Origin of the sequence: Ruegeria arenilitoris (genome assembly GCF_013035425.1) — a bacterium.
Lineage (GTDB): Bacteria > Pseudomonadota > Alphaproteobacteria > Rhodobacterales > Rhodobacteraceae > Ruegeria > Ruegeria arenilitoris_A.
On record NZ_WQHX01000005.1, the window covers coordinates 169473 to 346229 of the forward strand.

At 53.4% G+C, this 176757-nt stretch carries 176 protein-coding genes (1 of these 176 cut by a window edge); 72 read left to right on the top strand and 104 right to left on the bottom strand.

Annotated elements, in window-relative coordinates:
• Nucleotides 1-118, bottom strand: the 5' end (the start) of a protein-coding gene (locus GOV45_RS15295; protein WP_170479355.1) for a hypothetical protein. Its footprint begins 266 nt before the window's first position; only the first 118 of its 384 coding nucleotides appear in the window; it begins with the start codon at nucleotides 116-118; the stop codon falls past the left edge of the window.
• Between the two features lie 167 nt (nucleotides 119-285).
• On the opposite strand from GOV45_RS15295, the gene GOV45_RS15300 reads away from it, so the two are divergent.
• Both GOV45_RS15300 and GOV45_RS15305 read left to right on the top strand, forming a co-directional pair.
• Nucleotides 286-1212, top strand: coding sequence for a DnaJ C-terminal domain-containing protein (locus GOV45_RS15300; protein WP_170479357.1), 927 nt, complete (start codon nucleotides 286-288; stop codon nucleotides 1210-1212).
• Nucleotides 1209-1553: a hypothetical protein gene (locus tag GOV45_RS15305; RefSeq protein WP_170479359.1), complete on the top strand. Its 345-nt coding sequence runs from the start codon at nucleotides 1209-1211 to the stop codon at nucleotides 1551-1553. The genes GOV45_RS15300 and GOV45_RS15305 overlap by 4 nt, the downstream gene beginning before the upstream one ends.
• A gap of 94 nt (nucleotides 1554-1647) precedes the next feature.
• On the opposite strand, the gene GOV45_RS15310 is transcribed toward GOV45_RS15305, so the two are convergent.
• The 5 genes from GOV45_RS15310 to GOV45_RS15330 all read right to left on the bottom strand — a co-directional run bounded on the left by GOV45_RS15310 (nucleotide 1648) and on the right by GOV45_RS15330 (nucleotide 5150).
• On the bottom strand, nucleotides 1648-2271 hold the full coding sequence (locus tag GOV45_RS15310) for a cytochrome P460 family protein (protein WP_170479361.1): 624 nt from the start codon (nucleotides 2269-2271) through the stop codon (nucleotides 1648-1650).
• Nucleotides 2272-2488: 217 nt separating this feature from the next.
• On the bottom strand, nucleotides 2489-3676 hold the full coding sequence (gene rlmN, locus GOV45_RS15315) for a 23S rRNA (adenine(2503)-C(2))-methyltransferase RlmN (RefSeq protein WP_170479362.1): 1188 nt from the start codon (nucleotides 3674-3676) through the stop codon (nucleotides 2489-2491).
• A 78-nt stretch (nucleotides 3677-3754) separates the two neighbouring features.
• Entirely contained in the window at nucleotides 3755-4132 is a 378-nt protein-coding gene (locus tag GOV45_RS15320) for a lysozyme inhibitor LprI family protein (protein ID WP_170479364.1), read from the bottom strand.
• Nucleotides 4133-4281: 149 nt separating this feature from the next.
• Nucleotides 4282-4449 (bottom strand): hypothetical protein, encoded by a 168-nt coding sequence (locus tag GOV45_RS15325; RefSeq protein ID WP_170479366.1) that lies wholly within the window; start codon nucleotides 4447-4449, stop codon nucleotides 4282-4284.
• Nucleotides 4450-4616: 167 nt separating this feature from the next.
• Nucleotides 4617-5150 carry an invasion associated locus B family protein gene (locus tag GOV45_RS15330; protein WP_170479367.1) on the bottom strand — a complete coding sequence of 178 codons (534 nt, stop codon included), beginning with the start codon at nucleotides 5148-5150 and terminating at the stop codon, nucleotides 4617-4619.
• A gap of 180 nt (nucleotides 5151-5330) precedes the next feature.
• On the opposite strand from GOV45_RS15330, the gene GOV45_RS15335 reads away from it, so the two are divergent.
• Entirely contained in the window at nucleotides 5331-6329 is a 999-nt protein-coding gene (locus tag GOV45_RS15335) for an asparaginase (protein WP_170479369.1), read from the top strand.
• 7 nt (nucleotides 6330-6336) lie between these two features.
• Here the strand turns inward: GOV45_RS15335 and GOV45_RS15340 are convergent, their stop codons facing one another.
• The 8 genes from GOV45_RS15340 to hutI form a co-directional block, all read right to left on the bottom strand.
• Entirely contained in the window at nucleotides 6337-6651 is a 315-nt protein-coding gene (locus GOV45_RS15340; RefSeq protein ID WP_170479371.1) for a YciI family protein, read from the bottom strand.
• Between the two features lie 22 nt (nucleotides 6652-6673).
• A complete protein-coding gene (locus GOV45_RS15345) occupies nucleotides 6674-7102 on the bottom strand; it encodes an SRPBCC family protein (protein ID WP_170479373.1) in 429 nt (142 codons plus the stop codon).
• A complete protein-coding gene (locus GOV45_RS15350) occupies nucleotides 7090-7419 on the bottom strand; it encodes an ArsR/SmtB family transcription factor (protein ID WP_170479375.1) in 330 nt (109 codons plus the stop codon). Before GOV45_RS15350 ends, GOV45_RS15345 begins: the two co-directional genes overlap by 13 nt.
• Nucleotides 7420-7460: 41 nt before the next feature.
• A complete protein-coding gene (gene serB / locus GOV45_RS15355) occupies nucleotides 7461-8339 on the bottom strand; it encodes a phosphoserine phosphatase SerB (RefSeq protein WP_170479377.1) in 879 nt (292 codons plus the stop codon).
• Between the two features lie 72 nt (nucleotides 8340-8411).
• Nucleotides 8412-10094: a urocanate hydratase gene (hutU, locus tag GOV45_RS15360; protein ID WP_170479378.1), complete on the bottom strand. Its 1683-nt coding sequence runs from the start codon at nucleotides 10092-10094 to the stop codon at nucleotides 8412-8414.
• A complete protein-coding gene (gene hutG, locus GOV45_RS15365) occupies nucleotides 10091-10888 on the bottom strand; it encodes an N-formylglutamate deformylase (protein ID WP_170479380.1) in 798 nt (265 codons plus the stop codon). The genes hutU and hutG overlap by 4 nt, the downstream gene beginning before the upstream one ends.
• Nucleotides 10888-12423, bottom strand: coding sequence for a histidine ammonia-lyase (gene hutH / locus GOV45_RS15370; protein ID WP_170479382.1), 1536 nt, complete (start codon nucleotides 12421-12423; stop codon nucleotides 10888-10890). Before hutH ends, hutG begins: the two co-directional genes overlap by 1 nt.
• Nucleotides 12420-13625: an imidazolonepropionase gene (hutI, locus tag GOV45_RS15375; protein ID WP_170479384.1), complete on the bottom strand. Its 1206-nt coding sequence runs from the start codon at nucleotides 13623-13625 to the stop codon at nucleotides 12420-12422. Before hutI ends, hutH begins: the two co-directional genes overlap by 4 nt.
• 57 nt (nucleotides 13626-13682) lie before the next feature.
• Between hutI and GOV45_RS15380 the strand changes: the two genes are divergently transcribed.
• The 3 genes from GOV45_RS15380 to GOV45_RS15390 all read left to right on the top strand — a co-directional run bounded on the left by GOV45_RS15380 (nucleotide 13683) and on the right by GOV45_RS15390 (nucleotide 17396).
• Nucleotides 13683-15056, top strand: a complete 1374-nt coding sequence (locus tag GOV45_RS15380) for a formimidoylglutamate deiminase (RefSeq protein WP_437436527.1) — start codon at nucleotides 13683-13685, stop codon at nucleotides 15054-15056.
• 32 nt (nucleotides 15057-15088) lie between these two features.
• Complete coding sequence (locus GOV45_RS15385) at nucleotides 15089-15793, top strand: GntR family transcriptional regulator (RefSeq protein WP_170479386.1); 705 nt, start codon at nucleotides 15089-15091, stop codon at nucleotides 15791-15793.
• A gap of 85 nt (nucleotides 15794-15878) precedes the next feature.
• Nucleotides 15879-17396 (top strand): malonate--CoA ligase, encoded by a 1518-nt coding sequence (locus GOV45_RS15390; protein ID WP_170479388.1) that lies wholly within the window; start codon nucleotides 15879-15881, stop codon nucleotides 17394-17396.
• Here GOV45_RS15390 and GOV45_RS15395 read toward each other — a convergent pair.
• The 4 genes from GOV45_RS15395 to GOV45_RS15410 form a co-directional block, all read right to left on the bottom strand.
• Nucleotides 17383-18120: a metallophosphoesterase family protein gene (locus tag GOV45_RS15395; protein WP_170479390.1), complete on the bottom strand. Its 738-nt coding sequence runs from the start codon at nucleotides 18118-18120 to the stop codon at nucleotides 17383-17385. The two genes, GOV45_RS15390 and GOV45_RS15395, sit on opposite strands and share 14 nt — an antisense overlap.
• A 120-nt stretch (nucleotides 18121-18240) precedes the next feature.
• Nucleotides 18241-19836 (bottom strand): phosphoglycerate dehydrogenase, encoded by a 1596-nt coding sequence (gene serA / locus GOV45_RS15400; protein WP_170479391.1) that lies wholly within the window; start codon nucleotides 19834-19836, stop codon nucleotides 18241-18243.
• 65 nt (nucleotides 19837-19901) lie between these two features.
• Complete coding sequence (locus GOV45_RS15405; RefSeq protein ID WP_170479393.1) at nucleotides 19902-21056, bottom strand: phosphoserine transaminase; 1155 nt, start codon at nucleotides 21054-21056, stop codon at nucleotides 19902-19904.
• Between the two features lie 326 nt (nucleotides 21057-21382).
• Nucleotides 21383-21964, bottom strand: a complete 582-nt coding sequence (locus GOV45_RS15410) for a VOC family protein (protein WP_170479689.1) — start codon at nucleotides 21962-21964, stop codon at nucleotides 21383-21385.
• Between the two features lie 516 nt (nucleotides 21965-22480).
• On the opposite strand from GOV45_RS15410, the gene GOV45_RS15415 reads away from it, so the two are divergent.
• Nucleotides 22481-23722 carry an adenylate/guanylate cyclase domain-containing protein gene (locus GOV45_RS15415; RefSeq protein ID WP_170479395.1) on the top strand — a complete coding sequence of 414 codons (1242 nt, stop codon included), beginning with the start codon at nucleotides 22481-22483 and terminating at the stop codon, nucleotides 23720-23722.
• 56 nt (nucleotides 23723-23778) lie between these two features.
• On the opposite strand, the gene GOV45_RS15420 is transcribed toward GOV45_RS15415, so the two are convergent.
• The 5 genes from GOV45_RS15420 to GOV45_RS15440 form a co-directional block, all read right to left on the bottom strand.
• On the bottom strand, nucleotides 23779-24945 hold the full coding sequence (locus GOV45_RS15420; RefSeq protein ID WP_170479397.1) for a M20 aminoacylase family protein: 1167 nt from the start codon (nucleotides 24943-24945) through the stop codon (nucleotides 23779-23781).
• A 276-nt stretch (nucleotides 24946-25221) separates the two neighbouring features.
• Entirely contained in the window at nucleotides 25222-28077 is a 2856-nt protein-coding gene (gene gcvP, locus GOV45_RS15425; protein WP_170479399.1) for an aminomethyl-transferring glycine dehydrogenase, read from the bottom strand.
• Nucleotides 28078-28185: 108 nt separating this feature from the next.
• A complete protein-coding gene (gcvH, locus tag GOV45_RS15430; protein ID WP_170479401.1) occupies nucleotides 28186-28551 on the bottom strand; it encodes a glycine cleavage system protein GcvH in 366 nt (121 codons plus the stop codon).
• Nucleotides 28552-28569: 18 nt separating this feature from the next.
• A complete protein-coding gene (gcvT, locus tag GOV45_RS15435; protein ID WP_170479403.1) occupies nucleotides 28570-29667 on the bottom strand; it encodes a glycine cleavage system aminomethyltransferase GcvT in 1098 nt (365 codons plus the stop codon).
• A gap of 239 nt (nucleotides 29668-29906) precedes the next feature.
• The gene (locus GOV45_RS15440; protein WP_170479405.1) at nucleotides 29907-31094 is read right to left on the bottom strand and encodes a Zn-dependent hydrolase; all 1188 of its coding nucleotides are present in this window, start codon (nucleotides 31092-31094) and stop codon (nucleotides 29907-29909) included.
• A gap of 185 nt (nucleotides 31095-31279) precedes the next feature.
• Here GOV45_RS15440 and GOV45_RS15445 point away from each other — a divergent pair, with 185 nt between their 5' ends.
• The 4 genes from GOV45_RS15445 to GOV45_RS15460 are packed head-to-tail and all read left to right on the top strand — an operon-like array spanning nucleotide 31280 to nucleotide 34794.
• Nucleotides 31280-31930: a histidine phosphatase family protein gene (locus tag GOV45_RS15445; protein ID WP_170479407.1), complete on the top strand. Its 651-nt coding sequence runs from the start codon at nucleotides 31280-31282 to the stop codon at nucleotides 31928-31930.
• Between the two features lie 24 nt (nucleotides 31931-31954).
• Nucleotides 31955-32569 (top strand): glutathione S-transferase family protein, encoded by a 615-nt coding sequence (locus tag GOV45_RS15450; RefSeq protein ID WP_170479409.1) that lies wholly within the window; start codon nucleotides 31955-31957, stop codon nucleotides 32567-32569.
• 14 nt (nucleotides 32570-32583) lie between these two features.
• The gene (locus tag GOV45_RS15455) at nucleotides 32584-33639 is read left to right on the top strand and encodes a saccharopine dehydrogenase (RefSeq protein ID WP_170479411.1); all 1056 of its coding nucleotides are present in this window, start codon (nucleotides 32584-32586) and stop codon (nucleotides 33637-33639) included.
• 3 nt (nucleotides 33640-33642) lie between these two features.
• Nucleotides 33643-34794 (top strand): saccharopine dehydrogenase family protein, encoded by a 1152-nt coding sequence (locus GOV45_RS15460; protein WP_170479414.1) that lies wholly within the window; start codon nucleotides 33643-33645, stop codon nucleotides 34792-34794.
• Between the two features lie 243 nt (nucleotides 34795-35037).
• Here GOV45_RS15460 and GOV45_RS15465 read toward each other — a convergent pair whose 3' ends face one another.
• From GOV45_RS15465 to GOV45_RS15485, 5 genes are all read right to left on the bottom strand, one after another.
• On the bottom strand, nucleotides 35038-35337 hold the full coding sequence (locus GOV45_RS15465) for a DUF1127 domain-containing protein (RefSeq protein ID WP_170479416.1): 300 nt from the start codon (nucleotides 35335-35337) through the stop codon (nucleotides 35038-35040).
• Nucleotides 35300-35527 (bottom strand): DUF1127 domain-containing protein, encoded by a 228-nt coding sequence (locus GOV45_RS15470; RefSeq protein ID WP_170479418.1) that lies wholly within the window; start codon nucleotides 35525-35527, stop codon nucleotides 35300-35302. The genes GOV45_RS15465 and GOV45_RS15470 overlap by 38 nt, the downstream gene beginning before the upstream one ends.
• A gap of 169 nt (nucleotides 35528-35696) precedes the next feature.
• Nucleotides 35697-36776, bottom strand: a complete 1080-nt coding sequence (locus tag GOV45_RS15475) for a hypothetical protein (protein WP_170479419.1) — start codon at nucleotides 36774-36776, stop codon at nucleotides 35697-35699.
• A gap of 142 nt (nucleotides 36777-36918) precedes the next feature.
• Nucleotides 36919-37236 (bottom strand): DUF3775 domain-containing protein, encoded by a 318-nt coding sequence (locus GOV45_RS15480; protein WP_170479421.1) that lies wholly within the window; start codon nucleotides 37234-37236, stop codon nucleotides 36919-36921.
• Between the two features lie 84 nt (nucleotides 37237-37320).
• Complete coding sequence (locus tag GOV45_RS15485; RefSeq protein ID WP_170479691.1) at nucleotides 37321-38094, bottom strand: DUF1365 domain-containing protein; 774 nt, start codon at nucleotides 38092-38094, stop codon at nucleotides 37321-37323.
• A gap of 149 nt (nucleotides 38095-38243) precedes the next feature.
• On the opposite strand from GOV45_RS15485, the gene GOV45_RS15490 reads away from it, so the two are divergent.
• The 3 genes from GOV45_RS15490 to GOV45_RS15500 are packed head-to-tail and all read left to right on the top strand — an operon-like array spanning nucleotide 38244 to nucleotide 40000.
• Nucleotides 38244-38900 carry a sigma-70 family RNA polymerase sigma factor gene (locus GOV45_RS15490; protein ID WP_170479423.1) on the top strand — a complete coding sequence of 219 codons (657 nt, stop codon included), beginning with the start codon at nucleotides 38244-38246 and terminating at the stop codon, nucleotides 38898-38900.
• A gap of 10 nt (nucleotides 38901-38910) precedes the next feature.
• The gene (locus GOV45_RS15495) at nucleotides 38911-39561 is read left to right on the top strand and encodes a ChrR family anti-sigma-E factor (protein ID WP_170479425.1); all 651 of its coding nucleotides are present in this window, start codon (nucleotides 38911-38913) and stop codon (nucleotides 39559-39561) included.
• Nucleotides 39562-39598: 37 nt separating this feature from the next.
• Complete coding sequence (locus GOV45_RS15500) at nucleotides 39599-40000, top strand: hypothetical protein (RefSeq protein WP_170479427.1); 402 nt, start codon at nucleotides 39599-39601, stop codon at nucleotides 39998-40000.
• Nucleotides 40001-40003: 3 nt separating this feature from the next.
• On the opposite strand, the gene GOV45_RS15505 is transcribed toward GOV45_RS15500, so the two are convergent.
• The 6 genes from GOV45_RS15505 to GOV45_RS15530 all read right to left on the bottom strand — a co-directional run bounded on the left by GOV45_RS15505 (nucleotide 40004) and on the right by GOV45_RS15530 (nucleotide 47335).
• Complete coding sequence (locus GOV45_RS15505; RefSeq protein WP_170479429.1) at nucleotides 40004-41242, bottom strand: DNA recombination protein RmuC; 1239 nt, start codon at nucleotides 41240-41242, stop codon at nucleotides 40004-40006.
• Nucleotides 41243-41294: 52 nt separating this feature from the next.
• The gene (gene mutL / locus GOV45_RS15510) at nucleotides 41295-43145 is read right to left on the bottom strand and encodes a DNA mismatch repair endonuclease MutL (RefSeq protein ID WP_170479431.1); all 1851 of its coding nucleotides are present in this window, start codon (nucleotides 43143-43145) and stop codon (nucleotides 41295-41297) included.
• A 294-nt stretch (nucleotides 43146-43439) separates the two neighbouring features.
• The gene (locus GOV45_RS15515; RefSeq protein WP_170479433.1) at nucleotides 43440-44369 is read right to left on the bottom strand and encodes a metal ABC transporter permease; all 930 of its coding nucleotides are present in this window, start codon (nucleotides 44367-44369) and stop codon (nucleotides 43440-43442) included.
• On the bottom strand, nucleotides 44366-45571 hold the full coding sequence (locus GOV45_RS15520; RefSeq protein WP_170479435.1) for a metal ABC transporter permease: 1206 nt from the start codon (nucleotides 45569-45571) through the stop codon (nucleotides 44366-44368). The genes GOV45_RS15515 and GOV45_RS15520 overlap by 4 nt, the downstream gene beginning before the upstream one ends.
• Before the next feature lie 3 nt (nucleotides 45572-45574).
• Nucleotides 45575-46378 (bottom strand): metal ABC transporter ATP-binding protein, encoded by an 804-nt coding sequence (locus GOV45_RS15525; protein ID WP_170479437.1) that lies wholly within the window; start codon nucleotides 46376-46378, stop codon nucleotides 45575-45577.
• A gap of 3 nt (nucleotides 46379-46381) precedes the next feature.
• Nucleotides 46382-47335 (bottom strand): metal ABC transporter solute-binding protein, Zn/Mn family, encoded by a 954-nt coding sequence (locus GOV45_RS15530; RefSeq protein ID WP_170479438.1) that lies wholly within the window; start codon nucleotides 47333-47335, stop codon nucleotides 46382-46384.
• Between the two features lie 199 nt (nucleotides 47336-47534).
• Here GOV45_RS15530 and deoC point away from each other — a divergent pair, with 199 nt between their 5' ends.
• The 4 genes from deoC (at nucleotide 47535) to GOV45_RS15550 (ending at nucleotide 52544) form a co-directional block, all read left to right on the top strand.
• The gene (gene deoC, locus GOV45_RS15535; RefSeq protein ID WP_170479440.1) at nucleotides 47535-48533 is read left to right on the top strand and encodes a deoxyribose-phosphate aldolase; all 999 of its coding nucleotides are present in this window, start codon (nucleotides 47535-47537) and stop codon (nucleotides 48531-48533) included.
• A gap of 11 nt (nucleotides 48534-48544) precedes the next feature.
• On the top strand, nucleotides 48545-50878 hold the full coding sequence (locus GOV45_RS15540; RefSeq protein WP_170479442.1) for an aldehyde dehydrogenase family protein: 2334 nt from the start codon (nucleotides 48545-48547) through the stop codon (nucleotides 50876-50878).
• A gap of 25 nt (nucleotides 50879-50903) precedes the next feature.
• Nucleotides 50904-51713: an SDR family oxidoreductase gene (locus GOV45_RS15545; RefSeq protein WP_170479444.1), complete on the top strand. Its 810-nt coding sequence runs from the start codon at nucleotides 50904-50906 to the stop codon at nucleotides 51711-51713.
• A gap of 96 nt (nucleotides 51714-51809) precedes the next feature.
• Complete coding sequence (locus GOV45_RS15550) at nucleotides 51810-52544, top strand: Crp/Fnr family transcriptional regulator (protein ID WP_170479446.1); 735 nt, start codon at nucleotides 51810-51812, stop codon at nucleotides 52542-52544.
• A 5-nt stretch (nucleotides 52545-52549) separates the two neighbouring features.
• On the opposite strand, the gene GOV45_RS15555 is transcribed toward GOV45_RS15550, so the two are convergent.
• From GOV45_RS15555 to GOV45_RS15585, 7 genes are all read right to left on the bottom strand, one after another.
• Nucleotides 52550-53854, bottom strand: coding sequence for a M16 family metallopeptidase (locus GOV45_RS15555; RefSeq protein ID WP_170479448.1), 1305 nt, complete (start codon nucleotides 53852-53854; stop codon nucleotides 52550-52552).
• A complete protein-coding gene (locus GOV45_RS15560; RefSeq protein ID WP_170479450.1) occupies nucleotides 53851-55191 on the bottom strand; it encodes a M16 family metallopeptidase in 1341 nt (446 codons plus the stop codon). Before GOV45_RS15560 ends, GOV45_RS15555 begins: the two co-directional genes overlap by 4 nt.
• An 80-nt stretch (nucleotides 55192-55271) precedes the next feature.
• The gene (locus GOV45_RS15565) at nucleotides 55272-55787 is read right to left on the bottom strand and encodes a DUF3035 domain-containing protein (protein ID WP_170479452.1); all 516 of its coding nucleotides are present in this window, start codon (nucleotides 55785-55787) and stop codon (nucleotides 55272-55274) included.
• Nucleotides 55788-55837: 50 nt separating this feature from the next.
• A complete protein-coding gene (lspA, locus tag GOV45_RS15570; protein WP_170479454.1) occupies nucleotides 55838-56314 on the bottom strand; it encodes a signal peptidase II in 477 nt (158 codons plus the stop codon).
• Nucleotides 56314-57903 (bottom strand): bifunctional phosphoribosylaminoimidazolecarboxamide formyltransferase/IMP cyclohydrolase, encoded by a 1590-nt coding sequence (gene purH / locus GOV45_RS15575; RefSeq protein ID WP_170479456.1) that lies wholly within the window; start codon nucleotides 57901-57903, stop codon nucleotides 56314-56316. Before purH ends, lspA begins: the two co-directional genes overlap by 1 nt.
• Nucleotides 57904-57925: 22 nt before the next feature.
• Nucleotides 57926-59665, bottom strand: a complete 1740-nt coding sequence (locus GOV45_RS15580; RefSeq protein WP_170479458.1) for a heparinase II/III family protein — start codon at nucleotides 59663-59665, stop codon at nucleotides 57926-57928.
• Nucleotides 59666-59753: 88 nt separating this feature from the next.
• Nucleotides 59754-61013, bottom strand: a complete 1260-nt coding sequence (locus tag GOV45_RS15585) for an RsmB/NOP family class I SAM-dependent RNA methyltransferase (protein ID WP_170479460.1) — start codon at nucleotides 61011-61013, stop codon at nucleotides 59754-59756.
• A gap of 89 nt (nucleotides 61014-61102) precedes the next feature.
• On the opposite strand from GOV45_RS15585, the gene GOV45_RS15590 reads away from it, so the two are divergent.
• Nucleotides 61103-61285, top strand: a complete 183-nt coding sequence (locus GOV45_RS15590; protein WP_170479693.1) for a DUF1674 domain-containing protein — start codon at nucleotides 61103-61105, stop codon at nucleotides 61283-61285.
• Here the strand turns inward: GOV45_RS15590 and GOV45_RS15595 are convergent, their stop codons facing one another.
• The gene (locus tag GOV45_RS15595; RefSeq protein WP_170479462.1) at nucleotides 61286-62146 is read right to left on the bottom strand and encodes a LysR family transcriptional regulator; all 861 of its coding nucleotides are present in this window, start codon (nucleotides 62144-62146) and stop codon (nucleotides 61286-61288) included. It lies immediately after the preceding gene.
• A gap of 98 nt (nucleotides 62147-62244) precedes the next feature.
• Here GOV45_RS15595 and tmpA point away from each other — a divergent pair, with 98 nt between their 5' ends.
• Both tmpA and tmpB read left to right on the top strand, forming a co-directional pair.
• Nucleotides 62245-63381: a 2-trimethylaminoethylphosphonate dioxygenase gene (gene tmpA, locus GOV45_RS15600; RefSeq protein WP_170479464.1), complete on the top strand. Its 1137-nt coding sequence runs from the start codon at nucleotides 62245-62247 to the stop codon at nucleotides 63379-63381.
• On the top strand, nucleotides 63378-63968 hold the full coding sequence (gene tmpB, locus GOV45_RS15605; protein WP_170479466.1) for a (R)-1-hydroxy-2-trimethylaminoethylphosphonate oxygenase: 591 nt from the start codon (nucleotides 63378-63380) through the stop codon (nucleotides 63966-63968). The genes tmpA and tmpB overlap by 4 nt, the downstream gene beginning before the upstream one ends.
• 39 nt (nucleotides 63969-64007) lie before the next feature.
• On the opposite strand, the gene GOV45_RS15610 is transcribed toward tmpB, so the two are convergent.
• Complete coding sequence (locus GOV45_RS15610; protein ID WP_170479467.1) at nucleotides 64008-64700, bottom strand: DUF2306 domain-containing protein; 693 nt, start codon at nucleotides 64698-64700, stop codon at nucleotides 64008-64010.
• A 47-nt stretch (nucleotides 64701-64747) separates the two neighbouring features.
• Complete coding sequence (dapB, locus tag GOV45_RS15615) at nucleotides 64748-65557, bottom strand: 4-hydroxy-tetrahydrodipicolinate reductase (RefSeq protein WP_170479469.1); 810 nt, start codon at nucleotides 65555-65557, stop codon at nucleotides 64748-64750.
• A 90-nt stretch (nucleotides 65558-65647) separates the two neighbouring features.
• On the opposite strand from dapB, the gene rbfA reads away from it, so the two are divergent.
• The 6 genes from rbfA (at nucleotide 65648) to GOV45_RS15645 (ending at nucleotide 69785) form a co-directional block, all read left to right on the top strand.
• Nucleotides 65648-66043 carry a 30S ribosome-binding factor RbfA gene (rbfA, locus tag GOV45_RS15620; RefSeq protein WP_170479471.1) on the top strand — a complete coding sequence of 132 codons (396 nt, stop codon included), beginning with the start codon at nucleotides 65648-65650 and terminating at the stop codon, nucleotides 66041-66043.
• Nucleotides 66040-66777, top strand: a complete 738-nt coding sequence (locus GOV45_RS15625) for a phosphodiester glycosidase family protein (RefSeq protein ID WP_170479473.1) — start codon at nucleotides 66040-66042, stop codon at nucleotides 66775-66777. The genes rbfA and GOV45_RS15625 overlap by 4 nt, the downstream gene beginning before the upstream one ends.
• A 60-nt stretch (nucleotides 66778-66837) precedes the next feature.
• Nucleotides 66838-67743 carry a tRNA pseudouridine(55) synthase TruB gene (gene truB, locus GOV45_RS15630; protein ID WP_170479475.1) on the top strand — a complete coding sequence of 302 codons (906 nt, stop codon included), beginning with the start codon at nucleotides 66838-66840 and terminating at the stop codon, nucleotides 67741-67743.
• Between the two features lie 22 nt (nucleotides 67744-67765).
• Nucleotides 67766-68269 (top strand): DUF1643 domain-containing protein, encoded by a 504-nt coding sequence (locus GOV45_RS15635; protein WP_170479477.1) that lies wholly within the window; start codon nucleotides 67766-67768, stop codon nucleotides 68267-68269.
• A 356-nt stretch (nucleotides 68270-68625) separates the two neighbouring features.
• Nucleotides 68626-68895, top strand: a complete 270-nt coding sequence (rpsO, locus tag GOV45_RS15640) for a 30S ribosomal protein S15 (protein WP_170479478.1) — start codon at nucleotides 68626-68628, stop codon at nucleotides 68893-68895.
• A 275-nt stretch (nucleotides 68896-69170) separates the two neighbouring features.
• The gene (locus GOV45_RS15645) at nucleotides 69171-69785 is read left to right on the top strand and encodes a dimethylsulfonioproprionate lyase family protein (RefSeq protein WP_170479480.1); all 615 of its coding nucleotides are present in this window, start codon (nucleotides 69171-69173) and stop codon (nucleotides 69783-69785) included.
• 57 nt (nucleotides 69786-69842) lie between these two features.
• On the opposite strand, the gene GOV45_RS15650 is transcribed toward GOV45_RS15645, so the two are convergent.
• Nucleotides 69843-71444 carry a BCCT family transporter gene (locus GOV45_RS15650; protein ID WP_170479482.1) on the bottom strand — a complete coding sequence of 534 codons (1602 nt, stop codon included), beginning with the start codon at nucleotides 71442-71444 and terminating at the stop codon, nucleotides 69843-69845.
• Nucleotides 71445-71963: 519 nt separating this feature from the next.
• Here GOV45_RS15650 and pnp point away from each other — a divergent pair.
• Entirely contained in the window at nucleotides 71964-74114 is a 2151-nt protein-coding gene (gene pnp, locus GOV45_RS15655) for a polyribonucleotide nucleotidyltransferase (RefSeq protein ID WP_170479484.1), read from the top strand.
• A 92-nt stretch (nucleotides 74115-74206) separates the two neighbouring features.
• Complete coding sequence (locus GOV45_RS15660) at nucleotides 74207-74596, top strand: nuclear transport factor 2 family protein (protein WP_170479486.1); 390 nt, start codon at nucleotides 74207-74209, stop codon at nucleotides 74594-74596.
• A 10-nt stretch (nucleotides 74597-74606) separates the two neighbouring features.
• On the opposite strand, the gene GOV45_RS15665 is transcribed toward GOV45_RS15660, so the two are convergent.
• The gene (locus GOV45_RS15665; protein ID WP_170479487.1) at nucleotides 74607-75242 is read right to left on the bottom strand and encodes a DUF1326 domain-containing protein; all 636 of its coding nucleotides are present in this window, start codon (nucleotides 75240-75242) and stop codon (nucleotides 74607-74609) included.
• A 300-nt stretch (nucleotides 75243-75542) separates the two neighbouring features.
• The gene (locus tag GOV45_RS15670) at nucleotides 75543-76193 is read right to left on the bottom strand and encodes a peroxiredoxin (protein ID WP_170479489.1); all 651 of its coding nucleotides are present in this window, start codon (nucleotides 76191-76193) and stop codon (nucleotides 75543-75545) included.
• Nucleotides 76194-76405: 212 nt separating this feature from the next.
• Here GOV45_RS15670 and GOV45_RS15675 point away from each other — a divergent pair, with 212 nt between their 5' ends.
• A complete protein-coding gene (locus GOV45_RS15675; RefSeq protein ID WP_170479491.1) occupies nucleotides 76406-77845 on the top strand; it encodes an aldehyde dehydrogenase family protein in 1440 nt (479 codons plus the stop codon).
• Between the two features lie 49 nt (nucleotides 77846-77894).
• Here the strand turns inward: GOV45_RS15675 and GOV45_RS15680 are convergent, their stop codons facing one another.
• Entirely contained in the window at nucleotides 77895-78329 is a 435-nt protein-coding gene (locus GOV45_RS15680; RefSeq protein WP_170479493.1) for a glyoxalase superfamily protein, read from the bottom strand.
• A 177-nt stretch (nucleotides 78330-78506) separates the two neighbouring features.
• Nucleotides 78507-79358: a methylated-DNA--[protein]-cysteine S-methyltransferase gene (locus GOV45_RS15685; protein ID WP_170479495.1), complete on the bottom strand. Its 852-nt coding sequence runs from the start codon at nucleotides 79356-79358 to the stop codon at nucleotides 78507-78509.
• A gap of 116 nt (nucleotides 79359-79474) precedes the next feature.
• On the opposite strand from GOV45_RS15685, the gene nth reads away from it, so the two are divergent.
• Together nth and GOV45_RS15695 are read left to right on the top strand one after the other, a co-directional pair.
• Nucleotides 79475-80119 carry an endonuclease III gene (gene nth, locus GOV45_RS15690; protein WP_170479497.1) on the top strand — a complete coding sequence of 215 codons (645 nt, stop codon included), beginning with the start codon at nucleotides 79475-79477 and terminating at the stop codon, nucleotides 80117-80119.
• Nucleotides 80116-81105, top strand: a complete 990-nt coding sequence (locus GOV45_RS15695) for an adenosine kinase (protein WP_170479499.1) — start codon at nucleotides 80116-80118, stop codon at nucleotides 81103-81105. Before nth ends, GOV45_RS15695 begins: the two co-directional genes overlap by 4 nt.
• Nucleotides 81106-81326: 221 nt before the next feature.
• Here GOV45_RS15695 and GOV45_RS15700 read toward each other — a convergent pair whose 3' ends face one another.
• Nucleotides 81327-81812 carry an RNA pyrophosphohydrolase gene (locus GOV45_RS15700; RefSeq protein WP_170479501.1) on the bottom strand — a complete coding sequence of 162 codons (486 nt, stop codon included), beginning with the start codon at nucleotides 81810-81812 and terminating at the stop codon, nucleotides 81327-81329.
• Between the two features lie 133 nt (nucleotides 81813-81945).
• Between GOV45_RS15700 and GOV45_RS15705 the strand changes: the two genes are divergently transcribed.
• Nucleotides 81946-83973 (top strand): NADPH-dependent 2,4-dienoyl-CoA reductase, encoded by a 2028-nt coding sequence (locus GOV45_RS15705; RefSeq protein WP_170479502.1) that lies wholly within the window; start codon nucleotides 81946-81948, stop codon nucleotides 83971-83973.
• 261 nt (nucleotides 83974-84234) lie between these two features.
• On the opposite strand, the gene GOV45_RS15710 is transcribed toward GOV45_RS15705, so the two are convergent.
• On the bottom strand, nucleotides 84235-84675 hold the full coding sequence (locus GOV45_RS15710) for a DUF4399 domain-containing protein (RefSeq protein WP_170479504.1): 441 nt from the start codon (nucleotides 84673-84675) through the stop codon (nucleotides 84235-84237).
• 229 nt (nucleotides 84676-84904) lie between these two features.
• On the opposite strand from GOV45_RS15710, the gene GOV45_RS15715 reads away from it, so the two are divergent.
• Entirely contained in the window at nucleotides 84905-85810 is a 906-nt protein-coding gene (locus GOV45_RS15715; RefSeq protein WP_170479506.1) for a LysR family transcriptional regulator, read from the top strand.
• Nucleotides 85811-85860: 50 nt separating this feature from the next.
• On the opposite strand, the gene GOV45_RS15720 is transcribed toward GOV45_RS15715, so the two are convergent.
• Nucleotides 85861-86778, bottom strand: a complete 918-nt coding sequence (locus tag GOV45_RS15720) for a hydrogen peroxide-inducible genes activator (RefSeq protein ID WP_170479508.1) — start codon at nucleotides 86776-86778, stop codon at nucleotides 85861-85863.
• Between the two features lie 95 nt (nucleotides 86779-86873).
• On the opposite strand from GOV45_RS15720, the gene GOV45_RS15725 reads away from it, so the two are divergent.
• A complete protein-coding gene (locus GOV45_RS15725) occupies nucleotides 86874-87836 on the top strand; it encodes a sodium-dependent bicarbonate transport family permease (protein ID WP_170479510.1) in 963 nt (320 codons plus the stop codon).
• A gap of 11 nt (nucleotides 87837-87847) precedes the next feature.
• Here GOV45_RS15725 and GOV45_RS15730 read toward each other — a convergent pair whose 3' ends face one another.
• From GOV45_RS15730 to GOV45_RS15750, 5 genes are read right to left on the bottom strand one after another with little or no spacing between them, the layout of a single operon-like run.
• Nucleotides 87848-88558: an SDR family NAD(P)-dependent oxidoreductase gene (locus tag GOV45_RS15730; RefSeq protein ID WP_170479512.1), complete on the bottom strand. Its 711-nt coding sequence runs from the start codon at nucleotides 88556-88558 to the stop codon at nucleotides 87848-87850.
• Between the two features lie 52 nt (nucleotides 88559-88610).
• Nucleotides 88611-89513 (bottom strand): OmpA family protein, encoded by a 903-nt coding sequence (locus GOV45_RS15735; protein ID WP_170479514.1) that lies wholly within the window; start codon nucleotides 89511-89513, stop codon nucleotides 88611-88613.
• A complete protein-coding gene (locus tag GOV45_RS15740) occupies nucleotides 89510-90082 on the bottom strand; it encodes a peroxidase-related enzyme (RefSeq protein WP_170479516.1) in 573 nt (190 codons plus the stop codon). Before GOV45_RS15740 ends, GOV45_RS15735 begins: the two co-directional genes overlap by 4 nt.
• 6 nt (nucleotides 90083-90088) lie before the next feature.
• Complete coding sequence (locus GOV45_RS15745; RefSeq protein WP_437436528.1) at nucleotides 90089-90748, bottom strand: GNAT family N-acetyltransferase; 660 nt, start codon at nucleotides 90746-90748, stop codon at nucleotides 90089-90091.
• Nucleotides 90749-90798: 50 nt separating this feature from the next.
• Entirely contained in the window at nucleotides 90799-91521 is a 723-nt protein-coding gene (locus GOV45_RS15750) for a competence/damage-inducible protein A (protein WP_170479520.1), read from the bottom strand.
• 50 nt (nucleotides 91522-91571) lie between these two features.
• Between GOV45_RS15750 and sfsA the strand changes: the two genes are divergently transcribed.
• Together sfsA and map are read left to right on the top strand one after the other, a co-directional pair.
• Complete coding sequence (gene sfsA, locus GOV45_RS15755; protein WP_170479522.1) at nucleotides 91572-92300, top strand: DNA/RNA nuclease SfsA; 729 nt, start codon at nucleotides 91572-91574, stop codon at nucleotides 92298-92300.
• Nucleotides 92301-92467: 167 nt separating this feature from the next.
• The gene (gene map / locus GOV45_RS15760) at nucleotides 92468-93280 is read left to right on the top strand and encodes a type I methionyl aminopeptidase (RefSeq protein ID WP_170479524.1); all 813 of its coding nucleotides are present in this window, start codon (nucleotides 92468-92470) and stop codon (nucleotides 93278-93280) included.
• A 191-nt stretch (nucleotides 93281-93471) separates the two neighbouring features.
• Here map and GOV45_RS15765 read toward each other — a convergent pair whose 3' ends face one another.
• The 3 genes from GOV45_RS15765 to GOV45_RS15775 all read right to left on the bottom strand — a co-directional run bounded on the left by GOV45_RS15765 (nucleotide 93472) and on the right by GOV45_RS15775 (nucleotide 95964).
• Nucleotides 93472-94107 (bottom strand): HAD family hydrolase, encoded by a 636-nt coding sequence (locus tag GOV45_RS15765; RefSeq protein WP_170479525.1) that lies wholly within the window; start codon nucleotides 94105-94107, stop codon nucleotides 93472-93474.
• 88 nt (nucleotides 94108-94195) lie between these two features.
• Complete coding sequence (gene rsmD, locus GOV45_RS15770) at nucleotides 94196-94756, bottom strand: 16S rRNA (guanine(966)-N(2))-methyltransferase RsmD (protein WP_170479527.1); 561 nt, start codon at nucleotides 94754-94756, stop codon at nucleotides 94196-94198.
• Nucleotides 94753-95964, bottom strand: a complete 1212-nt coding sequence (locus GOV45_RS15775; RefSeq protein ID WP_170479528.1) for an NAD(P)/FAD-dependent oxidoreductase — start codon at nucleotides 95962-95964, stop codon at nucleotides 94753-94755. Before GOV45_RS15775 ends, rsmD begins: the two co-directional genes overlap by 4 nt.
• A 99-nt stretch (nucleotides 95965-96063) precedes the next feature.
• Between GOV45_RS15775 and GOV45_RS15780 the strand changes: the two genes are divergently transcribed.
• The 4 genes from GOV45_RS15780 (at nucleotide 96064) to GOV45_RS15795 (ending at nucleotide 97584) form a co-directional block, all read left to right on the top strand.
• Complete coding sequence (locus GOV45_RS15780; protein WP_170479530.1) at nucleotides 96064-96549, top strand: peroxiredoxin; 486 nt, start codon at nucleotides 96064-96066, stop codon at nucleotides 96547-96549.
• A gap of 103 nt (nucleotides 96550-96652) precedes the next feature.
• Nucleotides 96653-96898 (top strand): glycine zipper 2TM domain-containing protein, encoded by a 246-nt coding sequence (locus GOV45_RS15785; RefSeq protein ID WP_170479532.1) that lies wholly within the window; start codon nucleotides 96653-96655, stop codon nucleotides 96896-96898.
• 11 nt (nucleotides 96899-96909) lie between these two features.
• Complete coding sequence (locus GOV45_RS15790) at nucleotides 96910-97257, top strand: EF-hand domain-containing protein (RefSeq protein ID WP_170479534.1); 348 nt, start codon at nucleotides 96910-96912, stop codon at nucleotides 97255-97257.
• 15 nt (nucleotides 97258-97272) lie between these two features.
• Nucleotides 97273-97584 (top strand): hypothetical protein, encoded by a 312-nt coding sequence (locus tag GOV45_RS15795; RefSeq protein ID WP_170479536.1) that lies wholly within the window; start codon nucleotides 97273-97275, stop codon nucleotides 97582-97584.
• On the opposite strand, the gene GOV45_RS15800 is transcribed toward GOV45_RS15795, so the two are convergent.
• Genes GOV45_RS15800 through GOV45_RS15815 form a run of 4 tightly spaced genes read right to left on the bottom strand, consistent with a single transcriptional unit; the run spans nucleotide 97581 to nucleotide 100313 of the window.
• Nucleotides 97581-97874, bottom strand: a complete 294-nt coding sequence (locus GOV45_RS15800) for a 4a-hydroxytetrahydrobiopterin dehydratase (RefSeq protein ID WP_170479538.1) — start codon at nucleotides 97872-97874, stop codon at nucleotides 97581-97583. The two genes, GOV45_RS15795 and GOV45_RS15800, sit on opposite strands and share 4 nt — an antisense overlap.
• The gene (locus GOV45_RS15805) at nucleotides 97871-99058 is read right to left on the bottom strand and encodes a GNAT family N-acetyltransferase (RefSeq protein ID WP_170479540.1); all 1188 of its coding nucleotides are present in this window, start codon (nucleotides 99056-99058) and stop codon (nucleotides 97871-97873) included. Before GOV45_RS15805 ends, GOV45_RS15800 begins: the two co-directional genes overlap by 4 nt.
• 44 nt (nucleotides 99059-99102) lie before the next feature.
• Entirely contained in the window at nucleotides 99103-99861 is a 759-nt protein-coding gene (locus GOV45_RS15810; protein WP_170479541.1) for a glycerophosphodiester phosphodiesterase family protein, read from the bottom strand.
• On the bottom strand, nucleotides 99858-100313 hold the full coding sequence (locus tag GOV45_RS15815; RefSeq protein WP_170479543.1) for a RidA family protein: 456 nt from the start codon (nucleotides 100311-100313) through the stop codon (nucleotides 99858-99860). Before GOV45_RS15815 ends, GOV45_RS15810 begins: the two co-directional genes overlap by 4 nt.
• Before the next feature lie 294 nt (nucleotides 100314-100607).
• Between GOV45_RS15815 and GOV45_RS15820 the strand changes: the two genes are divergently transcribed.
• Both GOV45_RS15820 and GOV45_RS15825 read left to right on the top strand, forming a co-directional pair.
• A complete protein-coding gene (locus tag GOV45_RS15820) occupies nucleotides 100608-101423 on the top strand; it encodes an MlaA family lipoprotein (RefSeq protein WP_170479545.1) in 816 nt (271 codons plus the stop codon).
• Entirely contained in the window at nucleotides 101413-102021 is a 609-nt protein-coding gene (locus tag GOV45_RS15825) for an MlaC/ttg2D family ABC transporter substrate-binding protein (RefSeq protein WP_170479547.1), read from the top strand. The genes GOV45_RS15820 and GOV45_RS15825 overlap by 11 nt, the downstream gene beginning before the upstream one ends.
• 208 nt (nucleotides 102022-102229) lie before the next feature.
• Here GOV45_RS15825 and fliP read toward each other — a convergent pair whose 3' ends face one another.
• The 5 genes from fliP to fliF are packed head-to-tail and all read right to left on the bottom strand — an operon-like array spanning nucleotide 102230 to nucleotide 105422.
• Nucleotides 102230-102955: a flagellar type III secretion system pore protein FliP gene (gene fliP, locus GOV45_RS15830; RefSeq protein WP_170479549.1), complete on the bottom strand. Its 726-nt coding sequence runs from the start codon at nucleotides 102953-102955 to the stop codon at nucleotides 102230-102232.
• A complete protein-coding gene (locus GOV45_RS15835; protein ID WP_170479551.1) occupies nucleotides 102955-103242 on the bottom strand; it encodes a FliM/FliN family flagellar motor switch protein in 288 nt (95 codons plus the stop codon). The genes fliP and GOV45_RS15835 overlap by 1 nt, the downstream gene beginning before the upstream one ends.
• Entirely contained in the window at nucleotides 103235-103465 is a 231-nt protein-coding gene (locus GOV45_RS23355) for a hypothetical protein (protein WP_254448019.1), read from the bottom strand. The genes GOV45_RS15835 and GOV45_RS23355 overlap by 8 nt, the downstream gene beginning before the upstream one ends.
• Nucleotides 103456-103830: a hypothetical protein gene (locus tag GOV45_RS23360; protein WP_254448020.1), complete on the bottom strand. Its 375-nt coding sequence runs from the start codon at nucleotides 103828-103830 to the stop codon at nucleotides 103456-103458. The genes GOV45_RS23355 and GOV45_RS23360 overlap by 10 nt, the downstream gene beginning before the upstream one ends.
• Nucleotides 103830-105422, bottom strand: a complete 1593-nt coding sequence (fliF, locus tag GOV45_RS15845) for a flagellar basal-body MS-ring/collar protein FliF (RefSeq protein WP_170479553.1) — start codon at nucleotides 105420-105422, stop codon at nucleotides 103830-103832. The genes GOV45_RS23360 and fliF overlap by 1 nt, the downstream gene beginning before the upstream one ends.
• Nucleotides 105423-105507: 85 nt before the next feature.
• Between fliF and GOV45_RS15850 the strand changes: the two genes are divergently transcribed.
• Genes GOV45_RS15850 through GOV45_RS15870 form a run of 5 tightly spaced genes read left to right on the top strand, consistent with a single transcriptional unit; the run spans nucleotide 105508 to nucleotide 110198 of the window.
• On the top strand, nucleotides 105508-106038 hold the full coding sequence (locus tag GOV45_RS15850) for a flagellar basal body-associated FliL family protein (protein ID WP_254448021.1): 531 nt from the start codon (nucleotides 105508-105510) through the stop codon (nucleotides 106036-106038).
• 9 nt (nucleotides 106039-106047) lie between these two features.
• Nucleotides 106048-106551 (top strand): hypothetical protein, encoded by a 504-nt coding sequence (locus GOV45_RS15855; RefSeq protein WP_170479555.1) that lies wholly within the window; start codon nucleotides 106048-106050, stop codon nucleotides 106549-106551.
• Complete coding sequence (locus GOV45_RS15860) at nucleotides 106548-107138, top strand: hypothetical protein (protein WP_170479557.1); 591 nt, start codon at nucleotides 106548-106550, stop codon at nucleotides 107136-107138. The genes GOV45_RS15855 and GOV45_RS15860 overlap by 4 nt, the downstream gene beginning before the upstream one ends.
• Nucleotides 107139-107184: 46 nt before the next feature.
• Nucleotides 107185-108054 (top strand): flagellar motor stator protein MotA, encoded by an 870-nt coding sequence (motA, locus tag GOV45_RS15865; protein ID WP_170479559.1) that lies wholly within the window; start codon nucleotides 107185-107187, stop codon nucleotides 108052-108054.
• Nucleotides 108051-110198: a hypothetical protein gene (locus GOV45_RS15870; RefSeq protein ID WP_170479561.1), complete on the top strand. Its 2148-nt coding sequence runs from the start codon at nucleotides 108051-108053 to the stop codon at nucleotides 110196-110198. Before motA ends, GOV45_RS15870 begins: the two co-directional genes overlap by 4 nt.
• A gap of 90 nt (nucleotides 110199-110288) precedes the next feature.
• On the opposite strand, the gene GOV45_RS15875 is transcribed toward GOV45_RS15870, so the two are convergent.
• Together GOV45_RS15875 and GOV45_RS15880 are read right to left on the bottom strand one after the other, a co-directional pair.
• The gene (locus GOV45_RS15875) at nucleotides 110289-111635 is read right to left on the bottom strand and encodes an MmgE/PrpD family protein (protein ID WP_170479563.1); all 1347 of its coding nucleotides are present in this window, start codon (nucleotides 111633-111635) and stop codon (nucleotides 110289-110291) included.
• Nucleotides 111632-114076 carry a GcvT family protein gene (locus GOV45_RS15880; protein WP_170479565.1) on the bottom strand — a complete coding sequence of 815 codons (2445 nt, stop codon included), beginning with the start codon at nucleotides 114074-114076 and terminating at the stop codon, nucleotides 111632-111634. The genes GOV45_RS15875 and GOV45_RS15880 overlap by 4 nt, the downstream gene beginning before the upstream one ends.
• A 375-nt stretch (nucleotides 114077-114451) precedes the next feature.
• Here GOV45_RS15880 and GOV45_RS15885 point away from each other — a divergent pair, with 375 nt between their 5' ends.
• Nucleotides 114452-114781, top strand: coding sequence for a hypothetical protein (locus GOV45_RS15885; RefSeq protein WP_170479567.1), 330 nt, complete (start codon nucleotides 114452-114454; stop codon nucleotides 114779-114781).
• 24 nt (nucleotides 114782-114805) lie between these two features.
• Here GOV45_RS15885 and GOV45_RS15890 read toward each other — a convergent pair whose 3' ends face one another.
• Complete coding sequence (locus GOV45_RS15890; RefSeq protein WP_170479569.1) at nucleotides 114806-115312, bottom strand: ion channel; 507 nt, start codon at nucleotides 115310-115312, stop codon at nucleotides 114806-114808.
• A 76-nt stretch (nucleotides 115313-115388) separates the two neighbouring features.
• The gene (gene trhO, locus GOV45_RS15895) at nucleotides 115389-116294 is read right to left on the bottom strand and encodes an oxygen-dependent tRNA uridine(34) hydroxylase TrhO (RefSeq protein WP_170479571.1); all 906 of its coding nucleotides are present in this window, start codon (nucleotides 116292-116294) and stop codon (nucleotides 115389-115391) included.
• 95 nt (nucleotides 116295-116389) lie between these two features.
• Here trhO and pncA point away from each other — a divergent pair, with 95 nt between their 5' ends.
• Entirely contained in the window at nucleotides 116390-116983 is a 594-nt protein-coding gene (pncA, locus tag GOV45_RS15900) for a bifunctional nicotinamidase/pyrazinamidase (RefSeq protein WP_170479573.1), read from the top strand.
• 3 nt (nucleotides 116984-116986) lie between these two features.
• Here pncA and GOV45_RS15905 read toward each other — a convergent pair whose 3' ends face one another.
• Complete coding sequence (locus GOV45_RS15905) at nucleotides 116987-117520, bottom strand: hypothetical protein (protein ID WP_170479575.1); 534 nt, start codon at nucleotides 117518-117520, stop codon at nucleotides 116987-116989.
• Nucleotides 117521-117683: 163 nt separating this feature from the next.
• Between GOV45_RS15905 and pncB the strand changes: the two genes are divergently transcribed.
• Nucleotides 117684-118976 (top strand): nicotinate phosphoribosyltransferase, encoded by a 1293-nt coding sequence (gene pncB, locus GOV45_RS15910; RefSeq protein ID WP_170479578.1) that lies wholly within the window; start codon nucleotides 117684-117686, stop codon nucleotides 118974-118976.
• Nucleotides 118977-118979: 3 nt separating this feature from the next.
• Here the strand turns inward: pncB and GOV45_RS15915 are convergent, their stop codons facing one another.
• The 6 genes from GOV45_RS15915 to GOV45_RS15940 are packed head-to-tail and all read right to left on the bottom strand — an operon-like array spanning nucleotide 118980 to nucleotide 126462.
• On the bottom strand, nucleotides 118980-120431 hold the full coding sequence (locus GOV45_RS15915) for an aldehyde dehydrogenase family protein (protein ID WP_170479580.1): 1452 nt from the start codon (nucleotides 120429-120431) through the stop codon (nucleotides 118980-118982).
• Nucleotides 120432-120452: 21 nt separating this feature from the next.
• Nucleotides 120453-122057, bottom strand: a complete 1605-nt coding sequence (locus GOV45_RS15920; protein WP_170479582.1) for an ABC transporter ATP-binding protein — start codon at nucleotides 122055-122057, stop codon at nucleotides 120453-120455.
• A complete protein-coding gene (locus GOV45_RS15925; RefSeq protein WP_170479584.1) occupies nucleotides 122054-122869 on the bottom strand; it encodes an ABC transporter permease in 816 nt (271 codons plus the stop codon). The genes GOV45_RS15920 and GOV45_RS15925 overlap by 4 nt, the downstream gene beginning before the upstream one ends.
• The gene (locus GOV45_RS15930; protein ID WP_170479585.1) at nucleotides 122866-123813 is read right to left on the bottom strand and encodes an ABC transporter permease; all 948 of its coding nucleotides are present in this window, start codon (nucleotides 123811-123813) and stop codon (nucleotides 122866-122868) included. The genes GOV45_RS15925 and GOV45_RS15930 overlap by 4 nt, the downstream gene beginning before the upstream one ends.
• Before the next feature lie 40 nt (nucleotides 123814-123853).
• Nucleotides 123854-124924 (bottom strand): hypothetical protein, encoded by a 1071-nt coding sequence (locus GOV45_RS15935; protein ID WP_170479587.1) that lies wholly within the window; start codon nucleotides 124922-124924, stop codon nucleotides 123854-123856.
• Between the two features lie 56 nt (nucleotides 124925-124980).
• Entirely contained in the window at nucleotides 124981-126462 is a 1482-nt protein-coding gene (locus tag GOV45_RS15940) for an ABC transporter substrate-binding protein (protein ID WP_170479696.1), read from the bottom strand.
• Nucleotides 126463-126635: 173 nt separating this feature from the next.
• Here GOV45_RS15940 and panB point away from each other — a divergent pair, with 173 nt between their 5' ends.
• The 5 genes from panB to GOV45_RS15965 all read left to right on the top strand — a co-directional run bounded on the left by panB (nucleotide 126636) and on the right by GOV45_RS15965 (nucleotide 132936).
• The gene (gene panB, locus GOV45_RS15945) at nucleotides 126636-127475 is read left to right on the top strand and encodes a 3-methyl-2-oxobutanoate hydroxymethyltransferase (protein ID WP_170479588.1); all 840 of its coding nucleotides are present in this window, start codon (nucleotides 126636-126638) and stop codon (nucleotides 127473-127475) included.
• Nucleotides 127472-128323, top strand: coding sequence for a pantoate--beta-alanine ligase (panC, locus tag GOV45_RS15950; protein WP_170479590.1), 852 nt, complete (start codon nucleotides 127472-127474; stop codon nucleotides 128321-128323). Before panB ends, panC begins: the two co-directional genes overlap by 4 nt.
• 69 nt (nucleotides 128324-128392) lie before the next feature.
• Nucleotides 128393-129871, top strand: a complete 1479-nt coding sequence (gene glpK, locus GOV45_RS15955) for a glycerol kinase GlpK (protein ID WP_170479592.1) — start codon at nucleotides 128393-128395, stop codon at nucleotides 129869-129871.
• A gap of 148 nt (nucleotides 129872-130019) precedes the next feature.
• Nucleotides 130020-131249, top strand: coding sequence for a DUF3179 domain-containing (seleno)protein (locus tag GOV45_RS15960; protein ID WP_170479594.1), 1230 nt, complete (start codon nucleotides 130020-130022; stop codon nucleotides 131247-131249).
• 22 nt (nucleotides 131250-131271) lie between these two features.
• Entirely contained in the window at nucleotides 131272-132936 is a 1665-nt protein-coding gene (locus GOV45_RS15965) for a sulfatase-like hydrolase/transferase (protein WP_170479596.1), read from the top strand.
• Between the two features lie 3 nt (nucleotides 132937-132939).
• On the opposite strand, the gene smpB is transcribed toward GOV45_RS15965, so the two are convergent.
• From smpB to GOV45_RS16015, 10 genes are all read right to left on the bottom strand, one after another.
• The gene (gene smpB, locus GOV45_RS15970) at nucleotides 132940-133416 is read right to left on the bottom strand and encodes an SsrA-binding protein SmpB (RefSeq protein WP_170479598.1); all 477 of its coding nucleotides are present in this window, start codon (nucleotides 133414-133416) and stop codon (nucleotides 132940-132942) included.
• A 59-nt stretch (nucleotides 133417-133475) separates the two neighbouring features.
• Nucleotides 133476-134018 (bottom strand): isopentenyl-diphosphate Delta-isomerase, encoded by a 543-nt coding sequence (gene idi / locus GOV45_RS15975; RefSeq protein ID WP_170479600.1) that lies wholly within the window; start codon nucleotides 134016-134018, stop codon nucleotides 133476-133478.
• Nucleotides 134019-134232: 214 nt separating this feature from the next.
• Nucleotides 134233-134646, bottom strand: coding sequence for a c-type cytochrome (locus GOV45_RS15980; protein ID WP_170479602.1), 414 nt, complete (start codon nucleotides 134644-134646; stop codon nucleotides 134233-134235).
• 110 nt (nucleotides 134647-134756) lie between these two features.
• Complete coding sequence (locus tag GOV45_RS15985; RefSeq protein WP_170479604.1) at nucleotides 134757-135773, bottom strand: P1 family peptidase; 1017 nt, start codon at nucleotides 135771-135773, stop codon at nucleotides 134757-134759.
• Nucleotides 135774-135786: 13 nt separating this feature from the next.
• On the bottom strand, nucleotides 135787-136533 hold the full coding sequence (locus GOV45_RS15990) for an SDR family oxidoreductase (protein WP_170479606.1): 747 nt from the start codon (nucleotides 136531-136533) through the stop codon (nucleotides 135787-135789).
• 54 nt (nucleotides 136534-136587) lie between these two features.
• Entirely contained in the window at nucleotides 136588-137007 is a 420-nt protein-coding gene (gene arfB / locus GOV45_RS15995) for an alternative ribosome rescue aminoacyl-tRNA hydrolase ArfB (protein ID WP_170479608.1), read from the bottom strand.
• Nucleotides 137008-137270: 263 nt separating this feature from the next.
• Nucleotides 137271-137915, bottom strand: coding sequence for a queuosine precursor transporter (locus GOV45_RS16000; protein ID WP_170479610.1), 645 nt, complete (start codon nucleotides 137913-137915; stop codon nucleotides 137271-137273).
• A gap of 91 nt (nucleotides 137916-138006) precedes the next feature.
• Entirely contained in the window at nucleotides 138007-138867 is an 861-nt protein-coding gene (locus GOV45_RS16005) for an esterase-like activity of phytase family protein (RefSeq protein ID WP_254448022.1), read from the bottom strand.
• Nucleotides 138864-139727, bottom strand: coding sequence for a penicillin-insensitive murein endopeptidase (gene mepA / locus GOV45_RS16010; protein ID WP_170479613.1), 864 nt, complete (start codon nucleotides 139725-139727; stop codon nucleotides 138864-138866). The genes GOV45_RS16005 and mepA overlap by 4 nt, the downstream gene beginning before the upstream one ends.
• The gene (locus GOV45_RS16015; protein WP_170479615.1) at nucleotides 139724-141091 is read right to left on the bottom strand and encodes an MFS transporter; all 1368 of its coding nucleotides are present in this window, start codon (nucleotides 141089-141091) and stop codon (nucleotides 139724-139726) included. The genes mepA and GOV45_RS16015 overlap by 4 nt, the downstream gene beginning before the upstream one ends.
• A gap of 127 nt (nucleotides 141092-141218) precedes the next feature.
• Here GOV45_RS16015 and GOV45_RS16020 point away from each other — a divergent pair, with 127 nt between their 5' ends.
• From GOV45_RS16020 to yaaA, 3 genes are all read left to right on the top strand, one after another.
• The gene (locus GOV45_RS16020; RefSeq protein WP_170479616.1) at nucleotides 141219-141506 is read left to right on the top strand and encodes a YggT family protein; all 288 of its coding nucleotides are present in this window, start codon (nucleotides 141219-141221) and stop codon (nucleotides 141504-141506) included.
• A 78-nt stretch (nucleotides 141507-141584) separates the two neighbouring features.
• The gene (recQ, locus tag GOV45_RS16025) at nucleotides 141585-143624 is read left to right on the top strand and encodes a DNA helicase RecQ (protein WP_170479618.1); all 2040 of its coding nucleotides are present in this window, start codon (nucleotides 141585-141587) and stop codon (nucleotides 143622-143624) included.
• Nucleotides 143625-143656: 32 nt separating this feature from the next.
• Complete coding sequence (yaaA, locus tag GOV45_RS16030; RefSeq protein WP_170479620.1) at nucleotides 143657-144427, top strand: peroxide stress protein YaaA; 771 nt, start codon at nucleotides 143657-143659, stop codon at nucleotides 144425-144427.
• Here yaaA and GOV45_RS16035 read toward each other — a convergent pair.
• From GOV45_RS16035 to GOV45_RS16060, 6 genes are all read right to left on the bottom strand, one after another.
• Complete coding sequence (locus GOV45_RS16035) at nucleotides 144415-144879, bottom strand: VOC family protein (protein WP_170479622.1); 465 nt, start codon at nucleotides 144877-144879, stop codon at nucleotides 144415-144417. The genes yaaA and GOV45_RS16035 overlap by 13 nt on opposite strands.
• Nucleotides 144880-144882: 3 nt before the next feature.
• Complete coding sequence (locus tag GOV45_RS16040) at nucleotides 144883-147102, bottom strand: response regulator (protein ID WP_170479624.1); 2220 nt, start codon at nucleotides 147100-147102, stop codon at nucleotides 144883-144885.
• Nucleotides 147103-147179: 77 nt separating this feature from the next.
• Nucleotides 147180-149222, bottom strand: coding sequence for a hypothetical protein (locus tag GOV45_RS16045; RefSeq protein ID WP_170479625.1), 2043 nt, complete (start codon nucleotides 149220-149222; stop codon nucleotides 147180-147182).
• Nucleotides 149219-151981, bottom strand: coding sequence for a DUF4159 domain-containing protein (locus tag GOV45_RS16050; RefSeq protein WP_170479628.1), 2763 nt, complete (start codon nucleotides 151979-151981; stop codon nucleotides 149219-149221). Before GOV45_RS16050 ends, GOV45_RS16045 begins: the two co-directional genes overlap by 4 nt.
• The gene (locus GOV45_RS16055; RefSeq protein ID WP_170479629.1) at nucleotides 151978-152853 is read right to left on the bottom strand and encodes a DUF58 domain-containing protein; all 876 of its coding nucleotides are present in this window, start codon (nucleotides 152851-152853) and stop codon (nucleotides 151978-151980) included. The genes GOV45_RS16050 and GOV45_RS16055 overlap by 4 nt, the downstream gene beginning before the upstream one ends.
• The gene (locus tag GOV45_RS16060) at nucleotides 152850-153857 is read right to left on the bottom strand and encodes an AAA family ATPase (protein WP_170479631.1); all 1008 of its coding nucleotides are present in this window, start codon (nucleotides 153855-153857) and stop codon (nucleotides 152850-152852) included. The genes GOV45_RS16055 and GOV45_RS16060 overlap by 4 nt, the downstream gene beginning before the upstream one ends.
• 64 nt (nucleotides 153858-153921) lie before the next feature.
• On the opposite strand from GOV45_RS16060, the gene GOV45_RS16065 reads away from it, so the two are divergent.
• A complete protein-coding gene (locus GOV45_RS16065) occupies nucleotides 153922-154506 on the top strand; it encodes a DUF1285 domain-containing protein (RefSeq protein ID WP_254442519.1) in 585 nt (194 codons plus the stop codon).
• Here GOV45_RS16065 and GOV45_RS16070 read toward each other — a convergent pair.
• Entirely contained in the window at nucleotides 154503-155441 is a 939-nt protein-coding gene (locus GOV45_RS16070; protein WP_170479635.1) for a DMT family transporter, read from the bottom strand. The two genes, GOV45_RS16065 and GOV45_RS16070, sit on opposite strands and share 4 nt — an antisense overlap.
• Before the next feature lie 178 nt (nucleotides 155442-155619).
• Between GOV45_RS16070 and GOV45_RS16075 the strand changes: the two genes are divergently transcribed.
• Nucleotides 155620-156384, top strand: coding sequence for a hydroxypyruvate isomerase family protein (locus tag GOV45_RS16075; protein ID WP_170479637.1), 765 nt, complete (start codon nucleotides 155620-155622; stop codon nucleotides 156382-156384).
• A gap of 64 nt (nucleotides 156385-156448) precedes the next feature.
• Here GOV45_RS16075 and polA read toward each other — a convergent pair whose 3' ends face one another.
• From polA to GOV45_RS16090, 3 genes are all read right to left on the bottom strand, one after another.
• Entirely contained in the window at nucleotides 156449-159244 is a 2796-nt protein-coding gene (gene polA / locus GOV45_RS16080) for a DNA polymerase I (RefSeq protein ID WP_170479639.1), read from the bottom strand.
• Nucleotides 159245-159314: 70 nt separating this feature from the next.
• The gene (locus GOV45_RS16085; RefSeq protein WP_170479641.1) at nucleotides 159315-159797 is read right to left on the bottom strand and encodes a hypothetical protein; all 483 of its coding nucleotides are present in this window, start codon (nucleotides 159795-159797) and stop codon (nucleotides 159315-159317) included.
• A gap of 195 nt (nucleotides 159798-159992) precedes the next feature.
• On the bottom strand, nucleotides 159993-160169 hold the full coding sequence (locus GOV45_RS16090) for a zinc-finger domain-containing protein (RefSeq protein ID WP_170479698.1): 177 nt from the start codon (nucleotides 160167-160169) through the stop codon (nucleotides 159993-159995).
• A gap of 87 nt (nucleotides 160170-160256) precedes the next feature.
• Between GOV45_RS16090 and GOV45_RS16095 the strand changes: the two genes are divergently transcribed.
• From GOV45_RS16095 to GOV45_RS16110, 4 genes are all read left to right on the top strand, one after another.
• Nucleotides 160257-161249 carry an ABC transporter ATP-binding protein gene (locus GOV45_RS16095; RefSeq protein ID WP_170479700.1) on the top strand — a complete coding sequence of 331 codons (993 nt, stop codon included), beginning with the start codon at nucleotides 160257-160259 and terminating at the stop codon, nucleotides 161247-161249.
• A 275-nt stretch (nucleotides 161250-161524) separates the two neighbouring features.
• Complete coding sequence (locus tag GOV45_RS16100; RefSeq protein ID WP_170479702.1) at nucleotides 161525-164443, top strand: error-prone DNA polymerase; 2919 nt, start codon at nucleotides 161525-161527, stop codon at nucleotides 164441-164443.
• A 48-nt stretch (nucleotides 164444-164491) separates the two neighbouring features.
• Nucleotides 164492-164902 (top strand): group III truncated hemoglobin, encoded by a 411-nt coding sequence (locus tag GOV45_RS16105; RefSeq protein ID WP_170479642.1) that lies wholly within the window; start codon nucleotides 164492-164494, stop codon nucleotides 164900-164902.
• A gap of 156 nt (nucleotides 164903-165058) precedes the next feature.
• A complete protein-coding gene (locus GOV45_RS16110) occupies nucleotides 165059-165997 on the top strand; it encodes a DMT family transporter (RefSeq protein ID WP_170479644.1) in 939 nt (312 codons plus the stop codon).
• Here the strand turns inward: GOV45_RS16110 and GOV45_RS16115 are convergent.
• A complete protein-coding gene (locus GOV45_RS16115) occupies nucleotides 165992-166570 on the bottom strand; it encodes a hypothetical protein (protein WP_170479646.1) in 579 nt (192 codons plus the stop codon). The two genes, GOV45_RS16110 and GOV45_RS16115, sit on opposite strands and share 6 nt — an antisense overlap.
• A complete protein-coding gene (locus GOV45_RS16120; protein ID WP_170479648.1) occupies nucleotides 166570-167682 on the bottom strand; it encodes an S-(hydroxymethyl)glutathione dehydrogenase/class III alcohol dehydrogenase in 1113 nt (370 codons plus the stop codon). Before GOV45_RS16120 ends, GOV45_RS16115 begins: the two co-directional genes overlap by 1 nt.
• Nucleotides 167683-167810: 128 nt before the next feature.
• On the opposite strand from GOV45_RS16120, the gene GOV45_RS16125 reads away from it, so the two are divergent.
• Nucleotides 167811-168098, top strand: a complete 288-nt coding sequence (locus GOV45_RS16125; RefSeq protein ID WP_170479650.1) for an I78 family peptidase inhibitor — start codon at nucleotides 167811-167813, stop codon at nucleotides 168096-168098.
• A 60-nt stretch (nucleotides 168099-168158) separates the two neighbouring features.
• Nucleotides 168159-169811, top strand: coding sequence for a DUF6504 family protein (locus GOV45_RS16130; RefSeq protein WP_170479704.1), 1653 nt, complete (start codon nucleotides 168159-168161; stop codon nucleotides 169809-169811).
• Nucleotides 169812-169814: 3 nt separating this feature from the next.
• Here the strand turns inward: GOV45_RS16130 and GOV45_RS16135 are convergent, their stop codons facing one another.
• The gene (locus GOV45_RS16135; RefSeq protein ID WP_170479652.1) at nucleotides 169815-170540 is read right to left on the bottom strand and encodes an SDR family NAD(P)-dependent oxidoreductase; all 726 of its coding nucleotides are present in this window, start codon (nucleotides 170538-170540) and stop codon (nucleotides 169815-169817) included.
• A gap of 227 nt (nucleotides 170541-170767) precedes the next feature.
• On the opposite strand from GOV45_RS16135, the gene GOV45_RS16140 reads away from it, so the two are divergent.
• Genes GOV45_RS16140 through GOV45_RS16160 form a run of 5 tightly spaced genes read left to right on the top strand, consistent with a single transcriptional unit; the run spans nucleotide 170768 to nucleotide 174974 of the window.
• Entirely contained in the window at nucleotides 170768-172099 is a 1332-nt protein-coding gene (locus GOV45_RS16140; protein WP_170479654.1) for an NAD(P)/FAD-dependent oxidoreductase, read from the top strand.
• Nucleotides 172053-172598 (top strand): hypothetical protein, encoded by a 546-nt coding sequence (locus tag GOV45_RS16145; RefSeq protein ID WP_170479656.1) that lies wholly within the window; start codon nucleotides 172053-172055, stop codon nucleotides 172596-172598. Before GOV45_RS16140 ends, GOV45_RS16145 begins: the two co-directional genes overlap by 47 nt.
• Nucleotides 172598-173821 carry an MFS transporter gene (locus tag GOV45_RS16150; RefSeq protein WP_170479658.1) on the top strand — a complete coding sequence of 408 codons (1224 nt, stop codon included), beginning with the start codon at nucleotides 172598-172600 and terminating at the stop codon, nucleotides 173819-173821. Before GOV45_RS16145 ends, GOV45_RS16150 begins: the two co-directional genes overlap by 1 nt.
• Nucleotides 173818-174435: a DUF3833 domain-containing protein gene (locus GOV45_RS16155; RefSeq protein WP_170479661.1), complete on the top strand. Its 618-nt coding sequence runs from the start codon at nucleotides 173818-173820 to the stop codon at nucleotides 174433-174435. The genes GOV45_RS16150 and GOV45_RS16155 overlap by 4 nt, the downstream gene beginning before the upstream one ends.
• Nucleotides 174432-174974, top strand: coding sequence for a DUF3833 domain-containing protein (locus GOV45_RS16160; RefSeq protein ID WP_170479663.1), 543 nt, complete (start codon nucleotides 174432-174434; stop codon nucleotides 174972-174974). Before GOV45_RS16155 ends, GOV45_RS16160 begins: the two co-directional genes overlap by 4 nt.
• A 123-nt stretch (nucleotides 174975-175097) precedes the next feature.
• On the opposite strand, the gene GOV45_RS16165 is transcribed toward GOV45_RS16160, so the two are convergent.
• On the bottom strand, nucleotides 175098-176528 hold the full coding sequence (locus tag GOV45_RS16165) for a CAP domain-containing protein (RefSeq protein ID WP_170479664.1): 1431 nt from the start codon (nucleotides 176526-176528) through the stop codon (nucleotides 175098-175100).
• Nucleotides 176529-176757 lie beyond the last annotated feature (229 nt).

The following is a 176757-nucleotide window of genomic DNA, read 5'->3' on the forward strand; positions in this document are numbered from 1 at the left end:
CCACCACGATAAATGATATCGGTTGGATTGAGAAACCAGTCAGCAGCACCGAGGCCAGCAGCAATCCAATTGCATTACCGGCCAGCAAGGCCAGAGCGGACTTAATTCTGCGCGACATTTCGAGGACCTCTTTCGTTTCAACGTCTCAAGTTATGCAGATATTATCAATCAATTCGAATTTAGCGAGGAATTTCAGGGCTCCACTAACTTTGACCTGTTGAAATCACGTGATAAAACACCTTCATTAAAACCTGCCTTGCCCTGACCCTGATGCGCGAGAGTGAGATGAGCGACGATCCCTACTCTGTTCTTGGTGTCTCGAAAGATGCCAGTGACGCCGAAATTAAAAAAGCATATCGGCGTATTGCTAAGGATTGCCACCCCGATCTCAAACCCGGTGATGCAGAGGCTGAGGCGAAATTCAAAGCTGCTGCAGCGGCCTACGATCTGCTGAAAGACCCCGAAACACGCGCGCGTTATGATAACGGCGAGATCGATGCTTCTGGACAGGAACGCCCGCAGCAGCAGTATTACCGCGATTACGCCGAGGCTGCGGGAAATCCCTATCGTTCTGGTGCCCACTATGGCGATCCAGACGACATGTCTGACATTTTTGCCGAATTTATGCGTGGGCAAGGAGGCTATGGCCAGCAAAGGACACATGAATTCCACGCCCCCGGACACAATCGCAGTTATACTCTGCAGATCAGCTTTTTAGATGCGGTCTTCGGCGCAAGCCAAAAACTGACTTTACCAGACGGCGACCGAATTGAGGTTAAGATCCCCGCCGGGATCACCAGCGGACAAGCAATTCGACTGCGTGGCAAGGGTGCCCCCGGTTTTGGCGAAGGCCCTCCCGGAGATGCACTGGTAACCATTTCCGTGACCGAGCATCCGGTTTTTGACCGCCAGGGCGACGATATCCATATCACTTTGCCCATCACAATTGATGAAGCGGTTCTAGGCGGAAAGGTGCAAGCACCCACGATAGATGGGGGTGTCAACGTTACTGTCCCGGCCGGCACAAGCAGTGGTAAAACCCTGCGGTTGCGCGGCAAAGGCGTGAAGAAACGCGGATCTTCCGACCGTGGCGATCAGCTTATAGAACTTACTGTCGCCATGCCGGAGAAAATCGACGACGCGCTGAAACAATTCATGGAAACATGGCGTGAATCCCACCGCTATGATCCACGCAAGGGGATGCCATCATGACCCGCAAGCTGACAGAGGACGAATTGCTTGGGGCCATCGCGCGCCTGACGTCGGACCGGTTAAGTGAATATTTAGCAGCCGAGATTGTAATCCCGGAACAGTCTGAACAAGGGCTGGTTTACCAAACTATCGACGTGGCACGTTTAGAGCTGGCCTGCGAGTTGCATGACCAATACGACATGGAATCAGACGCCTTGTCGATGATGATCTCGCTAATCGACCAAATGCACTGTTTGCGCGCAGAATTGCGCGAAGTTCTGAATGCTGTCGATGCGCAGCCAGAGCCGGTACGCAAAAAAATGATCGAAATTATAGGCACTGCACGGTTCCAGCAAAGATAATCCGAGCTAAAAAATTCTTCAAAGTAAACACAAAGACGAACTTCGACCGCGCGGCGAAGCCGTCATCCAAGCAACCTTTTCAAATGAGCCTGGATCAGTTGCCGACACGGTATTCTTCGGGCACGTAAAAAGTGTAGTCTCGGTCGGCGACTGCTTCATGGCAATCATGGCAATAAGCCACCGCTTCGGCGCGGCTTCCCATCGTGTCACCGAATAACGACCCGTCCGGCATTACCATGATGTATCTCCAATCCGCAGTGTCCGGGCTGGCCCCTGCCGCCAATTTCTCCATCACAAACATTGCTCCGGGGTGGACATGGCCTTCGTCTGTTACAGTCATGCTGTCCTTGGCCAATACGGATCCCACGGGCAAAACCTCGCCCTCCTGCAAAGTACTATAGTTGTGCGCCATGCGGTTTGCGTAGCTGTTTACATATCTCTGCCCATGCGTAGCCGAGATATAAGGCGCATCGTTGAAAAGTGGCCATGCCTGATAATTTAAGAGCAAGTCCAGCTGTGCCGCCGCATATCCCCGGTCCATCCGGCGGGACAATGACATATAATGCTCAAGAGCGTCTTCCTTGGATAAATCCGCAGGATTCTCGATAGCCAAATGCGCATCTTGATCTGTTGTCTGCGCAACACCAACCGTCAAGAACAGGGTGCAGAGCGTCAACCCACCTATGGCCCCTATAAATCGCATGTGTCTCGTAATCATTGTGCTGGCCCACCTGAATGATCAGTTTGCCTAAACGCCGCTTTCTTACAAAAATGGCAGCGGCCTTGAATAAATTCGCCAGACTCTTTCTGGCAGGTCAGCAACCTTGGGCATAAAGTTACTCAACATTACCAGAGGTCAAGTTTGTTCATACATAACAAATTTTGCATGCAAAAACACCAACCAAATATTAAAGTTTGACGACTTTCGTGAAGGTCTAACCGTTCATTCCTGCCTCAGCCTCGATCTGCTTTCGCGATTTACGCGCCCGTTCAGTCGCCGACTTCAACTGGCCGCAGGCTGCCATGATATCCTCGCCACGGGTTTTGCGGATAGGTGACGCATAGCCCGCCTGATAAATTATGTTGGCGAAGGCCCGAATGCGGTTATTCGAGCTTCGCTTGTAAGGGGCACCGGGCCATTCGTTAAACGGGATTAAGTTTATTTTGGCAGGGATGTCATGGCGTCTGATATGATCAATCAGACGATGAGCGTCCTCATCGCTATCATTGACGCCATCCAGCATCACGTATTCAAAAGTGATCCGTTCCGAATTCGATGCATTTGGATAACTCGCCAATGCTTGCAGTAATTCTTCGATATTCCAGCGCTTGTTGATCGGGACCAGTACGTCGCGTGTTTCATCTGTAGTAGCGTGAAACGAGATCGCCAGCAGGCAACCTATTTCTTCCGCAGTACGTGCTATTTCAGGCACAACGCCCGAGGTTGAAAGAGTGATCCGGCGGCGGGACAGAGAAATCCCCTCGGGGTCCATTGCAATCTTCATTGCGTCGCGGACGTTTTCGAAGTTGTAAAGTGGTTCACCCATCCCCATCAAAACGATATTCGAAAGCAGACGCGTTTCATCCTTTGGCGCGCCGGGGGTTGGCCATTCCTGAAGATCATCGCGCGCCATCATTACCTGACCGACGATTTCGGCCGCCGTCAGGTTGCGTACCAGCTTCTGCGTTCCGGTATGGCAAAAGGAACATGTTAGCGTGCAGCCCACTTGGGACGAAATGCACAACGTACCCCTATCTTCCTCCGGGATATAGACAACCTCGACTTCGTGCCCACCGGCAATACGAACCAAGTATTTGCGGGTGCCATCCTCGGAGATCTGCCGCGTAACAACTTCTGGAATTTCAATGACGAAGTTTTCTGCCAGTTGCGCCCGATATGATTTGGCGAGGTTTGTCATTTCGGCAAAATTGCGCACGCCCCATTGATATATCCACTGCCAGATTTGGCCCGTGCGCATCTTGGCTTGTTTTTCTGGTGTACCATGCTCAATCAGTACCTCGCGTAAACGTGCTCGGGTCAGACCAACGAGGTTGATCTTTCCCTCAGGCAGTTTGCGAGGGATTGTCATAACGTCTTGAGTGATCGGCGCTTTGGGCGACATGGGCGTATCTCAGGTATTCTGGATCGGGATGCGCCTCTATATAGGAACATTCTCAAAGATCAAAAGAATTCGTTCGCCCTAGTTCGCGAAACGCAGCAATTCGTCCACTCGCGCTCGGCCTAGATCGATCCGGCAGGATGTAATCGCTATGCCGGTGCCTGATCCGCCTCCATACGATGCTCCTACGGCGTCGCACTGAGCATCCCGGTAACCAGCCCAAGCGCTTTGTGAAGCTTCCAATGCTGGCTGGGCTTCAACACGACCTGTTACGTCGTCCAACTCTTTAGCCGCCTGGATAGCAAGTCCATAACTAGCTTCCATCGCTTGGTTGACACGTTCTTCCGTCTCTCCAACGCAAGACCCGATTTCGACCTGCGAACTTGCGTCTGCACATTCTAAGGTGGGGTCAGCCAACGCAGGTGACGTAATAAGCAATACCAAAAAAACGTGCCGCATTTTCTATACCTGCTAAAAGACGCTTGAATCAAATCTACGATAGCACGCGTTAATCCATAATCCCAATTGAAGTTCGGTCGCAAGGATTGCTCCTTTGCGACCGGGATTTTCTGCACTCTCCGGTCAGAGACGTGTGATAAGGTTGCTGATCAGACGCCTGCTGGCAGGATATCACAGTCTGCAGCGTCCAGGGTCTGTACGGGGTCTTCCGGCCCGCATTGCTCGCCGGTGACAGGGTAAGTTTCACTTTCTTTTTCGCAAGCGCCCAGCAATAGAGCAGAAATCATTAATAACGCAGCAAGAGTTTTGTTCAGCATTTGCAAGCTCCTTCCCAGCTCTTGAACCGATTAGTTCAGACAATAGGACCACTTGCTTTGACGAGGATCAAATTTGACGTCGGACGTACCTAAAAGTGGAAGCGTGCTCAAACCATACCCAATAGGCCCCAAAAAGTGGCTGGACTGTGTTTAGCTGAAGTTGATCATTAGTTGGTGCAGCGCTTCTCGGCATCTTCAATCGCAGCGGTGAAGCCCAACAGAGAGAAGGTGTCCTTGGTCTGCGTTCCGCGTTCTGAACGCGCGGTCAACACCGCTTCGGTCCCACGCTTCATTGCCGTGACAATCTTGGCATCATCGGCAGCGGTTGCCGGCCAAGCCCATTCACCGTCAGTGAATAGCTCGAATTCGCTACCGTCGACAACCAGGTTAACGGTGGAACCGGATGCGAAAGGATAACCGCCGGTAAAAGTCACTTGACCTTTGACCTCGGCATTGGGGCGGTAGAACACGAACAAAAGTATGTCGCTGCGACGCACTGAAACAACCCGACCGCCACGGGTGTTAACAGTTTCCTTGGGGGCTGAAACGCTCCAGCATTCCGTTGGATCATCCTCTACAAAAACGCTCCAATCAGTCTTTGCCGCAACTCGATTGGTGCTCGTTGCTTGTTGCGCAATGGCCGTTGTCGCCATCCCTGCCATGCACAATCCCGCAAATACAAAGGCGAGTTTTGATCCCATCTGTCCAGCCTCCTAGCTCGACCAATACCCCACGTACATCTAAGATGGCTGCGAACCCTTTCGGTTCGTCTGTACTACGTTGCGCATCCCGATGATTGCCGACATACACACACTAACGCAGGTTTCGCCACAGGCGAAAGGGCGATTGGCAGAATTTTGCGCATTATTCCGGAGGTCCAGATGACGCAACCCGTACCGATGACCGAACTTTGGCGCGGACCGATGTTGGAAAGTCTGCACTTGGGCCACGCAGTGATTTGTGATGACGTTGGTCGGATCGTGCGTAGTTGGGGAAATCCCGAGGCTGTTGTCTATCCTAGGTCCTCTGCGAAGATGATACAGGCATTGCCCCTGATCACGTCAGGGGCTGCGGCAAAGTTCGGATTGACCAGCGAACATCTTGCGTTGGCTTGCGCGTCGCACAGCGGGGCTGCCATTCACACAGATCGTGTATATGCTTGGTTGGATCATTTGGGTCTGGCTGAGCCCGATCTGCGCTGCGGACCGCAAGAGCCGCAGGATATGGCGGCAAGAGATGGGTTAATCTTAGCCGACGATACCCCCTGTCAAATTCACAACAATTGCTCGGGAAAGCACTGTGGGTTTCTTACACTGTCCCAACACATGGGTGCAGGACCGGAATACCTTGAAATTGATCATCCGGTACAGCAGGCCTGTTTGTCAGCCTTGGAAGAGACTGCCGGCGAAACGAGCCGGGGTTACGGAATTGATGGTTGTTCTGCACCGAATTTTTCTGTTTCGCTGGCTGGATTGGCACGATCAATGGCTTGGTTTGCCTCGGCCGCAGATCGGTCAGACCGGGCAAGCGATGCAGCGCTGCAATTAACCGCAGCCATGGTGAAACACCCTGAATTGGTAGCGGGCGAGACACGCGCATGCACAGAACTGATGCGCGCAATGGACGGGCGCGCGGCCATTAAAACAGGGGCTGAAGCCGTTTTTGTGGCCATTATCCCGGAAAGACGATTGGGCGTGGCCTTGAAGATCGCCGATGGAGCCACACGCGCCAGCGAATGCGCCATCGCTGCCATTTTAGTGAACCTCGGGGTGCTGGAGGCCGATCACCCGGCCACCCGCAAATTTATGAATGCTACGCAGTACAGCCGACGAGGGCTGGAATGCGGTATACTTAAACCCGCTCCGGGTTTCCCCGACTGACCGGGTTTTACATTTCGTGTACTTCCGCTACTTCGACAGAGCCTGAACCGTTCACAACCATCGGACAGCCTTTTGCCATTTCGGTCGCAGCATCAATGCTATCGGCTTTGATGACAGTGAAGCCTGAGGCCGGGTTTGCACCTCCGTTGTCGATGACACCTCCAGAGCTAACGGTATAGGATTGGCCTACTGGGTTACCAGGGATTTCTAACGCATCGCCCATTCCTTGGAACCATGCGCCCCACGCGGCCATGGTCGCTTCTATTTCTGCAGGGTCGGTTGGGGTGTGACCACCATGATATACAAATAAATATTGGGGCATTTTGCTCCTCCCTAATGAAAATCTATTTACAACGCGCTTCGAGTTTGCGCAGCGAAGACGTCCAGCCTTGTTCATGGTTCGTTGCAGATTCGGCATCTGCCAACTCACGATGATCCAGAACCAGCCGTGATCCACTAGCTGTTGTCGTGACAGTAAAAATTACGTGGCTTTCATTCCCGCGTGTGTCTTCATCATCATGCCAAGCCCAAGTGAAGCCAACCGAATTGGGTACATCAATATGTGTTACATGACCTGAAACTTTGTACTTCTGTCCTTCGCTATTCTCGATGACCGAGTACCAAGGTCCAAGGCGCGAGAAGTCCAGCTTATTCTCGGTCACGTGCATTCCTTCGGGTCCCCACCACTGCAAAAGCTTTGCTCCGTCGGTGAGCCATGCGAACAAGGTATCCGCATTTACGGGAAATTCCCGTTCGAGCTTTAGGTCGGCCATGAATTCTCCCTTTCAAGAATATCGCCAAGGCGGTCTAAACTGCCTTCCCAGAACTGACGTTTCGATATGGTCCATTCGGCAATTGCACGCAGTCCCTCAGGCTGAATCGAATACATCCTTTGGGTGCCATGTACGCGCTGTTGCACCAGACCTGCCTCGCGCAGCACCTTCAGGTGGCGCGAGATTGCAGCGCCCGACATGCCGCGACCTAGGATCAGGTCACCTGCCGGCAGCTCTCCGTCTTGCATCAGTTGCTCAACAATCGAGAACCGAGTGGAATCGGATAAAGCAGAAAAAGCATTAATAACTGTGTTCATGTCACTTTATTTAACACAAAAGTTAAATAAAGGAAAGACCTTTAGGCGACCGCAAATTCCGAACGACTATAGCCCTGAATATACAATAAGGCCGTCAGGTCTCCGTGATTGACCCTAATACTGCATTTTTCCGCGACCGAGGGTTTGGCGTGCAAGGCCACGCCTGTCCCGGCTCTGCCTAGCATTCCCAGATCGTTGGCGCCGTCGCCTACTGCAATCACGTCTGCTTCTGAAATCCCCAGACGATTGGTAATGCTTTCCAAAGCCTCGATTTTGGCCTGACGACCAAGGATTGGTCTTTTGACATCGCCAGTCAGTTTTCCTCGTTCAGCCAACAAGGTATTGGCGCGGTTCTCATCAAACCCAAGCATTTCCGCCACCCGCTCAGTAAACGCAGTGAAGCCACCAGAAACCAAAACTGCATACGCGCCATTAGTGCGCATCGTGTTCAATAGTTCCCTGCCGCCTGGCATCAATTTGATCCGTTCATTCAAGACTTTGCTTATCACGCCTTCGTCTAAACCTTTTAAAAGGCCCACCCTTTCAACCAGTGCGCCCTCAAAGTCCAGTTCGCCGTTCATTGCACGTGCGGTTATGTCTTTCACCCGCTCGCCAACCCCGGCCTCATCCGCAAGCTCGTCAATGCATTCTTGCTGTATCATTGTGCTGTCCATATCAGCCAACAGCATCTTTTTACGCCGCGTTTCAACAGGTTGCACAATCAGGTCTACTTCCATTGCTTGCAATTCAGCCCAAACACTCCACAGATTGTCGGGAGCTTCCCGCAGGGTAAACTCAGCAGCCTCATCGGAACCAAGCCAAACGATCTCGCCCCCACCCCATGCGTTACGCAAGGAGTCAACCAGCGACAGTTCCAGCGTTGGCGCTGCAGGGTTAGTCAGCAGGGTGGCAACATACATATTTGGTCTCCGACAAGTTGAACTGCGCATATCGCAGGCGCAGCATTTTCGCCAGAGCCAGTTTGATCCGTTTCAGCCTAGAATACCTGGAAGGCGCAAACCATATTCGTTCGCACAATCTTTGGCGATCTCATAACCCGCATCGGCGTGGCGCCAAACGCCCGAGGCCGGATCGTTCCATAAAACTCGCTCAAGTCGCCGTGCTGCATCCTCGGTTCCGTCCGCGCAGATTACGACGCCCGCATGCTGACTAAATCCCATCCCAACCCCACCGCCATGGTGTAGAGATACCCATGTCGCGCCACTTGCAGTGTTGATCAAGGCGTTCAAAAGTGGCCAGTCAGAAACTGCATCCGACCCATCCAACATCGCCTCAGTCTCGCGGTTGGGGCTGGCGACCGAGCCGGAATCTAAATGATCACGCCCAATGACCACAGGTGCCTTTAACTCTCCGTTTGCGACCATCTCGTTGAACGCAAGCCCTGCACGATGTCTGTCGCCCAATCCGATCCAGCAAATACGGGCAGGCAATCCCTGAAATGCTATACGCTCTTGCGCCATGTCCAGCCAGCGGTGCAGGTGCTCATTCTCGGGGAAAAGTTCCTTCATCTTTGCGTCGGTTTTGTAGATGTCCTCGGGATCACCCGATAGTGCGCACCAACGGAACGGACCAATACCTTTGCAGAACAACGGACGGATATAAGCCGGGACGAAACCGGGAAAGGCAAAGGCGTTTTCAAGCCCTTCATCCTGCGCCACCTGTCGGATATTGTTTCCGTAGTCCAGCGTTGGAACCCCTGCGTTCCAGAAGTCCACCATGGCTGCAACGTGCTGTTTCATTGAAGAGCGGGCGGCCTTTTCGACAGATTTAGGCTCTGATTCCCGCTTTGCGCGCCACTCAGCCATTGACCAACCAAGCGGAAGATATCCATTGATAGGATCATGTGCGCTGGTCTGATCAGTAACAATATCTGGGCGCATTCCTCCGGCCTGCATGCGCCTGTAAATCGCAGGGAACACCTCAGCTGCATTACCCAGTAAACCAACTGACTTCGCTTGTCCTGCTTTGGTCCAGCGATCAATCATCGCAAGCGCTTCATCGAGCGTTTCAGCCTTTTCATCCAGATATTTCGTCCGCAATCGAAAGTCGATACTGTCAGGGTTGCATTCAACGGCCAGACAGCAGGCCCCGGCGAACACGGCGGCAAGTGGCTGCGCGCCGCCCATGCCACCCAAGCCTCCAGTTAGAATCCATTTACCGGTAAGATCACCGCCATAGTGCTGACGACCTGCTTCGGCAAATGTCTCATAAGTGCCCTGAACAATGCCCTGCGTACCAATATAAATCCACGAACCCGCTGTCATCTGGCCGTACATCATTAAGCCCTTTCTATCGAGTTCATTAAAATGATCCCAGGTCGCCCAATGCGGAACAAGGTTCGAGTTTGCAATCAACACCCGGGGCGCATCCTTGTGGGTGCGAATGATCGCAACCGGCTTACCCGACTGAACGATCAGCGTTTCGTCCTCCTCCAAGTCCTTCAAACTGGCAACAATAGTGTCGAAATCTTTCCACGTCCGCGCAGCGCGCCCAATTCCACCGTAGACCACTAACTCGTGCGGGTTCTCTGCTACATCGGGGTGCAGATTATTCATGAGCATTCGCAAAGGCGCTTCGGTCACCCAACTTTTAGCGTTCAGTCCGGGGCCAGTTGGCGGATAAATATCTCGAGTATTCTTGCGTGGATCGGTCATTGTACCAGCTCCAATACGGTATCTTCGATAGCTTCCAACATGTCTTTCAGCCACTTGCGCAACCGTCTTGCCTTCTTGTTGTCATAGTCCCAAGGCGGTGTTTGAGAGGACAGATAGGTGGACTGGGCCAATTCCATCTGAATTGCATGTATGCCATCTGAAGGGTGGCCATAGTGACGCGTCGTCCAACCGCCTCGAAAACGCCCGTTCAACACAGCGGAAAAGGGCGACGAATCAGCAAATTCATGGGCAATAGCCTGGATTTCCGGGGCGCAAGTTACGCCACCATTCGTACCAAGGTTCATGTCCGGCAGTATTCCATCAAATAGAAAGGGGATGCGGCTGCGGATTGAATGGCAGTCGTACAGTAATGCAACCCCATGCCTTGCCTTTACGCGGTCAAGCTCTTTGACCAGTGCTTCGTGATAGGGCGCATGATACAGTTTCCGCCTATTTTCTATCTCATCCACAGACGGCTCCTGACCGTCCAACCAAATAGATCGACCATCGAAGTCCGTCGTTGGCACTAGGGTCGTAGTGTTTTGTCCGGGATACAATGACACTCCGCTTGGGTCGCGGTTGGCATCGATCACGTATCGGTGGACGTTCGATTTAACCACCGTTGCATTCTGCAATAGTCCAGAATAGAGCCTGTTTATCTCCCAATCCGTGTCCGCCAATACCTTGCCATTGTCATTCAGGCGATCTGCAACAGATTTGGGCAGGAATGTTCCTCCATGAGGTTGCGCCAGAACAATCGGGCCGTATCCTTGGCAGACATCAACAACCTGCATCAGATCAACTCCGGCATTTTAACCTTGACCGCGCGCAGTATCTCGCCCCCTGCTACAAGATCTTTTGCAGTCTCAAGCTCGGGTGCCAGATAGCGATCTTGAACCAAAGGCGGAACGGATTCACGCAGGCGGGTGATTACCTGTTGCAGCGGCTTGCTGGATTTCAAAGGTTTGCGGAACTCGATTCCCTGAGCAGCACACAACAACTCAATCCCCAGGATATGGTTCAGGTTTTTAACCATCCGGATCAAACGCCGTGCACCATGGGCCGCCATTGACACGTGATCCTCCTGGTTCGCCGAGGTAGGAGTGCTGTCAGTTACGCAAGGGTTGGCAAGGTGTTTGTTTTCGCTCATTAGCGCCGCAGTCGTCACTTCGGCAATCATTAGACCCGAATTCAACCCGGGCTCAGGCGTCAGAAACGGTGGCAGATCAAAACTGAGAACCGGGTCGACCATCAAAGCCGTGCGTCTTTGTGAAATGGCACCAATCTCAGAGACAGCCAGCGCAATCATGTCTGCAGCAAATCCAACTGGCTCGGCGTGGAAATTCCCACCCGAAACCACCGCGCCCGTTTCGTTTAAAATCAACGGATTATCAGTTGCGGCGTTCGCTTCGATCTCCAAAGTCCCTGCAGCTTGCCGGATTACATCCATGGCTGCGCCAGTGACCTGTGGCTGACATCGGATGCAGTAAGGGTCTTGGACACGCGTGTCACCATCTCGGTGGCTTTCCCGAATTTCTGAACCTTGCAGGACCTCGCGCATGGCACTGGCAGCTTCGATTTGCCCACGGTGTCCACGCAAGCCGTGAATGCCCGGTTGCAGGGGGGCCGTCGATCCCATTATCGCGTCCGTCGAAGCAGCCGAAATAACCAAAGCATTCTGAGCGGCGCGCCAGCTTTCAAACAAACCAGCAAGGGCATAAGCAGTTGAGAACTGCGTTCCGTTGATAAAGGCCAGGCCTTCCTTCGGGCCCAACTGAACAGGCTCTAACCCTACCGATTTTAGCGAATCGACACCCTTTTGCACGACGCCGTTCACCTCGGCCAAGCCTTCTCCGATGATCACTGCAGTCATATGAGCCAACGGCGCGAGGTCACCGGACGCTCCGACCGAACCTTGCGCAGGGATCACTGGCGTGACCCCTCGGGATAGCATCTGCTCCAAAAGGCTGATTAACGCCCACCTGACGCCCGAAGCACCGCGACCAAAGGAAAGAAGTTTCAATGACATCATGAGCCTTGCCAGACGACGCGGAACTGCGGGACCAACCCCACAACAATGACTGAGGATCAAATTGCGCTGAAGCGATGATGTATCCTGGGGCTCAATCTTATGGCTGGCCAGTTTTCCAAAACCTGTGTTCACACCGTAGACAGGATCAGCCCCCTGAGCCACCTGCACGATCCGAGCCGCGGCACCTTCGACCTGAGGGCGGCATATCTGATCAAGTTCCACATCGGTTTCGTCCCAATAAATGCTAGACAATTCATTTAACGAAACCTTGCCCGGGACTAGGGAAAGAACCGTCATCCGTAGCCTCCAAAAATTCGTTTGTGCAGAGGGTTAAATCCAACGCGATAGGAAAGTTCTGCCGGATCAGTTACATCCCAGACCGCCAGATCAGCGCGGTTCCCTGGTGCAATGACCCCCGTATCCATTATACCTAAACCCAGCGCGGCGTTTCTTGTAACTGCAGCCATGGCCTCGCTTGGTGTCATACGAAACAGAGTGCACCCCATATTCATGACAAGCAGCAAGGATGTCAGAGGAGATGAACCCGGATTGCAGTCCGTGGCCAAAGCCATTGGCACCTTATATTTTCGAAATAACTCCACCGGCGGGTATTGTGTTTCACGCAATGTGTAAAAAGCTCCGGGCAACAGCATCGCAACCGTTCCTGCCCGCGCCATGGCGGAAACGCCGTCCTCATCCAGATACTCGAGATGATCAGCGGACAAGGCACCGTAGGACGCCGCCAGTGTTGCGCCCCCCAGATTTGACAACTGTTCAGCGTGCAACTTGATCGGTAATCCAATTTTTGACGCCTCTTCGAATACATGTGTAATTTGCTCTGGCGTAAAAGCTATAGTTTCACAAAATCCGTCAACGGCATCGACAAGACCTTCGTCGTAGGCTTCGTGCATCGCCGGAATACAACTCTCGGCAATATAGGCGTCGCCATTGCCGGAGTATTCAGGTGGAATCGCATGAGCCCCAAGGAACGTGGTCTTAATGCGAACCGGCCTGACCTGTTGGATCCGCCGTGCGGCCCGAAGCATTCGCAATTCGGTTTCTTTATCTAACCCGTAACCGGACTTGACCTCGATACAGGTCACGCCCTCTGCGATCAGCGCGTCGACCCGCGGTAACGCGTCGGTCAGCAAATCGTCCTCAGTCGCCGACCGTGTCGCCTTGACTGTCGACAATATGCCGCCACCTGCGCGCGCCACCTCTTCATAAGTTGCACCGTTCAGACGCATTTCGAACTCGCGCGCTCGGTTCCCCCCATAGATGACATGGGTGTGCGCATCGATCAGCCCTGGTGAGATCAGCCGCTCTCCAAAATCATCGCGAGGCCAGTCTCGATATTGTTTCGGCTCGTCCGTTGTTTCTCCGACCCAGACTATCTGTTCGCCTTCGATGGTGATCGATCCGCTTCGAATTAGACCATATGGCTTGCCGTCTTGCATGGTCGCAATGTTCGCACTTTGGAGAACAAGTTTTTTCGTCATGGCGAATCTTTTTGGTTCCCTCCGAGATCTTTTTTTTCGTATATGTATAACGTGTTCATGTCTACACAAATTGGAAACTTGATGCTGATCTATGCGAAAAAGGCTTTGTTAGGCTCTAGGCTCGAAAGCAACTTGCGGGTGGAGATCGAAGGCACGCGGATATCAGGACTGCAATTCGCAGCCGATGCGCAACCTGAAGACATTTGTGTCGATTTGTTACTGCCGGCATTAGGAAACCTGCATAGCCATTCATTCCAACGCGCGATGGCTGGCAGAACCGAGTTTCGCGCCGCTGGCAAAGAAAGCTTCTGGACCTGGCGGAAACTCATGTACCAGTTTCTGAATCTAATGACACCAGAACAAATTCAGTCCGTCGCGGCATTAGCTTTTATGGAAATGCAAGAAGCCGGGTACGCTTCGGTAGGAGAGTTTCACTATGTCCACCATCAACCAGGAGGCCAACCCTACGAGGACCGGGCGGAATTAAGCAGACGTATTTGTGCAGCAGCTGACCAAACCGGCATTGGTCTGACTCTATTACCTGTTCTATACACGTACGGCGGTGTCGCTCAGGAAAAATTGACTGGCGGCCAAATGCGATTTGGCAATGACGTCGAAAGTTATTTGCGCCTGCAGGACGAGTGTCGCAGATTATTGCCGCACATGGACTCGATTTTGGGAACCGCACCGCATTCACTTCGGGCAACGACACCAGAAGACTTGAATGGACTGTTGGGCCATTGCAAAGCCGGTCCGTTCCATATGCACATTGCAGAGCAACTCGAAGAAGTTGCTCAAGTCAAAGACGCCTTTGGGCAGCGTCCCGTTGACTGGCTGCTTAACAACGTGAATGTCACAGAGCGCTGGTGCCTCATCCACGCCACGCATATGACCCACAACGAAACAAAGGCACTGGCGCGTTCCGGCGCGGTCGCCGGCTTGTGTCCCATAACCGAGGCTAATTTGGGCGATGGAATATTTGATGGCGCCACCTATGTCGACGCTGGCGGGGCATTTGGAGTTGGATCAGACTCTAATGTAAGGATTTCATTACCCGAAGAATTGCGGACGCTGGAGTATTCTCAGAGATTGCGAGACATGGCTCGCAATGTGATGGTAAGCGGCGAAGTATCCGTTGGTCTATCGCTATACACTGGCGCCGCACGCGGTGGTGCACAAGCTCTGGGTCGCGACGCCGGGAAGATCGAGGTGGGCAAGTTGGCCGACTTGGTTGCGATCGATTGCTCGCACACGACTTTGTCGACCTTGCATGACAATCATCTCTTGGACGGCTTCTGTTTTTCCGCCCCTGATGGCTTGGTATCTGAGCTTTGGTCCGCTGGGCGTCATGTCGTACGAGATGGAAGGCATGTTGCCCGCGACCGGATTGTTCCAGCCTACGAAGTCGCAATGGCAACATTGATTGCATAAATTCAGCGTGGAAAATCAGGATTAGAGACGAAATGACAAAATCCAACGACGCCATGGGATACAGGTACATCAAACAGACCGTACTGGACCGTATCCAGTCGGGCGAGTGGCAACCTGATACTCTCTTGCCCAGCGAACAAGACCTTGCCCTCGAATTCTCGTGCACCAGAACCACTGTGAACCGGGCCATGCGAGAACTGGCCGAGGAAGGGTACTTGCAACGTCGGCGTAAGGCGGGAACGCGTGTACTGAGTGCGCCTCAACGTAAGGCCAATTTCACTATACCCATGGTCCGGGATGAGGTTGAAGCATCGGGCGGTGCTTATAGATATGCGCTGGTTTCTGCACAAACCGTTCCCTCACCAGACTGGCTTGTTGCACGGCTCGCACTGCGCCCTGGTCAGGCCGCGACCCACGTGCGTTGTATGCACTATTCGACAAATACACCTTATCAATACGAAGATCGCTGGATTATCGTGGAAAGCGTTCCAGAGGTCGAACAGGCCGATTTCAAGAGCATCGGCCCAAACGAATGGCTGGTGCAAACAGTGCCTTTTACCAATGTCGAGCTAACGTTCATGGCCAGTCGCGCTGACGAAACAGTGGCTGGTTTCCTTGATCTTCCAAAAGACGAACCCGTCTTCACGGCCGAACGTATTACATGGCTGCAAGGCCAACCGGTCACTTTTGCCAAGATGTATTTTGCCGCCGGGTATCGAATGACGACACAGTTCTAGATTTGTCAGTTCAAGGGCTTTACCCACCGGGCAATCCAATACAGATTTCAAAGCTGGGCAGCAGTTCGGATTGGAAGGATAGAAAATGGGCAACCCGCTCTATGACCGCTTGTTCGGAAGGCACTTGGGTAAGCAAACGCCATTTTTGCTTCTTCCGAATGGGCAGACCCTGACACATGCTGACTTTCTCGACATCGCTGCTCGTCTCGCCAATGCACTGACGGGATTAGGACTAAATCCCGGTGATCGCGTTGCAGTGCAGGTCAAAAAATCCCCCGAGGCGCTAGCGGTGTATGCTGCGTGCGCCCAGGCCGGGATAGTCTTTTTGCCACTTAACACAGCCTATACAACGTCTGAGTTGAGTTACTTTATCGAAAACAGCGCCGCGTCTTTGGTCGTGTGTGACGAAACACAAAGAGAGAATTTGAAGCCGATCGCACAAGCCCAAAACGCAAAGGTCGAGACCCTGAACAGCGACGGCACCGGCAGCCTAATGCGACGGGCACTTGGCATGCTGCCCGCTTTTGCACCCGTAAATCGCGACCCAGACGATCTTGCCGCGCTGCTTTATACTTCGGGCACCACAGGACGTTCAAAAGGCGCGATGTTGACGCATGCAAATCTGCTGTCAAATGCCGAAACCTTAAAGAATGAGTGGAGGTTTACCCCAAATGACGTATTGCTGCATGCTCTGCCAATATTTCATACTCACGGATTGTTTGTAGCGACAAATGTTGTTCTGGCTTCCGGCGGCGCGATGATTTTTCTGCCTAAATTTGATTTGGACGACATTTTGCGGCTAATGCCCCAAGCGACGGCTATGATGGGTGTACCGACCTTCTACACCAGGCTTCTTGGGGATGATCGGTTCACGCGCGATCTGGCCAAAGATATGAGGCTGTTTATTTCAGGTTCCGCACCATTGTTAGCCGAGACTCATGAAAGGTTTGAGGATCGAACCGGGCATAGAATACTTGAACGATATGGTATGACCGAAACCAACATGAATACTTCTAATCCTTATGATGGCGAGCGTAGAGCCGGCACTGTTGGCTTTGCGCTGCCGGATGTCGAACTGAAGGTCACCGATCCCGAAACAGGCACAATACTCCCTCAAGGGGAAATCGGCGTGATCGAGGTGCGGGGTCCAAATGTTTTTCAGGGTTACTGGGAAATGCCGGATAAGACTGCAGCCGAATTGCGCGAAGATGGCTTTTTCATTACCGGAGATATGGGCCGCGTGGATGACGACGGTTATGTTCACATTGTCGGTCGGGGAAAAGATCTGATCATCTCGGGAGGCTTCAATATATATCCAAAGGAAATCGAGCTATTATTGGACGATCAACCGGGTGTTTTGGAAAGTGCCGTAATAGGAGTTCCTCATCCCGACTTCGGTGAGACCCCCGTCGGCGTTCTAGTCCCAGAACCAGGCAAGTCACCTGATCTTACCTCTGTCCTGGCTGCCGTAAAAAATCAGCTAGCTCGCTTTAAACATCCGCGCAAATTAGTCCTGCTGGATGCTTTGCCCCGTAACACAATGGGCAAGGTGCAAAAAAATGTTCTGCGTGACGACTTTAAGGAACTGTTTAAACAGGACTAGGCTCTAACGGCACCCGCCCTGCTTCTGTAAGAAGCCAGCATTTTCGCCCCTCGAACACTGCTGTAGCAAGCAACCGTCCATAGCCCGCCCCGGCGTCCAGATTGACACGGTTTCCGTAGTGCTCGGCCGTTTGAACCGGTGTGTGCCCATGTACAACCAGCCATGGATAGGAGCGGGCATTGGCCAAAAACTCTTGGCGGATCCAAACTAAGTCCTCCTCCGACTGATCGGCAAGCTCCACGCCAGGGCGGATTCCTGCGTGAACGAACAACAACTCATCTTCTCGATGATAAAGAGGCAGATCTCTTAGAAATGCTACGTGATCTTGCGGTACTGTCTTAACGGCTCGGGCGTGAACCTCGTACAGACGATCCTGATCCGAGACGCTAATGCCGTAGGATTCCATTGTTTGGATGCCGCCCAGTCGTTCATGAAACCAATGATAGCCAACCAGAAGATGCGCGTCGTGTACGGGGTAATCACACATGAAATACGAAAACATGCGATCATGGTTGCCTAACAACATGACCCAGTTCCGCCCCTCGCGCTTTCCCTCAATCAAAAGGTCTAGAACACCTCGGCTGTCCGGTCCGCGATCCACGTAATCGCCAAGGAACACGACCCGTGCATCTGGGCCGCCGTCCAATTCAATCTTATTCAATGCATCCCGCAACATGTCCAATTGGCCGTGAATGTCGCCAATCGCATAAATTGGGCTGGTCATATCAGTACCCATCGGTTCGTGCTTGCCGCTCTTTTGTCCCAAAGGGGCGAAACAAAAAAGCCAAAGCCCACGCCATTGCTGACGCAGGCCCTGAACTGTCTCCCAAATTCAACAAGGCGTTTATGCCACATCGAACTCCAACGGCTTGATTTGTGTAAACAAACCGGTTTCAGCCAGCTTTGCCCGAGCCTCGGCCGGAACTGGCTCGTCGACGTAAAGTAAGGCGATAGCTTCGCCCCCGGCTTCTTTACGTCCCAAGGTAAAGTTCGCGATGTTAACGCCGTGCGCACCCATCGTTTGCCCCAACGCTCCGATAATACCGGGCACATCCTCGTTGGTGGTGTAAAGCATATGCGCGCCCACCTCGGCATCGATGTTGATCCCCTTGATTTGGATAAACCGCGGCTTGCCGTCACTAAACACGGTGCCGCCGATCGAACGTTCCCGCTTTTCGGTCACGACGGTGACTTTGATATAACCTTCAAATGCACCCGACTTGTCCTGATTTGTCGTTGAGATTTGAATACCCCGCTCCCTGGCGACTACTGGGGCCGAAACCATGTTCACTTCGGGGTTGAACTTTTTCATAATCCCCGCGACCACTGAACAGTTAAGCGCCGCCAGATTCATTTCGGCCGCGACACCGTCGTACAAGATGTTGATCGCCTTGATCGGCTCATCCGTCATTTGACCGATGAAACTGCCCAGATGTCCCGCCAATTTGATCCAGGGGCCCATTACCTTGGCTTCTTCTGCGGTGACACTTGGCATATTCAACGCGTTTTCTACTGCGCCGGTCAGCAAATAGTTCGAGATCTGTTCGGCCACTTGAAGCGCTACGTTCTCTTGTGCTTCGGTCGTTGCCGCTCCCAGATGCGGCGTGCAAACCACGTTGGGCAAGTTGAACAGCGGGTTATCTTTGGCAGGTTCTGCACTGAACACGTCGAACGCCGCGCCTGCGACGTGACCCGACTGCAGCATCTCGGCCAGCGCCTCTTCGTCTACCAATCCGCCCCGGGCGCAATTGATGATACGCACACCTTGCTTGGTTTTGGTCAGGTTTTCGCGACTCAGGATATTTCGCGTCTGGTCTGTCAGCGGAACGTGCAGCGTGATAAAATCTGCGCGGTCCAACAGTTCATCCAGTTCGACTTTCTCTACACCCATCTGCGCGGCTTTTTCTTCGCCCAGATAGGGATCATATGCTATGACCTTCATTTTCAGGCCCAAGGCACGTTCGCAGACAATGCCACCAATGTTGCCTGCGCCGATCACGCCGAGGGTCTTGTTGGTCAACTCAATCCCCATGAACTTGGACTTCTCCCACTTGCCCGCATGGGTCGAGGTGCTGGCCTCTGGGATTTGTCTTGCCACGGCAAACATCATCGCAATCGCATGCTCGGCTGTGGTGATCATATTGCCGAAGGGCGTATTCATCACGATCACGCCCTTTTTCGAGGCGGCATCCTTGTCGATGTTGTCCGTTCCGATGCCGGCCCGTCCAATGACCTTCAAATTTTCTGCCTTGTCCAGAATGGTTGGAGTAACCTTGGTGGCCGAACGAATGGCCAGGCCATCATATTGACCAATCACTTCGGCAAGCTTTTCTTTGTCTTTACCCAGATCGGGCATGAAGTCGACATCGATACCACGGTCGCGGAATATCTGAACAGCGGTTTCGCTGAGTTTGTCGGAAACGAGAACTTTAGGGGCCATGTTTACGGTCCTTGAATGTAATGAGATGTCTGGGCCTAAGACGGCCCAGCGAAGACAGAAACGGATTAGGCGGCTTCGGCTTGCGCCGCGATCTCGGACTCAAAAGCCCAAGCCAGCCAAGGCAGCATCGCTTCGATATCCGAAGTCTCGACCGTACCCCCGCACCAAATGCGCAGACCCGCAGGCGCGTCGCGGTAAGCACCAATGTCCAAGGCTATGTTCTCGGCCTCAAGCCGTTTGGCCACGGCCTTGGCGAATGTTGCGCCATCCTGAATACGGGCATCGGTGAACTTAAGGCAAACCGATGTATTAGATTGCGTCGCGACGTCCTCGGCCAAATTAGCAATCCAATTGTTTCGGTCACAGAACGCTTGTACCGCGCCAGCATTCGCATTAGCCCGGGCGATCAAACCCTGCAGGCCACCTACAGTCCGCGCCCAGTCCAGCGCGAACAAATAATCCTCAACCGCCAACATCGAAGGGGTATTGATCGTCGCGCCAGAAAAGATGCCATCAATCAATTTGCCACCTTTGGTCAGGCGGAAAATCTTGGGCAACGGCCATGCTGGAGTATAACTCTCAAGCCTTTCCACCGCCCGGGGACTCAAGATCAGCATCCCGTGGGCAGCTTCTCCGCCCAGAACCTTCTGCCAGCTGAACGTAGTCACATCCAACTTGTCCCAAGGCAAGTCCATTGCAAAAGCCGCCGAGGTCGCATCACAAATCGTCAGACCCTGACGGTCATCTGCAATCCATTCGCCGTCAGGTACCCGCACACCAGAAGTCGTACCGTTCCAGGTAAATACCACATCATTGGCAAAATCGACCGAAGCCAAGTCGACGATCTGTCCGTAATCCGCAGTCTTCACTTCCGCGTCAATTTTAAGCTGTTTGACTACATCGGTCACCCAGCCAGCGCCAAAACTTTCCCAAGCCAACATCTCAACCTTGCGCGCGCCCAACAACGACCAGAGCGCCATTTCGACCGCGCCTGTGTCCGAGGCGGGAACAATGCCGATCTTGTAATCAGCTGGAATACCCAGAACTTCACGTGTGCCTTCAATGGCAGCTTTCAACTTGTCCTTGCCGATTGCAGCGCGGTGCGACCGGCCCAATGCGGCGTCGGACAGTTTGGTCAGATCAAATGTAGGAGGTTTGGCGCAAGGGCCCGAGGAGAAACGCGGATTAGCCGGCCGCGTCGCCGGTTGTTCGATAGCCATGTGTATTACCCTTCCAGATACACGCCCCTCGTTGGGGAGGGGTGTCCCACCGACACGCCTACGTACCCCAGGGAAGAACGGCAAGTGGAAAAGAACCTTCGGCGTTGGAAAACGACACGCCGAATCCGAACAAACTGGATCGCGTGTTTCCGATTGGCTCAAATTTCACAGAAGCGAAACGGCAGCAGTTGATGATGTATCCGGGAGGGAACCCACCGAAGCGAAAACTACATCCGGCCACAGCCTCTACAAAACAAGCCCTTACCAAAGCAGAAGCGCGGAACGGTACAGCCTGACCTGCATACGAAAGAGCAACAGGCGAATCTTCAATACGCGTTACGTGGTGATCTGTCTCCGGATAATGAATTGTGCCTGCGTTCTACCAGCAATGCAATTGCGTCAGCCAGGTGTTCACGATCGATGTGGTGATCGCCTTCGGCAACGCGAATCTTATGCGCCTCGATCATCACGTCGGCGTGGCGGCAACCCTCGGGTGGGTCAAATCTGTAGCTTGCGAGCTCAAGTCGAAGACCCAAGGGGTCGCGGAAGTAAATCGAATCCATGAACCCGCGATCGACTGGACCAGAGTGTTTGACGCCTCTCGCGTCCAGACGGTCTGCGACCTGCCAGAACGTTGCTTGGCTGACGTTGAGTGCGAGGTGATGCAGTGAACCTATGGCTTCTGGCACAGGGTTGGCATCCGGCGTCCGCTCTTCGTTTGTAAAGATCGTGATCAGTCGGCCATCGCCCGGGTCGAAATAAAGATGTCCCTCATTGGGGTTGTCCAGGTTTGGCTGGTCGAAAATGAAAGGCATCCCCAGCACGCCTTCCCAGAAATCTATCGAGGTCTGTCGGTCAGCCCCGTTGATCGTGATGTGATGTACACCTTGGGTCTGAATTTTCCTGATCTGATCTGACTTTGGCATGCGTTTCCTCCACGTTTGGCCCTTCAGTCACAGTACGACCAGTCAAAAAGCAACGTTTTTCTATATGACCGTCGAAGGACCCGATATCTGTACAGTCTTCTCCTTTTACTCGGCTTTGTAGCCCAAAGTTTGACCGATCGAAGTAGTTACATGGGTAAAATTCCAGATCCGCAAGTTGATTATTCCCAGCGCTGGCAAGCTTATTTCATTCAATCTGACCACCCTGCATGCAGAACCACCCATTTGAAGACCGTCCCTAGCCCAGGACCGCCACGCCTTGTCGAGGTTGTGATAAGCCCTGCATTGACTGATCGCCACGACCCATTCCCTCGCAAACATAAAGACAGAGGCCCATTATAGAAGTTATACTTTGTGCTATGCTACATTAGGGAGAATTGCTCGGGTCAAGGCGCTCCGTTTTCATTGTTTCGGGACGGTATGCGGCCCCATAGCCCACCTATTTAAAAACTCCTTTCTTCGATAAGAAGGCGTTCCGGTATGATTGAGTTCAGTAGGTCACCACTATTAGACAGCGTCGCCACTTGGTTGATGAGGTGTGGTCTTCGCGACGTTACCGCTGAAGAAGTCGTACAAGGGTTTGGCAACAGACTTGTTTCCGCGGGCATACCTGTTGTTCGAATAAACGTTGGGGGTATGGTACTGCATCCAATATTTGGTGCCCTAAACGTTCTTTGGACCGTACGCGACGATCAGGCAAAAGCCGAGCTGACTCCACGGGATCAGCTGGATACTCCCAGATTTCGAAATACCCCCTTTTTTGAATTAGCGTGCAGCGGAGACATCTATCGGCGCTACAAGCTGGAGGATGAACAGGCTGGGCAAAATTTCCCGATCCTGGAAGACCTTCGTGCAGATGGCATAACGGATTACATCGCACTTTTTGAGAGTTACCATCGCGATGACACCAGTCGTTGGTCAGACTTTCCACCAGGGATGGAAGGTGTCGTAATGTCGATTACTACCCGGCGCATAGGCGGTTTCAGCGACTCTGAAATCAATTACATCCAGGCGCTTATGCCCGCCCTCGCGCTGGTAATAAAAACTGCAAAATCACGTCTTCTGGCACAGGGTTTGTTGGATGCGTATCTGGGGAGCTACTCTGGGAACCGGGTATTGGACGGCGTCATTGAACGCGGTGACGGCGGCGCAATAGACTGTGTGTTGTTCTATTGCGACCTGAGAAACTCTAGCCGAATGGCTGAAGACATGCCATTGGAGCGGTATCTCGCGTTGATCAATGATTACTTCGATTGCACAGCAGGATCAGTGGAAGACCATGGTGGCGAAGTTCTGAAGTTTATAGGCGACGCAGTTATGGCAATCTTCCCAATTGACAAGAAAACCAGACCCGCAGTCGACATGTGTCGGGCTGCCCTGACTTCAGTGCTGGATTGCGTGTCGCGCGCGAAAGAAAAAAACACCAAGTGGGAAAAACACGGCGGCAAAATAGAATTCGGGATTGCCCTCCACCGCGGCTCAGTAATGTATGGTAATGTTGGCACCGAACGCAGACTGGACTTCACCACCATTGGTCCCGCGGTGAACCAGGTTAACCGTCTTGAAGGCTTGTGTAAGTCACTTGAAACTCCGTTGGTTTTGTCCTCGGAGTTTGCAGCGGATGTTTCAGTCCCACTGCAGCCTTTGGGACATCACACTTTGGCGGGGATGTCGCAATCAACGCAGGTTTTCACCCTCCCGGAATTTGCTCCGACAAGTTAGGCGTCGCGATGGAAACAGTCTTCCAACGATTTTCTCGACGTTTGCCATCGGAGCGTTCAGCCCAACGGCATACGCCGCTCGGCCATTTCGGCGTACCAGCTACAGCCCACCGGTATCAATTCGTCGTTAAAATCATAGGACGGATTGTGTAGGTCAGCGCTGTCGCCGTTGCCTATGAAGAGATAGGCACCCGGGCGTTCGGCGAGCATTTCAGAGAAATCTTCGCCCGGCATAACCGGGTCAAATTCGCGAATGACAGAACCGGAAATGTATTGAGCGACCTCTGCCGCGCGCGCGGCGGCTTCGGGATTGTTGATCGTCGGCGGCACGCGCGGAGAGTAATCCAGATAAACCTCGGCATTGTGGGCCTTTGCCGTTAGTTCGGCAATCTCTCGCAGTCGTTTTTGCACCGTCTCGTGAACCTCAGGGTCGAAGTATCGCACGGTACCACGGAGTTTGATCTCGTCAGGAATCACGTTGAAGGTGTTGCTGTCGCTGCGCATCCCACAGGTGGAAACGACCACTGTTTTCAATGGGTCAATGTTCCGCGCGGCGATAGTTTGCAACGCCACGATCACGTGTGCGGCTGCAACGGTTGTATCCACCGCCTTATGTGGCAGAGCCGCATGCCCGCCCCGACCGTTCACAGTGAGTTCGAAGAAGGCGGTCGCGGCCATTTGCGGCCCGTCGCGAACAGCGAACTGGCCCGCAGGAATTCCCGGCCAGTTGTGCATGCCGTAAACCTCCTGAATGCCCCAACGGGTCAACAACCCATCGTCCAACATTGCGCGCGCACCCCCGCTGCCCTCCTCTGCAGGTTGAAAAATCAACACTACAGAGCCATCAAAGTTTCGAGTCTCGGCCAGGTACTTCGCTGCGCCCAACAACATAGCCGTATGCCCGTCATGCCCGCAGGCATGCATGGTTCCAGGATTTGTAGATGCATGTGAGACGCCGGTGGTTTCAGGAATGGGTAACGCGTCCATATCTGCGCGAAAGCCAATCACTCTGCCGGATTCTTTCTTGCGTCCATGGATAACCCCCACAACGCCGGTGAGGCCGATTCCGGTGGTCACCTCGTCACAACCGAACTCGGTAAGCAAGTCAGCGACTTTGGCTGAAGTGCGGTGCTCCTCAAAACGCAGCTCGGGATTTGCGTGAATGTCCTGCCGCCACTCGGTAATCTCGGCGTGCAGCTCTGCAAAGCGGTTACGGGCAGGCATTGGCAGCTCCTCCATCAGTAGTTCAACGAGAACTATGAAGGCGTATATACGTTCTCGCAACTGGCTACGGCAGCACCTCTATTTGCCATCTTGCAAGATGCTCAGCGTGTGTTGGTTCTGCCTCCATGGGGATTTCTTTTCTGGTCAAGTGCCCGCTTCGCGCCCGGAATAGTCATTTTAGCTGCCTCCAGTTAAGAGGAGCAAACCTTCCACACGCGAAAGAAATCGTGCCCGAGCGTCATTCCGCGGGCACGGTTTTGTGGCGCGGTTCGGTACTTACTCAGCCGCTTCCTCGTATTCCGACATCGGCGGGCAAGTGCAGACCAGATTTCTGTCACCGTAAGCGTTGTCGACGCGATTGACCGGAGACCAATACTTGTCAACGCCCATCGAACCCGGCGGGAAGCAGGCTTGTTCGCGGGTGTACGGACGATCCCAGCTGCCAACCAGATCACGCACGGTGTGGGGTGCGTTCTTCAGCGGATTGTTTTCCGCGTCGATCTTGCCGTCAATGATATCCTGCGCTTCGGCCCTGATCGAGAGCATCGCATCACAGAAACGATCCAGTTCATCTTTGGGTTCAGACTCTGTCGGTTCAACCATCAACGTTCCAGCTACTGGCCAGCTCATGGTCGGCGCATGAAAGCCGCTGTCTACAAGACGCTTGGCCACGTCATCCACCGTTACGTGTGCCTCGGCATCGAGTGGACGCGTGTCCAATATACATTCGTGCGCCACGCGACCCGTTTCAGATGTGTAAAGGATTGGATAGGAGTTCTTTAGTCGTGCAGCGATATAGTTGGCGTTCAGTATCGCAACCTTGGTTGCTTGCGTAAGACCCGCGCCACCCATTAGCAGAACATAGGCCCAACTCACCGGCAGTATGGAAGGGGAGCCAAATGGTGCCGCCGAAACTGGCCCCACCGCGGTGCCATATTCCGGGTGGCCGGGCAAATGTTCAGTCAGGTGGGCTTTCACACCGATTGGCCCCATACCGGGGCCACCGCCTCCATGCGGAATGCAGAACGTCTTGTGCAGGTTAAGGTGGCTGACATCGCCGCCGATATCTCCGGGACGCGACAAACCGACCATGGCATTCATATTCGCCCCGTCGATATAGACCTGACCGCCATGGTCATGGGTGATCTGACAGACCTCCTGCACGGTGGTTTCGAACACGCCATGGGTGGACGGATAAGTGATCATGCAGCCGGCCAGTTGATCGGTGTGCTTTTCGGCTTTCGCCCGGAAGTCTGCCAAATCAATATTTCCGTTTTCGTCAGATTGCACCGGCACGACCTGCCAACCCACCATCTGGGCCGAGGCAGGATTGGTGCCATGCGCAGAAGTCGGAATCAAACATACATTGCGGTGCCCTTCGCCGCGAGCGATGTGATAATTCCGAATGGTCAACAGACCTGCATACTCGCCCTGTGCGCCCGAATTAGGCTGTTGCGAGATTGCGTCATAGCCGGTGATCTGGCACAGCTTATCGTTCAAATCAGCGATCATCTCATGATAACCCTGTGCCTGATCTTCGGGAACAAAGGGGTGTAGGTTGCCGAACTCGGGCCATGTGACCGGGATCATTTCGATAGTTGCATTCAGCTTCATGGTGCATGAACCAAGCGGGATCATCGCGCGATCCAGAGCCAAGTCGCGGTCCGCCAAACGGCGCATATAGCGTGTCATCTCAGCCTCGGCCCGGTTCTTGTGGAAGATCGGGTGGGTCAGGTACGGCGTCTCGCGCAGCGCATAGTCGGGAAGGCGATAGGCAACGTTCGAGCTATCATCCGCGCGGTCGATACCAAAGGCGCCCCACACAGCTTCAATCGTTTCAGCCCGAGTCTGTTCATCAAGACTGATGCCAACTTTAGTATGACCTACACGGCGCAGGTTGACGCCCCGCGCCACCGCCGCCTCCATAACGGTCGTTTGCAGGTGTCCAACCTCGACAGTAATGGTGTCAAAGAACACTTCTGGTTCGACAGTGAAACCAGCTTCTTCCAAACCGGCAGCCAATCGCGAAGTCTTGCGATGCACGGACTGAGCAATAGCTTTGATACCGTCAGGGCCGTGGTAAACTGCATACATCGACGCAATGACCGCCAATAGGGCCTGCGCGGTGCAGACATTAGAGTTGGCTTTTTCGCGACGGATATGCTGCTCACGGGTCTGAAGTGCAAGGCGGTAGGCCTTGTTGCCCCGGCTGTCGATACTGACACCGATGATCCGCCCCGGCATCGCACGCTTCAGCTTGTCGGTCGTCGCCATGTAAGCAGCATGCGGGCCGCCATAGCCCATTGGGACACCAAAGCGTTGGGTCGAGCCAATCGCGATATCCGCCCCCATTTCGCCGGGCGATTTAAGTAATGCCAGTGAGAGAATGTCTGCCGCAACGATGGCTATCGCTTTGTGCTCATGCAGGGCGGCAATTTCATTAGTGAAATCGCGTACATGACCGTGCGTTCCAGGATACTGGAATATTGCGCCGAAGACTGCACCAGCATCCAATTGGTCCGGGTCCGCCACTTTTACATCGATACCCAGAGGCTCGGCGCGGGTTTTTATCACCTCAATCGTTTGCGGGTGGCAATTACGGTCAACGAAAAAGGCAGCGTTGTTCGCCTTTGACCGCCCACCACGCTTAGCCATTGCCATCGCTTCGGCGGCCGCAGTTGCTTCGTCCAAAAGGGACGCGTTAGCGACATCCAGACCCGTCAGGTCACTGACCATCGTTTGGAAATTCAGCAGCGCCTCCAGCCTGCCCTGGCTGATCTCGGGTTGATAAGGCGTATAGGCAGTGTACCAAGCCGGGTTTTCCAAAATGTTGCGAAGGATCGGAGCCGGAGTTGTAGTTCCATAGTAGCCTTGACCAATTAATGAAGTGAGAACCTTGTTCTTGCCCGCCACCTCTTTCATGTAAAACAACGCGTCACGCTCGGTCATCGCAGGACCCCAGTCTAGCGGTTCTTTTTGTCGAATAGCCGGAGGAACGGTAGCGTCGATTAGCTGATCCAGAGTCTTGAAGCCGATCACCTTGAGCATATCGCGCATCTCGGTCGGACTGGGTCCTATGTGGCGGCGATTGGCAAAATCGTAAGCTTCATAATCGGTCAGTTTGAAGGCCATTATTGCGCTCCTCAAGGAATGTCTCACTCTGCTGATCTAGCAATAGCTACCGACAGTAGTGTTTTTTAAGTTTTGTGGGGCGGTGCCGCTCGGGCTTCCGCCAGATTGTTAGCCGATGAAGGCTTTGTACCCATTCAGATCCATCAGATCTTCAAGTTGCGACGCATCCGCCAGCTTGATTTTGTAGATCCAAGCATCCCCTTCTGGATCTTCATTTAGTGCACCGGGGTTATCGGCAAGCGTCTCGTTCACTTCAACTATCTCTCCGTCTACCGGGGCATAGATTTCCGAAGCTGCTTTGACAGATTCGATCACCCCGATCTCTCCGTCTTTTTCGAATTCGTCGCCGACCTCTTGCTGCTCAACAAACACCACATCGCCAAGCTGTTCAGCCGCGTGCGCCGTAATGCCCAGAGTCGCCGTATCCCCTTCAACTGTCAGCCACTCATGCTCTTCTGAATAATAGGTCGCCATTTCTTCTCTCTCCTCACTTCAACGCTTGTAGTTCTGGGTGACAAAGGGCAACGCCACAATCTGCGCTGGCTGCGGCTTGCGCCTTATAATCAGATTAACCGTTTCTCCGGGTTCGCCGTGACCGTTGGCAACATAACCCATAGCAATCGGCCCCCCGACGGTGGGCCCGAAACCGCCAGAGGTAATGTGACCAATCGTGTTGCCTTCCTTACATTGAATTTCGACCCCTTGGCGGGCAGGCGCCCTTCCTTCGGGCTTGATTCCTACCAACCGGCGTGATGGTCCTTCGTCCAGTTCCTTCTGCACACGCTCGGCTCCGGGAAATCCGCCTTCTTCCTTGCGGCGTTTCTGAATTGCCCAACCCAAAGAGGCCTCAATCGGCGAAGTCGTCTGGTCAATGTCGTTACCATATAGGCACAAGCCCGCTTCCAGCCGCAGGCTGTCACGAGCACCCAGTCCTGCCGGTTCGCAATCCTCATGCGCCAGAAACGCCCGTGTGATCTCAATTGCGTTATCATCGGGGATCGAAATCTCGTAACCGTCTTCGCCGGTGTAGCCGAGCCGCGAAATGCGGCATTCCACGCCTTTGATTTCGGCTATGGCCGTTTCCATGAACTTCAGGTCCCGCGCGGCCGGGCATAGCCCACCCACAACTTCCTCAGCCTTGGGACCCTGTACAGCAACTAGCGCGCGATCGAAAATTTCGGTCACTTCGACGCCGCCCAAGTTGGCTTTCATGTGTGGGATATCTTGATGGCGCAGCGCAGCGTTAACCACGACAAAATAATGATCCCCTGCGTTTGACACGATCAGATCGTCCATAATTCCGCCGTCTGTGTTCGTGAAAAACCCGTAACGTGCTTTACCTTCCTTCAATGTCGCGTAGGCCTGGGGGCAAAGGCTTTCCAGCTTTTCCCCTACATTTTCACCCATTAGGATCACCTGACCCATATGGCTCACATCGAATAGGGCTGCTTTTTCGCGACACTGTTTATGTTCCCCCATAATACCCAGCGGATATTGAACGGGCATCTCCCAACCGGCAAAATCAACCATCTTGCCACCAAGTTCGACATGAAGATCGTAAAGGGGCGTGCGCTTTGGTGCGTCGGTCATGGCGATTACCTTTTCGTTCCTATCAGTCTGCGCGCTTACCAATCAGTCTGAAGCAAGCCGGACATTTTGCAACGATCGAATACATTAGACCCCACTGGCACACGCCTTTTGGGACGGTCGTTTTCAGTAGTCGCAAACGCCCCGGCGGACTGCATCGAACCCAATCGTACACCAGCGCATTCGGTAATATTTCCTATAGGAAACTTTTTTCCGTTAAGCAACACACAAGTTAAAGAGCATTATGCATTAAGACTGAGAACCGCGTGTTCCAATACGCGTAAACCCGCAACCAAATCGCTTTCGGCGGTGTCTTCAGAAAAATCGTGGCTGATCCCAGCGATGGAAGGTACGAAAAGCATAGCAACAGGCATCAGCCGGGCCACGTTAGTTGCGTCATGCAACGCGCCCGATGGAATTTTTTGCCACCGTTCCGGCGCGACTGTTTCCGCACCCATTTGAAGGGCAGAACGCAACTTAATATCCATGGAAACTGGTTCTAACCCAAGCATCGTGCCGAAACTGAGGCCGAGGCCAACACTCTCTGCGACCTCCTTCGCGGCTTCCCGGATAATCTCTTCCATTCGCTCCAAACGATTTGCGTCACCGTCTCGCCATTGCATGGAAAAGCGAGCGCGCCCTGGCACGATTGACGATGCATTGGGGTGAAGATCGACACGGCCAATTGTCCATACAGTTTGGGGAGTGACCATGTTCTTAAAGCGATTGTTGATCATCGCGTTGAATTGCGAAACCGCCTGAAATGCGTCCCGGCGGAGATGCATTGGCGTCGTTCCGGCGTGATTTTGCTGCCCATCGAAAGTGATGACCACATCACGAATACCAACAATATCGGTGACCACGCCTATCTGATCGCCCTGCGCGTCTAGCGTTGGACCTTGTTCGATATGGAGCTCGATGAAGCCCTCGAACCGGGCCGGGTCCACAAAATCGTCAGACAGGTCAGACATCGATGATCTTGCCTCGGCGAAAGTAATCCCTGACGCGTCGGTCAATGAATCCGCTTTATCCAACGGCAAGCCACCGGACCAAACGGCCGATCCTGTAGTGACGCCAAATCTCCCCTCTTCGTCCTGAAAGCTGACAACAGAAATTGGTTGTTTAACGGACCGGGCAACCTCCAGCGCTGCGACAACGCCCAGCGCCCCATCCAACCAACCACCCTCGGGCTGACTGTCGGAATGTGACCCCAATAACAGAGAACGCCCAGGTGCCAGCCCGAACAAATTTCCAACTGGGTCAAAATGCGGAGCCAGACCCGCGTCGGCCATTTTCTGCGCCAGCCATTTCCGTGCGGCGATATCGGCCTCGGAATAGGCCGGTCGCACAACTCCTTTCCCGACGCCCGAGGCGCCAAATTCGCGCAGCTTATGCAGGTCGGATAGAAAACGGCTTTCGTTTATTGTCATAGGCTACCCCTGCGTGTGGTCAGGATAACATTATACTCAACGCCGCAGTGAGCAAGACAGTGCTACCTTTCAGTATCGCACCGTATCGGTAGAAACGGCATATTGGCTTTTCTGGTTGAGCAGGCAAAACCCCTCTGGTCCCGGTCCGAATCCTGCCCTAAGACTTCTCGCCAAGAGGAACCGACATGTCATACATTACATTGGTGCGTCACGGACAAGCCAACACAACAGCGCGGGATGAAACGAGCTACGACAGGCTGAGCGATCTGGGCCATCAACAGTCGCGCTGGTTGGGCGGTCATCTTCGCGACACCCACGCGCATTATCCGCGCGTTTTTTGCGGCACCTTGAACCGCCATACGGAAACTGCCAGCAGTATGGGCCTGCCGTCCCCAATCCTCGACAAACGTCTGAATGAAATTGAGTATTTCACCTTGGCCCAACTGTTTCACGAACAGCACGGCGTGCCCATTCCAACTGACCGCGAAGGATTTGTTGAGCATCTCCCGCAAACTTTTGGCGCTTGGGCAAACGGAGATATTGCGAACGCGCCCGAAACCTTCGATCAATTTGAAACCCGGGTTTCAGATGCGCTGCGCGAGATTGGAACAGAGGGCGGACCAGCCATTGTTGTGACCTCAGGCGGCCTGATTTCAATGGCGGTGCGTCAGGCAATGGGGCTGGACATACCGTCTATGGCACGGGTGGCCCTTGCCATCATGAACACATCGTTACATCGTCTGCATCCTATAGGGGCTCAGCTCAGCCCCGTTCTTTTCAATGCCGTACCGCATCTGGAAGCCCCTGATAGGCACTTCGCCCAGACGCATCTGTAACCACCATCCTGAGGGACTTCTTTGATGCAGCTATACTATGCCCCGCGTACGATTTCCGTCGCTGTCGCTATCGCTTTGGAAGAGGCTGGGCTGCCGTATGAAACAATTCGCCTGGACTTTGCCGCCGGTGAACAAACCAAACCAGCCTACTGTCAGATCAACCCAAAGGGACGTGTTCCAGCGCTTGTGATCGACGGCGGCATCCTGACTGAAACGGGCGCGCTGCTAGAGTTTGTCGCCGCTAAATCGCCCGACGCCGGTTTGGTTCCGGACGATCCGTTCTTGGCCGCGCGTATGCGTGAAGTAATGTATTATCTTGCATCAACAATGCATGTGAATCATGCGCATAAGTTTCGCGGACAACGCTGGGCCGACAATCAAGACAGCTGGAAAGATATGGCTTCAAAAGTTGCCGAGACGATGACGGCTTCATGTGAATACATCTCTTCCAATGGGTTACGCGGTCCGTTTGTCTTGGGTGAGACGTTCTCGCTGGCCGATGCTTACCTGTACGTTGTTTGCACTTGGCTGGAAGGCGATGGCGTAGATGTCTCCGCCTTTCCCAAGATCGTCGCCTTTCGTCAGGCGATGGATGCACGAAAGTCGGTTCAGGCGGTAAAAGCCGCTGGAATGCTCTGAGCAAAGGATTCTCGATGACACATCTCTGGGTCCGGGCTGAACAGCGCCCGAACGAAGAAAGGGTTGGGTTAACACCCAAGGGTGCCGCCGCGCTGATCGCCGCCGGAATTCGTGTAACTGTCGAGGAAAGCCATGTCCGTGCCATTCCGATTGATGGCTACAAAGAAGCTGGATGCGAAATCGCGACCGAGAATTCCTGGCCGGAGGCACCGTTGGATGCTGTCATCTTCGGCCTCAAGGAATTGCCCGAAGATGGTACACCCCTGCCTCACCGTCACATTATGTTCGGCCACGCTTTCAAGGGTCAGCATTCTGGCCGCACTCTGTTAGGAAGGTTCAAGGCTGGGGGCGGTACTCTATACGATCTGGAGTATCTGGTGGATGAAAACGGCCGCCGTGTTGCTGCATTTGGGTATTGGGCGGGCTACGCTGGGGCCGCAGTCACGCTAAAGACATGGGCGGCGCAGCAACGGGACGAGGAATGCCCCCCGGTTGGAGTATATCCCAGCAAAAACGCCTTGAATGCAGAGTTGTTGGCTGAACTTGATTCCATTAAAATTTCGCGCCCTCGCGCAATCGTCATCGGCGCTTTGGGCCGTGTTGGAGCGGGGGCTTCGGATCTGTGCGAAGCGATGGGCGTTCAGGTTACAAAGTGGGACATGGCCGAGACCGCCAGCGGTGGACCTTTTCCGGAAATTCTTGAACACGACTTGTTTCTGAACTGCATACTGGCCCGCCCAGGAACACCAGTTTTTGTTCCAAGGGCTGCGCTGAGCTCTCCCCGCAACCTTACGGCAATTGGCGACATAGCTTGCGACCCGGACAGTGATTACAACCCTGTTCCCGTCTACGATCACGCGACCACCTGGGACGCCCCGGCCGTGCGTGTCGCCACCGATCCGGTGATGGACGTGATGGCAATCGACAATCTGCCGTCAATGCTACCGGTCGAAAGTTCCGAAGATTACGCAGCTCAGCTACTGCCTTCTCTGCTAACCTTATCGGATATCAATGGCGGTGTTTGGGGTCGAGCGGCGACTATGTACAAATCGCATGTAAAAGGGATCTAAGCGATGACGATTCATTGGTGTGGAACTGGCCTGTCGGCAATCCCAGGTCTGCGCCGCCTGATCGAAGGCGGGCACAAAGTCACAGTCTGGAACCGGACTATTGAAAAAGCCAAAATTGAGGTTGGAGACTTAACAAACGACATCCAAGCCTTTGACATCGACGCGCTGGGTTCGGTCCTTGAAAAAGGTGACGTGATCGTTTCCATGCTGCCCGGAGATTGGCATGTCCCGTTGGCGGAACTGGCGATCTCCAAACAGGCGAATTTCGTTTCTTCCTCTTATATTGCTCCAGAAATGCGCGCGCTGGACGATAAGGCACGTGACGCTGGCGTAGCATTGGTGAACGAGGTCGGCCTGGACCCTGGGATTGATCACTTGATGGCCCACGCACTTGTTGATGACTACCGAGCAGCGAGCGCATTCGATCCGCAAAACCATCTTAGCTTTATTTCTTATTGCGGGGGCGTCCCGAAAAACCCCAACCCATTCCGATACAAGTTCAGCTGGTCGCCACTAGGCGTTCTCAAAGCGCTTCGGTCCCCCTCGAAGTCGATCCGAGACTACGCAACGCTGGACGTCGCACGCCCTTGGGATGCGATCAGCAGCTATATCGCTCCGTTACCAATCCCTGAAAGTTTCGAAGTTTATCCAAACCGTGACTCCGTCCCTTTCATGGCCCAGTACCATTTTGAAGACCATTGGCCAGTCAAGGAATTTGTACGCGGCACCTTGCGACTAAACGGATGGGCGGATGCTTGGTCAGATGTTTTTTCCGAAATCGAAACACTGTCCGGACCCGAAGGCGAAACTCGTTTGAAACAAATGTCGGACCAGTTCTGGAGCGAAAACGCTTACGACGAAGGCGAACCTGATCGGGTTGTTCTGTGCGTAAGCCTAAAAGCTGAAAAGGATGGGCAAGAAGTTTGGCACAAAACCTATGTCATGGATGCTTGGGGCGATGATCGTGGCACAGCAATGGCACGACTGGTGTCTATCCCGGTGTCGCTGGCCGTCGAGGCAGTATTAAACCGCGAAATTCCTGTTGGGGTACACGCTGCGCCCAGTGATCCGAAACTGGTCAGCCAATGGATGGCGGAAGTCGATAAACTGGCACAACAATTGCAGATCGTAGATCATGTGAAAGATCAATACTAATTCTACATTTCGTTGATCCAGATGGAAACAGACCTCGGCCATTTGCCGAATGCTGCTTTCTCTCCAATTGTGATTGTCTTCGAATGTCAAAATCCTGACCGAACATCTGATGAGTTCAAAAAATCGGGACTTTAGGTCTGGTCGATCAACCGAATGTATCAATCCAAATAAACGAATGGGCCACTCAAGTATTTTGAACGGCCCATCAAATAATTAGCTTTGTTAAGGATAAGTGGTGCAATTCTAGATGTACCGATCGATTGTATCCTCGATATCTTTTCGGTTCAGACCAAGCTCGGCCAATTGATGATCAGTCAACCCGTTTAACTGTTGGGCCGCAGACACAATATCCCCTTTGATAGCGTTTATCCGCATTGCTCGATCAAACAACAAAAGGGCACTGGCCAAGGGGGAGTTGTCGGTCGGTGGTATTACATCAAACATGGTGGATACCTCATAGCTTTTGAATTCCGACGGGCCGATGAATGTTTTGCCCGTATCGCGGTCAATGACGGTAAGGTCTGTGATTGTAGACGCTTTCATAAGCTTTCCGTTCGATCTGGTCCCGCGGCACACCAATGTCGTCCAGTTGCTGGTCACTCAGCCGTCTGAGTTCATTAACGGTTTTTGAGAATAGCCTGCGACGGAATTGTTCAACCCGAGCTTCGGCAAAATCAGAAAACAGGCCCGCAAAGACACTGCTTTGGGGCGTTACTTTATTGGTATATTCCATTGTTTTTCTCCTCCAAGAATTAACTGCTTTTTTCTGTACAGTTAAAATAAAGGAGCACTGCCTTAACGACGCCAAAACGACTCATTAAGCTATGTTAATGAAAGTCTGCATCGTAAGAATTGCGGGTTTGGGCGGCCAGTTGGCACAATTCAACTCATGCAATCCGCGATTAGCCTGGGTCTTCGGTTTCAAGTAAGTTTCTGATCAGGAACTGCGCCGCCGGTGGAGTTTCGTCCGATGCAAGCAACGCCTCGAAAGTCGAATTCAGTGTGTCGTCTTCCCAAACATTCACCGCAGCCGCTATCCAGACAACTGACGCAGGATCATCTTCCAGTGTTTGCTTGAAGACTTCAGAGATTTGTTCTCGATGCTCCGGTGCCACAGCTCCTGCATCGGCAAGCGCGCGGATCAAAGCTTTCAGATCGTCCTGCGTTCCATAATTTTCCGCGATCGCGTTTCCAATTTGGGCGACAGCCTTTGACCCATCTGCTTCTATTCCGGCAACGGCCCATTCCCGAAGGCTTAATCCTCCGGTTTTTAAAGAGGATGAGTATTGGGATCGAACAAACTCTCGCGCTTGCGAATCTTTCTGTAACCCAAGCAAACGGATTGCAGCAGGTGCATAAGCATAACGCCCAACGGTTCGCAGATCCTGCCGCAGCACGTCAGTTGAAACAGTTATCCCCAGTTCACGCACAATGGGATAAGGAGCGCGGTGAATTTCTAACAGCGCAGTATCGCGTAACACCCGGTCGTGATGTTCCAGAAAATGGGTAAAGAATTCGATGCGGTCCCGCGAGTCGCTCTGTCCAATGCCCCAGCTTTGCCCACTTGAGCGGACCTGGCTCAAAAATTCTGCACGTTCAGGAGTGACCAAAAAGGCTTTAGACCACTCAGCTGAAAGGCCTCGTCCTGTTTTGTCCACCAAAGAGGATCCATAAATCATTAAAACTCTTCGGTTCGGATCAGCGCGAAAAGCTGCACGTGTCGAGCTATCCACCAAAAATGGAATTTCCGGTGCCCTCGCAAGTTGGTCGGATGTTCCTTTCAAGACTTTCACGGGAACAAACTTAAATGGATTGTCAGGAGACGGAGCGGCAAGAACGATCACGCGCGACGACAAAATGCGATCTGCCAGAGAGTATTCCGGCAATGTTACGCAAACCCCGCAAGCAAGTGAAGGCCTAGGCGCCAAGAACCCAACCAGAACAATTCCGCAGATTATTACCAACTGCAATGTGCGAAGCATAAATCTGCTCTATCCAAAACGCAGCCTGATAGCTACAGGCCGATCACATGATCCTGTGCCAGCTTACACAAAAACTAAGAGTTCTGCGACATGTTACAGGTTCATCCCTATTGGATGCTCCCCTTGAACAGCAGAATGGTTTTCACATGAGATCGTTTTCCACGTCTTCCGCCGAAATTCCCAGCGCATCCAGCCCGTTTTCCAAGTGGTCAGACAAGTGTGGAGTCCCGATCAAGTAGTCGGCACAGGGGGTCGAGGCCTCGGTCTTAGCGGTCACAATGGCCTCAGCCAGATCTTCGGCAAAAAAACTTTCACGGCCAATCCACATTATTGCGACCAGCTCTGCTTGTTCATCCTCACTCATTCGGTCAACAAAAGCACGCAACTCGCCTTCTGCACGTTCCAGTTCTCGCCCCATCATCGCAACTTGGGCGACTTTTCTAGCCGAAATCTCCAGCATATGACCAACTCCTGTGTCCGCGGTTTCCATCAATCAAAACCACCATCTCAGGCTTGCGTCTTTGATCTTGAGCAAACTAAACCCCTATTGCTCGCGTGGGCGAGAGATTGGGCAGGAAGGTACGGGTTCTGAACGAAACGGCCGGAATCGGGCATTTTTAAACCAGAGCTTGGCGGCCTGCCAAACTATTAGCGCAAAAACCCGCCTTGCGCCAAACGGGCGTCGGACCAAAGCCCAAAGTATTGTGCGATTTGTCAGCAAATTTCGGGGCCCGGTGAGGGTCGCGATAAGACCACCGTTTTCCCGCGTGTAATCTATCCACACGCCTACCCTTTCCAAACGATAGTCAAACCGAAAAGTGTATACACCTTCGATCTTTTGAAACGGTGAGACATGCATCAGCTTTTTAGCGACGATGCGATCCGAAGGCTGAATTAGCGAAAGGTCTGGTTTGTGACATAGATAGCTGTGGCGGGTTCCGTAGGTATTCGTGACTTCGGCCACAACGGCGTATAGACCGTCATTATGATCGAAACAGAACCAGAAACTGACCGGGTTAAAAACGTGAGCCAAAACACGCGGTTGCGTTAGCAACACAATCCGAGCGGGCTGGGGAAACTGCAATTCATCAAACCGGTTCCGCAGCCACGCGGCCCCGGTGCCTTTGCCCGGATCGCCACCATGATCGCGATCCCGCCAGTTTGTAATATTTGCCTTGTTGACGGAAAATAAAAACGGCGTTCTCGGCTGACCTTCTGGGTCGAATAGGATGTAGTCCACGGAATAACGAAAGGAGTTTTTAATTGAACCCTTTCGGCCGTGATAAGTATGGCCAGATATATGCTCTATTTCGTTCATGTAGTTTCGATTTTCGTTCTGACCGTAACCTGCTAAAAATACAGAATATTCCGTATAGTGTTTCATACAGTTGTACGAAGTTTAGCGCAGTGTGGATTAAAACAATTAAATAAAGTGATCCGACTTGGGCTGCGGCGCGTAATGTGATTATGTTTACCGAAACTGATATCGCGACCTTGGACACACCGTCGGCTGAGCCTGATTTTGTGCCATCCAAGTTCGCGCCGAAAAGTGTCAGGGGCAAGTCGGTGAACGGATCGAACAACAGCTGCGATGTCCGGCAAGAGTGGGTTCTCCACGTTAGACGCATTCGGGACGAAAAAGATCAGTTGGCTTTCGCCGAATTGTTCCGACACTTTGCCCCAAGGGTGAAGGCGTTTCTGATTAAGTCAGGGTCGGACGCAACTACGGCGGAAGAATGCGCGCAAGAAGTAATGGCGACGTTGTGGCATAAGGCCCATCTGTTCGACCCGTCCCGAGCAACGGTTGCAACATGGGTGTTCACGATCGCCCGTAACAAGCGCATTGATGTCCTGCGCAAACAACGCCGTCCTGAACCCGAAGATCTGGGTTGGGGCCCCGAGGCGGAACCTGATCAGGACGATGTGATCGCGCTTCAACAGGAAACCGCGCAGCTGCGTGACGCTATGGCGGCGCTTCCGGATGCGCAAAGAGAGCTGATCCAGAAGGCTTATTTTGGAGACCTGAGTCACCGCGAGATTGCGTCGCAGACAGGGTTGCCTTTGGGAACTATCAAATCACGTATAAGGCTGGCGCTGGACCGCTTGCGCCATGCGATGAATTGAGATGAATGAGATGAGTAAGGATATAAAACATCACCTGACCGACGACCTGCTGATGGCATATGCAGCAGGATCTCTACCCGAGGCTTTCGACTTGATGGTCGCTACGCATTTGTCGTTGTGTGACCATTGCCGTGCGCAGGCAGAAAGTTTTGACGCCGTCGGTGGGTTCGTTCTAGACGACCACGAGATGCCTCTGCAAATGGGTGAGGAGTCTCTGACTGCAACTATGGCACTAATTGCCAAAGGTGAACCGACACCCAAAACTGTTCGGCCATCTTGCTCCGTCTTGCCGACTCCGCTTCAGGAATATGTCGGCGGTGATGTCAGCGCGATCCGCTGGAAATCAATTGGTATGGGAGTGAAACAGGCAATTTTGCCGACAACGCGCGAGGCGACTGCGCGCCTATTGTTCATTCCCGCAGGGGCCGCGGTACCTGATCACGGTCATAACGGCATGGAACTTACCATGGTTTTGCAAGGCGCGTTCTCGGATGAGGTGGACCATTTTGCGCGCGGTGACGTTGAGATTGCGGACGAAGATCTGGAACACACGCCTGTTGCGGATATGTCAGAAGATTGCATTTGCCTAGCCGTGACAGATGCGCCACTTAGGTTCAACAAGCTGATGCCGCGTCTGTTCCAGCCATTCCTACGGATCTGACGTTCATGTCCGGATCGAGTCAAAGAGGTTGCTAAGTGTGAAGTGGTTATGCGCAGCGATTGTCTTTTCGACCATAGGAGCGTTGGCACAAGCCCAGTCTACCGCTGAGGTAAAGTTTCAACCTGGCAACTACGGCACAATGGTCAACGGCACGATCACCGGGAACGAGTATTTCGACTATACGTTGGGCGCAAAAGCCGGCCAGGAGATGTTTGCTGAACTTAGCGTCAGCGACACTAACGGAAATGGCGTTATCTATTTCAATATCTTGCCACCTGGCAGCGATGGGACCGCGATATATATTGGCTCAATTGATGGAAATACTGCCCGGATCAATCTGCCCGAAGACGGGGACTATACGATTCGCGTTTATCTTATGGGCAACGACCGGGACACTGGGAAAACGGTCGGCTACAATCTGGACCTGTCGATTCAATAGAGTTTAAACTTCGGTTTTGCCTAACGGGACAACGTTGTTGTGATCCTCTGGAACCAGTTCTTCAAAATCAAAATTGTCTAGCCGCTGTGCCCGTCGTCCGGCCTTTTCGGCGCTGATCTTGATGTCCGAGATATCTTTGGCCGCCTGCCCAAAATGTCGATCCAGATTTGTGACGCGTTCACCTAGACGTTCAACATCTTTGTGCAACATCCCCAGCTCTTTTCGGATCGCACCAGCCTGTTCGCGCATCCGCGCATCCTTGAGAATTGCACGCATCGTATTCAATGTAGCCATGCATGTGGTGGGAGAGACAATCCAGACGCGTTTTGAAAAACTCTCCTGCACCAGTTCGGGGAACTTGGCATGCAGTTCCGCGTAAACCGCTTCTGATGGCAAAAACATCAGCGCACCATCGGCCGTTTCGCCGTCCAGAATATATTTTTCTGATATGTCGGTAATATGTTTTCGGACCGTGGTCCTAAACATTTGTACAGCCGACTTAAATTCAGCGTCGCTAGAGGACCCGATCAAAGCCTCATAAGCTTCCAATGGGAATTTGCTGTCGATCACGATTGGGCCCGGCGGATTGGGCAGATTGATCAGGCAATCAGCCCGGCGGCCATTTGAAAGCGTCGCCTGTAACCGGAAACTATCTGCAGGCAGCGCCTTGGAAACGATGTCATTCAATTGAATCTCGCCAAACGCGCCACGGGTTTGCTTGTTGGAGAGGATGTCTTGCAAAGACAAAACATCGCCGGACAACTTAGTTATATTGTCTTGTGCCTTATCGATGGCGGCCAGTCGTTCCTGCAACTGGGTCAGGGAGGTTGCAGTCTGTTTTGACGATCCGTGCAACGATTCCTTCATACGCTCTTGCATTTCGGCAAGAGCCCGGGTGGATTTCATCGCGTTGTCCGCCAGCCGATCGTTCATCTGTTGCTGTACGGAGGAAAGCCGCGCCTCCACCGTTTGGATCACCTGAACCTGTGCGGTAGCCTGAGTGTCCGAAACATGCTGCAATCCACCGCGCAGTTGTTCCTGCCCTTGCCCCAATTGCTGTACGTGCTGCCCTAATTGTACCATCTGACGGGTAAGCGGTTCAATGTTTCTGGCCGAACGGTTCGCAGCACGCAGCGCCAGAAAAAGCAAAACAAGAATCAAAAATGTCACCGCAACACCAATCAGGGAGGCCATTACCATTGGGTCATTCAATGAGTATTCGGTGCCTGCGATTTCAATCATCTCTACTCGTGTGTTCTTGTTTTATTCTTCATAGCCCTACCAGGCATTTAGATCAACTGCGCCCGAACAGCCTCTCGATATCGCTCAGCTTAAGTTCCACATAGGTCGGACGACCATGATTGCACTGGCCCGAGTGCGGCGTCGCCTCCATCTCACGGAGAAGTGCGTTCATTTCTTCGGCCCGCATCCTGCGGCCAGATCTAACAGAACCGTGGCATGCAACCCGGCTAAGGATCGCCTCGATCCGAGCCTGCACCGCTTGACTTTCGCCCTGATCAGCCAGCTCATCCAAGATGTCTAGAACCATCGCACGGGCGTTGACCTCCCCAAGTACGGCTGGTGTCTCACGCACTGCAATCGCCCCGCCGCCAAAAGGCTCAAGCGTCAGACCAAAACGCGCAAGGTCATCGGCCACAGCCAAAAGCCGGGCGCAGTCAGCCTCTGACAGCTCAACAATCTCGGGTATCAGCAAGGCCTGCGCGGTAACACCATTTTCGGCCATCTGACGTTTGAGTTTCTCATAAACCAGTCTTTCATGGGCCGCATGTTGATCGACGATCACCATACCGTTGGCTGTCTGCGCTATAATATAATTTTCATGGACTTGCCCGCGCGCTGCACCTAATGGCAAATCCTCTGTGGGTTCATGAACTTCAGGATCGCCTACCGGCTCGACAACTCTTCCACTGTAGTCGCGGGATAATTCAGCGAATCCTGATTCCTGCGCTTGATAAGCAACCTGTCGCGCCGCCGGGAGTGTTCTGTCCATCTGGTAGACCCTAGCCGGATTAGACGGTATTGGTTCCGGCCGCATGGCACCCAGTGTTGCCGTGGCCACCGTCGAAGACGCGCGATGTCCGGCCTCGGCCAATGCATGGCGCAGGGCCGAGACGATAAGACCGCGCGCAATACCCGGATCACGAAACCGCACTTCGGATTTTGCCGGGTGCACGTTCACATCCACTAAGGTTGGGTCACATTCAACAAACAACGCTGCAGCAGGATGACGGTCGCGGCTAAGAAAATCGAAATAGGCTGCCCGCAATGCCCCGGTCAGCATCTTGTCACGCACGGGTCGCCCATTGACGAAAAGATACTGGGCAACTGCAGCACCGCGGGAATAAGTTGGTAGTGCGGCGTAACCATACAACCTGATACCTTCGCGCGTTGCATCAATTCGCAAGGCGTTCTCGGCAAATTCTCCGCCCAGAATGCGCGCAAGGCGGTTGTGCAACGCGTCGAATAGATCACCGTTCTCGCGGTCCACGCGAAATACCGCTCTTCCCGGGCCTCCGCCCGAAACGTCGCGCAAAGTGAACGCAACGGCAGGCTCGGCCATCGCAAGGCGTTTGACAGTATCGGTGATCGCCTGCCCTTCGGCTCGGTCGGTGCGCATAAATTTCAAACGTGCGGGCGTCGCAAAAAACAGGTCACGCAACTCGACCACTGTGCCCGAGCGCAGCGCTGCAGGTTTTATCGCTTCCATACTGCCGCCTGCAACGTGGATCGAGGCCGCCTCTTCTCCTTCGATACGGCTGGTTATTGTCAGGCGGCCAACGGCCCCAATAGAAGGCAATGCCTCTCCCCGAAAACCAAACGTATGGATGTTCAACAGGTCTGATCCGTCGATCTTTGAAGTAGCGTGCCGGGACAGGGCCAGCGATAAGTCCCTACCCGCGATTCCGCACCCATTGTCCGTGACGCGAATCAGCGTCTTGCCCCCATCGGCGATATCGATGGCAACGCGGTCGGCACCTGCATCCAGAGCGTTTTCTACCAACTCTTTGACTGCCGAAGCAGGACGTTCGACAACTTCGCCTGCTGCAATTCGGTTTATTGCAGTATCGTCAAGCTGTCGTATCACTGGGCGGTTATCGTTGATATTGGGGTTAGTTTGCGCCATACCCCAAGACCTAGCATATCAGAACGCGATTCTGCCACAGGTTTGAGCGGACGTTTTTACGAAACAAAGGCGCCAAAACGAAAATGTCCGGCCTTTGTGATCACTTCGACAAGGGGGAAGCGAATGTGATCACAAAAAGCCGGACAATTCAACGTGAGTGGTGGTCATCCCGTTAACAATTTAAATTCATCTATCATGAGATTCGAAATAAATCTTATTAATAATTAGTTATTGTTTGTGTTTGGCGAAGTTCAGCCTAAACCACAGCATTGGATTTGGCGTGAATATGCCGAGCTAATTACTGTTTGGCGCCCCTGATCTAGTTCTGCACGGACCGAAAATTGCGCAGATCATCAAAATCAATCCTGAAACCGTCGCAATCATGCCAGCCGCGCTGACCGCATCAAGACCGCCAAGCCAAAGCGGCCCGTATCCCGCAAGCACATAACCTAAAACTGCTGAAACGGTGGCAAAAAAAACGCTCCAAACGACCTGTGTCTCCAGACGGTTTGTCATCATCCTCGCCGCAGCAGGTGGGCATATAAACATCGCAATTACGATAATTGACCCAACGGCATCAAATGCCGCGACGGCGGCAATAGCGGCAGCTATAACCAGCGCCAGACCTAATCGCCCGGTTCGAATCCCTATCGTACGGGCGAAACCTTCGTCAAAGGTCGATATCTTGAGCGGGCGCCAAAATATCCATGTGAACAGAGCCACTCCAAGAAGCGTTATAGCGATACGAGGAAGTTCCGGTGGCAACCCCGCTAGCGCCTGAGGGTCCAATACGGATTGCCATCCTGTTGCGTCCAACCAAATCAAACTTTCCAGATTGCCATACAACGCATGTTCGACATCCAAGTGCACGGTTGACGTGTCGGTCTGTTCCAGCAGTAAAACGCCTGCAGCAAACATTGAGGTAAAGACTACACCCATGGCCGCGCCGGGTTCTATCTTGCCCAATCTACGGATCGCTTCAATCATCACAACCGACACAATGGCGGCGCCTGCGGCACCCAACATCATTGGCCATGTCGAAATCGCACCCGTCAACAAAAAGCCCACGACGATCCCCGGCAAAACAACATGGCTGATGGCGTCACCAATCAGCGCCTGTTTTCGCAATACCAGAAAATTTCCCGGTAACGCGCAAGCGATTGCCGAAAATGTGCCTATAAGCAAAGGTGTAAGGGAAAGGGTTACGAATTCTTCTCCGTTCATGGCTGTATCCCGTGCGGACCGCCAATTCGAAGGTCAATCTCTTCTATCTGGTCTTTTGTCAGTACTGTTTCTATATCCCTAAGCCCATCATAGAGCGCCGCTGTCGCCTCATGGGTCAGATCGGCACGCACAATTTCCCATCTCTTTTCGTCGCGCAATGCCTTGGCTGCGCGCGCACGTCCGGCATCTGTCGCAACACCGTCTGCCCGGGCCAACCCAGCACGGTGGAGCAATCGCAGCGTTAATGGCTCGTAAATCATTTGCCCTTGTGCCAACGCTAACAACCCTTGACGGATGTGTATGCGGCGTTGAAATTGCACGTGGCGCAAGACGGCTGCCAATACACCTCTTGCCGGTGCCAATAACAGTGACAGGGCAAAAAACCCAAAGCTGACAAGTACAATGATCGGTCCGGTTGGCAGGTCTGGAGTTGATGCCGATATTGCAGCACCCAAGTATCCGGCAAGACCACCCGCCATTCCGGCCAACAATACGACAAGATCCGAGCGCTCAGACCAGAAACGAGCCGTCACCGGCGGGATAATCAGCAATGCAACGATCAGGATCAGACCAACAATCTTTAGGCCGATTACAGTTACGGCCATGACCAGTCCCATCATCGCCAGATCGGTTCGATTGACCGCAACACCCCGGGCCGCAGCGTATTCAGGGTCAAAGGCGACCATCATCATCGGCCGTCGAATTATAGTGACCAAGATCAGAGTCGCTGCGCCTCCGATCGCGATTATTAGCGCATCCAATCTGAGCATTCCTGCGGTAGTGCCCAAAAGAAAACCCTCTAACCCAGCCTGCCTGCCAACACCCAGTGATTGAATGATAGTTAGAAGAACAATACCGAACCCAAAGAACACCGATAAAACAGCGCCGATTGCTGCGTCTTCGGCCAAACGTGTATTGTGTGTCAGCCAGTTCATGCAAAGCAGGCCTAGCCATGCTGATACTGCGGAACCCGCTAGCAGCCCTATCAGATTGCGACCATCTCCGCCCAAAACGACCAAAGCTAAGAATGCAAGACAAACGCCAGGCAGCGTCGCATGGCTGACCGCGTCGCTTACCAACGCTCTTTTTCGCAGAAACAAAAATGTCCCGGTTATCCCTGCAGCAACGCCCAGTAAAGTCGAACCGATGGCTACCAGCGTGGCGTTATAGCCAAGCTGCAAGGCCAAAGCATCCCAAAGCATGATTTATCCCAGTACGCGCGAAATCTGATCGATCTGGGCTGTTGCCAACCGCCCGCCGTAAGTTGATTGGAGTGTTTCGGCGGTAAAGGCCTCAGCGACCGGCCCCTCTGCGACCTTGCGCGTATTGATCAGAAAAACGTGGTCGAAATACTCAGTGACTGTTGCAAGGTCGTGATGCACGACAACGACTGTCTTTCCAGATGACTTGAGTGACTTAAGCACATCAATGATTGCTTTTTCTGTGGTAGCATCTACTCCGGCAAACGGTTCATCCAGCAGGTACAGATCTGCTTCCTGCGCCAATGCTCGGGCCAGAAACACCCGCTGTTGCTGACCACCAGACAATTGCCCAATCTGGCGATCAGCGAAATCGCGCATGCCGACTCGATGAAGACAGTCCATCGCATGAGCTTTGTGGCGCGCCCGTACGCGGCCTAGCAGACCCAACTCGCGGGAAAGACCCATAAGGACCACATCGATAACACGCGTCGGAAAGTCCCAGTCGACGCTGGCGCGTTGGGGCACGTAAGCTATTCTCGTACGTTGCTGTTCAAGTGGCCGCCCGTAAACAGTTACCAGCCCGGACAACGGCTTAACAATTCCCAGCGCTGCCTTTAAAAGGGTCGACTTACCCGCTCCGTTTGGTCCAATAATGGCAGTCATCGCACCCGGTTGTACGGTCATGTCCACTGAGAACACCGCAGGTTTCTGCCCATAGGAAACGGTTAGACCCCTTACGGCCAGCGGACTGTCACCGGGGCCGCGGTCTTCAACGGTAATTCCCTGACTGCTAACCAAGTCTAACATCGATCAGAACCCCGCTGACAGCTTGTTATTCATACCGCCCGTCGGCACATCACCACCAAGTGCGCTTGCGATAACTGTGATGTTGTGATCCAGCATGCCGATATACGTTCCTTCGTACGTGCCGGCCTCTCCCATCGCATCCGAGAATAATTCACCACCGATTGCAACCGCATGTCCCTTTGCTGCAGCACCTTCGATCAATGCCCGCATAGAACGGTCAGACACCGAACTTTCGACAAACACGGCTGAGATCCTGCGATCAACTAAAAGATCAACCAGTTCTCCAATCCTGTTAAGCCCCGCTTCTGACTGGGTCGAAATGCCCTGAATACCCAAAACCTCGAAACCAAAGCTGTCGCCGAAATAGCCAAAGGCGTCATGAGCGGTGACCAACACCTTACTATTGTCAGGGACACTACCCAGGGTATCCTGCGCATATTTCGTCAACCGGTCGAGTTCGGCCAAATGGAGCTGGGCATTGGACGCAAAAGATTCCGCGGCCTCGGGTCGGGCCAATGTCAGCGCAGCCTGAACCTCTAAAACTACATCCCGCCACAAGTCCGGCGTCATCCACACATGTGGATCGAATTTGTCGGCATAGTCATCATGCGCCCGCAGTTTCGAAGGGTCGACACCTTCTGCCACAGCAACCACAGTCCGTTTGCGTCCGAGGTCGTGAAAAAAGTCTTCCATCTGTGCCTCCAGATAAAGACCGTTCCACAAGATGAGATCCGCGCGCGTCATTGCGACGATATCGCTGCGAGTCTGGCGATAGGCATGGGGATCCACGCCAGGGCCCATCAATCCCTTGACCTCAATTTGCTCCCCACCGACCTGGCGCGCAGCATCAGCAATCATCCCAGTCGTTGCGACCACCTTCAAAGGCGGTTGCGCCCAAACCGCAAACGGCAGGGCGGCGGTAAATGCTAATGCGGCGACAAAACTGCGACGAATCATCTGTGATCCTATTCTGGTGTTCTCTAGAGGCTAGAATATGCGAACCATTCGCAACTAAGTCAATGCTATTGAGAATTATTCGCAAGAAAGAAGATAATTTTTTCCAATTGGTCAAAATATCACCATCTATCCTGCCGGTGGTCTTCCATTTAAGCCAAACCCATGCGATTTTGGCTCAAACCTCCCATAGGACGTGAAGATGGATACGCAGAGCTCAGAAAGCCCAGTGCGCACGGCGCATCTGCCGCAGGTAACGGAACCCAGAAACCCCGGCACCGACCTTGATTTGGATTGGGTACGCGCCGTTCAGGCCAACACCTCGGCGATTGAGCGGCGTGCTGCAACTTTGCCTGGTCGCCGCTCGGTCAAGAAAGAGCATCAAGCCGCTTGGCTGCTAAAGGCGGTCACAATGATCGACCTGACCACCCTATCAGGCGATGATACCGTGGGCCGTGTTCGCCGGTTGTGTGCAAAAGCGCGACAGCCAGTGGCAAATTCGATTTTGAACGCTTTGGATATGCCACCTATCACAACAGGTGCGGTTTGTGTCTATCACGACATGATAGAGACGGCCGTTGATGCGCTGAAAGGAACTGGCATTCCGGTTGCTGCCGTTTCGACCGGGTTTCCAGCGGGGCTTTCGCCGTTCCACCTGCGCGTGGCTGAAATCGAAGAAAGCGTAAATGCCGGAGCTGAAGAGATCGACATTGTCATCTCACGCCGCCATGTGCTGTCGGGCAATTGGCAGGCTTTGTACGATGAAATGAAAGCATTCCGCGCAGCCTGCGGCGATGCCCACGTCAAAGCAATCTTAGCGACGGGAGAGTTGGGCAGCTTGCGAAACGTCGCCCGTGCCTCAGTGGTGTGCATGATGGCTGGAGCCGATTTCATCAAGACCTCGACCGGAAAGGAAAGCGTCAACGCGACGCTGCCTGTCTCGCTGGTGATGATAAGGGCGATCCGGGACTTCTATGACCGCACCGGATATCGTGTCGGATACAAACCTGCAGGAGGAATTTCCAAAGCTAAAGACGCGCTGGTTTACCTGTCGCTGATTAAAGATGAGTTGGGTGACCGTTGGCTTGAGCCTGATTTATTCCGCTTTGGCGCGTCTTCGCTGTTGGGGGACATCGAGCGACAGTTGGAACACTACGTCACCGGGGCTTACTCGGCTGGCTACAGGCATTCGATGGGCTGAGGGCAAGAACAATGACAGTCAAAGAAATCTTCGAAACCATGGACTATGGCCCTGCCCCTGAAAGCGCTGCTGAGGCGCTTGCTTGGTTAGTCGATCAAGGTGGCAAGTTTGGTCACTATATTGATGGCACGTTTACTAAACCCGGTAGTGGATTTGAAAGCCGCAACCCGGCGACCGGAGAAGTGCTTGCCAAGTTGACACAGGCGAAACAGACGGACGTGAACGCGGCAGTTGCTGCCGCCCGCAAAGCTCAACCAAAATGGGAGAAGCTAGGCGGCGCGGGCCGAGCACGTTATCTCTATGCCATCGCCCGTCTTTTGCAGAAACACTCACGTCTGTTTTCTGTACTTGAGAGTATGGATAACGGCAAACCCATCCGTGAATCCCGAGACATCGATATACCGTTGGTGCAACGCCATTTCTATTACCACGCAGGTATGGCACAGCTCATGGAGAGCGAGTTGCCTGAGGCAAGGGCGCTGGGAGTTTGTGGTCAGATCATCCCTTGGAACTTCCCTTTGCTGATGCTCGCCTGGAAAGTTGCTCCGGCGATTGCCATGGGGAACACGGTGGTTCTGAAACCGGCCGAGTATACCTCGCTGACCGCACTATTGTTTGCGGATATCTGCACACAGGCCGGCCTCCCGAAGGGCGTTGTGAACATTGTGACCGGCGACGGCGCGGTGGGTGAGATGATCGTAGCCTCGGACGTAGACAAAATCGCCTTTACTGGCTCGACGGTTGTTGGACGGCGTATACGTGAAGCGACCGCAGGTTCGGGCAAAGAGCTAACATTAGAGTTGGGTGGCAAGTCCGCCTACATCGTCTTCGACGACGCCGATCTCGACTCAGCCATCGAAGGATTGGTCGATGCGATCTGGTTCAATCAGGGTCAGGTCTGCTGTGCGGGTTCTCGTCTATTGGTGCAAGAAGGCATTTCAGACCGCTTCCACGAGAAACTGCGCGCCCGCATGGATAAACTGCGTGTCGGCAACCCGCTTGACAAATGCATCGACGTCGGCGCGGTCGTGGACCCGGTGCAGTTACAAACCATCAAAGCCATGGTGGATCGCAACACGGCCGGTCACATTCATCATGCGGCTTGCGAGCTGCCCGAGAATGGTTGCTACTACCCACCAACGTTGATCTCGGGGCTGGAGACCTCGGACCCGTTGATGCAAGAGGAAATATTTGGACCGGTGCTGGTTTCATCAACTTTCCGTACCCCGGCTGAAGCCGTAGAATTAGCCAACAACACCCGTTATGGGCTGGCCGCAACAGTTTGGACCGAGAACGTGAACCTCGCCTTGGATATCGCCCCCAAACTTGTTGCTGGTGTGGTCTGGGTAAACGCGACGAACCTGTTTGATGCAGCGGCCGGGTTTGGTGGGGTTCGTGAAAGTGGGTTTGGTCGTGAGGGAGGCTGGGAAGGCTTGACGGCCTACACGAAGCCGAAGGGCAAGGCTAAACCATTGACAAAAATCGAAGCCATTCTTGGCGAAGGCGCTCCTATTGACCCAATTGACCGCACCGCAAAAATGTATGTCGGCGGTAAGCAAGCTCGGCCAGATGGCGGCTACTCCAAACCGGTCTGGGGCAAGTCCGGCTTGCTGGGCCACGTGGGCCTTGCCAACCGCAAAGACGTGCGCAACGCGGTCGAGGCCGCGTCAGGTGCCAAAGGCTGGTCGAAAACCACTGGCCACCTGCGCGCGCAAATCTTGTATTATATCGGCGAAAACCTCTCGGCCCGCGCTGATGAATTCGCTGCCCGCATCGATTCAATGACCGGCAAAAAAGACGGTGCAAAAGAGGTTGAGGCCTCGATTCAGCGCTTGTTCACGGCCGCTGCTTGGGCGGACAAGTATGACGGTCAGGTGCATGGCGTCCCGATCCGTGGTGTGGCCATTGCCATGAAAGAACCTGTGGGCGTAATTGGCACACTTTGCGCCGACGAGACACCTCTTTTGGGGTTGGTTTCAGCCATGGCACCCGCGATTGCGATGGGCAACCGGATTGTTCTGGTTGCCTCTGAACCTTACCCACTGGCTGCGACCGACTTCTACCAAATTTTAGAGACTTCAGATGTTCCCGCAGGTGTCGTCAACATCCTAACCGGTAGCCATACCGAATTGGCAATGCCGCTCGCCTCGCATCTGAATGTTGACGCCGTCTGGAGTTTCTCGTCATCAGACTTGTCGAAAGAGATCGAAGTCGTTTCGGCCGGAAACTTGAAACGTACCTGGGTCAACAACGCGACGACATTTGACTGGAGCGTGGACCAATCCCGCCGGTTCTTGCAGGCTGCAACTGAAATCAAGAACGTCTGGGTGCCCTACGGAGAGTAGGGTTCCCGCATTTCGGGAGGTCTTTATGAACTTTGCAGGAAAATCAGTTGTCGTCGTTGGCGGTACCAGCGGTATCAATCGAGGTATAGCGGAGGCGTTTGCCGCTGCCGGAGCCAAGGTCGCGGTGGCGAGCAGATCGCAGGAAAAAGTCGATGACACTGTTGCAGCCCTAAGGGCTGCAGGTGCTGAAGAGGCGATCGGTGAGGTTTTTGACGTCCGCGACCACGAGGCAGTTGCCAGCGCCCTAAAGCGGTTTCACCAAGATTTCGGAGAATTTGATGTACTCGTCTCGGGTGCGGCCGGCAATTTTCCTGCATTGGCGGCGGAAATGTCGGTCAATGCGTTCAAGGCTGTGATTGACATCGACTTGATGGGAACGATCCATGTGATGAAAGGTGCTTATCCCTATTTGAAACGCCCCGGTGCAAGCATCATCAACATTTCAGCCCCACAATCCTATTTACCATATGAGGGTCAGGCTCACGTCTGTGCAGCCAAAGCCGGTGTGGACCAGATCACGCGCACTCTATCGATGGAATGGGGCACGGAAGGTATCCGCGTGAACTCGGTTGTGCCCGGATTTATCGAAGGCACCGAGGGCGCCAGACGTTTGGCACCCACGCCGCAAGCCGGAGAACAACTGCGTAAAGATGTGCCGTTGGGTCGTTGGGGGACGACCAAAGACGTAGCAGACGCATGCCTGTTTCTCAGCTCGGATATGGCCAGCTATGTAAGCGGCACGGTTCTTGCAGTTGACGGAGCATTGTATCAGCGCGGGTCTGGCAAGTTTGGTCAAATGATGGGTGATATGCTGCGGGCGCAGGTTAAAGCCTAGTCAAAATCACCGATAACATGTGAACTTGTTCATATACATGACCACATGCTGCGCTCAGCTTGTCACTCAATTGATGTGAGGCAGGCTGGAAACGAAATGCTGAGTTTTCCCTTAGAATTCCCCGCGTTGATGCAGCTGATTACCGCAATTGGCGTATTCGGCGCTGGGCTGTATATCTTGAATTACTTTCTGCTGCAGATTGGCGTTATCAGGGGCACCGGAATTGCCTATCCCTTGATGGTTATCGTCGCGGCGGGTTGTGTGTTGGTTAGCATGTCCGAAGATTTCAATCTGGCCGGCGTTATTATTCAAATCACTTATATCGCGATTTCAGTAATGGGACTGCTCCGCGGATTTATCGCATATCACTTTGTCAGGTTTTCCGAACCGGAAAAGCGGTTTATCTCGCAATACCTGGATACCATCAAACCCCATCAGGCACGACGCCTTCTGAACACTTCCAAAGTAATGAAATTCGAACCCGGCGACGTCCTGATCGAAGAAGGGCACACTTCGGATTTCTTGGGTTTTTTACTCAGCGGCCGAACTACTATTCTAAAAGGCGGCAAAGTCATAAACGTATGCAGTGCTGACGAAATTTTGGGGGAACTAACGTTTGGTCTTGGACTTCCGGCTACAGCAACGGTTCTTGCTACACAGCCGACCAATTGTCTTGTTTTTGACGGTCCCCGCCTGATCCGATTGCTGCGGCGAAACAGTCAACTAGACGCAGCCTTGAAGGCGGCACATTTCCGGCACGCGCGGCAAAAACTGCTCAATAGCAACGTACACACGGTAGCAGCGCAAAACCGGGCCGCCGCCGCGGCCTGACCGATTTAACCATCTAGACCTTCGGGTTTACCCACTATAGTGAAATGCAAACCATCAGGGTCGAGCAACTCAGATGCAACGCGGTTCACATCTTCAAGCGTCACTGCGTTAACTTTGTCGTTGCGGGTGGATATATAATCGATCGGCAAATCTTCCATTTGCATGCCAACCATAATCCCCGCAATCTGGCCATTACCGTCAAACCGAAGCGGATAGGCACCAGTCAGATACGTCTTGGCATCTTCCAGCTCTTTCTGGGTGACACCTTCGGCCGCTGCTCTGGCCCACTCAGCACGGATCACATCAACTGCCTCTGCTATCCGATCATTCGCTGACGAGACTGAACCCAAATATACCGAGGCTAAGTCTTTGGGCACCAGATAAGTCGCAATTCCATAGGTCAGCCCTCGTTTTTCACGTACTTCTTGCATCAGACGGCTTTCGAACCCGCCACCGCCCAAAATGTGATTCAGTATAAAGGCTGGAAAGAAATCCGGATCATCGCGGTCGATACCTTTTTGGCCAAATAGAGCCACGGATTGTGGCGTGTCAAAGTCTACCACGCTGACGCCGCCAGCGATTGTCACTTCGGCTTTTGCAGGGATCGGCTTCCCTTCGGCGGGCAGGTCTGCCAGCAAATTGTCCAATAAGGCACCTAGTTCTTCGGCTGTGATGTCGCCAACAGCTCCGACGTACAGACGATCCCTTGCAAAAACGCCTTCGTAGGCTGCGATCACATCTTCTCGTGTCAGGACCGACACGCTCTCTATCGATCCTTTGCCTTCAGTGCCGTATGGGTGATCACCATATGCCATCTTCGCAAAGTTGAGACCGGCAATGTCGTTAGGATCAGTCTGGTCGGATTTCAGCCCCGACAAAACCTGGGCGCGAACCCGCTCCACAGCATCGGGATCGAAACGCGGCTCGTGAATCGTTGTATGCAACAGATCAATCACCTCATCTCGGTTCTCAGTCAGAAACTGAGCTGAGATAGACACGGTGTCGTCCGTGGCATTGTACTGAAACGAAGCGGCCAGCGATTCAAGCTCGCGCGCGTATGTTCGCGCGTCCATGTCGCCAGCACCTTCCTCGATCAAACCGCTCATCAGATACACAGCTCCACGCTTATCCGGTTCATCCAGCGATGTTCCGCCACGAAACCGCAATTCGAGCGCCGTGAAAGGTATTGAATGATCCTCGACCAACCAAGCCTTGATCCCACTTGGCGAAGTGACTTCTTTTATTTCGATCTCTGCTAACGCAGGCAGGGCAATCAGGCATGAGACCAAAACCGCTATTAAGCGTTTCATTGCGTCACCTCATCATCGCGCATCAGCCATCCGGTTACCGAAGATTCACGTTGCAGCACATCGCGTGCAGCGGCGATGATTTCCTCGCCTGTTACTGCCTGCAGAATATCGGGCCATGCTTGCACATCTTCGACCGTCAACCCGCTAGTAAGCGCACGCCCGTACCGATTGCCAATCCCGTCTACGTTATCGCGCGCGTAGGTTTGTGCGGCCCGCAGCTGCATCTTGATCCGCTCTAAATCAACTGGGTTCACACCTTCGGTAATGAAATCTGCGACGACTTGATCCATCGCGTCTTCGGCCTCCTGCAAAGAGACCCCTTCGGCAGGAACAACGATCAGGTCGAACGTCGTATTATCGAGAGAAACGCCTCGATAAAAAGCGCCTGCGTAAACCACCATCTGCTGCTCGAACTGCAACTTTTCGTTCAGGTAAGATGTAGTGCTGCCACCCAATAGCTCAGCCAACAGGAACAATGCAGCCGCTTCTTCCTGCTCACCCGGATTGCGTTCGGGTGCCAGATAACTGCGCTGTACATAGGGTTGTGCAACCCTGGGATCCTTGTACGTCAGACGACGCTCGGCTGTTTGTGGCGGCTCTTGCGAACGAATGCGCTCTGGCAGGTTCGGATTAGCTGGTATCAAACCATAGTGTTTTTCTGCGAGCGCCTTTACCTCATCTGGCTCGACATCGCCGGTAACAACCAAAATGGCATTGTTGGGTGCATAATGTGTTTCGTAAAACGACAATGCATCATCCATGTCCAGTGTCTCCATCTCGTGTCGCCAGCCTATGATCGGCACACCGTAGCGATGGTTGAGGTACTGCGCCGCGCTCATCTGCTCGCCAAACAAGGCGCGTGGGTTATTTTCCGTCCTTTGGTTACGCTCTTCAAGAATGACATCCCTTTCTGTGGCGATGTCATTTTCGGTCAGTTGGATGTTGCGCATCCGATCCGCTTCCATCTGCATCATCAGTTCGAGCCTGTCCGATGCAACACGCTGGAAATACGCAGTGTAGTCGTAGGAGGTAAATGCGTTGTCATTACCGCCATTGGCCGCGACAGTTGCCGAGAACTCACCCGCCGCCAAGTCATCCGTGGCTTTGAACAAAAGATGTTCAAGGAAATGCGCTACGCCAGAAGAGCCAACAGGTTCGTCCGCGGAACCGGCACGATACCAGACCATATGCTGTACGACAGGGGCGCGGTGGTCTTCTATCACAACTATATCCATGCCGTTATCCAGCGTGAATGTCGTGACCGCCTCATGTCCTTCGCCGGCTGCCAGAGGGGTTGCGACCATCAGGGCCGCTGACAATGCAAGGGCCCTTAGCATGGGGCATCCTCCGTTTCGTTTCAGGTCACAAACTACGGTGGGGCGGTCCAGGTTCAAGGGTGATGACGAAAAGTTAAGAATTATTCATCCGGTGGGGACGAAGGCGTCTCAATACCGCGTTGCCTTGCCGCTCGGGTCTGTGCATGGGGATCGATCGCCTGCCGTTCGTAAACTTGCGCGTAGCGATCGACCGGGAACAGCCGCAGTCCCGTCCAGCGCCCACGGCGCTTGCGGAATTCGTCATCTTCCTGCCTAACCAGCTGTCTTGTGTTTGCCGGAACGCCATATCTGCTTGACGCCGTTACCAGTGCGGCGTCCCCTGCCGGTATCGCCGCATTCGGGTTCAGTGCCGACTCGCTACCACCCAATGCAACAACGGCATCGGCCTTTGGCGTCGGATCAGTCAAATTTGCGCCGCCAGGGGTAGGGGCAGGAAGAAAAGCGTAATCCTGAGGTTGGGTCAACGGCTTGACCGGCAGCACAGAAAACTCATCAGGACCCGGACCCGGTGGTTGCAGGTCCCGCAAGCCAGATTTGGAGCACGCCGCCACCGCAGCAGCGAGCGTCAAAACAATAATGGCGTGCGGCGTCCGCATTCGTTTCTCCAGAAAGTTTCAGGAGCTTTTATCGCATAATATCGAACAGGTCACGAGGGCTTTTTCGCGTCAAACAGGACAAGTCCCAAAGCGCCTGCAAAAACGAACACATCGGCCAGATTGAAAACAAAAGGGTTATCAATTCCGCAGCAGGACATGTTCAGAAAGTCCAGTACATAGCCGTAGATCATACGGTCGAGGACATTTCCCAATGCTCCACCAATCAAGATGCCGCCACAAAGCAACATGAGGCTTGAGGGCGACGAGCGGCGAAGCCACACAAAAACACCAATACAAATGGCTAATGAAACACCAATCAGTGCCCAACGCGCCGCTTCGCTGTTTCCCTGAAACAGGCCGAAATTGATGCCTCGATTCTCTCCGTATCGAAACACTAGCAGCGGCGGCAGCACATCGATACCACCGGGCTGATCGGCCACGCGCATCATGTGAACAACCACATATTTGCTGATCTGATCGATCAGAAATGTGGCCAGACCAGCCCAGATAAGAACTCTATACCGCATCAGTGCCGGAAATGCCGCATGCCAGTAAAAACCATTGCAAGCCCAGCCTCGTCTGCCGCCGCAATCACTTCGTCATCGCGCATCGAACCGCCTGGCTGGATAACGCAAGTTGCACCTGCTTGAGCGGCTTCCATTAGACCGTCGGGGAAGGGGAAGAATGCGTCAGATGCCACAGCCGAGCCGATGGTCAACGGTTGCGACAGACCCAAGGTATCTGCCATGCGCTCAGCCTTTTTAGCAGCTATAAGGGCCGAGTCGACTCGGCTCATCTGGCCAGCGCCCACGCCGACGGTTGCGCCATCTTTGACATAAACGATTGCGTTGGACTTGACGTGTTTCGCAACTTTCCATGCAAACAGCAGGTCTCGCATTTGCTCTTCGGTCGGCGCATTCTTGGTAACGACCCTGAGGTCGTCCATGCCGACAAAACCGTTGTCCTTGTCTTGGACCAGCAAACCACCTGCGACCTGACGCACGGTTTTTGCGGCTGCGGTCACGTCCGGAAGGCCTTCGGTCGTCAACAGACGCAGGTTCTTCTTGGCCGAAAAGATCGCTTTGGCTTCATCCGAAGCACCGGGGGCGATCACGACTTCGGTGAAAATCCCGGTGATTTCCTGTGCGGTTTCGGCGTCGAGCGGTTGGTTCAGTGCCACGATCCCGCCAAAGGCCGAGGTCCGGTCGCAGTCGAAGGCTGCTTTGTAAGCCTCTAACAAGGTGGCGCCTTTGGCCACGCCACACGGATTGGCATGTTTGATAATCGCACAGGCTGCCTCTTCAGCCGGGTCGAATTCTGCCACCAACTCAAAAGCAGAATCTGTATCATTTATATTGTTATAGCTCAGCTCTTTTCCCTGATGCTGAACAGCAGTGGCCACTCCGGGGCGGTTGGTACCATCCGTGTAAAAGGCCGCCTGTTGGTGACTGTTTTCGCCATAGCGCAAGGTTTGTTTCAACTCGCCAGCAAATGCACGGCGATTGGGCGCATCCAGCTGCAAGGCGTCGGCCATCCAGTTTGAAACTGCTGTGTCATACGCTGCAGTGCGAGCATATGCTTTCTGGGCCAACCATTGGCGGAAACCCAGCGACGTTTTTCCGTAGTTTTCTTCTAATTGATCGAGCAGCGACGAATAATCTTCAACGTCCACCACAACATTGACAAATGCATGGTTTTTGGACGCGGCACGGATCATCGCAGGACCTCCGATATCGATATTCTCGATGCACTCGTCGTAGTCCGCACCTTTTGCCACCGTCTCCTCGAACGGATAGAGGTTCACGACTAGCAGATCGATTGCGCCGATGCTGTGTTCTTCCATGGCTGCGACATGAGTCTCATTGTCGCGAAGTGCCAAAAGTCCGCCATGAACCATAGGATGCAGAGTTTTGACCCGGCCATCCATCATCTCGGGGAAGCCTGTTATCTCGCTTACGTCTTTCACCGCAAGTCCAGCTTCACGCAGCGCATTGGCCGTGCCGCCGGTCGATAGCAATTCTACCCCACGTTCAGCCAGCGCCTTGCCCAGCTCGATCAGCCCGGTTTTATCGGAAACGGAAAGCAACGCGCGGCGCACGGGGTGAAGATCGGTCATGGGTCCAAAGGTCCTTTTGGCGTCAGTCAAACTCGGGCTCGTCCCGGTGCAGGTCGCGTACGGCATAGGCTGTATCCTGGGCCTTGCTCAGCGTCCACCGGATGCGCGTCGCATACTCCATTGCGCGGCCGGATAGAACGATCTGTTTTGTCGCGCGTGGCTTTAAACGACCTTTTTCAAGATAAACGCTTGGTTCAACAGACAATTTCCCTATGCGGTCATGACGAAAAACCCAAATCTCTCCACTTTTGAGCGCCATAGACACCGCCGCGCCCCCCAGATCCAGCGCAGCATCAACATCAGGATGAAGGTGAAATCTTATGTCGAAAGTAATTCCCTTCAGGCCGGACGCATCCAAGGCCTTATCGAACTGGCGTTTTGCCTTGTCCGTTGCGGTTAGCAGAATATCCTCACCTGTTAGTTCCCGGCCGTCAAATCGCAGCTCAAAAGTGCGCGCATGGGTCAGTCCGAACACTTTAGCATAGCCATCATGTCCCACCATAAACCGATAGCCTTCAAACGCATCTTCAGTATCAATTGGCACGCTACGAGGGCCATCAATTAGGGCTTCATTCATGGTTCCGCGGGCTGGTGCGGCTAGCCGGGCACTAGAATACCCATCCAAGCTTAGCGTCGAATGCGATGGCGTTGCCCGACCGGCGCGCCTCCATTCCGGGCCGAAACTACTGCCGGATCCGCAATTCACAATCAAAGGCCGACGGCCCGACGTCAGCTCGAAAGCAAGTGTCGACGCATGGGCATTGTACGATGCGGCACCAGTAGGCGGCGTGCTTGCATCAACGATAACCGTGGTTCTGGCAGCGTTCATTCGGGCGAACCCCATGGACAGACCGGAACTCGGTTTAGGCTTCACGCCACTTTGAGCCAGCGCCTGATCTAGTCGCCCGTCTATCCCGCGTCCACCTCCGTGAAAACGCGCCAAACCGCCATCCGCGTGACGCAGGTTACGCAAGGTTGGAGCGATACGCTTTATTGCATCCGTCTGAGCGGCCGGAGTGCCCCGGCCAACTTCGCTAAGTGCTGCGGATGTCCACGACAATAACGTGAAAACCTCCAACAGCTCCTCCGGGTTGCGGGTGGCGATTCCGCCTTGAGCATCTACTTGCCTGTCACATTCACGTGCAAGGGCGCGCAAAGCGGGATCGGCAATTTGTTCCAGTCCATCCAAAGCGAGACCGGCCTGAACTAGACCGGCCAGGGCCTCAAATCTAGGCAGGCCCGGCGTTGCTGCAGACCAACGCTTTGACAAAAACCATGTCTGTTGCGTCAGCGAGCGGAAAAATAACTTACTTTGCGCCTCGTCCATGCCACGCAAAAGGAACATACCGTGGTAAATCCAGCGAAGCACGCGCCGCCCGGTCAGGTCTGGCGCCCAACCGTAACCATGGCCGTTTCCATGTGATTCGATCCAACCCCAAACCCAACGCTGTGCCTTTTCCCGGGCTCGCATATCGCCAACGGCAGCCAAATCATCCAACCAGGAAAAACCATGCCGTTCGTCATCAAACGCCGCGCTAGGTGGGGGGACGTTCCACAAATCTGTATCTTCGGCCTCGACCAGATAGCCGGCGAAAAGAAGATTTCCGGCAATAAGTTGTCGACCACGCGCAAAGGACCCGACGGTACGTGGCTCTGGTTGCCCGACAAACCCGGAAACAGCTCTACGCCTCTGGCTCAGCCGTGCGTAAAGACGGTTCTGAAACCGCGTCCATCGGTTTGCCATGGTGTCCGACTTTGACATGCCGCTCGTTACTCTGCCCCTGACGCTCTGTCGGCGTCTGAACCAACGATAGACGGGTCTGGACGTGAAGTCATCGAAAAGAGTGCACTCAGACGGATTTGTTGAGGCATGCGATGTAGAACCCATCCATGCCACCCAAGTCAGTCCAGTAATCCGGACGCAATCGCAGGCCACCTTCGGCAGTGATCCATTCGGGGTCTACACCAGGCACATTCAGCGCATCAGAATCCACCTGCATATCAGCGTGCCGTTCCAAAGCTTCTTCAATCTGTACTTCGCCCTCATCCGGCAACAATGAGCAGGTGCAATATACCAAACGACCACCTGGTTTAAGTAAGGTCCACGCGTGATCCAGCATTCGAGTCTGCAGATCGAACAAAGCATCAAACTCGGACCCGTCCTTGGCATAGGGCAAATCAGGGTGACGTCGGATCGTACCTGTAGCTGAACAAGGCGCATCCAGCAGAATCGCGTCATATTGCCCATGATGATCAAGCGCGTCGCCAGTAATCACATTGGCAGAAAGGCCTGTACGAACAAGGTTCTGCCTAACCCGCTCAAGCCGAATTTCTGAGACATCCAACGCCGTGACATCGGCACCGGCCGCCGCCAATTGGAGTGTCTTTCCGCCCGGTGCGGCACAAAGATCCAAAATCACTTCATTGGCCTTGGGCGCCAGGACGCGAACTGGAACAGCAGCAGCGGCGTCTTGCACCCACCAATCCCCGCCCTTGAATCCTGGCAACGCGGAAACCTGCCCTGCATTCTGCAACCTGACTGTCCCAGTCGGTATCGTCTCACCGCCGGGGCTTTGCCCGCCCGGTTTTACTGTCACATCAAGGGGAGCACCGGTAAAATGCGCCTGTTCCATGGCACTCACAGCGCCCGTGCCCCATGCCATGACAAGAGGCTGGCGCAACCAATCAGGCAACCGCGGAACCCGCATGCGCGGCCAAGCCTCCGGCCCCTCAGCCGCCACCTTGCGCAAGACAGCGTTTACCAACCCTTTTAGCCGTCCGTGTTTGCGTGAGCGTCCAACGATTTCAACCATCGAATTCACAACACCGTGGGCCGCCTCACCTTGGCACAGCTCCACTGTACCAACGCGCAGCGCGTTATGTACGGTTAATGCGGGCGTACGTTTTAGGTGATTGGCCAACAACCGATCCGCGCGCTCCAAGCCACGCAATGTTTCAAGCACCAGCCGTTGGGCACGGGCGCGATCCTCCGGGCCTAACTTGTCAAGAATTCCCGCATTCAGACATTCCGAAAGCAACCGACCTTCGCCCAATATTTGATCCAGCAAATAGATTGCGCTGCGTCGCGCGGCAGTTGCGCTGTCGGACATTGACTTGCCTTTCGTGTAACCTTTGCCCGTATTGCCATCTGCGGACGAGGGCGTATATCAAGCCCATGCCTGAAAAGGAACCCGATGGTATGAGTAACAACAACAAAGACCTTCCACCTGCTGCCCAACGCGCCTTGGCCGAGGCCGAAGAACGCCGCCGCGAGGCTGACACAAAGGCAAAACCTCAGCCGAAGGAATTGGGCGGTCGCAAGGGGCCGGACCCAGCCCGATTTGGTGATTGGGAGAAGAAAGGCATTGCCATCGATTTCTGATCAATGAGGGGCACGTAGTACCTCCAGAAAATCCTCGATCAATGATCGTTGCCTTTTGGATCTCGCTCTATCCTCTGGCCACGTCAGCCAGTAACCGTCACGTGTTTCCAATTCAGGCATGTTTAACTTTCGCAATTGACCTGACTGCAGGTGGCCAGAAGCAAGTGGCACCGATCCCAGCACAACGCCCATCCCTTGACGTGCCGCAGCAATCGCATGGCCCATCGAATCGAAACTGATATGGGCCTGAGGCAACTCCTGCATCTCTGAAACTTTTGCCCAATCGCGCCATCCCGGACGCTCTCCGCGCTGTTCGACCAGCGGCGCGCCCCAATTAACGCCATTAGCCGCCATTGGGGTAAGAACTTCAGGTGCGATTAATACCGCCTCGCGCCCCGCCCAAGCCCCACGGCCATATCGGATCTGTAACCAGGTTTTTTCTTCTTCCAATGACGAACGGCGGGCAACCGTGTCCGTCATTACTCGGACTTTGGGCCGCAACTCAAGAAAGCTGGGAAGACGCGGTATAACCAGCGCATAAATGTGCGATGACAACCCAGCCACCCTAAGTTCGCGAGGCGACTTTCCGAACAGGTCTTCGGTGTTTCGTTCCAACGCCTGAAGGCTGTCTTGCACCAAGGGCAAATAGCTTTCGCCTTCGACAGTCAGAGATACGCCGCGGGCTTCACGCACAAACAGGGTGCGACCTAGCCATGCCTCGAGATTGCCAATTCGCTGACTAACAGCGGCCTGCGTTAGCCCGAATTCCCGCGCTGCGGCGGAAAAGCCACCCAATCTACCTGCCGCCTCGAATACCCGCAACCAATCCAGAGGCGGCAAGCCAACCTTATTCTTAGCCATCAATTTTTCTTGGCCTTTATGCCAATAAGGATTAATTGTCGTAATGTCATAACCCGGTTATTTCCTCAACCAAAGTTTGCACTGAACTGGAGATACCGATGCTGCGCCATGCCACTCACGATGGCTCCGTTGTAACCGTTGAATTTTCTGAGGGGCAACAAGCCCGTTTTCACGGCATTTGGCTGCGCGACAACGCGCTGGATCCGGAAACCCGGGCGCCCGGCAATGGCCAGCGACTGATCACTATCGGAGATATACCGTCCAATTTGCGCGTGGCAGACGCTAATATTGAAAACGGCAATTTATTGGTCACGTTTCAACCGGAAGGCAAAACCGTTATTTTCCCCAGTGATTGGTTGAAAAATCATGTCTATGACTGCCATCGACCTAATACCGTAGGCAGGGTCGCCCCCGGCATAACGACATGGCAACGAGGGATCAAAGCGCCAAGTGCCGATTGGATCGAAATTCACACCGATCCTACCGTCAAGTGCGACTGGCTGGCCGCAATTGCCGAGTTTGGATTTGCAAAACTGACAAACGGCCCGATTGAACCCGAGTCTTTGCTGAAAGTCGCTGACTTGTTCGGGTACGTGCGTGAAACTAATTACGGTCCCTATTTCGAAGTTCGGACCGAAGTAAATCCTACCAACCTCGCCTATACTGGTTTGGGACTGCAGGCGCATACCGATAACCCTTATCGCGATCCCGTTCCTACCTTGCAGATACTTTATTGCCTTGAAAACAGCGCCGAAGGTGGCGACTCGATCGTTGTAGACGGATTTCGTGCGGCCCAGCGCCTGCGCGATGAAAACCCAGAAGGGTTCAACCTGCTTTCGAGCCATCCCGCAAGGTTTGAATACAAAGGATCCGACGGTGTCTGCTTGCAGTCGCGCCGCCCTATGATCGAACTTGCACCAGATGGTGAACTTATAGCTATCCGGTTTAACAATAGGTCCGCCGCACCTTTGATCGACATTCCATTTGAGAAGATGGAGGGTTACTATGCCGCCTACCGCCAGTTGGGCGAAATCATTGATGACCCGGATATGGGAGTGTCATTCAAGCTGGAACCGGGCGAAAGTTTTATCGTTGACAACACACGCGTTCTGCACGCGCGCCTGGGTTACTCCGGAGCTGGGTCTCGCTGGTTACAGGGGTGCTATGCCGACAAGGATGGTTTGCTGTCGACCTTGGCCGCATTGCAGGTAACCCGGACTGAGGCGGCAGAATGAAGCCTAATTTCCAGAACCTGAACCGCGACAACATCGTAGCTTTTATTGCAGACATCTTCGAACGCCGAGGTGGTGAGGAATATCTCGGCGAACCAGTGACCATGGCCGAACACATGCTTCAGGGCGCCACAATCGCCGAACAAAACGGTATGTCCGAAGAAATTATCGTAGGCGCATTGTTGCACGACATTGGGCATTTCACATCCGAGTTCGGAACGTATCATCCCGACGATAAAGAGGACCGCCACCATGAAGACGCGGGCGCACAGGTTCTGGAACAGTTTTTTCCATCGGTCATTACAGATTGTTGCCGTTTTCACGTGGCGGCCAAAAGGTATCTCTGTGCAACCAAACCTGAGTACTTTAACCGATTGTCCTCAGCCTCGGTCCATACACTGGACCTTCAGGGTGGACCGATGAACGCCGAAGAAGTTGCAGAATTTGAAACCAACCCAAATCTTAAAGAAATCATTCAGGTGCGCTATCTGGATGAGGCAGGCAAGATAGCCGACATGAAGACTCCGGATTTCACCCATTTCGCGCCTATGGTGCAGCGGATGGTAGATAGGCATCTTGGCGCGGGTTAAAGGTTGCCGTTCAACGTACCGAAAACCAGCCAATAGTGATTACCAGGCTCCCAGACGCTTCGGCAAGGTTCCTTGATGGGCATCGCGGTGCGCCACGATCCAGAACTGGACAGCCACCAGATACGGCAAATAGAAGGCAAAATTCTGTATAAGATCGAATGAGCCTGAAAAGTCGGGCTCGGACCAGAGACCTCCGGTCAGCAAATACCACAGAGTGTAGTGCACCCGGTATAACCAGGAACCCAGCGCGAGCCAAAACAGGCGAAGTGCCCACTCCCAGTGGCCCTGCCTATTTCCAATAAAGACCATCCGCGCCAGCATCAGCGCGGCGGTAAAGAGGCAAAAACCATATATGAAAAATGCCGCAGACATAAGCGGTCCGCCAATGGTCCCACGCAGAGGAATATAAACCATTCCAGCCAGCCCGGTGGTCAATGCCAAGACAACCAGCAGCGAGCCGATACCGCGATGAAATGAAATATTTCGCAGCCGAATGCGCCCGACCATCTGCAGCGGCACCAAGGCCACCAACACCGACCCAGCAGTGATATGCAACATCATCGCAGCGTTGCCGACTGATTGGTCGGCGGCAAAAAGATAGGTTTGTCGCCACGGAAAGGCGGAAAGACCCACCGTGATCAACTCAAATGCATGCGCAAGAAAAGGCAGCAAGGTCAGATAGAAAACCGTAAGTATTACGACCGTAACAATGCCTGACTTTGATAACCACATGTTGTGATCATATCGTCGATTGACGCTTCGTCCATGACAGAGAAACGTTAGAGGCCCAATACATCTACCATGTCATATTGACCCGGTGCCCTGCCTTGCCCCCAAAGCGCGGCTTTCAGCGCACCGCGAGCAAAAATCGCGCGGTCTGAGGCCAGATGACGCAAAACAATGCGTTCACCGGGGGCCGCGAACAACACGTCGTGCTCACCTACGACGTCTCCGCCTCGGATGGCGTGGAAACCGATGTCGCCACGTTTGCGCGCACCGGTGATGCCGTCGCGACCTCGATCCGAAATATCCGCAAGTTTAACTCCACGTCCTTCGGCGGCGGCCTCTCCCAACATCAGTGCGGTGCCCGATGGCGCATCGACCTTGTGGTGATGGTGGGCCTCGGTAATTTCGATGTCGAAGTCTTCATCCAGCGCGGCGGCAACCTTTTTGGTCAGTTGCACCAGCAGGTTCACGCCGAGGCTCATGTTACCTGCGCGTACGATTACGGCATGACGCGACGCTGGTTCCAATGCAGCAATCTGTTCTTCTGTCATGCCGGTAGTTCCGATGACATGCACGCAGCGTGCCTGCGCCGCCAGCGCTGCAAACTCAAGCGTTGCCTCGGGCGAGGTGAAATCAATTATGGCCTGCGCCTGCGCAAATGCTTCCAAGGGGTCATCCGTCACTTTTACACCAAGCGCTTGCCCGCCCATCGCCTGACCTACGTCCTGTCCGATCCAGTCATGTCCCTTACGCTCTACCGCGCCTACAAGACGTGTATGATCGTTATCAGCAACGGTCTTGATCAGCATCTGCCCCATTCGGCCCGAGGCCCCTGTGATAACGATCCCGGGAATATGGGTCATTGCGCTGGTCCTTTCTGTCAGTCGGCTCAAAGCCTCCTACCCGGTTAAGGGCCGCTTGGCAAAGCCCTGCTTTGCGCTTAGATCGGTGGTATGGCAAAGAATAAGTTTCACGATGGCCCCGGGCCTTCCCAAAGACAATTGCGCGTCGGCGAATTGATCCGCCGTACCTTGTCCGAGGTACTTTCACGCGGCGATGTCCATGACCCCGACCTAAACCGTATGTCGATCACCGTAGGCGAGGTCCGCACGTCACCGGATTTAAAGATCGCCACCGCTTATGTGTTGCCGCTAGGCGGCAAAGGGCAGGAGGACGTGATTGAATTGCTGGCCCGCAACAAGGGCGAGTTGCGGCGCATGGTCGGTAAGAAGGTCGGGCTGAAGTTCTCCCCCGATCTGCGGTTTCGTCTGGACGACACATTCGATCGGATGGACGACACCCGGCGATTGTTTGAGCAGGACGCGGTACGCCGCGATTTGAAAGAGTGATCCGCACTTTGACCATTTTGATCGCTCTATTCTGGGCTACTCAAGCTGCGGCAGTCAGCTGTGAAAAGCTGGCGCACGAAGGCAAGCGCTATACAGTGTGCGAGGTAGACGCAGCATCAGACGACTTACGCCTGTTTCTGTACGACGAAGATGGCAACCCGCTAGGCCATTTTTCTTCGGTCAATGAAGCGTTGAGTTCGAGCGGCAAACGCCTCACTTTTGCGATGAACGCGGGCATGTATCACGAAGACCGCTCGCCTGTTGGCCATTACGTAGAAAATGGCGTTGAGACTATGCGCGTCATCCCAAACGCTGGTCCGGGTAATTTCGGCCTCTTGCCAAACGGTGTATTCTGTATTCGTACGGACCGTGCCGATGTGATCGAAACTCTGAACTTTGTCGATCAGGCACCCGATTGTCGTTTTGCCAGTCAGTCCGGCCCTATGCTGGTGATTGATGGTGAACTTCATCCGCGCTTTCTTCCCGACTCAACTTCTCGGTACATTCGCAATGGGGTTGGTACCAGCGCTGATGGCTCACGTGTCTTGTTCGCAATATCTGATGACTATGTAACATTTCACGAGTTCGGTCGCCTGTTTCGCGACGTGTTGGAAACGCCTAACGCGCTTTTCTTTGACGGTAACATTTCACGCATGTACGACCGTGCAGGGAACCGCTCGGACGTTGGGTTTTCGTTGGGGCCAATTGTTGGGGTGGTCGAAGACTTACCCTGAATTTGACAGCCAAGTTGTGATCCGTTAGGCCGCGCGCCTCAGAATAGTTCAAGGTGCAAGATGGGACGCAAACGCAAGGGGCGCGATATTTCCGGCTGGCTGGTGGTTGATAAGCCTGCGGGTATGACTTCGACCGCCGTAGTCAACAAAGTTCGTTGGGCTTTAGATGCTAAGAAAGCCGGTCACGCAGGCACGCTGGACCCAGAAGCAACAGGTGTTCTGGCCGTTGCCTTAGGCGAAGCGACCAAAACCGTGCCGTACATCACCGATGCCCTGAAAGCTTACGTTTTTACCGTGCGCTTGGGGCAGGCCACCAATACCGACGATGCCGAAGGTGAGGTTATTGCCGAAAGCTCTGCGCGTCCTTCTGATAAGCAAATCAAACAGGCGCTCACATCCTTTTTGGGTGAGATAATGCAGGTGCCGCCCAAGTTTTCGGCCGTCAAAGTCGATGGTCAGCGTGCCTATAAACTTGCCCGCGAAGGCGAGGATGTGGAGCTGTCGGCCCGTCCGCTATGGGTTGAGGAACTGTTGCTTATTGACCGGCCTGATCCAGATCACGTGGTTCTGGAGATGACTTGCGGTAAAGGCGGTTACGTACGTTCAGTAGCCCGTGATCTTGGCGCGGCACTTGGATGCCATGGCCACGTCAAAGAATTGCGTCGAATCTGGTCCGGCCCATTCGAGGCCGAGGATGGACTGAGCGTCGAGCAGATCGACAGGTTGGCCAAAACCACTGCTTTGGAGAAATATCTGCATCCGTTGGAAACCGGGTTGAAAGATTTGCCCGAGCTTAAGTGCACACCTGAAGGTGCCGCACGATTGCGCAATGGCAACGCGGGTATGGTAATGGCATCTGACGTGGCATATGGCGGCGAGGCTTGGGCCTCATTGGACGGCAAAGCCGTCGCGGTAGGCATCTACAAATCCGGAGAATTGCATCCCAGCCGGGTGTTCGTCTTATGAAAGCCATGTTACGCGAAAGGACATGATCACTCGAACCCATACAAAGGGCGACGCACCCTCGACCGCAGTTTATTCGGACTGCGAGAAATATCGTTATAGTCTTACCCGCATCTGGAACGCGCGGGGGCGTAAGGCTTTATTCGTAATGCTGAACCCATCAACCGCAACTGAAATTCAAAACGACCCTACGGTAGAACGCTGCGAACGAAGGGCGCGTGCGCTTGGATTTGGTGCTTTTCAAGTGACCAACATTTTTGCCTGGCGTGATACCGATCCACGCAAGATGCGAGCTGCTATCGACCCAGTTGGGCCTCAGAATGACGAGGCCATTCTGAACGGTGTTGATTGGGCCGATCAGGTCATCGCCGCGTGGGGTACACACGGCTCACATCTGAATCGCGGTTATGCTGTCGAAAACCTGCTGCGCGATACCGGTCAACCCCTGTTTCATCTTGGGTTTACCAAAGACGGGCACCCAAAGCATCCACTTTACGTCGCATACTCTCAAAAACCCGAGCGCTGGTGAATGCGTTTCCGATCAGCTTGTTTGGCCCGGCAGTAAAAGCGGGCGCGGTATTCGTGATACCAGGCGAAGGCGCCGCCGAAATTTATTTCGACCTCAAAACCCAAAGCCGACTCGGTCAAAATCATAGATTTTGAGGTTGGACAGGACAAACTATTGATTGCCTGGGACGCCGCGAACGAACGTCACCTAGAGGTTTTGGTTGCCATGGGCACCATTCAAAGATTCCTTTTGCCATTTGAGGCAAATGCGCCTATACGCGCCCATCCGCATCGGAATCGGTGCGGTTTTCTCCATGGGCCTGCGCTGGACGACATCCCGGCCTGCGCCATTCACTCTAACCATTAAAGGAGACCCCGATGTCGATCACTGCCGCTGAAAAAGCACGCGTTATGAAAGAATTCGCAACTAAAGAGGGTGACACCGGCTCACCCGAAGTTCAGGTTGCTATCTTGACCTCACGCATCAACACCCTGACCGAACACTTCAAGACCCATAAGAAAGACAACCACGGTCGTCGCGGTCTTTTGAAGATGGTGGCGCAGCGCCGTAAGTTGCTTGACTACCTGAAGGGCAAAGAAGAAGCGCGCTACCAAGACCTTATCCAAAAGCTGGGTATTCGCCGTTAATCGAGCACTGCTCGATTTTTGGTTTACTAACCAACTTTTACATAGTTCACGCCCACCATTGAGGTGGGCGTGTTTGTTTTTGCCCTAGGGGTTATATGGCACTGTACCCATTTTTAGATTGCTCGCAGGCACTTCTAGGAACCGGCCTAAATGTGGTGCCTGCGGTGTCGCCTCGATTATTATGATTGTACGATTCCGACCCGTGCCAGTCGCAAAAATTGCAGAAGTTCAAAATTTGAATTGTCAAATGGTTACGTCATTAAGGGTCGTGCGCCATGTACCAAGACAATCCATTTCACGAGATGCTGCTGGCTATTTCTCAGGTCTATTTGGCCGAGGATAATCCAATGGGTTCTTTTACTGCGCAGAGACTTCTAGATGCGCCAGCTGCCATAACGCATGACCCAGTTTTACCTTGTCTCATGGATGAAAGTATCCGAACTGTGCTGTCAGAAAGCCGGCATTTTGCGGCGGCTGCCGTTCTTGGCGCTCAGACTTTGATTCCGTGGGGGTCAAACCCCGTCGAAGGAAACACAGAGGTGGGTGTCGCTGCGATGATTTGCGTTGCCACCCTGCTTGGGCCGGATGGCCCTATTCCAGCTCCGGACGTTCGGCTGGGATTGGTTTATATGCGCCCGAACAGTTATTATCCGCTCCATCGCCATGATGCGGATGAAACTTATGTCGTGATAGCAGGACGAGCGATTTGGACTGCGGGCGATGACATCCGAGTGCGCGGGGAAGGCGATATAATACATCATCCCAGTCTCATGCCACATGCCTTTCGGACAGGCCCCGAAGGTTTCGTGGCGCTTTGGCGTTGGAGCGGCGACATAAACACACACTCTTATGCTTTCATGGAAAGTCCAGAAACAGACCTTAAAACTTGAGTCAAAAGAAAGAACGCCCGCCAATTGACGGGCGTTCTTGATTGTTTGAACGTTACGCTACATCTTGGAGCGTTCAGATTTCAGTGCTAGCCACAGACAGTAACACATGATCAGAACGACCAATGTGAACGGGATACCTGTTGACACAGCCGCACCCTGTAGCGCGCTTAGGCCGCCTCCGAGCAGCAGCGCGATGGCCACCAGACCTTCGAGAGTACACCAGAATACCCGCTGTACCACCGGCGCATCCATCTTACCGCCTGCCGTGATCGTATCAATCACCAACGAGCCAGAGTCCGATGAGGTGACAAAGAACACCACGATCAGGATCAACGCTATAGGAGCTATGATGCCGTACAACGGCAGCTCCTTTAGGAACCCAAAAAGCGCACCCTCAGGCGCGTAGCTTTCGATCACCGTCGCGCGGACACCGTCGGCGCCACCCGCATTCAGCATGTCGATTGCCGCACCGCCGAATGTGGACATCCACAGGGCGCAAACCGCAGTTGGGGCTAACAAGGCGCAGATCACAAATTCACGAACTGTGCGACCTTTAGAAATGCGGGCGATGAACATCCCGACAAAAGGCGACCACGCAATCCACCAGGCCCAGTAGAACGTTGTCCAGCCATGGAAGAAACTGGTGTCTTCACGCCCGAACGGGTTCGAGAGAGCTGGCAACAACCGCACATAATCTGTCATGACACTAAAGTAACGCGAGATGGCGGTGCCAATACCGGTAACCACGATCACAAACAGGAAAAGGCCAACGGCCATGATCATGTTGATCTCGCTCAGCCTCTTTACCCCGGCATCCATGCCCATAAGAACCGAACCTAATGCAATCATCGTGATACCTATGATCAATAGAACAACGACTGTCGGACTTGGTGCGATTCCGAAGACTTCGTTAAGGCCCGCCGCAACTTGCTGTGCACCAAGACCAAGCGAGGTCGTCAGGCCAAACAAAGTGGCAAAAACAGCCAAAGTATCGATTATGTGACCCCACCAACCCCAGACTCGTTCGCCAAGAATTGGATAGAATGCGGACCTTAGGGTTAGCGGAAGACCAAGATTGTAGCTGAATATCGCGAGCGCAAGGCCTACAGCCGCATAGACTGCCCAACCCTCAAGCCCCCAATGGTGAATGGTGCCCACAACGCCGATATACTCGTTGCCCGGAACCGCGATATCAATGCCCAGCGGGCGCGCTCCGCCGTCTTCGGCAAAGTTGTAATATACCGGTTCCAGAACGCCAAAAAACAGCAGTCCTATCCCGATGCCCGCCGCGAACATCATCGCTATCCATCCGGCATATGAATAGTCTGGTTTGGCGTCTTTGCCGCCGATCCGAACACTACCCACAGGCAGGACGATCAGAACAAGGCAGAAAAGAGTGATGATGTCGACCGAAAGGACAAGGAACCAGTCGAACGTGCTTGTCAGCCAGGGTCGGAGCCACCCGAAAAAGGCGGCCGCCGCCTCCTGATTTGCTAGGGAAATCAAAACAAACGCAAAAATCAGGATGCTTGAGATCAGAAAAACTGGATTGTGAATGTCCAGCCCAAAAGGTCTTACGTTGTCCTGCCCCAGTTCATATTCGGTTTCAAAGTCGTAGATCCTTGGATCCGGATCCAGCATTTTCTTGGATTGTGCCATTCGACTGTCCCTTGTTGTTTCATTGAACAAAACGCCAAGCATTGAGGCCGAAGGACGGGTTAAGAATGTTTCCAACTTGACGTATTTTCGTCAATTCGACCCTGAGGTGCACAGCAACATGTTACACTGGCTAACAAATTTCGCAAAATGCATTCATTTTTAGATATGTTAGCGGCGCTACTGGAGGGGAAATAAAGTCGAAATTTCAGGTCAAGAATGTCGTTCGGAGTCCTGCTGTGATGTATCGTCTACTTGGCGTTTTGGAACTTGAAGCGCTCTTTCCTTCACTCTCTGGCACAGCCTGTATCTGTTTATCGGGCGGGGCTGATCGCGCATAGCCGGTTCAAAGAAACTCGCATCTTTCCAAAGCTATCAAACTGCTGTATGGGCCATCCATCTGAGACGTTGTGCCCTGACCCCGGCACTCGAACGGAAGATAAAATGGGGTCGGCGGCAATGGGGCCGCCACGCAAACGGGAGACCCGCAGGGGCGGGAGTGCTCTCATCTAGGATACGCATATGTTTGATGTAACAAAGAAATCGATTCAGTGGGGCGAAGAAACGCTGACACTGGAAACCGGTAAGGTTGCCCGCCAAGCCGACGGCAGCGTGATCGCCACGCTGGGCGAAACCAGCGTCATGGCGAACGTGACTTTCGCAAAAGAACAAAAAGCAGGTCAGGATTTTTTCCCGCTGACCGTTCATTATCAGGAAAAATACTATGCCGCGGGCAAGGTTCCGGGCGGTTTTTTCAAGCGTGAAGCGCGCCCGACCGAAAAAGAGACACTGACGGCGCGTCTGATCGACCGTCCAATCCGTCCGCTTTTCGTAGACGGTTTCAAGAACGAAGTTCTGGTCATGTGCACCGTGCTTAGCCACGATTTGGTGAATGATCCCGACATTGTTGCGATGATCGCGGCATCGGCTGCCCTGACCATCTCCGGTGCGCCGTTCATGGGCCCGATTGCTGGCGCTCGTGTCGGTTTCGTTGACGGAGAATACGTTCTGAATCCAACGGTTGACGACATGCAGGATCTGCGCCTGAATCCGGAACAGCGTCTGGACCTGGTTGTTGCCGGCACCAAGAACGCCGTGATGATGGTAGAGTCCGAAGCGTACGAACTGTCCGAAGCAGAGATGTTGGGTGCAGTTACCTTTGCGCATGAACAGATCCAGCCAGTAATCGACCTGATCATTGATCTGGCCGAAGAGGCTGCAAAAGAGCCGTTTGACTTCCAGGCGCCGGACTACTCCGAACTGTTCGCGGCCGTTCAGTCCGCAGGTGAGCAGCAGATGCGCGCGGCGTTCGCAATCACCGACAAGCAAGAGCGTACTGCCGCAGTTGCAGCGGCTCGCGAAGCTATCAAAGAGGCTCTGACCGAAGAACAGCTGGAAGACGCAAATCTTGGGTCTGCAATGAAGAAGCTGGAAGCGGGCATTCTGCGCGGCGACGTTGTGAAAGGCGGAAAGCGTATCGACGGTCGCTCGACCACTGATGTTCGTGCAATCGAAGTCGAAACCTCATTGTTGCCGCGGACTCATGGTTCCGCACTTTTTACCCGCGGTGAAACTCAGGCGCTGGCTGTCACCACGCTTGGTACAGGCGATGACGAACAATTCATCGATGCGCTGCATGGCAACTTCAAGTCCAACTTCCTGCTGCATTACAACTTCCCTCCATATTCGGTTGGTGAAGCTGGTCGCGTTGGACCTCCGGGACGTCGTGAAATCGGCCACGGCAAGCTTGCGTGGCGTGCACTGCAGGCGGTTCTGCCTGCTCCTACTGACTTCCCTTATACCGTTCGCGTGGTGTCAGAGATCACGGAATCCAATGGCTCATCCTCGATGGCTTCTGTTTGCGGCGGTTCGCTATCGATGATGGACGCAGGTGTTCCGCTAAAGGCTCCGGTCGCCGGCGTCGCGATGGGTCTGATCCTGGAAGACGATGGCTCTTACGCGGTTTTGACAGACATTCTGGGTGACGAAGACCATCTGGGCGATATGGACTTCAAAGTTGCTGGTACAGAAAACGGCATCACGTCGCTGCAGATGGACATCAAAGTGGCTGGCATCACGCCTGAGATCATGGAGACAGCTCTGTCGCAGGCTAAAGAAGGCCGGATGCATATTCTAGGAGAGATGGGCAAGGCCCTTTCCGAGACCAACGAATTTTCGGTCCACGCCCCGCGCATCGAGACCATGAACATCCCGACAGACAAGATCCGTGAAGTGATCGGGTCGGGCGGTAAGGTTATCCGCGAGATCGTGGAAACTTCGGGTGCCAAAGTCGATATCAACGATGACGGTGTGATCAAGATTGCGTCTCCGGACGGTGAATCGATCAAGAAGGCTTACGAAATGATCCACTCGATCGTGGCTGAGCCGGAAGAGGGTCAGATTTACACCGGCAAAGTCGTCAAAATCGTCGACTTCGGTGCCTTCGTTAACTTCTTTGGTAAGCGCGACGGTCTGGTGCATGTGTCCCAGATCGAAAACCGCCGCCTAAACCATCCGTCGGATGTTTTGAAGGAAGGTCAGGAAGTAAAAGTCAAGCTTCTGGGCTTTGATGATCGCGGTAAGGTGCGACTGTCAATGAAGGTTGTCGATCAGGAAACCGGCGAAGAGGTCGTTCCCGAAAAGAAAGAAAAGAAAGAAGAAAGCGCAGAGTAATTTGCCCCGCTTTCAACTAACAAAGGCCCCGGCGCAATGTCGGGGCCTTCCTTTATGTTACAATGCCGTCGAGCCCACAGGGAGAGATGGATATGACGGATACAGATCGGATCGATGACCTTGCGCTGAGATATTTGCAGGCCATCGAAAGCGGCGATCTTTCCAAGATGCTGAGCTTATTCGCCGACGATGCAACAGCAACTTCGCCGATATCCGGAATGCAGGCTGCTCGGGATTTTTATTCCAACGTGATGCAGATCACGAGCAACCGGTCCACAGTTCACAAGAATACCTTTGCGGACACTGCGGGCGCCCCTCAGATGGCGGTGCATTTCGACTACACGCGAACCATCCGCAACGGGCACCCCGAAACCATCGAATGCGTCGACCTGTTTGAACTTACTGATGACCACAGCAGCTTTAAGTCGGTCAAAATCATCTACGACACTGCACCAGTCTTGGTAGATTTTGGCGAAGCTTGACGATCCGTTTTTAGTGGGCGACCCCTGACGGGCCATGTTTCAGCACATGCCATTGTCCGTAGCTGTCGTTAAGGTCCAACTTAATGGCCGCATCCGCCTTGGTCGACGCACTGCCAACTTCGGCAATTGTAAATTCGATGCCGCCCGGGATATCGATGCGCACTCGGTGTTCACCTCCACCGTGCGGTGCTTGAATCGGTCGCCCCGTCGACTTCAGCACGTCATCAATAGATATTTCGGCCGTACGGCCTTCGATATCGATATTGAAGTCAATGGGTAAAAAAAGAGTTTCGTGGATGGTCTTGCACATCGCCCGGAATACAAACCAATGAGTAGCCATTTCTTCGGTTTCCTCACCATGAAAGACCTTTTCAAGCGCACCGCGCTGAGCCTCGGTCGCCTTTGGATCAATAATTACCTGCATTTCTCCGCCGCCTTCAAAAATCGGGCCGGGCCAGGCATATATCAGTGCAGCCTTCGCGCCGCTGAGATCCGTGTCGCCAAAATGTCCTTTTGCGACTTCAAGCACCTCGAAGCCACGGCAATGTCCGTTCGTTGGCAACTCTTCAAACTGACATGGGCAGGCATAACCACAATTGCAGTTACCAAAACTATTTCCTTCAATGTACCAGTCTGTAATTGGCATGGCTTTCTCCTGTAAAGCACGGTCGAAATCCCGATGTTTGACAGTCGCGGCCTGTATAAATGTCTGCCGATTGCACCTTAGCACGGTTTGACATGCAGTTCGAACTATATCCGCTGCACCAAAGAATACGATACATCAGGCGAAAATGTGGATTGAGTCTTTAAGCAACGTTAGCCTTACTTGACTGCGCAACGGTTTCGGGACCGAGAAACCCATGAAAACAGCCCCGGTTCGCCAAATTCCGCGCGTTCCATTTTGGATAGAAACACGCGGATGTTTTATCGAAAAAAGCCGCGCTTATCAGGTCGGCGCCTTGGTCTTGCGTAGGTAAGGGAAAATGGTTTCGAACTCGCCGAATTTCTCCTTCGCCTCATCATTAGACACGGCAGGTGGAATGATTACATCCTCACCGGGCACCCAGTTCGCCGGTGTAGCAACGCCTTTCGAGCTCATCTGTAGGCCGTCCAAAGCACGCAAAATCTCAGCGAAGTTTCGGCCCACGGTCATAGGATAAGTCATCGACAACTTCAATTGCTTGTCGGGCCCGATGATAAAGACAGAACGCACAGTGGCGCTGTCAGCAGGGGTGCGGCCATCGGGCAGGTAGGCTTCGGCAGGCAGCATGTCGAAAGCCTTTGAAACTGCCAGGCCATCATCTGCAATAATCGGAAAGCCTGGATTGGCGTTGCCATAGGCTTCTATATCTTTCTTCCATTTTTTGTGGTCCTCGACACCGTCAACAGACACACCAATTACTTTGGTGTTACGCGCGGCCCACTCATCGTTCAGCTGCGCGACCGCCGAAAATTCGGTGGTGCAGACAGGCGTAAAATCCTTGGGGTGCGAAAATAGAATAGCCCAGCTGTCACCGATCCAGTCGTGAAACTGAATGGTGCCCTGATCTGTTTCAGCGGTAAAATTTGGGACGGTGTCGTTGATGCGCAAACCCATGGTGCATCTCCTTTCCTGCAAAAATCCGAGTCGGATGGCGTAAACCTAAACACTTTGTCCAGAGGTTAAAGCGTCCATAAGGATTTTCTGGGCGTATTTCGCCAAAAATCTCCAAAATAATTTGATCAAATTATGCACTTGCCCAACCCTATGGCCGATGACAAAGTGACCCGGAAACTGGCCATGAGGCCAAATGTTCAGGAGGACGCGCCATGATCGAAAGACGCAATTTTTACATCGATGGCATGTGGGTTGCCCCGTCGGAAGCAAACGATTTTCACGTGATTAATCCTTCTAACGAGGAGCCATGCGCCACAATATCCTTAGGCTCTCAGGCTGATACAGATGCAGCCGTCGCTGCGGCCAAGGCCGCCCTGACCGGATGGATGGCCACCCCGGCCTCGGATCGAATTGCTTTAGTTGAAAAGCTGGTCGACATTTACCAGTCCCGAACTGAAGATTTGGCGCAGGCAATGTCGCTTGAGATGGGGGCGCCGATTGACATGGCTCGCACGCAGCAAGCGGGAGCGGGTACATGGCACCTTAAGAACTTTATTCGCGCCGCCAAAGAATTTGAATTTGAGCGTCCATTGGGCAATCACGCCCCTAATGACCGGATCATTTACGAGGCCGTCGGCGTGGCCGCCCTGATAACGCCATGGAATTGGCCAATGAATCAAATCACGCTTAAGGTCGGCGCAGCGGCGATTTCGGGGTGCACAATGGTGCTGAAGCCATCCGAACAAAGCCCTTTGAATGCAATGATTTTTGCCGATATGATGGACGAAGCAGGTTTCCCTCCAGGCGTATTCAATCTGGTCAACGGCGATGGCGCGGGCGTAGGCTCGCAGCTGTCGGCGCATCCAGACGTGGACATGGTCAGCTTTACCGGCTCAACCCGTGCAGGAACTGCAATTTCCAAGAACGCGGCAGATACGCTGAAAAAAGTGCATTTGGAACTAGGTGGTAAAGGCGCAAACGTGGTATTCGCCGACGCCGATGAAAAGGCAATCAAGCGTGGCGTTCTGCACATGATGAACAACACGGGTCAAAGCTGTAATGCGCCCAGTCGAATGCTGGTCCAGCGTCCGGTTTATGATCAAGCGGTCGAAACCGCCGCCGAAGTGGCCAACAAGGTCACCGTGGGCAGCGCCGCGGAAGAGGGTCGGCATATCGGACCCGTAGTTAACGAGGTCCAATGGAACAAAATTCAGGACCTGATCCAGAAGGGTATTGATGAAGGCGCGCGCCTTGTCGCGGGCGGCACGGGACGACCAGAAGGCTTGAATAAGGGCTACTATGTGCGACCCACTGTCTTTGCCGACGCCAACAATCAGATGACCATCGCGCGCGAGGAAATTTTCGGCCCCGTTCTTACAATGATCCCTTTCGAAACTGAAGAGGAGGCTATCGAAATAGCCAATGATACACCCTACGGCCTGACGAACTATGTCCAGACACAGGACGGCGCACGCGCAAACCGTATGGCGCGGGCGTTGCGGTCAGGGATGGTAGAGATGAACGGCCAATTGCGCAGTGCTGGTTCACCTTTTGGAGGTATGAAACAGTCGGGCAATGGGCGCGAAGGTGGCGTCTGGGGCCTGGAAGACTTTTTGGAAGTCAAAGCTGTGGGCGGCTGGGCAGCAGAGTAGCTTTTGAACACAGGGATCGGGCGAGGCATTTTTGATGCCTCGCCTTATCTCAGATTGGCCGTACCAACAACTGAGGCTTTCCGTCTGAAGTGCGCCGGTGGGACCGACCGTCCCAACCGATACTCCCGGTTACGCGCTGTCGTAGTGACGAAAAACTGTCAAACCGAACCACATCGACTGGTTGGTCGAATTGTAGAGTTATTCTGCGACTGCTTCCGTCGCCAAGCATGGTAATGCCGCGAATTTCAGCCGTGAACGGTTGCCCCAAGTACTGACCTTCAACCCGATCACCTACACCAAATTGCATTCGGTTTTCGACCTTTGCAACCAACGTATTCCAGTCGCGTGCACCGTGTTGATGGGCTAGCATCTCCAGCGCCGCGCTATGTGAGAGAGAGACCCCGGCGCTTCGCAATTTCTCTCGCAAGCGTTTGGCCTGTGTCTTGAGCTCCTCAATCTGAGGAGCCGTCTTGGATGACGTCATCATCTGCCTCTTTTCCTATAGAGGGCACGAAATCAGGACGGGGCTCACATTACCATCCGCGTGCCGTGAAAAGACAACAGATGTTCAGCTTGTCGGGTTTCACCAAAGCCATAGGCCGTGAGCGGCAGGGGACCCGAACCTGCTGCCCCATTTGGCATTGGATCGCCTTACTGTCAATCAGGCATCGGCCTGCGCGGCTTCATATGCCAACATCGCCCGCTTTACGGGCAAGCCCCAGTGATAGCCCCCCAATCCACCCGATTTGCGCAACGCACGGTGACAAGGGATCAGCCAACTGACCGGATTTCGTCCAACAGCTGTGCCCACCGCGCGTACCGCCTGTGGTGATCCAACGCGCTGTGCGATCTCGGAATAGGTGGTCACCTGACCAGAGGGAATGTGCATCAAAGCCTCCCAAACCTTAATCTGCAGTGGTGAGCCGATCAGATAGAGCGGTGTCGGTTCAAGCCGGTCGCTGGCCGCACCGAATGCGCTTAACACCCAAGGGCGCAGGCGCATCGGGTCCTCGACAAAGTCGGCCAATGGCCAACGGGACAGCATATCAGCCATCGCGTCTTCTTCTCCAGTTTCAGCGCCAAAAGCTATGCCGCAGATTCCTTTGTCAGTGCCCATAACCAAAGCAGGTCCAAACGGACTATCGAACCAACCCCAATAAATGGACAGGCCCGCGCCGTTTCTGGCGTATTCGCCGGGGCTCATGGATTCCCATTTTAAAAACAAATCGTGCAAACGCCCACTACCGGACAGGCCGACGTTGTGAGCGGTTTCCAGTGTGGTGAAACGTTCGCGCAATAACGCTTTGGCGTGACCAAGGGTTAAATATTGCTGATATCGCTTGGGCGAAACACCCGTCCAGCGCGAAAACAGCCGTTGGAAATGAGCTGGGCTCATGTCCATTTCGTTGGCCAGCTCTTCCAGGCTCAGTGTCTCGCCACCTTGATCGATTAAATCAATCGCGCGTCGCATTACGTTATAGTGATAGCCGCTTTCGGGGTTCTGGACGTTCATGGGCCTTACCTTTCTGACTGGGTAAAACATAGCCTGTCGGCTCTATGTTCGCGACCCGGAAGTTGCGCAAACCTTAATGCTTGTATCAACCCTTCAGGGACGTCATTAATGCCCGAATGACCAAGCAACTCGGATATCATCGGATCCGCGAGATCTTTGAGCGTTTTCACGACGCCGACCCTGAACCTAAGGGTGAGTTGGATCACGTAAACGTCTACACTCTTGTTGTTGCGGTGGCGTTGTCGGCGCAGGCAACTGACGCCGGTGTGAACAAGGCCACTCGGGGACTTTTCCAAATTGTCGATACACCACAAAAAATGTTGGACCTGGGCGAAGAAGGTTTGATTGAACATATCAAAACCGTCGGTTTGTTTCGACAAAAGGCCAAGAATGTCATCAAGCTCAGCCGCATTTTGGTCGAAGACTATGGCGGCGAAGTCCCGAACTCTCGCGCAGCGCTGCAATCTTTACCCGGCGTTGGCCGGAAGACTGCCAATGTAGTGTTGAACATGTGGTGGCGATATCCGGCTCAAGCTGTGGACACCCACATCTTTCGCGTCGGCAATCGGACCGGAATCTGCCCGGGTAAGACAGTCGAAGCAGTCGAGCGCGCAATCGAGGACAATATACCGACCGATTTCCAGCTACATGCACATCATTGGCTGATCCTGCATGGCCGCTATCACTGCAAAGCTCGAAAACCACAATGCCAAACGTGCATCATCCGTGATCTTTGCGATTTTGAGGATAAAACCTTATGAAAACTTACCAGCTTGTCGGCATTGGAAATGCCGTTGTTGACGTGATTTCCCAGGCCGATGACAACTTCCTGGAACTCATGGGAATTGAAAAAGGCATCATGCAACTGATCGAACGTGATCGGGGCGAGGTGTTGTACGCAGCAATGGAAAGCCGCGTACAAACACCGGGTGGCTCGGTTGCGAATACAATTGCCGGTGCTGGCGCGTTGGGGCTGGATGCGGCTTTTATCGGACGCGTACATGATGACGCCTTAGGTCGGTTCTATGCCCGAGCAATGAACGAGGATGGCGTCGATTTTGTTAATCCACCTGTTCCGGGTGGGGAGCTTCCGACCTCTCGTTCGATGATTTTTGTTTCGCCGGATGGCGAGAGGTCAATGAACACTTACCTGGGAATTTCGTCCGAGCTTTCTTCGGCAGATGTCTCGGTCGAGGTCGCAGGCAATAGCCAGATCATGTTCCTTGAAGGGTACTTGTTCGATAAGGAAAAGGGTAAGGCGGCCTTTCTTGAGGCAGCCCGCGATTGCCATAAAGGTGGCGGCAAGACCGGGATTGCTATTTCCGACCCGTTTTGCGTGGAACGCCACCGTGTAGATTTTTTGTTGTTGATCGAGAACGAACTGGATTTTGTCATAGGTAACGAGGCCGAGATCAAATCGCTCTTCGAAACCGAAAACTTGGAAGAGGCCTTAGTTAAAACCGCGCAGATATGCCCGCTTGTCGTCTGTACCCGCTCGGGCGATGGTGTAACTGTTCTGAACGAAGGCAAGCGAGTTGATGTGCCCGTTGAAAAGATCGTGCCAGTTGACGCGACAGGTGCAGGTGATCAGTTTGCGGCGGGCTTCCTGTTCGGAATGGCGACCGGCCGCGATTACGAAACCTGCGCACGAATTGGCAATGTCTGCGCCCGTGAAGTCATCAGCCATATCGGCCCGCGACCCGAGGCAAACATGCTGGAACTTTTGCGAGCCGAGGAGTTGCTCTAAGCTGGACCTTCGCAGACCGGTAAGTGTATTTTGCTCACCGTTTCTGGCGGTGCCTGCGCTGAATTATTTACTGAGTTTTTCGGTTGTGGTTTCGCGCATTGCTACACAACCTATCGGCAGCGCTACAGCAGTAATAGCTCAGGCATGAAGCAAGTGGACACATTGGCAAGGCTAAATGTGTTGCACTCGTCTTGTGATATCCGGAAAATGCTTGGGCAAAATTATCTGAGATGCGTATCAAATTCAGCTATAACCTGCCTGTAAACGTCTCGTTTGAAAGGCACGATTTCTTCAATCAACCGTTCAGGGTCCTGCCACTTCCAGCTGGTGAACTCTGGGTGTTCAGTTTCGATTTCGATCTGCGTATCTCGGCCCAAGAAACGCAAAAGGAACCATTTTTGCTCCTGCCCACGAAAACGCCCCTTCCAGATTTTTGGAACTATATCATGCGGCAAATCATAGGGCAGCCAACCGTCTGTCTCGGCGATGATCTCAACCAGATCCGAAGTCACACCGGTTTCTTCCCACAACTCTCGCAAGGCTGCTTCACGTGGGTCTTCTCCCTTGTCCACGCCGCCCTGAGGCATTTGCCAGGCGTCTTTGTGGCGATCATTTCGCTGGCCGACAAAAATCTTGCGGTCGGCATTCATCATCATCAGTCCCACGCAGGGACGATACGGAAGTTTGGCGATTTCATCCCGTGTCATGCGCGGCCTCATCTTGTGTTTGTCCAACGTCTAACAAGCGACAGAACCGCAGCAAAGGGGGTGACGTCAGGTTTCGCGTGACACCAGCGCCGGACAGGGCGATTGTCCGGTCTGAATCAGGGAGAGTTTCGCCATGACTGCGTACCCAAATATGTTGGCCCCGCTGGATCTGGGATTTACCACATTAAAGAACAGGGTTCTTATGGGCTCGATGCATACTGGGCTGGAGGAAACCGGCGACTGGAACCGGGTCGCGGAATTTTATGCCTCACGCGCTCGTGGCGGTGTTGCGTTGATGGTGACCGGAGGGATCGGCCCAAATTTGGAAGGATCAGTGCTGCCAGGTGCGGCAATGATGACAACCGAAAAGGATGTTATCAATCACGCCATTGTAACGGATCGGGTACATCAGGCGGGCGGTAAGATCGCCATGCAAATTCTGCATGCCGGGCGATATGCCTACGGACCAAAATGCGTGGCGCCCAGCCCGGTTAAATCTCCAATCTCTCCGTTTCCGCCAAACGAATTGGACGAAGACGGTATCGAAAAACAGATCAGCGACATCGTGAACGCGGCCGTTCTGGCGCAGCAAGCGGGCTATGATGGGGTCGAAATAATGGGGTCCGAGGGGTATTTCCTCAACCAATTCATTGTGACGCATACCAACAAACGCACTGACCGTTGGGGCGGCTCTTACGAGAACCGGATGCGTTTGCCGATTGAAGTCGTGCGTCGCACCCGAAAGGCCGTAGGCACCGACTTCATCATAATATACCGCTTGTCGATGATAGACCTGGTACCAAACGGCTCGACCCATGACGAAGTGGTGCAATTGGCGCAAGAGGTCGAAAAGGCCGGGGCTACGATCATCAATACTGGGATCGGTTGGCATGAGGCGAGAATACCCACAATCGCCACCAGCGTACCGCGTGCGGCGTTCGCATGGGTGACAAAAAAGCTGATGGGCAAGGTATCGATTCCAGTAATCACTTCAAACCGTATCAACACACCCGAGGTTGCAGAAGAAGTCTTGGCGACCGGTTGTGCCGACATGGTGTCTTTGGCGCGGCCCATGCTTGCAGATGCTGACTTTGTGACAAAGGCGATGACGGGCCAAGCAGCCAAAATCGCGCCTTGTATAGCGTGCAATCAAGCTTGCCTGGATCACACGTTCAGCGGAAAACTGACGTCTTGTCTGGTCAATCCACTTGCCTGTCATGAAACGGAACTGGTTATCGGGGCGGCTGACGCCAAAAAGAATATTGCCGTTGTAGGGGCGGGACCAGCTGGACTTTCCACAGCGATGACAGCCGCTCAACGGGGGCACAACGTGACACTCTTTGATCGGGCCGCGGAAATTGGTGGTCAGCTGAATTTGGCCAAACAGATTCCGGGGAAAGAAGAGTTCTGGGGCCTAGTGGACTGGTATCGAACTATGATTGCCGATCTTGGGATAAAGGTCGAATTGAATCGTGTAGTAAACGCAGGTGACCTGACCAGTTTCGACGAGGTAATCATTGCGACGGGCGTCATCCCGCGTGACCCGAAGATTCCCGGGCAGGAGCACGAGAGTGTCCTTAGCTATATAGACGTTTTACGCGAAAAAGCCCCGGTTGGTGACACGGTCGCTGTAATAGGCGCAGGCGGTATTGGGTTCGATGTGTCCGAGTTCCTGCTGGATGACGGTCACAGCCCAACCACCGACCTGCCGCTTTGGATGAAAGAATGGGGTGTCACTGATCCCGCGGAACATCGTTCAGGACTAGCTCCTGAAGGGCCTCAACCCGAAGCACCCGCGAGGCAAGTAACTTTACTGCAACGTAAGAAGCAGGCCCACGGCAAAGGTCTGGGAAAGACAACCGGCTGGATTCACCGAACGGCACTGAAAATGAAAAACGTGAATTTTGTCGGTGGTGTGAACTATGAACGTATCGACGATGATGGTTTGCATGTCAGTTTTGGTGAAGAACGCACAGACCCGACGTTAATCGCTGCGGATACTATTGTTCTATGCGCAGGCCAAGTCTCGGACCGTACTCTTGCAGATGAACTAATCGAATTGGGCATTACACCGCACATCATTGGCGGAGCTGACGTCGCCGCTGAGCTGGATGCAAAGAGGGCAATCAATCAAGGTACGCGGCTGGCTGCGACGCTGTGATCCGGCGGCAGGGTTTTCTGTGCTTTCCTTAATACTGATGAAAATCGCAGGCTCGTGCTCTGATTGGGGTCCATCGAAGTGATGATTTCACGCCTACGGCGCAGCGCGTTGCCGACTAAGCTCTCTTCGCGGCCATTGCCCCTAGAAACGAGGTAGTTTGGGCGGCAATCACTATTTCACGCGGCGGCTTGCATGCTGTCGTGACTGCCTTGTGATTTGCCTAACCCTCAAAGTGTAACAGCCATTGATCGGCATGAGCAATCATTCGACGTTTATTGTTATCACATCCGAAACGACTGGCGGAGAATGCGGCACATGTCCTGCGTCGCCCAATACCAGTTGCAAGGTGTGCACCCCAGAAGGAAGATCAAGCGTCACCTGAGTTTGCCCGCCACCAAAGTGCATATGATTGTCGTCCGAGGGCAGTCCATACGCCAGTTCATCCGCACCGTCTTCACCCTGCCCAAGAGGTGGGCGATCCACAAGAAGATGGTGATGACCCGTGTTTTCGGCTTCGGTTCCCGCTGGTGCAACACCCATACCACTGAGACCAAAGACCACAGTTACTGGTGATTGAACGGTATCACCGTCGGACAAATTGACGAAATAGACCTTCGCATCCGGGTTGGACGGTGTTTCGCCGCCAGCCCATCCAATTAGAGGCGACAGGATCAGTGCGAATGACAAAGTTATTGTTTTCATCTTCTTCTCCTCGGTCACAAAAAAGCCACTCTCATACTAGCACGATTATACGAACTGCTTGAATTCTTCAGATATTATGCGAGGCGAGGAGTTATCGGCCTGCCACTTTCGCCGTTTCCTAAGCGCAAACGATCCTTTTCAAAACCCTGATATTATCCCATGTCTGCCAAGTTCTCGCCCAGATTGATCGCAATATTGGGACAACGAACAGAACACTTGGGGAACGAGAATGGACCGACTAACCGAAATGGAGGCATTTTCCAATGTAGTGGACCAAGGTGGTTTCACCGACGCTGCTAAGAAAATGGGAATCTCCAAATCGGCTGTATCCAAGCACGTATCGAGCCTTGAAGCGAGATTGGGTGCCCGGTTGCTGAACAGGACTACACGTCGTGTTTCACCAACCGAAATCGGATTGGCCTATTATGACCGCGCGCGGCGCGTACTGAATGACGCCGGTGAGGCGGACGCGCTTGTTACCTCAATGCAGTCTGATCCGTCAGGGCTACTGCGCATCAGTGTGGCAACAGATTTCGGTGTGAACCACTTGTCGCCGGTGCTGTCCGAGTTCCTTTCTGCCTATCCCGACATTACTGTGAACATGGTGTTGAACAACCGCTATGTTGAACTGATTTCTGAAGGATTCGATGTCGCGGTACGTATTGGCGAGTTGGAAGACAGCACATTACGCGCCCGTAAATTAACTGAAACAGTTAAGCGTATGGTCGCTGCTCCGAAATATATCGAGGATTTCGGACATCCACAGAAGATCGACGACCTGAATGAACACAAACTTCTGCATTACTCCAGCCAATCCTCGGGCAATGTCTGGAAATTGACAGCTCCCTCAGGTGAAAAGCGTCAGGTACGTACCGCTGGTTGGTTGAGCGTAAACGACGGTCAATCGCTTTTGAATGCCGCGATCTCGGGGCTTGGGATCGCGTATCTGCCCAGCTATTTATATGCAGATGCCCTGAAAACTGGCGAAGTTGTGGATGCGATGCCGTCACTGCCGGACGAGGTGCAAGGTATATTTGCGGTGTATCCTCCTGGCCGTTTCACACAACCGAAAGTGCGTGCGTTTATCGATTTTCTCGTCGATTCCTTTTCAGAAAAAGGACCGATGGACTGGTAAAATTCTCCCTACGGCAACTTCCAACCCGCGCTTCACGGCGCGGGTTTTTTTTAATCTCCGAGAATGGACATTCCCATTCCCCGCGCAACAGACCGCAAACTCTGAGTCAGAACCCTTTGACCCGGCAAAGGACTTTCGGTACTGCGTGTAAGCATTGCAATATCACGATTGGCGTTGGTAACTTTTAAAGGTCGCAAGCGAACTTCATCACGGTAAATTCCCTGCCGACGTGCGTAGAGATCAGGAAGCACTGCAACGCCAATTCCCGAGGCGGCCATAAGGACAATGGAGTCTAGGGTAGTGCCTTCGTATTCATCAGAAACGACACCTCCGCACTCTGCCGCCAAGGCGAAAACGATGCGCGATAGTCGGTGGCTTTGGTCTAGAGTCAGGAAAATTCTATTTTGCAAATCCTCTGCACCCACGCCTTGAAGGTCCCGTGCCAACGGATCATCCACTGCAGTCGCTATCCAAAGAGGTTCGTTAAAAAGGCGTTCCTGAACAGTGTTGGGATGGTCTTCAGGGGTCGAGATAATGAGGTCAAACCTCCCCGACTTTAATCCATGTTCAAGGTCGCGTGTGTTTTCCTCGCGAACCACGACACGTAATCCGGGACGAGCATGATGTACTTCCTTGATAACTTGGGGCAGTAAATACGGTCCGATCGACGGTAAAACACCCAGGCGCAAACGCCCACCGACAGGAGCGTCGCTGACCATTGCATGCCTTAGATCTTGAACGTCGACCAGAATTTTCTGCGCGCGTTCTATGAAATCCTCACCCTTGGCTGTGGTTTGAACACCGCCACGGCTGCGTTCAAAAATCCGGATACCCAGCTCTTGTTCGACGGTGGCAATTTGGGCCGAAAGGCTGGGCTGGCTGACGTTTAAAACTTCAGCCGCCTGACTGAACCGGCCAAGGCGACTGACCGTCACAATATATTCCAGTTGACGAAGTGTTGGGCGCATTTCATAGTTTCAAACTAATTAAAAGTTAATAAGATAATATTTTGCTAATTGAAATTCGCAAGGCATCTAGCGTCAACCAATGTTAGGAGCCGCAAATGCCAGGTGTAATAGACACGCTTTCCAGCAATCTACTGGTGCCAACCATACTGTTTTTTGCTCTGGGTTTGCTTGCTGCTTTCGCCCGCAGCGATTTGTCGATACCGACAGGCGCAGCCAAGTTTATGTCACTTTATCTGCTGTTGGCCATAGGTTTCAAAGGCGGTAGCAGTCTTGCTGAACATGGTATCCATTGGGATTTATTCCTTACGCTATTGGGTGGTGTTGCCCTGTCGTTTGCCATTCCTTTTGTTGCATTCGGATTGCTAAGAATAATGACTCGATTGGACGCGCTGAACGCAGCCGCAGTGGCAGGCCACTATGGATCTATCTCGATCGTGACATTTGTAACTGCCGTTAGCCTTCTTGATCTGGTCGGGTTACGTTACGACGGTTTCATGGTCGCTGTGGCTGCTGCGATGGAGGTGCCAGCAATCCTTTCGGCTCTGTGGCTCGCGCACAAGTCAAGTAACAGTGGCCTCCGCGATGCAGGACTTTGGCGTGATTTGCTGGCCAATGGATCCATTGTTCTTTTAACAGGGTCATTTCTGATTGGCGCGATCACCGGTGGCAAGGGAATGCAAATGATTGCGCCTTTCATCGTTACGCCATTCACTGGCATATTGTGCCTGTTCCTGCTGGACATGGGGCTTTCTGCGGGACGCAGCCTGATCCGCAACCGCGATAAGTTATCGATCGGTCTTTTCGCCTTTGGTTTGGTCATGCCCTTATTAGGCGCATTCATGGCATGGGCCGTAGGCGCGTTGATCGGATTGCCTCAAGGAAGTCTGTTTCTTTTCATGGTTCTCTCTGCATCAGCATCCTATATAGCGGTGCCCGCAGCCATGAAGATTGCCTTGCCCAAGGCAGAGGCAGGAATTTATTTGACCCTCTCTTTGGGTGTTTCTTTCCCCTTCAATATAACGATCGGATTGCCGCTGTACCTATGGTGGGTAACCTAGCAGGTCATCCGTCAAAAGGTTTCGACCCAGGGCCTGATCGTAACCTCATTGCTCCATGCTGAACGGTGTTGTCGGACCAGGTTCATATATTCCTGCGCAATAGCGTCTGGATGCAATAGACTGCCTTGATCGTCGCTATTCCCATGGACATCCGGATTTCGAATGGTTCCGTCAACATTGACCCAAGCGACATGTATTCCTTTGGGGTGCAATTCTCTGGCCATGGATTGCGCCAAGCCACGTTGAGCAAATTTTCCCATCGCGAAAGGAGCTGAAAGAGGATACCCCTTCACCCCAGCGGAAGCACCAGTGAACAGGATCGTCCCGCGTCTGTCATCCTGCGCTTCTTGCATCAGCATACGCCGCGCGGCCGCTTGCCCTATTAAGAAAGCGCCATACGCCGTCACTTCGACAGATTTTCGCACGTCTTCCGGGTCAAAATCCGTGATAGGCCCACGAACACGGGCCGATGGGTTGTAACAGGCTATCCGCAAGTTCCCAGGCAGATCAGCAATCAATGAAGCCATGCCAGCTGCGTCAGTTCCATCCAAGCTGTGCAACTCCGCTCCGGTTTCCGCAGAAAGATCTTTTAGGTCCGAGACATCGCGTGCCGTTAGATGCAAACTGTACCCCGCTTTTGACAATGCGCGTGCGAACGATGCGGATAGCCCGGCTCCTGCACCCACGATCAAGGCCTGAGATAGCTCGTTCATGTTCGACATGTTTTCTTCCTGAGGCTGAAATTAGGTTCTTTCATCTCGCTATACGGGCAATTCAGTTGACCAGCAATACTGCTTCAACTCTCCGGTTTGTATACCGCCCTTCGGACGTAGAATTCGATGTTATAGGTGAAAGGTATCCAACGCCTTCGGCCTGAATACGGTCTGCCGCGACACCATGTGTTTCTATTAATCGGTTTCTTACCGCCTGCGCCCGTTTGGTGCTGACAGCTACGTTTGCCTGAAGATCACCTGTATCGTCCGTGTGCCCAACCAAAGCCAGCTTAACTCTGGGATTTTCATTCAAAAACGCTGCAAGCAGACGCAAGGAAGAAAAAGGACCATCGCCCAGCGCAACCTCGCCCGTTGAAAAATGCAGATCGTCCAGGATTACGTGCCCGTCGCGCTGCAGAACCTGTAATATCCCAAGCGTTCCATCCACGGCTTCTTCGATCACAAGCGGCGGCGGGCTAGAGGCCTCGACCGGCGCGACGCGAATTAGCTGAACGAACCCATCCGGAGGATTTCGGCTAACCAACAAGCTCAGCACGTCGCTTCCACGGGTAGCAGATAGAAATCGGAAATCATGGATGGCAACGTACATGTCTGGTGTGGGCACCACCTCGGTGCCAAACCGAAAATCAAATCCACCACAATTGCGAGAGTCACACTCGAAAATAATATCAAATCCCTGCGCCGCCAGTTGGTCGCGCAGAGGGGACAATATTTGCAGCGTTGTGCTAGAGCCTGATTGCACCCTCCATGTCGTCCGCTCGACCCGTCCTTCCACTGTGCGCGCAGGCACTATTCCATTGGCGAAAGCCCCGGTTGGAAGGTCGTAGCTGTCCAAAGGACTGATCCTTTCGCTGATCTGACGAGCGGAAGTCGGCATCGCCAGATCCTGCGCATTGGCATTTGTGGCCAAGAGGATTGCAAGGAAACTCAGTACTCGGATCATCGATGTTGCGCGTGGTACTCAGGGTTCGGGGTCATACCCGTTGCGCTTGCCACGCGATTGGTCATATTAAAAAAGCCTGCAACATTTGCAATGTCCCAAATATCTCGGTCGGTAAAGCCCGAGTCGCGTAAATTCTGGCGATCACCTTCTTCGATTTCGGCGCTGCTCATTGTCATTTTTGCAGCGAAATCAAGCATGGCACGCTGCCGATCATCCAATACAGCCACCCGGTAATTCATAATCAACATTTCGCCCAACTGTGGGTCGCCCGAGAGCTGTCGCACCGCCGCACCATGAGCAACTAGACAGTAGAAACACTTATTTATCGACGAAACGACCACTGCAATCATTTCACGCTCCAATTTCGACAATCCGCTGTCAGCCAACATCAGGTCGTTGTACATTGCAGTGAACGCATTGAGCTTTTCGATGTCGAACGCGTAAGCCTTAAGCACATTCGGCACCATACCCAGTTTTTCAATACAGATATCAAAATATTTCTGAGTCTCCGGCGGCAGCGGATCGACCATCGGCAAGTTCAGCGCGGTGGCTTTGGTGAGTTCAGTCACGACAGATCAGTCTCCTTTGACGCGGTAATGATACTCTCCCACGATTTGCATTCCGAGGGATTGATAGAGACTATTGGCCCCTAAATTGCTTTTTGTGCAAATCACGCTGAGAGTATCGGCTTTGTTGTCCGATGCCCAAAAGGCAGCGGCGCGCATGGCCCATTGCCCCAAACCTTGACGCCGATGTTGTGGCAGGATTTCAAGCGCGTGAACCATGGCGATACGTTCGTGAACAGCGACAAAACCGGTTCCCGCGGGTTGATCACTCTGGCGCATCAACAAACCTGTCTTTGGGCCTGACACCCGATCCATAACGGCCAACCTCTCCGGGCCAATTCCGCCCTGGGCCCAAATCTCACGCATTATCGCCAGCGGTTCCCAAATCGAAAACACTGTAACGCGGGGAACCGGGGAATCCATCAAATTGTTGATTTTGCATGAATAAATATTGACAGGATCAAGAACGCGGTAACCGCGCTGTTCTAATCTCGCATCCAGCATTTCGTCGCCGGGATGCAAGCAAAAAATAAGCTTCTGTCCCATCGTTAACATCGCATTTTCAGCAGCGTCAATGCCACCTGCCTCAACCTCGCCAACAAGGTTGGCTGCAGACACCCTGGAACCGCCTCCGCGACCTTCGCGCAATTTAAAGGGTCCGACCTTCATGTAGCTTGCCGCGGGCCAAGTGCCATCGACGACGTCGGGCCAGTTAGCGCTCAAAGTTCCAGTTCCTTGGCGAGCCGAGTCATTGCGGCATCGATGCGCCCGCCTTCAGTGCCGCGCACGACGACGTTTGCGCCAAAAACACCTTTGTGTTGAAATGGATAGCACCCGATTGACAGGTCACTGAAATCCTCTGCCAGCAATGACAGCTTTGCGGCAATATCGCCTTCTCCACGCTCAACACGAAGAGTTTGGGACAGCAAAGGTGCCCCCCCTGTCAAAGTGGGTAGCACGCTGGCAACCATAGCCTGAAAAACCGCCGGTATCCCTGCCATCACATGCACGTTGCCCAAGCTGAACCCTGGTGCAGTTGAAACCGGGTTATCGATCAGTTTTGCGCCGTCAGGAATGCGCGCCATGCGCAACCTAGCTGCGTTCAATTCCAACCCGGAATTTTCGTAGTGCGACTGCAACAGGGCGCGAGCGTCATCGCGAATATCAATATCCGCACCCAAAGCGCGAGCAATACAATCAGCAGTAATGTCGTCATGGGTGGGTCCGATTCCACCGCTGGTAAAAACGTTGTCATATACATTGGAAAGGGCCAGAACCGCAGCTTCGATTGCCGGCGCATCATCGCTAACGATCCGAACCTCTTTCAAGTCGATACCCAGCTTGGTTAACTCGCCGGCCAGATAATGCATATTTGCATCACGGGTGCGGCCAGAAAGAATCTCATCCCCGATGACCAACATCGCTGCGGTTGGATTGGTCATTTCGCGCTCTCCCCTTGATCGGACGCTTGCGCAGATATAGGCCTTCGAGCATGCAATTTGAAACCCCCCTTGTTCCCGCCCGCCTGATCCGCCGATACAAACGTTTTTTAGCCGATTGCAGGCTTGAAGACGGGCGCGAAGTTACAGCTCATTGCGCAAATCCCGGTTCGATGATGGGCCTGGCCAATCCCGGTGAAAAAATTTGGCTAGAACCGAACAATGATCCAAAGAAAAAGCTGAAATACGGTTGGCGACTGGTCGATCATGAAAACGGCGACTTTACCGGGGTCGACACATCTGTACCAAACAAGGCCTTGCGAGCGGCGTTGGAAGCAAAAGAAATATCTGAACTCGCCAACTACGAAACTGTTCGGCCCGAAGTCAGGTATGGCGAAAACAGCCGTATCGACTTTCTGCTAAGTGGGCCGGGCCTGCCCGATGCTTATGTCGAAGTCAAAAGCGTAACTCTTTCGCGCCAAACTGGTCTGGCTGAGTTCCCAGATAGCGTTACTGCAAGAGGCACAAAACATTTGGAGGAGCTGGCCGCCATCACAGCCAAAGGTTACCACGCCATTATGCTTTACCTGGTGCAGCGCACCGATTGCGATCGCTTTACGTTGGCGGCGGATATTGACCCGGATTATGCCGCTGCGTTCGGAGCCGCGCGGCAAAAAGGCGTAGAGCGGCTGATATACGGAACGCGGATTTCGCCCAAAGGGATATGGGTGACATCAGCGGATATCCAGATGGTTGGTATCGGAAACGAACCCAGTGGGTAACAGCGAAGAATCAGCTGGGCTGCGCGCATTTGATCCATTCCAAGTCCTGTTTTTCTATCTATAAAGCCCTATCTCATACATCGGAATTCATACTCCACACCCTCTGGAACTTTCTGCACAAGCAGCGTAGAAGGAATGCTGCGCAAAACATTTGGAGCATACCGTCGATGAAAGAGCATCGTGGCCGCCTGACCAAGGATGGTATTCGTATTTACGAACCGGCCGATTTTGCCGGAATGCACGCGGCTGGCGCTCTGGCGGCGCGTATACTTGATGATATCGCCGACCATGTTTTTGTGGGCCAAACCACCGGCGAAATCGACCGCCTGATTACAAAAATGGTCGAGGATGCCGGAGCGGAATCGGCGACTATTGGATACAAAGGCTATCAGCACGCAAGTTGTATCAGTGTGAACCACGTAGTGTGTCACGGTATTCCCGGCGACAAAAAACTAAAAGACGGCGATATCCTAAACATCGACGTCACAGTTATAGTGGACGGCTGGTATGGCGACACATCCCGAATGTATGTGGCGGGTAAGTTGCCGCGCAAAGCGGAACGCTTGATTCAAGTGACTCATGATGCGCTATTCAAGGGGATCGAGACTGTAAAACCTGGCAAAACCTTTGGCGACATTGGCCATGCGATCCAAGCCTATGTAGAAGCACATCGAATGAGCGTCGTTCGCGATTTCTGTGGGCACGGTCTGGGTCGGGTATTTCACGCACCGCCGAATGTTTTGCACTATGGACGCCCCGGCACAGGTGCAGTTCTGGAAGAGGGTATGTTTTTTACGATCGAGCCGATGGTCAATCTGGGCCGTCCCGAAACGAAAACCCTATCCGACGACTGGACGGCTGTCACCCGAGACAAATCGCTGTCAGCTCAGTTTGAACATTCCGTTGGCGTTACGGCGGATGGGGTCGAAATATTTACCCTGTCACCCGGCGATAAGTTTCATCCGACTTATTCATCTTGATCGGCGGCCTGATCTCTCAGGAGTTTCAACAACAGCGTTTCGTTGCCCCACGGCGTGACAGCATCGTGGATCAACAAAGGTGCGCGCGCTGGTTTTGTCTTGGGCCCTGTTGTGACCTCTGCGTCATTTGCAAGCGTCTATATGGGTGAGGTCAAAGCACGTTCCATGACCCAAAGCTTAGCACGGCTGGATTAGATTCCCAAAAGCGTTGGCACGTCGGTCATATCAACAAACACCTCAGCCCCTAATTCGGCCAGTCGTTCCCCATCGCCAGAAGGGACGTAGGCCAGACATCGCATATCAGCGCGCTTTGCTGCTGTTACTCCGCTAGCGCTGTCTTCGATGACCACGGGGTTGGATGCACCAAATCGTTCCGCAGCTGTCTGAAACATTTCTGGGTCGGGTTTTGCAGTTCCCAAAACGTGAGCAGAAAACATCACCTCGCTGAACCGCTCCCACATACCGTTTTGGCCTAGCGTAATCTTCATCTTGTCTGGGCTACCATTTGACGCAACGCAAAATGGAATACCGTTTTCATCAAGCGTTTCAAGAAGGTCTGGAATGCCAGGCATCAGTGAAACGCCACCGCGAAGACCGTCGTATATTTCCGCATAAACCTGGTCGACCCAATCATCAGGCAGGTCTGCACCCAGCTCACGCGCCTTGACGTGGACCCCAGCCATCGTACCGCCAAGGAAAAGGGCCAAGCTGTCTTCGATCGTAAGATCCAGACCGTGCCGGGAAAGGTTTTTAACCAGCACTTGATTAGACAAGGGTTCGCTATCGACCAGAACGCCGTCGCAGTCGAAGATAACAAGGTCGTGCATCAAAAACTCCGTGTATTGGGCATTGACCCTTAAGCTGAGCGCCGTTCAACTTCAATCTGCCCATCCGAGGCGGACGGCACAACCTGGTTCAGTCCAAAACATCGCGCCACATCAACGCGATATGGGTATCGCCGTATTCTCGGGTGTCATACAATGTGAATCCCTGCGGCGCTGTCATAGGGGCTCCTTCTTCCCAAACCAGCAACGCGTCGTTTGCAATCCAGCCACCGGGGACAGCTGCGTTGATGGCCTTTTGGCCCAAGGCTTTTCCATAGGGTGGGTCGAGGAAAATCAAGTCATAAGCGGCACTTGCGTTTTCGCCCAGCCGAGTAGCATCTCGGCGGATCAGATCGGTGCGATCATGACTGTTGGTCAGGTCTATATTCTTACGAATAATACCCTGTGCTACCCGCCCATCTTCGACGAACGTGACATGGGCTGCCCCGCGAGACAGCGCTTCTAGGCCCAATGCCCCCGTGCCCGCAAACATATCCAAAACCCGCAACCCATCAAAATCGATTTGATGAGACAGCAAGTTAAAAAGGCTTTCGCGCACTCTGTCTGTCGTCGGACGCAAATGCGCCCCCGCGTCGCCCTTTCCGACCGAGGCCAAGGTGCGGCCCCGGAATTCTCCAGCGATGATCCTCACGCTTTAAGCAGCGGTTTCAAATCCGCGTCGGGATCAGACACAATGGCCGCATCTGCCGTTTTTCCTGCCTCGATCAAACGCTTGCCGACCATATAGGCCCGGGGATCATTCATGGCGTCAACTGCAATCAGTTGGTCGCCCTTGTAGTACCAAAAGGACACGGTTTGCCCGTCGCCCTTGCGTGTTATCACACGATCATATCCAGAATTGAGACCTGCAATTTGCAACTTAACGTCATATTGATCCGACCAAAACCAAGGCGTCGCCATGTACTCTATGGCAGCGCCAAGCATATTTTGCGCAACAACCTCAGCCTGGTCTATTGCGTTGGGTACGCTTTCCAGCCGGATCCGCTGACCCTTGTAGGGGAATGACGCACAATCGCCCGCCGCCCAGATCGAAGAGTCTGAAGTTCGCCCATAGGCGTCTGTTTTAATACCATTTTCCAGATCAAGACCTGCCATTTCAGCCAGCTGGGTCGCCGGTTGTATGCCCACGCCAACAACCACAAAGTCGATCTGAAGCTCAACCCCGTCCGTCAGCACCGCACCTATTACTTTTCCGTTTTCACCAACCAACCTGTCCAAACCGACACCTTCGCGTATATCTGCCCCATATTCGGTATGCAGTGTTCTGAAAAAATCGCTGGTCTCGGATGCAGCGACCCGCTGCAGGATTCGGTCGGCCATTTCAACGAGTGTTACTTTGACCCCGCGTTTTGCACATACGGCTGCGGCTTCAAGTCCAATATACCCTCCGCCCACAATCAGCGCACGGGCACCTTCCTCTAACCAAGGCGCCATTTCATCAACGTGAGTTAAATCGCGAACAACATGAACTCCCTTGAGATTACCACCAATCGATGCTGGCAAACGGCGCGGGTCGGATCCAGTGGTCAGTGCCAATTGGTCGTATGGGATCACCTCATTGCCCAAAGTAACAGTTTTTGCCTCTGGATCTATTTCAGCAACACGCTCACCCAATCTCAGTGTGATATCGTTCTCCGAGTAAAAACTTTCAGGCCGCAAAAACAGGCGCTCTAGTTCCATTTCACCCAATAGATACGCCTTGGACAACGGAGGGCGCTGATAAGGCAAATGCGGTTCAGCCCCGATCAGCGTGATATCGCCTTCAAACCCGTCTTTGCGCAGCCGCGCAACAAGGGACGATCCCGCCTGTCCGGCGCCAATCACGACAATATGGCTCATGTTTCTCTCACCCTGTCGAATTCACGTGGTCACTTTCACCTGCTCACCTATATTGCGGCATAGCCCGACTCTGCAAATTCAATCGACAGGAGCATTGAAATGATTTCAACCGGCAATGTGCTGCCCGAAGCGACACTTATCCAAATGGGTTCTGAAGGACCCGAGAAGGTGAGTGTTTCTGACAAAACAAAGGGCCGCAAAGTCGTGATCTTTGCCGTTCCCGGCGCTTTCACCGGCACCTGCACAACCGCTCATGTGCCGAGCTTCATCCGCACCAAAAGTCAGTTTGACGCCAAAGGCGTTGACGAGATTATTTGCCTATCAGTCAACGACCCGTTCGTGATGAATGCTTGGGGCGAATCTACTGGCGCGACCGAAGCAGGTATAACAATGGTATCTGACGCTGGTTCCGAATTCACCAAAGCAATCGGAATGAATTTCGACGCTCCCCCCGTCGGTTTGATCGCGCGATCCAAGCGCTACGCGATGCTTGTCGACGACGGGAAAGTCGTGGCTTTAAATCTGGAGGAAAGTCCGGGCACGTGCGAAACTTCTGCAGGTGAGGGGCTTCTCGAAGTTATCTAACATTAGTTGGCCCTGGCTTAGCCAGGGCCAACTGAACATCAATTAACTTGATACAATGCCCCAATCGGCGAATAGTCAATTTTGACATGAGGGGAGTTCATTAATGAATTTGAAATTTGCTTTGATTGCTCTGGTCGCTTCTGCGTTTTTGACAGCATGCGGACCCGCACCAACACCCCAACAACAAGCCGCGAGACAACATGAGATAGCGTGTCTAAGTGGTACGTTGGGAGGCGCATTAATCGGCGGCGTGATCGGAAATCAGTTTGGCGGAGGATCCGGCAAGACGATCCTTACAGCTGCTGGCGCCGCAACGGGCGGAGTTCAAGGCCAAAGATACGCGTGTTGAGGAGACAGAGTATGAAACGTGACACTCTATTGATTGCACTCGTGATTTTGGCAAGCGCGGCCAATGCCGATACCGTTGCCGAGCTGAACGAAAGTGAACTCAAGGCCATTGACGCCAACAATGACGGTTTTCTTTCCAAAGATGAATTCAACGCCTTTTCTGACTATGCCTTTCAGGAGATGGATGAGGACAAGAACGGCTCATTGGGGTTGGAAGAGGCGAAACCTTTTCTGGATATCAAGCAATTTCAAAGCGTTGACCGCAACGACGACAGCCTCATTTCCAGAGCGGAATACAAGGCTCAGATGTCCGCTGATTTTGAAGCTGCGGACAAAGACGGAAACGGTCAACTGGACTAGCGCCAGGAGCGCGAAATGAACAAGTGGATCGGATTGGGAATTTTGGGACTGGTTGCCGCCTGCGATGTTCCTCAGGCTCCGGTAACCACCGGACCAGATGGCCAGCAACGTATTCAGATCAACACCAGCGGCCTGACATGCTATGAAACGAGATGCCTGGATATTGATCCCGCGGCACGCACGGTCAGGTCAGTCGGCAACCGGACAACTGGCATTCCCAGCAATATCAACGTTAGCAGCGGCACCGTGACACCAGCGGAGTTCAAGCAATTGGGTGTGACTGCTTCGCTCGCGGGCGGCATGGGATCGCGCGAGAACAGAGACTAAACCAGGCCGTCCATTTTTCGGGCGAGTTTGGCGTCCAACGACGACAGGCCGCCCACGTCGTGGGTCGACAGAACGACTTCCACTGTGCGGTAGACGTTCGACCATTCAGGGTGGTGGTTCCATTTCTCCGCCCATATCGCGACCTGCGTCATCCATCCGAATGCATGGACAAAGTCTTCGAAGATAAAGGTCTTTGTGATGGCATCGCGATCATCCAGCATGGTCCACCCATTCCTGAACAGCGGGTCCAGCAGTGGGCCGCGGGTCTCAGTCGACAATAATTCGGTCATTGCTGTTCCTCCTGGTTCAACTTTCTGAACGGTCCATATTCCGTCAAAATCTCGATTTCCTCTCCTACCGCATGGGCTTCAGCGTCCAGGTATTTCCGGACCGCATCGGCAAAGCCGGGGTCGCCGATCCAGTGCAAACTATGCGTGCGGGTCGGCAGATAGCCGCGCGCCAGTTTATGCTCACCTTGTGCGCCCGCTTCTACCCGGGCCAAACCCTGCGAGATGGCAAAATCGATTGCCCTATAGTAGCACAGTTCGAAATGCAGACATGGGTGATGCTCTATGCAGCCCCAATAACGCCCATACAATGTCTCACGCCCAATGAAATTCAGCGCCCCCGCTATGGGGTATCCATTACGCTCGGCCAACACCAGGACCATATCATCGGGCATGTTTTCTTGCGCGATATTAAAAAATTGACGCGTCAGATACGGGGCTCCCCATTTTCGCGCCCCGGTGTCTTGGTAAAACCGCCAGAAAGCGTCCCAATGTTCGGGTCTTAGATCGGAGCCAGTGAGAGTATGAATCTGACCTCCAAAATCATTGGCTTGTTTTCTTTCCTTTCGAATGTTCTTTCTTTTGCGAGACGAAAGAGCAGCGAGAAATTCTTCGAAATCGGTAAACTCCTGATTCAACCAGTGAAACTGTTGAGAACTGCGAACCATCAGTCCCATCTGCTCACCTGCCAATGCCTCATCTTCGGTGCAAAACGTCACGTGCAGCGATGAGATCTGGTTTTCGGCCGAAAGTTGAACAGCTCCCTGAACCAGGGCCGACATTCCGATCGTCTCGTATCCGGGTCGCACCAGAAATCGACGTCCCGTCGCAGGCGTGAACGGTACAGCGACCTGGAGTTTTGGGTAGTAACGCCCCCCAGCGTTTTCATAAGCATGGGCCCAGCTGTGATCGAAGATGTATTCGCCCTGACTGTGCGATTTGGCATACATAGGCGCCGCACCAATCAACATGCCATCCAGATAAGCCGTCAGATATTGCGGTTGCCACCCGGTGCCGCGACCGACCGAGCCACTTTCTTCAAGCGCCAGAAGAAAACGATGGGTGGTGAAAGGGTCAAGCGGACGGCCACCATCCGCGGCCTCTGGGCACGCGCACGCATCCCATTCCGCCGCAGAAATCTGCGAAAGTGTTCCAAGAACCTGAACCTCGATCTGCGCCTGATCCATGTGCCCTCCGCGATGATCCTAACCTGTGACTTTTCTTGGCAGGATCAAGCCAGATAGCCTTCGAACGTCACATTATCCGCAACTTTACGCGCCTCTGCCTCTTGAGCAGGCGACCGGACAGTCCAGCACAAGATGGGAACACCGCGCTCCTTTAGTTCCGAAACTCTGGGACGATCCAGATCACTAACTTCATGACTGATAAAACTGGCGCCAACGCGATCGAAGTCCGGAATACCACGCAAGTAGTCACACGTTTCGACAGGCAGAGGCCAGTTGTTTGGATCATAAGAACTGGTAACGATACCTCTAGGTATTTGAGGCGCTAAATGGGCTAATTCTGCGACACTGTTTGGGTTGAATGACATAACCGCCACTGGACCGTCATAGTCATTTAAAACCCGAACCGCATCTTGTTCCAGGGACCCGATCCCAGTTCCCATCCCACCATCCTGATCCTTTAACTCTATCAGAAGAGGAACCTTGCCATCGACCAGATCCAGAACCTGCTCCAGAGAGGGGATACTTTCATTCTCCGAATAGAGGAGCGGAAGCGCATTGGCCTGCTCAGCGGTGATCCGCCGGATCGGTCCAGATTGCCCAGTAAGCCGCCTCATGTCGTAATCATGAAACACCATGGCGCGGCCATCGGCCGTTAATTGCAGGTCAATCTCGATCCCATATTCGGCGTCCAGCGCCGCTCGGATCGAAGACAGACTGTTCTCGGGACGTTTGGCCGATACATCATGCAACGCACGATGCGCGATCGGACGTTGCAAAAACACCTGCGGAAGTGGCGGAGTCATTGGATCTCGAAGATACCTTCTATTTCGACAGCTACGCCCAGCGGCAGCGACGCGGCGCTTACAGCCGAACGAGAATGACGACCGGCTTCTCCCAAGGCCTCCACAAGAAAATCGGACGCGCCATTTATGACCTGCGGTTGCGCCGTGAAATCAGCGGTCGAGTTCACGAACCCTGTCAGCTTCACAACCCTTACAAGCTTGTCAATGTCACCGCCGCATGCCGCTTTGACCTGAGCCAACAGATTGATCGCGCAAACTTTTGCCGCGGCAGCGCCTGCTTCGACATCCATGTTATCACCTAATTTTCCGGTGATTAAATCATTGTCCTTGGAAATCTGCCCAGATACGTAAACCAAATTGCCAACGCGCACGAAAGGCACGTAGTTAGCCGCTGGTGCAGGAGCGTCCGGAAGGGTTACGCCCAAGCTTTCCAATTTTGCTGCAATGCTCATTTGAAGTTCCTAATGTATGATCGACTCAGGCGGACGCTATCCGGGAACAGCCGCGTCGAAAAGCGCTAAAGCGGCAATTTGAACTTTGCGAACAATCTGAGCAATACTTCTCTCGTTTCTTATGTGTTCATGCTGTGTCACTTTACGATGGCAAGACAAGCGGGTTAAACGCTAGGAGTTTCAAATGCCATGTGAAACAGTTATGTGACAACGAACTGCATCGCTGTAACGCCTATGACAAGTTGATTTAAAGTCCGGCAATTCCGGCCGGGAAATATTGGAGTAACGAGGACTGTGTCCAACCGAGCCTTCTTTAAGCCCCTGATCGTTTTGTGCACACTGACTATTTTGTCAGCATGCGCCTCACAGCCTCAGGACGCAGCGGCGCGTGGCGAAGTTTTTGACCCCTACGAAGGCGCGAACCGGTCAATTCACAAATTCAACCTGGGCGTAGACCGGTTTCTTTTTCGACCAGCATCAAAAGGTTACGTGAAAATTGTTCCTGATCCAATGGTAACGAGCTTTAGTACCTTTGCGGAAAATATTTCCCTGCCCGGTCAGGCCGTCGATTATCTTTTACAAGGCAATCCAAAACAGATGGGCAATGCGCTGCTTCGATTTGTCGTGAATATGACGGTTGGTGGGTTTGGATTGTCTGCCCCCGCGGATGAGCTTAACCTGCCACCAGTGGATACCGACTTTGGTGAAACCCTGCATGTCTGGGGCTTTGGTGAAGGCGCTTATGTGGAGTTACCCTTTTATGGTCCGTCAACCACACGAGATGCCGTGGGAGTAATAATAAATCTGTTTTCCAACCCGATCAATTTCACACCCGTACGGCCTGCTGACAATTTGGGTGTCTATGCCGAGGTCGTACGCCGCATGGGAGACCGAGGTAGATTCTCGGATACGGTAGATTCGATTTTATATGAAAGTGCTGATAGTTACGCTCAGGCGCGGTTGATTTACCTGCAAAATCGACGCTTTGAACTGGCCAGAGACGATGAAGAGGCCTATTTGGGTCTGTATGATGATCCCTATGCCGTAACCGGGACAGACCCTGTCAGGGACCCCTATCTCGACCCCTACGAGGACCCCTATGCAGAATAACATTTTGAACCGTCGAAAATTTTTTGCAACCGCACTGGCCGGGGTGTTGGCGACATCTCTGCCTTTCCCTGCTTTTGCGCTGACCGAAGCAGGTGCCAAGCAACTGGTTAACAGCGTCGTTTCGGATATCACACGAGTAATCGACTCCGGCAAATCCGAAAACGCTATGATACGTGATTTTGAGAAGATCTTTGTGCAGTACGGAGATGTTCCAATCATGGCGCGTTACGCTTTGGGTGCGGACGCGCGCGCTGCTTCTGCATCACAGATGCGCCAGTTCACAAAGGCATTTCAGGGCTATATCTCACGCAAATACGGTCGTCGCTTCCGCGAATTTATTGGAGGGGAAGTGACGGTTCGCAATGCGCGAAAGATCAAGGCCGGGTACGAAGTCAGAACCTCGGTCAAGCTTCGAGGGTCATCGCCATTTGACGTTACTTTTCTGGTTTCGGACAAGTCTGGCCGAGGAAAATTTTATAACATGTTCATCGAAGGCGTGAACTTGCTGCTCACAGAACGGACCGAAATTGGCGCCATGCTGGACGCCCGGGGTGGTGACCTAAATCGTCTGATCAAGGACTTGAATCGAAGCGGTTGAGGTCCTGCGCTGGGGTGTATTGAAGCACCGCTAGGACATAACAACTCCACGAATGTATTGGAAATTCATTCGGATTCTGACCTTTAGCATTCGATGAAGAAATGCCCACAGTGACACATTGGCTTTCGGTCACGAAATAGCTCAGCCAACTGTGTTGCGGAAGATTGCTTATATTTTTGATCCAGTAATTTTTCCCCCGTAATTGCCTCTATGGAACATAGCTGCGCACCAAGGCACTGGCGATCAGGGACCACCCGTCGGCAATAACAAAAAAAGCCAACTTGAATGGCAGAGAAACGGTGGCTGGCTGCACCATCATCATACCCATCGACATCAATACTGCCGCGACAACCAGATCAATTATCAGAAAGGGCAAAAAGATCAAAAACCCAATCTGAAAAGCCCGTGAAATTTCCGACAGCATAAAGGAAGGCATCAGTACCGATAGCGGCGCTTCGGGTACTGGGCGCAGTTCAGCAACACCAGGACGGAGGGCAGCCATCGCTTGGAAGGTGTCTGCATCAAGACGGGCCGCCATGAATTCACGAAACGGGACAAGAGCTCGTTCAAGCGCGGCTTCGATCTCTATCGTTTCATCTATCAAAGGGCGGATGCCCATCATCCAGGCTTCAGAAAACACAGGCTCCATAATGAAATAGGTCAGAAACAAAGCTAAACCGACAATCAACATGTTTGGAGGTGATTGCTGCAATCCGATTCCCTGTCGCAAAATCGCCAGTACCGTAATCAAAAACGGGAAACAGGTGATCATTATGGCAAGCCCTGGCGCAAGGCTGAGCACGGTAATCAGAAGAATGAGCTGAATGGAACGGGCCGAGAGCGAGTCGCCGTCGCCCAAGGAAAGTGAAACTTCTTGCGCTGACGCCAGAGAAGGCATCAGCAGCGTAACCGCCAAAAAAAGCAGACAGCGCATCACCCGATACCGTTTCGAAGATCGGATATCTCAGTCAGGCGAACCGCAAGTTGCCCGGCCTGATCACCCTCCAACTCCTCTAATAACCCGCGCGCGACAAGTTGGTCGCCAACGTAAAGATCGACAGGGTCCTCAACGCGTTTGTCCAGAGTTAGAACCGCATTTTCACCCATGTTCAAAAGATCTCGGACAAGCGGACGTGCGTGGCCTACTGACACTGTCACCTCAATTGGGACAGCATCAAACGGGCTGGATTTTTCAGTTTTTGGGGGTTGGATGTCACTCATTTGACAAAGCCTCTTTCGCTTCAAAGATATAGGCATCGAAGGCACCGGCGATTGTGCTCAGCAGGGCATTACAGTCGACTTCGCGCCGGGCCACGCCGACCTGTAGGCGTGCTTGCCCTGAGTCCAGCGTCGGATTTTCAATTACTTGCACTGGTAGGGACAGATCTTGAGGCAACATGGATTGAATTCGCTCCGCAGTTCCTTTGGGCACAATCACTTGCATCGGCTGCCCGATTTGATCCTGCGTATTTCGGTCAGTTGTTCTGTCAAACGCGAGGCAAACCCCCGGTCGAGCAATTTTGGCAAAACGACTTGAACCAGACTTTCAAACATGGGCTCCAGGGACAAAGTCATCCGGGTCAGCGCCTCTTGATAAGTGAAAGACAGGTCAGACAGCGCAGCGGCCAGATCGGTATTCATTTGGCCAAACTGCTGCTCTTGTGCCGCGACTGCGTCTTCCCAACCTGCGCTGTACCCACGCTCAAAGGACTCCAACCGATGCTCTTCCAAAGCTTCTTCATCAAGCAAATGCGTCGTCCCGTTATCGGGATTGTCAGAGAAGTCTTCCAGGAGATGGGCAATCGGCATCACACCTTCTCCTCGCTTTCCTCAAGCCAACTACGCAGGATTTCGACCGTTTCCTCTTGCTTGTCACCGATCATGTTGCGCAGGCGATCAACCGCATCCTCGCTGGTGGATCCTGCAATCGCGGGCACGCCTGGTTGCATTTTTTCCGCAAGCGCCGTGAATTCGGCAGAATCATCTATTGCGACCTCTCCTACTAGATATGGCGCAGGTTCCTCGGGCGGCTGTGCTGTGGCAGGCAGCAATGTCGGGGGAGTGACTGCGCTGGCCATGATCGGACGCACTACAAACAGCCCGAGAACAATCGAAACGGCGGCCAGAACAACCATCTGAATCAGAGACATTGCGTCCAGATGAATATCTGGCCAGATCGAAGCGGAAACCAATGTTCCCTGCGGCTCAACAACGGGAAGGTCCAAGGATTTAAGTGTTATTACGTCCCCACGATCAGAATCATACCCAACAGCTGACGCCACCAGTTCTTCCAGCGCATCCAGCTCAGTTTGCGCCATCGGCACAAAAGTTTCGGTGCCATCCTCACCAATTGTGCGGGCACCATTTACAAGAACTGCAACTGTCAAACGCTTGATTGCACCAGGCGCACGATGCACTTCCAGCTCTGTTTCGGAAACTTCGTAATTTACACGTTCGCGGGTTTGCGTGGCCGTCGAATTCGATTCATCACTGCCCCCGCCATCGCCATCAGGCAAGTTTGACGCGACTGTCACATCCGCCGATTGATTGCGTGCACTGTCTGACCGTTCTTCGACATCAGTACTGATTGCGACGCGCCCATTGGGATCAAAGCGACGTTCGCGAATAGATTCGGTTTCCGTAACGGTGTCCACGCTCACCTCAACCACCGCGTTGCCCGCGCCAACGCGCGCCTCAACCAAGCGCAATACACGTTCCCGCAATTGACGCGCTTTGTCGTCGGCCGTGTCCGCCGCGACAGCGTTTTCCTGCGCACCCATTACGGCCCCGTTGGAGTCAATGACCGCCACGTTTTCCGGAGTCAGCCCGCTAACCGCTGACGCCACAAGAAAGCGAATCGCCTTTGCCTGATCTCCCGTAATCTGGGCGCCAGAAGGTACAACAGACACAGAAGCAGTCGGCTCGGCGCTACGCTGGAATGGGTTCGACGAGCTGTTAGCGATGTGAACCCGAGCCTGACTAATGTGAGGGCTGCCAACGACTGTCCTTGCCAATTCACCTTCTTTTGCCCGCCAATAGGCTGCATCAAACATCTGCGAAGTTGTGCCAAAGCCGCTGAGCGTATCGAGCAGCTCGTACCCCCGGTTTCCGTTGGCAGGCAGCCCCTCGCTGGCCAGGGTCATTCGAAGCTCATCCCTTTGCGACCCGGCGACATAGATCGAACCGCCCCTGATTTCATACGCGACTCCGCGTTGTTCCAAGGAGCGAACTATGTCGCCTGCAGCGCCACTCTCGAGACCTGCATATAGAAGGGTCATGGCTGGCGCCGTCGCAATTCGCGACATTGCTAGGATACCCAGAAAGACCAATGCCACGGCACCGGCCACTATGATTTGTTTGCGCCTGTCCAAACTTGCCCAGACAGTTCCGATCTGCTGCACGCTCACCTCCGACTCGCCGACATTCTGTGCGGCACGCCCTTGTTTGAACGATTGCCCTTAACAATCGGTTAGTCCCTCAGGGGTTATGACAGATACCGTATTGATGAATGAGGACGTCATGACAGACGCAACTTCGAATGAGGCAGAAGCCTTTGTAAAATCAGGACAAAAAGTTGTTCTCCTGTGGATGATTCTGGCCGTTGCCGGTGCTGCTGGCGGTTATTATGCAGCCAGCTCCGGCATGCTTCCTGTTGGTCACGAAAAAGCTTCGCACGAAGATCCAATCGATTTGGAAAGCAAGCCAGTAAAGGAATTGCCTGAGGTCGCCTTTGTCGATCTGCCGCCTGTAATTGTTTCGGTCAAAGCTGGCGATTCGCGACATCTGAAGTTCCATGCTCAGCTTGAGGTGAATGCCAGCTACATCACCGATGTAGAAATGATGCAGCCACGAATTATGGACGTAATGAACAGCTACTTGCGCGCAGTCGAGTTAACCGATCTTGAGGATTCCCTAGCACTTATGCGTATCCGCGGACACTTGCTTCGGCGAATCGGAATCGTCGCTGGGGAAGGACGTGTGCGCGACGTGCTGGTGTCGGAATTCGTATTGAACTAGGAGGCAACGTTGGAACTGATTGCGGATATATTGCTAGTCGCAGGCGCGTTGGGCGCGGGTCTGTATTGTTTTGTTCTGGCCAAGCGCCTTAAGCGGTTTACCGACCTTGAACGAGGAGTTGGAGGCGCCGTCTCCGTATTGTCAGCCCAGGCCGACGAATTGCGAACGTCGCTGGATTCGGCAAGGGCTTCTTCCGATCGATCCGGAGAGGAATTGCAAAGCCTCACCCAAAAGGCAGAATCTGTAGCGCAAAGGCTGGAGCTGATGATGGCTTCAATGCATGATGTCGTGTCAGAGGAAACTTCCACGTCGACAGAATCAAACCCTGCTGACCAAGACACGGACGTGACGCCGACGGCTGAACCTGCCGCTTCATCAAAGGAAGCCGAAGAAAGTAGCACTTCCGATGCGAAAATTGAGCGCGAGGAAGATAACGAGGTCGATCTTCCCAAAGCACCCGATGGGCTTATGTTTTTTAGACATGCCCGCCTAAATGGTGGAGCAGCGACGTGAAGCGTTCGACACCAAGAAAGTCACCTCAGCGACAGCGCGGCGGTGTCTTAACCGTTATTTCGCTGTTGATGATTGGCTCGGCCACGCTCCGGCTCGGCCTAGAAGCCGGTCCGGCTCTGGCTCGTGGCACGGAACCCGACGAGGTACATGCTGCGCCTGTCGAACCAGACTTAAGTTCGCCAGATCTACAAATGTTGCTTACCGATCTGCTGCGCCGAGAAGAGAGGCTGAAGGAGCGCGAGAATGCGGTTCTGGAAAAAGAACGAGCTTTGGAGGTTGCCGAGGAAGCGATCGAAACTCGCCTGACAGCTCTGCAGCAAGCTGAAAACTCGCTTCGCGAAACTTTGGCGATTGCAGAACAGGCAAGCGAAAACGACCTAACTCAGCTAACGGATGTTTACCAAAACATGAAGCCAAAGGACGCGGCAGCTCTGTTCGAAACGATGGACCCTGTTTTTGCCGCTGGGTTCCTGTCACGGATGCCAACCAAAGCTGCTGCTGGTGTAATGGCCGGCCTCAACCCCGAAATAGCGTATACGATTAGCGTTGTAATGGCCGGTCGCAACGCTTCGGTTCCACAGGAGTAATCGCTGTGAATCCCTTCAAAAGACCCCCAACCGCCGGAGATCATTCATGATTGGACTAGTTGGAATCGCTTGCATTTTTGTGATGGTGTTCGGCGGCTATCTGGCCGCTGGCGGCAAGATGACAATTATAATGAAATCGCTGCCGTTCGAGATGATGATGATCGGTGGTGCAGCCATAGGCGCATTTTTGATCAGCAATGATATGAGCGCGGTCAAGCACACCGCCAAAGATATCGGAAAAGTCTTCAAGGGCCCAAAATGGAAACCGGTAGACTACCGTGATCTGCTATGCCTTCTGTTTTCACTGATCCGGATTGCCCGATCAAACCCGGTCGATCTGGAAAAACACATCGAAGAGCCAGACAGTTCCCCGTTGTTCTCGGCATATCCCAAGATTCAGTCCGACAAAGAAGCTGTAGACCTGATCTGCGATACGATGCGTTCAGCCTCGATGAATTACGACGACCCGCACCAGGTTGAAGAAGTGCTGGAAAAACGGATGGAGGCGAATTTCCACCAAGCTATGCATTCCAGCCATGCGTTGCAGACAGTCGCCGACGGATTGCCCGCGTTGGGCATTGTCGCGGCGGTTCTGGGTGTGATCAAAACGATGGGATCAATTGATCAACCTCCGGAAGTTTTGGGAAGGCTGATTGGTGGCGCCCTTGTGGGTACGTTTCTGGGCGTTTTCCTAGCCTACGGTTTGGTTGGCCCGTTCGCTGGAAAGTTGAAAGCGGTGGTCGAAGAAGACAACCATTTTTATCAACTGATAAAGGAAGTTCTGGTCGCCAACCTTCATAACCACAATGCCGCCATGTGCATTGAAGTTGGCCGTCAAAATACCCCAACGCACAACCGTCCCCGGTTTTCAGATCTTGAAGATGCGTTGAAAGAAATCAGGCAGGCGGCAGCATGATCAGAACTCTTATACTGGCTTGTGCATTGGTCACAACGGTAACGGCGGCATCCGCAGAACGTTTACGCGTTCGTACAGGCGAACATAACGGATTTACCCGGCTAGTGGTGCAAATACCTCTCGGAACAGAGTGGAACCTTAGACAATTGCACAATGGCGCCAAACTAAGTGTAGCATTGGATGGGGCTGTATTTGAAACAGACACCGTCTTTGACAGGTTGTACGGACATCGGCTGACTTCGGTATCGCAAAAACGGTCCGGGTCCTCTTTGGAACTTGCTTTCGGATGTGATTGTGTCGCGACGGCATTCTTATTCCGCGGGACCATGATTGTTGTGGACATCGCTCCTGGTCAGTTCCTTTCACCCTTGGCGCTCATCCAATCAAAGTTGGCGAAGAGGAGGCCGCTCAAAGCCCAAAAGCAAGTCGAGTTACAACCAAAAAAATTCGAAATACCGCTATTGAACCTGAGTCGACAGGACTTGGAAGCGCAAATGATGTCGCGCACTTTGCAAGGCGCAGACCGCGAAGTCGTGGATCTGGACCTTTCCGATGTGGGCCCCAGACGATCGACCGCGATTGACCCTGAAGTTATTGCAAGCGATCTAACCGCAAATTTGCAAGTTACTTCCATCCTTGATGAACTTCGAGGGTTGGGAGGCTTTTTAGAGCCGCCTTTCAATTCAATTCCAGCCTGCATCACTGATGCAGAACTGGATTTCGACGCATGGCATGGTACTCAACAATTTGAGCACCAAGTCGCGTATCTTCGATCTGAATTGTTTGAAGAATTCGACCACATAAACACTGAGCGAGCACTGGAGCTCGCCAAGCTCTATGCGTACCATGGATTTGGCGCTGAAGCCGTTCAGGTTTTGAACCTGCTCCCGGAACAATCGGAAATCACGAGTCGGATTCGAGCGATCGCCCACGCCATGGATGAGCGACCCGCCCTTGAGTCTCACCCGTTTTCGCACCAGCAAAGATGCGATGGAATCACCGCGCTGTGGTCCGTATTGATCGAAAAGAAATTAGATCCCGAAGCCGAGCTTTACGCGATCGAGAAATCCTTCTCGCTCCTTCCGGATCATCTGAGGCGTCAGTTCGGCCCCACGTTGATGGGTACATTGGCCAAGGCAGGGAAACTAGAGGAATCAAGACGCGTAATGCGCTCTGTCGAACGACTAGACCTTGAGGATCGCAATGAACTGAACTTGGCGCGGGCAAGTATCGCCGATGCCGGTGGCGAAGACGCACTGGCGGAAACACTGCTATCTGAGGTCGCTGCAACCGCGATGGCAGCTGAAGAATCGGCACTGGCACTGGCTAGGCTTATCGAAAAACGGTGGTCTGATCGAAAACCCGTTTCGCAGCAAAACATTGATCTTGCCGCAGCTTACGCAGTCGAACTTCGCAGGTCAGAATTCGGACCAATGATGAAACGTGCTCATGCACTTGCCTTGGGTCTGAATCATGACTTCGATAGAGCGTTGTCGTTGATACAATCATCGACCACAGATGACGGCTGGGACAGAACGCAAAGTCAGGTGTTGCAATTGCTAGCGGAGCGCGCTGATGACATTACCTATTTGCATCATGCGCTAAATCTACCGAAGGCAGTCGTGGGCCAATTAAGCACCGAAACGGCCATTGCTCTGTCCAAGCGCCTCGCCAAGTTGGGGTTCGCGCAACAGGCATTTAACCTGGCAAACCGATCCGAAGATAAACTTCGTCGCGTTGATCGGACGCGGTTGAGAGCGCAAGCAGCTCTCCAGAACGGTCGTCCACATCAGGCTCTTCTAGAGTTGGCCGAGGACGATTCTGACGAAGCAAATCGGATAAAGGCCGATGCATACATTAAGATTGAAGAGTTTTCGCAGGCAGCGACTATATTGAGCGAACTGGGCGAAACGGGCGAGGCTGCGAGATACTTGTGGCTGGCGGGGTTGGTAGACGAAGCCAGCATGGAAGCTTCGGGTAGATTTGGCGACCTAGCCCGTCTGGGCAAAGCGTTGGGTCGGAAAATTGAGCGCATCCCGGCCAAACCGTTAGCCGATGCAACCGCTCTTTTAGAGCAAAGCGAACAAACGCGCGGATTGATCACAAACATGTTGAGTGCAGCAGGAGTGACATCGAGCCAATGAATTTACCGTGTTTAGCGTTGTTTCGTGCGGAATTGACCAGCGGTGGTGGTTCCGCATTCCAAGACAGATGTCCGACTCGGGGTTTAGTTCTTAAGGACCGTCATACAGGTACTGTTGTAAGTCCGCATAGCGCGCGGTTGGCCGGTTAAGACCCAATATCGCGTTGCAAATGCCTGTAGCGCGCGCTTTTCCTATTGATGGCGCGGCAAATTCCATGAACTTGTCAACGATGTCCTGCTGGCTCATCCTTGCTTCCGGACCACCACGAGCGTGGATATCGCCGGATTTTAGAACCTGGCCGTTTGTTGTCTCTATTACTACATCAGCCCAACGCCCTTGTGGGAAACGCTGATTGTGTCTTTCGCGTTCCGTAACGGAGATACGGTTCATAACGTCTGCAACAACCGGATCTTTAAGGCCCGCGCCCGAGATATGCTCTACGCCGATCAGACCGTGAACAGCCTGGGTCGCCACAGAAAAAGCCAGCGAATATTGCGCTTGCGACGTAGTGTTTGGGATTCCTGAGAATAAGCAGACCGCCTCGTGGAAACTGTTGATATGGATGGCCGCGATCTGATCGTGACTTAATTCGTGCTGTAACATCAGTATTCTAACGCCGTCGATCGCAGCGTGTGCCCACCGGCAAATTGGGTAGGGTTTTACATACTGGTGTTCAATCTGCCAGAACGAACCCAGGTCCGCCCAAAACGGGGCGGCTTGATCGTCTTCAACCGTCAACGCGGGTGCACCAGTAAAGCCCTGCTCCGCCAAAATTGCCGCCGATAGGCCTACCATCGCTCCCCAACCGGAACCGTCATGCAACATCGTTGGATTGGCAATCTCGCGCATCATCTGGCTTCGCGGACCATGATATTCTGCAATTCCCAAGGCCTGCCGAAGTTGATCCGGAGAATGATGGCGCAAACGTGCCGCCATCGCCGCGACGCCTAGGGCGTTCCATGCACCGGACGTATGGTAGTCCTCGACAGAAGCATGCAATGCCAACCCTGCACGACCCGCAACTTCGTAACCCACGATAACGGAGGCCAGCGCATCTGAACCACTGAGTTCCGGGCAGTGTTCTGCCAACGCGGCCAACGCGGGAATCACAACGACCCCTATATGCCCCTTGGTTGGGTTGTACCCATCATGTGCGTCCAGGTTATCGGTTTGAGTCGCGACCGCATAAGCCGCCCCGGCAAGGCTGACCCTACGCCCGTCAAAAAGCATTCTTGCTGAGTGAGCCGGCGATGAGCTGGCGTAGAGCATTGTGGCCGTATCCCGGGCAATAATTCCTGCCTGCATCGGACCGGCGCCAATCAATACCCCCATTGTATCAAGCATCATCAGCGCTGCGGATTCTTTTGCACTAACCGGCATTTCATCCGATGTTCTGGACAGTACAAACTTAGCAACTCGGTCGAATGTTCCGGTCATTTAACAACCGCTGGTTCGGCGGTCTGGACATCGCGTAGCCGATGACCTTCGGGATCAAAAGGTGGCTCAGAAAGGATTACCGCACTATGCGACTTGCCAAGGATAAAAACTTCGACACGGTCCCCTGGCATCGCAACATTTGGGTCAACATACCCGATGGCAAGCGATGCCCCGACAGAATATCCATACGCCCCAGAAGTTACTCGACCGACGGCCGTGCCGTCAGATGTGAAAATCGGTTCGCCACCAGTTGCATCCGCGATGTCCGCTTGAACAGAAAGGATCGACAGAACTTCGCGAGGCGGTGAGTCTTTGATTGCCAGATAAGCTTCTTTGTTCAAGAATTCTTTGTCCAGTTTGATCAGGCGGTCCAAACCTACTTCTTGGGGCCAATATTCTTGTGAGTATTCTCGACCCCACGAACCGTAACCCTTTTCGATGCGCAGCGACCCAAGCGCGCGTCCACCGACCGGACCGCCGCCAAATTCGCGGGCTGAGTCCAATAACGCTGTGTAGAGCCTGACTTGGTCTGTCTCGGCGCAGTGAAGTTCCCACCCCAGATCGCCTGTGAAGCTGACGCGAATGGCCAGGCAAGGCACACCGGCGACTTCAATCTTCGCCGAACGCATGAAACGGAAGGCATCGTTGGATAAGTCCGAATTGCTAAGGCGTTGAAGCACTGCACGGGATTTAGGCCCAGCAACATTGAAACCAGCGACGCGATCGGTTGCGACCTCAAATGTTGTGTTCGCAGGCAAGTCGACCATGTCGAAAAACCTCTGATGATAACGTTCGGCCATACCTGACCCGATCATCATGTATTCGTCATCGGCCACCTTGGTGATGGTGAAATCACCCGCAACACCACCGCGTACGGATATAAGCGGCGTCAGGCAAGACCGCCCAATCTGCGTGGGAACACGGTTCGCGACCAACCTGTCCAGCCATTCATAGGCGCCCTTTCCTTTGATCACATAGTTGGCGAAGTTTGAAATATCGATGACCCCGGCATTCTCCCTCAGCATCCGCACTTCGCGACCCACGGGCTCCCACCAGTTTTGGCGAGTAAAACCGTTAGTTTCGATTGTTTCAGGCTCGTCTGCAAACCATAGCGGATGTTCCCAGCCACAGTTCAAACCGAACACACAACCCATTTGCTTCTGCATCTCGTAAGCAGGTCGAACCCGAGCAGGCCGACCCGCACTCCGTTCCTCATTTGGGAAGTGGATTGCAAAGCGGTGTGTATAAACATCCTCTACCTTAGCTTTTGTGAACTTTTCATCGGCCCAGTCGCCAAAACGCGCAAGGTCCCAGGCGAACATGTCATATTGCGGTTCGCCTTCGATCATCCATTGAGCCGACAAAAGGCCCAGACCGCCTGACTGTGAAAAACCGGGAATGATTCCGGTACAGCAAAAATAGTTCTTTAGCTCAGGCACGGGGCCCCAAATCGCGTTGGAATCGGGCGACCATATCATCGGTCCATTTATCACCCGCTTAACCCCCGCTGTCGCCGCAACAGGCACGCGTTCAGTCGCGCGGATCACGTTTTCCATAATCCGATCCAGGTCGTCAGGGAACAAGTCATGGGCAAAGTCCAACGGAGTGCCGTTTTCGGCCCAGAACCGCATGTCTTTTTCGTAAGCTCCTATCAGCAGCCCATTACCTTCCTGACGAAAGTAATACTCTCCATCTCGATCAGCGATGGACGGCAAACGGCGGCCCAGGCTAGCAACTTCGTCGATTGTTTCAGTCACAAAATACTGATGCTCGGTCGGCTGCAAAGGAAGTTTAATACCGGCCAGAGCCGCAACTTCGCGCCCCCACAAACCGCCAGCATTCACAACCCATTGGGTGTGAACATCACCTTTCCCTGTGCGGACAATCCATGACCCGTCAGGTTGTAGATCAGTCCCTATTACTGGGCAAAACCGCTCAATGGATGCGCCCAGCTGCCTAGCCCCTGCGGCATATGCCATCGTAACACCCGAGGGGTCGACGTTGCCGCCGTCAGGTTCATACATGATACAACGAATGTCATCGAATTGGGCCAGAGGATGCAATTCCAGCGCCTGTTCGCGACTTATTTCATAAAAATTTAGACCATAAAACCTAGCTTTTGCTTCTTGCAGCCGCAATTGGTATTCGCGGTCTTTGGTCTGCGCAAGATAGAGTGACCCAGGTTGAAAGACCCCGCAGCCTTGCCCTGTCTCTTTCTCCAGCTCTTTGTATAAGTTCATTGTATAGTGCTGGATGCGCGTGATGTTGTTGTTGTCATGCAGTCCATGGATGTTAGCTGCAGCGTGCCAAGTTGAGCCGCTGGTCAACTCGTCCCTTTCCAGCAACACGACATCGTTCCAACCAAGCTTGGCGAGGTGGTACAGAATCGAGCACCCGACCAGGCCTCCTCCGATGACGACGGCCTGCGCGTGGGTTTTCATCGTCTTTCTCCAATGTGCAAATCATGTTGCATCAAAGTCAGCCATAGCTCGCCAGCAGCTGATACTCTGTTCCCGACGCAGAATGTCGGGAACGGGTCACAATGCATATGCATTGCCTTTATTGAGCTCGGTATGAGCGAAACACTGCCATTAAACCCTTTCAACACCCCATTGTTATCGACCGAAAGTTGAAAAGTGGCATTGCGGTTCCTTGATGAAAGTAAAGATAGCGCGATAAGCGCTGAGACCGGTCATATGACGGTGGGACAGGCTGGATTTTCGATGGGACGCAGACCAACCCTGCCAGCAGAATTCTTGAAAAAGTTCCTAAAATGTTCTATATTTGTTCCCTAATGGAACGGAGGTTCTTGAGCAATGACCAATGCCGCCCATCAAAACTGGTTCGACGCACCCAGCAACGATTATCATCTGCTGCCTGTAACAGACCGGCAAATGAGATACGCCCGCGCAATTGCCGAGAAATCCGCAATGGAAATTCCGGTAGAAGCGCAACGGGATCGTAAATCGCTTTCGGCTTGGATATCGGCACACAAACCACATGACCCTTCGCCTTTCGCCAATTATCCGACTGGAAAACAGGTTTCATTTGCCGAAAGGATATCGCGTATCAAGCGCCGACCAATTCCAAGCGAATGCTTTCGCAACAAACAAATGATGTCTCAGTGGATTGACCGGAACAAATAGGCTCAAATAAACGGCTTTTACGCATCATTTGGTGTTGGGATGGGACCTGCCATAAAGACCAACGGCGGCAGCGACAAACAAACCCAAAAGAATGTAACCCGTTATTGCCTCGGTAACAGCCAATGCGCGGCAAAGCCCGGCAGGGCGTAAGTCTCCAAAGCCCACGGTGGTAAAGGTCACATAAGAGAAATAAAGGACATCAGCGGGACCACCGGCACCCACGACACACAGATCGTAATACCCGAAAGAACCGTAAACAGCAGCGAAAAGAAAAGGCACAACCTGTATGAAGGAAATGCCCATCAACAAAAGCTGGCGACGTGGAGATCTGACCTGGGTGATGTAATACCACGTCTGAGACACAAGCCAGATCAAGAGGCCAACCGTGGCTATAGTCCCGATTGTGTTCCCTGCGGCAGCCTCGCTTAGATTCGACAGAACAATCCAGATCAAAAAGCTGGCTAACACTAGACCGCACGCTGCGACCAAGGTCGACTTCCACTCCTCCAAAGTAGTTGGGTCGCGACGCATTAGACCTCCGACAGAAATACCTGCAGGCGATCATCCAGTTTCCCAGTATTGGTCGCAACCAAAAATAAAAACGAGATCAATCGGAAAATAGGTGTTCTGTGCCGCGATTCCGGGCCAAGACAATTTGCCGTTGACGTTCTCGAAAACGCGCCTTGTCTTGTTCCGAAGTTTCGTTAACACATTGGTGGCAAGCCACTCCAACCTCGAATTCCGGTCGCTTCATGTCCTCGGGTCTGATCGGGCGACGACACCCATGGCACAGGCTATGCGGGCCCTCAACCAGCCCGTGCCCAACAGAAACACGATTGTCAAAAACAAAACACTCGCCTTGCCAGGTGCTGTCTTTTTCCTGCATTTCCTCGAGATATCGAAGGATGCCGCCTTTTAGGTGATAGACGTCTTCAACCCCTTGCCCCAAAAGGTAATTAGTGGATTTCTCGCACCGGATGCCTCCGGTGCAAAACATTGCAACGCGCTTATTGTGAAAACGCTCCTTATTTTCCTGCCACCAACGTGGAAAATCGCGAAAACTGCTAGTTTTAGGGTCTATCGCGCCCTTAAATGTTCCGATTGCCACCTCATAATCATTCCGGGTGTCGATGACCACCACATCATCAGATCGGATCAAGTCGTTCCAGTCTTGCGGCTCGACGTAATTCCCGACGGTCGCACGTGGATCGACGTTGGGTTGGCCCATCGTGACTATTTCTTTTTTGAGGCGCACTTTCATTTTTCCGAATGGAGGGTGGTCCGAAGTGGCCTCTTTCCATTCTAAATCCCCGCATCCAGGCAAGCTGCGGATATGGTCCAACACCGCATCAATTCCGGGACGCGGACCGGCAATGGTGCCGTTAATCCCCTCTTTAGCCAATAACAGGGTTCCTTTAACCGAGTGCGCGCAACACAGTTCCTTCAATGCGGGACGCAAGGAGTCTGGGTCGGGGAACCGTGTAAAATGATAGAGGGCAGCGATCGTATACATGCGCGCGATCTAATGCCAGCGCGTCAAAGACGCAAGAGAGCGGATTGACGGTAACTTCACCTAGCCATACCGATAGGTCAACAATAGGAGGCCCCATGACCCACGCGCTGCTTGTAATAGATGTCCAGAACGATTTCTGCCCTGGCGGCGCTCTTGCCGTTCCCGGCGGAGACGAAGTGGTCGCTCCTATCAACGCGATGATGGCTGATTTTGATGCGGTGATTCTGACGCAAGATTGGCATCCGGCGGTACATTCCTCTTTTGCCAGTCAGCATGACGGCAAGAACCCGTTTGACACAACCGAATTGCATTATGGTGAACAGGTTCTTTGGCCTGATCACTGCGTACAAGGCACAGAAGGTGCCAATTTCCACCCCGGGCTGAATACACATGCCGACTTGGTCCTTCGCAAGGGCTTTCGCAAAGACATCGACAGCTACTCCGCCTTTTTTGAAAATGACCGGGAAACACCAACAGGGCTGGAAGGTTATCTGAAATCGCGCGGGATCGCAAAACTGACAATCGTTGGTTTGGCCACAGATTTCTGCGTACATTATTCCGCCGTTGATGCAGCGCGGCTAGGGTTTGACGTGACTGTTCGTACTGATGCCTGCCGAGCCATCGACATGGAAGGATCTCTGGCTGCAGCAAAACAGGCCATGAAGGCAGCAGGTGTCAAGCTTGAGTGATCGCTAAGGCGTCGTTCCCTGAGAGGCCAGAAATTTGATAACAACAAAGAAGATTACCGCCAGACCCAAAGCAAACCCAATCCGGCCTATCAACGATTGGCGTTCTGAAACATCCGTCGCGGGCGAGGCGTTAACTTTCGGCGAATCTCTCAGTTGTCTGGCAAAACCCGCTTTGGGTCGCGCCGTTCTGACATGTTGCAAGAACTGCCAGAAGTCAAACTCACCACAGTATTCGCCTTGAACGCCCATGTTTCGGATATTCGCGAATAATCGTTTGAGGATACGCTCGCGGTTTCGGGAATCTTCGGGTGAATAGAATCCGGGCGTGGCATTCTTTCCTGCGGTTTCCAGGCTAAATCCTGACTCCAGAAATATTCTGCGGATTTTGGGCGAAGCCCCACGCAATGCGTCCGCGGTTTTGATGTCCCGAAATTGCGCGCGCACTGGGGGGGCACCCGTGACCGGCGTCAGGGCGTGCTCAGGATCAACCTCATCGGGAGCGATCGCGACTATATCAAAGTCGTACTCGAGACCCATTCACTCACTTCAACCTTCTTTTTAACCCATCCCCTCGCTAACTTCCGAGGGGCACTGACAATAAGCCGGTAATACGACTTGACCTTAGCATTGTTACCTATTTGGCGACCCTTGCCAATCACCGCGTCGATTGATCTAACAGCGGAAATTGCAGGAGTTCCCCATGGTCGACATTGCAACGCGTGTCTACAATCACAAATGGAAGATCGACCCAATTGTAAGGTCTTTAATAGACACAGACTTCTACAAACTGCTGATGTGCCAGTCAGTGTTTCGAAATAAGCCCCAAACAGATGTCACTTTTTCGCTGATAAATCGTTCGAATCACGTTCCATTGGCAAAATTGATCGACGAAGGCGAATTGCGCGAGCAGTTGGACCACATCCGCTCACTTGGTCTGAGTCGGGGAGAAAGCACTTGGCTTCGGGGCAATACTTTCTACGGCAAACGGCAAATGTTCCGCTCGGATTTCATGAAATGGTTCGAGAACTTGCGATTGCCGCCCTATCACCTTGAACGCAAGGGAGATCAGTACGAACTGACCTTTGAAGGCAAATGGCACGAGGTCATGCTATGGGAAATTCCCGCACTTGCGGTCCTGATGGAGTTGCGGTCGCGTGCGGTTCTGAATGATATGCGCCGTTTCGAACTGCAGGTGCTTTATGCCCGCGCTATGACACGCGTTTGGGAAAAAATCGAAAAACTACGGACGATAAAAGGACTCGGGATCGCGGACTTTGGTACGCGGCGGCGGCATTCCTTCCTTTGGCAGGATTGGTGTGTTCAGGCAATGATCGAAGGGCTGGGAAGGTCTTTCACCGGCACCTCGAACTGCCTGATTGCTATGCGGCGCGAGGTTGAAGCGATCGGAACCAACGCCCATGAACTGCCCATGGTCTATTCCGCTTTGGCAAACACGGACGAAGAGTTAGCTCAGGCACCATACGATGTTCTAAGCGACTGGCACGAAGAACATGACGGTAACTTGCGCATCATCCTACCGGATACGTACGGAACCAAGGGGTTCCTGGAACGCGCACCAGACTGGCTTGCAGGATGGACCGGGATCCGTATCGACAGCGGTGATCCGGCAAAGGCCGCCAAAATCGCGATTGACTGGTGGAAATCTCGCGGCGAGGACCCGTTGCAAAAGAGGATTATCTTTTCTGACGGGTTGGACGTGGACAAGATCCGCGATCTGCACGCGCAGTTCGCCGATCTGACCTCGGTATCATTTGGCTGGGGCACCTTGTTAACGAACGATTTTCGCGGCCTTGTACCTGGCGACGCGTTGGCCCCATTTTCTCTGGTCTGCAAGGCCGTATCTGCCAATGGACGCCCGACAGTTAAACTGTCGGATAACCCAGAAAAGGCAATGGGTCCCGCCGACGAAATCAAACGCTACAAGCGTGTCTTCGGCGTCGGAGTGCAGGATTCGATCGAGGTAATCGTCTGATTGCTAGCCGTGAAAGGCCGCAACCGTTTTTAACTGCGAAAAGCCGTACAGAGCTTCAAACCCCTTTTCGCGACCATGACCCGATTTACCAACACCGCCGAACGGCAGTTCGACGCCCCCACCTGCGCCGTAGTTGTTGATGAAAATTTGCCCGGAACGCAGCCGTTTCGCCAGCCGCATTTGTCGTGCCCCGTTGGCAGTCCAGATACTCGCCACAAGACCATATTCTGTGCTGTTTGCTACTGTTAGAGCCTGTTCTTCAGTGTCAAATGGAATCAAGACCTGAACTGGGCCAAATATCTCATCTCGCGCCAGAACATGATCCGACGGAACATCACAGTACAATGTCGGCTTTACATAGGCGCCATTGTCGGGGGCACCCGAAACTATCTGACCCTGCGCGGCAATCGTCAGGTCAGACCCTATTTTAAAAAAATTACTGACTATTTCCTTTTGCCGATCCGAGATCAAGGGGCCGATCCTTAGGTCTTGCAAAGCCGGGCCTACCGTCAGTTGCGCATACGCCTCTGCCATGCGGGACTTAACCTTATCGTAAACGCCGCGTTGCACAAGAATGCGGGACGAGGCCGAGCATGTTTGTCCCGCATTCTGAATTCCCGCGTTGACGAGAAATGGTAGCGCGGCATCCAAATCGGCGTCATCAAACACCAGTTGCGGTGATTTGCCTCCCAATTCCAACGTTACAGGCACCACATTGCGCCCTGCAGATTGCTGCACCAGCGCCCCAGTTTCGACCGAACCAGTGAACGAAATATGATTCACACCTGGATGCGACGACAAAGCTGCCCCGGCTTCGGCGCCCAATCCCGTGACGACGTTCAACGCGCCAGCGGGCAGTCCAGCCTCTAGCGCTAAGTGGGCAAAAGCCAACGCGGTCAAACACGCCTCTTCCGCCGGTTTCAGAACACAGGCATTTCCCATCGCCAAAGCCGCGCCGACGGACCGGCCAATTATCTGCATTGGATAATTCCACGGCACAATATGACCGGTAACCCCGTGCGGTTCGCGCAGCGTATAAACGGTATACCCGTCCAAATAGGGTATAGTCTGCCCCATAACCTTATCCGCCGCACCGCCATAGAATTCGCAATAACGCGCTAAAGCGACGGCATCTGCCTTTGCTTGGGTTAACGGTTTCCCCACGTCCACTGCCTCCAGCTGCGCCAGCTCATCGACACGCTCGGAAACCAATCGGCTCAATCGCGACAAGATACGCCCCCGTTCAAACGCTGTCATTCTGCCCCAATCGCCGTCTCGGGCGGATTGGGCCGCGTTTACTGCGGCATCCACATCCCAAGTTTCACCTCGCGCGATACGACATATTTCGGTCCCATCAGAAGGGTTCTTAAGCGCCAGGGTTTTGCCAGTCGCTGAGGAAAGCCATTCGCCACCGATCAAAACCAGACTTGGATCAAACCAAAGCGCTTGCGACATAAGGTGCTCCTGTTTCAGGCTCTAATAAGACGTTTTTGCCAATTTTATTTCAGGCAGACGCGGTGATGCCGCAATCAATTCTCGAGTATACGCGTGTTGCGGGTCTGAAAAAACATGTTCGGTTTTTCCTTGTTCGACGATCCGCCCTGCCCGCATGACCATCACCCGGTCTGTAATGGTTCGAACAACGCTCAAATCGTGGCTGATAAATAAATAGGTCAGATGATACTCCCGGCATAGTTTCGCCAGCAGATCGAGGATCTGCGCACGAACCGAAACATCAAGGGCCGACACAGCCTCGTCAAACAGGATCAGTTCGGGGCGGATTATCAAGGCCCGCGCAATTGCAATCCGCTGACGCTGCCCGCCTGAAAACTCGTGAATGTACTTTCCCGCGTCGTCAGGGTTAAGGCCAACAGCCGTCAACATTTCAGCAACGCGGTGATGCCTTTCAGCTTGGGTAGGAGGTGTTTCCAAGAGGTGGAGTGGTTCAGTAATCAGACGCCCGACGCGGTGACGGGGGTTAAAGCTGCCGAACGGATCCTGAAACACAACCTGTAACTTTCTTCGTACCTCAAGATTAGGCTTGTGGCCAGTGAAGACCGGCTGGCCATCCAACCGAATTTGACCGCTCTGGACATCTTCCAACCCTAAAATTGCCCTTGTTAGGGTCGATTTTCCGCAACCAGATTCACCAACCAGCCCCAGACGCTCACCACTGTTTAATGTAAAGCTGACTGAGTCGACCGCTCTGTGATGCTTTGGGTTTTCGAAAAGGCGGCCTCGCGGCAATCGATATTCACGCACGACATCAGCGACTTCCAGCAGAACCCGTGGCTTCGGTGTTTTTGGTAACTCGACCTGATGGCCGGATGCTTCAAACAACATACGAGTATATGGGTGCTTCATATTGCTCAGCAGGTGTTGCGTTTCCCCCTCTTCGACCACGATACCATTGCGCATTACAACAATCCTGTCGGCCAGATCCGCAACCACGGCCAGATCATGGGTGATCATCAACAGGCCCATGCCGTATTCTTTCACCAAACCCTTAAGCAACCCGAGAATCTGTGCTTGTGTCGTGACATCCAGTGCCGTCGTTGGCTCGTCCGCAATTAGCAACTTAGGCCTTAGCGCAATGGCCATTGCGATGACAACGCGCTGGCGCTGACCGCCCGAAAGTTCATGCGGATAGCGAGATAACGGAAATCGATCAGGTGGCAGGCCTACCCGGATCAGAACGTCGCGGGTTTTCTCATACGCCTTGTCGGGAGACGTGGCCTTGTGGATCAAAATAGTCTCGGCCACTTGATCACCTATAGTCTTCACCGGGTTCAGGGCCGTCATCGGTTCTTGGAACACCATTCCAACTGCGGCCCCGCGTAAATTGCACATCTGGGCTTCGGACAGTCCCAATAAGTTCTGCCCGTTCAAGTCAATCTCACCCTTTTGAACGGATCCGCTTGGAAGAAGCTGCATAACCGCCAGAGCTGTCATGGATTTACCCGACCCGCTTTCCCCGGTCACAGCCACGATCTGTCCAGAATCTATGGACAGGTTAATTTGCTCGAGTATCGGGCGATCTTCGATTTCAACCGAGAGATTTGTTATTTGCAACAAGCTCATGCCCGCGCCACCCGGATACGAGGATCCAACCAATCCCTCAACCCGTCGCCCAATAAGTTCAACCCCAGTACGGTTACAATGATCGCCAGTCCGGGGATCAGAGCCAAATGCGGTGCAATTCCGACCATTGTCTGCGCATCGGCCAACATGCGGCCCCAGCTCGGTGTGGGTGGCTGCGCGCCAAGACCAACATAACTCAACCCAGCTTCCGCAAGAATTCCCAGAGAGAACTGGATGGTACCCTGAACGATCAACAAATTGGCAACGTTGGGCAGAATATGCTCAATTGAAATTCTGGCAGTTCCCTTGCCCGCAACGCGGGCGGCAAGGATGAACTCTCGCTCCCACAGCGATAACGCGGCACCGCGCGATATCCGGGCGAATACAGGAATGTTGAAAATGCCGATTGCGATGATTGCGTTAATTGCCCCAGCCCCAAAAACGGCAGTGATAAGGATTGCTATGACCAAAGAGGGGAAGGCAAAAACCAAATCATTGCCACGCATGATTACTTCGTCGAGCCAGGATCCTTTTCGCGCAGCGGCAGTCAATCCAAGTGGCACGCCCAGCGCGATGCCGATTCCGACGGCTACTAGCGCCACGGCAATCGAAGTACGGGCACCGACCATAATCATCGAAAACATGTCGCGTCCGAAATGATCGGTCCCGAACCAATGCGTATTGTCCGGAGTTGCGAGCTTGGACGGAATATCCAATGCGGCGTGATCATATGGTGTCCAAATGAACGAAACCAATGCCGCAAGAACTACCAAGGAGGACAACGCTGCCCCCAGGATTAGATTTCGGCTCATGTCCTGCTCCTGAGCCGGGGATCAACGGCGGCATATGCCAGGTCAACTAGAAAGTTCACTGTGATAACGGCAAAGACCAGTAACATCACAACAGATTCCACAACAATCAGGTCTCGGGCTGAAATCGCCTGAAACACCAGCCGCCCCAACCCTGGAAGATAAAAAACCTGCTCTATGATGATGGACCCGGCCAGCAGAAACGAAAATTGCAACCCGATAATAGTTAGCACCGGAATTAAAGCATTCCGAACACCGTGCCGCCACAAAGCCTGACGTCGAGACAGGCCCTTGGCACGCGCGGTGCGCATATAATCTTCCCCCAGTATGTCCAATAGCGCGGATCGCATAACTCGGGCCAGAATCGCCGCCTGAGGTAAGGCAAGGGCGATAGCAGGAAGGGTCAAGGAATGCAGTCCGACCCAAAGCCCGCTCTCCCAACCAGCAAAACCGCCAGCGTTAAACCAAGGCAGATTAATCGCAAAAATCAAAACGAGCATCATTGCGAACCAGAAGTTGGGCACCGCGATGCCAAGTTGTGTCGCGCCCATCACAGCCAAATCCCCCGGCTTGCCGCGTCTTGCTGCCGCATAAATTCCGGCTGGAAAAGCTATCATTGTCGAAAGTGCTAGAGCGTAAAGCGCTAGCGGAAGTGATACCCACAACCGGTCAGCGATCATTTGCGAAACAGGAGTGCGATAGGTATATGAGGTGCCAAAATCTCCGACCAGCATTCCCCCAATCCAATTCAAATACCGGTCGAATTTGGAAACATCTAACCCAAGTTCTGCCCGCAGCGCAGCAAGTGTGTCTTCTTGGGCGTTGACACCCAACATGAACGATGCCGGATCGCCCGGAGCAACTTCGATTACTGCAAAGATAACAACCGATGAAACCACAAGGCTGATTACCAGCGACATCAAACGTTTGAGAGTGTAGCGAAGCATGGTTTAGACGTTAGAGTCACATACTCCGCTGGTCCAGAACCTAAGGCACCAAAAGATATGCGAAAACCGCGTAGGCGATGATTGCAGCGTAGCCTAAAGGATAGATCCATTTGATCGCATAATTGTCCAGAACTCTGGCCGTCCCCTCTCGCCCAGACACCTTTAGTTTCCGCAGGGCTACATTGAACACAATCAACGCTCCGGTCATCAGAAACATGCATTGGAGGATAAAATCCAGAAAAGTCAGATAGCCCAGCCTGGGAAGATCGGCGGAAATCGCCCAATTAAAGGCTACAAACACCAAAAGATTACCTCCGGCGATCTCAATCCTGCGTCGATACTCATCCAGAAAAAACAGGGCCCAGCCGACCGTTATCAGAACCAGCATCGGCAAAAAGACACGAATTATGTAATAAGTAAGGTGACGACTTCCTTCGAATATCAGCGCGACCTGGTCACTGTCGCGACCCGACAGGCCAACAACCTTGGACGCTTCTAGCCTTGCGCCGCCCAATATCCACTCTTCTTCGCCCAACAAATCCCCCAGGCCGGAGAAGTCATCCAAGGGATAGTAGGACACGTAATCCGACGGAAAAATCGAAACCACGTCAAAGTGGAACTCCTGCGTGTCGAACGGATATTTCCGGAAATCAAAATGAGGGGCCTGCAAAGTTAGAGACGATTTTTCAACGTACACCACACGCCCGTCATATCGCAATGAAGCCGCCGCTTCGTGGATCCACTTATTTGACTGTTGATTGTGGATGACAAATGCAGGAAGCACTGCCCCGATTTCAGCAGCATGATCCGCCAATGCCCGCGGATTGAAAACCTTGATGTCCCGCCTCAGTTCTTCGCGATCAAACGCCAGCGCAGGGTCGATCCACTCGACACGCAAAACAACGACGGCACCGTAATTTTCGGCTTTTTGGTCCACATTTGTGATTTGATCGATCTTGATGCCAATACCGACTTCCAGTGGATTCTCTGGCGTTCCTGCCAAAGCATCCAACCGGTTATCAAGGATGTTCTGTGCGTTTGCCTGACCAACCGCCAGCGATATTAGCCAAACAGTAAAAAGGCATAGCGTTAGAAATCGTGGGAAATTCATGACCGATAGTTAACTGAAAGGTTTGTTGGGGCCGCACAAAGCGGCCCGTCTTTCTGTTATTCCGACCAACTGATTGCGGTCAGGTCTATGGCCGCCGTCGGAGCGTTTTCCCAAAGACCCTGAATTCCGGCCTTGGCCACACCCAACTTGGCCAACTGAAACAAGAAGCCGTTAACATAATCGTTTGAGATCAACCTCTGTGCTTCACCCATCAACTTTGTACGCTCATCAGGATCGGTAGTGGAGTTCAACGTGTCCATCAATGCCTGAAAATCGGTGCTGTCATATTGAAAGTAATAATCTGGCCGAGCGTAGATGCCGATATCCATCGGCTCTGTGTGGCTGACGATTGTCAGCCCAAAATCTTTTCCTTTGAATACCGATTCCAGCCATTGCGCCCATTCGACATTGATAATCTCAGCCTTGATACCGACATCCGCCAGCTGTGCCGCAATAATTTCCCCTCCTCGACGCGCATAAGACGGGGGTGGCAGGTGCAGGGTAGTCTCAAATCCGCCTTCAAAACCTGCTTCGGCCAACAGCGCCCGTGACTTTTCGGGGTCATATGCGGAGACTCCTGTCAAATCGACATAAGCTGGGTTGTGCGGCGCAAAATGCGTACCGATCGGGGTTCCATACCCAAACATCGCTCCGTCAATTATGGCCTGACGGTCTATAGCGTGCGCAAGCGCCTGGCGCACTCGGATATCGTCAAACGGCGGCTGTTTGTTGTTGGTGGACAAGATCGTCTCGCCCTCGGTCGAGCCAACGAGAACCTGAAACCTCGGATCAGCTTCGAACTGAGGCAGGTTTTCTGGCGCCGGGAAATTGTCGAATGCGTCAATATCCTCTGCCATCATCGCGGCGAAAGCAGCGGTTGGGTCCGAGATGAACTTGAAGGTTGCCGATTCCAAAGCTGGTTCTTCACCCCAGTAATTCGGGTTCCTCTTCAAAGTGATGCTGTCACCTTGCACCCAATTGTCGAAGGTAAACGCCCCGGTGCCCACCGGATTGGTCTTGATATTTTCAATACTCTCAGGCGCGACGATGACCGCATCCCCCCAGGCCAGATTGAACAAGAAGTTTCCATTTGGCTCTTTTAGGGTCACTTTTAAGTTCAACGGGTCGACAACCTCGACGCTTTCTATTCCAGCAAACAAAGCTTTCTGGGCATTTGTACTGTCTTCAGCAGTGGCACGGTCAAGGCTGAATTTAACGTCTTCGGCATCCATCGCGGTGCCGTCGTGAAAGGTCACGCCATCGCGCAACTTGAATGTGTAGACTTTCCCATCATCCGAAATCTCCCAACTTTCGGCAAGTCCGGGTACAACCGAACCATCACCCATAAAACGGGTCAGTCCTTCAAAGACGTTGGTATAAACCACCGAATCGATGGCTTGCGCTGCCGCACTGGTCGGATCCAGGTGCGGTGGCTCAAGTTGCATGGCAATGGTTATGTCCGACTTCGCGAACGCTTGTGACCCAATCAGAATAGCGCCAAGCGCCAAGGCTGAGGTGAAAGATCGAACCGACTGCATTCCCATAAAATTCACTCCCCATTTAATGGATTGGTCCGCGTTTCGCGGATCGTTCTGAGACCAATGTCCCTTTAAACCTTGGGTCAATCAAGGAATTGTTGGCGCAACCGGGGTTTCTTTGCCCCGTTTGCTTCTGCTATGCGGCGCTGCAACAAGAACCCGCAGGAGCGAGCATGAGCGCCACGGCCCGCAAAAAAGCCCCAAACGCCGAAGACATTCGCGCCCGAAAGGGCGGAACGCCTTTGGTTAGTCTGACAGCCTACACAACGCCAATGGCCCAGCTAATGGATGCCCATTGCGACTTTGTGCTTGTAGGTGACAGCGTCGGAATGGTCCTGCACGGGCTTAGCTCAACGCTTGGGGTGACGATGGAGATGATGATTCTGCATGGTCAGGCGGTTGCGCGCGGCTTGAACAAAGCAATGATGGTAATCGACATGCCCTTTGCCAGTTATGAAGAAAGCACTGAGCAAGCCTTCCGAAATGCCGCTAGGCTGATGGCCGAAACAGGCGCAGGCGCCGTCAAACTGGAAGGCGGAGTCGAAATGGCCGAAACCATTCGCTTTTTGGTAAATCGCGGCATTCCAGTATTGGCGCATATTGGCCTGACACCTCAGTCAATCAATACTTTGGGCGGATATAAAGTTCAGGGTCGCGCCGAAAACGCTGATGCTGTGGTTGCTGACGCGCGAGCCGTCGCTAAAGCAGGAGCGTTTTCCGTTGTGTTCGAGAAGGTTCCGCAGGTTTTGGCCGACCGGATAACTGAAGAGGTCGATATTCCAACTATCGGAATCGGAGCCTCGGCCGGATGCGATGGGCAAATCCTTGTAGTCGAAGACATGGTCGGGTTTTTCACAGCGTTCAAACCAAAGTTTGTGAAACGCTACGCCGAGTTGGGTCCACTAGCTGAAGCTGCAATCGCAGAATATGCCTCTGATGTACGCGCGCGCGCATTTCCCACGGATGCACACGTCTTTAGCGAACAGCCAACTACAGCGGAAACAACAGCATGACCGCCCCAATCCTGCGCAGTCTGAAAGACCTGCGCGCACTTACCACCCAATGGCACCGTGATGATGAAACGATCGGCGTCGTACCAACCATGGGCGCACTGCACGCGGGCCACCTTTCGCTGGTCGAAACCGCTAAGAAAGAATGCGACCAGGTCGTCGTCACAATCTTTGTGAATCCAACGCAGTTCAACAATCCCGAAGACCTGGACAGGTATCCACGTACCGAGGCTGAGGACGCCAATATACTTGAACCCTATGGTATCGGTGCAATCTATGTTCCCGAAGCAAAGGAAATTTACCCTGACGGATTTTCCACCACGGTTTCGGTGGCGGGGCTTGCGGACATGATGGAAGGCCCAGGCCGCCCTGGGCATTTCGAAGGCGTCGCTACGGTCGTTGCGAAACTGTTTCTGCAAACCCAAGCAGACAAAGCCTATTTTGGAGAAAAAGACTATCAACAATTGCTTGTGGTCCGCCGCATGGCCCGTGATTTGAACATTCCTGTTGAGGTTATCGGTTGTGAAACAGTGCGGGAGCCTTCAGGCCTTGCTATGTCTTCGCGCAATGCCCGCCTGTCCACTGCCGGGATGGTGGTCGCCTCGAAAAAGTACCAGGTGATGCAACATGTCTCCGAAGGGCTTCGGACAGGTCAGGCAATGGATAGCTTGGTCGAGCAGGCGCAGTCGGTTCTGTTGGATGAGGGTTTCACGGAAATCGAGTACATGGAACTTCGCTGCGCCGAAACTCTTGAACTATTGACCCACGCGGGGCGCCCAGCCCGTCTTTTTGTCGCGGCATGGGTAGAAGGTGTTCGTTTGATCGATAATATTCCTGTTTTGCCAGCCTGATTTCTGTACTGGAACGTGCGCGACAGTTTGCGCTAATCTCCCGCAAAACGTTTTGGGGAGAGAGCAGGCATGACATATATTCTGGCGATCGATCAGGGAACAACGTCTTCGCGGGCCATTTTGTTTGACGAAAATATGCAGCGCGCAAATACCGCTCAGCAGGAGTTTACTCAGTATTTCCCACAGGAAGGCTGGGTAGAACACGACGCTGAGGAAATTTGGGAAAGTGTTCTGAGTGTATGCCGTGAGGCTATGAAAGACGCTGACATTTCCGCTGATCAGATCGCTGCCATTGGAATTACGAACCAGCGCGAGACCACTGTTATCTGGGACTGCACGACAGGGAAACCTATCCACAACGCGATTGTCTGGCAGGATCGTCGAACTGCCGAAATCTGCGACCGGTTTCGCAAAGCCGGATGCGAGGATGACGTGACTGCCCAAACGGGCTTGCTGTTGGATCCATATTTTTCAGGAACCAAGGTAAAGTGGCTGCTGGATACGGTTCCCGGCGTACGATCGAGGGCCAAGGCTGGCGAACTGTTGTTCGGGACCATAGACAGTTTCCTGATTTGGCGCCTGACCGAAGGCAGGATACACGCCACAGACGCAACCAATGCCGCCCGCACCTTGTTGTTTGATATTCACAACGGTGTATGGAGCGAAGAGATTTGTGATCTGCTGGACGTTCCGATGTCGATGCTGCCTGAGGTTAAAGACTGCGCTGCAGATTTCGGAAGCACTGCATTATTCGGTGGCGACATTCCGATTCTTGGGGTTGCAGGTGACCAACAGGCCGCCACCATAGGACAAGCGTGTTTTCACCCTGGAATGATGAAATCCACGTATGGCACTGGCTGCTTTGCGTTGTTGAACACAGGAAGTGAACCTGTCGAATCTAAAAACCGCCTTTTGACCACAATTGCTTATCAACTGGATGGTCAAAGAACCTACGCTCTGGAAGGGTCGATCTTTATCGCAGGAGCTGCGGTTCAATGGCTGCGCGATGCCCTACAGATCATAGACTCAGCTCCTCAAAGCGGTGAGTTGGCTGCGCAGGCCGATCCAAATCAGCATGTCGTTCTGGTTCCCGCCTTCACCGGCCTCGGGGCTCCGTATTGGAAACCGGACTGCCGCGGCGCCATGTTCGGTCTGACCCGAAATTCTGGCCGGCCCGAAATCGCTCGCGCGACGCTGGAGAGTATTGCATTTCAGACTCGGGACCTATGGCATGCCATGCAAGGTGATTGGGGAGATGATGCCAATGTCGTATTGCGCGTTGACGGGGGCATGAGCGCATCGAATTGGGCGATGCAGGGGTTGTCCGATATTCTTGGTGCTCCGGTCGACCGCCCGGTTATGCAAGAGACTACAGCTTTGGGCGCAGCTTGGCTGGCTGGTTCGAAGGCAGGTGTTTACCCGGATAAGGACGGCTTTTCCGACGCTTGGTCGCTTGATCGGCGATTCGAGCCCGAAATGGCTCGGGACGATTGCGAAGCTGCGTACACGAGGTGGCAACGAGCTGTTTCCGCTACAATGGCATTTTGAGGTTTCCGGGGGGATCGACAGACCGAACCTTCAAAAGGTTCAAAAACTGTGGGATCACACTGTAATTTCGAAAATTCTAATCTGTATGTTTGTACGCCTTGATTAATGCCACCCTGTGCCTAACATGGATGCGGAAACGGGGGGTTAAATGCTTGCAGCCATCGTCTTTTATCTCAGCTTGTTAATCTCTCTGGGAATTGGTTTCCTGTATTTTCGAGATTTAGGTGACGTCAGCCAAATGGTTCTCAAAGTCAAACGTGAGAACATGGTCCGCTTTATCCGAAACGAATACCGCCTGATCGTCGTGGCATTAGGCTGTCTTGTGCTGATGACTGTAACGCACTTTGGCTTTGGGTCGGGGCCAGGCTGGATTTATTGGATAGGCCTTATTTTGGGTCTGTTTCTGATCGGGTTTCCTTACGTCTGGGTGCATGTCGGTTTACGCAATCAAAAATCCAGTGCCCAATACTTCGATATTGATGAAGCTCGGGAATTTGTGAGTCCAAGCAGCCCCGTGCTGGTCAATGAAAACGAAGGAGTTGCCCGCGCCCATCCCGACGCGCAGTTGATGCGACCACATCTTGCGGGAAATGAAGAAGGGCTGGGCGGCAGGAACGTTGTAATGACCTACTGCGCCATGGCCAATCTTGGGATCGGCTATACACCCGAAGTCGAAGGAAAAGCTTTGGATCTCGAGGTTGTTGCACAGCATGGCAACAATTTGATTTTACGCGACAACAATACAGGAGAGCCGATCCAACAAATTTACGGTTTTCGCGAGGCAGACAGCTCTAAAACCGACTCGGGCGCGGTCTGTCCTCTTAAACCATCGCTTGCCATGAAACCCTGGCCAACATTCCGAATGACGTTTCGCGGATTTCAAAAGGCTTATCCGGACGGTACTGTGTTTCTCAACAAACCCTCCAGCAATCCGTTCTTGTTCCTTTTTGATAGCGCCATGGAGATGCTGTTTGCGGCGTCAATCGGTAAACACCACCGCGAAGCTGCCCCCGTAATGGATAATATGAGTCACTTCGATGATCGGCTGGACAACAAGACCTATGTTTGGGGTGTAGATATCGATGGCGATGCCGTTTGCTGGACCGACGATTTTGTTGTCGAGCAGGGCAATTTAGTTAACACGCGAGTTGGGGGCCGCCCAATCGTTATTGCTTGGCACCCCAGATACGAAAGCCTTGGGTTCTGGTATAATACGACGGGTGCACCAGTTACCGAGATAGATTTCTTCGGCAATACGCCAAATGGCAAATTGGAACGCGTCGAGGCGTTGAAACCTGGAATGTTTTGGCATGTCTGGGTGGAGTTCTATCCCCATACAGACATCAATCGCACATCTGAGCAGGCAAAAGCGGCCTGATCAAAAAGCTTGGGAAGTTTGGATGAGATACATTATCTTGGCAACTGTACTTGGAACCTCTGCTTCTGCAGTCGTGGCGCAAAACGCCTCGATACTGCATGATTCCGAGTACTATATTCTGGAAGCCCAGCATGCCGAACAATGGGCAGAGGATGACGCTGCCGTCGACGCCTTGCTTGCAGAGTTCCGCGCAAAAAATGACGGCAGACCACCGAACATCATCAGTGTTTTGATCGACGATATCGGATTTGGTGATCTTGGTATCCCCGAGCTGAACGCGGTTCGCGGATACGAGACGCCCAATATCAACGATTTCTCCGATCAGGCCATGCGTATGGTACGCATGTACACAGAACCCTCTTGCACACCTACTCGTGTTGCCCAGATGACTGGGCGGTTACCTGTGCGAATGGGTATGGGTGACACGACTGTCGACATCGCTGGGTTTGGCCTGCCGAGTGCCGAAGTGACTTTGGCCGAAGTATTAAAAGACGCAGGCTACGCGACCAGCCATGTCGGAAAATGGCATATGGGCGACATTGCCGAAAGCTGGGCGATGAACCAGGGGTTTGATTACGCTCAACATGCCATCCATCAACAAGGTCAGCTCACCATTTTTCACGACGATGCCATCCGTGAACAGGTTTCGGTCGGCATTGCGGATTTTGACCCGGTTTACACTTTGGACGATCTTTTCCGGCCCGACGCTTCGGCAATGATGACGGTAATCGAAGGCGAAAGCGGTGGTCCGATAAGAGAAATCAGGATGGAACCGGGCGAACGTTGGAACGCTGGAAAGTATGACGAAATGAATCAGGCGTTTCAGGACAAAACCCTGTCCGAGTTGAAGAGGCTGGCCAGCGGTGAAGACCCATTCTTTTTGCAGTATTGGCCCATGATCCCACTGGACAACACACGCGCTGGCCGCGATGGGCCGGACAGCCCTAACGGCGGGCTTTACGTTGACAAAATGCAATTGCTGGACACTTGGCTTGGCGATCTGTTTGCCGAAGTGGATACACTGGGTCTGACTGAGAACACCATAATCGTTGTGATGGGCGATAACGGCCATTTCACAAAGTATTCTCCACAATCGGGATATTCGCCGATGATCTTCAGAGGCGGCAAAGGTGATACGACCGAAGGTGGTGTACGCGTCGATGCGTTTATCCGTTGGCCCGGAATGATCGGAGCTGATTCCATGATCAACAACATCATACATGTGTCGGACCTTTATACGACACTATCTCGGTTCGCTGGCGCCGAAGGCGGCATTCCTACAGACCGCCTGGTTGATGGTGTTGATCAGTCCGCATCGATTCTGTTCGAAGATGAATCCAAAGGGCGACGCGATAGCGTGATCATCTATTCCATCGACTCTCCTAAAGCCATTGTGAAGGACAAGCTGCGCCTGAATCTTCCCGCAGCTGGTGAAAGCGCGATTCTTGCCGAGTTCTACGACATCTATCGGGATACTCACGAAAAATATCCGGTTTCAACCGAGGTCGGCGCTTGGGGAGGGCAGGAATTCGTGCGCATCCTTGGTCGCCATTTGGCCCGCAAGGAAAAGTACCCCGATACACCTCCTGCATATGGACCGCCTTATGAAGGAATCGAAAACATCCGCCCCGAAACCGCAGCAGCTGTCGAAGCCTTCAACATAAAACGCGCATCAGTTCAGAAATAGGGATCAGCTATGATCCTTCATCAGACGTTGCTTTTGGCGTGACCAGTCCCGCTTGGCTTGCGTTTCACGCTTGTCGTGAATCTTCTTACCTTTGGCGATACCGATCTTAATCTTAGCCCGGCCTTTGTGGTTAAAGTACAAAACCAGCGGCACCAAGGTCATGCCTTTACGCTGCGTCGCGTTCCAAAGACTCGCCATCTGTTTTTTTGAAACCAAAAGCTTGCGGCGACGACGCTCCTCGTGTTTGAACACTTTGGCCTGCTCGTACGGGGCAATATAGCTGTTAACCAGCCAAAGCTCTCCGTCGTCCACTGAGGCATAGCTATCTGCAATGTTTGACCCACCTGCGCGCAAGGATTTGACCTCGGAACCCTCTAGCACAATGCCGCATTCCAGATCATCCTCAATTGCATAATCGAAGCGCGCTCGCCGGTTCTCAGCAATCACTTTATAATTCGGGTCTGTCTTCTGCTTGGCCATGGGGCGTTGATTTAGGCGGCTTGGGCAAACCATGCAAGGCCGGGATTTTATTCGGTATCCTAAGAATTAGCCGAAATGATCAAGTCAGGCCCAAAAATCGTATCTGCATGGTTGTGCAGATATATCTTCAACCAAGGTGTAAAACGATCCGGGTGACGTTTCACTTCCGCCAACAGATCATGATAATCAACCCAGCGTATGTCCATGACTTCGTCAGCATTAGGATCGATTTTCAACTGACCGCGCACATGGGCCAGAAACACATCAACCACTTCATGTTCCACCATGTCATTACCAACATCCGCATGATACTCCAGACGGTGTCGATATTCTGGGTACAAACCAGTGATCCCTAGCTCCTCAGCCAATCTCCGCACTGCGCAAACCGATGCGCTTTCGTTCCAATCCGGGTGGGTGCAGCAGGTGTTCGCCCAAAGACCGGGAGTATGATATTTTCCCATCGCGCGTCGCTGGATTAGAATTTCAGTACCGCGCACCAAAAAGACCGAAACCGCCTTGTGCTTAAGGCCCTTTTCATGTGCTTCCAGCTTGTCCACGGGAACCAGAACGCCATTTACCCATGCTGGAATCATGATACCCATCTATTCTCTCCTGCTGCCGAAACAATTTCGCGGCGGTAATAACGGGATAGCTACGCCCAAAGCAGCCTGACGTTCTGGATGATCTTTTTGAAGGTGAGCGGGGGACCATCCGATGATACAAAGGTGGTTCCGATCAGTTCGAGAATCAATCGTGCGAATGGCCGCAGGGATAGCGGCCAAACTTCGGTCTATGTCGTCGAATATTCTTTTGCCACTACTCTCCGGACACACTCACGATATAGGCATAGACGTCTTCTGCACCTTTTTTTAGCTTGAAAGTCATTTTGGATTTTGCCGCCGTCTCACCCAGATAGTCCTTTAGAAAAGCCTTGGGATCCTCTGCATAGGCAACAAATGTTTCTTCATCCCAGACCAGACCGTTTTCACCGGCTTCAACGATGCTGTCGCCATATTTGTACCCTTCAACCGTGCCTGCGGTGCGGCCCGCAACACCGTAAAGGTTAGGTCCAGTCTTGCCGCCTTTAACGATGACTTCACCTGCTGGATCAGCAATCATGTGGCAGGACTTACATTTGTTAAAACCTTTTTTACCTGCCTCAGCATCGCCTTCTGCAAGGGCGGGAAAGGGCAGCAGGCAGACAATCACGGTGGCTAGAATTCGTTTCATAGCTGATGCTCCGATGCGTTTTTTCTACACTGAATGGAAGGCTGGTTTAAGGCAGAGTCAACGCGCAGATTGCCGCGTGATGTCACTGTGTCACAGCGGTGTATGGACGGTCACTCGCGGTTATCATGCATCTCGGACCAGCATGGCAGCAGATCGCCTGCGCTGGACGACGCCAAAAAAACAGCACGAGCAATCGCACGGGCCAGACAAAGCGACGCGGAATGCCCAATCAAAGCTAAGGCTCCTTCCTCAACCTCTTGCGATCCGGTGCTGATACCAAACACAAGATCGCCGTCACCCGGAGTGTGAGAAGGCACAATTGCTCGGGCGATCCCGTCGTGGGCCGCCATAGCCAAACGCTGACATTGCGGTTTGGATAAGGCGGCGTCTGTCGCAACGATGGCAATCGTTGTATTGGCTTTTTCCGGCGATGCGGGGTGCATTGCCTGTGCCTTCAGGCTTTTTGGAATTGGGCCCAGACCTGAACTCGGATCAGGGCCAACACCACCAAATTCAGATCCAATTTCGAAATGTGCGGCCCAGAAGTGGCGATTCCCCGGTGTAGTCACACTACCCAAAGGGTTAGCCGCCACAAGCGCACCAACCGTTACACCGCTTTCCAACTGCAAGGAAGCCGAGCCAAGACCACCTTTGTGCATCGCCGCCAGTGCCCCGGTACCTGCGCCAGCGGTACCAAGGCGAAAGTCCTCTGCAGCGGTCAAATACGCGGCGCGCCCTAACGCTCGATAGGGGTTTTCTGTCCAACTTTTGTCGCCACCGTTTAAAAGATCGAACAAGATCGCGCCGGGCACAATTGGAACAACCGCGTTCCCGACATTGAAGCCGCGGCCTTGGGTGTAAAGTGCATCTGACACACCTGAACAGGCGTCCAGGCCAAATGCTGATCCACCGGACAACGCAATTGCGTCGACGCGTGTCACCGACTTATCCGGAGCGAGCAAGTCTGTTTCCCGAGTCCCCGGTGCACCGCCCATGACATGTACAGAAGCGGTAAACGGCTCTGCGGCAGTTAGAACAGTGGTTCCGGACTTCAGCGCGTGGTCTTCTGCGTTTCCGACTAAAAGGCCGGGAACATCGGTGATCAGGTTTCTGGATCCCGGGGTCATATTGCGCCTATCCTCAGATACATCGACCGCCGTCGACCTCAAGTGCGGTGCCGGTGATCATACTGGCCTCGTCGGAGCAGAGGAAACATGCTGCATTTGCCATGTCTTCGGGCGTCGAAAACCGGCCCAGCGGGATGGTCGACAAAAACTTGGCGCGCATTTCAGGCGTGTCCTCTCCCATGAAGGACTTAAGCAAAGGTGTCTCCCCAGCTACAGGGCAGATTGCATTCACACGCACACCTGACGGGGCCAGTTCTACAGCCATCGTTTTAGTCGCTGTGATCATCCAGCCTTTTGAGGCGTTGTACCAGTTTAGGTTTGGGCGAGGTGACAGACCTGCTGTCGAGGCCACGTTTAGTATCGCACCTGCCCCCCGCGCTTTCATCGCCGGCACAAAAGCACGAGCAGTCAGATAGACGGATTTCATATTCACGTTGAAGACGCGGTCAAAGTCTTCTTCGTCGACCTCTTCCAGCGGCATCGGCAGGTGAGTTACGCCGGCATTATTCACAAGTATGTCCAGGTGACCGAATCGATCCCGCGCTGTGTCTGCCATAGCATGCACCGAACCTGGGTCCGCTACATCCACCAACTGAGCTATTGCATTCGGTCCAAGTTGCCTTGCCTGAACTTCGGCCGCGTCGCGATTTATATCAGCAATCATTACCTGCGCGCCTTCGGACAGGAACTTCTGCACAATCCCAGCACCGAAACCGGACGCGCCGCCGGTAACAATTGCGGTTTTTCCCTCTAACCTCATGATCTTGCTCTCCCTTGCGCGATCAGACTAGCAAGGCACAGCGAAACTACCAGATCAATCTTCCGAGACCTTGCCGCGCAACGCTTTCACATCCGATCGAGCCTTTTTTGCCGCCAGTCGACGTTTAACAGACCCGAAAGTGGGTTTGGTGGCGATGCGTCGCTTTGGTTTCACTAACGCGCGGGTGATCAACTCGGTCAGTCTCGCGCGGGCAATCTCACGGTTACGGGCCTGAGATCGGGTTTCTTCACATTGGATGATAATCGCGCCTTCTTTAGTCCAGCGCCGCCCAGCTAATCGTTTCAGCCGAGTTTTAACCGAGTCCGGCAAAGATGGTGAGCGCGCGGCTTCGAACCGCAATTCAACAGCTGTCGAGACTTTGTTGACGTTTTGCCCGCCGGGACCGGATGAACGCACAAAGCTCTCGGTTATTTCCCAATCTTGCAGTGTGATATTGTCATTGATGCGCAACATTGGAGCGACTTTACAAGGGCCAGACATAAACAGAAAGGGCCGCCCCAACGGGACGGCCCTTCGAAAGTTCAGGAGGTCGGGTCGGTTAGATCAATCGACCAGCCGGAGCGAGCGCTCCGCCAAGGGCTGCCCTAACAGGCGATCCCCCCGGTTGTTCCGACACCTCTCTCCAATCTCTTTCTCGACACTGGATCACCTCCTTTTCTATCTGTTGCGGTTAATTGTAAGCCTGACACAAGTTGTGCCATTCTCAAAGCGTTTTTTTAAGCAGGCTGAGCCGTGAGCCGCCCAACGATAACTTTGAACGGGATCAGGGCGATCAGAGCCAGCGAGAGTTTGACTAGCCAGTCAGCGAAGGCCAGCGTCACCCACAATGGCGCTATTGGGCCGGACAGCATGAACGGCATAGGTTCCCACGCCCAGCTAATCGCGGCATCAGCGTTTGCGCCGAAGAAGGTGACCGAGGCCGAGAAGGCCAAAGTGAAGAAGATCGCGGTGTCCAGCGCCGATCCGACCAACGTCGAGACAAGCGGTGCGCGCCACCAGCGGCCGGCGCGCAGCGAATTGAACACGGTGACGTCCGTCAGTTGCGCGATCAAGAAAGCCGTACCCGAGGCAACTGCGATCCGCAGAGGTACCGCGGCGTAGGTGAAGCCATCACCCTGAAGCATGATCTGGCTGCCGATCAGCGAGCAGACGATGCCGGTGACAAAACCTGCCAACACAACCTTGCGGGCCGGACCCACGCCGTAAACGCGATTCATGATATCGGTTACCAAAAAGGCCAGCGGATAGGTGAAAGCACCCCAAGTCAAAAGCCCGTCGAAGATCAGGAATTGGACCAGAATGTTTGAGGCCACTACGATAGAGGCCATGGCAATGATGCCGGGAATGTAAGCGCGTTGCATGTTTTGGTGCCCGTTTTGACAAGGTAGCGGCGACTTGGCCTCGGGCTCATCCCAAGGCAAGCCGTGCGTTTAGACCCTTGTCAGGCACCTGTCAATCCGGCAGCAGGTATTCTACCAGCTCAGTACTCTGCAGGGCTAGAAAGTTGTCATCCGAAATCATCGTGGCCCGCAACAGCCCATCGCTGTCCTCCCAAACCGATAATCCCTCCAAGTTGTCATGCGCACCATTATCAGTTTCAAACAGAATTTCCTCGGCCATAGGAACATCATCTTTTAACTGCCACCGTCGAAGGCGAGATCTAAACCCAATAGGTGAAATGCTGCGCTCTAAAACATAAAGGCGCCCATCCGGCCCGAAATCAGCTGCGACCGGTTTGAATCTTCCGCGGGGGGGCAGGCCAAATGGTGTCTCCCAGGTGTGCCCATCCCATCGAAAAACAAGTATTTCCCCTTGGGCCGAACGACTGGTCTCGGTCACAGCGTAGACCCGCCCCAATTTGTCGATTGCCAATCCTTCAAAAGACCCGTTGCCTTCCAGATCTCCAAAAAAATTCGGTCGAGGCAAAACATGCGCCTTTTCCTGTGATGACGGATAGTGCGCAACGCGGTGGACGCCCTCGAATGAGATGAAAAAGCTACCATTTTGGGTAAACGCTATGCCCTCGGAGTCACCAGCTCGGCCCTTGAGCAATCCACCGGTGCTGGACAGCACAGGCCAATGTTCGAGAAGTTCAATGCCACTCATAATCCCCTGATCCCGATGAATTCGAGCCTTAACAAGCATTGCGCGATCGGAAAGAGCGATCATTTCGCTCCCGTCGTCCGAGATGTGCAAGGCAGAAAACCCACCGAACCAACTCTCGTTATACCGCCAGACCGAGCTGCTTTGATGGGTTGCTGTTTTGACGTCCACCGCACCGGCCGATCCGGCCAGCAGTAGCGCGGCTATCAATTGGACTGAAGTACTGAGGCGCATTGCTGTGGCAGGTCTGCCAAACGATATTCACCGCGTTTTTTTGGCGCTGGTGCATTCGGATCAGGGGGAGGGGGATTGAGAATATTTTGTACCCACTGCTGTGCCTCTGCACAGCCATCACCTTTGGGTGGCGGATCTTGATTGATGCAACCGCGTGACCCGCGCGGGCATTTCAGGCGGACATGGAAATGATAGTGATGCCCCCACCAAGGCCTGATTTTGCGCAGGTAGGCACGGTTGCCCGTCTCTTCTTTGCACATCTCAACTTTGGCACCGGGAAACACAAAAATCCGGGCGACTCGTTTGTCTTTTGCCGCCTCGCGCAGAATAGCATGATGCTGTTTGGTCCAGTTCCCGTTTACATAGGCTCCGTTGGATCGTCGCAAAGAGATAGACGAAATATTTTCGCGAGCATTTCGCGACAGACGTAGATTATCGGCCGGCAACATCCAGATATCGATGTCCAAACCCAACTGGTGACTTCGATGTCCAGATGTCATGGGTCCACCGCGTGGTTGGCTGATATCCCCGATGTAGAGTCCGCTCCACCCCGGCTGACGCGCTGCAAACTTGCTGAGATCTTGCACGTAGTCGATAGTTTGTGGGTGCCCCCAATTGCGGTTGCGTGAAAGACGCATTGCCTGCCACGTCGGACCAGTTTCGGGAAGTTGGACCGACCCGGCCGCACATCCGCGCGAATAACTGCCGAAAGCCGCCGCCTTTTGGTTGGAACCAACTTTCTGGGCACCAAACAACTGCTTTGCTAATGGCTGTGCCACCGTTGGGACAGCCAGGCAAACCGCCGTCAGTATTGCAAAAAAACGTAGTAAAATCATCTGCTCTGATCCCCTTCGGGCTTAACCCAGTGCATCAGGATTAAACCAAGAATAAACAACACAACGATGGGAGACACCCCCAGTCGTGCGCTGCCGGTAACTGTCGTAGCAATCGCGATAAGCATTGGTGCGGCAAAAGACGTGGCGCGACCCGACAGACCGTAAAGGCCAAAGCTTTCAACCGGTGCTTCGGGATCTGTGTGGCGAACCATCATTGATCGACTGGCAGATTGCAGAATGCCACCCATGCCACCAATCAATACGCCACAGCCAAAAAATACCAAATCCGGCAGGCCAGAGCCTTCGGGCAGTGCGATCCCAAAAATTTGCGCCCGGTTCATCGAAACAATTGTGGTGCAGACAAAGATTAACACCCAGATGGCCACCAAGATCACCGGTTTTGGGCCATATTTCTTGTCCAACTTTCCGCCCACCCACGAAAAGGCAGCCGCCGCCAAAACGCTCACTATGCCAAACACGCCGATTTTGATCAGGTCCCACTCCAGAACCAATCGGGCATAAACTCCACCAAAGCTATAAAGCCCGTTCAACGCGTCGCGATAGAACATGGACGATCCCAGATAGCTGGCCAGACTGACCCGGTAACGCAGGTTTGACACGGATTTGACAAGCAGGCTCAGCGCCTCACCGACGCTACCTTTTTTTTCGGATTGTGAATCGTCCCGAACCCACATGAAATAAGGCACCATGAACAGAATGAACCAACCTGCGGTGAACGGTCCGACAAATCGTGTACCCTGCCGTGACATGGCATCCAGCCCGAACATCGGATCCATCCCGATCAATGTCTTGCCGTTGGCCTGTTCTACAAACAATGTCAGCATGATCGCTAGCGAGATCAGCCCGCCAAAATAACCGAACGCAAACCCCGAACCGGAAATCTCGCCCACTTCGCGGTCGTCGCCCAGATCAGGAAGTTGTGAGTTGATAAAGATCAGTGCGTACTCGGCGCCGACAAACCCAAACCCAAATGCCGAAAGCATCAACCACATGTTAGATCCGTCCGGCATCGTGTACCACAGCGCCGCGGATCCAACTGCGTACATGACAGAAAATGCAAAAATCCAGGGAATTCTGCGACCCGAAACATCGGCCATCGCACCCAGGAGTGGTGCGCCAAAAGCAATAATCAAACCGGTTATTGTTAAACAATTGGCCCAAACAGTTTGCGCGCGCGCGGCCGCAGCCTCAGCGTCAAGACCCGTACCTGAAAAATACCCGGCGGCAACCCCGGCAAAGTATGGACCAAATACAAAGGTCACTAGCAGGGTGTGATATGGTTGGCTGGCCCAGTCGAAAAACCACCAGCCCCATATGCGCTTGCGCTTGGAAATCTCTGCCATAACCGCCCCTGGTTTCTGGGTTTCATAAGACGGGTCTTTGATGCAATTCGCAAGCGTTCTGTTGCCTCACACTTGCTCTTTGTGGTTAAGGCGCTTAGGTCTCAGCAAATGTGAAAACGGAGTACCCATGCTGTCGCTGATCCAAATCCTTCTGCTGATACTGGACATTGTCTGGTTCATCATACTGGCCCATGTGATCATGAGCTGGTTGATCAACTTTCAGGTTCTGAATCTGAATCAACAGTTGGTCGCACAAATCTGGTATGGGCTTAACCGAATACTTGAGCCAATCTATGGCCCGATCAGACGTTTCCTGCCAAACATGGGCGGGCTTGATCTGACACCATTGGTGGTGCTGATCGCAGTCTACGCGCTTCGTATTATTTTGATAAACAACGCAGTCTATTTTTACTGACCCCTTGTTCGAAGATTCCGAGTGTGTGATTGTCCTGTCTTAAGAGCAGATAGAAGATAAAACAGGGCAAACCCGCACATGTTCGACGCCGCACCTATGCTGCGAGATGTCTTTGGATTCGACGACTTCCGCCCCGGGCAGGAAGAAATTGTCGATGCCGTTGCCGCAGGTGAAAACGTTTTGGCGATCATGCCTACGGGTGGCGGCAAATCGCTGTGTTATCAATTGCCAGCTTTAATGCGAGACGGGGTTACCGTTGTCATCTCTCCGTTGATTGCCCTGATGAGGGATCAGGTTCGCGGTTTGCAAGAAGCAGGGGTCACCGCCGGGGCACTGACCTCTGGAAATACACCGGAGGAGACCGACGCCGTGTGGGAGGCTCTGGACGCCGGACGCCTGAAATTGCTTTATATGGCACCCGAAAGGCTTGCAGCCGGGTCCGCATTGGGAATGCTGCGTCGGATCAATGTAAACCTGATTGCAGTGGACGAAGCCCATTGTGTCAGTCAATGGGGCCACGATTTTCGACCGGATTATCTGCGTATAGGAGACTTGCGGCGGGCGTTAAAAGTTCCGCTGGCTGCTTTTACAGCCACGGCTGACACGGAGACGCAGGAAGAGATTGTTGAAAAGCTATTCGACGGCACAACGCCAAGCAAATTTCTTCGCGGCTTCGATCGACCCAACATCCATTTGGCTTTCGCAGCAAAAGACGGGCCGCGTAAGCAGATATTGGAATTCGCCGGCGCTCGCAAAGGTCAACCCGGCATCATTTATTGCGGAACCCGCAACAAGACCGAAGTTCTGGCCCAAGCGTTGCGCGCGCAAGGGCATAACAGCTGCCACTATCACGGCGGGATGGAGGCAGAAGACCGCCGCGCCGTCGAAGCTCGTTTTGCAGGCGAAGACGGGTTGATCGTTGTCGCAACCGTGGCATTTGGCATGGGGATCGACAAGCCCGATATCCGCTGGGTCGCGCATGCGGACCTGCCAAAATCCATCGAGGCATATTATCAGGAGATCGGCCGCGCCGGTCGGGACGGCGGCCCTGCGGAAACCCTGACCCTTTTTGGACCTGATGATATCCGCCTGCGACGTGCACAAATAGATGAAGGTTTGGCTTCAACCGAGCGGCGCATGGCCGATCATGCGCGTCTGAACGCTCTGCTTGGATTGGCCGAAGCATTAAAGTGCCGACGTCAGACTCTATTGGGTTACTTCGGTGAACAGGCCGAACCTTGCGGCAAATGCGATCTGTGCGACAACCCACCTGAGATTTTCGACGGCACCACCGCAGTTCGTATGGCTTTGTCCGCGATTCTTCGTACCGAAGAATGGTTTGGTGCAGGGCACCTGATCGATATCCTGTTAGGGGTTGAAACAGATAAGATTCTGTCTCGCCGTCACGATGCACTTTCCACCTATGGCATTGGAAAGGACTGGTCACGCGCCCAGTGGCAGGCGATTTTTCGACAGATGATGGGGCATGATCTGATCCGCCCGGACCCGGACCGCCATGGCGCGCTGCGCATGACCGAGGCCGCAAAACCAATCCTGAAGGGCGAGGCGCAAATCGATCTTCGCAGCGATACTATCCGCAAAGCTGGACGGCGACCTGCGGTCAAGGCGATGGTATCGGAAGAGAACGCACCATTGCTTTCGGCTTTGAAGGCGAAACGCCGTGCGCTCGCAGAAGCCGCCAGAGCACCTGCCTATGTTATTTTCCCAGACCGCACGTTGATCGAAATGGCCGAGAAACGTCCTTTGACGTTGGACGAAATGGCGCGGATCGGCGGTGTGGGTGCCAAGAAACTCGAGCGTTACGGCATCTTCTTTCTCGAGGTTATAGCTGGGGAGGCTCAACCAGTGCATCCCGCGCGTCGCAAACTGGCGAGCAGGGGCCACGGTGAAATCTATGATCAGCTGCTTGAAGTTCAGTCGCGGCTATCGCGCGGGTCCGAGGGTATAGATAAACCACTGACTTGCTCTGCCTCGCAGCTGGCTAAGGTGGCTCAGATGCGTCCTGATGATATTCGGGGCATGGAAAAAGTGTTGGGCGACAGACGCCATGAACGATTTGGCCTGGCATTTCTGGACGTGTTGCGACAAGCGGGCTAGATACCGCAAGACAGGCAAGAAAGAGATCGGATATGCTGATAGTGATTTCCCCGGCCAAGCGGCTGGATTGGTCGGAACGTAACGTAACGCCGACAGAACCAGCTTTTCAGGATGATGCTTTTCGCCTTTCGAAGACCGCGCGCAATCTGACGCTGGGCAACCTTAAAGGTTTGATGGATCTCAGTGACGATCTGGCTAAACTCAATCGGGAACGTTTTCGCGCATTTGCAGAAACACCAGAGATTTGCTCTACTCGACCGGCGGCTTTGGCCTTTGCAGGCGACACTTATCAGGGACTTGAAGCTGCTTCGCTGGATAACGACGAAATGGCTTGGGCGCAGGATCATCTGCGTATCTTGTCAGGCCTTTACGGTTTGTTGCGCCCATTGGATGCAATTCAACCTTATAGACTGGAAATGGGCAGCAGGCTGAAAACCCGTCGCGGCAAAAACCTTTATGAATATTGGCGCGATCATCTCAGCAAAGCTTTGAACGATCAGGCTCAGAATATTGACTCGGACGTTCTCATTAATTGCGCCAGTCAGGAATACTTTGGGGCCATCGACCGAAAGGCGCTCAAACTCGACGTGATCACGCCAGTGTTTATGGAAGATAAGACGGGCACCCCTAAAATTGTCAGCTTCTTCGCAAAAAAAGCTCGTGGTGCAATGGCGAGGTACATTGTTCAAAACCGTCTGACCGATCCTGAAGGTTTGCTGGAGTTTGACACCGGTGGATATGAATACCGCCCAGACCTGTCCGAAAAAAAACAGCCGGTTTTTGTTCGACCTTATTCGGCGTGATCCAGCATCGAAGGGTCGTACGCTACCAACTCCACTGTATTACCCTCGGGATCTTGGGTGAATATTCCGCGCCATCCGATCCAGCCGAATTGCTCAACCCGGTAGGGTATTCCGATTTTGTCATACCAACGCATAACCGCGTCTTGTTCTGAAAAGGGCAGCGACAGAGCGATATGATGCAAGGATGAACCACGACCTGTTATCGGTTTTTCCTTACCTGAGGGATGCAAACCTGGGCGCGGTGCAGCTGAATGGTGAAATAGGGCGAGCACTTGGGTGTGCCCGCCATATCCTTTGGCTATTTCAAAGAAAGTGACAGCGCTGCTGTGGTCTCCACTGAGACGTTTTAGCCCGATTACGGTTTCGTAGAATTCGACCATTGCACCCATATCAGCACAGCGTATTGCGACCTCTCCCAGTGCACGGGTGCGAAAGCCTCGATCACTTGGCATGTGTCAGTCCCATTTCCTGCGTCTGTTTCCAACTAAAACGGGGCGAGCGTCCTTAGGGCATTTATCAACTATAATCTGCACGATCCGCTTCTTGTGCAATGGTTTGGTCAGGTAATGGTCCAAACCAGACGCCAAAATGCCGTGATCGTCGCCTGCCATGGCATGGGCGGTCAGCGCCACAATAGGCACTCTGCGTCCGGTGGCTATTTCGCGCCTGCGGATTTCTTCTGTGGCCTGCTTTCCATCCATCTTTGGCATAGAAATATCCATAAAGATCAGATCTGGCGCGAAATCGTCATAGGCTTCAATAACCTCTAACCCATTGGCAACAAAACGAATGTCGATATCCATATCTTTTGTCATCTTTTTCAGAATTAATTGATTTGTCTTGTTGTCATCTGCGGCCAGAACGCGCATGCGTCTTTGAACCGACGCGCTTTTCTTAGGTAGAGTTGTGTTTTCTTCCCATTTTTGTTCTTCCCGGAAATCTCGGTCGAAGGAACTTAGGGCCATTAGGCCAGCTACAAGTTCGGATCGGGGAATGGGCTTTTGCAAAACACTCTGGATCAGATGATGAGCAGAGTCGGCGGTTAAGACGCCGGGATTTGCCGACATCACCACAATTGGCAATTCTGCCCAACCATGGCTGCGCAGCGCTTTGGCAAGCTCCAGTCCATCCATGTCTGGAAGTTCTTGATCACACAGCACCAAATCTACAGAGTCATCAAGTGTCGAGAAAACTTCTGCCCCGGATTCGCAGACAGTGACCCGCAAGCCCAATCTGCCCAGTTGCTTGGTAAGAATTGCGCGGTTGGCCTCAAGATCTTCTACAAGCATTACGTGACTAAGGTGATCATTCAGACGTGGCAGAGTAGGCTGCAAACCCTCGTCAGTGGGTAGCGTCAAACGAAAGCCGAAACACGAACCTTTACCCGGCTCGCTCTCGACCCAGACCGTACCGCCCATCATCACAATCAGTCGTTTTGTGATCGCCAGTCCAAGCCCAGTGCCTTCGTACTGACGATTACGTTCGTCCTCGACTTGGTTGAATTCGCCAAAGATATGCGGGATTTTGCCGGGTTCGATGCCGATCCCGGTGTCCTCGACTGCCACATGAACATCGCAACTTTGCGTTTCAAAGTTTGGTACACCAGTCACTCGGATTAGCACGTGACCTTCCGAGGTAAATTTGACCGCATTGCCAATGAGGTTGGTCAGAATTTGCCGCACACGCCCTAAATCTCCGACAAACAGCGTCGGCAGGAACAGGTCATAGTCTACAAGCAACGTGAGCCCTTTTTCACGAACGCTTGGCTGCAGCAACATCGACACCTCGAGAATGCAGCGCTCCAGATCGAAAGGTTCTTGATATAGTGCTAATTTTTCCGCCTCGATTTTCGAATAATCAAGTACATCGTTGATTATGGACAATAGCGCTTCACCCGAGTTTCGGATCGTGTTCACGTAAAGCTTTTGTTCCTCGTTCAGCGGCGTTTCTGTTAGCAATTCGCTCATGCCAACGATGCCGTTCATCGGTGTTCGTATTTCATGGCTCATATTGGCTAAAAACACAGACTTCGCTCGGTTTGCGGCCTCGGCCTTTTCACGGGCTGTGCGCAGTTCGGCCTCATTCCGGACTGACGAAGTGATGTTAAGTTCAAGACTGACTACGTCGCCTCCATGCCCGCGCTGATCAATGACCCGAACAAATTGTCCATTCCACAGCTGAATCACCATTGGTTCGGGATTCGGACGCGCCCATCGACGCTGCATCCTGGCCTGCCAGTCCGCTGCAACCTCCTGCCCAATATCCACGATCCCTTCATCGGTCAGAATTTCAAGAATTCGGTGATATGAAATTCCGGATCTTACTTCATCCAACCCCTGGAATACGCTCAAATACGCGGCATTGGCGCTGATCAAACGGCTGTCCCCGTCAAAAAAGGCAAAGCCGTCTTGAATGGTCTGGATTGAATGCCACAATCGACGTTCGGCGACCTCTATCTTGGCGTTTGCAACTGTCAGGTCAGATTTGACCTTTTCATTTTCACCCCGGACATTTTCCACCTCTGCCTGTGTTTCATCGATTTGCCGGGACAATGCCATAGCGCGACGACCCAGCTTGCGGTTGGCGGCCGAAAGCTCAGCCTCTTTGAGGTGCAGCAAACGTTCTGCGGCCAAACGTGCACGCCGTTCTTTTGCGAGTTTTTCAGCAAGACCCATTATTCACCTGTCCCGGAATATTCCGAACACAGCATCCGATCAGACTGTGAAAAAGTGTTTAAGCCGCTTTTTTCAACTTAACGACGACCCTCGCGCAACCATCCTGCCAACAAGAATCCACCCGTCATCAGCAAGACCAACCACGGTGGCAACAACCCCGCTTGGGTGACGTCGCGAGTTTCATAGGCATCGCGCGGGGTCAGACCGATCCATCCGCGACCCGCTGCTGGGCGGCCAAGACGGACATTGCGGATGACGGGTAGACCTTCTTCGACCCTGATTGCACCGCCGCGCAAGCTGGCCAAAATGGGACTCAAAACTTCGTCAGTCGCGATGGTTCGCTCGAACTCCTTGGGCGCGGCAGGACCAAGGCCAATCACTGCCGATTGATCACCTTCCTGAAGACGGTACAGGCCAATCTCGGGACCGAAATACAACGCTTCAAATCTTCCCGGAGACACTTCCTCCAGTTCGATCTCAAGCGTCTCGCCATTAGGGCGGGTTACAGTCACCGCGCCGACCTCTTCACTCAGTGTTTGACGAATTATGCGCATGGACTGACCATTGGCTTCGGCCCAGAGCGCTTCTTCTTCAAGTTCCGGTTCTTTCATCATCCAATGAGCCAGCCTCCGCAAAAGTTCCAGCTGCGGACCACCACCTTCGAATCCTCGACTCCATAGCCATGCATGATCAGATGCCAATAGCGCAACGCGCCCTTCGCCTACGCGATCCAGAACCAACAATGGGCGATCTTCGATACCTGTCATCAGCAGCTCGCCTGAACGGTGGCTTACATCGATCTGCCTCAACCAAGCGCCCCAGTCATCGGATTCACCCAAGTCCGACGTTACAGGATGACGATCACCCGTTTCGGTTACCATCGGGACAAACCGCTCCTCGATAACTCGTGCTGTAGGCTGCGCCGGTAAAACCGGTGCCAGAGGCGATCGGAAGATGCTGTCGGCCGTCGCAAAATCCGGTCCCGCCGCGATCAGAACCGCCCCACCGTCGTTGATGTAATTGGTCACATTATCAAGGTAAATTGCCGGTAGAATGCCGCGTCGCTTATATCTGTCGAAGATGATCAGGTCGAAATCGTTGATCTTTTCCAAAAACAGCTCACGCGTTGGGAATGCGATCAAGGACAACTCATCCACTGGCACGCCGTCCTGCTTTTCCGGAGGACGAAGGATGGTGAAATGCACAAGATCGACGGAACTGTCGGATTTCAGCAGGTTCCGCCAAGTCCGCCCGCCCGGGTGAGGTTCGCCCGACACCAGCAGCACTCGTAAACGGTCGCGTACGCCATTCATCTGGATCAGAGCAGTATTATTACGATCGGTCAGCTCACCCTCGGCTTTGGGAACAGTGAATTGAATCACGTTGCGCCCTCCGTGGGGCAACGTGACTGGCAGTTCGACATCAACACCAATTGGGATGTTGAAACGTTCCGGTTCCGATCCGTCCACCGAAATCTCAAGTGGGGCGCTACCGGCGCCAGCAGGTGCCGCTCCGCTGTCTTCGATACGCAAGGTCAGAGTTATCGGCTCGTCGATAATGGCAAAGGCAGGGGCGTTGCGCACGATAAGACGGCGATCCCAGTCTCCTGTACGTCCAGTTTGCAAAAGGTGCATCGGCGCGGGCAAATCTGGAGCTTGATCAACATCATGCACAATGCCGTCTGAGACTAGGATAATTCCGGCAATTCGGGCACGCGGCTCTTCCGCCAAAGCCGCGTTCAGCGCCGCCATTATCTGGGTACCCTCGTCTCCGTCCCCATCACCTACGCGAATGCGCCGCAGCTCAGTATTGTCGCGGATTTCGATCTCCGCTGCGAGCTCATCTGCTGTCTGTATAGTTTGATCCGCGCGGTCAGACAGGGCTTGGCTGGCGCTTTGATCTTCGATCATCAAGACGATATCGGTCAGAGGGGCCCGATCTTCGACTTGATAAACCGGACCAGACAGAGCCGCGACAAGTATTAAGGCGGCCAATCCGCGCAAGGCCCATCCTGACAACCCACGCAACAGAGCCAGCGTCACACCGGTCAACGCAAGTGCGGCAACGGCCAACAATGCGGGCCAGGGGATCAGAGGATCGAAAATTACGGTTCCGGTCATTGTCCCAACCTGTCCAAAAGGGCGGGCACATGCACCTGATCGGACTTATAGTTGCCAGTCAGAACATGCATCACCAGATTGACTCCAAATCTATTCGCCAGTTCACGCTGCCGTTCCCCAGCATATCCCCGACCCACTGGCAACAAGGACTGACCGTTTCGGTCCACTGCCCATGCACCGGCCCAGTCGTTGCCGCCGATAACGACCGGGGTGACATTGTCATTGAGGTTGCGAAAGGGCATTCCTTCGATTTGTTCCGCATCTGGCGGCGCAGCTTCAACCCAGACACCGTTACCCGCATATCGGCCTGGAAAATCCTGAAGCAGATAGAAAGCCCGTGTAAGCACATGGTCACTCGGTACAGGTTCTAACGACGGGATGTTCAGGGGTCCCGCAAGCTGCTGAAGCTTGCGTCCGTTGGGGCTTGAAGCTCCAAACTCCGCGATATCGGCATCTCGCGTGTCAAACAGTATCATCCCTCCTGATCTTAAATAGTTGTTGAGCTTGGCGTATGCCTCAGCTGATGGCTGCGGCTGATCCGGGGTGATCGGCCAATAAAGCAGCGGAAAAAAAGCAAGTTCGTCGCGCTCCAAGTCCACGCCGATTGGTTCTGCAGGTTCAACCGAGGTACGGAAATAGAGTGTTTGAGCCAATCCTCTCATTCCGGCCAAAGCGATGTCGTCAACTTGCCCGTTTCCGGTCAGGACATGGGCTAGAACCAATTCCTGCGTTGCGCCAAGGGCGAAATCTGTTTCTTCAGGGGTTTGCGCGTGCGCCTCTGAAACAACCAAGATTCCGCCTAAAAGGACCGCCGCGGTTCGCGCTATCCAAAGTCTGCCAGACAGGGCTAGTGAAGCGAATACATCGATTGTAAGCAAGATTAGCGCCAAGCTCATCAGCAAGCCGCCTATCGGAGTTTCAGAGCTTACCTCCTGACCTTTGATTGGAACATCAGGGGGCCATACCGCAGGACGAAGAACACTGTCTTCGGATAAAACGTTGCGGGCAACTTTTTCTTTGCCGCTCTCGTAAAGTCCCGGTCGCAAATTGGGACCAATTTCCCCCTCAACCAATTGTGCGCCGTCTACACCCGGCAGGCTTCCTGCATCATACAACGATCCGAATCCGTCCAAAACCTGAACAGGTTCCCACGTCGTGCCTTGCAATTGTTCCACCTGTCGTGACTTTGCAGCAGATGCAACCGCGAGCCGGTCCAGCATTTCGACAAATAGACCCGAAAGCGGCAGGCTTGACCATTCCGCGTCCGCCGTGACGTGGAACAGAACCACCTGACCCAAGCCCAGCGCTTTTCGCGTGACCAACGGCGTTCCATCCGTCAAGGACGCAATTACTCGATCAGCCAAATTAGGGTCTGGCTGCGCCATGACTTGAGTTGACACGTTCACGTCGCTTGGCACCTGCAACCCGTAAAATGGGGAGTTTTCGGGAAAGGGCGATAGTCCCTTGGCCTCTCCCCAGCTCATTGCACCGCCGACAGACCGGCCCCCACTTCGCAGGCGAACGGGCAGCAATATATCTTCTTCGTCGCGACCAAGATCGCTTGCTGCCATTCTGGGACCGGCAAACCGCAATAACAAACCGCCTTGTTCGACCCATTCGACCAAAGCCTCCTGCTCGGGTTCAGCCAATCGCGTAACATCGGCCAATACAATTACATCTGGATTCGCAGGCAGAACCTCAAGCAACCCGCCATCCACGAAATCCGCCGTCGGGCGCAGAACCTGGGTTAGGTAATGCAGCGGAGACAACAGCTCCAAACCTTCGCGATTAAGTGTCCCGGCAATCAGAGCGACCTCACGTCGGCGCAAGCTGTCGTCCGTTAGCGTAATCGCTCCAGCAGAGCGTTGGCCCTGAATTTCAAAGCGAGTTATTCTGGCTCGCAATTCTGACGGCAGCGCCAATTCGCTCTGCGCTTTTGTTTCACCGCTTTCGAAAACCATTTCAACCGAATGCAGTACTCTCATGGCACCAGCCGGGTCGCGGCCTTGCGCCAGAACAGTGATATTGGCAGTCGGCCCGGGTTCAGCCCGCATTGCTGTCAACTGGATCAAGCCGTCTTGATAGGTAGCAGGCAATAGCGCAGTAACCGGTGCCGCCGGCCGAAAGACTGTCACCTCTCCACTTGCCTGTAATACCTTCAAAATCTCTTCTTGACCGGGGTAATTTAACCAATCGCTGAACCAAAAAGTATCAAAAGTGTCTTCCACCTGCTCTAAAGCCTGAATGGATTGCTCGACTTGCGTTGCGCCAGGCTGCCAGGGTTGTGGGACCAGTCCGGGGAGGCGTGTGCGCCAAGTCTCAGCGGCCTGAAATACTGGAGCCTCCGGTTCGGTTAACCGCAAGATCGATACGGGCCGACCAGCGCGGCCGGCCTCGGTAAGCTGAACATCAATTTGGTCTAAGACTGATGGCCAACGCGTTGCACCCGCCCAGCTCGCATCCAGAACCAACAAAAGAGGGCCTGATCCGGCCTGATCCCGAGACGGGTTGAGTACAGGACCTGCCAAACCAATAATTATCGCCGCCGCGGCCAGCATCCGCAGCAGTAATAACCACCACGGCGTGCGGTCGGATACGCTTTCGTCATCTTTGAGGCCCAACAACAACGTGACCGCGGGAAACAACCTGCGCACCGGTGCAGGCGGCACCGCGCGCAAGACCAACCAAAGAATCGGCAGGGTCAGCAAACCCAGCAAAACCCACGGTGCTGTAAACCCGATCCCTGCCAAAACGGTCATCGCGGGCCCCCATCCAAAGCTCGGTAAAGCCATAACAGGGCCGCTTGCGCACTGTCAGAAGTGTGATGCAGACCCAGCTGCCAACCGGTGGCGCGGCATAATCGGGTCAACTCGTCTTTTCGCCGGGCGAGACGCTCCAAATAGCGGTCGCGCAGGTCTCCGGCCTTGAGTGTCTCATGCCGTGTCGTCCCACCGACGCTTTCAAAGATCGTGCGGCCACGATAGGGGAAGGACTCTTCATTTGGGTCCAGAACCTGCAGCAAAAGACCGCGCATTCCGCGATCGGCGGCCTTTGTCAGGGCCAGCTCTACCTCGGCCATTGGCCCAAGAAAGTCGGAAACGAACACAGCGCGGGCGTGCGGGATCATGGCCTTGTGTTCCGGCGGTGAGTAATCGACGTCGGAGTCCTCGGAAAGCGCTTCTGCCAATCGGATTATTTGAGCATTGCCACGACGCGGAGGCAACGAAGTGCCCGTCAGCCCGACTCGTTCGCCGCCGCGCACTAACAAAATCGCAATGGAAAGCCCCAGCAATCGGGCACGATCAGATTTGGTTGGCAGGTTTTTGTCTGAAGCAAACCGCATGGACGCTCCCTGATCGACCCACAGCATGATCGACTGGGCGATTTGCCATTCTCTTTCCCGCACGAATTGCTGGTCACCTCTGGCTGAGCGTCGATGATCAATCATCCTGCGGCTGTCACCGATCTGAGCCGGGCGGTACTGCCAGAAATCATCACCCAGACCTGCGCGACGCCTACCGTGATCGCCCAGCAGAACCGTACCGGCCAAATGCTCGGCTCGCGCCAAAAGAGGCGGCAAGCGGGACGCTTCTGCCTCTGACCTTTCGCGAAGTGTCAAGGCCGCATTCACGCCGCTGCCTCGGTGCGTACCAATCCGGCAGCGGTTGACTCAATTAGATCGGCAAGGCTGTCACCACGTGCTCGGGCAGCGAAGTTCAGCGCCATTCTGTGGCTTAGAACCGGTCGAGCCATATCCAAGACATCCTCGGCATTGGGCGCTAACCTACCTTGCAACATTGCCCGGGCGCGAACGGTCATCATCAACGCCTGTGCGGCACGTGGGCCGGGACCCCAAGCCACTGTCTCCATCACACGCTCGGACGCGCCATCCTCTTCGGGACGAAAGGCGCGAACAAGATCAAGAATTAATTCAACCACCGATTCCCCGACAGGCATGCGCCGCAATACGACCTGCGCTGCCAATAGCTCTTCTTTGGTGAAAATCTGATGCGCTTCTTCTTCCTCCACCCCAGTGGTGGCCAAAAGGATATCTCGCTCGGTCTGCCGATCCGGATATTCAACGTCAACCTGCACTAGGAAGCGGTCCAGCTGGGCCTCGGGCAACGGATAGGTCCCTTCTTGTTCAATTGGGTTTTGAGTAGCCAGTACATGGAATGGTACTCCTAAAAACCGATCCTCGCCGGCGACTGTGACTGTGCGTTCCTGCATTGCCTGCAACAGTGCAGATTGCGTTCTTGGGCTGGCCCGGTTGATCTCGTCCGCCATTAGCAACTGACAAAAAATCGGGCCAGGAATAAACCTGAAATGTCGACTTCCGTCTTCTGCCGTATCCAGAACCTCTGACCCCAGAATATCGGCTGGCATCAGGTCTGGAGTGAACTGAATTCGGTTGCCATTCAAGCCCATCACAGTCGACAACGTTTCGACAAGTCGCGTTTTGCCAAGACCGGGCAGCCCGATTAACAACGCATGCCCCCCACACAAAAGAGCGGTCAGGGTAAGGTCCACGACCCTTTCCTGCCCGATAAAGCGCCGGGTGATCGAGGACTTGGCCTCTTGCAACTTGTTTTCCAACGCTTCGATCTCGGCTACGAGGTCGGCAGGTTCGGTCATGAGTTTCCCTTCCGTGGACGAATATGATTGAAGTGTATCGCGCTGAGAGGAAATGGCAAAAGCAATGAGCGGACAAAAACCCGTGAAACCTTCGCCTGATGGTCTTGTGGCATCAGTAAATGCGGCCAAAATCGCCGGTTTACCGCCTGTTCACCTATGGAATCCTCCGTTTTGTGGTGATCTGGACATTCGGATCGCAAAAAATGGCTCTTGGAGTTATTTAGGATCGCCCATCGAAAGGTTCGAGCTTGTTAAGCTTTTTTCTTCAATTCTTAAGAAAGAAAACAACGACTATTACCTAGTCACTCCGGTCGAGAAGGTGGGAATCACTGTTGAGGACGCGCCGTTTATCGCCGTTGATTTCGACAGAAACGGCGAAGGAGAGGCGCAGACACTGACTTTCGTAACCCAAGTTGGCGACACTGCCCGGGCAGGAAGCAATCATCCTATCCGAATTGTCATTGATCCGGAGACGGAAGAACCATCGACATATATTCTGGTTCGCGCAAATCTCGAAGCACGCATCGACCGCAAGACTTTTTACAGACTTGTCGAAGTCGGCACTCACAACGAAGGCTGGTTTGGTGTTTGGTCCGATGGTGCTTTTTTTGACTTGATCCCGTCTGATCAACTGCCGGCAGCAGACTAAACCGTTGCTCGCGCACCCCGATCTTGCGCCAAAACAACAGCCAGCGCGACAATGCCGGCGCCCAAGGCACGGGTCCAGTTCCACTCATCTCCCAAAACAACCATGATCACCATCACGTAAAATGGCGCAATGTTGATATGAAACGAAGATAAGGCGACACCCAATTTTCCAACGGATGCTATAAAAAACACTTGGCTAAGGCCCATTGATATCAATGCATAAATCAACAGCATCCCGGCCTGCTGTGCGTCAAAAGCTGTCTTAGGTAAAACATCAAAACCGAAATAAGCCGAAACAAACACAAGCGCAGACGCCATCAATAACCCGCCGACAAAAGTTATTGTGGTTCGGCCGGTCTGGCTAAGCTCTGGAAAATCCCGAGCTGTCGCCATACTAGCCCAACAAAATAATGCTGTTGACACAACCGCGCAAATAGCACCTAGCCCCAATTGTGTCGGGGCTACAGCACTTGTTGCGATCAGACCGCCGAAAATCGAAACAATCATGCCCAGCGCAAAGTTCCACTTTAATCGGCGTGTACCTGAAAAAAGTTCCAGTAAAGTCGCCGTCAAAGGCGCGCAAGATGCTATTATTGCAACGGTGACAGGGTCAGTCAGCTTTTGCGCCAGAATGATCAGATACATTCCGCATCCAAGCCCAAATCCTCCAATAAACATTGCATGGCCCCAACGGGCGGCAAGAACTCGGCCAGGGCCGTCAATCAACGCCCAAATCGGGATCATAACAGTGACCGCCAGTGCCAGCCTTGCAGCCAGCAGTGCAACAGGCGGCCAAGTCTGCAACAGGATCTCTGCCGCCGGAAACCCAGCGGCCCAGGTCAACATGGATGCCACAGCTAAGCTGTTGCCTGACAAAGCAGACTTGCGTACGCCAGACCAACCAACTGGGTTCCCGCGAACGGGGTCGGGGCTCATCGCCATGAAGTCAGACCTTTTGCTAACGCGGCGCCGAAAAAATGATTCGCCGCGATAAACAGAACGTGTTCGATTTCAATCCGTTGATCTGGTCGATTTTCGACAATCTGTCGTTTTCAGGCCCTTTCAAGGAATTCGGTATGTCGCTAAGTTCGCTTCACTGTTACCGGGGCTGTCTATGCCAAGATTTGCTGCTAACATTTCGCTGCTTTTTGCTGAATTGCCCTACTTTGATAGGTTTGCGGCTGCCGCTCAATCAGGATTCGACGCAGTCGAAATCCTGTTTCCATATGAATATGCCGCCAAAGAAACACGACGCGCCCTACTTGCCAACGGGTTAGAGCTGGTGTTGATAAACGGGCCGCCACCAAATTATACCGGTGGACAGCCAGGCTTTGCGGCCGTTCCGGGCGGCGAGGCCCGGTTCAGGACAGATATTAAGCGCGTCCTGAGATACGCTGAGACATTGCGATCTGGGATTATTCATGTCATGTCTGGCTATGCATCCGGAAGCGATGCGTTCGACAGTTTTGTGCGTAATTTGCTCTGGGCAGCAGATAACGCTCCGCTGCAGAAGTTCACGATTGAACCCCTAAACCCGGTTTCTCAGCCTGAGTACTTTCTCAATAACTACGATCTGGCCGCCGAAGTTTTGGATCGCGTCAACCGTCCAAATGTCGGCCTACAATACGACAGTTTTCATGCCCATATGATTCACGAGGACGCAATCGCTGTCTGGAATACTTATAGGGACTTGATCACGCACGCCCAAATTGGCGCCGCTCCGGACCGTTCAGAACCCGGTCGCGGTACGACAGACTTCGCAGCCTTGTTCGAATTAATGGACTCCAGTGGATACACAGGTTGGGTCAGCGCAGAATATAACCCATCAAACCGTGCAACTCAGGCCACGTTAGGCTGGATGCCCAAAGAAACCCTTTGACGGGCCAAGCTGATTGCCTGACCCGCTGCAAATAGGGCCAAAAGAGGTTGATAAACACAGGTTTCTAGTGTGCCTCGGCCCAATTTGCGCCCTGTCCGGCATCGACAGTCAGCGTTACATCCAGTTTGACGGCAGGATCCGGTGCGCCTTCCATCACCTTTCGTGCTGCGGCAACGGTTTCTTCAACTGCGTCCTCTGCCACTTCGAACAACAATTCGTCGTGAACCTGCAAAAGCATCTTGGCCGGCAGTCCCTGAATTGCTGCCGGCATCCTTACCATTGCGCGTCGGATTACATCCGCTGCCGATCCTTGTATCGGAGCGTTAATCGCGGCACGCCGCGCAAAGCCTGCGTGGGGGCCTTTTGCGTTGATCTCTGGTGTGTGAATTTTGCGCCCAAATAACGTCTGTACGTAACCATGTTCTTTGGCAAATGAGATGGTTTCATCCATATACCGACGAATCCCCGGGAAACGTTCGAAATAGCGGTCGATAAATCCCTGTGCCTCGGCCCGGGGTATGCGAAGATTGCGCGCAAGGCCAAATCCCGAAATACCATAGATTACGCCAAAGTTGATCGCCTTTGCCTGGCGGCGAATGTCAGGTGTCATCTCATCAAGCGGCACGTCGAACATCTCAGACGCCGTCATTGCGTGAATATCCAGCCCATCCGAAAACGCCTGCTTCAGAGCCTGAATATCGGCAATATGCGCTAAAATGCGCAATTCGATCTGGCTATAGTCGAGACTGACCAATACATTCCCCGGCTCGGCAATAAAGGCTTCGCGTATGCGGCGTCCCTCTTCCGTGCGTACGGGTATGTTTTGAAGGTTCGGGTCAGTCGATGCGAGACGCCCTGTATTTGCTCCGGTTATGGAATAAGACGTGTGAACCCGCCCAGTTTCTGGGTTGATATGGGTTTGCAGCGCGTCGGTATAGGTCGATTTCAGTTTTGACAACTGCCTCCAGTCCAGTACGCGGCGTGGTAATTCATGCTCGGTCGCCAGATCCTCAAGAATGTCTGCTCCGGTAGAGTATTTTCCAGTTTTCCCTTTTTTGCCGCCTTCAAGTCCCATCTTGTCAAACAGGATTTCACCCAGCTGTGCCGGGGATCCGACGTTAAAACTCTCGCCTGCAAGATCGTGAATTTCGGCCTCCAGCGCCGCCATCTTTTGTGCAAAGGCGTTCGACATGCGCGACAGCACTTCGCGGTCCACCTTGACGCCGGACATTTCCATTTTTGCCAGAACAGCAACCAGCGGACGCTCAAGCGTCTCATAAACGGTTGTCACCTGAGACTGGTGCAGTTGCGGTTTGAACTGCTGCCAAAGACGCAAGGTTATGTCAGCGTCCTCTGCGGCATAGGCTATAGCCTCGTCGATCGGGACCTTGTCAAAGGTGATCGCTGACTTACCCGATCCAAGCAATGGCTTGATAGGGATCGGCGAATGACTCAGATAGCGTTCGGACAGGGTGTCCATTCCATGCCCATGTTCGCCCCCATGCATCGCGTAAGACATCAACATCGTGTCATCAATGGGCGCAACATTGACGCCATAGCGTGCAAAGATCTTGGCATCATATTTCATGTTCTGCCCGATCTTAAGGATGGATGGGTCTTCCAACATCGTTTTCACTAAAGTTAGAGCCTGATCCAGCGCAATTTGCCCGTCGGCAAGTGCATCGGAACCGAATAGGTCATCACTGGAACCGTCACGATGGGTCAGCGGGATATAGCAAGCTTCACCTGGCTCGACAGACAGCGAAATTCCGACCAGATCGGCAGTCATCTCGTTCAGGCCAGTCGTTTCAGTGTCCACGGCGACCCAGCCCCGCTCGTAAGCCTGATCGATCCACTTTTGCAAAGCGACGGTGTCCCGGACGCATTCGTATTTTGATGCGTCAAACGGAATAGCTTCTGCCTGCGCCTCCGCCTCGGCAACGGGCAACTCTGGGATTACCGGCGATTCAACACCCAGTTTGTCTGCAATACGCTTAGTTAAGGTGCGAAACTCCATCTCGGCCAGGAAGTTCATCAACGTATCCGGCTCTGGGTCCCTTACCTCTAGTTCGTCTAGCGTGAAATCCAATGGGGTATTTTCATCCAGCTGCACAAGCTTTTTTGAAAGTTCGATCTGATCGCGCTTGTCAATCAATGTCTGGCGGCGTTTGGGCTGTTTGATCTCTTCAGCGCGGTCCAACAGCGTTTCAAGGTCCCCATACTCGTTTATCAACATAGCTGCGGTCTTTACACCAATCCCCGGTGCGCCGGGCACGTTATCGACGCTATCTCCAGCCAGAGCTTGCACATCAACCACGCGTTCGGGGCCTACTCCGAACTTCTCAATGACGCCATCGCGGTCGATGCGTTTGTTTTTCATAGCATCCAACATCTCGACGCCGCCACCGACAAGCTGCATCAAGTCTTTATCGGAACTGACAATTGTTACGCGCCCTCCGGCGTCGCGGGCTTGCACAGCCAGTGTCGCAATGATGTCGTCGGCTTCGTAGCCTTCAAGCTCTTTGCAGGCGATGTTGAATGCTCTCGTTGCTTCGCGCGTAAGTGGCATCTGAGGGCGCAGATCCTCGGGCATAGCCTCTCGGTTGGCCTTATACAGATCATAAAGATCGTTTCGGAATGTGTGTGACCCTTTGTCGAAGATCACCGCGACATGAGTCGGCGCGTCTGGCCCGTCATTTGCCTCGACATATTTCTGCAGCATGTTGCAGAACCCCGATACTGCACCTATGGGCAATCCGTCGGATTTCCGCGTCAATGGCGGCAGCGCGTGGTATGCCCTGAAAATAAAGGCCGATCCGTCGATCAGATGCAGGTGACATCCTTTTCCGAAACTGCTCATACACGCTCTCCCTGTTAGTCAGGGATGGTTCTGCCACAGGGTCGGGCAAGTGGCTAGTCAAGAACGCGCGTCAACCACCAAACAGGCCAGAGAAAGTGTCGGTGAAAAAGTCGGAAAAACTGTTCACAAGCGCCATAATAACCAGCGTTCCCAGTAAAGCTAAAAAGGCCCACGCGAAAAACTGAAAGAGGATCGCACCAGTTCCGATCGCGATACCGGCGACGGCTGGGCGAATTCGTTCGTGACGCAGCAGACCAATGGCCGACAAGACAATCGCAGATGCACCCAACATCGAGACGCCTATGCGAAGATAATCATCCAGATCACGCGCAGGTGCGATTGGTTCAGGTTGTTCAATGCCTGCAGCTGCCCGTAAGGTGGATTTCCCGATCTCTGCCGCAAGCTCTCCTAGTGAAACGCCTGTGGATTGCTGGGGCGCAAATGGTCCGGCCCAGAAAACGAAAAGCGCGGCTATAAGCGAAATGGCTGCAACGCCAAAACCCAACCAGCCGAATACGGGGCTTTGATTGCCTTGGATTGAAACCTCAGTCATCATACTCTCTCACATCGATATGGGGTCGAGTTACCATTGAATCACGGCAAGACTTTGGCGTGCCCAATTTGGCGAAGACTTTGTTAAGTTGATGATATTCGGCTATTTAAAATGGCCGCCAAGCCGATCAGACCTTTTACGGTCGCGGTCAGGAAACAGTCATTATGGCGCAAAGCACCCTATCGAAATGTGCATTCAGGCTGACTCGCGGCCTTTCAACACGTACTTGCAGTCGCAATAGGGGCATTCGACCCAACCAGTGTCTTCGGGAATTTGCAACCAAACGCGCGGGTGGCCCAATGCGCCCTCGCCACCATCACAGGCAACTCGGGAAGTTTCGACGATTTTGGTTTCCGGCGCTTCGATGGTCACGGCTGGTGATCCTTCATTGGTTGTAGCCTTAACAGGCATGCTTTAGGTGCGTTTATGAGCGATGAGCAAACCGGGGGCAAGAGCCACATGAGCGATGCGGCAATCAGGATAGAAGGACTGTGCAAGACCTATCGCGGCAGCAAAGGCGAGCCTGAGAAACAGGCGCTAAAGGGTATCGATCTTACAGTCCCCAAAGGATCTGTCTTTGGGCTGTTGGGCCCAAACGGTGCAGGTAAATCGACACTGATTAACATTCTTGCGGGATTGGTCGTAAAGTCTTCGGGTCGCGTATCGATCTGGGGCTTTGATCAGGATCAGTACCCGCGCCAGTCACGCTCAGCGATTGGCGTTATGCCGCAAGAGCTCAACCTCGATCCCTTCTTCACACCTCGCGGCGCGCTGGAGGTCCAGGCCGGTCTTTACGGCGTACCGAAATCTGAACGCCATAGTGATGAAATTCTTGAATTAGTTGGCTTAAGTGACAAGGCCGACGTTTATGCGCGTACGCTTTCCGGTGGGATGAGGCGACGATTGCTGTTGGCAAAGGCGCTGGTGCATCACCCCAAAGTACTTGTTCTTGATGAACCCACTGCTGGTGTAGACATCGAACTGCGCCAGATGTTGTGGACAAATATCCGCAAACTTAATGAACAAGGGATGACGATCATCTTAACTACGCATTATCTGGAAGAAGCCCAGGAAATGTGCGGCGAAATCGCCATTATCAATCACGGTGAAAAAATCGCGCAGGACAGCACTGCGAACTTGTTGGGACGTATGGATAGCCGCACGATGGTGATCGTCCCAGACAGTCCAGTTACAGTTCTACCTGCGGCGGAAGGCGTTAAACCGGCTCTGCGCGATGATGGCTGCCTCGTTTTGCACTACCACAACGCTCAAACCACTGCAGAACAAGTTCTGGAGTCTGTGCGTGCCGCGAATATCCGCATCCGAGATGTCCGAACCGAGGAAGCGGATCTTGAGGATGTGTTCCTTGCGCTGACCTCCAGCCGCACTGATGATCCCCCGGCCGATGACCAGGATCGGCCGCGCCGTGGGATGCATCGAGTCAAACTTTAGACGTGATCTACCTGCTTGGCGGTTCTTTAGGGCCGCAAATAAGGCGTCGCGGATTGTTTGTGTTTCAGTCTCTAAAAAAGGGATAGCGCGTTTGCAACTTCCGACCTGTTTAACGATATTCGTCAATTGACACTCGATTTGGACGGCTTTCATCTATCGGCCCGATACCTTTCAAAGCAGCGAATTACGTAACTGCTCGATTTGTTCGTCATTTAGCGACCAGTTTTTTTAAAGGACTCGAAAAAGAACAAAACGTGAATATAATATGGAATCGTATGTATGCCGAACTGTCGATCACATCGAACTTTACCTTCCTCACCGGAGCTTCACACCCCGAGGAGTACATGGAGCGTGCCGTCACCCTGGGCCTGCCTGCCATCGCGGTTGCTGATGACAATTCTGTAGCCGGAATCGTTCGTTCCCATACTCAAGGGCGCGAGATTGCCCGCAAAGTGCGCGAGCGGGTTGAGTGGGAGGCGCAGAATACTCCGATCGGACCACCCTGTCCCGGTCACATCCCCAAACCGCCCTCTTTCCCTATCCATGCGGTGCCGCGTCTGATTCCGGCGGCGCGGCTGATCTTCACTGACGCACCCACCGTCACTGCCCTGCCTCTTAATCGGCAGGGCTGGGCCAACCTGTGCCGGATTATTTCCAAGGGTCGTCTGCGTGCCGAAAAGGGCAACTGTACCCTGCACCTGGCAGATTTGCTAGAGTTCTCAGACGGCCTCCACCTACTGCTCTGGCCACAGGTTGCCCCATCACCGGGCGGCGCGGGTATTTGGCGGAAACGAGCGCGACAGTTGGCGCGCCACTTTTCTGGGCGGATACATCTGTTGATGCATCCCCGTTATGACGGCGCAGATGCGGTGTTTTTCTCTGTGTTAGAGACTGAATCAAGGGATATTGGCATACCAACGCTCGCGAGCGCTGCACCACTGATGCATCACGGTTCCCGCCGCAAGCTAGCCGATGTGCTGACTGCCATCCGTCTGCGACGTAAAGTGGATGATTTGGGTCGCGAGGCGCTGACCAATGGCGAACAGCGCCTGCGGTCAAAGGCCGAAATGCTGCGCATTTTCAAGGGTCATGAGGGCGCTGTCGCCCGGGCCTATGACCTCAGCGAACAGCTTACCTTTTCTCTGGATGAGCTGCGCTATGAGTATCCGAGCGAAGGTAGCGAACAAGGAACTCCGACCGAACGCCTGCGCCGTCTGGCGCATGAAGGGCTTAAATGGCGATATCCTGCGGGCGCGTCGGAAAAAGCGAGGAACATGCTGGCGCATGAGCTAACCCTGATCGCCAAGCTGAAATACGAGCCTTATTTTCTAACCGTCCGTGACATCGTCAAATTCGCAAGATCGCGCAACATCCTATGTCAGGGGCGCGGGTCAGCAGCCAATTCAGTCGTCTGTTTCTGCCTCGGCATCACCGAGGTCAGCCCCGAGATGGGAACGATGGTCTTTGAACGCTTCGTATCCGAGGCCCGTGACGAACCGCCCGATATTGACGTGGATTTCGAACACGAGCGTCGCGAAGAAGTGATCCAACACATCTATGATCGCTATGGCCGGGAACGCGCGGGCCTTTGTGCGACAGTCGTTCACTACCGTGGAAAACGCGCCATCCGCGAGGTCGGCCGCGCCATGGGCTTGACCGAAGATACAATCTCGGCGCTTTCATCACAGCTTTGGGGCTTTTTTTCAGCCTCAGGGCTTGAGGCAGAAAGGATGCGAGAGATCGGCCTTGATCCCGAAGATCGTCGTCTAAAACAGACTCTAATGCTAGTCTATGAGATCGACGGCTTTCCCCGCCACCTGTCTCAGCATGTAGGTGGTTTCATCATCACTGAGGGGCGTCTGGACGAACTTGTGCCTATAGAAAACGCCACAATGGAGGACCGCACGGTCATTTGTTGGGACAAGGATGATATCGACTCGCTGGGCATCCTGAAGGTCGATGTGCTGAGCCTTGGAATGCTGACCTGCATTCGCAAGGCCTTCGATCTGATCGGGCAACACCACCAGACCAGCTATACGCTTGCTACGCTGCCGCCCGAAGACCCCAAAGTCTATGACATGCTCTGCAAGGCAGACTCGGTTGGTGTTTTTCAGGTGGAAAGCCGGGCTCAGATGAATTTTCTACCTCGGATGCGGCCCCGCAACTTCTACGACCTGGTGATCGAGGTCGCAATAATCCGCCCTGGCCCCATTCAGGGCGACATGGTCCACCCCTACATAAGACGGCGGAACGGAGAGGAGGAGGTCAGTTTTCCATCAGATGCACTGGGCGAGGTGCTGGGAAAAACGCTGGGCGTACCACTTTTTCAGGAACAGGCGATGCAGATCGCAATTGTCGGAGCGGGTTTCACCCCGGAACAGGCCGACCGGTTGCGCCGCTCGCTGGCGACTTTCAAGAAACATGGCAATGTCAGTGAATTCCGCGCCCTGTTCCTGCGCGGCATGAAGCGCAACGGCTATGACGACGAATTCGCTGAGCGCTGTTTCTCACAGATCGAAGGTTTTGGCTCGTATGGTTTCCCCGAAAGCCATGCGGCTAGCTTTGCGCTGCTGGTCTATGCCTCGGCCTGGATCAAATGCCATCACCCCGGCATCTTCGCCTGTGCGCTGCTGAACTCTCAACCCATGGGATTCTATGCCCCGGCCCAGATCGTACGCGACGCGCGTGAACATGGGGTTCAGGTGCGCCCGGTCTGTATCAATGCCAGTTTCTGGGACAATGTGATGGAACCCGACGGCCATGGCGGGCTAGCCCTGCGGCTAGGTTTTCGCCAGATCAAGGGCCTAAGCGAAGAAGATGCCAGTTGGCTGACCGCAGCTCGCGGCAACGGTTACACCGAAGTCGACGATGTCTGGCGCCGCGCCGGGCTGGGGCCGCCGGTGATCGAACGGCTGGCCGAGGCCGATGCTTTCGCCGCATGCAACCTGACACGGCGCGAAGCTTTGTGGCAGGCCAAGGCGATAGCAACCGCCAAACCTTTGCCGTTGTTCTCGCTGGATTTGGAGGGCGAGGCGCTGGATGAGCCCGAAGCCTACCTACCCCAGATGACGCTGGGTGAACAGGTGGTCGAGGATTACGTGGCTACGCGCCTCAGCCTGCGGGCCCACCCGGTGGCCTTGCTAAGGCACCTGCTGACACCCGAGCCGCGCGACAAAACCACTCCTGTCGCCTAGCATCAAAACCAGGTATTGGCCCAGTACAGAGCCTAAATTAGTACCATTATGACCAGACCCATCCTGACTCCGCGCTTCCCGGCAACGCCTGAACAGATCAACGCGCAGGTCCACGCCTTTTACGCCCGCGTACGCGAGGACACGATGCTGGGCTCCGTTTTCAACAAGCATGTTCACGAATGGCACGCGCATGAGGAAAAGATCGCCGCCTTCTGGCGCAACGCCATCCTGTTCGAGCGCAGCTATGACGGTAACCCGCAACGAGTTCATATCGAACGGTCTGACGTGAAACCCGAGATGTTCGCCCATTGGCTAGACCTGTTCGAAGAGGTCGCCAACCAAATGCTACCGCCGGAAACTGCCACACCGTGGGTCGCCTTGGCCAGGCGGATCGGAGTCGGGATGAAGGCCGGCGTCCAATCCGCCCGACAACCCAAAGACGCACCACCGATACTGTGATGACACCAGATCATAGCGGGTTTGATATGTTAGCGATAAAATAGGGGCTACACGCCTCGACAAAATCGGTTTAAGCAAACGCGAAGACAGCCGAAAATCCGACGATCTGCTAGAGCAGGCGCCTGTAACGCCGATATATCGCCCGAGGCTTCGAACATGAGCACTCAAAATACAATCCTCAGGGGACTTGGATTCGCATTTTTAGGGTTCGCTGTTTTTGCTAGCCACGACGCGCTGATCAAGGTTTTGGGCGCCACATACTCAGTGCTGCAGATCATCTTCTTCGCAACGCTATTTTCATTTGTCCCCATGGCAGTATCGATCTTGACTGATCGGACAACAGGAAATTTTATGCCGCATCACCCGTGGCTGGTTTTGCTTCGTTCGGGTCTGATGGTTACTGCCATGTCCTGCGCATTTTACGCCTTTTCCGTTTTACCGCTGGCCGAAGTCTATTCGCTGCTTTTTTCGTTTCCGCTGATCGTCACTGTCCTATCGATCCCTATTCTAGGCGAGGTGGTCCGGGCTCAGCGTTGGGCGGCCGTCGGCGTAGGCCTTATTGGAGTTTTGATTGTTCTGCGCCCTGGTGCGACCGACATCACCATTGGCCATGTCGCTGCCCTGACCGCTGCATTTTGCAGCGCCTTTGCTTCGGTTTTGGTACGCAAGATCGGGAACGAGGAAAGATCAGCAGTTTTGATCCTCTATCCCATGTTGCTTGCCATTGGCGTAATGAGTCTTGCGCAACCCGCCGTTTATCAGCCCCCTTCGCTGTTGCACTTGGGGATGATGGCCATGGTTGGCGTTTTTTCAGTAATAGCACAGCACCTGATCATCCTAGCCTATCGCGCGGCGCCAGCTGGCGTTGTCGCACCCAGCCAATACAGCCAGATTATCTGGGCTACGATATTTGGTATGACATTCTTTGGGGAAAAGCCTGACGTTTGGGTCGCCGTCGGCGCCAGCGTCATCATCGCATCCGGTGTGTTTGTGGTCTGGCGAGAAAGCCGAAGTAACACCACCTCGGCCAACACCCCTGTTTTGCGAGTCCGGTCTCCGCGGTCAGACACGGGGGCAACACGGCCGGGGTCATGACTGCAAACTAAAAACGTCACCTCCACTTATAACCCAGATTTGAGAAAACCGAGATCCCAGACTACCGCAACCATTTAAAGCGGTCTTCTTCCAATCCAGGTCTTCGAAGTCGTCCCAATCTGTATTTGCGTAAATCAGGAGTTCATCCACGCCAGAACTGCCTTTTTGAGCCTTTGAAATAATCGTCTTTTGAACTAGCTTTCGAAACTTAGGCCGTCTTTCAGGATGCATTAAATCAATATGACGGATAACATCTCCACCTGAGGCTTGAACTTTCTTCTCGAATGCTGTCCATTCTGCTTGCTCACGCGGGTCGCTGGCTTCAACAACTTCAATTCCCTTTTCACAACTCGGACTAGTCAAGACGAAGTCAGGGTTTTCACTCTCTGCAACTCGCAAAGGAAATTCGAGCAAACCGTTTCGATTTTGAAATTCTAATAAAATCCTGAGACAAAACCTCTCAAGTTCCTTCTGCCGGCCTCGTCTTTCTAAACGAGGGGGGGCGGAACGTCCCCACCTTCTCAAAACGTGACAGAGTTCGCCGCTCCCCCGGGCCTTGAAAGCCTCTTTCACTAATAAACGACCACTGAACGGATGCTTTCGCCCTTATGCATCAGATCGAATCCATGGTTGATGTCATCCAACCCCATGGTGTGAGTGATCATCGGGTCGATCTCGATCTTGCCGTCCATGTACCAGTCGACGATCTTTGGTACATCGGTGCGACCACGTGCGCCGCCAAAGGCGGTTCCACGCCAAGAACGACCAGTTACCAATTGGAATGGGCGGGTTGAAATTTCGGCCCCGGCTGGCGCAACACCGATTATAATCGATTCACCCCAGCCTTTATGCGCCGATTCCAATGCATCGCGCATGACACCGACATTGCCCGTGGCATCGAATGTATAATCCGCACCACCTTTGGTGAGGTTCACGAGGTAGGGAACCAAATCGCCCTCAACCTCGGTTGGGTTAACGAAATCGGTCATACCGAACTTTGTGGCCATCTCAACTTTGGCAGGGTTAAGATCAACGCCAACGATTTGATCCGCACCAGCCAGACGCAGGCCTTGAATCACATTCAGGCCGATACCGCCCAGCCCAAAAACAATCGCACGGCTGCCGATTTCGACTTTGGCTGTGTTGATGACTGCGCCAATACCAGTGGTCACGCCGCAGCCGATGTAACAGATCTTGTCGAAAGGCGCGTCTTCGCGCACTTTTGCAAGCGCGATTTCAGGCAGGACAGTGTGGTTCGAGAATGTCGAGCAACCCATGTAGTGCAGGATCGGATCACCATCCAGCGTCGTGAAACGCGACGTGCCATCGGGCATCAGACCTTGTCCCTGCGTCTCGCGGATCGCCTGACACAAGTTGGTTTTCGGATGCAAGCAGTATTCGCATTCCCGACATTCAGGGGTGTAAAGCGGAATTACGTGATCACCCGGTTTCAGACTGGTCACGCCCGCGCCGACCTCGACCACAACGCCTGCACCCTCATGGCCCAAAATAGCCGGGAACAGGCCTTCGGGATCGGCACCAGAAAGGGTGAACTCGTCGGTATGGCAGATTCCAGTAGCCTTGATCTCGACTAAAACCTCACCGGCTTTGGGGCCTTCGAGGTTTACATCCATCACTTCCAAAGGTTTGCCAGCCTGAACGGCGACGGCGGCGCGGGTACGCATTTTGAATTTCTCCCTGTCTGTTTGCCCGACCCTGCGTCAATTGCCGAGCGTTTTCAACTGCGCTTTGATGGAAGATTGGCTAATTATTTGATATTGCAGAAACGGCATCGTCAGAGTGAGGTACGCTAATGCACCGTTTTATCCCGATCTTGGCCCTTCTGGCAGCCTGCGCTGACACCAGCATTCCTGAAGATGTTTCTTCCATCTCAGAAAACGCTCCGGTGGATCTGGCCTTTTGCAAGGGCGAGCCGTTTGCTGATTCAGTCGGTCAACCCGTTTCCAGCATTCAGGCGAGTCTTCCGGAACGATCGCGTGTACTTGGCCCGGATGACATCGCAACGCAGGATTACCGGATCGACAGGTTGAACGTCTACGTGAGCGGCTCCGGTGTGATTCAACGTCTGAGCTGCGGGTAGGCATGGACTCGGGGCATGATTCCCGAATAAGAACAAAATAGGAACATTTAATGCTTGCCGATGCCCAACCGTCGAATACTTTCCCTGTGGTTCCCCCGTCTGGGGGCTGAACGGCTGGTACGCGCCGCGCGAGGCCTGCATGCCGGGCCTTTGGCCGTGGTGGCCGAACAATCGAACATGCAGGTCGTCACCTCGCTGAACGCCGACGCCCAGGCCGCTGGTCTGCGTATCGGCCAACCGGTGCGCGATGCTCACGCCATGTGTGCAGACCTTGTGACGCGCCCGCGCAATGCACCAGGCGAAGCGGCCTTTCTGACCGCGTTGCGCCGTTGGGCGGGGAAATTCAGCCCATGGGTAGCGGAAGAAGCACCCGATGGTCTGATCGTGGACCTGTCGGGTTGCGCCCATTTGTTCGGGGGCGAAAAGACGCTGTTAAGCGTCATAGAAACCGACTGCGCCGATATGGGCCTAAGTGTACAGATGGGTATTGCCGACACGCTGGGTGCGGCCTGGGCGCTGGCCCGTTATGCAGGTCAAGAGGTCATATCAGACCGCAATGGCGACGCAATCAGCCAAGAAGCCCGTGCCACCCGCGCCCGGGCGGGCAAGCGGCGACACTGGACCAAAGGCGGAGCCGCACCGCAAGTGACGGCTTTGGGTGGTGGTGCTCGGATCGCGCCACCGGGGCATGCCTATAGCTCACTCAGCCCCCTACCTATCGCAGCATTACGGTTGGAAGATCAGGTTGTGACGCAGCTGAACCGCTTGGGCCTGCGCCAGATTGGCGATCTGTTGGGGCAACCTCGCGCCTCTCTGGCGCGGCGATTTGGGCGGGGATTGGTACTGCGGTTGGATCAGGCAATGGGTAGCGCACCCGAACCAGTCTCACCCGCACGCCCACCGCATCACTTTGCAGTGCGTATGACCCTACCCAACCCAATCGGGTTAATCGAAGACGTAATGGCCGCCATTGACCGGGTCCTGCCTACACTTTGCGCAAAGTTGGAAGAGAAAAGCCGCGGCGTCCGTACCCTGCGGCTTGAGGCGCATCGCGCCGATCAGGCGGCTGAGATTATCGAGGTGGGTCTGGCCCGACCGACCTTTGATAAACACCGCATTCGTCCTTTATTAGAGATGAAAATTGACAAGATCGACGCGGGCTATGGCATTGACATGCTACGGCTTGAGGCAGTGCAAACTGAACCCATCCACGCCCGTACGATGGCAGGCCATGCCGAGGCACGCCGCGTAGCCCGCAATCGCCTTGAAGGAAATACGGCTGTTGATGATCTAATTGGTAAACTAGGCGCAAGAGTAGGGCTTGAGGTGATTACACGGCGGCATCCCGCAGCCTCTCATATCCCCGAAAAAACCGCGCAGACATTGGCCGCGGCATGGTCAGAACCCGCCCACGACTGGCCCGCCCCGCCACGTCCCAGACCCTTGCAAATGTGGCAACCCGAACCGGTGATGGCGCCAGAAACCCCAGACGTGCCGAATACCTTTCGCTGGCGCGGGCGCGAGTGGCAACTGGCGCAAGCTACCGGCCCGGAACGGATTGCGCCAGAGTGGTGGTTGGATGATCCAAACTGGCGCAGCGGAGTTCGCGATTACTGGGTGGTAGTAACCGAACAAGGTGAAAGGTTATGGCTGTTTTACGGCCATGGCGGCACTATGTCTGCGGGATGGTTCTGTCAGGGAGAGTTTGGGTAGACTCTATTTTCCGCGATAAACCAGAAAATCCGGCAGATAGTCGATCAGGCGGATCAGCCACGAGAATGGGGCCGGGAAATCCGTACGGAAGCGGCGGCGCGACATCGCCTTAACCACCCGGGCCGCTGCATCCTCGGGCGTCATCAACATGGGCATCTTGAAATTGTTCTTTTCAGTCAGGCGCGTCTTGATAAAACCCGGGTTGACGATCCGCACCGTCACGCCGCTGCTCGCCAGATCATGCCGCATAGTCTCGGCCAGGGAAATCAGAGCAGCCTTGCTGGAACCATAACCAATCGCGGCAGGCAGCCCGTGATAACCCGCCAGCGAACCGATCAGGGTAATTTCACCGCGACCAGCTTTAACAAAACCCGGAACAACTTCACCAAGCACGCGTAAGGCGCCCAGATAGTTCACATCGCTCATGACCAACGCTGACTCGGTATTCCAGTCCGTCGTACGCATCGGATCGTAAGCGCCTGCATTGTAAACCAACCCATCAATTGGTCCGGCTTCGGTCAAGGCCTTCTGGACAGACTCTAAATCAGTCACATCACACGGAACCGCCTTTGCATTGGCTAAGTCGTCACAAATCTGGGTCAACCGCTCTGAATTGCGGGCCGACAAAACCAGATGCGCGCCCTGACGGCTTAACTCCTCAGCCAGAGCACGACCTAATCCTTCGCTGGCCCCGACAATCCAATATGTTTTTCCGTCAAAACTGCTCATGGTTGGGCTATCCGGAACGCCTGGATCATTAGGATCCAACGTCTCAAAAAAGTTGCTTTGGACATCTTGTGGATATTACGTCTCAATGCTTCGTGTGGATCATCCTCGATCCGGAAGATCAGGCCAGAAACTAAATATAGAACGTTGGAGAAAATAATCTAACTTGACTGATCCAATCGAGCGAACGCTGCGTATCCCTTTGTAAAATGTCGCACAAAGAGGATGATATGTTCGACGAGACACGAGGCGTACGCAAGAAAATCGCGATTGTAGGTGCAGGCATTTCAGGTCTATCCGCAGCTTACTATCTTTCAGAAGACCATGACATCACCATCTTCGAGGCAGAGCCTCGCCTTGGGGGACATGCCAGAACGGTGATGGCAGGCAAAAACGGTGATCAACCCGTTGACACCGGTTTTATAGTTTTCAATTACGTCACCTACCCTTATCTCACCAAATTGTTTGAAGAGCTGAACGTTCCTGTCACAAAGAGCGAGATGAGCTTTGGTGCGACCATAGACAACGGTCGAATCGAGTATGGCCTGAATAACTTACGTACGTTGACTGCTCAAAAGCGCAATCTTGCACGTCCTGCATATTACAAGATGATTGCGGACATAGTGAGATTTGGCAAAGAGGCCCCGACTGCGGCACGGGATGACGACACCACAATTGGAGAGCTCGTGGATCAGCTGCGCCTGGGTCATTGGTTCCGTCACAACTATTTGATGCCTATGTGTGGCGCAATCTGGTCCACACCAACCGAGTTTGTTGATCAATTTCCAGCTCGATCCTTGGTTCAATTTTTCCGAAATCATGCCTTGATGGCAGGCGATCGCTCTAAGCAGCACCAGTGGTGGACAGTAAAAGGCGGCAGTATCGAATACGTACGTCGTCTTGAGGCAGCCTTGCGAACCCGTGGCTCAGACATTCGTTTGTTCGCTCCGGTTGACCATATCGAAAGGTGCGATCTGGGCGTCACCGTCTACAGTCAAGGGCAGCCTGACCTGTTTGATGAGATTATTTTGGCCACGCACTCGGATCAAACATTGTCGATCTTGGGCGATTCAGCGACATCGGTCGAAAGGGATGCACTCGGGTCTATACGATATCAGCCCAATAAAGCTTATTTGCATTGTGATTCAGGCCAGATGCCGCGTCGCCGGGCCTGCTGGTCAAGTTGGACCTATCGTTCAAATGGCGGCAATGTTGGCGTGACTTATTGGATGAACCGTCTTCAGAATATTCCTGACAGTGATCCACTATTCGTAACGCTGAACGCATCATCAGAAATCGCTGCGGATAAAATCTATGATGAAGTCGAATTTGCCCATCCGGTATTCGACAAAGCTGCCCTGCGAGCACAAGGGCAAATCCGCGAGATGCAGGGACAGAACCGAACGTGGTTTGCCGGAGCGTACAACCGGCACGGTTTTCACGAAGACGGGATTGCGAGCGCGATGCATGTCGTCGATCTGCTGAAACGCACCCCGCATAGAATCGGAGCTGACAATGGCATTCTTGAACCAGATACGGCTGTCTCTGTTGCGGCCGAGTAAATGCATCTGGCGCGTAGCGCTGGTAACTGCCTTGTTGTTGCCGCCAGCCTGGCTGGCGGCCTCGCCGCTGGCGGGTGCACTCAAAGACGCGCAACTTCGAGGGACTTCCACTTTTCGGTATCTGGGCCTGCCTATTTATGACGCAAAACTGTTTACACCTGGGGGTGGACCTTTCAGTTGGAACGAGGATTTCGGGCTGCAACTGACCTACCGAAAGTCCCTAAAACAGAAGGCTTTGGTTGAATCAACGCTCGATGAGATTGAACGCCAAGGGAACAAAGCTCCTTCGCAGACGCAATTGGAACAATGCTTTCAGGCAGTCAGTAATGGCGACAGTTATCTGGCAATTTCCGAAGGTCCAAACCAAGTCGATTTCTGGCGCAACGGGAACAAGACCTGTGCGCTTTCCAGCCCCGGGATCAAACGGGCGTTCATGTCAATTTTCCTTGGGGACGACACCAGATCGGCAAACTTCACGCGACAGCTTAAGGGGCAATAATGCTGTATCCGCGTGTCAGCCTATACGCGCTTATGCTCGCTGCGGCGGGTATCCCGCTTTATATCCACCTTCCGCGATTTGCCTCGGTAAATCTTGGAATTGGGCTTGGCGTAATCGGGACTTTATTGTTGGCGATCCGGTTGGTGGACTTGGTACAAGACCCCTTGATCGGTTGGTCGATTGATCGTTGGCCTGGCGCTCAATTGATGTTTGCCATCATGGCGGCGATTGGCTTGGCCGTCGGCTTTCCGCTGCTGTTCTCTTTACCGGAGGACGCCAGCATTCTGTCTCTTGTTGTTATCTTGATCCTGCTATTTTCCGCCTACAGCCTTGGGACAATTTTACTTTATGGTCGCAGTGCGACATTGGCCAAAAAACCGAACTCTGCTGAATTGATGAGGTTGGCCGCTTATCGCGAAGGCGGCCAATTGGCGGGAGTTATCGCCGCGGCAGGCGCCCCCGCATTGTTCGTGGCAATCGGCGCCGAAGCGCAAGGATATCCCGCGTTCGGAATGTTTCTTGGCCTTTTATCTATCTTTACCATCCTGCTGACGTTCCCCATGTGGCGCCGAACTCCGATTACAGGGCAGGGCCTTTCTTTTGCCGGGCTTGGTCAGGCAGGTGCCCTTCGTTTACTTACGCTTGCTCTAATCAATAGCCTGCCAGTCGCAATAACCTCGACTTTGTTCTTGTTTTTTGTCGAAGACCGACTGCAATTACCGGGGAAGGCCGGGCCACTGCTGATACTTTTCTTTCTCAGCGCAGGTGCCAGCGTTCCACTGTGGGCCAAGCTTGGAAACCGAATAGGCCCCAAACAGACCCTGATCATCGCCATGCCATTGTCGATTGCCGGTTTCATCGGCGCCGCCATGTTGCCGGCTGGCGAACTTACGGGTTTTGCAGTGATATGCTTTGCTTCCGGCGCGGCGTTGGGCGCGGACATGGTTGTACTACCGGCGATGTTCTCGGTCGTTCTTACACGTTCTGGCTTGAATGCCTCAGCAGCATTTGGAATTTGGTCTTTTGCTGGCAAGCTGGGGCTGGCTCTGGCTGCATTTTTTACTCTTCCGCTGCTTGAACGCAGTGGCTTCAATCCCGGTCAATCCAATTCCGTTCAGGCTTTAGAAACACTCAACTTAGCCTACGCCGTATTGCCCTGCGTTCTAAAGCTGGGCGCGTTTGGAATGGTTTTGACCCTACCTACAGAGGTAACCGTCAAATGAACTTTCTGATAGTACTCTTGCTGGTGGTTATTGCGCTTGTCGTAGTCCGAGGTCGTTTCCTCAGCTTTCGTGCGCAGACTCCTTCAGATTATGCTGATACCGGACCTCAGTTTTCGCTCACAAAACACCTGAACGGAGAAATTCTGTCAGAAGGCTTAATTTATGGTCCCAACGGCAAGATGTCGAACAGCTTTGTTGCCCGAATGGTCGGTGAATGGGAAGGTAACTCAGGCACGTTATCAGAGTATTTTACCTATTCCAATGGCAAGCAAATGACCAGGAAATGGCACCTCACTTTGGGAACGGGAAACAAATTTACGGCAACCGCAGAAGACATAGTCGGCGAAGGTCGAGGGATAGTTTCTGGCTCTACGGTCAAGTTGAACTATCGCATTATTTTGCCAGAGGATGCAGGGGGGCACACGCTGGAAGTAACCGATTGGATGTACCTGACGGAAAACGGGGCGATAATGAACCGGTCAGAGATGCGAAAATTCGGAATTAAAGTCGCAGAGCTGGTCGCAACAATGCGACCAGCGCCAGAGGCCGTCTTGAAACATCTACCCGGAACAAACGGCTTTGACGCAGAAGCAGCGCCGAGGACACTGCAATGATTGCTCGACGTTATCTTCTTGGAATTCTTGCGGTAACCGGACTTTTAGTTTTAGCAGCCTGCTCAGCAAAGCCGAGGGTTCCCAAAACATTTTTGTCCGACCGGCAATTGAACCTAGAAGAGTTCTTTGAAGGAAAAACCGTAGCGTATGGTCAGTTTCAGGATGTTCTGGGCAACATCCCGCGCCGTTTTACCGTTGAAATTGACGGAACTTGGGATGGTCGGACTCTGACATTAGTAGAAGACTTTGTGTACGACGACGGGGCAACGGAACAACGCGTTTGGACGTTGAACAAAACATCTGACGACACTTGGACCGGGACAGCACCCGGTGTATTGGGTACGGCAACCGGTATTGAACGCGGTGATACATTCAACTGGAAGTACAAGATCGACCTGCCTGTGAAAGACGGCACAATGCGTGTCAATTTTGATGATTGGATGTGGCTTTTGTCAGATGACCGACTTTTGAATCGAGCCTATGTCTCGCGCTTTGGCGTTCGTCTGGGTGAAGTAGTCTTGTTCTTCGAAAAGAAGTGATGGGTGTCGCGGTTGGCGATGGACACCCAATTTCAGCCATACACCAAGCTATTAGACCTTTGCGGTCAGGTGCGGTAAGAAAAACTACCAGTGTGTCCCCACGGTGAAGAAGGTTGGCCGCTTTCACGCAATTGATAACGCGTCGGTTTCAATACGCGTGACTGAAAATACAACGTCCTCAAAATCTTGATCACCACCGCCGGTAAGGTCTTCGAAACCGATAATCATTGCATTCCCACCGTCGGCAATTCCCGAAAGTGCATGTTGTTCATCGTCGGTATTCAGTAAGGCTTTTTCCGCATGGAACGTGTTTACACTGGCTGAGTTTCCATTGACAAAAAGTATTAGATCAAAGTCGTCGTCCACATCGGCAACTGCACCATTGCCGGCTCGAAACTCCAACACGTCGCTGTTTGACACGTTGGCTGCCCAATCTGCAGCATTCTGAACAACAAAGAACCCGAGTCTGCTGCCATCCGCCACGTCTGAAATGGTAACTGAGCCGGTGTCGCGGTTGGTGTTGTCGTACAACAATCGCACATTAGCGATTTCGCCATTGTCGAGGATATCATAGACCCCCAACACGTTATTGTACCCTGCGTGCCCAATATCGAGCAGTTCAACCTGAAAATCCGTCGCACCGTCACCTGACAAAAACTCTTTGTTGACCACGCCGTTGATCTGGTCTCGGCTTACTCTGTCCCCATCCGACAGGTCAGGAAGGTACTTGGCGTAACTTATGATGGTATTCCCGTCGACTGCGATTGCGAAAATGTCGCCTTCTGACCGCCCAGAAATGAGCGATATTGTAACATCTGAATTACCATCGCCGTCTAAATCCACCTCGATCTCTGAGTCTCTGTTAAAGTGAATATTGGATCGGCCTGGTTGGACTCCTTCGAGGATTAGCTGATTACCTTCGTCAAAGTTGGTTATTACATCATTGTCCAGCTCTTCCGGAGTACCCCTGAGCGCTCCGCTCTCACTCTCTAGCGTGAATTGTTCAAGGGTTGGTGTCGCTTCCACTTCAGCGTTTTCCTCGGGAGCGATTGCCTGCTCAGACGGTAGGCTGTCGTCCGTTCCGGCACTGCCACCTTCGTCCAATTGGACACCGGCTGAAGTCCGTGCAAAGTTTTGCGTCACCATCACGGCAGGCACGCCCTGAAAGGTACCGATCTCGATCCCAATGCCGATGTAAGCCAGTGCCGGATTGAGAATATTCGCCCTATGTCCATCGCTGTTCATCAACGCGTCATGCAAATTAACGACGTCATCGCTGAAACCTGGAACACCGCGCTGACTCTGCCATGCGATGTTTTCGGCGGTAGACCACGACCCGGACAAGACGAAGCCAGATTCGCGAATTCGTTGAGTCGCTGAGCTATCGCCTTCCCCAGTATGCGAAAATGTGCCCGTTTCGAGCATCCAATCACTGTGCTCTTCTGCCGCCGCGTTAAGCCGGAGCTCTAACTGCACTGGATCAAGCCCACGCGAAACGCGCTCCGAATTAATCAGATTGAGCATTTCTCGTTCAAGGGAACTTGCTTCCGACATCACCGATCCTCCAAACTGCGGACATAGTCAGAGGAAAATTTGTCTATAATTGGACAATTTGAAGCCACAAATTGCTTACGCACCCAAAACGGCGACTTCCTGCTGGTTTGGCCTTACTAATAAGCGGATTGACGATTCTTTATGCGCAATGCCCGCAGGCAACCTGAAACCCCATTTTTTGCTTGATTTGTGTTGTTTGGGCAGTTTTGCGTTTATTTTTCTTTTTTGG

What these genes read in the sequence shown, in the direction of transcription:
- GOV45_RS15300 (WP_170479357.1), top strand. Translation starts at nt 286, where the DNA reads ATGAGCGACGATCCCTACTCTGTTCTTGGTGTCTCGAAAGATGCCAGT.
- GOV45_RS15305 (WP_170479359.1), top strand. Translation starts at nt 1,209, where the DNA reads ATGACCCGCAAGCTGACAGAGGACGAATTGCTTGGGGCCATCGCGCGC.
- GOV45_RS15310 (WP_170479361.1), bottom strand. Translation starts at nt 2,271, where the DNA reads ATGATTACGAGACACATGCGATTTATAGGGGCCATAGGTGGGTTGACG.
- rlmN (WP_170479362.1), bottom strand. Translation starts at nt 3,676, where the DNA reads ATGTCGCCCAAAGCGCCGATCACTCAAGACGTTATGACAATCCCTCGC.
- GOV45_RS15320 (WP_170479364.1), bottom strand. Translation starts at nt 4,132, where the DNA reads ATGCGGCACGTTTTTTTGGTATTGCTTATTACGTCACCTGCGTTGGCT.
- GOV45_RS15325 (WP_170479366.1), bottom strand. Translation starts at nt 4,449, where the DNA reads ATGCTGAACAAAACTCTTGCTGCGTTATTAATGATTTCTGCTCTATTG.
- GOV45_RS15330 (WP_170479367.1), bottom strand. Translation starts at nt 5,150, where the DNA reads ATGGGATCAAAACTCGCCTTTGTATTTGCGGGATTGTGCATGGCAGGG.
- GOV45_RS15335 (WP_170479369.1), top strand. Translation starts at nt 5,331, where the DNA reads ATGACGCAACCCGTACCGATGACCGAACTTTGGCGCGGACCGATGTTG.
- GOV45_RS15340 (WP_170479371.1), bottom strand. Translation starts at nt 6,651, where the DNA reads ATGCCCCAATATTTATTTGTATATCATGGTGGTCACACCCCAACCGAC.
- GOV45_RS15345 (WP_170479373.1), bottom strand. Translation starts at nt 7,102, where the DNA reads ATGGCCGACCTAAAGCTCGAACGGGAATTTCCCGTAAATGCGGATACC.
- GOV45_RS15350 (WP_170479375.1), bottom strand. Translation starts at nt 7,419, where the DNA reads ATGAACACAGTTATTAATGCTTTTTCTGCTTTATCCGATTCCACTCGG.
- serB (WP_170479377.1), bottom strand. Translation starts at nt 8,339, where the DNA reads ATGTATGTTGCCACCCTGCTGACTAACCCTGCAGCGCCAACGCTGGAA.
- hutU (WP_170479378.1), bottom strand. Translation starts at nt 10,094, where the DNA reads ATGACCGATCCACGCAAGAATACTCGAGATATTTATCCGCCAACTGGC.
- hutG (WP_170479380.1), bottom strand. Translation starts at nt 10,888, where the DNA reads ATGCAGGTTGTTGATGTCTGCCAAGGATACGGCCCGATTGTTCTGGCG.
- hutH (WP_170479382.1), bottom strand. Translation starts at nt 12,423, where the DNA reads ATGACGGTTCTTTCCCTAGTCCCGGGCAAGGTTTCGTTAAATGAATTG.
- hutI (WP_170479384.1), bottom strand. Translation starts at nt 13,625, where the DNA reads ATGACGAAAAAACTTGTTCTCCAAAGTGCGAACATTGCGACCATGCAA.
- GOV45_RS15380 (WP_437436527.1), top strand. Translation starts at nt 13,683, where the DNA reads ATGTCTACACAAATTGGAAACTTGATGCTGATCTATGCGAAAAAGGCT.
- GOV45_RS15385 (WP_170479386.1), top strand. Translation starts at nt 15,089, where the DNA reads ATGACAAAATCCAACGACGCCATGGGATACAGGTACATCAAACAGACC.
- GOV45_RS15390 (WP_170479388.1), top strand. Translation starts at nt 15,879, where the DNA reads ATGGGCAACCCGCTCTATGACCGCTTGTTCGGAAGGCACTTGGGTAAG.
- GOV45_RS15395 (WP_170479390.1), bottom strand. Translation starts at nt 18,120, where the DNA reads ATGACCAGCCCAATTTATGCGATTGGCGACATTCACGGCCAATTGGAC.
- serA (WP_170479391.1), bottom strand. Translation starts at nt 19,836, where the DNA reads ATGGCCCCTAAAGTTCTCGTTTCCGACAAACTCAGCGAAACCGCTGTT.
- GOV45_RS15405 (WP_170479393.1), bottom strand. Translation starts at nt 21,056, where the DNA reads ATGGCTATCGAACAACCGGCGACGCGGCCGGCTAATCCGCGTTTCTCC.
- GOV45_RS15415 (WP_170479395.1), top strand. Translation starts at nt 22,481, where the DNA reads ATGATTGAGTTCAGTAGGTCACCACTATTAGACAGCGTCGCCACTTGG.
- GOV45_RS15420 (WP_170479397.1), bottom strand. Translation starts at nt 24,945, where the DNA reads ATGCCTGCCCGTAACCGCTTTGCAGAGCTGCACGCCGAGATTACCGAG.
- gcvP (WP_170479399.1), bottom strand. Translation starts at nt 28,077, where the DNA reads ATGGCCTTCAAACTGACCGATTATGAAGCTTACGATTTTGCCAATCGC.
- gcvH (WP_170479401.1), bottom strand. Translation starts at nt 28,551, where the DNA reads ATGGCGACCTATTATTCAGAAGAGCATGAGTGGCTGACAGTTGAAGGG.
- gcvT (WP_170479403.1), bottom strand. Translation starts at nt 29,667, where the DNA reads ATGACCGACGCACCAAAGCGCACGCCCCTTTACGATCTTCATGTCGAA.
- GOV45_RS15440 (WP_170479405.1), bottom strand. Translation starts at nt 31,094, where the DNA reads ATGACAATAAACGAAAGCCGTTTTCTATCCGACCTGCATAAGCTGCGC.
- GOV45_RS15445 (WP_170479407.1), top strand. Translation starts at nt 31,280, where the DNA reads ATGTCATACATTACATTGGTGCGTCACGGACAAGCCAACACAACAGCG.
- GOV45_RS15450 (WP_170479409.1), top strand. Translation starts at nt 31,955, where the DNA reads ATGCAGCTATACTATGCCCCGCGTACGATTTCCGTCGCTGTCGCTATC.
- GOV45_RS15455 (WP_170479411.1), top strand. Translation starts at nt 32,584, where the DNA reads ATGACACATCTCTGGGTCCGGGCTGAACAGCGCCCGAACGAAGAAAGG.
- GOV45_RS15460 (WP_170479414.1), top strand. Translation starts at nt 33,643, where the DNA reads ATGACGATTCATTGGTGTGGAACTGGCCTGTCGGCAATCCCAGGTCTG.
- GOV45_RS15465 (WP_170479416.1), bottom strand. Translation starts at nt 35,337, where the DNA reads ATGAAAGCGTCTACAATCACAGACCTTACCGTCATTGACCGCGATACG.
- GOV45_RS15470 (WP_170479418.1), bottom strand. Translation starts at nt 35,527, where the DNA reads ATGGAATATACCAATAAAGTAACGCCCCAAAGCAGTGTCTTTGCGGGC.
- GOV45_RS15475 (WP_170479419.1), bottom strand. Translation starts at nt 36,776, where the DNA reads ATGCTTCGCACATTGCAGTTGGTAATAATCTGCGGAATTGTTCTGGTT.
- GOV45_RS15480 (WP_170479421.1), bottom strand. Translation starts at nt 37,236, where the DNA reads ATGCTGGAGATTTCGGCTAGAAAAGTCGCCCAAGTTGCGATGATGGGG.
- GOV45_RS15485 (WP_170479691.1), bottom strand. Translation starts at nt 38,094, where the DNA reads ATGAACGAAATAGAGCATATATCTGGCCATACTTATCACGGCCGAAAG.
- GOV45_RS15490 (WP_170479423.1), top strand. Translation starts at nt 38,244, where the DNA reads ATGTTTACCGAAACTGATATCGCGACCTTGGACACACCGTCGGCTGAG.
- GOV45_RS15495 (WP_170479425.1), top strand. Translation starts at nt 38,911, where the DNA reads ATGAGTAAGGATATAAAACATCACCTGACCGACGACCTGCTGATGGCA.
- GOV45_RS15505 (WP_170479429.1), bottom strand. Translation starts at nt 41,242, where the DNA reads ATGATTGAAATCGCAGGCACCGAATACTCATTGAATGACCCAATGGTA.
- mutL (WP_170479431.1), bottom strand. Translation starts at nt 43,145, where the DNA reads ATGGCGCAAACTAACCCCAATATCAACGATAACCGCCCAGTGATACGA.
- GOV45_RS15515 (WP_170479433.1), bottom strand. Translation starts at nt 44,369, where the DNA reads ATGAACGGAGAAGAATTCGTAACCCTTTCCCTTACACCTTTGCTTATA.
- GOV45_RS15520 (WP_170479435.1), bottom strand. Translation starts at nt 45,571, where the DNA reads ATGCTTTGGGATGCTTTGGCCTTGCAGCTTGGCTATAACGCCACGCTG.
- GOV45_RS15525 (WP_170479437.1), bottom strand. Translation starts at nt 46,378, where the DNA reads ATGTTAGACTTGGTTAGCAGTCAGGGAATTACCGTTGAAGACCGCGGC.
- GOV45_RS15530 (WP_170479438.1), bottom strand. Translation starts at nt 47,335, where the DNA reads ATGATTCGTCGCAGTTTTGTCGCCGCATTAGCATTTACCGCCGCCCTG.
- deoC (WP_170479440.1), top strand. Translation starts at nt 47,535, where the DNA reads ATGGATACGCAGAGCTCAGAAAGCCCAGTGCGCACGGCGCATCTGCCG.
- GOV45_RS15540 (WP_170479442.1), top strand. Translation starts at nt 48,545, where the DNA reads ATGACAGTCAAAGAAATCTTCGAAACCATGGACTATGGCCCTGCCCCT.
- GOV45_RS15545 (WP_170479444.1), top strand. Translation starts at nt 50,904, where the DNA reads ATGAACTTTGCAGGAAAATCAGTTGTCGTCGTTGGCGGTACCAGCGGT.
- GOV45_RS15550 (WP_170479446.1), top strand. Translation starts at nt 51,810, where the DNA reads ATGCTGAGTTTTCCCTTAGAATTCCCCGCGTTGATGCAGCTGATTACC.
- GOV45_RS15555 (WP_170479448.1), bottom strand. Translation starts at nt 53,854, where the DNA reads ATGAAACGCTTAATAGCGGTTTTGGTCTCATGCCTGATTGCCCTGCCT.
- GOV45_RS15560 (WP_170479450.1), bottom strand. Translation starts at nt 55,191, where the DNA reads ATGCTAAGGGCCCTTGCATTGTCAGCGGCCCTGATGGTCGCAACCCCT.
- GOV45_RS15565 (WP_170479452.1), bottom strand. Translation starts at nt 55,787, where the DNA reads ATGCGGACGCCGCACGCCATTATTGTTTTGACGCTCGCTGCTGCGGTG.
- lspA (WP_170479454.1), bottom strand. Translation starts at nt 56,314, where the DNA reads ATGCGGTATAGAGTTCTTATCTGGGCTGGTCTGGCCACATTTCTGATC.
- purH (WP_170479456.1), bottom strand. Translation starts at nt 57,903, where the DNA reads ATGACCGATCTTCACCCCGTGCGCCGCGCGTTGCTTTCCGTTTCCGAT.
- GOV45_RS15580 (WP_170479458.1), bottom strand. Translation starts at nt 59,665, where the DNA reads ATGTCAAAGTCGGACACCATGGCAAACCGATGGACGCGGTTTCAGAAC.
- GOV45_RS15585 (WP_170479460.1), bottom strand. Translation starts at nt 61,013, where the DNA reads ATGTCCGACAGCGCAACTGCCGCGCGACGCAGCGCAATCTATTTGCTG.
- GOV45_RS15590 (WP_170479693.1), top strand. Translation starts at nt 61,103, where the DNA reads ATGAGTAACAACAACAAAGACCTTCCACCTGCTGCCCAACGCGCCTTG.
- GOV45_RS15595 (WP_170479462.1), bottom strand. Translation starts at nt 62,146, where the DNA reads ATGGCTAAGAATAAGGTTGGCTTGCCGCCTCTGGATTGGTTGCGGGTA.
- tmpA (WP_170479464.1), top strand. Translation starts at nt 62,245, where the DNA reads ATGCTGCGCCATGCCACTCACGATGGCTCCGTTGTAACCGTTGAATTT.
- tmpB (WP_170479466.1), top strand. Translation starts at nt 63,378, where the DNA reads ATGAAGCCTAATTTCCAGAACCTGAACCGCGACAACATCGTAGCTTTT.
- GOV45_RS15610 (WP_170479467.1), bottom strand. Translation starts at nt 64,700, where the DNA reads ATGTGGTTATCAAAGTCAGGCATTGTTACGGTCGTAATACTTACGGTT.
- dapB (WP_170479469.1), bottom strand. Translation starts at nt 65,557, where the DNA reads ATGACCCATATTCCCGGGATCGTTATCACAGGGGCCTCGGGCCGAATG.
- rbfA (WP_170479471.1), top strand. Translation starts at nt 65,648, where the DNA reads ATGGCAAAGAATAAGTTTCACGATGGCCCCGGGCCTTCCCAAAGACAA.
- truB (WP_170479475.1), top strand. Translation starts at nt 66,838, where the DNA reads ATGGGACGCAAACGCAAGGGGCGCGATATTTCCGGCTGGCTGGTGGTT.
- GOV45_RS15635 (WP_170479477.1), top strand. Translation starts at nt 67,766, where the DNA reads ATGATCACTCGAACCCATACAAAGGGCGACGCACCCTCGACCGCAGTT.
- rpsO (WP_170479478.1), top strand. Translation starts at nt 68,626, where the DNA reads ATGTCGATCACTGCCGCTGAAAAAGCACGCGTTATGAAAGAATTCGCA.
- GOV45_RS15645 (WP_170479480.1), top strand. Translation starts at nt 69,171, where the DNA reads ATGTACCAAGACAATCCATTTCACGAGATGCTGCTGGCTATTTCTCAG.
- GOV45_RS15650 (WP_170479482.1), bottom strand. Translation starts at nt 71,444, where the DNA reads ATGGCACAATCCAAGAAAATGCTGGATCCGGATCCAAGGATCTACGAC.
- pnp (WP_170479484.1), top strand. Translation starts at nt 71,964, where the DNA reads ATGTTTGATGTAACAAAGAAATCGATTCAGTGGGGCGAAGAAACGCTG.
- GOV45_RS15660 (WP_170479486.1), top strand. Translation starts at nt 74,207, where the DNA reads ATGACGGATACAGATCGGATCGATGACCTTGCGCTGAGATATTTGCAG.
- GOV45_RS15665 (WP_170479487.1), bottom strand. Translation starts at nt 75,242, where the DNA reads ATGCCAATTACAGACTGGTACATTGAAGGAAATAGTTTTGGTAACTGC.
- GOV45_RS15670 (WP_170479489.1), bottom strand. Translation starts at nt 76,193, where the DNA reads ATGGGTTTGCGCATCAACGACACCGTCCCAAATTTTACCGCTGAAACA.
- GOV45_RS15675 (WP_170479491.1), top strand. Translation starts at nt 76,406, where the DNA reads ATGATCGAAAGACGCAATTTTTACATCGATGGCATGTGGGTTGCCCCG.
- GOV45_RS15680 (WP_170479493.1), bottom strand. Translation starts at nt 78,329, where the DNA reads ATGACGTCATCCAAGACGGCTCCTCAGATTGAGGAGCTCAAGACACAG.
- GOV45_RS15685 (WP_170479495.1), bottom strand. Translation starts at nt 79,358, where the DNA reads ATGAACGTCCAGAACCCCGAAAGCGGCTATCACTATAACGTAATGCGA.
- nth (WP_170479497.1), top strand. Translation starts at nt 79,475, where the DNA reads ATGACCAAGCAACTCGGATATCATCGGATCCGCGAGATCTTTGAGCGT.
- GOV45_RS15695 (WP_170479499.1), top strand. Translation starts at nt 80,116, where the DNA reads ATGAAAACTTACCAGCTTGTCGGCATTGGAAATGCCGTTGTTGACGTG.
- GOV45_RS15700 (WP_170479501.1), bottom strand. Translation starts at nt 81,812, where the DNA reads ATGACACGGGATGAAATCGCCAAACTTCCGTATCGTCCCTGCGTGGGA.
- GOV45_RS15705 (WP_170479502.1), top strand. Translation starts at nt 81,946, where the DNA reads ATGACTGCGTACCCAAATATGTTGGCCCCGCTGGATCTGGGATTTACC.
- GOV45_RS15710 (WP_170479504.1), bottom strand. Translation starts at nt 84,675, where the DNA reads ATGAAAACAATAACTTTGTCATTCGCACTGATCCTGTCGCCTCTAATT.
- GOV45_RS15715 (WP_170479506.1), top strand. Translation starts at nt 84,905, where the DNA reads ATGGACCGACTAACCGAAATGGAGGCATTTTCCAATGTAGTGGACCAA.
- GOV45_RS15720 (WP_170479508.1), bottom strand. Translation starts at nt 86,778, where the DNA reads ATGCGCCCAACACTTCGTCAACTGGAATATATTGTGACGGTCAGTCGC.
- GOV45_RS15725 (WP_170479510.1), top strand. Translation starts at nt 86,874, where the DNA reads ATGCCAGGTGTAATAGACACGCTTTCCAGCAATCTACTGGTGCCAACC.
- GOV45_RS15730 (WP_170479512.1), bottom strand. Translation starts at nt 88,558, where the DNA reads ATGTCGAACATGAACGAGCTATCTCAGGCCTTGATCGTGGGTGCAGGA.
- GOV45_RS15735 (WP_170479514.1), bottom strand. Translation starts at nt 89,513, where the DNA reads ATGATCCGAGTACTGAGTTTCCTTGCAATCCTCTTGGCCACAAATGCC.
- GOV45_RS15745 (WP_437436528.1), bottom strand. Translation starts at nt 90,748, where the DNA reads ATGAAGGTCGGACCCTTTAAATTGCGCGAAGGTCGCGGAGGCGGTTCC.
- GOV45_RS15750 (WP_170479520.1), bottom strand. Translation starts at nt 91,521, where the DNA reads ATGACCAATCCAACCGCAGCGATGTTGGTCATCGGGGATGAGATTCTT.
- sfsA (WP_170479522.1), top strand. Translation starts at nt 91,572, where the DNA reads ATGCAATTTGAAACCCCCCTTGTTCCCGCCCGCCTGATCCGCCGATAC.
- map (WP_170479524.1), top strand. Translation starts at nt 92,468, where the DNA reads ATGAAAGAGCATCGTGGCCGCCTGACCAAGGATGGTATTCGTATTTAC.
- GOV45_RS15765 (WP_170479525.1), bottom strand. Translation starts at nt 94,107, where the DNA reads ATGCACGACCTTGTTATCTTCGACTGCGACGGCGTTCTGGTCGATAGC.
- GOV45_RS15775 (WP_170479528.1), bottom strand. Translation starts at nt 95,964, where the DNA reads ATGAGCCATATTGTCGTGATTGGCGCCGGACAGGCGGGATCGTCCCTT.
- GOV45_RS15780 (WP_170479530.1), top strand. Translation starts at nt 96,064, where the DNA reads ATGATTTCAACCGGCAATGTGCTGCCCGAAGCGACACTTATCCAAATG.
- GOV45_RS15785 (WP_170479532.1), top strand. Translation starts at nt 96,653, where the DNA reads ATGAATTTGAAATTTGCTTTGATTGCTCTGGTCGCTTCTGCGTTTTTG.
- GOV45_RS15790 (WP_170479534.1), top strand. Translation starts at nt 96,910, where the DNA reads ATGAAACGTGACACTCTATTGATTGCACTCGTGATTTTGGCAAGCGCG.
- GOV45_RS15795 (WP_170479536.1), top strand. Translation starts at nt 97,273, where the DNA reads ATGAACAAGTGGATCGGATTGGGAATTTTGGGACTGGTTGCCGCCTGC.
- GOV45_RS15800 (WP_170479538.1), bottom strand. Translation starts at nt 97,874, where the DNA reads ATGACCGAATTATTGTCGACTGAGACCCGCGGCCCACTGCTGGACCCG.
- GOV45_RS15805 (WP_170479540.1), bottom strand. Translation starts at nt 99,058, where the DNA reads ATGGATCAGGCGCAGATCGAGGTTCAGGTTCTTGGAACACTTTCGCAG.
- GOV45_RS15810 (WP_170479541.1), bottom strand. Translation starts at nt 99,861, where the DNA reads ATGACTCCGCCACTTCCGCAGGTGTTTTTGCAACGTCCGATCGCGCAT.
- GOV45_RS15815 (WP_170479543.1), bottom strand. Translation starts at nt 100,313, where the DNA reads ATGAGCATTGCAGCAAAATTGGAAAGCTTGGGCGTAACCCTTCCGGAC.
- GOV45_RS15825 (WP_170479547.1), top strand. Translation starts at nt 101,413, where the DNA reads ATGCAGAATAACATTTTGAACCGTCGAAAATTTTTTGCAACCGCACTG.
- fliP (WP_170479549.1), bottom strand. Translation starts at nt 102,955, where the DNA reads ATGCGCTGTCTGCTTTTTTTGGCGGTTACGCTGCTGATGCCTTCTCTG.
- GOV45_RS15835 (WP_170479551.1), bottom strand. Translation starts at nt 103,242, where the DNA reads ATGAGTGACATCCAACCCCCAAAAACTGAAAAATCCAGCCCGTTTGAT.
- GOV45_RS23355 (WP_254448019.1), bottom strand. Translation starts at nt 103,465, where the DNA reads ATGCAAGTGATTGTGCCCAAAGGAACTGCGGAGCGAATTCAATCCATG.
- GOV45_RS23360 (WP_254448020.1), bottom strand. Translation starts at nt 103,830, where the DNA reads ATGCCGATTGCCCATCTCCTGGAAGACTTCTCTGACAATCCCGATAAC.
- GOV45_RS15850 (WP_254448021.1), top strand. Translation starts at nt 105,508, where the DNA reads ATGACAGATACCGTATTGATGAATGAGGACGTCATGACAGACGCAACT.
- motA (WP_170479559.1), top strand. Translation starts at nt 107,185, where the DNA reads ATGATTGGACTAGTTGGAATCGCTTGCATTTTTGTGATGGTGTTCGGC.
- GOV45_RS15870 (WP_170479561.1), top strand. Translation starts at nt 108,051, where the DNA reads ATGATCAGAACTCTTATACTGGCTTGTGCATTGGTCACAACGGTAACG.
- GOV45_RS15875 (WP_170479563.1), bottom strand. Translation starts at nt 111,635, where the DNA reads ATGACCGGAACATTCGACCGAGTTGCTAAGTTTGTACTGTCCAGAACA.
- GOV45_RS15880 (WP_170479565.1), bottom strand. Translation starts at nt 114,076, where the DNA reads ATGAAAACCCACGCGCAGGCCGTCGTCATCGGAGGAGGCCTGGTCGGG.
- GOV45_RS15885 (WP_170479567.1), top strand. Translation starts at nt 114,452, where the DNA reads ATGACCAATGCCGCCCATCAAAACTGGTTCGACGCACCCAGCAACGAT.
- GOV45_RS15890 (WP_170479569.1), bottom strand. Translation starts at nt 115,312, where the DNA reads ATGCGTCGCGACCCAACTACTTTGGAGGAGTGGAAGTCGACCTTGGTC.
- trhO (WP_170479571.1), bottom strand. Translation starts at nt 116,294, where the DNA reads ATGTATACGATCGCTGCCCTCTATCATTTTACACGGTTCCCCGACCCA.
- pncA (WP_170479573.1), top strand. Translation starts at nt 116,390, where the DNA reads ATGACCCACGCGCTGCTTGTAATAGATGTCCAGAACGATTTCTGCCCT.
- GOV45_RS15905 (WP_170479575.1), bottom strand. Translation starts at nt 117,520, where the DNA reads ATGGGTCTCGAGTACGACTTTGATATAGTCGCGATCGCTCCCGATGAG.
- pncB (WP_170479578.1), top strand. Translation starts at nt 117,684, where the DNA reads ATGGTCGACATTGCAACGCGTGTCTACAATCACAAATGGAAGATCGAC.
- GOV45_RS15915 (WP_170479580.1), bottom strand. Translation starts at nt 120,431, where the DNA reads ATGTCGCAAGCGCTTTGGTTTGATCCAAGTCTGGTTTTGATCGGTGGC.
- GOV45_RS15920 (WP_170479582.1), bottom strand. Translation starts at nt 122,057, where the DNA reads ATGAGCTTGTTGCAAATAACAAATCTCTCGGTTGAAATCGAAGATCGC.
- GOV45_RS15925 (WP_170479584.1), bottom strand. Translation starts at nt 122,869, where the DNA reads ATGAGCCGAAATCTAATCCTGGGGGCAGCGTTGTCCTCCTTGGTAGTT.
- GOV45_RS15930 (WP_170479585.1), bottom strand. Translation starts at nt 123,813, where the DNA reads ATGCTTCGCTACACTCTCAAACGTTTGATGTCGCTGGTAATCAGCCTT.
- GOV45_RS15935 (WP_170479587.1), bottom strand. Translation starts at nt 124,924, where the DNA reads ATGAATTTCCCACGATTTCTAACGCTATGCCTTTTTACTGTTTGGCTA.
- GOV45_RS15940 (WP_170479696.1), bottom strand. Translation starts at nt 126,462, where the DNA reads ATGCAGTCGGTTCGATCTTTCACCTCAGCCTTGGCGCTTGGCGCTATT.
- panB (WP_170479588.1), top strand. Translation starts at nt 126,636, where the DNA reads ATGAGCGCCACGGCCCGCAAAAAAGCCCCAAACGCCGAAGACATTCGC.
- panC (WP_170479590.1), top strand. Translation starts at nt 127,472, where the DNA reads ATGACCGCCCCAATCCTGCGCAGTCTGAAAGACCTGCGCGCACTTACC.
- glpK (WP_170479592.1), top strand. Translation starts at nt 128,393, where the DNA reads ATGACATATATTCTGGCGATCGATCAGGGAACAACGTCTTCGCGGGCC.
- GOV45_RS15960 (WP_170479594.1), top strand. Translation starts at nt 130,020, where the DNA reads ATGCTTGCAGCCATCGTCTTTTATCTCAGCTTGTTAATCTCTCTGGGA.
- GOV45_RS15965 (WP_170479596.1), top strand. Translation starts at nt 131,272, where the DNA reads ATGAGATACATTATCTTGGCAACTGTACTTGGAACCTCTGCTTCTGCA.
- smpB (WP_170479598.1), bottom strand. Translation starts at nt 133,416, where the DNA reads ATGGCCAAGCAGAAGACAGACCCGAATTATAAAGTGATTGCTGAGAAC.
- idi (WP_170479600.1), bottom strand. Translation starts at nt 134,018, where the DNA reads ATGGGTATCATGATTCCAGCATGGGTAAATGGCGTTCTGGTTCCCGTG.
- GOV45_RS15980 (WP_170479602.1), bottom strand. Translation starts at nt 134,646, where the DNA reads ATGAAACGAATTCTAGCCACCGTGATTGTCTGCCTGCTGCCCTTTCCC.
- GOV45_RS15985 (WP_170479604.1), bottom strand. Translation starts at nt 135,773, where the DNA reads ATGACCCCGGGATCCAGAAACCTGATCACCGATGTTCCCGGCCTTTTA.
- GOV45_RS15990 (WP_170479606.1), bottom strand. Translation starts at nt 136,533, where the DNA reads ATGAGGTTAGAGGGAAAAACCGCAATTGTTACCGGCGGCGCGTCCGGT.
- arfB (WP_170479608.1), bottom strand. Translation starts at nt 137,007, where the DNA reads ATGTTGCGCATCAATGACAATATCACACTGCAAGATTGGGAAATAACC.
- GOV45_RS16000 (WP_170479610.1), bottom strand. Translation starts at nt 137,915, where the DNA reads ATGCAACGCGCTTACATTCCCGGCATCATTGCCATGGCCTCTATCGTA.
- mepA (WP_170479613.1), bottom strand. Translation starts at nt 139,727, where the DNA reads ATGATTTTACTACGTTTTTTTGCAATACTGACGGCGGTTTGCCTGGCT.
- GOV45_RS16015 (WP_170479615.1), bottom strand. Translation starts at nt 141,091, where the DNA reads ATGGCAGAGATTTCCAAGCGCAAGCGCATATGGGGCTGGTGGTTTTTC.
- GOV45_RS16020 (WP_170479616.1), top strand. Translation starts at nt 141,219, where the DNA reads ATGCTGTCGCTGATCCAAATCCTTCTGCTGATACTGGACATTGTCTGG.
- recQ (WP_170479618.1), top strand. Translation starts at nt 141,585, where the DNA reads ATGTTCGACGCCGCACCTATGCTGCGAGATGTCTTTGGATTCGACGAC.
- yaaA (WP_170479620.1), top strand. Translation starts at nt 143,657, where the DNA reads ATGCTGATAGTGATTTCCCCGGCCAAGCGGCTGGATTGGTCGGAACGT.
- GOV45_RS16035 (WP_170479622.1), bottom strand. Translation starts at nt 144,879, where the DNA reads ATGCCAAGTGATCGAGGCTTTCGCACCCGTGCACTGGGAGAGGTCGCA.
- GOV45_RS16040 (WP_170479624.1), bottom strand. Translation starts at nt 147,102, where the DNA reads ATGGGTCTTGCTGAAAAACTCGCAAAAGAACGGCGTGCACGTTTGGCC.
- GOV45_RS16045 (WP_170479625.1), bottom strand. Translation starts at nt 149,222, where the DNA reads ATGACCGGAACCGTAATTTTCGATCCTCTGATCCCCTGGCCCGCATTG.
- GOV45_RS16050 (WP_170479628.1), bottom strand. Translation starts at nt 151,981, where the DNA reads ATGACCGTTTTGGCAGGGATCGGGTTTACAGCACCGTGGGTTTTGCTG.
- GOV45_RS16060 (WP_170479631.1), bottom strand. Translation starts at nt 153,857, where the DNA reads ATGACCGAACCTGCCGACCTCGTAGCCGAGATCGAAGCGTTGGAAAAC.
- GOV45_RS16065 (WP_254442519.1), top strand. Translation starts at nt 153,922, where the DNA reads ATGAGCGGACAAAAACCCGTGAAACCTTCGCCTGATGGTCTTGTGGCA.
- GOV45_RS16070 (WP_170479635.1), bottom strand. Translation starts at nt 155,441, where the DNA reads ATGAGCCCCGACCCCGTTCGCGGGAACCCAGTTGGTTGGTCTGGCGTA.
- GOV45_RS16075 (WP_170479637.1), top strand. Translation starts at nt 155,620, where the DNA reads ATGCCAAGATTTGCTGCTAACATTTCGCTGCTTTTTGCTGAATTGCCC.
- polA (WP_170479639.1), bottom strand. Translation starts at nt 159,244, where the DNA reads ATGAGCAGTTTCGGAAAAGGATGTCACCTGCATCTGATCGACGGATCG.
- GOV45_RS16085 (WP_170479641.1), bottom strand. Translation starts at nt 159,797, where the DNA reads ATGACTGAGGTTTCAATCCAAGGCAATCAAAGCCCCGTATTCGGCTGG.
- GOV45_RS16095 (WP_170479700.1), top strand. Translation starts at nt 160,257, where the DNA reads ATGAGCGATGCGGCAATCAGGATAGAAGGACTGTGCAAGACCTATCGC.
- GOV45_RS16100 (WP_170479702.1), top strand. Translation starts at nt 161,525, where the DNA reads ATGTATGCCGAACTGTCGATCACATCGAACTTTACCTTCCTCACCGGA.
- GOV45_RS16105 (WP_170479642.1), top strand. Translation starts at nt 164,492, where the DNA reads ATGACCAGACCCATCCTGACTCCGCGCTTCCCGGCAACGCCTGAACAG.
- GOV45_RS16110 (WP_170479644.1), top strand. Translation starts at nt 165,059, where the DNA reads ATGAGCACTCAAAATACAATCCTCAGGGGACTTGGATTCGCATTTTTA.
- GOV45_RS16120 (WP_170479648.1), bottom strand. Translation starts at nt 167,682, where the DNA reads ATGCGTACCCGCGCCGCCGTCGCCGTTCAGGCTGGCAAACCTTTGGAA.
- GOV45_RS16125 (WP_170479650.1), top strand. Translation starts at nt 167,811, where the DNA reads ATGCACCGTTTTATCCCGATCTTGGCCCTTCTGGCAGCCTGCGCTGAC.
- GOV45_RS16130 (WP_170479704.1), top strand. Translation starts at nt 168,159, where the DNA reads ATGCCCAACCGTCGAATACTTTCCCTGTGGTTCCCCCGTCTGGGGGCT.
- GOV45_RS16135 (WP_170479652.1), bottom strand. Translation starts at nt 170,540, where the DNA reads ATGAGCAGTTTTGACGGAAAAACATATTGGATTGTCGGGGCCAGCGAA.
- GOV45_RS16140 (WP_170479654.1), top strand. Translation starts at nt 170,768, where the DNA reads ATGTTCGACGAGACACGAGGCGTACGCAAGAAAATCGCGATTGTAGGT.
- GOV45_RS16145 (WP_170479656.1), top strand. Translation starts at nt 172,053, where the DNA reads ATGGCATTCTTGAACCAGATACGGCTGTCTCTGTTGCGGCCGAGTAAA.
- GOV45_RS16150 (WP_170479658.1), top strand. Translation starts at nt 172,598, where the DNA reads ATGCTGTATCCGCGTGTCAGCCTATACGCGCTTATGCTCGCTGCGGCG.
- GOV45_RS16155 (WP_170479661.1), top strand. Translation starts at nt 173,818, where the DNA reads ATGAACTTTCTGATAGTACTCTTGCTGGTGGTTATTGCGCTTGTCGTA.
- GOV45_RS16160 (WP_170479663.1), top strand. Translation starts at nt 174,432, where the DNA reads ATGATTGCTCGACGTTATCTTCTTGGAATTCTTGCGGTAACCGGACTT.
- GOV45_RS16165 (WP_170479664.1), bottom strand. Translation starts at nt 176,528, where the DNA reads ATGTCGGAAGCAAGTTCCCTTGAACGAGAAATGCTCAATCTGATTAAT.